This window comes from Helicobacter pylori (assembly GCF_001653475.1).
Taxonomy (GTDB): domain Bacteria; phylum Campylobacterota; class Campylobacteria; order Campylobacterales; family Helicobacteraceae; genus Helicobacter; species Helicobacter pylori_CM.
Genome location: NZ_CP011487.1, coordinates 749,318 through 980,003, shown reverse-complemented (window position 1 = coordinate 980,003; position 230,686 = coordinate 749,318). Strand labels below are relative to the sequence as shown.

At 38.0% G+C, this 230,686-nt stretch carries 196 protein-coding genes, 10 tRNA genes and 11 pseudogenes (1 of these 217 only partly in view); 114 read left to right on the top strand and 103 right to left on the bottom strand.

Annotation, left to right across the window (positions count from 1 at the left end; genetic code table 11):
• The first annotated feature begins 177 nt into the window (after positions 1-177).
• Entirely contained in the window at positions 178-702 is a 525-nt protein-coding gene (locus AA974_RS04680; RefSeq protein ID WP_064433624.1) for a hypothetical protein, read from the top strand.
• A 43-nt stretch (positions 703-745) separates the two neighbouring features.
• Here the strand turns inward: AA974_RS04680 and AA974_RS04675 are convergent, their stop codons facing one another.
• On the bottom strand, positions 746-1,492 hold the full coding sequence (locus AA974_RS04675; RefSeq protein ID WP_064433623.1) for an SPOR domain-containing protein: 747 nt from the start codon (positions 1,490-1,492) through the stop codon (positions 746-748).
• 201 nt (positions 1,493-1,693) lie between these two features.
• On the opposite strand from AA974_RS04675, the gene AA974_RS04670 reads away from it, so the two are divergent.
• Genes AA974_RS04670 through AA974_RS04660 form a run of 3 tightly spaced genes read left to right on the top strand, consistent with a single transcriptional unit; the run spans position 1,694 to position 4,014 of the window.
• Complete coding sequence (locus AA974_RS04670) at positions 1,694-1,921, top strand: hypothetical protein (protein WP_033590318.1); 228 nt, start codon at positions 1,694-1,696, stop codon at positions 1,919-1,921.
• Positions 1,922-1,933: 12 nt separating this feature from the next.
• Entirely contained in the window at positions 1,934-2,170 is a 237-nt protein-coding gene (locus AA974_RS04665) for a hypothetical protein (RefSeq protein ID WP_000555362.1), read from the top strand.
• Complete coding sequence (locus AA974_RS04660; protein WP_064433622.1) at positions 2,155-4,014, top strand: primosomal protein N'; 1,860 nt, start codon at positions 2,155-2,157, stop codon at positions 4,012-4,014. The genes AA974_RS04665 and AA974_RS04660 overlap by 16 nt, the downstream gene beginning before the upstream one ends.
• A gap of 32 nt (positions 4,015-4,046) precedes the next feature.
• On the opposite strand, the gene cmoA is transcribed toward AA974_RS04660, so the two are convergent.
• Both cmoA and sodB read right to left on the bottom strand, forming a co-directional pair.
• Positions 4,047-4,766, bottom strand: coding sequence for a carboxy-S-adenosyl-L-methionine synthase CmoA (cmoA, locus tag AA974_RS04655; protein WP_064433621.1), 720 nt, complete (start codon positions 4,764-4,766; stop codon positions 4,047-4,049).
• Between the two features lie 51 nt (positions 4,767-4,817).
• Positions 4,818-5,459 (bottom strand): superoxide dismutase [Fe], encoded by a 642-nt coding sequence (sodB, locus tag AA974_RS04650; RefSeq protein ID WP_064433620.1) that lies wholly within the window; start codon positions 5,457-5,459, stop codon positions 4,818-4,820.
• A 222-nt stretch (positions 5,460-5,681) separates the two neighbouring features.
• On the opposite strand from sodB, the gene tpx reads away from it, so the two are divergent.
• Positions 5,682-6,182 carry a thiol peroxidase gene (tpx, locus tag AA974_RS04645; protein ID WP_064433619.1) on the top strand — a complete coding sequence of 167 codons (501 nt, stop codon included), beginning with the start codon at positions 5,682-5,684 and terminating at the stop codon, positions 6,180-6,182.
• 261 nt (positions 6,183-6,443) lie between these two features.
• On the opposite strand, the gene cheW is transcribed toward tpx, so the two are convergent.
• The 13 genes from cheW to pheS form a co-directional block, all read right to left on the bottom strand.
• Positions 6,444-6,941, bottom strand: coding sequence for a chemotaxis protein CheW (cheW, locus tag AA974_RS04640; protein WP_000070759.1), 498 nt, complete (start codon positions 6,939-6,941; stop codon positions 6,444-6,446).
• Positions 6,938-9,376: a chemotaxis histidine kinase/response regulator CheAY2 gene (gene cheAY2, locus AA974_RS04635; protein WP_064433618.1), complete on the bottom strand. Its 2,439-nt coding sequence runs from the start codon at positions 9,374-9,376 to the stop codon at positions 6,938-6,940. The genes cheW and cheAY2 overlap by 4 nt, the downstream gene beginning before the upstream one ends.
• Before the next feature lie 57 nt (positions 9,377-9,433).
• Complete coding sequence (cheV3, locus tag AA974_RS04630; RefSeq protein WP_064433617.1) at positions 9,434-10,369, bottom strand: chemotaxis protein CheV3; 936 nt, start codon at positions 10,367-10,369, stop codon at positions 9,434-9,436.
• 3 nt (positions 10,370-10,372) lie between these two features.
• Positions 10,373-11,131, bottom strand: coding sequence for a UDP-2,3-diacylglucosamine diphosphatase (locus AA974_RS04625; RefSeq protein ID WP_064433616.1), 759 nt, complete (start codon positions 11,129-11,131; stop codon positions 10,373-10,375).
• A 1-nt stretch (position 11,132) separates the two neighbouring features.
• Positions 11,133-11,801, bottom strand: coding sequence for a YggS family pyridoxal phosphate-dependent enzyme (locus AA974_RS04620; protein WP_064433615.1), 669 nt, complete (start codon positions 11,799-11,801; stop codon positions 11,133-11,135).
• Positions 11,802-11,810: 9 nt separating this feature from the next.
• Positions 11,811-13,661 (bottom strand): menaquinone biosynthesis decarboxylase, encoded by a 1,851-nt coding sequence (locus AA974_RS04615; RefSeq protein ID WP_064433614.1) that lies wholly within the window; start codon positions 13,659-13,661, stop codon positions 11,811-11,813.
• 9 nt (positions 13,662-13,670) lie between these two features.
• The gene (serA, locus tag AA974_RS04610) at positions 13,671-15,245 is read right to left on the bottom strand and encodes a phosphoglycerate dehydrogenase (protein ID WP_064433613.1); all 1,575 of its coding nucleotides are present in this window, start codon (positions 15,243-15,245) and stop codon (positions 13,671-13,673) included.
• A 15-nt stretch (positions 15,246-15,260) separates the two neighbouring features.
• Positions 15,261-15,779: a hypothetical protein gene (locus AA974_RS04605; protein ID WP_064433612.1), complete on the bottom strand. Its 519-nt coding sequence runs from the start codon at positions 15,777-15,779 to the stop codon at positions 15,261-15,263.
• A gap of 28 nt (positions 15,780-15,807) precedes the next feature.
• Positions 15,808-17,466, bottom strand: a complete 1,659-nt coding sequence (locus tag AA974_RS04600) for a 30S ribosomal protein S1 (RefSeq protein WP_064433611.1) — start codon at positions 17,464-17,466, stop codon at positions 15,808-15,810.
• A gap of 120 nt (positions 17,467-17,586) precedes the next feature.
• Complete coding sequence (locus AA974_RS04595; RefSeq protein ID WP_000403560.1) at positions 17,587-18,411, bottom strand: 4-hydroxy-3-methylbut-2-enyl diphosphate reductase; 825 nt, start codon at positions 18,409-18,411, stop codon at positions 17,587-17,589.
• Positions 18,401-19,690 (bottom strand): 3-phosphoshikimate 1-carboxyvinyltransferase, encoded by a 1,290-nt coding sequence (gene aroA, locus AA974_RS04590; protein WP_064433610.1) that lies wholly within the window; start codon positions 19,688-19,690, stop codon positions 18,401-18,403. The genes AA974_RS04595 and aroA overlap by 11 nt, the downstream gene beginning before the upstream one ends.
• A gap of 15 nt (positions 19,691-19,705) precedes the next feature.
• Positions 19,706-22,000 (bottom strand): phenylalanine--tRNA ligase subunit beta, encoded by a 2,295-nt coding sequence (gene pheT, locus AA974_RS04585; RefSeq protein ID WP_064433609.1) that lies wholly within the window; start codon positions 21,998-22,000, stop codon positions 19,706-19,708.
• The gene (gene pheS / locus AA974_RS04580) at positions 22,000-22,986 is read right to left on the bottom strand and encodes a phenylalanine--tRNA ligase subunit alpha (RefSeq protein WP_064433608.1); all 987 of its coding nucleotides are present in this window, start codon (positions 22,984-22,986) and stop codon (positions 22,000-22,002) included. The genes pheT and pheS overlap by 1 nt, the downstream gene beginning before the upstream one ends.
• A gap of 80 nt (positions 22,987-23,066) precedes the next feature.
• Here pheS and AA974_RS04575 point away from each other — a divergent pair, with 80 nt between their 5' ends.
• The 13 genes and pseudogenes from AA974_RS04575 to AA974_RS04505 all read left to right on the top strand — a co-directional run bounded on the left by AA974_RS04575 (position 23,067) and on the right by AA974_RS04505 (position 33,944).
• Positions 23,067-23,381: a histidine triad nucleotide-binding protein gene (locus AA974_RS04575; protein WP_064433607.1), complete on the top strand. Its 315-nt coding sequence runs from the start codon at positions 23,067-23,069 to the stop codon at positions 23,379-23,381.
• Between the two features lie 18 nt (positions 23,382-23,399).
• Positions 23,400-24,722 (top strand): aminotransferase class V-fold PLP-dependent enzyme, encoded by a 1,323-nt coding sequence (locus AA974_RS04570; RefSeq protein WP_064433606.1) that lies wholly within the window; start codon positions 23,400-23,402, stop codon positions 24,720-24,722.
• A gap of 25 nt (positions 24,723-24,747) precedes the next feature.
• Positions 24,748-25,338 carry a DUF3972 domain-containing protein gene (locus AA974_RS04565; protein ID WP_064433605.1) on the top strand — a complete coding sequence of 197 codons (591 nt, stop codon included), beginning with the start codon at positions 24,748-24,750 and terminating at the stop codon, positions 25,336-25,338.
• 104 nt (positions 25,339-25,442) lie between these two features.
• Positions 25,443-27,827, top strand: a pseudogene (locus tag AA974_RS07840) (molybdopterin guanine dinucleotide-containing S/N-oxide reductase).
• Between the two features lie 178 nt (positions 27,828-28,005).
• Positions 28,006-28,503, top strand: a complete 498-nt coding sequence (locus tag AA974_RS04550; protein ID WP_064433603.1) for a hypothetical protein — start codon at positions 28,006-28,008, stop codon at positions 28,501-28,503.
• Complete coding sequence (gene guaA / locus AA974_RS04545; RefSeq protein WP_064433602.1) at positions 28,500-30,026, top strand: glutamine-hydrolyzing GMP synthase; 1,527 nt, start codon at positions 28,500-28,502, stop codon at positions 30,024-30,026. Before AA974_RS04550 ends, guaA begins: the two co-directional genes overlap by 4 nt.
• A 79-nt stretch (positions 30,027-30,105) precedes the next feature.
• The gene (gene hpaA2, locus AA974_RS04540; RefSeq protein ID WP_064434069.1) at positions 30,106-30,855 is read left to right on the top strand and encodes an HpaA2 protein; all 750 of its coding nucleotides are present in this window, start codon (positions 30,106-30,108) and stop codon (positions 30,853-30,855) included.
• Positions 30,856-31,039: 184 nt separating this feature from the next.
• Positions 31,040-31,116 (top strand) — tRNA-Pro (locus AA974_RS04535).
• A 66-nt stretch (positions 31,117-31,182) separates the two neighbouring features.
• Positions 31,183-31,259: transfer RNA gene (locus AA974_RS04530), tRNA-His, on the top strand.
• 54 nt (positions 31,260-31,313) lie between these two features.
• Positions 31,314-31,390 (top strand) — tRNA-Arg (locus AA974_RS04525).
• A 17-nt stretch (positions 31,391-31,407) separates the two neighbouring features.
• Positions 31,408-31,484, top strand: a tRNA-Arg gene (locus AA974_RS04520).
• 181 nt (positions 31,485-31,665) lie between these two features.
• Positions 31,666-31,842 carry a hypothetical protein gene (locus AA974_RS04510; protein WP_230380938.1) on the top strand — a complete coding sequence of 59 codons (177 nt, stop codon included), beginning with the start codon at positions 31,666-31,668 and terminating at the stop codon, positions 31,840-31,842.
• A gap of 236 nt (positions 31,843-32,078) precedes the next feature.
• A complete protein-coding gene (locus tag AA974_RS04505) occupies positions 32,079-33,944 on the top strand; it encodes a mechanosensitive ion channel family protein (RefSeq protein WP_064433600.1) in 1,866 nt (621 codons plus the stop codon).
• Positions 33,945-33,953: 9 nt separating this feature from the next.
• Here the strand turns inward: AA974_RS04505 and cfaS are convergent, their stop codons facing one another.
• Positions 33,954-35,123, bottom strand: a complete 1,170-nt coding sequence (cfaS, locus tag AA974_RS04500) for a cyclopropane fatty acid synthase (RefSeq protein ID WP_064433599.1) — start codon at positions 35,121-35,123, stop codon at positions 33,954-33,956.
• 168 nt (positions 35,124-35,291) lie between these two features.
• Between cfaS and metG the strand changes: the two genes are divergently transcribed.
• The 10 genes from metG (at position 35,292) to AA974_RS04450 (ending at position 46,692) form a co-directional block, all read left to right on the top strand.
• Complete coding sequence (gene metG / locus AA974_RS04495; RefSeq protein WP_064433598.1) at positions 35,292-37,244, top strand: methionine--tRNA ligase; 1,953 nt, start codon at positions 35,292-35,294, stop codon at positions 37,242-37,244.
• Positions 37,245-38,252 (top strand): hypothetical protein, encoded by a 1,008-nt coding sequence (locus AA974_RS04490; RefSeq protein WP_064433597.1) that lies wholly within the window; start codon positions 37,245-37,247, stop codon positions 38,250-38,252. It abuts the gene before it with no gap.
• A gap of 3 nt (positions 38,253-38,255) precedes the next feature.
• Positions 38,256-39,041, top strand: a complete 786-nt coding sequence (gene cmoB / locus AA974_RS04485; RefSeq protein WP_064433596.1) for a tRNA 5-methoxyuridine(34)/uridine 5-oxyacetic acid(34) synthase CmoB — start codon at positions 38,256-38,258, stop codon at positions 39,039-39,041.
• 21 nt (positions 39,042-39,062) lie between these two features.
• Positions 39,063-39,491 (top strand): hotdog domain-containing protein, encoded by a 429-nt coding sequence (locus AA974_RS04480; RefSeq protein ID WP_064433595.1) that lies wholly within the window; start codon positions 39,063-39,065, stop codon positions 39,489-39,491.
• A 4-nt stretch (positions 39,492-39,495) separates the two neighbouring features.
• Positions 39,496-40,665: a glycosyltransferase family 4 protein gene (locus AA974_RS04475; protein ID WP_064433594.1), complete on the top strand. Its 1,170-nt coding sequence runs from the start codon at positions 39,496-39,498 to the stop codon at positions 40,663-40,665.
• Between the two features lie 14 nt (positions 40,666-40,679).
• Positions 40,680-42,527: an arginine decarboxylase gene (speA, locus tag AA974_RS04470; protein WP_064433593.1), complete on the top strand. Its 1,848-nt coding sequence runs from the start codon at positions 40,680-40,682 to the stop codon at positions 42,525-42,527.
• Between the two features lie 434 nt (positions 42,528-42,961).
• On the top strand, positions 42,962-43,402 hold the full coding sequence (locus AA974_RS08290; RefSeq protein WP_412767735.1) for a hypothetical protein: 441 nt from the start codon (positions 42,962-42,964) through the stop codon (positions 43,400-43,402).
• 122 nt (positions 43,403-43,524) lie between these two features.
• Complete coding sequence (gene mscS / locus AA974_RS04460) at positions 43,525-44,349, top strand: small-conductance mechanosensitive channel MscS (RefSeq protein ID WP_064433592.1); 825 nt, start codon at positions 43,525-43,527, stop codon at positions 44,347-44,349.
• Between the two features lie 427 nt (positions 44,350-44,776).
• Complete coding sequence (locus AA974_RS04455; protein ID WP_064433591.1) at positions 44,777-44,983, top strand: hypothetical protein; 207 nt, start codon at positions 44,777-44,779, stop codon at positions 44,981-44,983.
• Positions 44,983-46,692, top strand: a complete 1,710-nt coding sequence (locus tag AA974_RS04450) for a DUF262 domain-containing protein (protein WP_064433590.1) — start codon at positions 44,983-44,985, stop codon at positions 46,690-46,692. Before AA974_RS04455 ends, AA974_RS04450 begins: the two co-directional genes overlap by 1 nt.
• Before the next feature lie 583 nt (positions 46,693-47,275).
• On the opposite strand, the gene ftsZ is transcribed toward AA974_RS04450, so the two are convergent.
• From ftsZ to AA974_RS04435, 3 genes are all read right to left on the bottom strand, one after another.
• The gene (gene ftsZ, locus AA974_RS04445; protein ID WP_064433589.1) at positions 47,276-48,433 is read right to left on the bottom strand and encodes a cell division protein FtsZ; all 1,158 of its coding nucleotides are present in this window, start codon (positions 48,431-48,433) and stop codon (positions 47,276-47,278) included.
• A 130-nt stretch (positions 48,434-48,563) separates the two neighbouring features.
• Positions 48,564-50,057 (bottom strand): cell division protein FtsA, encoded by a 1,494-nt coding sequence (gene ftsA, locus AA974_RS04440; RefSeq protein ID WP_196207220.1) that lies wholly within the window; start codon positions 50,055-50,057, stop codon positions 48,564-48,566.
• A complete protein-coding gene (locus AA974_RS04435) occupies positions 50,058-51,521 on the bottom strand; it encodes a peptidylprolyl isomerase (protein WP_064434068.1) in 1,464 nt (487 codons plus the stop codon).
• Between the two features lie 129 nt (positions 51,522-51,650).
• Here AA974_RS04435 and AA974_RS04430 point away from each other — a divergent pair, with 129 nt between their 5' ends.
• Positions 51,651-52,961 carry an adenosylmethionine--8-amino-7-oxononanoate transaminase gene (locus AA974_RS04430; RefSeq protein WP_080471030.1) on the top strand — a complete coding sequence of 437 codons (1,311 nt, stop codon included), beginning with the start codon at positions 51,651-51,653 and terminating at the stop codon, positions 52,959-52,961.
• 115 nt (positions 52,962-53,076) lie between these two features.
• On the opposite strand, the gene gatC is transcribed toward AA974_RS04430, so the two are convergent.
• The 3 genes from gatC to AA974_RS04415 are packed head-to-tail and all read right to left on the bottom strand — an operon-like array spanning position 53,077 to position 55,931.
• Positions 53,077-53,358: an Asp-tRNA(Asn)/Glu-tRNA(Gln) amidotransferase subunit GatC gene (gatC, locus tag AA974_RS04425; protein ID WP_064433587.1), complete on the bottom strand. Its 282-nt coding sequence runs from the start codon at positions 53,356-53,358 to the stop codon at positions 53,077-53,079.
• A 14-nt stretch (positions 53,359-53,372) separates the two neighbouring features.
• Positions 53,373-54,848 carry a 2,3-bisphosphoglycerate-independent phosphoglycerate mutase gene (gene gpmI / locus AA974_RS04420; protein ID WP_064433586.1) on the bottom strand — a complete coding sequence of 492 codons (1,476 nt, stop codon included), beginning with the start codon at positions 54,846-54,848 and terminating at the stop codon, positions 53,373-53,375.
• A gap of 12 nt (positions 54,849-54,860) precedes the next feature.
• A complete protein-coding gene (locus tag AA974_RS04415) occupies positions 54,861-55,931 on the bottom strand; it encodes a hypothetical protein (RefSeq protein ID WP_064433585.1) in 1,071 nt (356 codons plus the stop codon).
• 98 nt (positions 55,932-56,029) lie between these two features.
• Between AA974_RS04415 and glyS the strand changes: the two genes are divergently transcribed.
• The 17 genes and pseudogenes from glyS (at position 56,030) to AA974_RS04330 (ending at position 77,261) form a co-directional block, all read left to right on the top strand.
• Positions 56,030-58,135, top strand: coding sequence for a glycine--tRNA ligase subunit beta (glyS, locus tag AA974_RS04410; protein WP_064433584.1), 2,106 nt, complete (start codon positions 56,030-56,032; stop codon positions 58,133-58,135).
• Positions 58,125-59,420, top strand: coding sequence for a TolC family protein (locus AA974_RS04405; protein WP_064434067.1), 1,296 nt, complete (start codon positions 58,125-58,127; stop codon positions 59,418-59,420). Before glyS ends, AA974_RS04405 begins: the two co-directional genes overlap by 11 nt.
• Positions 59,417-60,496, top strand: a complete 1,080-nt coding sequence (locus tag AA974_RS04400; protein WP_064433583.1) for an efflux RND transporter periplasmic adaptor subunit — start codon at positions 59,417-59,419, stop codon at positions 60,494-60,496. The genes AA974_RS04405 and AA974_RS04400 overlap by 4 nt, the downstream gene beginning before the upstream one ends.
• Before the next feature lie 4 nt (positions 60,497-60,500).
• Positions 60,501-63,560 (top strand): efflux RND transporter permease subunit, encoded by a 3,060-nt coding sequence (locus AA974_RS04395; protein WP_064433582.1) that lies wholly within the window; start codon positions 60,501-60,503, stop codon positions 63,558-63,560.
• A 15-nt stretch (positions 63,561-63,575) separates the two neighbouring features.
• Complete coding sequence (locus AA974_RS04390; protein WP_000880314.1) at positions 63,576-63,857, top strand: DUF3240 family protein; 282 nt, start codon at positions 63,576-63,578, stop codon at positions 63,855-63,857.
• A 543-nt stretch (positions 63,858-64,400) separates the two neighbouring features.
• Positions 64,401-65,790: pseudogene (locus AA974_RS04385) on the top strand (dynamin family protein).
• 1 nt (position 65,791) lies between these two features.
• Positions 65,792-68,125 (top strand): annotated as a pseudogene (locus AA974_RS07835) (dynamin family protein).
• Complete coding sequence (locus AA974_RS04375; RefSeq protein WP_064433581.1) at positions 68,122-69,744, top strand: dynamin family protein; 1,623 nt, start codon at positions 68,122-68,124, stop codon at positions 69,742-69,744. Before AA974_RS07835 ends, AA974_RS04375 begins: the two are co-directional and overlap by 4 nt.
• A gap of 109 nt (positions 69,745-69,853) precedes the next feature.
• Positions 69,854-70,792 (top strand): NAD(P)H-dependent glycerol-3-phosphate dehydrogenase, encoded by a 939-nt coding sequence (locus tag AA974_RS04370; protein WP_064433580.1) that lies wholly within the window; start codon positions 69,854-69,856, stop codon positions 70,790-70,792.
• A 13-nt stretch (positions 70,793-70,805) separates the two neighbouring features.
• Positions 70,806-71,702, top strand: coding sequence for a glycine--tRNA ligase subunit alpha (gene glyQ / locus AA974_RS04365; RefSeq protein ID WP_033122925.1), 897 nt, complete (start codon positions 70,806-70,808; stop codon positions 71,700-71,702).
• A gap of 1 nt (position 71,703) precedes the next feature.
• Positions 71,704-72,435 carry a GTP cyclohydrolase I gene (locus AA974_RS04360; protein ID WP_064433579.1) on the top strand — a complete coding sequence of 244 codons (732 nt, stop codon included), beginning with the start codon at positions 71,704-71,706 and terminating at the stop codon, positions 72,433-72,435.
• Between the two features lie 9 nt (positions 72,436-72,444).
• Positions 72,445-73,209, top strand: coding sequence for a zinc ribbon domain-containing protein (locus AA974_RS04355; protein ID WP_064433578.1), 765 nt, complete (start codon positions 72,445-72,447; stop codon positions 73,207-73,209).
• The gene (gene waaA, locus AA974_RS04350) at positions 73,210-74,391 is read left to right on the top strand and encodes a lipid IV(A) 3-deoxy-D-manno-octulosonic acid transferase (RefSeq protein ID WP_064433577.1); all 1,182 of its coding nucleotides are present in this window, start codon (positions 73,210-73,212) and stop codon (positions 74,389-74,391) included.
• 18 nt (positions 74,392-74,409) lie between these two features.
• Positions 74,410-75,138 carry an RluA family pseudouridine synthase gene (locus AA974_RS04345; protein ID WP_064433576.1) on the top strand — a complete coding sequence of 243 codons (729 nt, stop codon included), beginning with the start codon at positions 74,410-74,412 and terminating at the stop codon, positions 75,136-75,138.
• Positions 75,139-75,146: 8 nt separating this feature from the next.
• The gene (gene lgt / locus AA974_RS04340; protein WP_064433575.1) at positions 75,147-76,001 is read left to right on the top strand and encodes a prolipoprotein diacylglyceryl transferase; all 855 of its coding nucleotides are present in this window, start codon (positions 75,147-75,149) and stop codon (positions 75,999-76,001) included.
• Positions 75,998-76,630 (top strand): annotated as a pseudogene (gene rdxA / locus AA974_RS04335) (oxygen-insensitive NAD(P)H-dependent oxidoreductase RdxA). The gene lgt and the pseudogene rdxA overlap by 4 nt, the downstream one beginning before the upstream one ends.
• A gap of 64 nt (positions 76,631-76,694) precedes the next feature.
• Positions 76,695-77,261 carry a hypothetical protein gene (locus tag AA974_RS04330; protein ID WP_064433574.1) on the top strand — a complete coding sequence of 189 codons (567 nt, stop codon included), beginning with the start codon at positions 76,695-76,697 and terminating at the stop codon, positions 77,259-77,261.
• Between the two features lie 2 nt (positions 77,262-77,263).
• On the opposite strand, the gene AA974_RS04325 is transcribed toward AA974_RS04330, so the two are convergent.
• Entirely contained in the window at positions 77,264-77,920 is a 657-nt protein-coding gene (locus tag AA974_RS04325; RefSeq protein WP_064433573.1) for a CinA family protein, read from the bottom strand.
• Between the two features lie 10 nt (positions 77,921-77,930).
• On the bottom strand, positions 77,931-78,545 hold the full coding sequence (gene recO, locus AA974_RS04320) for a recombination protein RecO (RefSeq protein WP_064433572.1): 615 nt from the start codon (positions 78,543-78,545) through the stop codon (positions 77,931-77,933).
• Between the two features lie 80 nt (positions 78,546-78,625).
• On the opposite strand from recO, the gene accD reads away from it, so the two are divergent.
• From accD to AA974_RS04305, 3 genes are read left to right on the top strand one after another with little or no spacing between them, the layout of a single operon-like run.
• Positions 78,626-79,495, top strand: coding sequence for an acetyl-CoA carboxylase, carboxyltransferase subunit beta (gene accD / locus AA974_RS04315; protein WP_064433571.1), 870 nt, complete (start codon positions 78,626-78,628; stop codon positions 79,493-79,495).
• Positions 79,496-79,508: 13 nt separating this feature from the next.
• Complete coding sequence (gene rlmH, locus AA974_RS04310; RefSeq protein ID WP_064433570.1) at positions 79,509-79,961, top strand: 23S rRNA (pseudouridine(1915)-N(3))-methyltransferase RlmH; 453 nt, start codon at positions 79,509-79,511, stop codon at positions 79,959-79,961.
• Positions 79,962-79,970: 9 nt separating this feature from the next.
• Positions 79,971-80,984 carry a LapA family protein gene (locus tag AA974_RS04305; RefSeq protein WP_064433569.1) on the top strand — a complete coding sequence of 338 codons (1,014 nt, stop codon included), beginning with the start codon at positions 79,971-79,973 and terminating at the stop codon, positions 80,982-80,984.
• Positions 80,985-81,348: 364 nt separating this feature from the next.
• On the opposite strand, the gene AA974_RS04300 is transcribed toward AA974_RS04305, so the two are convergent.
• The 6 genes from AA974_RS04300 to AA974_RS04275 all read right to left on the bottom strand — a co-directional run bounded on the left by AA974_RS04300 (position 81,349) and on the right by AA974_RS04275 (position 84,117).
• Positions 81,349-81,711 (bottom strand): hypothetical protein, encoded by a 363-nt coding sequence (locus tag AA974_RS04300; protein ID WP_064433568.1) that lies wholly within the window; start codon positions 81,709-81,711, stop codon positions 81,349-81,351.
• 316 nt (positions 81,712-82,027) lie between these two features.
• The gene (locus AA974_RS04295) at positions 82,028-83,518 is read right to left on the bottom strand and encodes a Na+/H+ antiporter NhaC family protein (RefSeq protein ID WP_064433567.1); all 1,491 of its coding nucleotides are present in this window, start codon (positions 83,516-83,518) and stop codon (positions 82,028-82,030) included.
• Positions 83,519-83,643: 125 nt separating this feature from the next.
• A tRNA-Ser gene (locus tag AA974_RS04290) sits at positions 83,644-83,731 on the bottom strand.
• A 51-nt stretch (positions 83,732-83,782) separates the two neighbouring features.
• Positions 83,783-83,857 (bottom strand) — tRNA-Cys (locus AA974_RS04285).
• 57 nt (positions 83,858-83,914) lie between these two features.
• A tRNA-Leu gene (locus AA974_RS04280) sits at positions 83,915-84,001 on the bottom strand.
• 41 nt (positions 84,002-84,042) lie between these two features.
• Positions 84,043-84,117, bottom strand: a tRNA-Gly gene (locus AA974_RS04275).
• A gap of 347 nt (positions 84,118-84,464) precedes the next feature.
• On the opposite strand from AA974_RS04275, the gene AA974_RS04270 reads away from it, so the two are divergent.
• The 8 genes and pseudogenes from AA974_RS04270 (at position 84,465) to AA974_RS04230 (ending at position 93,591) form a co-directional block, all read left to right on the top strand.
• Positions 84,465-84,842: a RidA family protein gene (locus tag AA974_RS04270; RefSeq protein ID WP_000665793.1), complete on the top strand. Its 378-nt coding sequence runs from the start codon at positions 84,465-84,467 to the stop codon at positions 84,840-84,842.
• 21 nt (positions 84,843-84,863) lie between these two features.
• On the top strand, positions 84,864-86,096 hold the full coding sequence (locus tag AA974_RS04265) for an NAD(P)/FAD-dependent oxidoreductase (protein ID WP_064433566.1): 1,233 nt from the start codon (positions 84,864-84,866) through the stop codon (positions 86,094-86,096).
• 40 nt (positions 86,097-86,136) lie between these two features.
• The gene (locus AA974_RS04260; protein WP_064433565.1) at positions 86,137-87,489 is read left to right on the top strand and encodes an alanine/glycine:cation symporter family protein; all 1,353 of its coding nucleotides are present in this window, start codon (positions 86,137-86,139) and stop codon (positions 87,487-87,489) included.
• Positions 87,490-87,496: 7 nt separating this feature from the next.
• Entirely contained in the window at positions 87,497-88,630 is a 1,134-nt protein-coding gene (gene alr / locus AA974_RS04255; RefSeq protein ID WP_064434066.1) for an alanine racemase, read from the top strand.
• Between the two features lie 66 nt (positions 88,631-88,696).
• Entirely contained in the window at positions 88,697-89,473 is a 777-nt protein-coding gene (locus AA974_RS04250; protein ID WP_064433564.1) for an amino acid ABC transporter substrate-binding protein, read from the top strand.
• Positions 89,457-90,170, top strand: a complete 714-nt coding sequence (locus tag AA974_RS04245; protein ID WP_064434065.1) for an amino acid ABC transporter permease — start codon at positions 89,457-89,459, stop codon at positions 90,168-90,170. Before AA974_RS04250 ends, AA974_RS04245 begins: the two co-directional genes overlap by 17 nt.
• 69 nt (positions 90,171-90,239) lie before the next feature.
• Positions 90,240-91,945 (top strand): annotated as a pseudogene (locus AA974_RS04235) (DUF262 domain-containing protein).
• 263 nt (positions 91,946-92,208) lie between these two features.
• On the top strand, positions 92,209-93,591 hold the full coding sequence (locus AA974_RS04230; RefSeq protein ID WP_080471028.1) for an MFS transporter: 1,383 nt from the start codon (positions 92,209-92,211) through the stop codon (positions 93,589-93,591).
• A gap of 136 nt (positions 93,592-93,727) precedes the next feature.
• Here the strand turns inward: AA974_RS04230 and AA974_RS04225 are convergent, their stop codons facing one another.
• The 11 genes from AA974_RS04225 to recR all read right to left on the bottom strand — a co-directional run bounded on the left by AA974_RS04225 (position 93,728) and on the right by recR (position 102,947).
• Positions 93,728-95,272, bottom strand: coding sequence for a hypothetical protein (locus tag AA974_RS04225; protein ID WP_064433563.1), 1,545 nt, complete (start codon positions 95,270-95,272; stop codon positions 93,728-93,730).
• Between the two features lie 223 nt (positions 95,273-95,495).
• Entirely contained in the window at positions 95,496-95,981 is a 486-nt protein-coding gene (locus tag AA974_RS04220; protein ID WP_064433562.1) for a GNAT family N-acetyltransferase, read from the bottom strand.
• A gap of 33 nt (positions 95,982-96,014) precedes the next feature.
• Complete coding sequence (locus tag AA974_RS04215) at positions 96,015-96,770, bottom strand: 7-carboxy-7-deazaguanine synthase QueE (protein WP_064433561.1); 756 nt, start codon at positions 96,768-96,770, stop codon at positions 96,015-96,017.
• A gap of 2 nt (positions 96,771-96,772) precedes the next feature.
• Positions 96,773-97,375 carry a 6-pyruvoyl trahydropterin synthase family protein gene (locus AA974_RS04210; protein ID WP_064434062.1) on the bottom strand — a complete coding sequence of 201 codons (603 nt, stop codon included), beginning with the start codon at positions 97,373-97,375 and terminating at the stop codon, positions 96,773-96,775.
• 3 nt (positions 97,376-97,378) lie between these two features.
• The gene (locus AA974_RS04205) at positions 97,379-98,038 is read right to left on the bottom strand and encodes a hypothetical protein (RefSeq protein ID WP_064433560.1); all 660 of its coding nucleotides are present in this window, start codon (positions 98,036-98,038) and stop codon (positions 97,379-97,381) included.
• Complete coding sequence (surE, locus tag AA974_RS04200) at positions 98,035-98,838, bottom strand: 5'/3'-nucleotidase SurE (protein ID WP_064433559.1); 804 nt, start codon at positions 98,836-98,838, stop codon at positions 98,035-98,037. Before surE ends, AA974_RS04205 begins: the two co-directional genes overlap by 4 nt.
• The gene (locus tag AA974_RS04195) at positions 98,835-99,746 is read right to left on the bottom strand and encodes a polyprenyl synthetase family protein (protein WP_064433558.1); all 912 of its coding nucleotides are present in this window, start codon (positions 99,744-99,746) and stop codon (positions 98,835-98,837) included. Before AA974_RS04195 ends, surE begins: the two co-directional genes overlap by 4 nt.
• 15 nt (positions 99,747-99,761) lie before the next feature.
• Positions 99,762-100,304, bottom strand: a complete 543-nt coding sequence (folE, locus tag AA974_RS04190) for a GTP cyclohydrolase I FolE (RefSeq protein ID WP_064433557.1) — start codon at positions 100,302-100,304, stop codon at positions 99,762-99,764.
• Positions 100,305-101,237, bottom strand: coding sequence for a zinc metalloprotease HtpX (gene htpX / locus AA974_RS04185; RefSeq protein ID WP_064433556.1), 933 nt, complete (start codon positions 101,235-101,237; stop codon positions 100,305-100,307).
• Positions 101,224-102,369 (bottom strand): tRNA pseudouridine(13) synthase TruD, encoded by a 1,146-nt coding sequence (gene truD / locus AA974_RS04180; RefSeq protein ID WP_064433555.1) that lies wholly within the window; start codon positions 102,367-102,369, stop codon positions 101,224-101,226. The genes htpX and truD overlap by 14 nt, the downstream gene beginning before the upstream one ends.
• Entirely contained in the window at positions 102,366-102,947 is a 582-nt protein-coding gene (recR, locus tag AA974_RS04175; RefSeq protein WP_001099583.1) for a recombination mediator RecR, read from the bottom strand. Before recR ends, truD begins: the two co-directional genes overlap by 4 nt.
• A gap of 78 nt (positions 102,948-103,025) precedes the next feature.
• Between recR and AA974_RS04170 the strand changes: the two genes are divergently transcribed.
• The gene (locus tag AA974_RS04170; protein WP_064433554.1) at positions 103,026-103,232 is read left to right on the top strand and encodes a 2-hydroxymuconate tautomerase family protein; all 207 of its coding nucleotides are present in this window, start codon (positions 103,026-103,028) and stop codon (positions 103,230-103,232) included.
• 99 nt (positions 103,233-103,331) lie between these two features.
• On the opposite strand, the gene AA974_RS04165 is transcribed toward AA974_RS04170, so the two are convergent.
• A complete protein-coding gene (locus AA974_RS04165; protein WP_064433553.1) occupies positions 103,332-110,450 on the bottom strand; it encodes a vacuolating cytotoxin domain-containing protein in 7,119 nt (2,372 codons plus the stop codon).
• A 79-nt stretch (positions 110,451-110,529) separates the two neighbouring features.
• On the bottom strand, positions 110,530-111,528 hold the full coding sequence (gene gap, locus AA974_RS04160) for a type I glyceraldehyde-3-phosphate dehydrogenase (protein WP_064433552.1): 999 nt from the start codon (positions 111,526-111,528) through the stop codon (positions 110,530-110,532).
• Positions 111,529-111,672: 144 nt separating this feature from the next.
• On the opposite strand from gap, the gene AA974_RS04155 reads away from it, so the two are divergent.
• From AA974_RS04155 to hofG, 5 genes are all read left to right on the top strand, one after another.
• Positions 111,673-112,365, top strand: coding sequence for a Bax inhibitor-1/YccA family protein (locus AA974_RS04155; RefSeq protein ID WP_064433551.1), 693 nt, complete (start codon positions 111,673-111,675; stop codon positions 112,363-112,365).
• Between the two features lie 99 nt (positions 112,366-112,464).
• Positions 112,465-115,722 carry a carbamoyl-phosphate synthase large subunit gene (gene carB, locus AA974_RS04150; RefSeq protein ID WP_064433550.1) on the top strand — a complete coding sequence of 1,086 codons (3,258 nt, stop codon included), beginning with the start codon at positions 112,465-112,467 and terminating at the stop codon, positions 115,720-115,722.
• Positions 115,723-115,729: 7 nt separating this feature from the next.
• Complete coding sequence (locus tag AA974_RS04145; protein WP_064434061.1) at positions 115,730-116,161, top strand: hypothetical protein; 432 nt, start codon at positions 115,730-115,732, stop codon at positions 116,159-116,161.
• Positions 116,162-116,335: 174 nt separating this feature from the next.
• Positions 116,336-118,765 (top strand): TonB-dependent receptor domain-containing protein, encoded by a 2,430-nt coding sequence (locus AA974_RS04140; RefSeq protein WP_064433549.1) that lies wholly within the window; start codon positions 116,336-116,338, stop codon positions 118,763-118,765.
• A 238-nt stretch (positions 118,766-119,003) separates the two neighbouring features.
• A complete protein-coding gene (gene hofG / locus AA974_RS04135; RefSeq protein WP_064433548.1) occupies positions 119,004-120,548 on the top strand; it encodes an outer membrane beta-barrel protein HofG in 1,545 nt (514 codons plus the stop codon).
• Between the two features lie 404 nt (positions 120,549-120,952).
• Here hofG and alpB read toward each other — a convergent pair whose 3' ends face one another.
• Positions 120,953-122,536, bottom strand: coding sequence for a Hop family adhesin AlpB (gene alpB / locus AA974_RS04125; protein WP_064433546.1), 1,584 nt, complete (start codon positions 122,534-122,536; stop codon positions 120,953-120,955).
• A gap of 21 nt (positions 122,537-122,557) precedes the next feature.
• Positions 122,558-124,105, bottom strand: coding sequence for a Hop family adhesin AlpA (alpA, locus tag AA974_RS04120; protein WP_064433545.1), 1,548 nt, complete (start codon positions 124,103-124,105; stop codon positions 122,558-122,560).
• 120 nt (positions 124,106-124,225) lie between these two features.
• Here alpA and AA974_RS07830 point away from each other — a divergent pair, with 120 nt between their 5' ends.
• Positions 124,226-124,402, top strand: a complete 177-nt coding sequence (locus AA974_RS07830) for a hypothetical protein (RefSeq protein WP_154815442.1) — start codon at positions 124,226-124,228, stop codon at positions 124,400-124,402.
• A gap of 336 nt (positions 124,403-124,738) precedes the next feature.
• On the opposite strand, the gene AA974_RS04115 is transcribed toward AA974_RS07830, so the two are convergent.
• The 6 genes from AA974_RS04115 to AA974_RS04090 are packed head-to-tail and all read right to left on the bottom strand — an operon-like array spanning position 124,739 to position 132,860.
• Positions 124,739-126,769: an ATP-dependent helicase gene (locus AA974_RS04115; protein WP_064433544.1), complete on the bottom strand. Its 2,031-nt coding sequence runs from the start codon at positions 126,767-126,769 to the stop codon at positions 124,739-124,741.
• The gene (locus AA974_RS04110; RefSeq protein ID WP_064433543.1) at positions 126,763-127,923 is read right to left on the bottom strand and encodes an Eco57I restriction-modification methylase domain-containing protein; all 1,161 of its coding nucleotides are present in this window, start codon (positions 127,921-127,923) and stop codon (positions 126,763-126,765) included. The genes AA974_RS04115 and AA974_RS04110 overlap by 7 nt, the downstream gene beginning before the upstream one ends.
• Positions 127,904-128,527 (bottom strand): hypothetical protein, encoded by a 624-nt coding sequence (locus AA974_RS04105; RefSeq protein ID WP_064433542.1) that lies wholly within the window; start codon positions 128,525-128,527, stop codon positions 127,904-127,906. Before AA974_RS04105 ends, AA974_RS04110 begins: the two co-directional genes overlap by 20 nt.
• 51 nt (positions 128,528-128,578) lie before the next feature.
• The gene (locus AA974_RS04100; protein WP_064433541.1) at positions 128,579-130,396 is read right to left on the bottom strand and encodes a flagellar hook protein FlgE; all 1,818 of its coding nucleotides are present in this window, start codon (positions 130,394-130,396) and stop codon (positions 128,579-128,581) included.
• Entirely contained in the window at positions 130,393-131,277 is an 885-nt protein-coding gene (flgD, locus tag AA974_RS04095) for a flagellar hook assembly protein FlgD (RefSeq protein WP_064433540.1), read from the bottom strand. The genes AA974_RS04100 and flgD overlap by 4 nt, the downstream gene beginning before the upstream one ends.
• A 50-nt stretch (positions 131,278-131,327) precedes the next feature.
• A complete protein-coding gene (locus AA974_RS04090) occupies positions 131,328-132,860 on the bottom strand; it encodes a flagellar hook-length control protein FliK (protein ID WP_064433539.1) in 1,533 nt (510 codons plus the stop codon).
• A gap of 362 nt (positions 132,861-133,222) precedes the next feature.
• On the opposite strand from AA974_RS04090, the gene pta reads away from it, so the two are divergent.
• The 6 genes from pta to hypD all read left to right on the top strand — a co-directional run bounded on the left by pta (position 133,223) and on the right by hypD (position 138,642).
• A complete protein-coding gene (gene pta / locus AA974_RS04085; protein ID WP_064433538.1) occupies positions 133,223-134,779 on the top strand; it encodes a phosphate acetyltransferase in 1,557 nt (518 codons plus the stop codon).
• A 17-nt stretch (positions 134,780-134,796) separates the two neighbouring features.
• Positions 134,797-136,002 (top strand): acetate kinase, encoded by a 1,206-nt coding sequence (locus AA974_RS04080; protein WP_064433537.1) that lies wholly within the window; start codon positions 134,797-134,799, stop codon positions 136,000-136,002.
• Between the two features lie 10 nt (positions 136,003-136,012).
• Entirely contained in the window at positions 136,013-136,312 is a 300-nt protein-coding gene (locus AA974_RS04075; RefSeq protein WP_064433536.1) for a cupin domain-containing protein, read from the top strand.
• 250 nt (positions 136,313-136,562) lie between these two features.
• A complete protein-coding gene (hypB, locus tag AA974_RS04065; protein ID WP_064433535.1) occupies positions 136,563-137,291 on the top strand; it encodes a hydrogenase nickel incorporation protein HypB in 729 nt (242 codons plus the stop codon).
• A complete protein-coding gene (locus AA974_RS04060; RefSeq protein WP_000335461.1) occupies positions 137,291-137,527 on the top strand; it encodes a HypC/HybG/HupF family hydrogenase formation chaperone in 237 nt (78 codons plus the stop codon). Before hypB ends, AA974_RS04060 begins: the two co-directional genes overlap by 1 nt.
• Positions 137,528-137,529: 2 nt before the next feature.
• On the top strand, positions 137,530-138,642 hold the full coding sequence (gene hypD, locus AA974_RS04055; protein WP_064433534.1) for a hydrogenase formation protein HypD: 1,113 nt from the start codon (positions 137,530-137,532) through the stop codon (positions 138,640-138,642).
• Here the strand turns inward: hypD and AA974_RS04050 are convergent.
• Complete coding sequence (locus tag AA974_RS04050) at positions 138,593-139,207, bottom strand: hypothetical protein (protein WP_154815441.1); 615 nt, start codon at positions 139,205-139,207, stop codon at positions 138,593-138,595. The two genes, hypD and AA974_RS04050, sit on opposite strands and share 50 nt — an antisense overlap.
• Between AA974_RS04050 and AA974_RS04045 the strand changes: the two genes are divergently transcribed.
• The 3 genes and pseudogenes from AA974_RS04045 to AA974_RS08045 all read left to right on the top strand — a co-directional run.
• Positions 139,182-139,256, top strand: a tRNA-Gln gene (locus AA974_RS04045). The two genes, AA974_RS04050 and AA974_RS04045, sit on opposite strands and share 26 nt — an antisense overlap.
• Before the next feature lie 23 nt (positions 139,257-139,279).
• A tRNA-Met gene (locus tag AA974_RS04040) sits at positions 139,280-139,356 on the top strand.
• 229 nt (positions 139,357-139,585) lie between these two features.
• A pseudogene (locus AA974_RS08045) lies at positions 139,586-139,786 on the top strand (ATPase); the annotation flags it as partial.
• A 382-nt stretch (positions 139,787-140,168) separates the two neighbouring features.
• Here AA974_RS08045 and AA974_RS04030 read toward each other — a convergent pair.
• From AA974_RS04030 to AA974_RS04020, 3 genes are all read right to left on the bottom strand, one after another.
• Positions 140,169-141,305, bottom strand: a complete 1,137-nt coding sequence (locus tag AA974_RS04030; protein WP_064433531.1) for a potassium channel family protein — start codon at positions 141,303-141,305, stop codon at positions 140,169-140,171.
• 153 nt (positions 141,306-141,458) lie between these two features.
• Entirely contained in the window at positions 141,459-141,647 is a 189-nt protein-coding gene (gene rpmB, locus AA974_RS04025; RefSeq protein WP_001118998.1) for a 50S ribosomal protein L28, read from the bottom strand.
• Positions 141,648-141,746: 99 nt separating this feature from the next.
• Positions 141,747-142,589 (bottom strand): HpaA family protein, encoded by an 843-nt coding sequence (locus tag AA974_RS04020; protein WP_064433530.1) that lies wholly within the window; start codon positions 142,587-142,589, stop codon positions 141,747-141,749.
• A gap of 130 nt (positions 142,590-142,719) precedes the next feature.
• On the opposite strand from AA974_RS04020, the gene mraY reads away from it, so the two are divergent.
• Both mraY and murD read left to right on the top strand, forming a co-directional pair.
• A complete protein-coding gene (gene mraY / locus AA974_RS04015; protein ID WP_064433529.1) occupies positions 142,720-143,781 on the top strand; it encodes a phospho-N-acetylmuramoyl-pentapeptide-transferase in 1,062 nt (353 codons plus the stop codon).
• Positions 143,782-145,050, top strand: a complete 1,269-nt coding sequence (gene murD / locus AA974_RS04010; RefSeq protein WP_064433528.1) for a UDP-N-acetylmuramoyl-L-alanine--D-glutamate ligase — start codon at positions 143,782-143,784, stop codon at positions 145,048-145,050.
• On the opposite strand, the gene AA974_RS04005 is transcribed toward murD, so the two are convergent.
• Positions 145,047-145,307, bottom strand: a complete 261-nt coding sequence (locus tag AA974_RS04005; RefSeq protein WP_064433527.1) for an HP0495 family protein — start codon at positions 145,305-145,307, stop codon at positions 145,047-145,049. The two genes, murD and AA974_RS04005, sit on opposite strands and share 4 nt — an antisense overlap.
• A complete protein-coding gene (ybgC, locus tag AA974_RS04000) occupies positions 145,297-145,698 on the bottom strand; it encodes an acyl-CoA thioesterase YbgC (RefSeq protein ID WP_001203798.1) in 402 nt (133 codons plus the stop codon). Before ybgC ends, AA974_RS04005 begins: the two co-directional genes overlap by 11 nt.
• A gap of 231 nt (positions 145,699-145,929) precedes the next feature.
• Between ybgC and AA974_RS03995 the strand changes: the two genes are divergently transcribed.
• From AA974_RS03995 to AA974_RS03935, 13 genes are all read left to right on the top strand, one after another.
• A complete protein-coding gene (locus tag AA974_RS03995) occupies positions 145,930-147,258 on the top strand; it encodes a sodium-dependent transporter (protein ID WP_064433526.1) in 1,329 nt (442 codons plus the stop codon).
• Positions 147,259-147,268: 10 nt separating this feature from the next.
• Positions 147,269-148,597, top strand: a complete 1,329-nt coding sequence (locus tag AA974_RS03990) for a sodium-dependent transporter (protein WP_064433525.1) — start codon at positions 147,269-147,271, stop codon at positions 148,595-148,597.
• A 14-nt stretch (positions 148,598-148,611) separates the two neighbouring features.
• A complete protein-coding gene (locus AA974_RS03985; protein ID WP_064433524.1) occupies positions 148,612-149,679 on the top strand; it encodes a phospholipase A in 1,068 nt (355 codons plus the stop codon).
• Positions 149,680-149,735: 56 nt separating this feature from the next.
• A complete protein-coding gene (gene dnaN, locus AA974_RS03980) occupies positions 149,736-150,860 on the top strand; it encodes a DNA polymerase III subunit beta (RefSeq protein WP_064433523.1) in 1,125 nt (374 codons plus the stop codon).
• Positions 150,861-150,872: 12 nt separating this feature from the next.
• On the top strand, positions 150,873-153,194 hold the full coding sequence (gene gyrB / locus AA974_RS03975) for a DNA topoisomerase (ATP-hydrolyzing) subunit B (RefSeq protein ID WP_064433522.1): 2,322 nt from the start codon (positions 150,873-150,875) through the stop codon (positions 153,192-153,194).
• Positions 153,195-153,239: 45 nt separating this feature from the next.
• On the top strand, positions 153,240-154,232 hold the full coding sequence (locus AA974_RS03970; protein ID WP_064433521.1) for a hypothetical protein: 993 nt from the start codon (positions 153,240-153,242) through the stop codon (positions 154,230-154,232).
• Positions 154,219-154,974 carry a R.Pab1 family restriction endonuclease gene (locus AA974_RS03965; RefSeq protein ID WP_064433520.1) on the top strand — a complete coding sequence of 252 codons (756 nt, stop codon included), beginning with the start codon at positions 154,219-154,221 and terminating at the stop codon, positions 154,972-154,974. Before AA974_RS03970 ends, AA974_RS03965 begins: the two co-directional genes overlap by 14 nt.
• A 209-nt stretch (positions 154,975-155,183) precedes the next feature.
• A complete protein-coding gene (gene csd3 / locus AA974_RS03960) occupies positions 155,184-156,395 on the top strand; it encodes a peptidoglycan DD-metalloendopeptidase Csd3 (protein ID WP_064433519.1) in 1,212 nt (403 codons plus the stop codon).
• The gene (locus tag AA974_RS03955) at positions 156,395-157,033 is read left to right on the top strand and encodes an NUDIX hydrolase (protein WP_064433518.1); all 639 of its coding nucleotides are present in this window, start codon (positions 156,395-156,397) and stop codon (positions 157,031-157,033) included. The genes csd3 and AA974_RS03955 overlap by 1 nt, the downstream gene beginning before the upstream one ends.
• A 10-nt stretch (positions 157,034-157,043) precedes the next feature.
• Positions 157,044-158,399, top strand: a complete 1,356-nt coding sequence (gene pgbA / locus AA974_RS03950) for a plasminogen-binding protein PgbA (RefSeq protein ID WP_064433517.1) — start codon at positions 157,044-157,046, stop codon at positions 158,397-158,399.
• 4 nt (positions 158,400-158,403) lie between these two features.
• A complete protein-coding gene (glcD, locus tag AA974_RS03945) occupies positions 158,404-159,783 on the top strand; it encodes a glycolate oxidase subunit GlcD (protein ID WP_064433516.1) in 1,380 nt (459 codons plus the stop codon).
• A 22-nt stretch (positions 159,784-159,805) separates the two neighbouring features.
• Positions 159,806-160,570, top strand: coding sequence for a 4-hydroxy-tetrahydrodipicolinate reductase (gene dapB, locus AA974_RS03940; RefSeq protein ID WP_064433515.1), 765 nt, complete (start codon positions 159,806-159,808; stop codon positions 160,568-160,570).
• 373 nt (positions 160,571-160,943) lie between these two features.
• Positions 160,944-161,114 carry a hypothetical protein gene (locus AA974_RS03935; RefSeq protein ID WP_064433514.1) on the top strand — a complete coding sequence of 57 codons (171 nt, stop codon included), beginning with the start codon at positions 160,944-160,946 and terminating at the stop codon, positions 161,112-161,114.
• A 157-nt stretch (positions 161,115-161,271) separates the two neighbouring features.
• On the opposite strand, the gene glnA is transcribed toward AA974_RS03935, so the two are convergent.
• Positions 161,272-162,717 carry a type I glutamate--ammonia ligase gene (glnA, locus tag AA974_RS03930; RefSeq protein WP_064433513.1) on the bottom strand — a complete coding sequence of 482 codons (1,446 nt, stop codon included), beginning with the start codon at positions 162,715-162,717 and terminating at the stop codon, positions 161,272-161,274.
• Between the two features lie 148 nt (positions 162,718-162,865).
• On the opposite strand from glnA, the pseudogene AA974_RS03925 reads away from it, so the two are divergent.
• From AA974_RS03925 to csd6, 6 genes and pseudogenes are all read left to right on the top strand, one after another.
• Positions 162,866-164,986, top strand: a pseudogene (locus AA974_RS03925) (GmrSD restriction endonuclease domain-containing protein).
• 62 nt (positions 164,987-165,048) lie between these two features.
• Positions 165,049-165,498 (top strand): 50S ribosomal protein L9, encoded by a 450-nt coding sequence (gene rplI, locus AA974_RS03920; protein WP_064433512.1) that lies wholly within the window; start codon positions 165,049-165,051, stop codon positions 165,496-165,498.
• Positions 165,499-165,501: 3 nt separating this feature from the next.
• Positions 165,502-166,044: an ATP-dependent protease subunit HslV gene (gene hslV, locus AA974_RS03915; RefSeq protein WP_064433511.1), complete on the top strand. Its 543-nt coding sequence runs from the start codon at positions 165,502-165,504 to the stop codon at positions 166,042-166,044.
• A complete protein-coding gene (gene hslU / locus AA974_RS03910; protein WP_064433510.1) occupies positions 166,044-167,375 on the top strand; it encodes an HslU--HslV peptidase ATPase subunit in 1,332 nt (443 codons plus the stop codon). The genes hslV and hslU overlap by 1 nt, the downstream gene beginning before the upstream one ends.
• Positions 167,375-168,280: a GTPase Era gene (era, locus tag AA974_RS03905; RefSeq protein ID WP_064433509.1), complete on the top strand. Its 906-nt coding sequence runs from the start codon at positions 167,375-167,377 to the stop codon at positions 168,278-168,280. Before hslU ends, era begins: the two co-directional genes overlap by 1 nt.
• Positions 168,277-169,269 (top strand): cell shape-determining L,D-carboxypeptidase Csd6, encoded by a 993-nt coding sequence (csd6, locus tag AA974_RS03900; RefSeq protein ID WP_064433508.1) that lies wholly within the window; start codon positions 168,277-168,279, stop codon positions 169,267-169,269. Before era ends, csd6 begins: the two co-directional genes overlap by 4 nt.
• A gap of 61 nt (positions 169,270-169,330) precedes the next feature.
• On the opposite strand, the gene AA974_RS03895 is transcribed toward csd6, so the two are convergent.
• Positions 169,331-170,176: a tetratricopeptide repeat protein gene (locus AA974_RS03895; protein ID WP_064433507.1), complete on the bottom strand. Its 846-nt coding sequence runs from the start codon at positions 170,174-170,176 to the stop codon at positions 169,331-169,333.
• A gap of 224 nt (positions 170,177-170,400) precedes the next feature.
• Here AA974_RS03895 and cag1 point away from each other — a divergent pair, with 224 nt between their 5' ends.
• The 3 genes from cag1 (at position 170,401) to cag4 (ending at position 172,899) form a co-directional block, all read left to right on the top strand.
• Positions 170,401-170,748, top strand: a complete 348-nt coding sequence (gene cag1, locus AA974_RS03890) for a cag pathogenicity island protein Cag1 (protein ID WP_064433506.1) — start codon at positions 170,401-170,403, stop codon at positions 170,746-170,748.
• Between the two features lie 186 nt (positions 170,749-170,934).
• On the top strand, positions 170,935-172,380 hold the full coding sequence (gene cag3, locus AA974_RS03885) for a type IV secretion system outer membrane cap subunit Cag3 (RefSeq protein ID WP_064433505.1): 1,446 nt from the start codon (positions 170,935-170,937) through the stop codon (positions 172,378-172,380).
• A 9-nt stretch (positions 172,381-172,389) separates the two neighbouring features.
• Positions 172,390-172,899, top strand: coding sequence for a VirB1 family T4SS lytic transglycosylase Cag4 (gene cag4, locus AA974_RS03880; protein ID WP_064433504.1), 510 nt, complete (start codon positions 172,390-172,392; stop codon positions 172,897-172,899).
• A 186-nt stretch (positions 172,900-173,085) separates the two neighbouring features.
• Here cag4 and cag5 read toward each other — a convergent pair whose 3' ends face one another.
• From cag5 to cagV, 7 genes and pseudogenes are all read right to left on the bottom strand, one after another.
• A complete protein-coding gene (cag5, locus tag AA974_RS03875; protein WP_064433503.1) occupies positions 173,086-175,332 on the bottom strand; it encodes a VirD4 family type IV secretion system ATPase Cag5 in 2,247 nt (748 codons plus the stop codon).
• An 8-nt stretch (positions 175,333-175,340) separates the two neighbouring features.
• Positions 175,341-176,333, bottom strand: coding sequence for a cag pathogenicity island type IV secretion system ATPase VirB11 (gene virB11 / locus AA974_RS03870; RefSeq protein ID WP_000133874.1), 993 nt, complete (start codon positions 176,331-176,333; stop codon positions 175,341-175,343).
• 4 nt (positions 176,334-176,337) lie between these two features.
• Positions 176,338-176,937, bottom strand: a complete 600-nt coding sequence (gene cagZ, locus AA974_RS03865; RefSeq protein ID WP_064433502.1) for a cag pathogenicity island translocation protein CagZ — start codon at positions 176,935-176,937, stop codon at positions 176,338-176,340.
• Positions 176,938-177,073: 136 nt separating this feature from the next.
• Positions 177,074-180,386 (bottom strand): annotated as a pseudogene (locus tag AA974_RS03860) (CagY family CD-EC repeat-containing protein).
• A gap of 14 nt (positions 180,387-180,400) precedes the next feature.
• Positions 180,401-181,969, bottom strand: a complete 1,569-nt coding sequence (gene cagX, locus AA974_RS03855) for a type IV secretion system apparatus protein CagX (RefSeq protein WP_064433501.1) — start codon at positions 181,967-181,969, stop codon at positions 180,401-180,403.
• 52 nt (positions 181,970-182,021) lie between these two features.
• The gene (gene cagW / locus AA974_RS03850; protein WP_064433500.1) at positions 182,022-183,629 is read right to left on the bottom strand and encodes a cag pathogenicity island VirB6 family T4SS protein CagW; all 1,608 of its coding nucleotides are present in this window, start codon (positions 183,627-183,629) and stop codon (positions 182,022-182,024) included.
• Positions 183,630-183,633: 4 nt separating this feature from the next.
• Positions 183,634-184,392 (bottom strand): cag pathogenicity island type IV secretion system protein CagV, encoded by a 759-nt coding sequence (gene cagV / locus AA974_RS03845; protein WP_064433499.1) that lies wholly within the window; start codon positions 184,390-184,392, stop codon positions 183,634-183,636.
• Positions 184,393-184,609: 217 nt separating this feature from the next.
• Between cagV and cagU the strand changes: the two genes are divergently transcribed.
• Together cagU and cagT are read left to right on the top strand one after the other, a co-directional pair.
• A complete protein-coding gene (gene cagU, locus AA974_RS03840) occupies positions 184,610-185,257 on the top strand; it encodes a cag pathogenicity island translocation protein CagU (RefSeq protein WP_064433498.1) in 648 nt (215 codons plus the stop codon).
• Between the two features lie 15 nt (positions 185,258-185,272).
• Positions 185,273-186,115 carry a type IV secretion system apparatus protein CagT gene (cagT, locus tag AA974_RS03835; RefSeq protein WP_064433497.1) on the top strand — a complete coding sequence of 281 codons (843 nt, stop codon included), beginning with the start codon at positions 185,273-185,275 and terminating at the stop codon, positions 186,113-186,115.
• A gap of 201 nt (positions 186,116-186,316) precedes the next feature.
• On the opposite strand, the gene cagS is transcribed toward cagT, so the two are convergent.
• Entirely contained in the window at positions 186,317-186,916 is a 600-nt protein-coding gene (cagS, locus tag AA974_RS03830; protein ID WP_064433496.1) for a cag pathogenicity island protein CagS, read from the bottom strand.
• Between the two features lie 464 nt (positions 186,917-187,380).
• Between cagS and AA974_RS03825 the strand changes: the two genes are divergently transcribed.
• Together AA974_RS03825 and AA974_RS07580 are read left to right on the top strand one after the other, a co-directional pair.
• Entirely contained in the window at positions 187,381-187,686 is a 306-nt protein-coding gene (locus AA974_RS03825; RefSeq protein ID WP_064433495.1) for a hypothetical protein, read from the top strand.
• A gap of 56 nt (positions 187,687-187,742) precedes the next feature.
• Positions 187,743-187,934 carry a hypothetical protein gene (locus AA974_RS07580; RefSeq protein ID WP_080471023.1) on the top strand — a complete coding sequence of 64 codons (192 nt, stop codon included), beginning with the start codon at positions 187,743-187,745 and terminating at the stop codon, positions 187,932-187,934.
• Between the two features lie 264 nt (positions 187,935-188,198).
• Here AA974_RS07580 and cagP read toward each other — a convergent pair whose 3' ends face one another.
• Entirely contained in the window at positions 188,199-188,543 is a 345-nt protein-coding gene (cagP, locus tag AA974_RS03820) for a cag pathogenicity island protein CagP (RefSeq protein WP_064433494.1), read from the bottom strand.
• A 314-nt stretch (positions 188,544-188,857) separates the two neighbouring features.
• Here cagP and cagM point away from each other — a divergent pair, with 314 nt between their 5' ends.
• The gene (gene cagM, locus AA974_RS03815) at positions 188,858-189,988 is read left to right on the top strand and encodes a type IV secretion system apparatus protein CagM (RefSeq protein WP_064433493.1); all 1,131 of its coding nucleotides are present in this window, start codon (positions 188,858-188,860) and stop codon (positions 189,986-189,988) included.
• Positions 189,989-190,002: 14 nt separating this feature from the next.
• Positions 190,003-190,923, top strand: coding sequence for a hypothetical protein (locus AA974_RS03810; RefSeq protein WP_064433492.1), 921 nt, complete (start codon positions 190,003-190,005; stop codon positions 190,921-190,923).
• Positions 190,924-190,992: 69 nt separating this feature from the next.
• Here AA974_RS03810 and cagL read toward each other — a convergent pair whose 3' ends face one another.
• The 3 genes from cagL to AA974_RS03795 are packed head-to-tail and all read right to left on the bottom strand — an operon-like array spanning position 190,993 to position 193,803.
• Entirely contained in the window at positions 190,993-191,706 is a 714-nt protein-coding gene (gene cagL, locus AA974_RS03805) for a cag pathogenicity island VirB5 family T4SS-associated adhesin CagL (protein WP_064433491.1), read from the bottom strand.
• Positions 191,703-192,848, bottom strand: coding sequence for a cag pathogenicity island type IV secretion system translocation protein CagI (gene cagI / locus AA974_RS03800; RefSeq protein ID WP_064433490.1), 1,146 nt, complete (start codon positions 192,846-192,848; stop codon positions 191,703-191,705). The genes cagL and cagI overlap by 4 nt, the downstream gene beginning before the upstream one ends.
• A gap of 10 nt (positions 192,849-192,858) precedes the next feature.
• Complete coding sequence (locus AA974_RS03795; RefSeq protein WP_064434059.1) at positions 192,859-193,803, bottom strand: hypothetical protein; 945 nt, start codon at positions 193,801-193,803, stop codon at positions 192,859-192,861.
• Between AA974_RS03795 and AA974_RS08040 the strand changes: the two genes are divergently transcribed.
• Positions 193,790-193,987 (top strand): hypothetical protein, encoded by a 198-nt coding sequence (locus tag AA974_RS08040; RefSeq protein WP_230380937.1) that lies wholly within the window; start codon positions 193,790-193,792, stop codon positions 193,985-193,987. The two genes, AA974_RS03795 and AA974_RS08040, sit on opposite strands and share 14 nt — an antisense overlap.
• Here AA974_RS08040 and cagG read toward each other — a convergent pair.
• From cagG to cagB, 6 genes are all read right to left on the bottom strand, one after another.
• The gene (gene cagG / locus AA974_RS03790; protein WP_064433489.1) at positions 193,973-194,404 is read right to left on the bottom strand and encodes a cag pathogenicity island type IV secretion system translocation protein CagG; all 432 of its coding nucleotides are present in this window, start codon (positions 194,402-194,404) and stop codon (positions 193,973-193,975) included. The two genes, AA974_RS08040 and cagG, sit on opposite strands and share 15 nt — an antisense overlap.
• A 54-nt stretch (positions 194,405-194,458) precedes the next feature.
• Complete coding sequence (cagF, locus tag AA974_RS03785; protein ID WP_064433488.1) at positions 194,459-195,265, bottom strand: type IV secretion system chaperone CagF; 807 nt, start codon at positions 195,263-195,265, stop codon at positions 194,459-194,461.
• A gap of 1 nt (position 195,266) precedes the next feature.
• A complete protein-coding gene (gene cagE, locus AA974_RS03780; RefSeq protein WP_064433487.1) occupies positions 195,267-198,218 on the bottom strand; it encodes a cag pathogenicity island type IV secretion system ATPase CagE in 2,952 nt (983 codons plus the stop codon).
• A gap of 8 nt (positions 198,219-198,226) precedes the next feature.
• Entirely contained in the window at positions 198,227-198,850 is a 624-nt protein-coding gene (gene cagD, locus AA974_RS03775) for a cag pathogenicity island type IV secretion system protein CagD (protein ID WP_064433486.1), read from the bottom strand.
• A 1-nt stretch (position 198,851) separates the two neighbouring features.
• Entirely contained in the window at positions 198,852-199,199 is a 348-nt protein-coding gene (locus AA974_RS03770) for a CagC family type IV secretion system protein (protein ID WP_064433485.1), read from the bottom strand.
• A 164-nt stretch (positions 199,200-199,363) separates the two neighbouring features.
• A complete protein-coding gene (gene cagB / locus AA974_RS03765) occupies positions 199,364-199,594 on the bottom strand; it encodes a cag pathogenicity island protein B (RefSeq protein WP_064433484.1) in 231 nt (76 codons plus the stop codon).
• Between the two features lie 401 nt (positions 199,595-199,995).
• Here cagB and cagA point away from each other — a divergent pair, with 401 nt between their 5' ends.
• The gene (cagA, locus tag AA974_RS03760) at positions 199,996-203,559 is read left to right on the top strand and encodes a type IV secretion system oncogenic effector CagA (protein WP_064433483.1); all 3,564 of its coding nucleotides are present in this window, start codon (positions 199,996-199,998) and stop codon (positions 203,557-203,559) included.
• Between the two features lie 71 nt (positions 203,560-203,630).
• Here the strand turns inward: cagA and AA974_RS07575 are convergent.
• Positions 203,631-203,937 (bottom strand): annotated as a pseudogene (locus AA974_RS07575) (zinc ribbon domain-containing protein); the annotation flags it as partial.
• Between AA974_RS07575 and AA974_RS07570 the strand changes: the two are divergent.
• Positions 203,934-204,113 carry an AAA domain-containing protein gene (locus AA974_RS07570; RefSeq protein ID WP_080471021.1) on the top strand — a complete coding sequence of 60 codons (180 nt, stop codon included), beginning with the start codon at positions 203,934-203,936 and terminating at the stop codon, positions 204,111-204,113. The pseudogene AA974_RS07575 and the gene AA974_RS07570 overlap by 4 nt on opposite strands.
• 157 nt (positions 204,114-204,270) lie before the next feature.
• Here the strand turns inward: AA974_RS07570 and murI are convergent, their stop codons facing one another.
• Positions 204,271-205,035, bottom strand: a complete 765-nt coding sequence (gene murI / locus AA974_RS03750) for a glutamate racemase (protein ID WP_064433481.1) — start codon at positions 205,033-205,035, stop codon at positions 204,271-204,273.
• Positions 205,036-205,071: 36 nt separating this feature from the next.
• On the bottom strand, positions 205,072-206,388 hold the full coding sequence (rho, locus tag AA974_RS03745) for a transcription termination factor Rho (RefSeq protein ID WP_064433480.1): 1,317 nt from the start codon (positions 206,386-206,388) through the stop codon (positions 205,072-205,074).
• 264 nt (positions 206,389-206,652) lie between these two features.
• Between rho and rpmE the strand changes: the two genes are divergently transcribed.
• Genes rpmE through AA974_RS03720 form a run of 5 tightly spaced genes read left to right on the top strand, consistent with a single transcriptional unit; the run spans position 206,653 to position 210,236 of the window.
• Positions 206,653-206,856, top strand: a complete 204-nt coding sequence (gene rpmE / locus AA974_RS03740) for a 50S ribosomal protein L31 (RefSeq protein ID WP_000715281.1) — start codon at positions 206,653-206,655, stop codon at positions 206,854-206,856.
• 24 nt (positions 206,857-206,880) lie between these two features.
• Complete coding sequence (rsmI, locus tag AA974_RS03735) at positions 206,881-207,744, top strand: 16S rRNA (cytidine(1402)-2'-O)-methyltransferase (RefSeq protein ID WP_064433479.1); 864 nt, start codon at positions 206,881-206,883, stop codon at positions 207,742-207,744.
• A 12-nt stretch (positions 207,745-207,756) separates the two neighbouring features.
• The gene (gene rlmB, locus AA974_RS03730) at positions 207,757-208,440 is read left to right on the top strand and encodes a 23S rRNA (guanosine(2251)-2'-O)-methyltransferase RlmB (protein WP_064433478.1); all 684 of its coding nucleotides are present in this window, start codon (positions 207,757-207,759) and stop codon (positions 208,438-208,440) included.
• Positions 208,441-208,452: 12 nt separating this feature from the next.
• Positions 208,453-209,415 (top strand): hypothetical protein, encoded by a 963-nt coding sequence (locus AA974_RS03725; RefSeq protein WP_064433477.1) that lies wholly within the window; start codon positions 208,453-208,455, stop codon positions 209,413-209,415.
• Positions 209,415-210,236, top strand: coding sequence for a hypothetical protein (locus tag AA974_RS03720; RefSeq protein ID WP_064433476.1), 822 nt, complete (start codon positions 209,415-209,417; stop codon positions 210,234-210,236). Before AA974_RS03725 ends, AA974_RS03720 begins: the two co-directional genes overlap by 1 nt.
• A gap of 70 nt (positions 210,237-210,306) precedes the next feature.
• Here the strand turns inward: AA974_RS03720 and AA974_RS03715 are convergent.
• Positions 210,307-210,630 (bottom strand): annotated as a pseudogene (locus tag AA974_RS03715) (hypothetical protein).
• 232 nt (positions 210,631-210,862) lie between these two features.
• Between AA974_RS03715 and AA974_RS08035 the strand changes: the two are divergent.
• A complete protein-coding gene (locus tag AA974_RS08035; RefSeq protein WP_230380936.1) occupies positions 210,863-211,003 on the top strand; it encodes a hypothetical protein in 141 nt (46 codons plus the stop codon).
• 2 nt (positions 211,004-211,005) lie between these two features.
• On the opposite strand, the gene accA is transcribed toward AA974_RS08035, so the two are convergent.
• The 6 genes from accA to AA974_RS03685 all read right to left on the bottom strand — a co-directional run bounded on the left by accA (position 211,006) and on the right by AA974_RS03685 (position 216,121).
• Entirely contained in the window at positions 211,006-211,944 is a 939-nt protein-coding gene (accA, locus tag AA974_RS03710) for an acetyl-CoA carboxylase carboxyl transferase subunit alpha (RefSeq protein WP_001029386.1), read from the bottom strand.
• Positions 211,945-211,966: 22 nt separating this feature from the next.
• Entirely contained in the window at positions 211,967-213,175 is a 1,209-nt protein-coding gene (locus AA974_RS03705; RefSeq protein ID WP_230380965.1) for a beta-ketoacyl-ACP synthase II, read from the bottom strand.
• A gap of 132 nt (positions 213,176-213,307) precedes the next feature.
• A complete protein-coding gene (acpP, locus tag AA974_RS03700; RefSeq protein WP_064433475.1) occupies positions 213,308-213,544 on the bottom strand; it encodes an acyl carrier protein in 237 nt (78 codons plus the stop codon).
• A 229-nt stretch (positions 213,545-213,773) separates the two neighbouring features.
• Positions 213,774-214,517, bottom strand: a complete 744-nt coding sequence (fabG, locus tag AA974_RS03695; protein ID WP_001874991.1) for a 3-oxoacyl-ACP reductase FabG — start codon at positions 214,515-214,517, stop codon at positions 213,774-213,776.
• A gap of 40 nt (positions 214,518-214,557) precedes the next feature.
• On the bottom strand, positions 214,558-214,770 hold the full coding sequence (gene rpsU, locus AA974_RS03690) for a 30S ribosomal protein S21 (protein ID WP_001117778.1): 213 nt from the start codon (positions 214,768-214,770) through the stop codon (positions 214,558-214,560).
• 100 nt (positions 214,771-214,870) lie between these two features.
• Entirely contained in the window at positions 214,871-216,121 is a 1,251-nt protein-coding gene (locus AA974_RS03685) for a hypothetical protein (protein ID WP_064433474.1), read from the bottom strand.
• A gap of 172 nt (positions 216,122-216,293) precedes the next feature.
• On the opposite strand from AA974_RS03685, the gene AA974_RS03680 reads away from it, so the two are divergent.
• Positions 216,294-216,539, top strand: a complete 246-nt coding sequence (locus AA974_RS03680) for a ribbon-helix-helix domain-containing protein (protein WP_064433473.1) — start codon at positions 216,294-216,296, stop codon at positions 216,537-216,539.
• Between the two features lie 23 nt (positions 216,540-216,562).
• Here AA974_RS03680 and AA974_RS03675 read toward each other — a convergent pair whose 3' ends face one another.
• A complete protein-coding gene (locus AA974_RS03675) occupies positions 216,563-217,210 on the bottom strand; it encodes a YkgB family protein (RefSeq protein ID WP_064433472.1) in 648 nt (215 codons plus the stop codon).
• Between the two features lie 112 nt (positions 217,211-217,322).
• Positions 217,323-218,129 carry a diaminopimelate epimerase gene (gene dapF, locus AA974_RS03670; protein WP_064433471.1) on the bottom strand — a complete coding sequence of 269 codons (807 nt, stop codon included), beginning with the start codon at positions 218,127-218,129 and terminating at the stop codon, positions 217,323-217,325.
• A gap of 117 nt (positions 218,130-218,246) precedes the next feature.
• On the opposite strand from dapF, the gene AA974_RS03665 reads away from it, so the two are divergent.
• Positions 218,247-219,296 carry an AI-2E family transporter gene (locus AA974_RS03665; protein WP_064434057.1) on the top strand — a complete coding sequence of 350 codons (1,050 nt, stop codon included), beginning with the start codon at positions 218,247-218,249 and terminating at the stop codon, positions 219,294-219,296.
• Positions 219,297-219,438: 142 nt separating this feature from the next.
• Here the strand turns inward: AA974_RS03665 and AA974_RS03660 are convergent, their stop codons facing one another.
• From AA974_RS03660 to AA974_RS03600, 13 genes and pseudogenes are all read right to left on the bottom strand, one after another.
• Complete coding sequence (locus tag AA974_RS03660) at positions 219,439-220,311, bottom strand: radical SAM/SPASM domain-containing protein (RefSeq protein ID WP_064433470.1); 873 nt, start codon at positions 220,309-220,311, stop codon at positions 219,439-219,441.
• Positions 220,312-220,344: 33 nt separating this feature from the next.
• Positions 220,345-221,445, bottom strand: coding sequence for a redox-regulated ATPase YchF (gene ychF / locus AA974_RS03655; protein WP_064433469.1), 1,101 nt, complete (start codon positions 221,443-221,445; stop codon positions 220,345-220,347).
• Between the two features lies 1 nt (position 221,446).
• On the bottom strand, positions 221,447-222,937 hold the full coding sequence (locus tag AA974_RS03650; protein WP_064433468.1) for a leucyl aminopeptidase: 1,491 nt from the start codon (positions 222,935-222,937) through the stop codon (positions 221,447-221,449).
• Between the two features lie 49 nt (positions 222,938-222,986).
• Positions 222,987-223,565, bottom strand: coding sequence for a DedA family protein (locus AA974_RS03645; protein ID WP_064433467.1), 579 nt, complete (start codon positions 223,563-223,565; stop codon positions 222,987-222,989).
• 14 nt (positions 223,566-223,579) lie between these two features.
• Positions 223,580-224,119, bottom strand: a complete 540-nt coding sequence (apt, locus tag AA974_RS03640; RefSeq protein WP_064433466.1) for an adenine phosphoribosyltransferase — start codon at positions 224,117-224,119, stop codon at positions 223,580-223,582.
• A 57-nt stretch (positions 224,120-224,176) separates the two neighbouring features.
• Entirely contained in the window at positions 224,177-224,509 is a 333-nt protein-coding gene (locus tag AA974_RS03635) for a hypothetical protein (RefSeq protein ID WP_000495089.1), read from the bottom strand.
• 50 nt (positions 224,510-224,559) lie between these two features.
• Positions 224,560-225,015: a ribose 5-phosphate isomerase B gene (rpiB, locus tag AA974_RS03630; RefSeq protein WP_064433465.1), complete on the bottom strand. Its 456-nt coding sequence runs from the start codon at positions 225,013-225,015 to the stop codon at positions 224,560-224,562.
• A 20-nt stretch (positions 225,016-225,035) separates the two neighbouring features.
• The gene (locus tag AA974_RS03625; RefSeq protein ID WP_064433464.1) at positions 225,036-225,734 is read right to left on the bottom strand and encodes a site-2 protease family protein; all 699 of its coding nucleotides are present in this window, start codon (positions 225,732-225,734) and stop codon (positions 225,036-225,038) included.
• An 8-nt stretch (positions 225,735-225,742) separates the two neighbouring features.
• Positions 225,743-226,615, bottom strand: coding sequence for a signal peptidase I (lepB, locus tag AA974_RS03620; protein ID WP_064433463.1), 873 nt, complete (start codon positions 226,613-226,615; stop codon positions 225,743-225,745).
• Entirely contained in the window at positions 226,615-227,487 is an 873-nt protein-coding gene (folD, locus tag AA974_RS03615; RefSeq protein ID WP_064433462.1) for a bifunctional methylenetetrahydrofolate dehydrogenase/methenyltetrahydrofolate cyclohydrolase FolD, read from the bottom strand. Before folD ends, lepB begins: the two co-directional genes overlap by 1 nt.
• Before the next feature lie 79 nt (positions 227,488-227,566).
• Positions 227,567-229,603, bottom strand: coding sequence for an LTA synthase family protein (locus AA974_RS03610; RefSeq protein WP_064433461.1), 2,037 nt, complete (start codon positions 229,601-229,603; stop codon positions 227,567-227,569).
• A gap of 5 nt (positions 229,604-229,608) precedes the next feature.
• Complete coding sequence (locus tag AA974_RS03605) at positions 229,609-230,163, bottom strand: 3-deoxy-d-manno-octulosonic acid hydrolase subunit 1 (RefSeq protein ID WP_064433460.1); 555 nt, start codon at positions 230,161-230,163, stop codon at positions 229,609-229,611.
• Positions 230,164-230,169: 6 nt separating this feature from the next.
• Positions 230,170-230,686: pseudogene (locus tag AA974_RS03600) on the bottom strand (3-deoxy-d-manno-octulosonic acid hydrolase subunit 2) (it continues 603 nt past the right edge of the window).

Sequence of the window (230,686 nt, the reverse complement as noted above, 5' to 3'; positions counted from 1 at the left end):
TTCTAAACTCCTTTCTTAATTGACTTACCAATAAAAATGTAGGAATTATAACAATTTTTCAAAAATTTACCATAAAATTAAATAAATATGGTAGAAAAAAGAGGCTATTTTTGAGCGTTTTTAATTCAATAGTAAAAAGCTGTGTTATTCAACCCACTATAAACAAAAAGGTTTGTCATGCCCTATTCTTTTAAAAAGCGTTTTTTAATCATTTATGCCCTTTCTACCTTGCTTTTAGTGGGGGTTTTGTTAGCGTTATTTTTCTTTTATGCGAAAAATAACCTCTTAGAAAACACCCAAATACGCATGCAATACACCGCTGATGCGATCGCTAAAAGCCTTTTAGAATTGGACAATGCCTCTTCTTTAGAGCCTTTAAGAATCTTAGAAGAACGATTCAAAAACACCCCCTTTGTCTTGTTGGATGCAAACAACCAAGTCAAGTTTTCTAATATCGGGGCGTTTGTGGCCTCTTTTAAAAATGACGCCTTAATCAAAACCCCTTATTTTGCGCTTAAAAAACAAGGCTTTTACCTCACAGACAGCACCCCAACTAACCGCTTAGGGGTTTCTAAAATCATTATTGCAGAAGAAGAAATTCAAAAAAATTTTATCCCCCTTTATAAAATGATAGGCTATGTGTTTTTGGGCGCGAGTTTGTTTGTCACGCTAATAGCCATGTGGCTTTATAAAATCCAATAAAACTATAGATTTATTTTCATTAAATTAAGGATAGTTAAAACGATTACTTTTCCACTAATACAGGCCTATTTTTAAAGCTTTTGAGCGCTTTTTCAAGCTGTTTTAGGGCTTCTTCTTTCGTTTTATAAGGGCCAATAAAATAATGCGTGAGAGATTCTTTTTTCTCCATTTGGTAAGGGAAAGTTTTGAGCGTTTGCAAAAAATCCTTACTGGGCACGTTCAAAAAAGCCCCCATTTGCAAGTAATATCCTTTAGGCATACTTGCATCTTTTAAGCTAGGTTTTATTAAGCTCTTTTTATTCTCGTTTTTAGGCAGCTCTTTGGTTAGGGGTTTGGATTCATTAAGAGCAAGCGCATGCTGATGGGCTTTCTTGATTTTTCTTTTCACCTTTTTGCTTTCTATATAAAAATCATATAAATCATGGATTCTTTGCTTCACATAAGCTTCATAGCAATTCTGATAAATCGGGCTATTTTCAATAGAAGCTTTAGGGCTTATTAGCATCATCAACGCCACGCATTCTTCATGGGCGACTTTGAGCCATTCTTCTTCGCTTTGCTCCAGAATTTCTTTAATTTTAGGGAACTCATACTGCGTGCTTTTTCCCATATTGTCTAATATTTTGATAAGATCATCGTAGGCTTGATCGAGCCTTAATTGGATAGGGGGTAAATTTTTAGGCGTATTTGGAACGCTTTTAAGATCTGCTTTTTTGTCCTCTAAACCAACAGCGTTTCTTAAAAAGAGGAAAACCAACAACAGAGTCATTTTTAATATATTTTTTTGCATTATTACTCCCATGTCAAGTTTTCTATCTTGTTGCTTTATGGTAATAAAAAATACCAAATACCGCCATAAGGATTGTTTAAAACATGGGGTTTTAGTTGCTTTATTTTAAGGTAAAAGCCATTACCTTAAGGGGATAGGGGTATTTTGCGATCATTAAATAGCTTTGATATAATAACTTTTAAAAACCATGAAAGGCTTACTATGCAATCTTTAAGTTTGTTAAACCAATTGGGTGCTAAAATTGATGAATTGATTGAAAAAATCAAAAAACAAGAAGAAGAGTTGAACGCTTTACGCCAAGCAAACACCACACTGAATGCGCAAAATGAAGAAAAAGACATTCAAATCGCTATTTTATACGATGAATTGAGTGCTAAAGATAAGGGCATTCAAAGTCTTTATGACAAAATCTCTGATTTATTGTCATAAACCATTAAAAACATGCATTCAGAAAATGACAGCTTAGAAATCACTTATTTAGGCAAACGCTATAAAATCTCTCTCAATAACACCTTTAGCGATGAGATGAAACGCACCCTAAAGGAGCGTTTCCACAACCAAGAATTAAACGCATTAGAGCTTTTAAAGGATTATTTGCATGAAAGTTGTCAAAACGAGTATTTGCACAATGAACTCAAAAAGCTTTTAGAAAAAATCTCATCATGTTCTATCACTTGATCGCTCCTTTAAAAAATAAAACCCCCCCTTTAACTTACTTTTCTAAGGAGCGGCACCAAAAAGGAGCGTTAGTCAATATCCATTTAAGGGATAAAACGCTTTTGGGCGTCGTTCTTGAAGAAGTTTCAAAACCCTCTTTTGAATGCCTAGAACTAGAAAAAACCCCTTATTTCTTACTCCCCTTTCAAATAGAACTCGCTGCATTTATCGCTCAATACTACTCGGCTAATCTTTCTTCAGTCTTAAATCTTTTTACCCCTTTTAAAGAATGCGATTTGGTGGGGTTAGAAAAAATTGAGCCTGTTCTTAATGCGTTAAGCCAAACGCAAACAAACGCTTTAAAAGAATTGCAAAAACATTCAGCAAGCTTGCTCTTTGGCGATACGGGTAGCGGGAAAACCGAGATTTATATGCATTCAATCGCTCAAACTTTAGAGCAAAAAAAAAGCGCTCTGTTGTTAGTGCCAGAAATCGCCCTCACCCCTCAAATGCAACAACGCCTTAAAAGGGTTTTTAAAGAAAATTTAGGCTTGTGGCATAGCAAACTCTCTCAAACCCAAAAAAAACAATTTTTAGAAAAGCTTTATTCGCAAGAAATCAAATTAGTGGTAGGCACACGAAGTGCGTTGTTTTTACCCCTTAAGGAGTTGGGTTTAATCATTGTAGATGAAGAGCATGACTTTTCTTATAAATCTCATCAAAGCCCTATGTATAACGCTAGGGATTTATGCTTGTATTTATCCCATAAATTCCCTATTCAAGTGATTTTAGGCTCTGCTACGCCAAGTTTAAATAGTTACAAACGCTTTAAAGATAAGGCTTTGGTGCGCTTAAAGGGGCGCTACACGCCTACGCAAAAAAACATTATTTTTGAAAAAACCGAGCGTTTTATCACGCCCAAACTCCTAGAAGCGCTAAAACAAGTTATAGACAAAAACGAGCAAGCCATTATTTTTGTGCCTACAAGGGCTAATTTCAAAACCTTGCTGTGTCAAAATTGCTATAAAAGCGTTCAATGCCCCTTTTGCAGCGTGAATATGAGTTTGCATTTAAAAACCAACAAACTCATGTGCCATTATTGCCATTTTTCAAGCCCTATCCCTAAAATTTGCAGCGCGTGTCAAAGCGAAGTTTTAGTGGGTAAAAGGATAGGCACCATGCAAGTGTTGAACGAGTTGGAAGGCCTTTTAAAAGGCGCTAAAATAGCCATTTTAGATAAAGATCATACCAGCACGCCAAAAAAACTCCACAATATTTTAAACGATTTCAACGCTCAAAAAACCAATATCTTAATCGGCACTCAAATGATAAGCAAAGGGCATGATTACGCTAAAGTGAGTTTAGCGGTTGTTTTAGGCATAGACAATATCATTAAATCCAATAGTTACAGGGCTTTAGAAGAGGGCGTGTCGTTACTTTATCAAATCGCTGGGAGGAGCGCTAGGCAAATTTCTGGCCAAGTGTTCATTCAAAGCACCGAAACCGATCTATTAGAAAATTTCTTAGAAGATTATGAAGATTTTTTACAATACGAATTGCAAGAAAGGTGCGAACTCTACCCGCCTTTTTCAAGGCTGTGTTTGTTAGAGTTTAAGCATAAAAACGAAGAAAAAGCCCAACAATTGAGCCTAAAAGCCTCTCAAACCCTTTCTTCGTGTTTAGAAAAGGGCGTAACGCTTTCTAACTTTAAAGCCCCCATTGAAAAAATCGCCTCTTCTTATCGCTACCTTATTTTATTGCGTTCCAAAAACCCTTTAAGCCTAATTAAAAGCGTGCATGCGTTTTTAAAAACCGCCCGGAATATCCCTTGTAGCGTGAATATGGATCCTGTGGATATTTTTTAAAAAACTCATGTTTTATATCTTTTTTAAAAAACTTAAGTTTTTCTGGCGACTAGTAGCGTGAAATTTACCCATTTAAACAGCGCTTCCACATGCTTAAACCCCACACTTTCTAAAAGAGCGACATTTTCTTTTAAACTATAAGGCACAAGCACATTTTCTAACGCTTCCCTTTTGAAAGCGATTTCATTGTGACTATAGCCTTGATTTTGTTTATAAAGGTAGTATAGCTCTATCATTTGCTTGTCTAATATCCTGTCTTCGCTCATGATCTTTTCGCCCACCAATAAAACCCCATTCAACGCAAGGCTGTTATAAATCTTTTTGAGCAACACCTCTCTTTGCATGGGGCGGACAAATTGCAGCACAAAAAGCAATGAAAACGCGCTCGCTTCTTTAAACTCAACCTCTAAAAAATCCATGCATTCAAAACGGGCATTGTTAAAATCTTTTAATTTTTCTTGCGCTTTTTTAAGCATGGGCATGGAATTGTCAATCCCTACAAGCTCAATATCTTGTTGGATTTGTTGGTTAAGCGCAATAAAAAAGTTTCCGGTAGAACAGCCCAAATCATAAATCAAGGGCTTAGCATGGATATTTTCTTTTAAATTTTGAGCGATAAAATACGCCCCCAAATCCAACATCTCATGGTAATAGGGAATGGAGCGCTCCAGCATGTCATCAAAAACATGGGCGACTTTCTCATCAAAACAAAAGCGTTTGTTTAGAGATTGGTTAAACAGAGTGTCTTTCATTCAAAAAAGAAGCGTGGTTTAAAAATCTTTAAACCACAACAGCAGTAACGCTTAGGCTTTTTTATGCACCAACTCATTGATGTAGTAATCCACTGATCCTAAGCCTTCTTTTTTCGCCCACTCATAGCATTGAGAAACAAAATGCCAATTAATATGCTCGTAGAATTTTTCCAAATACACAGGGCGTGCGTTTTTATGGTCAATGTAATAAGCATGCTCCCACACATCCACCACTAAAAGCGGCACTTTTTTATCCGTAACTGGGGTTTGAGCGTTGCTCGTTTGAATGATTTCAATTTTTTGAGTGTCTAAATTATACGCTGCCCAATTCCAACCAGAGCCAAATAAAGTGGTTGCACTCTTAATGAAGTCTTCTTTAAATTTTTCCAATGAGCCAAAATCTTTTTCTAAAGCCCCTTTCAACTCATCACTTAAGGCAATTGCTTTTGGGCTTAGGCAATCCCAATAAAAATCGTGGTTATAAATTTGAGCGGCGTTATTAAACACGCCTCCGCTAGACTTCGTCAAAATAGCAAACAAAGAACTTTTCTCAAAATCCGTGCCTTTGATGAGATTGTTCAAATTATTCACATAAGTTTGATGGTGTTTCCCATGGTGGAAATCAAACGCTACAGGGCTTAAAAAATCTCCCATGCTGTCTTTAGCAAAAGGCAACTCTCGTAATGCAAACATGTTTTCTCCTTGTGATTAGATAGCCATATTGTAATCATTTTTTAATACTTCTTGGTAAATCTTTTCTTAAAAATTGATTGTTATGCAAATTTTGTAGATTTTAAGGGGTTTTTTAAAATTAAAACGACTTTTTAAACAAATTCTTTTTAAATTTTTTGAAAGTTAATCTTAATTGACTATTATTCCAACGCAATATAGCAATTCATTAGAAAGGATTTATCAATGCAAAAAGTTACTTTTAAAGAAGAAACATACCAATTAGAAGGGAAAGCCTTAAAAGTGGGCGATAAAGCTCCTGATGTGAAATTGGTAAATGGCGATTTGCAAGAAGTCAATTTATTGAAGCAAGGCACGCGTTTTCAAGTCATTAGCGCGCTTCCTAGCTTAACCGGATCGGTTTGCTTGCTCCAAGCCAAACGCTTCAATGAGCAAGCTGGCAAACTGCCTTCTGTGAGTTTTAGCGTGATTTCTATGGACTTACCTTTTTCTCAAGGGCAAATTTGTGGTGCTGAAGGCATTAAGGACTTAAGGATTTTAAGCGATTTTAGGTATAAGGCTTTTGGGGAAAATTACGGCGTGCTGTTAGGCAAAGGCTCTATGCAAGGCTTACTCGCTCGATCGGTGTTTGTTCTTGATGGTAAGGGAGTGGTCATCTATAAAGAAATCGTTCAAAACATTTTAGAAGAGCCTAATTATGAAGCGCTTTTAAAAGTGTTGGAATAGGAAATCCTTAAAAGGAGGGGGTTACAATCTGGCAAGTCTCAATGCAAAAAACCCCGCCTATTAAAAAGCGTTGGTAATAAAAACTAAAAATAAGAAGTTCTTTTTAATCCGTTTGAAAAAGTTTCACGCTGTGTTTAAAAGAAAAGATTAAAGAAGACTCTATTTTTCAATCAAACGCTAAGATTACCGCTTGATTAAAATCAAGCTTTTTAATGGAATAAGTCTTTCTCAAAGTCCATAGGGGCTGATAAACTAAAATTTTTAAAAGTCTTTCTTTAAGATTTCTTCCACTCTTAAAATGGTTACGAGTCTGTCGTTTTGCTTCCCAATACCATAAGTTAAATTATTGTTATCGCTCAAAGTCTCTGGCACCGGATCAATATCCGTTTGCTTGATGCGAATGGCTTCGGTTAGGCGATCAATGAAAAACCCAGCGATCTGATCGTTATGGCGCACCACCAAATAACGAGTGTCTTTGTTTTGTTTTTCAGCTTTCAAGCCAAATTTTAAACGCAAACTGATCAAAGGGAAGACATTACCCCTTAAATTGAACACGCCAAGCACATAATTTGGGGTCTCAGGGACTCGCGTATAACCAATGGGTTTGACGATCTCTAAAATATTCAAAATAGGAATGGCGTATTCTTCATCGCCAATAATAAAGCCAATGAATTGCAAAATTTCTTCATTATCTTCTTGTTTAGAACCGGCATTAGCTTCTTTTTGCCTTTCAAATAAATCTTTTAATTGGTTGCTCATGACTGGTCTCCTTCTAATTTAATGCTGCGCTTTACTACGGTGGTTAAATACTCACCGCTATAAGGTTTGGTGATGTATTCAGTCATGCCGGATTCGACGCCACGCATTCTATCGGTTTTAGTTACCCGACTGGTTACTGCAATCAAAGGCAGGTTTTTGAATTTATTGTATTTACGCACTTCAGAAGCGAAAGTATAGCCATCCATTTTAGGCATTTCAATATCCACTAAAATAGCGTCCGGGGTCTTATCGCCATTTTTAAGCATTTCTAAGCCTTCTAACCCGTTAGAGGCTTCTAAAAGCGTGATGCCTAATGGTTTTAAACATTTGCGGATAATCGCTCTATCCGTGCTGCTGTCATCAATCGCTAAAACGACATAATCGCTAGGAGAATTTTTGCTCTTTGTGTTTTCTGATTCGTTCATCAAGGTAGTGATATTGACTTTGATGCTTTTTGCCATATCCATCATCGCCCCCACATCTACAATGAGAGTGATTTTCCCATCGCCTCTCACCGTAGCGCCAGCAATGCCTCTAGTGTTTTTAAGATAGTAACCTAAAGATTTGATGACCACTTCTTCTTGACCGATTAAATAATCCACGATCACGCCAATTTTTTGATCAGCCAAGCCAATGATAACCACATACACATCCGAGTTGGATTCCAAAATAGCATCCACTTTAAAAATGTCAGAAAGACACACCAAAGAAAGCACCTCATCTCTCAAACGCAACACGCTCTTGCCATCAACGGTGTAGATTTCATCCTGGCTGATGCGCACGGTTTCTAACACTGAAGAAAGCGGAATAGCGTAATATTCTTCTTGAACGCCCACGAGTAAAGCTTGAATGATAGCCAGAGTGAGAGGAATTTTAAGCTTTTGAGTCGTGCCTACCCCCACTTCTGAATCGATTTCAATGATCCCATTGAGCTTTTCAATATTGGTTTTCACCACATCCATGCCCACGCCTCTGCCTGAAACATTGGAAACGACTTTTGCAGTAGAAAAGCCTGGCTTGAAAATGAGGTTAAACGCTTCCCTATCGCTCATGCCTTCAGCGTCTCTTTCACTAATCACCCCTTTTTCAATCGCTTTTTCTTTAAGCATCACAGGGTCTAATCCTTTGCCATCATCAGAGATTTTAATCACAATGTGGTTACCCTCATTATACGCACTCAATTGCACTTTACCGGTTTCAGACTTGTTAAGTCTTCTTCTTTCTTCTAAAGGCTCAATTCCATGATCGCATGAGTTGCGGATAATGTGAATGAGCGGATCGCCAATCTCTTCTACAATGGATTTATCTAATTCGGTTTCTTCGCCCTCAATGATTAACTCAATGCTCTTGCCTAATTCCCGGCTCAAATCCCTTACCATGCGAGGGAATTTATTGAATACCTTGCCCACTGGTTGCATACGGGTTTTCATCACCGCAAGTTGCAAGTCTGTCGTTACCGCTGAAATAGAAGAAACCACCTGGTTTAATTCCTCTAAAAACTTTTCCCCATCATAGCGTTCTTCCACATCGCTATAAATTCTAATCAAGCGATTTTTGCCCAACACAAGCTCACCGATCAAATTCATTAAGTGATCCAAGCGGCGCACATCCACCCTAACGGTTTGCTCCACGCCAATAGAGGGGGCTTTATTTTCTTCAGTATCGGCTTTAGCCTTAGCTTTAGTTTCTGCTTTAGGGGCTTTTGGGGCTTCTGTTTTGGGGGTTTCTTTTGTTGGGGTAACTTCTTGTTTAGGTTTGGCTTGTTCTTCTTGCTTTTTTTGAGCTCTTCGTTCTTTATCGGCCTCTTGGCGCTTGTTCAACAGCCGTTCAATCTCCGCTTCCACTTCTTCAGTGCTCATGTTAGTATAATCCAAATCCGGCTCATCGGCTAGCGGGTTATCGCTTGCGGGGTTTTCTGCAGTAGGAGCTTTTGCCTTGTTTTCTTTAATTTCTTCTTTCGCTTCTTCTTTATTTTCTTTTTTCACTTCTTCTTTGGAGGCTTCTTTAGTCCCTGAAGTTTCTTTAGCGCCCTCTAAATTTTGGCTCGTAATGGCTTGAAGCTGTTTGACCGCTTCTTCAATCTCGTTTTCCTTGCCGTTATTGGTATCAGAGCCGGTATCTCTAATCGTTACGAGTAAAGTTTTCATCAAATCAATGGAACGCAATACGACATCCATAATATCAGGCGTGATTTTAATTTCGCCCTTTCTGGCACGATTTAAGACATCTTCCATGTTGTGCGTGAGGTGCGTGAGTATGTTAAGATTCAAAAACGAGCTAGAGCCTTTAATGGTGTGGGCGACTCTAAAAATGCGATTGAGCAAGTCCAAATCTTCAGGGTTATGCTCCAATTCCACTAAATCCTGATCCAACTGCTCGTTCATTTCAAAGGCTTCAATCAAGAAGTCTTCCATTATTTCTTGCAAATCATCCATTTTAAAACCCCTTTTTAGCGTTTGAGATAAGAGTATTTTACAATTTTATAAAAAGAATTACGCATTCTTGTCTAAAATCTTAGAAATTTCTTCGGTGAATTTTTCTGCGTCAAACTTGACTAAATACGCTACAGCCCCCATTTCTTTAGCCCTTTCAGCGCTATAATTATCGCAAATAGAAGAATTAAAAATCACAGGAATATAAGCAAATCTGGGGTCTTCTTGGAGCTTGAATAAGAAATGATAGCCATCCATTTTAGGCATTTCAACATCTGAAATAATGAATTTCAAATGTTTCCTCAAATCATCCCCGTATTTTTTGAATAACATTTCTAATTTGTTCAACCCGTCTTCCCCATCCACAGCTTCAGTGATGCTAAAACCCAATTTACTCAAATGGTTTTTTAAGGTTTTTCTTGCGGTCTTGCTATCGTCTAAAAACAACACTTCGCCTTCAAAACGCTCTTTAGGGGCATCTTTAGTGTTTTTAGCGTCTTCATTAAGCTTTAAATCGTCTAAAATGCTTTCTAAATCCAAAATGAGCAGGGTTTTGTCGTTTTCAATGCGTGTCGTGCCGGTGATATTTTCTTTATTGATGTTATTAGATGCGCTAAAGGATGCAGGCTCCACATCTTTCCAACTGATGCGTCTGATACGCCTAGCGGAATGGACTAAAAAGCCCATTTTAACATTGTTAAATTCAGTGATAATGACGATTTTTTCGTTTTCTCTGCTTTTATCTGGGACAATACCTATCCATTTAGCCAAGTCTATAAGCGGGATGATCGTGGAGCGCAAATCAAACACGCCGATAATGTAATCTAAATTCGTGGGGTATTCAAAAAGGGTGGGCATGGGGATGATTTCTTGGACTTTAGCCACATTGATGCCATAAATCCCTTCATAAGGGACGCCCTCTTGCATGCCATAAATACGAAAATCCACGAGTTCTATCTCACTCAATTTTAAATCGTTAGCTGTTTTTTCTGCCATGATTTAGGCGTCCTTATTTTGAGATGGTTCTAAAATGCTTGATGATACCTTAAAAAGGCTTTGTTCGTAATAAAAGGAAGGCAGCGGGCAATAAATAGGCGCATTCAATGGGATTTTTGCACCGCTTTTGAGATGAAAATGCCCCTCTATAATGCCGTCAATGCTATCAATGTTAAGATCTTTAATGTAGTTTTGATAGGCTTTTAGGCGCTTTTCAATAAAAGATTGCAATTCTTTTGGCTCTAATTCCCAAAGGCGGACGGGTTTTTGATAAATGAGTTTTTTAAAAAGGGGGTATAAGGTTTTAAAACTTAATAAATTTAAAAAAGTTAGAAAAAATCTAGCCCAAGTGGAAGTGAGCTGCGTGATGTAAAATTCATACGCTTTAGTGATGAATAAATCCCCATGGGCCAGTAAAAAGCGTTTGTTATCGTATTGGAATAATGCGGGCTGGTTTTGGCGCTCAAAAACCACCACTTTGGAATTGAATACAAAACGCATGGAAAAATCATGGTTGCCTTCAAAATAAAAGACTTGTGAAATTTCGCTTAACGCATGGACTAAACCAATGATTTTTTGCTGCTCTTTATCTAGGGGTAAATAGCCCACAAGAACATGGAAAATATCGCCCATGAAAAAGACTTGTGGGGGTTTGGCGCTTAAAAGTTCTTTAAGCGTATTGATTAAATGAGGGCTTTTAGGCAAAAAATGCGCATCAGAGATAAAAACAGCCCCGCGTTTAAGCGCATGAGTTTCTAGCATCTTACTCTTTAAACAAAAAAGAGCCAATCCTTAAAAGATTCGCCCCGCAAGCAATCGCTAATTCAAAATCACTGCTCATACCCATTGAAAGAACGCTCGCATTCTTTAATCGGTCAAAAAGCTTTTTGGTGGTGATAAAGGATTTTTCAATTTCCTTTTCATCATCAGCATGAGCCCCTATACACATAAGCCCTTTAAGTTTGAGGTGCTTGCAAGTTTCACTGATTTGAGCATAAATTTCTAGCGTTTCTTCAGGCACCACCCCGCTTTTGCTTTTCTCATACGCGCTATTAACTTGTAAAAGAGCGTTTAAATTGACGCCCAATATTTCGCAACGCTTTTCTATCTTCAAAGCGAGTTTTAAGGAGTCTAAAGAATGCAAAAGAGCGGGTTTTAAACGCAAAAGCGCATTGATTTTATTCTCTTGTAAAGAGCCTATCATGTGCCATTCAAGGGGTAAATGCTCTAAAGAATGCATTTTCATTTTTAAATCTTGAACTTTATTTTCTCCAAAAGCCCTTTGAGAGCAGTCATAGTAATGTTGGATAGCTTTTAGGGAAGCGTTTTTTGAAACAGCTACGATTTTTACAATATGATGCCTTGAATAGGCGGTGCGAGCCTTTTCTATTTTTGCGATGAGGGTATCAATCCTTTGGCTATAATCTTTCATAGCTATTCTTTATAGATCTTCTTTATGCGTGCTAAAAGAATGCGTGAGATGGAATTTTTGATTTAAAGTTTCAAAATCTTTTAAAAGCCCTTTCTTTTTCAAATCCTCTATGACTTCCATGGAGCAATTGGTTTCTGCAGGCCATTCTCTAAAATGTTTATCCATAATGCCTTTATTGGTAGCGTCTATAAAAAAACAATGTTTAGAGATGAGAATATCGCGTTGCGCATCAATATTATTAACGATGCGCCATAACAGCATGTAAGGGTTGTTTAAATCGTTGCTGGTATGCTCTACAAAGATGACAATGCGTAAATATTCTTCAAAACCGAGCAAATTTTTAGCCAATTCAATGACGCTCTTGTCTTTCTTTTCCACGCTAATCACGCAAATGGGGTTACGAGCGTGCGGGTAATATTGCTTCAAAAGAACGATATTTGGCATTTTATCTTGCAAAAGCGCTAGCAAGGCGTTATCGTTTAAAAGCGTGGAGTAGGGGGTATTGCTTTTAGAGGTCGCATCAATACCGAGTTTCCCCCCCATAGCGTATTCAGGGCTTGCATGATCTAAAGCGTCGCATACGCCTTGAGAGATAAGAATTTTTTCTTTAGAAAAATTTTCTAGTATATACTCAACGATAGCGTTGGTGTCTCTTAGATCGGGAGCGTCTTCATTGACAAAAATCGCATGTTTGACAAAACTCATCTGCCCCACACCCCAAAAAGCATGCATGACTTGTTTGGCATGAGCGTTATAGCGCGTGTGTATTTTGGCTAAAATCAAATTATGAAACACCCCATTTTCTGGCATGCAATAATCTATAAGATTGGGGGCGTTCATTTGAAGCAAGGGCAAGAACAAGCGTTCAGTCAAATACCCCATGTATTTGTCTTCTAAAGGGGGCTTACCCACTACAGTGGCCAAGTAAATGGAATCTTTTTTATAGCTAATGGTTTTGACTTCTAAAACAGGGTAAGGCTCAATGGGGGTATAATAGCCAGTGTGATCCCCAAAAGGCCCTTCAAGCTCTAGTTTTTTGCAATCCACAAACCCTTCTATCACAATATCGCAATCCCTTGGCACGCTCAAAGAATTACTCAAGCATGGCATCACACACGCTTTTTTTTCTCTCATAAACCCATAAAGCATGAGTTCATAAATCCCATAAGGTAAGGGGGCCGTCGCGCACCATGTATAGAGCAAATCCCCGCCAATAGCGATACTGACAGGCATTTTGACTTTAGCCTTAGCGTATTCGTGGAAAAAGAGTTGGGAGTCTTTATGGATTTGCCAGTGCAAGCCTAAATGGTTTTTATCATAAACTTGCAAGCGGTACATGCCTAAATTCTTTTTTTTATTGTCTAGGCTTTGGGTATAGACTTGCCCCATAGTGATAAAAGCCCCGCCATCTTTTTCCCAAGTTTTTAAAACGGGTAGATCCAATAAATTGACTTCTTTATCTTGCTTGATAATGAGATCTTTAGGGCGAGTGGTTTTTTTAGGGAAAATGTGTCTTAAATCCCATAAATCTTTTAAGACTTTCAAACTCTCAGTGAAATTTTTAGGAGCGTTAAAGTGCAAGAAAGTTTGCATGCGTTGTTGCAGGCTTTCTATGGGGGTTTTTAATAAAAGCTCCAAGCGTTTGAAAGAGCCAAAAGCGTTCATTAAAACAGGCATGTCAAAGGTTTTGATTTGGTTGTGCTCTTTTCTTATGGGTTGCGTGAATAAAAGGGCTTTGCCCCCATTAGGCTTTTTTGCTTCTATATAGGCCAGATGAGCGATTTCTAAATCCACTTCAAGGGGGGTGTCAATGACTTCTAATTCATTATGCTCTTTTAAAAGCTTTAAAAAATCTCGCATCCAACTACCTTAAATAACCACATAATGAACGCTTAAGCACGCAGGAATGCTTTTAAGCTCTTCTAAAACTTCCAAAGAAACTTCTTCATCTACAATAATGAGCGCTAGGGCTTCTTTTTGCGTGTTACGCCCCAAACGAAAATCAGCGATGTTAATGCCATGCCTAGCGAACGCATTCCCCACACTCCCAATAACGCCTGGAATATCCGTATTCCTGAATAAAAGCATTTTACCCTTTGGCTCTATATCAATATGAAACCCATCAATCTCAGTGAGTTTTAAAATATCTTCTTCAAACACCGTGCCGCTCACGCTAATTAAACCATTAGCCGCATTTAGAGTTAAAGAGAGCATGTTCTTATAAGGCGAAGCGCTTTCTTTAAGACTAACCTTAATCTCAATGCCTCTTTCTTTGGCCACAAAGGGGGCGTTAATGTAATTGATTTTATCCCCTACAACAGGTTTTAACACCCCCACTAGCGTAAAGGCTACAAGGGCGTCTTTAAATTGGTTGATCTCCCCACAAAGACTAATCTCAATTTTTTGGCACACGCCCTTATGGATTTGACTGGAAAAATAACCCAGTTTTTGCGCTAAATTCAAGTAGGCTTTTGCGCTTGCATCAAAAGCTTGCATGGGTAAATTCAAAGCATGCGGGTGGCTTGAACCCCTTAAAGATTCCATAACCCCTTGAGCGGCTTGTTTGGAAATTTCTTCTTGGGATTCTAAAGTGTTCGCGCCAATGTGGGGGGTCGCATAAACATTGGGCAAGTCTAAGAGCTTGTTGTGAATGCCAGGCTCTTTAGAAAAGACATCAATGCCAAGCCAACGCACTTTTTTGGTTTCTAAAGCTTCATAAAGAGCGTCTTCATTATAAAGCCCCCCTCTAGCGCAATTGATCAAAATAACCCCTTTTTTCATGCGTTCAATCTCTTTAGCGCCTATCATGTTAATGGTTTCTTTATTTTTAGGGGTGTGGATAGTGATCATATCGCACTGCAAAATGTCTTCAAAATTTTTTGTGTAAATGACCCCTAAATCAGTGGCTTTTGAAGAAGGGATATAAGGATCATAGGCTAGGACTTCCATTTCAAAGGCTTTAGCCCTAATGCCCACCCTAGAGCCAATATTCCCAAAACCAATGATGCCTAGCTTTTTATTTTTCAATTCCGTGCCATACCAATCTTCTCTTTTCCATAACCTTTGGTGTTTGATTTGATCGTTTGCGCAAGGGAACGATCGCACTGCATTGATCAAATGCGCCATCGTTAATTCCACAGCGGCAATCGTGTTAGCGGTAGGGATATTCATCACTACAATCCCTTTTTGAGAACAGCTTTCTAAATCAATATTATCCACTCCCACACCCGCTCTCACGATGGATTTTAAGTGGGTTAAGGGCTTTAAAAAATCGCTTGTGATAGGGGTCATGCTACGCGTGATGAGTGCATCCATGGGAGTGAGTTTTCCTAAAAGCTCATTTTTGGGGCATTTGGAATAATCATGCAAGACAATGTCTTTTTGAGCTTCTAAAATTTGAATGCCTTTAGCATGGATGGGGTCGCAAATGGCTATTTGATGCATTTTTATCCTTTGAATTTAAAAAACAGCATGATAGCGTATTTTATAATAGTCTAAATCAGCTAAAAAGCGTTCTTTTTTGTTTTTATCTAAATAGATGATGAGGTTAGGTTGGTTTTTGGTGTTATCGTAAGCGTAATCAATTTGTTCTTTTTTAAGGATTTCTTTTAAACACAAGAATTGATAACCCTTTAAATCCTTAATGATAAGCTTTGAATATTCCCTTTTTTTTTCTTCAAAAGGGATTTCAAAATGATGCTCTATAACAGGGTAATTGATAACTTCTTGCGCATCAAGATTTTGAGAAAGGGCGTTATTGCGATCTTCTTCGTTATGGGAGACTTTTTCATTAGGAGAGATTTCATTAGGGCTATTTTCTTCTAGGTTGATGTCATGGCTTGTTGCATCCGTTTGAGAGAGGCTTTTATTTGCATGAGAAATAGCGGGCATTTCTTTTTTAACGCTTAAAAACAAATAGGCTAAAACGCCAAGAGCGACAGCTAGGGAAATAAAAGCAACAACACTCTTAAATCTCATGCCATTCTCATGCTTTTAAAATCACCCTTTAGAGTTTTTCTTTAAGAATATCCCCTAAAGTCATTTTATCATCGCTCGTGTTAAAAGCTTGCAACTCTTCTTTTTCTTTTTTGCGCTCTAACCTATGTACAGAAGCACGCACTTTGTTGTTAGATTTTTCAATCGCAACAACCACGCATGTGATTTCTTGCCCTATTTTGATTTCATCTCTTTTCAAGGGGTTCAAATCTTCATTTTTGATCAGCACATCAATGCCATCAGCATTAATGAAAACGCCAAAATCCTTAATACTCACCACTTTGCCTTGAATCACGCTATCCGTTTTATGCTTTTGAGCGAATTCTTCTGTAGGGGAAGTAACCAAGTGTTTCGCACTCAAAGAAATCTTTTTATCTTTTTTGTTGATTTTAAGGATTTTCACTTTGATCATATCGCCAATTTTATAGTGGTCTTTGCATTTTTTATCTTTATCCCAAAAAGCGTCGTGATTGTGGAGCAAACCATCCACCCCACCTAGATTCAAAAACGCCCCAAAATCCGTTAAAGTCGCCACTTTGCCTTCTAAAACATCCCCCACTTGGTGTTTAGATTCAAAAACATCAAAAGGCCTGTTAGTGAGTTGCTTTAAAGAAACCCTTAAGCGGCGGTTTTTAGGATCAATGTCAATGATTTTCACATCAATCTCTTGCCCCACGCTCAAGTAGTTGTTAGGATGGCTGACATTTTTATCCCAAGAGATTTCAGAAACATGCAAAAAGCCTTCAATATCATTACCAATATCCACAAACACCCCATAATGTTCAATATTGCTCACCACCACCTTAATAGCGTATCCAGGTTTTAGTTTGTCTTGGATCTCTTCCCATGGGTCTTCTATGGTCGCTTTTATGGAGAGTGAAAGGCGTCTTTTTTCTCCATCATAAGCGATGGCTTTGACATAGACTTCATCGCCCTCTTTGTAGTATTTTTCAGGGTTGACTGGTCCTTTATGGCTGATTTCAGAATAATGGACCAAGCCCTCAATCTCCTTAGCTTCTACAAAAATACCAAAAGGGGTGATCTGGCGCACAACCCCTAATACCGGCTCTGCAGCTTCTAATAGTTCTTTAGAAACCTCAAGCCGTCGTTTGTCATTGACTTCAAAGAATCGTTTGCGAGAAATATTGATAGAATGGTTTTCCTTATCCACACGAATGATGCATGCTTTAATGCGTTTGCCGATGTGGTTTGCGTCATTCTTTAAAGAAGAGTGCGATCGGGAGAGGAAATACTCCACGCCTTGAGACTCCACGATATAACCCCCTTTATTCTTGCCTATAATCTTGCCCTCAATAATGGCGTTTTCATAGTTTTCGCCTAATTCTTCAATTTTAGCTTGAATCTTTTGTTGGGAAATGGCCTTTTTGTAGGAAACGCTAGGGTGTTCGCCTTTTTCGGACACATGCACGATAATGGGGTCATTTTTTTGATACAGTAACTGCCCCTTTTCATCGGTGATCTCACTCAAAGCCAAACGACCTTCTGTCTTACCGCCCACGCTCACCATGGCGTAACTATCGTTCTCATTGATGGAAACGATTAGCCCCTCTTTGATAGTGCCTTTTTCTAGGGTTTCTTCTTTTTCTAAGAGTTTTGCGAAGTCTTCCTCCTCGTCATTAAAATTCTGATCATCTACTATCTTGCTCATTGACTGCCTTACTATAAAATAAATATAAAATCCTTAAGGGTATTGTATCCTTTTTTGGCTTACAAAATCGTTTAAAAACTAATAATTAGCGGTTTTTTTAAAGAAAAATTTTAAAATGTGTTAAATCGTGCTGATTTTTTGCTTGACATTTTCTATAATCCAATCTGGTGTGGAAGCCCCAGCGGTAATCCCGCATAATTTTTTATCCTTAAACCACGCTAACTCTAATTCGTTTTCATCTTCTACCAAGTAGCTGTCTTCGCAATGCTGTTTGGCGATGCTTAAGAGCTGTTTGGTGTTTGAAGAAGTTTTACCGCCCACGACTATCATAATATCCACTTCCTTACTCAAATCCAAAGCGGCTTTTTGGTTGTAGGAAGTAGCGTTACAAATCGTGTTAAAAATACGCACTTCAGTGCATCTTTCCACCAAATAAGAAGCGATTTGCAAGAGTTTTGGGGTTTGTTTGGTGGTTTGAGAGACTAAAGCCACTTTTCGTTGGAGCTTTTTTTCTTGCAATTCTTCTAAAGAATTGATGACTAAAGCTTGGTTAGTGGCATAGCTGATCACGCCCTTGACTTCAGGGTGGTTAATATCCCCAAAAAGCACGATTTGATACCCTTCTTTACTCATGGATTCCACGATTTGTTGAGGTTTGATCACATACGGGCAAGTCGCATCAGTGATTTTGACCCCCTTATTTTTCAAGTATTCTAAATCCTGCTTAGGAATGCCATGGGTTCTTATGATCACGCTCTTATTTTTAGGGATTTTTTTAGGGTCTTCTTCAATTTTCACATTGAAGTTTTTTTCCAAACGATTGATTTCTTTAGCGTTATGAATGAGCGAGCCAAAAATCAAGCTGTTTTGATTTTTTTCAGCGATTTGTATCGCTCTTTTGACGCCAAAACAAAAACCATAATCCTTAGCCATTTTAATTTCCATTAAGACTCCTTTTTTTGAATAGATTGAGTAAGTGTTTGAATTGTGGGAAAGAAATGTTTGTGCATTCTAAATTATCAATTTCTAAAGGCAATGCTAAAGTTAAAATAGCGAAACTCATCGCAATCCTATGATCGTTAAAGCTTTTGATAAGGGGGGGTTTTTTTTGAGAAAAGCGCTGTTTGAATTGAGTTATATCTTCTAATCCCTCTATGTAAAACCCGTCTTCAAACTCTTCGCACTCAATCCTTAAAGCTTTGAAATTAGAAACAATCGCTTTAATCCTATCGCTTTCTTTAGATCGTAAATCTTTAGCGTTTTTGATTATGCTTTTGCCTTTTGCAAAAAGCATAGCGATACTTAAAGCAGGGATTTCATCAATCAGACTAGCGATATTTTTCTCTATCGTGATGGCTTTTAAAGGGGCATGCTCTATATAAATATCGCCAATAATTTCTAAATCTTTGGATTGAATCGCATACTCTATGGAAGCGCCCATTTTTTTCAACGCTTCAAAAGCTTCTATGCGAGTGGGGTTGAGCAGGACATTTTTTAAAAGAAGGCGGCTTTTTGGCGTAATCGCGCAAGCGAGAGCGAAAAAAAACGCGCTAGATGGATCGTTGGCTATTGTAAAATCAAAGGCTTCTAGGGGTTTTTCTAGGGGTGAAATCATTAAAACGCCGTCTTGATTTTGAATATCAGCTCCCAAACTTTTAAGCATGATTTCTGTGTGGTTGCGGCTAAGCTCACTTTCTTTATAGGCACTTGTGCCTTGAGCTTGTAAGGCGCTTAAAATGAAAGCGCTTTTGACTTGAGCTGAAGCGATAGGGCTTTCATAACCGCAAGCTTTTAAAGGACTCCCTAAGATCACTAATGGGGCGAAATGGTTATCTTCTCTGCCTAAAATCTTTGCCCCAAAAGCTTTTAAAGGCTCAATGATTCTTTTCATGGGGCGTGAGTTTAAGGAGTTGTCCCCGCTTAAAACAAAAAGACCTTTTTGAGCGCTTAAAAGCCCGCTGTATAAACGCATGGTGGTGCCAGAATTGTTGCAATTTAAAATCTTGTTAGGCTCTTTTAAAGTCGTTGGGGGCGTGATTTTAAAAGAATTTTTGGCGGTATTCTCTACTTTAGCCCCTAAATTTTGAGCGATTTCTAAAGAGCTTAAACAATCTCCTCCCATTAAAAAATTCCGCACAACACAAGGCTTTTGAGCGAGCAGGCTAAAAATAACGGCTCTGTGCGAGAGCGATTTATCGCTAGCGTTAATGTCAAGCTCTATCACATATTACCCTTTATATTATCCCTTAAGGCGGGCGTTAAATTCTTTTTCTAAAATTTCAAGCGCTTTTTGCACGGCTGAATTGACCTCTTCATCATTCAGGGTTTTTTCTAAAGAATGGATCACGCAACGCACGCTTAAGGCTATGGTATTATCGCTTTCTTTAAAAATATCAAGGGGTAGAATCTCGCTTAAATTAGGGATTTGAGCGTCTTTTAGGGCTTTTTTAATCCCGCTAAAAGCGGTGTTTTCATCAACGATTAGAGTCAAATCTCTCGCACTACTAGGATAAACGCTAAAGGGTTTTAATAGCATGCTGGGGCGTTTGAGTTTAAAAGCGTCTATCTCAGCGTAATAGCTTTCAAACAAATCTAATTCTTGGATCACTTTAGGGTGGATTTTAGCGATTACGCCTATGATTTTGTGATTTTGAATGATTTTAGCACTCTGGTAGGGGTGGTTAATGGGGGTTTGAGTGGTTAGTTTTTCCAAGCTAAAATCCCCTATAACTTTTGAAACGCATTCGGCAAAAGAATAAAAATCCCAAGCCTTGCCCTTAGCATCAGGGTAGCTTTCTTTTTTTTGCAAGCCGCTCGCTAAAAAGCCTAGTTTTTGGATCTCTTCTCTTTTAGAGTTATACACGCTCCCTTTTTCATAAAGGGCTATGCTTTTAAACCCTAAATTTTTATTCCTTAAACTGGCGTCTAAAAGCCCGCAAACAAGGCTCGTTCTCAGGGTGTTTAACTCTGTTGTGATAGGGTTTTGCAATTCTAGGGGATCTTCTAAAACTTCAAAGCCTAGTTTTTGCTGTTTTTCTTTAGAGTAAAACACATAGTGAATAACTTCTTTAAAACCGCAAGCAAGAGCCTTGTGTTTAAGGTTTTCAAAAAAGCGGTGCGTGTCATAATGGGGGTTTGAATTTTTGTTGCTGACGCTATCAAGGGGCTTTGAAATCAAATGATCAATCCCTACAAAGCGTAAGATTTCTTCAGCAATATCTTGGATCGTTTTAATGTCATGCCTGAAATTTGGCGCAACAACCTCTAAAATTTGAGATTTTGAGTTTGGCTCTTTTGCGCTAACTTTAAAGCCTAAATTTTTTAAAATACCTTGAATGGTTTCTTCTTCTACAGCAAGCCCCAAAATTTCGGTAATGTCTTCAGGTTTGAATTTAAGGGTGCGATCTTTTAAAGCATGTTTAGTTTGTTTGCTTTCTAAAATCGTTGCTTTCAAATGAGCGCTTAAAAAATTCAAGCCGTCTGATAAATTAGGGTTGCTCCCTCTAGCGCTTCTATAAATAAGGGCATTGTCTTTTTGAAGCGTTTTATCTTTTAGGGCGTGTAATTTTAAAGATAGGCTTATAGGATCAGTGTAGCTCGCTTCTAAAAGCAAATGCTCGCTCAAATCCTTTTGATCTTGATGTTTTATAGCGATAGTGGAGCGTTTTTGATGGTTAATATAAACGCTTTCAAGGTTGTTTTCATCGTTTTTCACGCTCAAATCAATAGGGGTTGCATCCAGGCTATAAGCGTTCATTACCACCCCACTAAAATGCGCGTTAAATTCTATGAAATTGTTCAGATCATTCTCGCTCAAGGCATTATTATGAGCGAGCGAAAGTTTGACATTTAAAGGGGTTTTTAAAGAATGGTTGCAAACCAAATAATAAGCCAAATGCGATTCAATATTTTCGTCCGCGCAAAGCGTGATCAAATCGCTTTTTGGCGTAAAATTTAAAGCCTTAATAGGCTTTAGGGGCGTGTGATAAAACGCGCTAATCTCTCTGGCAATTCCTAAAACGCTCAAGCAATCCCCACGATTAGGAGTCAATGAAATTTCTAAAACATGCGTGTTGAAGGGGGCGTATTCGTTTAATCCTTTCCCTAAAACCAACTCCCCAACACTCTCATCTAATTCCAAGATGCCATCATTGATTTTAGGAAAGCCCAATTCGCTACTAGAACAAATCATGCCGCAACTTTCAACCCCCCTAAGCTCAGTTTTAGCGATGGTTGTTGAGCCTATTAGCGCCCCATTTAAAGCGACTGGCACGAATTGGTTTGGCGTGACATTTTTAGCCCCACACACGATTTGTAACACTTCCTTGCCCGCATCCACTTGACACACGCTGAGTTTTTCAGCGTTTTTATGTGGGGCTTTTTCTAAAACTTTACCAACAACTACATTTTTAGGAGCAACACAAGGGATACAGCTTTCCACTTCTAAACCTAAGCAACTCAAATCCTCACAGAGTTTGGCTATATCTTTGGGCGTATCTACAAAAACATTCAAATCATTGACACTCAGTTTCATTAAAAGCTCTCCAACACCCTCAAATCAGTTTCAAAAAAACTGCGCAAATCATTGATCTGGCAAGTCAGCATGGCTAATCTTTCAATCCCCATGCCAAAAGCAAACCCGCTCACATTCTCATACCCTATGGCTTCAAACACCGCATTATTGACCATGCCACAGCCTAACACTTCTAGCCAGCCTGTGTGCGAGCAAACCCTACAGCCTTCTTGTTTGCAAAACACGCAACTAATATCCACTTCAGCGCTTGGCTCTGTGAAAGGGAAAAAGCTAGAGCGCCACCTTAATTTCACGCCGCCAAAGAAATAACGCAAAAAGTCTTCGATCACGCCCTTTAAATGCGTGAAACGGATATTCCCTTTTTGATCCACAGCAAGCCCTTCAATTTGATGGAACATGGGCGTGTGGGTCAAGTCATAATCGCGCCTAAAGGTTTCGCCTAAACAGATCATCTTAATGGGTGGGGTTTGTTCTTGCATGGTGTGGATTTGAACGGGCGAAGTGTGGGTCCTTAAAAGCTTGTGATCTTTAAAATAGAAAGTGTCTTGCATGTCTCTTGCAGGATGGTAAGGGGGCAAGTTTAAAGCGCTAAAATTATGGAAATCATCTTCTACTAAAGAGCCGATTTCAAGCTTGTATCCTAATGGGGTAAAAAATTCAATGATTTTATTTTTAGTGTGATTTAAAGGGTGAGAAGAGCTTGTTTTGATAGCGTTAAACAAACTCACATCAATTTTTTCTTTTTTCAAGCGTTCTTCTAATTCAAGCTCTAAAATCGCCTTTTTTTTCAATTCAAAGGCCTTTTCAAACGCTTGTTTATAATGGTGGATTTCTTTAGCGAAGGCGTTTTTTTCTCCGCCGTTTAGATTTTTGAGTTGGTTGAATTTATCCGCAAAAACCCCTTTTTTGCCCAAAGCATTCAAGCGTGCTTCTTCTAACTCTTTGCTATTAGTAACCTTTTCTAATCGCTCTATTAAGGTGTGCAATAACGATCCTTATATTTTATTTTTAAAAAGCTATAATACAACTTTAATAAAAGAAAAACCTTAAAAGGGAGCAAAAAAGCATGAATGTGTTTGAAAAAATAATCAAAGGCGAAATCCCTTGTTCTAAGATTTTAGAAAACGAGTGTTTTTTATCCTTTTATGACATTAACCCCAAAGCTAAAGTGCATGCATTAGTGATCCCCAAACAAAGCATTCAGGATTTTAACAGCATCACCCCAGAGCTTATGGCGCAAATGACAAGTTTTATCTTTGAAGTGGTGGAAAAATTAGGCATCAAAGAGAACGGCTACAAGCTTTTAACCAATGTGGGTAAAAACGCAGGGCAAGAGGTGATGCATTTGCATTTTCATATTTTAAGCGGGGATAAACATTAAAAGCGTTGGTGGTGTTTCATGCAAGCGTTTTTAAATAGGAGTTTTGCTCCCTTACTCAATCCTAATGAGAGTCCTTTAGAGCAGGTTAAATCCAGTATTATTTTAAAAAAAGGGGTGTCTTATTTTGACTGGGGGGCTTCAGGCTTAGCGAGCGCTTTAGTGGAAAAACGCATGAAATCTTTACTGCCTTATTATGCGAACGCTCATTCTGTTGCTTCTAAACATGCGATTTTAATGGGCATGCTTTTAAAAGAGTGCCAAAAAAAGTTAAAGCGTTCTTTAAATTTGAGCGATGGTTATTGCGTCTTGAGCGCGGGGTATGGGGCGAGCTCAGCGATCAAGAAATTTCAAGAAATTTTAGGGGTGTGTATCCCTTCAAAAACGAAGAAAAATTTAGAGCCGTATTTGAAAGATATGGCTTTAAAGCGTGTGATTGTAGGACCTTATGAGCATCATTCTAATGAAATTAGTTGGCGTGAAGGTTTGTGTGAAGTGGTGCGTATCCCTTTAAATGAACATGGCTTATTGGATTTAGAAATTTTAGAGCAAATTTTAAAAAAATCCCCTAACAGCTTGGTTTCTATGAGCGCGGCTTCTAATGTAACCGGACTGCTTACGCCCTTAAAAGAAGTTTCATCATTGTGTAAGAAATATAAGGCCGCTTTGGCTTTGGATTTAGCGAATTTTAGTGCGCATGCTAACCCTAAAGATTGCGAATACCAAACCGGTTTTTATGCGCCTCATAAGCTTTTAGGAGGCATTGGAGGGTGCGGTCTTTTAGGCATTTCTAAAGATTTGATTGACACTCAAATCGCCCCGAGTTTTAGCGCAGGGGGCGTGATTAAATACGCTAACCGCACACGGCATGAATTTATTGATGAATTGCCTTTGAGAGAAGAGTTTGGCACGCCAGGATTGTTGCAATTTTACAGGAGCGCTTTGGCGTATCAATTAAGAGATGAATGCGGTTTGGATTTTATCCACAAGAAAGAAAACAACCTTTTAAGAGTGCTCATGCATGGCTTAAAAGACTTGCCTGCTATTAATATCTATGGGAATTTAACCGCGAGTCGTGTGGGGGTAGTGGCTTTTAATATTGGGGGGATTTCGCCCTATGATTTAGCGAGAGTTTTAAGCTATGAATACGCTATTGAGACTCGGGCAGGTTGCTCTTGCGCGGGGCCTTATGGGCATGATTTATTGAATCTTAACGCTCAAAAGTCAAGCGATTTTAACACTAAACCCGGATGGATTAGAGTGAGCTTGCACTTCACGCATTCCATAAACGATATTGATTATTTGTTAGACAGCTTGAAAAAAGCGGTTAAAAAATTGCGTTAAGCTAAAACTATTTTTAAGGAAAAATTTGGATATTTTAGATTTGAACAAAGCGCAAGCGGTGCAACAAAATGAGCAAGAGGTAGAGGATAAAGAGCGAGAGTCTAAAGAGCCGGTGGTTTTAGAAGATTTGAGTGCTTTAGCATGGCTTGAATTAGAAGAGTTTAGCCGCCTTTCAGGGCTTCCTAAAGAAAGGGTTTTGGAATTAGTAAATATCGGTAAAATCAAGAGCAAAATAAGCAACAACAAGCTTTTAATTGATGCGAGCAGCGGGACAAACGCTTTAATCAAAAAGGTAGAAAATAATTTGATTTCTATGGATATGAACGGGCGTTCTTTAGAGCCTGCGTTTGTGGAAAAGACCATTAACACGATTTTAAACTTGCATGATAAAGTCATTGGCGCTAAAGATGAAACGATTTCAGCCTTTAAAAATGAAAACATGTTTTTAAAAGACGCTTTAATCTCTATGCAAGAAGTCTATGAAGAAGATAAAAAAACCATTGATCTTTTGCGAGACGAACTCAATCAAGCGAGAGAAGAAATTGAATTTATGAAGAGGAAATACCGCTTGATGTGGGGGAAAGTCGCTGACATGAGCAGCGTGAATAAAAAGTAGTTTCAAATTAACACTCATGCTATAGGGCTTATCAGCGGTAATTTTATGTGAATATATGTTAGAATTTGGGGTGTTTTAACAGAATACAAGCTTGAAGGAGAACCATGTCCATTTCACGCAGAAGTATCCTAACAAAAATCCCAATCGCGCTCGCTAGTGCTAATTGTTTGAAAGCTGTTGGTGTTTTTGAAAAAGTGGAATCCATTCCGCATGCAATGCATTTTGGTCCCTTTATCGCAAAGGTTCAAAATGGAGTGATTAAAGATATTATCCCCCAAAAGAGCGATTATAACCCTACCATGATGTTAAAAGCGATGATTGATATATTCAGATAGTAGGGTGAAGTATCCTTGCGTGCGTAAGAGTTTCTTAGAAAACAAAAAAAACCACAAAGAATTGCGTGGGAGAGAAGAATTTGTGCGCGTGAGTTGGGATGTGGCACTGGATTTAGCGGCTAAAAAGCTTAAAGAAATCCCTAAAGAAAACATCTAAACGCCAGTTATGGTGGCTGGGGCATGCGGGTAGCTTGCATCGTTGTCATCATTTAGCATGGCGTTTTTTTAACACGACTTTAGGGGGGGCTATTGGCACTGATGGGGAATATGGCAATGGCGCAGCTGCAAGAATAAACCCTATGATTGTAGGGGATATGGAAGTTTATTCGCAACAAACCACTCATGAAGAGATGATTAAAAATTGTAAGGTGTATGTCATGTGGGGGGCGGATTTGTTCAAGTGCAACCGCATTGATTATTTTGTGCCAAACCATGTCAATGATGGCTACTACCCTAAGTATAAAAGAGCTGGTATCAAATTCATTAGTATCGATCCCATTTATACTGAAACCGCTCAAGCCTTTAACGCTGAATGGATACCCATTCGCCCTAATACTGATGTAGCGTTAATGCTAGGCATGATGCATTATCTTTATACAAGCAATCAATACGATAAAGCGTTTATCGCTAAATACACTGATGGCTTTGATAAATTCTTGCCCTATTTGCTAGGAGAGAGCGATAATACGCCTAAGACTTTACAATGGGCGTCTCAAATCACTGGAGTGAGCGCAGAAAAAATCAAAGAATTAGCGGATTTGTTTGTTTCTAAACGCACTTTTTTAGCGGGTAATTGGGCCATGCAAAGAGCTCAGTATAGCGAGCAACCTGATTGGGCGTTAATTGTTTTAGCCAGCATGATCGGTCAAGTGGGCTTATCTGGTGGGGGCTTTGGCTTTTCTATGCATTATGGAGGGAACGCTCAAGCAAGCTCAGGGGCAAGAATTGTTCCTATGATTCCACAAGGGCATGGTTCTGTAAAAAGCGCTATTCCAGCGTCTAGAATTTCTGAAGCGGTTTTAAATCTGGATAAAGAAATGGATTTTATGGGTAAAAAACTCAAATTGCCCAAAATCAAAATGATTTATAATTGCGGAGCGGATTTATTAGGGCATGAAGCTGATACAAACGAGCTGATTCGCGCTTTAAGGACATTAGATTGCGTGATCGTGCCTGAGCCTTGGTGGACGCCTACGGCAAAATTTGCTGATATTGTCTTTGCTTCCACTAGCACTATGGAAAGAGATGATATTACTTTTGGAGGGAGTTATTCTAAGAATGTGGTTTATGCCATGCGTAAGGTGATAGAGCCTGTTTATGAATCTAAAGACGATTATGAGATTTTCAGACAGCTTGCTTTGTGCATTGGGGGCAATGAAACAGAGCAACGATTCACTGAATCTAAGAGTTACATGGAATGGATTAAGGGCCTTTATTGAAAAAAGCGATGGCCCTACTTTGAAATCGTTTGATCAGTTTTGGAGGGATGGCTTTGTGGAATTTGAAATCCCTGAAAATGCGAGAAAGTTTGTGCGTCATGCGAAATTCAGACAAGACCCTATTAATAATAAGCTGGATACAGAGAGCGGGAAAATTCAAATTTTTTCTCAAAAATGCACGGATTTTAAACTGGCTGATTTTAAAGGGCATCCTACTCGGTTTGAACCAGATGAGTGGCTAGGCTCTAAAATGGCTGAGACTTACCCATTCCATTTAATCTCTCCGCACCTAAAATACCGTGTCAATTCACAGCTTGATAACACTTTGGTTAGGAATGTGTATAAAATTCAAGGTAGAGAGTCTGTAATGATCAACGAACTAGACGCTAATAAATTAGGCATTAGGCATGGTGAAATTGTAGAAGTGTTTAACGCTAGGGGGAGGTTGTTAGCAGGGGAGTTTGTAACTAAGAATATCCGTCAAGGGGTTTTGAGTATCCAAAAAGGGGCATGGTATGACCCAGAAGATGTTCGGGTTAGAAACCCGTGATGCAATGCAGGGCATGTGAATACGCTCACTTCTTTACGCCCCACAAGCAGCATGACACAAGCCATTTCAGCCAATACCGCTTTAGTTAATATCAGAAAACTCAGAAGGTATGAATTAGTCAAACCCTGTCATTCCATTCCAACGCCAAGTATTATTGGGGCTTAAAAGGAGTGAAAATACCACCATGAGAGTGTTTTTACCCAAGAAAGACTTAACCATTAAAGACTTGACAACTAGCCAAGCTAAAGCGTGGGGTAATTCTCAATTTTTATATTATAATACTCTTTGATGCGTCATGCAGCCTATAGTTATGCAACCGATGATAAGTCAAGGATTATAAAAGATGAGCGTTTTTCAAATGGGTTTGAAATGTTGCGTGGGGTTGGTTTTGTTTATGGGGGTCTTGTTGGGGGATTCCAAAGCTTTTAAGGTTAGGGTGGATAAAAGTTTAACCCTACCCTTTTTGAATGTGCTTTCATTAGCTTTTAAACAAGACATGAGAAAAGAGATCGTTTTTGTGATTACCAAAAGCAATAAGTTGAGTAAAAAAGTGCTTTGTGATTTTGACGCTTTTTTATTGCCTGAGGCTCTGATGAGCGGCATGCCTAAAAAAGCGCTTTTTCATAAAGAGTTTTTATTCCAATCTAAAGAAAGTAAGACGCTCTATGCGTTTTCGCTGATTGATTCTCAATATTGCTCAAAAGGTGGAAATTACAGATACGCATTAGAAAAATTAGAACGCTGGTTTGTGCAAAAAGCGCCTGAGTTGGCTGAGAGCCACAGAGTGGATTATAAGAGCCAGTATGATAAAACACAAACAAAAATAAAGAATGAGCGATGATTTTAGTATTAGATTTTGGAAGCCAATACACACAGCTGATTGCTAGAAGATTGAGAGAGAGTGGGATTTATGCGGAAATAGTCCCTTTTTTTGAAAGCATAGAAAACATTCAAAAAAAAGCCCCTAAAGGTTTGATTTTGAGCGGGGGACCAGCGAGCGTGTATGCTAAAGACGCTTACAAGCCCAATGAAAAAATCTTTGATTTGAATTTGCCGATTTTAGGGATTTGTTACGGCATGCAGTATTTGGTGGATTTTTTTGGGGGAGTAGTGGCTTGTGCGAATGAGCAAGAATTTGGTAAGGCTGTTTTAGAAATCACTCAAGATTCTGTGATTTTTGAAGGCGTGAAAACCAAAAGTCTTGTGTGGATGAGCCATATGGATAAAGTCATAGAATTGCCTAAAGGCTTCACTACCCTTGCAAAAAGCCCTAATTCCCCCCATTGCGCGATTGAAAGCGCTAAGATTTTTGGCTTGCAATTCCACCCAGAAGTCATCCAAAGCGAAGAGGGGGGTAAGATTTTAGAAAATTTTGCCCTTTCAGTTTGCGGCTGTGAAAAAACTTGGGGGATGCAGCATTTCGCTCAAAGAGAAATCGCACGATTGAAAGAAAAAATCGCTAACGCTAAGGTTTTGTGCGCGGTGAGTGGGGGCGTGGATTCTACGGTGGTCGCTACGCTATTACACAGAGCCATTAAGGATAATTTGATCGCTGTTTTTGTGGATCATGGCTTGTTGCGTAAAAATGAAAAAGAAAGGGTGCAAGCGATGTTTAAAGACTTGCAAATCCCTTTAAACACGATAGACGCTAAAGAAATCTTTTTGTCTAAATTAAAGGGCGTGAGCGAGCCTGAATTGAAGCGAAAAATCATCGGCGAAACCTTTATTGAAGTGTTTGAAAAAGAAGCCAAGAAGCACCATTTAAAAGGCAAAATTGAGTTTTTAGCCCAAGGCACTTTATACCCTGATGTGATTGAATCCGTGAGCATTAAAGGGCCTTCAAAAGTGATCAAAACACACCATAATGTGGGCGGACTGCCTGAATGGATGGACTTTAAACTCATAGAGCCTTTAAGGGAATTGTTTAAAGATGAGGTGCGTTTGTTGGGTAAGGAATTGGGCGTTAGCCAGGATTTTTTAATGTGCCACCCCTTTCCAGGGCCTGGGCTTGCGATAAGGATTTTAGGCGAGATTAGTGAGAGTAAGATCAAACGCTTGCAAGAAGCGGATTTTATTTTTATAGAAGAGCTTAAAAAGGCCAATTTGTATGACAAGGTTTGGCAAGCTTTTTGCGTGTTGTTGAATGTCAATTCTGTGGGGGTTATGGGGGATAATCGCACTTATGAAAACGCTATTTGTTTGAGGGCGGTAAATGCGAGCGATGGCATGACAGCGAGCTTTTCATTTTTAGAGCATTCTTTTTTAGAAAAGGTTTCTAATCGTATCACTAATGAAGTGAGCGGTATCAATAGGGTAGTGTATGATATTACTTCTAAACCACCAGGAACGATTGAATGGGAATGATTATCTTAAGAATAGTGCTAAAAGTGGGATTTTTTGGGTAAGATTAGAAATTGATTTTAAAGAAAAAGAAAGGAATTTAATGAAAAAAGGTAGTTTAGCGGTAGTTTTAGGATCGTTATTAGTGAGTGGGGCGTTTTATACGGCTCTAGCTGATGGAATGCCTGCAAAGCAACAGCACAATAATACGGGCGAGTCAGTGGAGTTGCATTTCCACTATCCTATTAAAGGCAAGCAAGAGCCTAAAAACAGCCATTTAGTCGTTTTGATCGAACCTAATATAGAGATCAATAAGGTTATCCCTGAAAGCTATCAAAAAGAATTTGAAAAATCTTTAGTCCTTCAATTGAGTAGTTTTTTAGAGAGAAAAGGCTATAGCGTTTCGCAATTTAAAGATGCTAGCGAAATCCCACAAGACATCAAAGAAAAAGCGTTGCTCGTTTTACGCATGGATGGGAATGTGGCGATTTTAGAAGATATTGTAGAAGAGAGCGATGCGCTTAGTGAAGAAAAGGTTATAGACATGTCTTCAGGGTATTTGAACTTGAATTTTGTTGAGCCAAAAAGTGAAGATATTATCCATAGTTTTGGTATTGATGTTTCAAAAATTAAGGCTGTGATTGAAAGAGTGGAATTGCGGCGCACCAATTCTGGAGGTTTTGTCCCCAAAACTTTTGTGCATAAGATTAAAGAAACCGACCGTGACCAAGCTATTAGAAAAATCATGAATCAAGCCTATCACAAAGTGATGGTGCATATTACCAAAGAGTTAAGCAAAAAACACATGGAACATTATGAAAAAGTTTCTAGTGAAATGAAAAAACGAAAGTAGTTTTTAAGAAACGAAAAGCTTAAAAATCATTTAGAGCTGTTTTTAAAAAAGTAGCTTTTTAAAAGGGTAGGGGAGTTGGATTAATATAATTTTTGAGTGCCGTTTTTGATTTTAGTGGCATTTTTGAAAAATCACGCTCAAAAATTAGAAAATTCAGCTATAATAACGCTTCATGTGAAAATTTCGGGGCGTAGCGCAGTCTGGTAGCGCACTTGGTTTGGGACCAAGGGGTCGAAGGTTCGAATCCTTTCGCCCCGACCACTTTTTACATAATTTATTGTTCTGTTTAAAATTCTTTGGTAGAATGTCGCTTCCTTTCATTGAATGGTGGGAGTAGCTCAGTCGGTTAGAGCATCAGATTGTGGTCCTGAGGGTCGTGGGTTCGATTCCCATCTTCCACCCCATCTCATTAAATAAGCGTTTTACCGAGTTTTATGTTAGTCATTCCTTTATTTGAAGCGTTCGTAGCTCAATTGGATAGAGCACCAGACTTCGGATCTGGGGGTTAGGGGTTCGACTCCCTTCGGGCGCACCACCTAACGCCAGTATCATGCGCTTGTAGCTCAGCTGGATAGAGCAACAGCCTTCTAAGCCGTAGGTCGCAGGTTCGAGTCCTGCCAAGCGCACCACTTTTGACATTCTTTAAAGAGGAGTTATGGATTCTTTAGAGTGGGGATTACTCATTTTCTTAATTCTTGTTTTTCTTATAGGCATAGGATACTACATCTTTATGGTTTTTTCTTCTAAAGATTGATCATCAAAATCGTCCAATTACAAGAGGTAGGGTTGGAAACCTCTAAAACACCGATCTTGCATGAAAACATTAATAAAAGCGGTTATAAAAACCTAAAAAATGAGAGGCATGGTAGAATAAAAGAGATGCGCATTATCCGTGACTTGATTGCGCCGAACAAGGAAAGCTTTTTGACTACGACTTATTTTGAAATTATAAAAGTATTCAATAAAGCAGGACTTGTTAAAAATTAAGGCTCTGTTTTTAATTGAACCTCAACCATAAAATGAAAAAAACTCAAAACGCATCGCACAAGCGGTATAGCGATCTGAAAAGAGGCTCACCATTGGGATAAAACCCTCTTTTTAGGGATAAATAAAAAGCGCTTTCAAATTGCATGGGTAACTTTATGGGGAGAAGCGTTTCTGATTTTTGGTATAATCGCTAGAAATGATGAGAAAGATTTTATCTTGTTTTAGTGGGGTTTTGCATGCGTTGGTTATTGTATTGGGTATTGGTATTGTCATTGTTTTTGAATCCTTTGAGGGCGGTTGAAGAGCATGAAACAGATGCGGTGGATTTGTTTTTGATTTTCAATCAAATCAACCAACTCAATCAAGTCATTGAAACTTACAAGAAAAATCCTGAAAGAAGTGCTGAAATCTCTCTGTATAACACCCAAAAGAATGACTTGATTAAAAGTTTGACTTCTAAAGTGTTGAATGAAAGGGATAAAATTGGCATTGATATCAATCAAAATTTAAAAGAGCAAGAGAAAATCAAAAAGCGTTTGTCTAAAAGCATTAAGGGCGATGATTTCTACACTTTCATGAAAGACAGGTTGTCTCTAGATATTTTGTTGATAGATGAAATTTTGTATCGTTTTATAGATAAAATCAGGAGCAGTATTGATATTTTTAGTGAACAAAAAGATGTGGAAAGTATCAGCGATGCTTTCCTTTTGCGTTTAGGGCAATTCAAACTCTACACTTTCCCTAAAAATTTAGGCAATGTCAAAATGCATGAATTAGAGCAGATGTTTAGCGATTATGAATTGCGTTTGAACACTTATACCGAAGTCTTGCGTTACATTAAAAACCACCCTAAAGAAGTGCTTCCTAAAAACTTGATCATGGAAGTGAATATGGATTTTGTGTTAAACAAAATCAGCAAGGTTTTGCCTTTCACAACCCATAGCTTGCAAGTGAGTAAGATTGCGCTTGCTTTGACGATTTTAGCCTTATTGCTAGGTTTAAGGAAGTTGATCACTTGGCTTTTAGCTTTATTTCTGGATCGTATTTTTGAAATCATGCAACGCAATAAAAAAATGCATGTCAATGTGCAAAGCAGCATTGTTTTGCCGGTTTCTGTCTTTTTAGCCCTGTTTAGTTGCGATGTGGCTTTAGATATTTTCTACTACCCTAACGCATCGCCCCCTAAAGTTTCTATGTGGGTGGGCGCGGTGTATATCATGCTTTTAGCATGGCTAGTGATAGCACTTTTTAAAGGCTATGGGGAAGCGTTAGTTACGAATATGGCTACCAAAAGTACGCACAATTTTAGAAAAGAAGTGATCAACTTGATTTTAAAAGTCGTGTATTTTTTGATCTTTATTGTCGCGCTTTTAGGGGTTTTGAAACAACTAGGGTTTAATGTTTCAGCCATCATCGCTTCTTTAGGGATTGGGGGGTTAGCGGTGGCTTTGGCGGTTAAAGATGTGTTGGCGAATTTTTTTGCTTCTGTCATTTTGTTGTTAGACAATTCGTTTTCTCAAGGGGATTGGATCGTGTGCGGTGAAGTGGAGGGCACGGTGGTGGAAATGGGGTTAAGACGCACCACGATCAGAGCCTTTGATAACGCTCTTTTGTCCGTGCCTAATTCGGAATTAGCCGGAAAACCCATTAGGAATTGGAGCCGTCGTAAATTGGGAAGGCGTATTAAAATGGAAATAGGTTTAACTTATGGCTCCAGTCAAAGCGCTTTACAGCTTTGCGTGAAAGACATTAAAGAAATGTTAGAAAACCACCCTAAAATTGCTAATGGAGCCGATAGTGCTTTGCAAAATGTGAGCGATTACCGCTACATGTTTAAAAAAGATATTGTTTCTATTGATGATTTTTTAGGGTATAAAAACAATTTGTTTGTCTTTTTAGACCAGTTTGCGGACAGCTCTATCAATATTTTAGTGTATTGCTTTTCTAAGACAGTGAATTGGGAAGAGTGGCTAGAAGTCAAAGAAGATGTGATGTTAAAAATCATGGGGATTGTAGAAAAGCACCATTTGAGTTTTGCTTTCCCGTCACAGAGTTTGTATGTGGAGAGTTTGCCAGAAGTTAGCCTAAAAGAAAAGGGCTAAAGTCTAAAATTATTGGTAGATGTATTCTTTGGTTAAGGGGAAAGTGTTATCCACGCTGTTGGTTAAAAGCAATTGGAATAAATCCGCACTCCCTACCCTAAAGGCGGATGCGCAAGTCCTTAAATACAGATCCCACATGCGGATAAAGCGTTCATCATAGCCGAGTCTTTTCACTTGGTCTAGATTGCAATTGAAGTTGTCTCGCCAAATGTCTAAAGTCTTAGCGTAATGGATGCGTAAGCTTTCAGCCATGAGCAAGTGGAAGTCGCATTCGCTCATCACGCTCATCACTTCTCTTAAAGAGGGCAAGTAGCCGCCTGGAAAGATGTATTTATCCACCCATGCGTTAGTCTTGCCTTCAAAACAGCATAAAATGGAGTGGAGCAAAAACATCCCACCCGTTTTTAACACTTCTTTAACTTTTTTGAAATAAAAGGGTAAATTATCCTTACCCACATGCTCAAACATGCCCACGCTCACCACCTTATCAAAGCGGTATAACCGCCCGTCTAAATCCTGGTAATTCAATAACTTGATCGTTACTTTATTCTCTAACCCTAGCTCTTGGACTCGTTTGTTAGCTTGTTTGTATTGCTCGCTAGAAATGGTGATCCCCATCACTTGCGCCCCGTATTCTTGCGCAGCTTTTATAGAGAGATAGCCCCAGCCACAGCCTATATCCAGCAGTTTTTCGCCTTGTTTTAAATGGAGCTTTTTTAAAGTGTGATCTAATTTTTGGAGTTGGGCGGCATGGAGAGTGTCATCGTCTTTTTTGAAATAAGCGCATGAATAGCTTAAGGTTTCATCCAGCCAGATAGAATAAAAGTCATTCCCTAGATCGTAGTGTTTAGAAATGTTGGAGCTTTCTTTGATCGGTTTTTGGATAGCTTTAGCGCCATCATGTTTGTGCAAATACTCGTAATTGGTTTGCAAATACAAAGAGTGCATCACCTCATCCATAGAGCCTTCAATATCAATCACGCCGTCCATATAAGCCTCAGCAATCGTCAAAGACATGTCTTTTTTAATATCGCTAAATTTTAGGGGGCGATGGATCTTAAGGGTGAATTTAGGCGAATGTTCGCCATTCCTATAAACGCTATTATCCCAAAAAACGACCTGATAATCGCCGTTTTTCCACTGCTTGAACATGCTTTTGAGCAAAAATTTTGAAATCATCTGTCTATTCCTTAACTCATTTTTCAATTTTTTGAGTGCTAATTATAATGAATTTTAAGCTAAAAACACCCCATGAATAAGCATAAGTTCAACCTCTATTCTCTAAATTTTTAAAAGCATGTTAAAATTAAGAGATTTAAACAAATTTAAGGTAACACGATTATAAAGATGCAAAAATCACTGATCACAACCCCCATTTATTATGTGAATGACATTCCTCATATTGGTCATGCTTATACGACTTTGATTGCGGATACTTTAAAGAAGTATTATACGCTTCAAGGCGAAGAAGTCTTTTTTTTAACCGGCACCGATGAGCATGGGCAAAAGATCGAACAAAGCGCAAGACTGAGGAATCAAAGCCCTAAAGCTTACGCCGATAGCATTAGCACGATTTTTAAAGACCAGTGGGATTTTTTCAATTTAGATTATGATAGTTTTATCCGCACTACAGACAGCGAGCATCAAAAATGCGTGCAAAACGCCTTTGAAATCATGTTTGAGAAAGGGGATATTTATAAAGGCACTTATAGCGGGTATTATTGCGTGAGCTGTGAGAGTTATTGTGCGATCTCTAAAGCGGATAATACGAACGATAAAGTCCTATGCCCTGATTGCTTGAGAGAGACCACGCTTTTAGAAGAAGAGAGTTATTTTTTTAGATTGAGTGCGTATGAGAAGCCTTTATTGGATTTTTACGCTAAAAATCCTGAAGCGATTTTGCCCGTTTATCGTAAAAATGAGGTAACTTCTTTTATTGAGCAGGGTTTATTGGATCTGTCTATCACGCGCACGAGCTTTGAGTGGGGCATTCCTTTGCCTAAAAAAATGAACGATCCTAAACATGTGGTGTATGTTTGGCTGGACGCTTTATTGAATTATACGAGCGCGCTAGGGTATTTGAATGATTTAGACAATAAAATGGCACATTTTGAATGCGCTAGGCATATTGTGGGTAAGGATATTTTGCGCTTCCATGCCATTTATTGGCCAGCTTTTTTGATGAGTTTGAATTTGCCCTTATTCAAACAGCTTTGCGTGCATGGGTGGTGGACGATAGAGGGCGTGAAAATGAGTAAGAGCTTGGGTAATGTTTTAGACGCTCAAAAGCTCGCTATGGAGTATGGGATTGAAGAATTACGCTATTTTTTATTGCGTGAAGTGCCTTTTGGGCAAGATGGGGATTTTTCTAAAAAAGCGTTAATAGAAAGGATCAATGCGAATTTGAATAACGATTTGGGGAATTTGTTGAATCGCTTACTAGGCATGGCTAAAAAATATTTCAATTATTCTCTAAAAAGCGCAAAAATCACCGCTTATTATCCTAAAGAGCTAGAAAAAGTGCATCAAATCTTAGATAACGCTAATTCTTTTGTGCCTAAAATGCAATTGCATAAAGCTTTAGAGGAGTTGTTTAACATTTATGATTTTTTAAACAAAATCATCGCTAAAGAAGAGCCGTGGGTTTTGCACAAAAACAACAAATCAGAAAAACTAGAAGCCTTATTGAGTTTGATCGCAAATGCGCTTTTACAATCAAGCTTTTTGCTCTATGCGTTCATGCCAAGGAGTGCTATGAAATTAGCGAGCGCTTTTTGTGCAGAAATCACGCCCAATAATTACGAACGCTTTTTTAAAGCTAAAAAATTACAAGATATGATTTTACAAGACACCGAGCCTTTATTTTCCAAAATGGAGAAAATTGAAAAGACTGAAAAAGCGGGAGAAATCTTACCAGAAAAAAACGAAAAAGAAAAAAAAGACGCAAAAGAAAAAGCCCCACTAAAACAAGAAAACTATATCGGCATTGAGGATTTTAAAAAAGTAGAGATTAAAGTGGGGCTTATCAAAGAAGCTCAAAGGATTGAAAAATCCAATAAATTACTGCGCTTAAAAGTGGATTTAGGCGAAGGTTATTTGAGGCAGATTATCTCAGGAATCGCTTTGGATTATGAGCCTGAAAGCTTGGTGGGTCAAATGGTGTGCGTGGTGGCTAATTTAAAACCCGCAAAGCTTATGGGTGAAATGAGTGAGGGCATGATTTTATCGGTGCGAGATAATGATAATCTAGCCTTAATCAGCCCTACAAGAGAAAAAATTACAGGAAGTTTGATCAGCTAAATGCGATTAGGGGTGAATGAAGCCGTAGAATTGAGTTTGGGCGAATTGCAAAACACACCCTCAATCAGCTATTTTAATTCTATTGTTTTGTCTTTAAACAAAGTCCAAAAAGGCTCTTTATTTGTAGCTAAAGATCATGCTCTCATTCCTAAAGCCTTAGAGTTAGGGGCTTATGGGATTTTATACGCAGGAGAATATCCTTTAAGCGATAGGGATGTGGCATGGATCAAGCTTAAAGATATAGAGCATTCTTTGAATCATTTGTTTAAATTTTGCTTGTTGAATGAGTGCGTGGTTGGAGCGCTTTTAAGCCCTATAGAATTAGAGATCGCTTCTAAAATCATGGTGAGTGCTTTTGTGTGGTGCTTGAAAGAGAGCCTTGAAGATTTATTCATTATAGAGGGGTGTAAAATAGCCTTTTTTGATAAATTGGAGTGGCTTCATTTGTTTTATAAGCAAGAGCGTTTAAAAGAAGATTTAAAAGAAAGTCGTTTAATGATTCTCAACCAATCGTTTTTTTGCAGTGCTTTAGTCTATGAAAAACAAGAGTATGAATTAAAAATGCCATGCATCTTTTTAGAGCCTTTAAAAAGGGTCATTCAATTGTGCGAGAAATTACAAATTGAGTTTGATTTGAATCTTTTGGGCAAAAAAGAATACCCTTTAGATCATTGCAAACCCTTTTTTGTGAATAAGAATCTAGAAATAGCCCCTTATGGTGCAACGGCAAGAGTGGTTGTCGCTGAGACTTCAAAAGAATTGTTTGAAATGATGCTTCAAAAAGCCTTTGAGACTTTATCGTGGGGGAAAATTGTCGTGTTTTGTCGTAAAAACAGCACGGCTTTCTTTAAAAAAACCAACCCTTATTTTTACACCACCCAAAACAACTTAAAAAAGCAATTAAAAAATTTAGCGTTTAATTTCGCTTTTATTTATGGGATTAGCTCTCATCATTTAGAATCCCTTTTAAATCCCCCCTTTTTTAAAAAAACCCCCACGCTATGGTAAGTCATGCTCATTTGTAACGATAAAGTTAATCCAAAAACCCTTTTAGAAGAAATCATGGCGTTAAGGCCATGGCGTAAAGGCCCTTTTGAAATTTCTCAAATTAAGATTGATAGCGAATGGGATAGCTCTATTAAATGGGATCTAGTCAAAAACGCCACTCCTTTAAAAGATAAGGTTGTGGCTGATGTGGGTTGCAATAACGGCTATTACTTGTTTAAAATGCTAGAACATGGGCCTAAAAGTTTGGTGGGGTTTGATCCGGGCGTTTTAGTCAAAAAACAATTTGAATTTTTAGCCCCCTTTTTTGATAAAGAAAAAAAAATTATTTATGAGTCTTTAGGGGTAGAGGATTTGTGTGAAAAATACCCTAACGCTTTTGATGTCATTTTTTGCTTAGGGGTGCTATACCATAGAAAAAGCCCGCTAGAGGCTTTAAAAGCCTTGTATCATGCTTTAAAGATGAGAGGGGAGTTGGTGTTGGATACGCTTATTGTTGATTCGCCCTTAGACATCGCCCTTTGCCCTAAAAAAACTTATGCTAAAATGAAAAATGTTTATTTTATCCCCAGTGTTAGCGCTTTGAAAGGGTGGTGCGAAAGGGTAGGGTTTGAAAATTTTGAGATTATTAGCGTTTTAAAGACCACGCCTAAAGAACAGCGTAAAACGGATTTTATTTTGGGGCAGAGTTTGGAAGATTTTTTGAATAAAACCGATCACTCTAAAACTTTAGAGGGGTATGACGCTCCTTTAAGGGGGTATTTTAAAATGCTTAAACCAAGCAAGCGTTAGTTTCAATAAAGGATTAAGATAGTGCAAGAATCAGTCGTTCGTGTGGATTATGACTCTTTAGAGACTTGTAAGAATTTCAAACCAAGCGTTGGCACTGAATTGGTTGTTTTAGAAAAAGATATAGCCCATGCGCGTTTCAAGGGCAATGAAAGCATGGTGTATGAAGAAAATTTTGTGCATGCCGGGTTTGTGCTTATTGCGTGCAATTATGCGGCCTTGTGCGCGTTGAATAAAAGACACAGCGTGGTGGTTTCTAATAACATCAATTTTTATGCCCCCCTAGAATTGAATCAAGAAGCGCTCATTAAAGCGCAAGTGGTTCAAGATGGCGTGAAAAAAGCTGAAATAAGGATAGAGGCGTTTGTGTTAGACATTCAGGTTTTAGAGGGAATGATAGAAATCGTGGTGTTTGATAAAAAGCCTTTTAAATTCAATTTTAAAGAAGAGTAGTTAAATGGTTATTGTTTTAGTCGTGGATAGCTTTAAAGACACCAGTAACGGCACTTCTATGACAGCGTTTCGTTTTTTTGAAGCGCTGAAAAAAAGAGGGCATGTTATGAGAGTGGTTGCCCCTTATGTGGATAATTTAGGGAGCGAAGAAGAGGGGTATTACAACCTTAAAGAGCGCTACATCCCCCTAGTTACAGAAATTTCACACAAACAACACATCCTTTTTGCTAAACCGGATGAAAAAATCTTAAGAAAGGCTTTTAAGGGAGCGGATATAATCCATACTTACTTGCCTTTTTTGCTAGAAAAAACAGCCGTAAAAATCGCACGAGCAATGCAAGTGCCTTATATTGGCTCTTTCCATTTACAGCCAGAGCATATTTCTTATAACATGAAATTGGGGTGGTTTTCTTGGTTTAACATGATGCTTTTTTCGTGGTTTAAATCTTCGCATTACCGCTATATCCATCATATCCATTGCCCGTCAAAATTCATTGTAGAAGAATTAGAAAAATACAACTATGGAGGGAAAAAATACGCTATTTCTAACGGCTTTGATCCCATGTTTAGATTGGAACACCCGCAAAAAAGCCTTTTTGACACCACACCCTTTAAAATCGCTATGGTAGGGCGCTATTCTAATGAAAAAAATCAAAGCGTTTTAATCAAAGCGGTTGCTTTAAGCCGATACAAACAAGATATTGTGTTATTACTCAAAGGCAAAGGGCCTGATGAGAAAAAAATCAAACTTCTAGCCCAAAAACTAGGCGTAAAAACGGAGTTTGGGTTTGTCAATTCCAATGAATTGTTAGAGATTTTAAAAACTTGCACCCTTTATGTGCATACAGCCAATGTGGAAAGCGAAGCGATTGCGTGTTTAGAAGCCATTAGCGTGGGGATTGTGCCTATTATCGCTAATAGCCCTTTAAGCGCGACCAGGCAATTCGCACTGGATGAACGATCGCTATTTGAGCCTAATAACGCTAAAGATTTGAGTGCTAAAATAGATTGGTGGTTAGAAAACAAGCTTGAAAGAGAAAGAATGCAAAACGAATACGCTAAAAGCGCTTTAAATTACACTTTAGAAAATTCAGTCATTCAAATTGAAAAAGTTTATGAAGAAGCGATCAGAGATTTTAAAAATAACCCTTATCTCTTTAAAACCTTATCGTAACAAAAGGATAAAAAATGCAAGAAGTCCATGATTATGGGATTAAATTTTGGAGCAATAACGAATTTAAGATAGAAAAAGGCTTGGTTAAAATTTGTCATGGCAAAAACCCCTCGCTTTTAGAAATCGTTCAAAGCGTGCGCGATAAGGGTTATAGAGGGCCTTTGTTGGTGCGATTCCCTCATTTGGTGCAAAAACAAATCAAAAGCCTGTTTGATGCGTTTTCTTTAGCGATTAAAGAGTATCAATACAGCGGGGCTTTTAAAGCGGTTTTCCCTTTAAAAGTCAATCAAATGCCCTCGTTTGTTTTCCCTTTAGTGCAAGGGGCTAAGGGTTTAGATTATGGTTTAGAGGCCGGGAGTAAATCTGAACTCATCATTGCGATGAGTTACACTAACCCCACAGCCCCTATCACCGTGAATGGCTTTAAAGACAAAGAAATGATTGAGCTTGGCTTTATCGCTAAAAGCATGCAGCATGAAATCACTTTAACGATTGAGGGTTTGAATGAGTTAAAAACCATTATCGCCGTGGCTAAACAAAACGAGTTTTTAGCCTGCCCTAAAATTGGCATTCGCATCCGTTTGCACAGCACTGGTACTGGCGTTTGGGCAAAGAGTGGGGGGATCAATTCTAAATTTGGTCTTAGCAGCACTGAAGTTTTAGAAGCGATGCGCCTTTTAGAAGAAAACGACTTGTTAGAGCATTTTCACATGATACATTTCCACATAGGCTCTCAAATTAGCGATATTTCGCCCTTAAAAAAGGCTTTAAGAGAAGCGGGAAACTTGTATGCAGAATTGCGTAAAATGGGCGCTAAGAATCTTAATAGCGTGAATATTGGAGGGGGGTTAGCCGTAGAATATACCCAACACAAGCACCACCAAGATAAAAACTACACTTTAGAGGAATTCAGCGCTGATGTGGTGTTTTTATTGAGGGAAATTGTGAAAAATAAGCAAGAAATAGAGCCGGATATTTTCATTGAATCAGGCCGTTATATTTCCGCTAACCATGCCGTTTTAGTGGCCCCGGTGTTAGAATTGTTTTCGCATGAATACAATGAAAAATCCCTAAAAATCAAAGAAAGTAATAACCCTCCCTTGATTGATGAAATGCTAGACTTGCTCGCTAACATCAATGAAAAAAACGCCATTGAATACTTGCATGATAGTTTTGATCACACCGAGTCGCTATTCACGCTTTTTGATTTGGGCTATATTGATTTGATTGACAGGAGCAATACTGAAGTTTTAGCCCATTTGATCGTCAAAAAAGCGGTGCAATTGCTTTATGTTAAGGATCATAATGATATTTTACGCATTCAAGAGCAAGTCCAAGAGCGCTATTTATTGAATTGCTCGTTTTTCCAAAGCTTGCCTGATTATTGGGGCTTGAGACAGAATTTCCCGGTCATGCCCTTGAATAAATTAGATGAAAAGCCCACCAGGAGTGCGAGCTTGTGGGATATTACTTGCGATAGCGATGGGGAAATCGCTTTTGATTCCACAAAGCCCTTGTTTTTGCATGATATAGATGTGGATGAAGAAGAATACTTTTTAGCGTTCTTTTTAGTGGGAGCGTATCAAGAAGTTTTAGGCATGAAACACAATTTATTCACGCACCCTACGGAATTTAGCGTGGTTTTTGATGAAAAAGGCGATTATGAAGTGGAAGATATTTGCGAAGCCCAAACGATTTTAGATGTGCTAGATGATTTGGACTATGACACTAAAGAAATCGAGCGCCTTTTAAAACAAAAAATTGAAGACAACAACAAACTGGATATGGAAGAAAAGAAAGAAATCATGGGGCGCTTGTATGTCATGCTGAGCGAAAACGGGTATCTGCGCACGATTTCTTAAAAGAACGCTATCAATGGATTTAAACGACTTTAACCGCTATAAATCAATAAAAGAATGAAAAAAATAACCAAATCTTTTAAAAAAGAACTTATTGAACTAGGGAATAAGTTCGAGTAAAATAGCATTGCGTGGTGTCCTGAAGTGGTAGAAAAAGGCGGTAAGGTTTATGCTAGATTTAGTCTCATTTGCACCACACAAAACCCTAATGGGGTTGAGCTTATGACTTCTTTGGTAAAATACGCAGGCATTGTAAATTAGGGCAGTTGATAGGAAAATCAGAGCTTGTCAGTTTTGGTAGCGATACGAACCCTAGCGCTAAATCCTTTCAAAATGCTTATTCAAAAATACACGGAAGGAAGTTCTTTTTCTATAAACCCACACAAATAGTTGAAAACACCTTACAAAGTTTAAAAGCCAAACTTGACGCTAATAGAATGAAAACTAGCACAACGGGTGGGGTAATAGGCACTTTCGGTTATGTAGATATGAAAAAGTCGTTCAGGTTGGATAGCGTGTTAGGAACCAATAAAAATTTTAATATAACTAGCGATAAAGTCAGTCCAAGCCTTATTCATGCTATGAGAACTTACAAAATTAAACCGACTTTAAAAATGACCTTAAGTGAAGCTATAAATAACCCTAACTTAAAGGCGTTTGATGAACTTACTAAAAAAAGAAAAATACAGCATAACCGCTCCTTTCTAGGTTGTATAAAATCCATTAAAGCCAAGCTAGAGAAAAACCATTGCCATATAGTGAGCGCTAGCCATCAAGTATGGGGTGCGCATAAAGTGGCCTCTAGGTTCAATGCTAAAAACCCTTTTTCATTAGACAGCGTGTTAAAGCCAATCAATTTGACACTAACGCTAGATTGAGCGTTTGAGTTATGATAATAAGGTTAGTCCTAAACATGCTAACATGTCAAAACTAGCTACATAACGATAGGATAAGTTATCTTGTCGTTTCTAGCGATTTTGTGATTTGCAAGGAAAAATTTATGGATGAAATTAAAACGCTGTTAGTGGATTTTTTCCCGCAGGCAAAGCATTTTGGGATAATCTTGATCAAGGCTGTCATTGTCTTTTGTGTAGGTTTTTATTTTTCGTTTTTCTTACGAAACAAAACCATGAAACTTTTATCCAAAAAGGATGAGATTTTAGCGAATTTTGTCGCACAGGTTACTTTTATCTTAATCCTTATCATCACTACAATCATTGCGCTAAGCACGCTAGGCGTGCAAACCACCTCTATTATCACTGTTTTAGGAACGGTGGGGATTGCTGTGGCGTTGGCTTTAAAAGATTATCTTTCAAGCATTGCTGGAGGGATAATCCTTATCATTTTACACCCTTTCAAAAAAGGAGACATCATTGAAATCTCTAGTCTGGAGGGCAAAGTAGAAGCACTTAATTTTTTTAATACTTCTTTACGCTTGCATGACGGGCGTTTGGCGGTTTTGCCCAATAGAAGTGTCGCTAATTCTAATATTATCAATAGTAATAACACTGCATGTCGGCGCATTGAATGGGTTTGTGGGCTAGGGTATGGGAGCGATATTGAACTGGTGCATAAGACTATAAAAGATGTTATTGACGCAATGGATAAAATTGATAAAAACATGCCCACTTTTATTGGAATCACGGATTTTGGATCCAGTTCATTGAATTTCACCATTAGAGTTTGGGCAAAGATTGAAGATGGGATCTTTAATGTGCGCAGCGAACTCATTGAACGCATCAAAAACGCCCTAGATGCTAACCACATTGAAATCCCTTTCAATAAGCTAGATATTGCTATTAAAAATCAAGACTCTTCTAAGTGATTGGTGTGGGGCGTATTGATTATAGTAATGCTTGAATTTTAAAGGAGTAACCCATGCCAAGCGATTTTAAAAACATTTTCAATGGCTTAAAAGATGAATATCAGTGCTTTATCTATGAGCCGATTATACGAGCGAATGTTAAACTGCTCAATAGCGGTTATCTCTGGTCGTAGGGCATATAACTTAGCGATAATGCAAGCAGAGAACACAGACCTAGTTTATGCGTTGGTGTTAAAGACATCGCATATAACAGCTTAAATAAGCACTATTAATTTATCTTTGATACTGATAACCCTTTAAAAATGCATTGACTTCTCAAATCTATAATGGAGCAACTAGTTTTAGAAGTTAAAAGAAGTTTTAAGCCTTTATTGGTAATAGTTAGATATAATACCCCATGTCATCTTTTTTTTAAAAAGGGGTAGAAATGGCATCCAACCATCCAAGCCATCAAGCAACGCTACCCTATTCTTATAACTTTTACCAAAACCGACTTAAAAATCCCCTGCTTTTTATCATTCCCCCTTCCATTAACCCGTGCAATAACCCGCATAACATCTTTAAACCATTGGATTCCATAAGCCCCATTTTTAAATCAGTGGGGCTTACCGAGTTCAATTCAAAGGAGAAATGATGGCAAAAGTAGAAGTAGAGTTAAAAAAACTCCATCAAATTTTAGCGGATAGGGAATATTTTTATCAAGTTCCTGATTACCAACGCCCTTATGTGTGGGATAAAGATCATTTAGGGGCTTTGATTGATGATTTGGTGGGCAGCTATACAAGCAACAGAGAAGATGAGTATTTTTGCGGCTCTATTGTGATTGCCAAAAATCAAAAAGATGAAAGATGGGATGTTGTGGATGGTCAACAGCGATTAACGAGTTTTATCATTTTAGCTTGCACGATTTTAAAGCTTTATAAACACAGTCTTGAGCCAAAATCTAAAGCTTTTATTGAAGAGAGTATTTATGACAGATTTGATAAAGACAAAAATCGTCTGAGGTTCTTAACCGCTCAAAATTACAAGCAGGATTTTGAAAACACGGTGTTAAACAATTTGGAGTTTGAAGACAACCTTAAAAAGAGCGAGTTGCATAAGAAATTTGAAGAAAACACTTATTGGCGTAACGCTTATTATTTCAAGGAGCTCTTGGATGAGAGCATAAAAAATGGTTCAATAAGCGATATTGATGATTTTGTCAAATGGTTTTATGAGCACATTGTTTTGACCAGGATCGTTTGTTTTGAAGAAGACAGCGCGATGCAAATCTTTCAAGTGTTAAACGACAGAGGCCAACCCTTAAGCCCTATTGATATTTTAAAATCCAGTTTAATGCAAGAAATCAAACAAGATAGTGAAAAGCGTAAGGATTTTATAACCACTTGGGACAAATTGGTTGAAGCTTGCAAGAGTGTTGAAGGCACAGATATTGATTTGGAAGACTTTTTTAACATGTATTTGGAATACGCTGACCCTAGCGTTTCTAAAAAGAGAGCCGATAAGGGATTAAAAAAGGTGTTCAAAGACAGCAAAAAAGACGCTTGCGGGTTTATTTATGATGTGAGCGCTTTTATGAAATCTTATACCGATTTGTTAAAAAAACAAGACCGATACATTTACTTATTAAGATACCTTCCCTCCAGATTTTGGGCCAGTATTTTAACGACAGCCCTTTATGTCAAATACCCTGATTTTGATGCTTTGAAAAAGCTTTTGGTGTCTTATTATTATCAAACTTGGATTGCAGGAGGCACGATCACGCGCATCAAGTCAACGAATATCAACATTATCAAAAATGTTAAAAGCAATAAGGGTATTAAAACCATTAAGGAGCTTATATTGAATAACATAGCATTTCATAACACCTTTGACCAATACCACTATAATTTATGGGATAGCTCTTCTGCTTATTCTAGCAAATGGGCGTGTCCTGTCTTAGCCCTAGCTAATTATTTCATGACAGATGAAGAGAAACCCAATTTTATCGTTATGGATGCAGAAACCCAAGTGGAGCATATTTTGCCCCAAAAGCCCAAAAGAGGCAGTCAATGGAACGCAGATTTTGACCAAGAAAAAAGAGAAAAATGGTTAAATAATATCGCGAATTTAACCCTTTTAAAGCGTAAAAAGAACGCACAAGCTTTAAACGGGGATTTTGATGAAAAAAGAGAAATTTATGGCGGCAAAGACATGAGCAAAGTGATTAGCTGTTATGACATCACTAAAGAATTGTATAGCAATTATAGGAAGTGGAATGAGAAATCTCTCCAAGAGCGATACGACTTTTTGCATGAAATTATCACGCCTGTTTTACACATAGAAGGGCAAGAAGAGGAATGAGTTTGATCTAGAATAATTAAAGATCGCTAAGGCTAACACTCTAAAAAGGAGCAAGTTATGTTATTGAATTATGATTTTTAGAAAGAATTGAAGACTCTAAAGTCAGAGCCTTATTGCGAGCGTGTTAGAAGACTCATAAAGCCAATGAGCGAGAGTTTCTTACTGATGTGTGCGATCTTTTGAAAAAAGATTATCAAAGAAAGTGATGACTTGTTTGATAAAATCACTGCTGCTGTCAATGATTTTGATGGGACAAATATTATCTGTATTTGATGAGATATGAAGCTCAATTCAGTCAAAAATGCATTGACTTCACAAATCTATAATGGATCTATGGGTGGCAAGCATGAACAACAAAGCCCTTGGTTTTTGCCAAATGAGTTTCTAGTGTTTTATTAACGAGGGGGTGTTTTGGGATAATTTCCCCATTTAAGCACTTTAAAATCCCCCAAATACTCTAAAAGTCAGCACACAGAAAATCCAAAGCTTTTTAATTTCATTCTAAAAAAACGAATGAGAAAAAACCCAACAAACTACTTTATGATAGCCCTATAAAAATAGGGGAGAAAAGCGAGATCTGCAATTAATCTTGCTGGATTCTCATGGTTGTGGGTATGGATAGCTCTTCTTCAGTAGGGATCTTTAAATACCCGCCATTACCCACTTTTCTTGCTTGTTTCACCACAGGCTGAGAGGGCGTAGCGATAGATTCTAAACTCGCTCCAGTGCTGTTTCTTTCAGCACCGGTTGCAATGATAGTAACGCGCACATGATCAATGGGGATATGATCGCTCGTGTGTTGGCCAAACTTAACATCAACATCTTGATGGGCTTGATCTTGAATAAAATCGCACGCTTGAGAATAAGCCATCATAGGATAATCAGGGTGGTGCTCAAAAAAGACAATAATGCTCTTAGCCCCTTCAATAGAAGCGTCATCAAGAAGAGGCGATTGGATCGCGTTTTCCACTGCTAATTTAGCGGATTCTTCGCCAGTGGCTTCACCAATACCCATTAACGCAAAGCCTTTAAAACCAAGAGCACTCTTTAAATCGGCAAAATCAACATTGATATTACCGGGTTTAGTGATGATAGTAGAAATGCCACTCACAGCCCTAACCAAGACATCATCAACTTCCCTATAACATTCCGTGGTGCTAGCGTTTTTTTTCATGGTGAGAAGGATTTTGTCATTAGGGATAACTAAAATAGAATCGCTAGATTGCTCCAATTCTTTCAATCCCTCTTCAGCCCTCTTTCTTTTTTGATTCCCTTCGTATTTGAAAGGCTTGGTAACGATAGCGATCGTGAGTGCTCCCACTTCTTTTGCGATTTTAACGATAGTAGGGGTGGCTCCAGTCCCAGTCCCTCCTCCAAGCCCTGTAGAGACAATGACTAATTTGGCGTCCTTAATCGCTTCTCTAATTTCATTAGCACTTTCTTCGGCGGCTTTTCTACCAATATCAGGAACCCCCCCAGCGCCTAAACCTCCAGTGGATTCTTTGCCTAAAAGGATCTTAACCGGAGCAGGATTGTTTTTGAGATGTTGGCCATCAGTGTTCGTTGCAATGGGGGTAACATCTTGATGCACGCCGTATTCAACCAGGTGTTTGATCATGTTAGACCCCCCACCTCCAACACCGATGACGACAATCTTAGCCCCTTTATAAGCTGGATCGCTTACTTCTTCAATGCTCGCTTGACCGATATTATAATTTTCCATCTCTGATTGATGAACCATAGCCACATTCCCCTTGAGATACGATTTTTGCAAATCTTAAACTTTGATGAATATCTAAAGGATTATACCATGTTTTCTAGCTTTTGATAACTATTAAGGCGTTTTTATCGCATAAAGAAATTGCTGTATCTTAAAAGATTTTAGAAATCTTATCAAGGAAACTTTTAAAAAAACCTTTTTGTTCGGTGGATTTTACAGGTAAGAAATCATCGTTTTTAGCGGTGTTTAAAGGAGCGCTAGGGGCTTTTAAATCGCTCAAATTCCTTTCTGTAGGCGATGAATGGATATGGGGGGTAGGGCTTGATTGAGGGGCTGTTCTTGTGTAATCATCGCTTTCATGGTAGCGGATAATCCCTTTAGAGTCTCTTTCATAATTGGTATGCCCCCCTGCTTTGTATAAAATCAAGCCAACCACGACTGAAAAGCGAGGGTCTTTCAAGTCTTCAAACATGCCCATGATATTGTATTTTTCCATAGGGGCGGCCAAACGCACGGGGTAATTAGTGAAATGGGCTTTAGCCAGCTCTTTGATCCCTTTCATTAAAGCCATCCCTCCGGTTAAAACAACGCCCCCACCCAAATGCTCTTCTAAACCGCTATCTTGAATGCTCCTGTGGATGATTTCAAAAGTTTCTAAAGCCCTGTCTCTCATGATAGTTTGGATTCTGCTAAGAGGCACTACATGGCTTTCATTGCCATCCGATCCGGTGGTAGGGATTTGGACATTTTGAGAGGGCGTTTCTTCGCCGCTTCCAAAAGAAAGATCCCCGTATTTGATCTTAACTTCTTCAGCGTAAGGGAATGGGGTGTTGAGCATGCACGACAAATCCGTGCTTAAATGGTGAGAGCCTATGGGTAAGTATTTGTTATAGCGTATAGAATTGCCGCTATAAATCGTAAGGTTGCATGTCTCTCCGCCTATATCCACGCAAGCCACGCCCAATTCCCTTTCATCATTAGACAAGGTAGCAATCGAGGCTGCATAAGAATTGATCACGATGTTTTCAATCTCTACCCCAGATTGGATCATGATTTTTTCTAAATTTTCAATGTTGTTTTTTTCCGTATAGACAATGTGGATAAAGACTTCCAAGCGGGTTCCGCTCATCCCTAAAGGGTCATTCACTTCTTGTTTGTCTAAAGTGAAGCGATAGGGGAGGGCATGCAAAATATGTTTGTCGTTATCCAAGCCTGCTTTAGCGCATGCGTTATTGATAGCGCGATTGATTTCATCAATGGTTACCACATTATCTTTGGTGCTCGCTACACCGGTAACATCTCTAATGCTTTCAGTATAAGCTCCAGAAAAAGAAACAATCGCCTTAGTTTTAGGGTGGTATTCCCCAAAATGGGGCATGGGGTTGTTTCTGTCTTCATCAGCGTTCAAACCTGCCATTTTTTTAGCGCTATTAATCACTTCTTTAATGGCGTTAGAAGCGTGAGCAAGGCTATTGATACGTCCTCTTTTAATGGCTTTTGAATTGATTTCTTTGGAGTCTTGATGGGCTGTGCCAATGATGCGCAAAATCCCTTCTTTAAATTCAGCCACTATTGCGCAAATCTTTCTAGAGCCTATATCAACCCCTATAACGATTTCTTTATGTTCCATTATTTCCCCTTGCATTTATTGAATGTATTTGACTATCTTATAGCGTTTTTTCAATTCTTCTATCAACGCTTTATCAAAAAAATCCGTTTTAGTGTTATTGACTAAACGCTGCATATACTGGCTTTCTTCTGCACTAAATGAGTGGTTGAAATTTTGTTCTGTGATTTGATAGAGCACCATTTTATCACCAATAGCGATAAACCCCTTTTTTTCCTGGCGGTTAAAAAGGGTGTTGATAAACTTAGCGCTTTCTTCTTGGTTAAGCTCATTAATAGCACCTCCAAAATTAGGGCTTACATAGCCCACGCTTTTGCCTTTAAAATCCTTAAGTTTTTCTTTAGCTAATGCCTGCAACGCCATAAGGGTTTTTTCTTGAGTCAAGCGGGTTTTAAGAGTGCTTTTAGCTTCATCAAAATTTTGCAATTCGTCTTTGGTTTGAGAGATGAGCTGCACTACAATAAAACCATCTTTAAAAGGCTCTGGTTTTAGGATTTCAAGAGGCTTGAGAGCGGCGAGTTTTTGCGTGATTTCAGCAGTATAGGGGGAGTTGTTTTCTTCAAAATCGTGCGTAGTGTAGTTCTGCACGCTCGCTTTTTTTAGAGCGATATAACTCCTCAAGGCTTTTTCATTCGCTTTTTGCATGCTTAAATCATGTTTGACTTGCTCTTGAACGCTTTTAAAATCCTGTAATTTCCCCTCTTTGTCCAAATAAGACACCTTGTTTTTATGGTAGTATTCCTCCAACTCTTTCAAATCAGGTTTTTCTAAACTGGCGTCAAAATATAAAGAGCGTGTTTTAAAGCTTGTGGGCTTTTTAAAATCCTTTTTATGGGACTCGTAATATTTTTTCATCTCTTCTTCATTAAGAGAGATTTTAACATCATTAGGGTTTAGGATAAGAATGTCTAATTTGTCTTGCAATTTTGCCCAAAGCGATAGGCTGGATTGCTCCAAAGGGGTAGTGGTTTTGGGGAATAGAGCACTGATTTTTTGGATAATCAAAAATTTTTTAACGCTTTCTTCAAAGAGCTTGGGGCGGTAATGGCTTTGCTTTAAGATATTTTTATACAATTCTTCATCAAAAACGCCATCTTTTTGAAAAACGCTCGTTTTTCGGATCTCTTTCGCCACTTCTTGTTTCGTAGCGCCAAGCCCTAAATCTAAAGCGAGATTTCTCAATAGGGCTTGATTGATGAGTGAATCTAAAGCGCTTTTTTCTAAATGCATGGCTTTGATTTGATCTTCAGTGAGTTCTTTAAAATTGGGGATAGACTCAGCGTATGCGTCTTTAAGGCGGCGGTATTCTTGGGCTAATTCTTCTTGAGAAATCTTAATCTGTCCCACTTTGGCAGCGCTATCGCTATCTAAAGAAAAGCTGTATTGCCCCCAACCTATCATCCCAGCGGCAATAAAAGCGATCGTGCTTATCCATATTGTAACCACTAAATACTTTCTATGATTTTGCATCCATTCAATCATAAGAACTCTAATCCCTTTTAAAAAATAAAAAATGTGAAATTCAGGTTTAAACAACCTTATAGTAAAATCAAATAACCCTATTTTAACCAAAGGTTATTAAAATTATCCTTATTACAGAGAGTTTTTAACATGAATTTTCAAGAAAATTTAGCCGCTTTGGATTTGGAATATCTTTGGCATCCTTGCTCGCAAATGCAAGAGCATCAAAATTTCCCCATTATCCCCATTAAAAAGGCTCAAGGGATTTACCTCTATGATTTTAATGATAACGCTTACATGGATTTAATCAGCTCATGGTGGGTGAATCTTTTTGGGCATAATAACGCCTACATCAGCCAGCAGCTCAAAAATCAAATTGATAATCTAGAGCATGTCCTTTTGGCTTCTTTTAGCCATAAACCCATCATCACGCTCTCTCAAAGGCTTTGCCAGCTCACTCATATGGACAAATGCTTTTATGCGGATAACGGCTCATCTTGTATTGAAATCGCTTTGAAAATGAGCTATCACGCCCATTTTTTAAAGAATCAAACGCGCCACAAAAAGCTTTTTTTATCGCTCTCTAATTCCTATCATGGCGAGACTTTGGGAGCATTAAGCGTGGGCGATGTGAAACTTTATAAAGACACTTACACCCCTTTATTACTTAAGAATCTCACTACACCCGTGCCTAAAAACGACAATGAAATAGAAAATAGTTTGGACGCTTTAAAGCGTCTGTTAGATAAGCATCATGAAGAAATTTGTGCCTTCATTGCAGAGCCTCTTTTACAATGCGCAGGGAATATGCATATTTATAGCGCAAAATATTTAAAACAAGCCGTTTTATTGTGCAAGCAAAAAAACATCCACATTATTTTTGATGAAATCGCTACCGGGTTTGGGCGCACAGGGAGCATGTTTGCTTATGAACAATGCGTAATTGAGCCTGATTTTTTATGCTTATCTAAAGGGATTAGTGGGGGGTATTTGCCTTTAAGCGTGCTATTAACCCATAATGAAATCTATAACCAATTTTACGCTCCCTATGAAGAAAATAAAGCGTTTTTGCATTCGCACAGCTACACAGGAAACGCCCTAGCATGTGCATGCGCGAACGCCACGCTGGATATTTTTGAAAAAGAAAATGTTATTGAAAAGAACAAGGTTTTAAGCGAGTTTATTTTTAACGCGCTAGAAAACGCATTAAAACCCTTGATAGAGCAACAAGTGGTGTCTGATTTAAGGCATTTGGGCATGGTCTTTGCCTTTGAAGTCTTTATTCACACTAAAGAGCGTTTGAGTTTGGCGGTTTTTAAAAAAGCTCTGACCAAAGGCCTGTTATTACGCCCTTTAAACAACACCATTTATCTCATGCCTCCTTATATTATCACGCATGAAGAAATCAAAAAGGCGGTTGTGGGGCTAGTGGAAGTGATTAATGAGTTAAAAAAAGGCTGAAAGCGCTTTTAAAAATAGTAAAAAGCTTGAATTGAATCAAGTGGATAGCTTTTTTCTGTCTGTTGGATTTCAAAAATCAAGTTTTTAACTTGATATGAAATCTATTCAATAAAACCTATTCAATAATTTTGGGCACAACGAAGTAATGATCCTGGCTGTGTTTGTTTTGGCTTAAAATCTCTTTGGCGATGCGGGGTTGGCTTTTGGGCTCATCTTCTCTTAAAGGGGTGCATAGCTCTGTATCTGTTTTTAGCGTGCTAGTTTCTAAAGCGAAAATGTTTTCTACAAAGCCTAAAACCTCCGCTAAATGGCCTTTAACGCTTTCTTTATGCTCATCTTTAATTTCTAGCATGCTCAATTTTTCTAAGCGTTGCAATAAGGTGTCATCAATTTGCATTCTTTTCCTTTAGTTTAAAATAGGGGTTCGTCCATCGTTGCTGGGGCTTTAATGCCCATGAGTTTTAACACGCTGCTAGCGATATTGTTTAACGCTCCGTTTTTAATGGATTTGACTCCATTCCCTAAAACAAAACAATACACGCTCCCGGCGGTGTGGTTGGTTAAGGGGTTTTGGTTTTCATCTTTCATGCGTTCGCAATTCCCATGATCGCTTGTTAAAAGCATGGCGTAATCCAATTTTTTAGCTAGTGAAAGGATTTCTCCTAAACATGCATCCACTGCTTCTACCGCTTTGATGCTCGCTTCAAAATTCCCCGTATGCCCTACCATGTCGCCATTAGCAAAATTCACAATAATCAAATCCGTGCCTAGTTTCATTTGCTCTAACACCGCAAGGGTCACTTCTTTAGCGCTCATTTCAGGCTTTAAATCATAAGTGGTAACTTTTGGGCTTTGGATAAGCACCCGGTTTTCATTTTTAAAAGGTGCCTCCACTCCGCCATTGATGAAAAAGGTTACATGCGCGTATTTTTCAGTTTCAGCGATATGACTTTGGGTTAGGTTATGTTGAGAGACCACTTCAGCGAGCGTGTTTTGAACGCTTTCTTTGGGGAATAAAATAGGGTAGGGGAAAGTGTTATCATAAGGCGTCATGGTAGCGATATGGAGTTTTTTAAAAGCTTGGTGCTTAAAGCCACTGAATTCCTTTTGGCCTAAAGCGCTCACGATTTCTCTGACCCTATCATTCCTGAAATTGATAAAAATAAAGCTTTCATCATCTTGTAAGCCGTAATAATTTTTAAAGCAAGCGGGTACAATGAATTCATCGGTAATATTTTTATCATACTGGCTTTGGATATACTCGCTAGGGCTTAAAGGCGTGTTATTAAGCCCCATTAAGCTATGATACGCAAGCTCAACCCTTTCAAAGCGCTTGTCCCTATCCATGGCATAAAAACGACCGCTTATGGTAGCGATTTGAATGTTTTCATTGCAGATATTTTGCATTTGTTTTAAATAAGTTAAAGCACTTTTAGGAGCAACATCGCGCCCATCGGTGATTAAATGCAGACAGACCTTCTTATGGAATTTTTCACACTCTAAAGCCAAAGCGATAAAATGTTCAATGTGTGAATGCACGCCTCCATCGCTCATTAAACCCATAAGGTGTACCACCTTGCTTTTTTGGATCGTGTTTAAAAAAGCGGGGTTGTTTTTTAATCCGTCGTTTTGAAGGCTTAAAGAAATTTTAACTAAATCTTGATACAGCACCCTACCAGCCCCAATACACATATGCCCCACTTCAGAATTTCCCATTTGCCCCTTAGGTAAGCCCACGCTCAAGCCATGCGTATCAATTAGGCTATAAGGCAAGGTTTTAAACATCAAGTCATAAGTGGGTTTTTTAGCATGGAAGAAAGCGTTATGATCGCTATCTTTACGATACCCAATGCCATCAGTGATAATCAGAAGAGTTTTTTGTGCCATTTTTAGGACTTTTTAAAGCTCTTGCATGAGAGTAATGTGGTTGGCTAAAATCGCATTTCTTTGCCCTGGAGAGCAATTTTTGCACACTTCTTTATTTTTGGAAGCGGTTTTGGCGTTGCTTTTTATATTATTTTTAATGTTATTCTTGGGGGGGCGTTTTTGAATCACTTTAGCCGGTTTTTGAGGGCTTTTTTTAGCGGGTGTAAAATCAGTGTTGTTGATTTGAGCCAAATACATGGGTTTATCCTTTGCTTTTTCTGGTTTGCTAGTTGTTTGATCGCTAGTTGCCTCTTTCATTTCTTGGGATTTTTCTGCTTGGGTTTTCTCTGTTTGAGTTTCTTTAGTCTCTATTTTAGCTAAAGTTTGGGGCATGGTATTGCCGATAGGGTCTAAATCCAGGTTGCTATTAGCGCTTTTTTGCAATTCTTGGTCATTACCGGACTGCGAATCAAAGATTTTAGATTCTTTCAAACGCCTGATCCTGTCTTGTATCTCTTCATAATATTTTTCAGCTTCGGCGTTAGATTTTTCGCTCCTTTCCCAACGACTGCCCTTGTTGTAAGATTTAATCATGTCTTTTAGATTGTCATGGTAGCGTGTTTTCCAATAGAGCAACTCTTTTAAAGCCACTTCAGAAGCAAACGCATCGTCTTTAATGAGCAACTCCCCCATCACATTACGCAAAAAGGGGCTGTTATTATGCCCATAGCTTTTTAGAACGCTTGGGATATAAGAATGATACACGCCCGCACTCGGATCCGAAAAATTGATTTTATAAACCCCTGCGCATGACTCTTTCCATGCAATACCTGCCATTTCATAGCCTAAATTTTCCTTAGATCCGAATTGATAAGCAAACTTTAAGACTTCTTTTTGCTTAGCATTAAAATCCTTAATATTGTCGCAGTTCGTCATCATGACTTTAGTAACGGGCGATTTGGGCTTGTTTTTAACCCCTTTAGCAGGCTTAGACTCTGTTTTAGCGGAGCTTTCTGCTGCAACTAAACTTAAAGATGCGCTTAAGGCTGTGCCTAGCAATAAGGCTTTAAAGATGGTGTGAGTGAGTGGGGTTAAATGTTTCAAAACGCCTGCCTTTTGTATTAAGAAAGAATAAATTCAAGTATAATTCTAACATGATTTAGTCTTAAAAGTGATTTTGTTTTTTAGGGAGAATTGAGGTTTTGCATTCAGATGAGTTGTTAGTAGAGATTTTAGTTGAAGAATTGCCCGCACAAGCGTTATTGAATGAATATAAAGAAATGCCTAAAAAACTCCACGCTCTTTTTCAAAAGCGCGCTTTAGAAGCGCGAAATATAGAGATTTTTTACACCCCTAGGCGTTTGTGTTTGTCTGTTAAAGACTTTCCCCTTTTAACCCAAGAAACCAAAGAGGAATTTTTTGGGCCTCCCGTTAAAATCGCATGCAACAATAAAGATAAAACGCAAGGGTTGAACGCGTTAGGTTTAGGGTTTTATCAAAAATTAGGGTTAAAAGATCACCAGCATTTCCAAACAGCGTTTAAAAACAATAAAGAAGTGCTTTATCACGCTAAAATCCATGCGAAAGAGCCTACAAAAGATTTAATCATGCCCATTGTATTAGAGTTTTTAGAGGGTTTGAATTTTGGAAAGTCTATGCGTTGGGGTAGCGTGGAAAAAAGCTTCATCAGACCCATTCACAATATTTGCGTGTTGTTTAATGGGGAAAATTTTAACGATATTGAAGTTAAAGAGTATGGTTTTAAAACCAAACAAGCCACAAAAGCGCACCGACAAGAGGGTTTTGATTTTATCCCAGTAAATAGCCCTAAAGCGTATTTTGAAGTTTTAGAAAAAAACCATGTCATTTTAGACCCTAAAAAGCGCGAAGCTAAAATCTTACAAGAAATTAAAGAGCTAGAAAAAAAGCATCGCATCATCGCAGAAATAGATAGGGATCTATTAGATGAGGTTGTAGCGATCACTGAATACCCCACTGCGCTTTTAGGGGAGTTTGACAAGGCGTTTTTAAAATTACCCGGTGAAATCATCACCACTTCCATGAAAGAAAACCAACGCTATTTTGCGCTCTTTAGTCAAAAAAGCCAAGAAGAAAGCCCAACATTACACAACGGCTTTATTGTGGTGAGTAACGCTATCAGTAAAGACAAGCAAAAAATCATTGCAGGCAATCAAAAGGTTTTAAAAGCCCGTTTGAGCGATGCGGTTTTCTTTTATGAAAACGATCTCAAAAAGCCTTTAGATAACGCCCCTCTAGAGAGCGTGGTTTTTGTGCAAGGTTTAGGGACTTTAAAGGATAAAGTGGAACGAGAAGCCATCATCGCTCAATACTTGACGCAAAAATACGCTTCATTTTTAAACATGCCTTTAGAAAAAGCCCTTGAGTTGGTTGGCCGAGCCGTTAAAATCGCTAAGGCGGATTTACTCAGTGAAGTGGTGTATGAATTTAGCGAGCTTCAAGGGATCATGGGCTATTACTACGCTTTAAAACAAAACGAAAACGAGTTAGTCGCCTTGAGTGTGAAAGAGCAGTATTTGCCCGCAAGCGAAAACGATCCCTTGCCTTCTAGCGTTTTTAGCGCGATCGTGGCTTTGAGCTTGAAATTAGACGGCTTGTTTTCTCTTTTTAGCGCGGGTAAAATCCCTAGCGGATCTAAAGATCCTTTTGCTTTAAGGCGCTTGAGTTTTGGGCTATTGAAAATCATCGCACATTATGGGTTAGGATTTGATTTGAAAGCGGATTTGAAAAACCTCTTTGAAAAAGTGGGCGTTTATCAAGGCTTTGATTTAGAGATTTTAGAGAAGTTTTTACTGGAGCGCTTTAATAATCTAATAGATTGTAACCCCTCTATTATAAGGAGCGTGTTAAACACCAACGAGCGAGACATTGTTAAAATCATTCAAAAAGTCAAAGCTTTAAAACGCTTTTTAGACGATCCCAAGAACGCTCAAAAAAAAGAGTTGCTTTTTAGTGCTTTCAAACGCTTAGCCAATATCAATAAAGACAGGAACCCTAACGAATCAAGCGAGTTTTTTACCCGTCTTTTTAAAGAGCCAAAAGAGCATGCCCTTTTTGAAGCGTTCAGTGCGATCAAAACAAGCACTTTTGAGGATTTGGATAGCAAAATAGAGGCTTATTTTGGTTTGCATGCACCTTTAGAAGAATATTTTAAAAGCGTGCTGGTCATGGATAAAGATATAGAAATCCAAAAAAATCGTAAAAATTTCTTGTGGGATGTGTATCAAAGTTTCTTGGAAATTGGGGATATTAAAGAAATTGCGATTTAATTCTTTCAAACGCAAAGTCCAGCGTTTTTGTTTGGGGGTAACTTTTTTAATAAGCAGTGTGGACACGCTTGATGCGAAAATCTTTACCCTACAAGAATTTTTTAAAGAAGTAGAAACCAATTCTATGGAGTTGATCGGTAAAAAAGCCGATTTTAAAAGCCGTCTGAACGAACAGCGTTCAATCAATGCATGGGATTTTCCCTATATTGATAATGAAACTTCTATGGTGAAAAACTTCCAAGGCATTATAGAAGCGCAACCCAGAACCGTTTTAATGGTAAAACCCAAGCTCCCATGGGTGAGCTCGCTTTTATCCAAAAGCCTTTCTATTAAAACCATTCAATACGATAAAAGTTATCAATTAAATAAAAATCTCGCTTTTATTGGCGCTAAACGCCTTTATTTGACTTATGTGATGACTAAGGAAAAGTATCAGGTGTATGTGCAACGAGAAGCGAACTTTTATTCGCAGCTCAAAATCGCTAAAGAAAAAGTTAAAGCCGGTAGCATGAGCGAAAAGGACTATATCAACTTTAATAATTCTTATTTGGAATCCAAACTCGCTAAAACCAATGTGGAAACCAAACTCATAGATTTAGAAAAAATGCTAGACACGATGCTCGCTATTGTGGAGCCGGTCAAAGAGGGGGCGCATTTTGACACTTATTTAGACCATTTGCATGATGTCAAGGTGATCGGTTTGGATTTTGAATATGTGCACCTTGAGCCTGAAGCTTTAAAGTTTAAATTGGATCGCTCGTTGTATGTGGATATTTTGGATTTGACAGCTAAAGATTATCAGGTGAATGCGAAGTTAGCGACTAGGGGCGTGTTTAATGAATTTGAGTTCGGGATTGGCGCTGAAAGCTATAACTCTTCTACCAATCTTTCTGTGGAAGTGCGTATCCCTTTACCGGTAACGCCTAAAAATATCTATCAAAAGCGTAAATTCTTGGATTTGCAAAGCGGGACGCTCGCGCAAAATGAAGTGATGAAACGAAACATTAGAATCAACGCCAACTCCTACTTAAACCAGCTCAAAACTAAAGAAGCATACATTGAAACCCAAAAAGAAGCCATTGCCAATAAGAAGCGTTTGATGGAAATGGGGCGCATCGCTTATGAATCCCAAAAAATCGGACTTTTTGAATACTTGATTTATCAAAATTCTTACATGGACGCTCTCATCACTCTAGCGGAAGCTAAGATTGAATACATTGATATTAGCGCGCTTTTAGAAGAGACTTTAGGGGAGAGCTTGACCAGACTAGGAGAATTGCATTGAAGCGGGCATTATTGTGGCTTATGTTAATGGGCGTTTTTTCAATAGGTGTTTCTTTGGAGGCTAAAGAGTATCCAGAAATTGTTTTAGAAGAAAAAAACCTGCAACCCATGGGGTTAAAGGTTGTTAAATTAGATAAAGAAATTTTTAGTAAAGGGCTTCCTTTTAACGCTTATATTGATTTTGATAGTAAAAGCTCTGTGGTGCAGAGCTTGAGTTTTGATGCGTCTGTGGTCGCGGTTTATAAAAGAGAGGGCGAGCAGGTGAAAGCTGGAGATGCGATCTGTGAAGTGAGCTCTATTGATTTGAGCAATTTGTATTTTGAATTGCAAAATAACCAAAATAAATTAAAAATCGCTAAAGATATTACTAAAAAAGATTTAGAGCTTTATAGGGCCGGGGTGATCCCTAAAAGGGAGTATCAAACTAGCTTTCTAACCAGTAAAGAAATGGGCTTAAAGGTGGAACAATTAGAGAGCGTGTTTAAAAGCTTTGGCGTGGATCCCAAAAACCCTAAAGGGCAGTATGGTTTTAGGATTGTGGCTAGAGACAGCGGTCTTTTAGCGTTAGCGCCTAAAAATGTGGGCGAGAAGATTTTAGCTTTCACTAGCTATGTGCGTATTTCAAAAAGCGATGATCTGATCGCTCAAATCAAATTGCCTGTAGGCGTTTCTAAATCCATTAAAAGAGATTCACCGGTCTATAGTGAAGAGGGGGAAAAAATCGGGAAGATTCAAAGCGTTTCGGTGGTGTTAGACAAAGGATCTAACACGATTTTAGCCACTGCTTTATTAGATGAGGGCAATTACCATGTGGGGGAAATGGTAGAAATGTATATTCAAGGCTCACAGCCTAAAGGCTCGGTTTTGATCCCTTCAAACGCTTTAATCAGAAACGGGAAAGATTACCTGGTGTTTGTAAGGACGCCTAAAGGTTTTAGGCCTGTGGCGGTTCAAGTTTTAGAAGAGCGCAGCAAGATTTTTATCGTGAATGCTAAAAATTTACACCCTAATGACAGCGTAGCAGTGGGGTCATTGATAGGGTTAAAAGGCTTGATCAACGGATTAGGGGAAGAATAGAATAATGCTCGCTTCCATTATTGAATTTTCCTTACGCCAGCGAGTGATCGTGATTGTTTGTGCGATTCTTGTTTTGTTTTTTGGGACTTATAGTTTTATCAACACTCCAGTGGACGCTTTCCCGGATATTTCGCCCACTCAAGTTAAAATCATTTTAAAACTCCCTGGCTCTAGCCCTGAAGAAATGGAAAACAACATCGTGCGCCCTTTAGAATTGGAGCTTTTAGGGCTAAAAGGGCAAAAATCTTTAAGAAGTATTTCAAAATATTCTATTTCAGACATTACGATAGATTTTGATGACAGCGTGGATATTTATTTAGCCAGAAACATTGTTAATGAACGCTTGAGCAGCGTGATGAAAGATTTACCCGTGGGGGTTGAAGGGGGCATGGCACCCATTGTTACGCCGTTATCAGACATCTTTATGTTCACCATTGATGGCAATATCACCGAGATAGAAAAACGACAGCTTTTAGACTTTGTGATCCGCCCGCAATTAAGAATGATTAGCGGCGTGGCGGATGTCAATTCTATTGGAGGCTTTAGCAGAGCGTTTGTGATTGTGCCAGATTTTAATGACATGGCGAGGCTTGGGATAAGCATTTCTGATTTGGAAGAGGCTGTAAGAGTGAATTTAAGAAACAGCGGTGCAGGGCGCGTGGATAGAGATGGCGAAACCTTTTTGGTCAAAATCCAAACCGCTTCTTTGAGTTTAGAAGACATTGGCAAAATCACCGTTTCCACTAATTTAGGGCATTTGCACATTAAGGATTTTGCAAAAGTCATCAGCCAGTCTCGCACCCGATTAGGGTTTGTTACTAAAGATGGCACGGGTGAGACCACAGAGGGCTTGGTGCTTTCTTTAAAAGAAGCTAACACGAAAGAAATCATCACTCAAGTGTATCAAAAATTAGAAGAATTAAAACCCCTTTTACCGAGCGGCGTGTCCCTTAATGTTTTTTATGATCGCTCTGAATTCACGCAAAAAGCCATTGCCACCGTTTCTAAAACGCTCATTGAAGCCGTTGTTTTAATCGTCATCACGCTCTTTTTATTTTTAGGGAATTTGAGAGCGAGCGTGGCTGTGGGAGTGATTTTACCTTTAAGCTTGTCCGTGGCGTTTATTTTTATTAAGATTAGCGATCTGACTTTAAACTTGATGAGTTTAGGGGGGTTGATTATTGCTATAGGCATGCTCATTGACTCAGCCGTGGTGGTGGTGGAAAACGCTTTTGAAACATTAAGCGCTAACACTAAGACCACTAAACTCCATGCGATCTATCGCTCATGCAAAGAAATCGCTGTTTCAGTGGTGAGTGGGGTGGTGATTATTATTGTGTTTTTTGTGCCGATTTTAACCTTACAGGGGTTAGAGGGCAAGATGTTTAGGCCTTTAGCGCAAAGCATTGTGTATGCACTTTTAGGCACTTTAGTTTTATCCATCACTATCATTCCTGTAGTGAGCTCTCTTGTTTTAAAAGCCACGCCCCATAGCGAAACCTTTTTAACGAGGTTTTTAAACAGGATCTACGCCCCTTTATTGGAATTTTTTGCGCGTAACCCTAAAAAAGTGATTTTAGGAGCGTTTGTTTTTTTAATCGCAAGCCTTTCTTTATTCCCTTTTGTGGGGAAGAATTTCATGCCCGCTTTAGATGAGGGCGATGTGGTTTTGAGCGTAGAAACCACCCCTTCTATTTCTTTAGATCAATCTAGGGATCTCATGTTAAACATTGAGAGCGCGATTAAAAAGCATGTCAAAGAAGTTAAAAGCATTGTCGCGCGCACAGGGAGCGATGAATTGGGGCTGGATTTAGGGGGCTTGAATCAAACCGATACTTTTATTTCTTTCATCCCTAAAAAAGAATGGAGCGTCAAAACCAAAGATGAATTATTAGAAAAAATCATAGATTCCTTAAAAGACTTTAAGGGGATTAACTTTTCTTTCACCCAACCCATTGAAATGAGGATTTCTGAAATGCTTACAGGGGTTAGGGGGGATTTAGCGGTTAAGATTTTTGGAGATGATATTAGCGAATTGAATAAATTGAGTTTTCAAATCGTGCAAGCTCTAAAAGGGATTAAAGGATCTAGTGAAGTTTTAACCACGCTCAATGAGGGCGTGAATTATTTGTATGTAACCCCTAATAAAGAAGCGATGGCGGATGTGGGGATCACTAGCAATGAATTTTCCAAGTTTTTAAAATCCGCTTTAGAGGGCTTGGTTGTAGATGTGATCCCTACAGGGATTTCACGAACGCCGGTGATGATCCGTCAAGAGAGCGATTTTGCAAGCTCTATCACTAAAATCAAAAGTTTAGCCTTGACTTCAAAATATGGCGTTTTAGTGCCTATCACTTCTATCGCTAAAATTGAAGAAGTGGATGGTCCTGTTTCTATCGTGCGTGAAAATTCAATGCGCTTAAGCGTGGTCCGCAGTAATGTGGTGGGGCGCGATTTGAACTCTTTTGTAGAAGAGGCTAAAAAAGTGATCGCTCAAAACATCAAACTCCCTCCCAGCTACTATATCACTTATGGGGGGCAGTTTGAAAACCAGCAACGGGCCAATAAAAGGCTTTCCACCGTTATCCCTTTAAGCATCTTAGCGATTTTTTTCATTCTTTTTTTCACTTTTAAAAGCATTCCTTTAGCCTTGCTCATTCTTTTGAATATCCCTTTTGCGGTTACTGGAGGCCTTATTGCGTTGTTTGTGGTAGGGGAGTATATTTCAGTGCCAGCGAGCGTGGGCTTTATCGCTCTTTTTGGGATTGCGGTTTTAAATGGCGTGGTGATGATAGGCTATTTTAAAGAGCTTTTATTGCAAGGAAAAAGCGTAGAAGAATGCGTTTTATTGGGTGCTAAAAGGCGTTTGAGGCCGGTGTTAATGACTGCTTGCATCGCCGGTTTGGGTTTGATACCTTTATTGTTTTCTCATAGCGTGGGATCAGAAGTCCAAAAACCTTTAGCGATCGTAGTGCTTGGGGGCTTAGTCACCTCAAGCGCTCTAACCTTACTCTTACTGCCGCCCATGTTCATGCTCATTGCTAAAAAGATTAAAATCGTTTGAATTAAGGGATTTCGCATGCTAGCTTTAGAAATTTATATTGATATTTGCTTGAAAGACGCTTTAATAGATTATTTATTTGAAAAAGGCTTTGATGATTTTTTTTATGTGGAATGCTATAAATACGCCGCTTCTTCGCTGCTCTTAAGCCAAAAAGAGCAGGTGAGCGGGCGTAAAGACTACGCTAAATTCAAGCTTTTTTTAAGCGATGAAATCGCTTTATCTCTAGCCCAAGCTTTAAAAAACCAGTTCGCTTCTAAAGAAATGAAATTGTTTTATTCTCAAACGCATGGGTTGTAAAATGCTTGCTTAAGCGATAGTTTCTTAAAGTTGGGGAAGGGTTTGAGCCAAAAAGAAAGAAATCGAGCTTTATAAAAAATTTCTACAATAAAATAAAATGTGAGACAATAAAAATGCTTGAAGCATTTTTATTGCAATCAAATATTAAAAGAGCTTGATTTTAATCAAGCGATAGTTCTTTAAGCGGTCTTGGGGGATAGGGGGTTTTTAAGGGGGTTAAGGGGAGGTTATCGCAAAATCCCCCCTCATCCCCTTAAGGAAAGAAGTTTGACCATATCAAAATGAAAGAAAAAACGAGTTCTTGATCAATAAAAAGAACCTTGAAAAAGTATCAAAATCAAGTATAATACCAACCATTAAATGGTGCCAGGAATTTGTAATGATGGTTATTCTTAAAAATTCGCTTTTCTCTCTCTCTCTCTAGTCAGCCGTTTTATCTTTTCACCCCCATATAAACCCATACCCATATAAACCCTTTTAGGGATTTTTGCGTCTTGTTTGGATTTTAGTTTTTAATTTTTAATTTAATATAAAGGGTTGATGATGGTTTTATGCGCACAGACGAATTTTGTGGAGTTTTTAGAACAGGTTTTAGAAGTTTTAAAAGAAGTAGAGATTGATAAAACAGAATGCTCTATTCTTTTAGAAAGCATTCAAAAACAACAGCTTGTGATACCCATTGTGGGGAATTTTAGCGCAGGGAAAAGCACGCTATTGAACCGCTTTTTAGAAAAGAGCGTTTTGCCTACCGCTATCACGCCAGAGACTTCTTTAGCCGCAGAGTTGCACTATAGCGTTAATGAACGCATAGAGGCTTTTTCAAACAACGATGAAAAAGCAGAAAGTTTTGAACTGAATGAGCAAAGTTTTGAGGCGATTAAAAACAATGCCGCAAAGTATTCCTACCTTAAGGTTTATTTGAATAATGAAGCTTTGAAAAACAGCGCCCCTTTAGTGTTTGTGGATATGCCTGGGTTTGATAGCCCTATTTCAAGCCACACCCATGCCGTTTTGGAATATTTAGAAAGAGGCGTGCATTTTGTCATTCTCGCAAGAGTAGAAGAGGGCGCTCTCACTAAACGCATGGTTAGGGAGTTAAAAAACCTTTTAGAGTTTGACAAAGGCATTAGCTTTATTTTGAGTAAAACGAATTTAAGAGCGCCTTCGCAAGCAGAAGAGGTTTCTCATTATATTGAAGAGCAAATCAAAGATCACCTTGATTTGACAACGTGCCTTATCCGCTCTGATAAAGACAATAACGCTCTTTTAGAGGTAGCGGATAAAATAGACGCTGAAAAGCTTTTCAGCTCTTTGTATTTGAAACGATTGAAGTCTTTGAACTTCCGGTTACAAAACAGCCTAAAAAGCGTGATTGAAAGCTTTGATTACTCTAAAGAAAAGGCTTTAGAAGAAATCCAAGTTTTGGATTTGGGCGTTAAAGACATTGAAAAAACCTATTTAATCAACAGGCCTAACGAGCTTAATAGCGAAATAGAAAGCATCATGCAACAAAGCTTGATCAAAAACACTAAATTAGAGATTGAAAAAATCAACCTTTCCTTTTCGCAAGATTTCCATGCGGAATTTGAAAGCTTGAACAACATGCAACTTTCTAGCGATTTTTCTGTGAATTTAGAGCATGGGATTGAATTAGAGATCAACGCTTTAAGCGTGATTTTATCCAAGAACCCGGCTACAAGACCATTTGTGCTGATTTTAAAAGGGTTAAAATCTCTTTTAAAAGATTTACTGACATTGTTGCCTATCCTTAAAAGATCGGTGCGAATTGGAAATCACGCATAAAAAACAAGAAATCGCTCTTGCGCAAACAGAAAAAGAAAAACACCTAAACGATCTAGAAGATCAAAAACAAATCTTAGAAAATAAGATCAACGCTTTAAGCACTTTAGAACAACAATATTTAAAGGATTAAAATGAACGCACAAGAACTCATTAAAAAAAGCGCTTTAGTTGAAAAAGTGATAAAAGAACAAGGCTTGCAAGAAAAAGCGGGGCCTTTGATAAGCGAAAACGCTGTGATTAAAACAGAAGAGTTAGAGAAAACGATAAAAGAGTTGCAAGACAAAGATAGGGATCTTAAAGTCGGTATCATCGGGTGCGTGAAAGCGGGTAAAAGCTCGCTCTTAAACGCTTTGATTTTTGAGGGTAAAGATGTTTTGCCTAAAGCGGCAACGCCCATGACCGCTAGCCTTACTGTTTTAAAATACGCCAAAACCCTAGGCACTGAAGTGGAGTTTTATAGCCAAAAGGATATTGAAGAGCTTAAAAACGAGCATGAAAGGTATGAAAGAGAGTTTCAAAGAATTGTTGATGAAAAAGTCAAAGAACAAAAACAGAATTTTTTAAATAAGACTAAAGAGGGGTTTAAAGGGGCATTAGGGAATTTTGGCAAAAAGTTTAGCACAAACAAAAGCGATAAAGAAGCGTCCAAAGAGAAAACTTTAAGCGATGGAGAAATATTAGAAAAAGCTAGAAGGATCGCTAAAAATGAATTAAACGAGGATACGAAATTTACTTCATCGCACGATCAATACGAACGCATCAAAAAAAGCACTCTAATGAACACTGAAACATTAGATCTGCGCATTCAAGCGGATAACTTAGAAGAGCTTAGTCAAAAATTGCTCCAATTCGTGGGCGCAAACGGAAAATATATGCCCCACACTAAAGCGGTGCAAATTTCTTTGAATAACCCCAACCTTAAAGATTTGGAAGTGATTGACACCCCGGGCGTGAACGATCCGATCGCTTCCAGAGAAGAGCGCACCAAAGCTTTATTGAAAGATTGCCATGTGGTGTTTATCGTAAGCCCTTCTGGTCAGTTTTTAACGGATAGCGATATGGATTTGTTTGACAGGGTTTCTCATAAAGAAGGCCTTCAAGAAATTTATTTTGTGGCAAGCCAAGCAGACGGAGGGGTTTGCTCTATGAGTGAAGCAGAAAAATCAGGCAACCACCTCCCAAAAGCCTTAGAAAGGGTGCAAAAATCCTTTTCATCTCAATTAAATAACACCATAGAAAAGTTGATTCAAGAATACCCTAACCAATGAGAGGTTTTTGAAAAAGCGAAAAGGAATGGCGTCATCTTGACTTCAGGGGTTTGCTTTAACTTGTATAAAGATTTCAAAAACCAAGCTTCTTGGGAAAGCGAAAAACAAGAATACTACACTGCGTGGCAGAATTTAACAGCGGCTTACCCTGACGCTTTTAACAGCGCTGAGAAATCCAAAGAAAGCTTGTTGCTTTTAAGCAATATGGGTGCGATTAAAGAGCGTTTAGAAAAAGCCGCTCAAAGAAAAGATGAAATCATTTCTCAAAGAGTGCAAGATTTTGCAAAAAGCCAAGCAAGCAACCTCCATAATTTGATCGCGCAGTTATTAGAAGAACTAAAAAGAGAAAAAAACAGGATCAAAGATTCTGATGTGAGCGTTATTGCTAAGCAAATAGAGGTTCTTGAAAAGCGCTCTGGTAAGATTGAAACGGAATTTACTGAGGTGTATGAAGAATTTATTGTTGATTTCATCAAAAACATTAGAGACGGCTTGAATGACACATTAACGAAAGCTATCCAAACGGCTAGGGTGGGCGCTAGAGAAGAAGAGAAAGAAGAGCGTTATACTGAAAGAGTGAAGCAAGACGGTGCTTGGGGAAGCTTTAAAAGAAATTTTTTGTTTTGGTTTGATGATGATGCGGGCTATGATGAAGTAGAGCGCACAAGAGCAGTGATCAAAGCCGGAGCGGTGGTTGATTGTTTAATAGAAATGCATGAATGCTGCGAAAAAGCTTTGAATGACAGCGTTCAATCTTTTAAAATCGTTTTTAAAAAAGATCTCTACGCTAAACTCTTTCCTATCTTGCGTCAAATCATCAACGATGATAGTTTGATTGATGAGGTGGCTTTCCAAAAAAGTGTGAGGGCTGTTTTAGATCCCCTTGAATTTGGAGAGTTTGAATATACTCTTCCTAACGAGATAAGCACGCATACGGGCTTTTTAAAAGGCGATGAAGCCGTTCTATTCATCAAAAAAGTGGAAGAGTATTTCAGGGATTTTAAAGATGAGGCTAAAAACGATGTGAGAGAACACTGCGATTTTTTAGAAAAGGAGCTAGGAGAACAAGATTTTGCTAGTGGGGTGCTTTCAAAGCTTCAAAAAGACATGCAAGACCTGCAAAAACAAGTTCAAAATAAAGAACAATCCATCGCTCAATTAGATGCGCAAATCAAAGCTTTAAAGGAGATTCAATGAGTATTAATTTTTTTAATAACCAATTTAGCAGGACTGAAAAGAATGCAGAGCCTTTAAATGCAGAGCCAGAGGGCTTAAAAGAGCGTTATAATTTGATCGCTCGTATTTTAAACGCCAAAATTGAAAATGAAGGGCTAGAGGAATACCAGAGCGTCTTAGATAACGAGTTTTTAGAGTTCGCTAGCGGCGTGGATTCGTTCAAAGAAAAGGAAATAGCATTACTGATGCTCCAAGAAATTAAAAAAGAATTGCAAGTAGTGGCGAGCCACCCTATTTTGTTTCAAAAAAGCATGGTTGCTATAGGGGGAGGGTTTAGCGCGGGCAAATCCACTTTTTTAAACAACTTGTTGGGTTTGAAGAAAATAAAACTCCCTGAAGATGTGAATCCCACTACAGCGATCCCCACTTATTGCTTCAAGGATAAAAAAGAAGCTTTGATGGGGCTTTCTCAAAATAATGGCATGGTGGAATTACCCCATCTCACTTTTGACCATAGTTTTTTAAACTTCCTTGGCTTTAACCTTAAAGAGATCATGCCTTTGATGCTTTTAAGCACCCCTAGCGTGCCTTTCAAACACTTGTGCTTCATAGACACGCCTGGTTATAACCCTTCTAAACAAGGCTATACGGGTGGGGACGAACAAGCCTCTAAAGAATACCTAAAACACGCCAAACACATTTTATGGCTCATTAATTGCGAGAGTGGGTGTGTTCCAAAAGATGATTTAAACTATTTGCAAGAATTATACGAAGAAGGCAAGGAGGTTTTTATCGTATTGAGTAGGGCTGATATGCACGCAAAAAGGCAATTAGAAGAAATCGCTGCCACAATTAAAGGGATTTTAAAAGATAATGGCATTGAGTTTTTAGGGATTAGTGCTTATAGCGCTACAAGGTATCAAGTAATTAAAGAGTTCAACAAAAAAAGCCGCATTTTTGACTCGCTTGAGAAATTTTTAAAGGATTTGGATAAAAGGAGCGAGAAACAAAACGAAATTTTAAGCGCTTTATATAATGTGCATTGGGCGTATGAAAGGGCTATCCAACAAGACGCTAACAGATTCAAACGCTACCAAAGCTCTTTGCATTCTCTCAAATTGGATTTAATGCAAAAGGGTTTTGATGATTTTAATGATGACGCTTTTAATCAAATTGAATCGCTCAAAAAAGAATTTTCTGAGCAAGAGCGATCCAAAAGAGAGAATTTAGAGCGGTTAAACGAAGTGATAGGCTTGTTTAAAGAAAGCATTGATAAGGTTTTTGATCGTGTGAGCGCTTTTAGTTTTGAAAAATACAAAGAAGAATATGACGATGAAAACGACGACGAAGAGGACGATGAAGAAAACTACAGAGAGTTTGAAGAAATCAAAAAAATGGTGCTGTATTTCAGGGATCTCAATTTGTTTTGCTTGGATTGGTATAAAATGAGCCAAGAAGAAATCCAAGAAAGAAGAGAATGGATAGATTATTTGAATGAACTGCTCCAGCTAGACTATTCTTCAGAAAATTTGTCAAGACTTAAAGATTTCAAAGAAACAAATAACAAAGTTTATCAAGAGTCCTTAAACAATGAGAATCTCCAAAACGATTTGCGAGAGTGGAGGCGATCAAAAAGATAGCCCGCGCATAAAGACCGCATGCTCGCACCAAAGAATTTGCCCGTAAGAGCTATTTTAAACTTATTATTGTAAAATGGTGAGTTTTACAATCAATGAGATCAGGAATTTAATGGAAATTGCAGTATTTGGTGGCGGGGCGTGGGGGAGGGCTTTAGCCTTTGCTTTTGGAGAAAAGAATGAAGTCAAAATCATTTCAAGGCGCGATTTAAACGAGCCGTTAAAAAAGCTCAATGACGCTTTGATTTCTAAAGGTTCTGCCCCCATAGAGCAAGTGGATTTAAAAAGAGGCTTAAAAGCAGCACTCTATGTCATCGCTATTAGCGTGCAGCATCTGAGGGAATGGTTTCAAAACGCTTCTTTAGCTAAAAACGCTAAGGTTTTGATCGCTTCTAAAGGGATAGAGGTTTTAAACAGGGCGTTTGTGAGCGAGATCGCAAAGGATTTTATCGATTCTAATTCTTTGTGTTTTTTAGCGGGCCCGAGTTTTGCGGCTGAAATCATTCAAGGCCTGCCTTGCGCGTTAGTCATTCATTCTGATAATCAGGCTTTAGCGCTAGAATTTTCCAATAAAACCCCCTCTTTTATCAGAGCCTACGCCCAACAAGACATCATAGGGGGTGAAATCGCTGGCGCGTATAAAAATGTGATAGCCATTGCTGGGGGGGTTTGCGATGGTTTGAAATTGGGCAATAGCGCTAAAGCGAGTCTATTGTCTAGAGGTTTGGTGGAAATGCAACGCTTTGGAGCGTTCTTTGGGGGCAAGACAGAGACTTTTTTAGGGCTTTCTGGGGCCGGGGATTTGTTTTTAACCGCTAATTCTATTTTATCTAGGAATTATCGTGTGGGTTTGGGGTTAGCCCAAAACAAGCCTTTAGAGGTGGTTTTAGAAGAATTAGGCGAAGTGGCTGAAGGGGTGAAAACGACCAACGCCATTGTGGAAATCGCTAGAAAATACGGCATTTATACGCCCATTGCGAGCGAATTAGCCTTGCTTTTAAAGGGTAAGAGTGTGCTAGAGAGCATGAACGATTTGATCAGACGCGCTTAAAAGGAAAGAGAGCATGCAAGATTTTTCAAGTTTATTATTAAAATTACAAGAGTATTGGAAGAATCAAGGCTGTTTGGTGATCCAGCCTTATGATATTCCTGCAGGAGCCGGGACATTCCACCCGGCCACGCTTTTAAGGAGTTTGGATAAAAAGCCGTGGAATGTGGCGTATGTCGCGCCCTCTAGAAGGCCTACTGACGGGCGCTATGGGGAAAACCCTAACCGCTTGGGGAGTTATTACCAATTCCAAGTAGTCATCAAGCCAAGCCCTTCTAATATCCAGGAACTCTATTTAAAAAGCTTAGAAGTGTTAGGGATAAACCTTAATGAGCATGATATACGATTTGTAGAAGACAATTGGGAGAGTCCGACTTTAGGGGCATGGGGGCTTGGCTGGGAAGTGTGGCTTGATGGCATGGAGGTTACGCAATTCACTTATTTCCAGCAAGTGGGGGGCATTCCTTGTAGCCCTATCCCCGTAGAAATCACTTACGGCTTAGAAAGATTGGCGATGTATGTCCAAAAAGTGGAAAATATCCTAGAGATTGAATGGGCTAAAAAAAATCATGACAGCGTGAATTACGCGCAAGTGCATTTAGAAAGCGAATACGAATTTAGCAAGTATCATTTTGAAATAGCGAGCGTGAAAAGGCTATTAGAAATGTTTAAAAACGCACAAGCTGAAGCCTTGCATTGCTTGGAAAACAAGCTCCCGCTACCGGCTTATGATTTTGTGATGCTATGCTCGCATTTTTTCAATATTTTAGACGCCAGAAAAGCGATTTCGGTGGCTGAAAGGCAAAACTATATTTTACAAATCAGGGATTTGGCAAAAGGGTGTGCCGTTCTTTATAAAGAGCAAGAAGAAGAGAGGGAAGAGCGCTTAAAAAACGCTTTAACAAAGGCTTAAAATGGCGTTAGTTAAGGAAGTGTTGGAAGTTTTAGAGTGCCTTTCGCCTTTTGAACTCCAAGAATCATGGGATAATAGCGGGTTGAATGTGGGGAGTGAAAACCATGAGTTTAGCCAGATTATCGCATGTTTAGAAATCACGCTTAAAATCGCTCTAAACGCTCCCAAAAACGCTCTAATCATCACGCACCACCCTTTAATTTTTAAACCCTTAAAAACGCTTAATGATGAAGCTTATCCGGGTAATATTTTAAAAATCTTAATCCAAAAAAACATTTCAGTCATTAGCATGCACACGAATTTTGACAAAACGCATTTAAACAAGCATTTCGCTAGCACGCTTTTAGGGTTTGATGGTTTGACAGAAAAAGGCCTTATGTTAGTGAAAGAAAACGCTAATATAGAGTTTGATGCGTTGGTGAAAAAAATCAAATCTTCTTTAGGGGTGGGATCATTAGCGTGTGTCAAAAGTTCTCAAACTATTAAAGATTTAGCGTTTGTGTGCGGATCGGGAGCGTCCATGTTCTATTCTTTAAAAGCGCAAAGCTGTTTAATTACAGGCGATGTGAAATACCATGACGCTATGATCGCTCAATCTTTAAATATCAGCTTGATTGACGCCACGCATTATTATAGCGAAAGGGGTTTTGCGCTGATTATGGCTGAAATTTTGCATTCTTACAATTATTTGGTTACAATAGAGAATTTTAAAAACCCCTTGCAAATCATTTAAAGGAAAGCGATGAATACCCATCTCAAACAATTGATTGAAATTTCGCATTTGGATAAAGAAATTGACTCCTTAGAGCCATTGATCAGAGAAAAACGAAAAGACTTGGATAAAGCCTTGAATGATAAAGAAGCGAAAAATAAAGCGATTTTGAATTTAGAAGAAGAAAAATTAGCCCTAAAATTACAGGTTTCTAAAAACGAGCAAACTTTACAAGACACGAACGCTAAAATCGCTAGCATCCAAAAGAAAATGAGCGAGATCAAATCCGAAAGGGAATTGCGCTCTTTAAACATTGAAGAAGATATTGCTAAAGAGCGCTCCAACCAAGCCAACAGAGAAATTGAAAATCTGCAAAATGAAATCAAGCACAAAAGCGAAAAGCAAGAGAACTTAAAAAAAGAAATGCTAGAGCTTGAAAAATTAGCACAAGAATTAGAAATTTTAGTGGAAAACGAAGTCAAAAACATCAAAGAAACCCAACAAATCATCTTTAAAAAGAAAGAAGATCTCGTAGAAAAAACCGAGCCTAAAATCTATAGCTTTTATGAAAGGATTAGAATATGGGCGAAAAACACGAGCATTGTAACGATCAAAAAACAGGCTTGTGGGGGTTGTTTTATCAGATTGAATAATAAGATTTATACCGAAGTGCTAACGAGTGGGGACATGATCACTTGCCCGTATTGCGGGCGTATTTTATACGCTGAGGGCGTGCATGAAAACAGCACTCAACCTCCAAAAAAAAGCCAAGAAGAAAGCCAAGAATCAGTTTGATTGTTTAAGTTTTTCTACCTTTTATTTTTAACTTTGGGGCATCTTCTTTGTGTGCCTTTCATCTTTTTTTGGAGTTTTAAGGAAAAATACCGCCATTCTTTAAAAGCTCGTTTTTTTCTCAAAGACAATTTTTTAAAAAGCGAGCCGATTTTTTGGTTTCATGCATGCTCTTATGGGGAGGTCAAATCCTTAGAGCCCATCATTCAAGCTTTAAAAGAGCCGATTTTAATTAGCGTTACCACTAATACCGGTTTTGAATTAGCTGCTCAAACTTATCAGTATTCTCAACACATAGAAGTGCGTTACTTGCCTTTTGAAACCCTATTATTTGCATGGAAAAAAAACTTAAAACGCTTAAAAACTTTGGTGGTTACAGAAGCGGAATTGTGGTTTAATGTGTTTGATACGGCTCAAAAATTAGGGGCAAAAACCATGCTCATTAACGCTAGGATCAGCGTTCGTTCTTACCCAAAGTATCAGCGTTTTTCTTTTTTTTATGCGCTTTTATTCAAACGCATTGATTTGGTTTTAGCACAAAGCCAGGATGATAAAAAGCGCTTGTTGGATCTAGGGGCTAAAAAAGTGGTGGATTTTTTGAATATCAAGCGTTTTTCAAAGCCTGTAACCACTTCGTTTTACCCTAAAAACCCGAGCGCTTTAAACATTGTTTTAGCCAGCACGCATGAGGGCGAAGAGGAATTAGGGTTAAAAGCGTTTTTAGAATTGAAAAAGACTTTTCAAAACGCAAGACTTTTTGTCGTGCCGCGCCACCCTGAGCGTTTTAAAAGCGTGCAGAATTTATTGCAAGATGTTTTAAAAACGACCCCTTTTAGTTGGGAGTGTTTTTCTTCAAAAGGTTTTGTGGAATGCGATATTTTGTTAGTGGATAGCTTGGGGGAATTGAATAACTTCTATCCAATCGCAGATATTGTCATTTTAGGGGGTTCGTTTGTCAAAATGGGGGGGCATAACCCTTTAGAGCCGGCGTTTTTTAATACGCGCTTGATCACAGGGGAGTATATTTTCAACCAAGTAGCGTTGTTTGAAACAATCAAGCCTTATAAAATCGTTCAAAAAGAGGATTTGTTAGACGCTCTTTTAGATTATAAAAATTTAGGCGTGGTGCGTTTTTTAGAAAACGGGCATGATTTAAACGAATTGCTCGCATTCATTAAACATTAAAAAGGATAAAGGATAAACATGGAAAAAGCTTATAAAATATTGAGCGTTCAAGAAAACATTTCGCATAAAAAAGCCAAAGCTTTGATCGATTTGGGGTTAGTGAGTGTAGGGGGGAAGAAATTGATGGTCGCCAGAAAAGAATTACCCAAAAACACGCGTTTTAGCGTCCAAAAGGTTGAAAAACCCAGCGTGATTTTTGAAGATGAAAACATTCTAGCCCTTTTTAAACCCCCCTTTATAGAGAGCTATGATTTAGCTTCTTTTTTCAAAGACTGGGTGCTGTTGCACCGCTTGGATAAAGAAACGAGCGGGGTGGTTTTATTGGTGAAAGAAAATTCAGAATTCCACTTAAAAGCTAAAAAGGCTTTTAAAAATAGGGAGGTTAAAAAGGAGTATTTAGCGCTAACTCAAGGCATTATAGAAGAGGAGCAAGAAATTAATGCCCCCATTCTTACGATTAAAACCACTAAAGCTTTCAGTAAAATCTCTAAAAAAGGGCAAGAAGCGGTTACGATAATCACACCCTTAAAAATCATCAACAAAAAAACCCTTTTAAAAGTGGGAATCAAAACCGGAAGAACCCACCAAATCAGAGTCCATTTAAAGCATATCAACCACCCCATTATAGGCGATACGCTTTATAATAGTGATCCAGGTTCAGCCAAACGCTTGATGCTCCATGCACACAAAATCGCGCTGCTAGGGTATGAATTTGAAGCGATCGCTCCTAGAGAATTTGAAATTTAAGGATGAACATGAACGCTTGGAATGCAATTTATGATCAATTTAACCCCATCGCTTTTAGTCTTGGCAGCATTGAAGTGCATTGGTATGGTTTGGCGTATGCGTGCGCGATTGTTATCGCTTTTTATATGGCGTTAAGAATGATCCAAAAAGACCCCAAGCGATTCCCCATTGAAAGGAAGGAATTTGAGAGTTATTTTCTATGGGCGGAGCTTGGCATTGTGCTAGGGGCAAGGATAGGATACATTCTTATTTATGAGCCTAATTCCAGCTATTATTTGACGCATTTTTGGCAAATCTTTAACCCTTTTGATAGAAATGGGAATTTTGTAGGCATTCGTGGGATGAGTTATCATGGGGGGTTGGTGGGGTTTCTGATCGCTTCGTATCTTTATAGTCGTAAGGATTTGAAAAAGCTTTTGATTTATTTGGATTTGATTGCGATTAGCTTGCCTTTAGGGTATGTTTTTGGGAGGATTGGGAATTTTTTAAATCAGGAGCTTGTGGGGAGGGTTGTCCCCAAAGACAGCCATTTAGGGCAAATCATAGGCATTATGGTGGATAACGAATTGCGTTATCCCAGCCAATTGATTGAAGCGTTTTTAGAAGGGGTTATCGTGTTTTTAATGGTGGTGTGGGCTAAAAAACACACCAAAACGCATGGGTTGCTTATTGTGGTTTATGGCTTGGGGTATTCCTTGATGCGCTTTATTGCGGAGTTTTACAGAGAGCCAGACAGCCAATTAGGGGTTTATTTTTTAAATTTGAGCATGGGGCAAATTTTAAGCTTGCTTATGGTAATTGTTTCATTAGGGATTTTATTGTATGCTACGAAAAATTCTAAAAAAATAAAGGAAAACCAATGAAATTTTTGGATCAAGAAAAAAGAAGACAACTACTAAACGAGCGCCATTCTTGCAAGATGTTTGATAGCCATTATGAGTTCTCTAGCGAAGAATTAGAAGAAATCGCTGAAATTGCCAGACTATCGCCAAGCTCTTACAACACGCAGCCATGGCATTTTGTGATGGTTACTAATAAGGATTTAAAAAATCAAATTGCAGCACACAGCTATTTTAATGAATAGATGATTAAAAGCGCTTCAGCGTTAATGGTGGTATGCTCTTTAAGACCTAGCGAGTTGTTACCACACAGCCACTACATGCAAAACCTTTATACGGAGTCTTATAAAGTCAGAGTGATCCCGTCTTTTGCTCAAATGCTTAGCGTGAGATTCAACCACAGCATGCAAAAATTAGAAAGCTATATTTTAGAGCAATGCTATATCGCTGTGGGGCAAATTTGCATGGGCGTGAGCTTAATGGGATTGGATAGTTGCATTATTGGAGGCTTTGATCCTTTAAAAGTGGGCGAGATTTTAGAAGAGCGTATCAATAAACCTAAAATCGCATGCTTGATCGCTTTGGGTAAGAGGGTGGCAGAAGCGAGCAAGAAATCAAGAAAATCAAAGATTGCTGCCATTACTTGGTTGTGATTAAACAAAATCAAAAACTTTTTAACTATAATCAAATTTCAATTAAAGTTTAAGGAGTGGTATTTTGTTTAAAAAAATGGTTTTAATTACTCTTTTAGGGGTGTTTTCAAGCACTTCATTAAGTGCTAAGAGTTTTTTAAGAGATGATGGGATTTTAATCTCTGATTTAAAGGGCATGAAATCAGAGCTGTCTGATGCACCTGCTTGGGTTTTTGAATATCCTAAAGTCCCCTACGAAGAAATGGGCGTGGCGTATATCCCTATTAATAATAAATATTTAGGGATTGAGCAAGCGACCTTAAACGCTAAATTGAACTTGATCGTGGTTTTTCATGAAATCATATTGAAGTATAAAAAACGCTTCATGGAGCAATTCCATGAGTCCGAGCAAACGGCTACGAATATCAGCTACGCTATCTATAATTACCTAGCGACTAAGATTCAGGTATCCGACACTTACACGAATTTAAAATCTGAGGTGGCTGTGGTGAAAATCAAGCTAGAGGGTTGCCAGATTGAGCAAATCAAAAGGTATTTAAAAGCGAGCGTTGAAAACCTTAACGATAATGAAATCGCTTACATCACTAAAGTGGTTCAAAAAGAGCTTGGTAGTGTTTGTGCATTAAGGTAGTTTTATAAGATTCTAGCGAGCATGTTTAGGGCATGCTCTACGCTTTTATTTTGAATGCTTTCTCTGTTCCCTTCAAAAAAACAGCGATCGATTAAAGCTTGAGATCCTGATTTTTGCACGCCAATATAAATCGTGCCTACAGGATTAGCCTTGCTCCCCCCATTAGGGCCAGCCACCCCACTGATCGCAAGCGCTAAATCCGCTCTAAAATTTAAAAACACGCCTAATAGCATTTCTTTCACGCATTCTTCGCTATAAACCCCAAAGACTTTTAAAGTCGTGGCATTGACTTTCAATAATTCGCACTTAACCTCTTCATTGTAACACACAATACCCCCCATAAAAACCGCTGAAGCCCCACTAATGGAAGTGAATGCATGCGATAATAACCCCCCAGAGCAGCTTTCAGCCACCGCAATTTTTAAATCTAAAGATTTCAAGCGCTCTATTAAAGCGTTTGCGCTTTTTTTATGATCGTCTAATTCCACAATATTGGAGTTAAAAAGCGTTTTAAGATAAACTCTCGCTTGTTGGATATTATCGCCTTTTAACTCAATGCAATCTTCTTTGACTTGAGTGAGAATGTTTAGTCGTTTCAATTCTTTTTCAATCAAAATAAAACCGCTTTCATTATCCATATTCAAAAATTTAAATTTCATTTTTAACCTTTCAAAACCCTAAATTCAGCGTGCGCCATAATTCTTCCACTTCTTCTATTTCTAAATCAATCGTGCTTTGAGTGCGAAAAAAAGCTTGGATTTTTTCTAAATCCAGGCTTTTAGATTTCAAACAAGAGGGGTGCGCTAAAACAAACCCTTGCGCTAAAGCGGCAGAACGCTCTAATTTTTTATCGCATAAAAAACAAGAATTGTAACTTTGCAAGCGCCCTTCAAAGTTCAAAAGCGTTGCATACATTTCTAAAATTACTCTTAAGGGGTGCTGTTTGGAGAGTTTGCTAGCCCCATCATCTAAAGTGTCAAAATAGATACTATCCAAAGAATGCACGCCTTCTAAATGCTTGAACAAGAGAGCGCAAAAGCGTTGCCAAAAAAACAAGCGCTCCATTTCTCTTTCCCAAAGATAGCCTAAATGCAAAATATTCCTTAACTTGGGTAAAAATTTATCATCGTTTTCTTCTTCAAAATCAATTTTACGCCCCACATTCAGCACGCTATGGCGTTTGCCATAGAAACGATAGAGGGTTTTGAGCTGGTTTTTGGTTAAAATGCGCACGATCAAATCTTCATCTCTTATGCTTTGTGTTTGTAAAAGAAACCCTTGCATCACTACTCTTAAGCTAATTTTGTTTATTATAAGCAAAACTTGGATACAATCCTGATAAAACTGCAAAATTAAGGAAAAACATGGGATTTGCAGATTTCTTTAAAAATTTTAAGATCAATAAATTGCGGACAGCACCAAGTAAGGAAGAACAGCCAAGCCATTGGGTGAAATGCCCTAAATGTTATGCGTTAATGTATCATAAAGAAGTGTTTGGTAAATACAGCGTGTGTTTGAAATGCCATTACCATTTCCGCATGAAGGCGGCTGAAAGGATTGAATTTCTATGCGATGTGGGGAGTTTTGAAGAGTTTGACAAGCACTTACGGCCTAATGACCCTTTAAATTTCGTGGATAAAGAGAGCTATAAACAACGCGTTAAAAAATACGAAAAAAGGACTAACCGCCCAAGTTCAGTGATCAGCGGGGAGGCTAAAATCAACCGCATGCCTTTGCAGATCGTGGTGTTTGACTTTAGCTTTATGGGAGGGAGTTTAGGCTCTGTGGAGGGGGAAAAGATCGTAAGAGCGATCAATCGCGCGGTCGCTAAAAGAGAAGCGTTATTGATTGTTTCAGCGAGTGGGGGGGCTAGGATGCAAGAATCCACTTATTCGCTCATGCAAATGGCTAAAACGAGCGCGGCTTTGAACCGGTTGAGTGAGGCCAAACTCCCTTTCATTTCGCTCTTAAGCGATCCCACTTATGGGGGCGTTAGCGCGTCTTTTGCTTTTTTAGGGGATTTGATTATCGCAGAGCCTGGAGCGATGATAGGTTTTGCAGGGCCTAGGGTGATTAAGCAAACTATAGGGGCGGATTTGCCTGAGGGCTTTCAAACAGCGGAATTTTTATTAGAGCATGGCTTGATTGATATGATTGTGCACAGGAAGGATTTGAAAAAAACTTTGAGCGATTTGATCGCTATGATGATGCATAAGACTTCAAAGATTTTTTAAAGTTTTAACATTGATGCGTTGCGTGGTGTATTCTATCGCTAAAAGTTCGCCTTTAGAGCTAGTGAAAATCTATCAAAAGCAATGCAGGCAATTTGATTGCGAGCTGGAATTAGTGGATTTATTCCCTAAAAATACCGCCAACGCTCAAAAAGTTTCTAAAGAACTCGCTCAAAAAAGCTACTCTCTAGCCTTTGAGCCGTATTTAAACCTTAAGGCAAAAAATATTGCCTTACACCCTAAAGCTCAAAGGGGCGATAGCTTTGCGTTTAGTAAAATGTTAGAAAATCATCTTAATATTAATTTTTTTATCGCTGGAGCGTATGGGTTTGAAGAAAATTTTTTAAAGGATTGTCAAGCTTGGAGTTTGAGCGAGATGACTTTTAGCCATGAAGTGGCTAAAATTGTCTTATGCGAGCAAATCTATAGGGCTTTAAGCATTATTTTTAAGCATCCATACCATAAATAGGAGGTGCGCATGCGTTTTTACATTATCTTTACATTTTTGTTCATTGTGGGTTTTGGCGTGTTTGCTTATAGCATCGATCCGCAAGCTTATGCTTTCAATTTAGGGAGCTATAGCTTTAATTTTCCCATTGCCGTATGGCTTATGGGCGTTTTGGGCATGTTCGCTTTTTTTTCATGGGTTTTTTTATTCAAGCACAATCTCAACCATAAAATCCGCTTATACCATGAAAAGAGGGATTTTGACAAATTGCTCAAACAAATCCTATCTCAAGACACTCAAAAGACTTTTTTAAAAACGAAATTTAAAAGCGATCTCGCTAAAAACCTCTCTCAAATCTTAGCCCGTTATGATTTAAAGGCTGATTTGAACACGCCAAGTAGCGGGTGCGAAAAAGTGGATAACCTTTTTAAGCATTACCACAATATAGAAAATAACACCCTTGAGCCTAAAGATCACGCTAAGCACTCTCTTTCTTATGAGCATGCTTATTTTTCTAAACGCTTGAAAGCTTTCATTCATAACGACTTAAAAAACGCCTTTGAAGTTTTAACAAACGCGCAAATCCCTTTGGAATTACGCCGCTACGCTTTTATAGAAATCGCCCAAAAAGGCAGCAAAAAAGAGGTTTTAAAGGCTTTGAATGCGATGCAAGATAACTTGGATAAAGAGTGCGTGAAGTCTTTTTTAAAAGCCTTTTTTGAAAAATCTTTAAACACAGACACTTTAAAGATTTCAGAGCTTTGCAAAAGGGTGGGTTATGATAAGAATGATTATTTAAAGCTCGCGCAAAAAGCGCAAAAATTTCTTGTCCCTGATCAATGGTTTCAATTTTTTGAGATTTTAAGCCAAGAAGACGATAAGGCGCAAAAAGCCTTTTTATTCGTGTTGTTAGAATTAGAAATGAATGATCTCGCTAAGGAGCATCTAGCGGTTTTATCCTTTGAAGAATACATGCTTTTAAACGCTTACATGGATTTGAAACAAGAGCATAAAAAAGCTTATAAATTAGAAGCGTTTTTGTAGGGGGGTTGTTTCGCTTCATGGCTTTAGGGCAGATAAAAATAGATGATTACAAACCATGAAATCAGTCATCAAAGAATGGGCTAATTGAGTCGCTTTTAGCGCTAAATGATAAGAGAAAAGAGACTAGTCTTTTAAACCTTGATGGAACTAATCCTAAAAAGAAACCACTAAAGCCAAAAATACGCCATAACCCACCATAAAAAGTTTTAGTGACTCGTATTTGATGGAAACAAAAGTCTTTTTATTTTCTTCTATGAGTTTTTATCAATATCTTGAAAATACTTCACCCAATCAAAATAAATTTGTGTTTTTAAAAGATAATAAAAAGATAATAAGGGTATTAAAGAATACCCCAAATAACGCTTTAAAAACGCACCACCATAGTGGCCATGTATGAGCCTGATTTGAAGTTGCTAGGAGCGCCTTCAGGCAATTTGATATGGAAATACTTTTGACAACCATTAACCGTTTTTTCATAATTTTTAGTGAAAGAATGATGGTGGCGGTTTTCCAAAGGCCCTTTCATGTGTTTGCTCATTAACGCAGAATGTTTCAATTTGACAAACAGAAGCAAGTTTTCACCGAACAATGATTGCATCGTGAAAGCGAACGCTCGTTTGTAAAAGGTGCGTTTGTCAATGTCAATCCCAATAATCCCACTTCCAGCCGAATAGACTACAGGTTTTGAATACAATCTCAGATCATCGCCACTCAAAACGCTCAACAAAATCCCTAAACCTATTAGTGTCCTAACCCCATTTTCTTTCCTTAAGATATAACATTATCCGTATGTTTAACAGATAAGGAAATTTAACTTAAAACACCTTAATGATTGATTAAAAAATTAAAAAAAAATGTATTTTTTTAAAAAGCGTTACTCTTTAGAGATTTGTGAAGATTTTTATAATTGTATGGCTATTTTTGAATAACTTTTTTTAATTGATTGATAATAGAATGAGACTCTTTTTTGGTCAAATATGGATCTCTAAAACCTTATTTTAATTTTAAAAAATGGGATTTTTAAGCTTTGCTTAAGTCAATATTCAAGTTTTTAGATTTTCGCCATAAAACCTTTTTAAAAGATAAAACACCCCCACAAGCAAAGCCACACCGATTAAAAGAGCAAGCGAGCGCGAATGCATAAAACTTGCCACCCCTAAACTCACCGCGCTGCAAAGCATCGCAATAGTCGCATAAGGGAGTTGCGTGATAAAATGGCTTTGCACCGAACACCCTGCCCCCGTAGCCGATAGTATAGTCGTGTCAGAAATGGGGCTTGTGTGATCGCCATAAACAGCCCCAGAAAGGATCGCTGAAACAATCAAAATAATATCGCTTTCACTAGCCATGCCCGCTCCAATGGGAAGCATGATCGCAAACGCCCCCCAGCTTGTGCCGGTAGAAAAGGCGATAAACCCAGAGATTAAAAAAAAGATTAAAGGCATATACACGCCTCCCCCATTATTTAAAAACTCCTTGCCAATGTGAGCCAAGTAAAACCCTGTTTGAGCGTCATCTCTAATCACAGGTCCGATAGCCCAAGCGAGCGTTAAAACCAATATCGCCGGCCCCACACTCTTAAAGCCATCAAACATTAGTTTAAAAAAGCTCCCTTTTTCTAAAAATTGATAAGCTAAAAGATAAGTAACAATGAGCGAAAACAGCCCTCCATAAAAGAGCGAAAAACTCGCATCAGTGTTTTTTAAGATCACCCCAGTGTAAAAAATCAATGATGAAATGGACACAATCAATAATAAAATAGAAAGGGGTAACAAACTCAAGGGGGCTAGTTTTGAAGAGCTTTCTTCTTGTTCACTATAAAAATCCTTCACGCCTATGTTTTGATACTTTCTCATGCTAGGGAGGTTGATTTGCCATAAAATAGTGAGAAAGACTGCAATGAGCGCAAAAATCGCATAATAATTACTGCTTAAGCTTTGAGCAAGCACCGAAAAACTATCTTTTAATAAGGGCGAGCTGTCGTTATTCATGATCCCCATAATATATGCCCCCCAGCTAGAAATAGGGACTAGCAAGCACACCGGTGCTGAAGTGGAGTCTATAATATAAGCCAAGCGCTCTCGTGTGGAGTTATGAGCGTCGTTTAAAGACTTTGAGATTTGCCCCACGGTCAGGGCGTTAAAATAATCATCTACAAAAATAATAATGCCTGAAAAAAAGGCGATAAATTCAGGGGTTTTAGCGTTTTTTGAGTATTTTTTAGCTTTTTTGACAAAGTTCTGTACGCTACCGGATTTTAAAATTACTTGGCTTAAGATGCCTAAAAAGATTAAAAATCCAAAAACATAGAGGTTGGAAAGGTTGAAATTAAGCCCCTTTTCTGGATCATAAGCGTAAAAAACGGAAGTGACTTTATGATAAATATATTCTACAAGTTGAGAAAGGTGTAAAGAATGCATTAAAACAGCGCTCACTAAAATGCCTACAAACAACGAGAGTGCGACTCTTTTAGTGAAAACCACCATTAAAATAACGCTAAGAGGAACAATAAGGCTTGATGCTGACAATCCCACCGAATAAAATCCTTTAAACTAATCTTTAAATTTCAATTAAAAGAGACAATCAATATTCACAAAATTCTTTGTTAAAAGAAGAGATGAATTTGCCAAAACAAATCGCTTAAAAGATTTTAATCAAGTGGCCGGGAGAGAGGGATTCGAACCCCCGGAGGTATGACCCTCAACGGTTTTCAAGACCGCCGCTTTCAACCACTCAGCCATCTCCCGCTATTTTCATAAAAGTCCCTACAATACAAAAGTCCCTAAATGACTACAATATGGAGGCGACACCCGGATTCGAACCGGGGAATCAAGGTTTTGCAGACCCATGCCTTACCACTTGGCTATGTCGCCTTAATTTTAACACTAGCGTATTAAAAAATAAAATCAAATCACGCTCAATTTGAAAAATGGTGCCCAAAGCCGGACTTGAACCGGCACGGTATTGCTACCGAGGGATTTTAAGTCCCTTGTGTCTACCAATTCCACCACCTGGGCAAACTAAATAGAAACCATGCTCTAGAAGTTAAATCAAAATATGGAGCGGGAAACGGGGATCGAACCCGCGACCCCGACCTTGGCAAGGTCGTGCTCTACCACTGAGCTATTCCCGCACTCTTTATTCAAAAAGACGATTGTTATTGTATCTAAACTCAATAATAAAAGTCAAGGTTTCGTTCAAATTTCCAAGTGGCAATGAGTGTCTATAAAAACGCTCAAAGGCGTTTTGTAAAATAAGCCATAATGAAAGGGCTTGCAAGCGAGTGATCTTTAATACTTAATGATAACAAGCCTAAAATTCAAATAAAACCCGTTTAAGAATTTCTAAATATGAGTAAAAAATATACAATACCTTATAATAAGATGAAAATTCATAGCGTTTTGCACTCATTTTTTATTTCTTTTTAATTTGATTGCATAATAATAGCTGACATAACATATAATCATAGGAGTTTCAATCATGAAAGAAGTCATCCATTCAACACTAGCCCCAAAGGCTATAGGCCCTTACTCTCAAGCTATCGCTACTAACGATCTTGTTTTTGTCTCTGGGCAATTGGGTATTGATGCGAGCACTGGGGAATTTAAGGGTGCGGATATTCATTCTCAAACCACGCAGTCAATGGAAAATATCAAAGCGATTTTAAAAGAAGCAGGGTTAGGGATGGATAGCGTGGTTAAAACGACTATTTTATTGAAAAGTTTAGACGATTTTTCGGTGGTGAATGAAATCTATGGGAGTTATTTTAAGGAGCCTTATCCGGCCAGAGCGACCTTTCAAGTGGCTAAACTGCCTAAAGACGCTTTAGTAGAAATTGAAGCGATAGCCATTAAGTAATTGATTAAAGGGGCTATCAGCATGAAAAAAGAAGTCGTGGTAATAGGTGGTGGGATTGTAGGGCTTTCTTGTGCGTATTCTATGCATAAATTAGGGCATAAGGTTTGCGTGATTGAAAAAAGCGATGGCACAAACGGCACTTCTTTTGGGAATGCCGGGCTCATTTCTGCGTTTAAAAAAGCCCCTCTCTCATGCCCTGGTGTGGTGTTAGACACCCTAAAACTCATGCTCAAAAACCAAGCCCCTTTAAAATTCCATTTTGGGCTTAATTTAAAGCTCTATCAATGGATTTTAAAGTTCATGAAAAGCGCGAACGCCAAATCCACGCACCGCACCATGGCGTTGTTTGAACGCTACGGGTGGCTGAGTATTGATATATACCATCAAATGCTAAAAGACGGCATGGACTTTTGGTATAAGGAAGACGGGCTTTTGATGATCTACACTTTAGAAGAAAATTTTGAAAAAAAAATCAGAACTTGCGATAACAGTGGTGCTTATAAGATTTTGAATGTGAAAGAGACCAAAGAATACATGCCCGTTGTTAATGACAATATCTGCGGGAGCGTGCTTTTAACCGAAAACGCGCATGTGGATCCAGGCGAAGTGGTGTGCTCTTTGCAAGAATATTTACAAAATGCGGGCGTGGAGTTTCTTTATAATGAAGAAGTGGTTGATTTTGAGTTTAAAAGTAATCTCATTGATGGCGTTATCACGCATAAGGAAAAAATCCAAGCAGAAAAAATTATTCTAGCTACAGGGGCTAACCCCACTCTCATTAAAAAAACCAAGAACGATTTTCTAATGATGGGGGCTAAAGGTTATAGCATCACTTTTAAAATGCCTGAAGAATTAAAACCCAAAACCTCTTCTTTATTTGCGGATATTTTCATGGCGATGACCCCACGAAGAGATACCGTTAGGATCACCTCTAAACTGGAATTAAACACTAACAACGCTCTCATTGATAAAGAGCAAATCGCTAACATGAAAAAGAATTTAGCCGCTTTCACGCAGCCTTTTGAAATGAAAGACGCCATAGAGTGGTGTGGTTTCAGACCCTTAACCCCTAATGATATTCCTTATTTAGGGTTTGACAAACGCTATAAAAACTTAATCCATGCGACAGGGCTGGGGTGGCTTGGCATCACTTTTGGTCCAGCCATTGGTAAAATTATCGCTGATTTAAGCCAAGACGGAGCGAATGAAAAAAATGCCGATATTATGCTTTTTTCTGCATTTTTTAGGGATTAAGGGATTTCTTTTTTAAACCTTAGTTGATTAAGGAGTTTTTATGGAAACGATTGATTCAATGGTGCGTTTGTTATCTAATTTTGTGTGGGGGATTCCCATGCAAATTTTATTAGTAGGCACCGGCTTGTTTTTAACCTTCTATCTTAGGGGTTTGCAATTCAGTAAGATTTTTTATGCAATCAAAATCCTTTTTGACAAAGAGTCCCAATCTAAGGGCGACATTTCGCAATTTTCCGCTCTCATGCTCTCTTTAGGGGCGACTGTAGGCATTGGGAGTATCGTAGGCGTAGCGACTGCTATTAGCCTTGCAGGGCCAGGAGCGGTGTTTTGGATGTGGGTTACTGGGCTTGTTGGCATGGCGACTAAGTATTCTGAGGGGATTTTAGCGGTGAAATACAGGGAAAAAGGGGCGTTTGGATACAACGGAGGGCCTATGTATTACATCAAAAACGGCCTTAACATGCCCAAACTCGCCATGGCGTTTGCGATTTTTACGATTATTGCAAGCATTGGCACCGGCAACATGACGCAATCTAATGCGGTTTCTTCCATTTTGAGCGAACAAGCGAACTTGCCTAGTTGGGTTTCAGGCTTATTGCTCACTCTTTTAACCGCTGTTATTGTCATAGGGGGGATTAAATCCATTGGTAAATTCACTTCTTACTTAGCTCCTATTATGGTGCTTTTGTATTTGATCGCTATTATTTATATTATTGCTAGCCATTTTGATTTAGCCATTCAAGCGATCAAACTCATTTTTGAAGAAGCCTTTAACCCTAAACCCGTTGTTGGCGGAGCGAGTAGTGCGTTGATAGCGACGATGATAAAAACGGGCGTGGCTAGGGGGTTGTATTCTAATGAAGCGGGGTTGGGGAGCTCAGCCATTATTGCCGCAAGCGCTCAAACGCACCACCCGGTGCGTCAAGCTCTAGTGTCCATGCTCCAAACTTTTATTGTAACTTTAATCGTGTGTTCGGCAACAGCGAGCGTGATTTTAATGGCGCCAGAATACAACACCTTGCTCCCTAATGGGGAAAAATTGAGCGCTAATTTGCTCACTCTAAAAAGCACGGAGTATTTTCTAGGCTCATTAGGGATGGTGGTGATTTTTTTGACCATGATCTTTTTTGCCTACTCTACGATTATTGGTTGGGCTTATTATGGAGAAAAATGCACTGAATACGCCTTTGGTGAAAAAAAAGTGAAATATTACCGCTTGATCTTTTTAGCGAGTGTGATGGTGGGGGCTATGGCTAAAATTGATTTTGTGTGGAATTTAGCGGATCTTTCCAACGGGCTTATGGCTATCCCTAATTTGATTGCGTTGATTTTGTTGCATAAAGTGGTTTATTCTGAAACGCGTTGGTATTTTAGCAAGCATTCTAACAAGTAAGATGGCCATGTTAAAAAGGGCGAGTTTTGTAGAAGTGAATACCGCTTCTTTAAGGCATAATTTTCATGAAGTCAAAAGCATTGTCCCTAAAGACGCCCACATCATGGCAGTTGTCAAGGCGAACGCTTATGGGGCAGGGGCAATCAAAGCGAGCGAAATTTTCTTACAAGAAGGAGTGCATTATTTAGGAGTAGCAACCTTAGATGAAGCTTTAGAGTTGCGTTCTCATTTCCCTAAAACCCCCATTTTGATTTTAGGCTATAGCCCTAATTCTAACGCTCCCATGTTAATTGATAACGATTTGAGTGCGATGATTTTTAGCCTTGAACAAGCGGAAGTTTTTTCTCAAATGGCTTTAAAATCTCAAAAACGCTTAAAAGTGCATCTCAAAATTGATACCGGCATGCACCGCTTGGGATTAGAGCCTAATTTTAAAAGCATAGAAATCATTAAAAAAATCCGCACATTAAAGGGCTTGGAAGTGGAAGGGATATTCACGCATTTAAGCAACGCTGATGCTAAGATTAAAACCCATGCTAAAAACCAAATGGAAGCCTTTAACGCTTTTTTAGAGCAGCTTTTAAATCAAAAAATAGAGTTTCAATACCGCCATGCCTACAATTCCGCCGGCATCCTTTCTTTGTGTAACGGGAATGAAAATCGTTTGTTAAACCTCTATCGCCCAGGCATCATGCTCTATGGTTTTTACCCTTCTAGCGGAATGAAAGAATCATGCCCAACAATCTTGAAAAATGTTATCAGTTTAAAAGCCCAAATCGTTCAAATCAGAAGCGTTAAAAAAGGCGAATTTATTGGCTATGGCGAGCATTTTTATACCAATGAAGAGACTTTAGTGGGTGTTTTAGCTCTAGGGTATGCGGACGGGTTAATGCGTGCTTTAGGCAATCGTATTCAAGTAGCGATCAATAACCAATTAGCCCCTCTTATTGGCAAGGTGTGCATGGATCAATGTTTTGTCAAACTCAATAATATTCAAGCCAAAGAGGGCGATGAAGTCATTTTGTTTGGGGATAAAAGCACTAAGGCTAACGATGCAAGCGAAATCGCTATGCTTTTAAACACCATTCCTTATGAAACTATCAGCACCCTATCCAAACGCTTGGAGCGCGTCTATATTTAAAATCAAAGCAAAATTTTTATTTTGTGTTAGAATGTGCGAAAAATAAAAATTAGGATTGATTAAAAAATGAAAAAAGTTTTATTTCTCTTTTTATTTGCAATGAGCTTTTTTGGGGTTTTTTTGAACGCTTCTAGCTTGTATGAAAGGCTTATTAATAAAGAAACGATCAGCGTTGGCACAGAAGGTATTTACCCCCCTTTCACTTACCATAATAAAGAAGGCAAGCTCACCGGCTATGATGTGGAAGTGGCTAGGGAGTTGGCTAAAGAGCTTGGCGTGAAAATCAAATTCCACGAAACTTCATGGGATATTATGCTTACAGGTTTGAAATCGGGGCGTTTTGATATGGTCGCTAATCAAGTGAGTTTGACGACTAAAAAACGCCAAGCGACTTTTGATAAAAGCTTGCCTTATAGTTATTCAGGCACAATCATGCTGGTTAGAAAAGATGAAAACCGCATTAAAGACATTAAAGACATTAAGGGTTTGAGAGCGGCTAACACTTTAAGCTCCACTTATGGGGAAATCGCTTCCAAATACGACGCTCAAATCGTTTCGGTGGATTCTATGGCGCAAGCTTTGTTGTTGGTGGTGCAAAAACGAGCCGATTTGACCTTAAATAGTTCTTTAGCGATCTTAAACTACCTAAACACCCACAAAAACAACCCCTTTAAAATCGCATGGGAGTCCAAAGAAAAAGATGGGGGCGCTTCCTTTGTCATCAACAAGCACCAAGAAAAAGCCTTAGAGCTTATCAACCAGGCGATGCAAAGATTGATAGATAAAGGGGTTTTAAAACGCTTAAGCGAACAATTTTTTGGAAAAGATGTCAGCCAGCCATAGTCTGTCTTTGTTTTTTAAATCTTTAGATTTAAGCAAGGAGCGTTTGGAATTGCTGTTAGAGGCTTTCTACCCCATGCTAAAAGCCGCTTTTTGCATTTCTTTGCCTTTAGCGATCATTTCTTTTATTTTGGGCTTATTCATTGCTGTTGTGGTGGCTCTCATTAAAATCGCGCCCTCTAAAAATTTCATTCATAAGGCTTTATTAGCGGGCGTGAATTTCTATGTCTCGCTCATTAGAGGCACGCCTTTATTGGTCCAAATTGTGGTGGTGTTTTATGGTTTGCCCGCTCTTGGGGTTTATATTGATCCAATCCCGGCAGGCATTATTGCGTTTTCCTTGAATGTAGGGGCATACGCTTCAGAGACTTTAAGAGCGAGCTTCCTTTCTGTCCCTAAAGATCAATGGGATTCAAGCTTGAGTTTGGGCTTGAATTACTTGCAAACCTTTTGGCATGTCATCTTTTTTCAAGCGCTCAAAGTCGCCACGCCAAGCCTAAGTAACACTTTCATCAGCCTTTTTAAAGAAACTTCTTTAGCTTCTGTGGTAACTATCGCAGAGGTTTTTAGAATCGCGCAGCAAAAAGCGAACGCTAGCTATGACTTTCTGCCCATTTACTTGGAAGCCGCTTTGATTTACTGGCTTTTTTGCTTGGTTTTAGAAATGATCCAAAAGCGCATGGAAAAAATCTTAAATTAAGAGTTGGCTCAATCTAATCTCTTTAAGATTTGATTATAATACAGCCTGAATAACAATAAGGAGATTCTTATGGGTGTGTTTTCGGATAATAGCATTAAAAATGTGGTAGATGAATTGAATGTTCGTTATTTTTTGCCTGACATTCAGCGTGAATATGTGTGGCTCAAAAAAGCCGATGAAAAAAAGATAGAGCAACTTTTGACTCCATTCTTAGGGGCTATCCTATTGGCTCTTTTTTGTTTTGGAAATTACAAAAGGAGGATATAGCCAAGAGCGATGAATTAGATAACAATAAACTCAATTTCCAACTCTATAAATTCATTGAAAATTATGATGAGCGAAAGCCTCACAATGAAAAAATCCGTATTGAACAAATCGGGCGTGATGATTTGTATATTGTCCTAGATGGCCAACAACGCTTAACCTCGCTTTATATTGGAATTAAAGGCACTAGAACGCTTAAGAAAAAGGGAAGGGGGTTTAGATACGATAATCCCAACGCTTATGAAGAGAAGCGTTTGTATTTGAATTTGAAGCACCGGCCAAACATGGACAATCCAGAAGACAATTACCAATTTGAATTCCATGACAAAACGCCTGAAAATGATAAAGAATATTTTTGGTTTAAGGTGGGGGATATTTTAGAGTTGGAAAGTGGTGGTTGGAATTATGTGCAAGAACATGGTTTAAAAGGGAATGAATTGCGCTTGCTAGAAAAGCTAAAAGAAGCTTTTTTCACCAAACAACTCATCTCATTTTTTGAAGAAACAGAAAAAAATCTTAATAAAGTTTTAAATATTTTTATCCGTGTCAATAGTGGCGGGGTTAAGTTAAGCTATTCAGATTTATTGATGTCTATTTTGACAGCAAGCTTTTCAATCGATATTAGAGGAAAAATGAATGAGCTAGTGGATACTTTAAAAGACAAAGGCTTTTCAAACATGGGGAAAGACCAGGTGCTAAAAACTTGCTTGCTTTTAATTGGTAGCAACACTAAGTTTGAATTAGAAAATTTTAATAAAAGTAATATCAAAAAGATTGAAGAAAATTGGGAAAAAATCACAGAAAGCATCTATAACGCTGCAGAACTATTAAAAACTTTTGGTTATGCCGGTTATCTAGGTTCAGCTTATATTTTATCCACTTTAGCCTATTTTTATTTTTTAAAACAAAAAATGGATAAAAACGATGGAGAACAAGCCCTAAAATTTGTCCGCAACGCTCAAATCACGAGTTATTTCACTTCTTCAACAGATACAAAATTAAGCATCATAGCTCATAGCATCAGAGCGCCAACCTTTGAAGCATTCAACCATAATTTAGCTAAACATGAAAAAAGCCCTTTAAAAATCACTAATGATGCTATAGAAGACATGGTGTTTTTTAGTAGCCATCCCCGAGTCTTCCCTATTTTGCAAATCTTATATCCCAATCTGAACTATAAAACCACCACCTTTCATATAGACCATATTTATCCAAAATCCAAGTTTGACAAGAAAAATGAAAAATTGGATAAAGATTTCTATAGGTGTGGGAATTATTTATACAACCTCCAACTTTTAGAAGGCCAAGAAAACAGCTCTAAAAAGGATAAAGACCATGAAGTGTGGCTCAAAGAAGAATATAAAAATGAGCAAGCCATAGAAGAGTATAAAAAAAGAAATTATATTGACCCTACCCTAAAATTAGAATGGGAAAATATAAAGGAATTTCGTGAAACAAGAGAAGAAGCCATCATTAAAAAATTAAAGGAAGAGTTATTGCTTAAGTCTTAATGGGAGTGTTTTTGTGGCGGATATAATTAAGTAAGCGTTTTGACAAAATGGGTGAAACAAAATTTAAACTCGTTTAAGTCATGCTTAATGATAAAAAAGATAGAATGATTCACTTTTTGAGCGCTAATAAAATTTCATTTAATGCTTGTTATCTAAAAAATGCCGTTAAGGTGTAAGGTAGTTATATAAAATTAATCTTATCCATCTTAGTTTCAAAATGAAAAATTTAAAATAGGGCGATAGCCTTAGTGAAAGGGTAATCAATAAAACATTTAGGCAAAAAAGAGATAAGAACCTTAGGATTGTCTTCGCTTGGGGGGACTTTAGAGTTTTATGATTTTATTATCTTTGTGTTTTTTACGAGTATCATCGCCAAACACTTTTTTCCGAACACGCTCAGCCCTATTTGGTCTGAAATCAACACTTATGGTATCTTTGCCGCAGGTTATCTGGCACGCCCGCTTGGCGGTATAGTGATGGCCCACTTTGGGGATAAATTCGGTCGTAAAAATATGTTCATGCTCTCTATTTTATTGATGGTAATCCCAACCTTTGCGCTAGCTTTGATGCCAACTTTTAATCATTTTGTGAATTTTGGCGTTGATAGCATGGGACTTACCCAGAAAAACGCTTATTATCTTGGTTACATAGCTCCTGTTTTTTTGGTGTTTGTTAGGATTTGTCAAGGCGTTGCTGTGGGTGGTGAATTGCCTGGCGCTTGGGTTTTTGTCCATGAACATGCTCCGCAAGGTCAAAAAAACACTTATATCGGTTTTTTAACTGCTTCTGTAGTTTCTGGGATTTTACTTGGGAGTTTGGTTTATATTGGGATTTATATGGTTTTTGACAAGTCTGTTGTTGAATATTGGGCTTGGAGGGTTGCTTTTGGGCTTGGAGGGATTTTTGGTATCATTTCTGTCTATTTGAGACGCTTTTTAGAAGAAACTCCTGTTTTTCAGCAAATGAAGCAGGACAATGCCTTAGTTAAATTCCCGCTTAAAGAGGTGTTTAAAAACTCTCTCTTTGGCATCTTAATCTCCATGCTTATCACTTGGGTTTTAACCGCTTGTATTTTGATTTTTATCCTTTTTGTTCCAAATTTCACTCTCATGCATCCTAATTTTAATTTCACTCCTTTTGAAAAAACCTATTTTCAAATTTTAGGACTTGTTGGGATTGTAAGTTCTATTATTTTAACTGGGTTTTTGGCCGATAAAATCAAACCGCACAAAGTTTGCATGGCTTTTAGCACGGCCTTTGCTTTTTTTGGCTTTTTATTCTTTAGAGAGTTTTATTCTAACGCGCCAAGTTTAGTAAATACCATAGTTTTATACTTTTTAGCTTGCTTTTGTGCGGGTATTATGAATTTTTGCCCCATTTTTATGAGCGATGTGTTTAGCGCTAGAATCCGTTTTAGCGGGATTTCCTTCGCTTATAACATAGCCTATGCTATAACCGCTGGCTTTACCCCTCAACTTTCAAGCTACTTAAATGCAAAAGCTATAGCAGTGCCTGAAAGTTTGCAAAGTTATGGTTTAAGCTTTTATATTTTTGTGGTTGCTTTAATTGCCTTTATCGTATCGCTTTTAATGGCGCCAATTTACAACAAATCTGACACCCAACACGAAGTCTCGCCCATAACATGAAAGAAGCGCAAACCTTTGAGTGATTCAACCAAAACTTAGCCGATAGCGTTGGTGGATTTTGGTGGTGATGGAATCCTTAACATTACGCACCACAATGAGATTATCGCTTGATGAAGCTCTTTAATATTTTAGCGTTTTAAAACACCCACCCGTAATTAAAAAACACTTTAAAATGGCTAGCCCCTTCATTAAAAACCAAAGAGTTCGTAGTAGTGCCATCGCTAGAAACGACGCTCGCTTTTCTTTGGATTAAAGGAATACTAATCCCTACAGAATATTTAGAATGCTTATAGCGGTAATTAAACCCTGTCACTGCATCCAAATTTCCTGCTCCTTTGATTTTATTTAACACATAGTAGCTGTTATACAAGCCCCTTAACCCGCCAAAGATACCAAAAGATGATGAAAAATTCCTTCTGGTTTGAATGTCTATAGGGCTATTTTTATTGGAGTAAGTGGTGATGAAATCCACCAATCCTCCATAAAGCGAACACACATTATAGGGGAGACCATCAGAATCTTTTGGCTTGCCATTTTCATTTTGACCGGTTGGCACTCTTTGATAAGTCATGTTCCCGTTATGGGTATAGCCTTTAGTGTGGCTGAATTCATGCAAGATGGTTCTTAAATCCTCTAAATTGATAGTCTTAAGGTTGTTACCAAACAGCTTTTTAGGATCTAATGCATAAGCTTCTACCCCTAATGTGCCGTATTCGCCATCATTGCCATACCCATTGGCTAACCCTACAACCCCTGAATTTTTTAAAACGACCGCATCAATTTCTATTTTTTTTCTAAAATTATTGACAATACCCTGCTTGTTTAACACATATTGTTGATCAACTTTAGAGTCAACACGCCCGTTTATCCCAGGATTTACGCATTTTGAAGGATCATTATCGCAATCTGTTGGGCTGTTAGTGAATTCAAAAGGAGCGTTTAAAATCGCATCGCCCCAAGATTGAGAGTCTAACACAGCGATCATGTTCAACATTAAATTAGTGAATTCTTCTGCGGTTTGTGGGGTAAAAGGTTGCCAACAATCATTTTTTGTATTACCATTATTATTGTAAGGACAAGTGTTGAAATTGCTTGGATTTTCACTGCTATATTTCATTATAAGATTTGTCTTAATCTTATTGAGCGTTTCAAACACCCTTTGCGTGTTAGCGTCAGAAACAGAAGTGCTAGTGGCTTCAAATTTTGGAAGAAAGAAAGTATAAGGGTCAATTTTATCAAACGCCTCTTTTAGACTATCAAACGCTTCCCCAGGTAAAACAATCTTAGAGTGTTTGGGGATGGTCTCTATCACGCCTAGATCGATCACATTGCCTTGAGCGTCTGTGAAGCTAAGCTTAACATTGCTTAGATTATAAGGTAAGAAGTTTTCTATAGTCAATTTACCACCAATATATAATACTTTAACAGGGGATAAAGATGAAAAGTTCAATTGTGATATAGATTTAGCGTCTGTGAATAAATTAGCCGCTCTTTTTAAAACGGCGTCTGTGGGTAAATAATTATAAGTTGCATAAGTGTTTTTTGTGGTGGTGTGTCTTTTTTCTTGCGTTTGTGTGCCTTCTAACAGCCCGGTTTCAAACCCGGCTTCTATGAAAAAGCCATTTTTCTCATTAGCTTCTAACGCGCTGCATAATAAAAGTGGGATGAATAGTTTTCTCATGGTTATCTCTTTTTAGTTTATAGTGTCTTTATTATACAATTTAACGGGATTGTTTGTTGGTTTTTTGAAATTTAAAGCTTTTATAAGGGATTGGTATTTCGTATTGAAACAAAATTTTAAAAACAAGCGTTTTTTTAGGGCTAATTTAACATTAATTAGGCTGTGTTAATAAAAGTTTGGTAGTTGAATTGCAGCTTGGGCGTGTGTCAAATGGATGCACCAATTAAGACAGAATCTTTTCCATAAAAAGAGTAGGGAAAATCAAAGTCTCTTCGCCCAACTCAATCACGCAATCCTCTTCTTTGATGCACATAAAACCCAGCTTTTGATAGAGACTGCATGCCTTGATTTGGCTTTTGCTCACATGCAGAGAGATTTTAGTATAGCCTTTAGTTAAAGCGTATCGTTCCACGCTCTCATAGAGTTTTTGACCCAGCCCTTGAGATTGATAAGCGGTATCAATGTGGAATTTACACAACTCTGCTTCTGTTTTATGGATATGATTAAGCCCACAGATCCCAATGAGCTTTTTATCCTTTCTCATTCCAAAAAATTCCCCGCCATGCTCGCGCAATTTTTGAACGAACCCGCTAATGCTAGGCAAAAGATCCAAGCGTTGGATAAACCCTAAAGGGTTATCAGCGATGCGTTGGGCATAAAATTCTTCTAATTCAGTAGGGTATTTGGGCGAAAAAACTTTGATGGTCATGATTTCCTACTTTTTTAACATCTATAAAAATCATCAAAACCCTTTTTGATTGTCCCACAAGCGGATATGAAGCCTATCGCTCAGCCTGAAACCATGCTCTATGGCTAGGGGGGCTAGGGCTTTTAGATTTTTGTCTAGCTCTTTATTGGTTGTGCCTAAGGGCATTAAAAAGATTTCATTGTTTTTTAATGAGAGTTGTTTCAAAAGGTTTTGAATTTCTATGATAGATTGAGCGGCGTTTTGATTCTCCAATACAAATTTAAAATGCACGCTTTTAGCGTTATCTAAGATATTTTGCAAGGCTTTAAGATTGATCCGCTTGCTTTCTTTCTCTAAAGAAAAAGAAAGTTTGACGCTTAGAGTGAAATGCAATTCTTTTAAAATAGGGCTAAATTCAAAAAAAATAGAGCCATTACTCTCCACAAATAAAGGGATTTTTTTGTGATAAAAATGCTCTAAAACGCTGATTAAAATAGGGTTATTAAAATACAAGCTTGGCTCCCCGCCTGTAAGAATGAAATCAAAATGTTTATAATTAGGGGCTAAATTCTCTAAACGATCAATCAAAGATTTAGGCTCATTGTAATAATCCCAAGATGTTTTGAATTTAGGATGCACCGCATACAAGCTGTCGCAACCTGTTAGAATTTCATCATGCAATAAGGTTTTACAATTAAAGCCCTTACACGAAAGGTTACACCCCCCTAATCGCAAAAAAAGACTGGGTTTGCCTATCCTTTTTCCTTCACCTTGTAAGGAAAAAAAGCTCTCAACGACCGGGAGTTTCATTTTTAAGGGATTTGGTGTAAGGGTTTAGCGTGAAAAAAGCATTGTTTTTCATCGCTAATGATTTTATTGAAAAAATCCTTATCTTGCCACAAATTTTGAATGCCTTGCGAGAAAGAGACGCAATGATTATGCACTAAAGATTTAAAGTGTGGGTTTTCTAAATCTTTTAAAAAGCTTTCAGCGTAGCCGTTTTTAGTCTCATGCACGCGCACGCTAGAGACTTTTAACTCCCCTTCATTATTGGAAAAAACGCTTTTTTGTAAAATCCTTGTCAGGTAGTATAAAAACATGAGAGCGTAACTCTCCGCGCTCAAATTGAACGAGCATTTCACATAGCGGACGCAATGATTTTCTATAAAACGCTGAAACTCATCGCTTTCTTTGTCCCAAAAATGATGGGCATGATCAAAGGAGTCTATAAAGGTTTGCATTTCTTGCTGCATCAGCCCAAAATCTAACGCCATGTTCGCATTATCTAAGCGGTTGGTTTCAATAAAGACTTCCACTTCATAATTATGCCCATGGATGTTTTGAGCGCATTTTAAAGAAGAGCAATTGCGCACCACATGGCTAGCGCAAAATTTATACAATCGCCTGATAACCATCACTCATTCCCTATAACATGGCTGATAAAGGGGCAGTCTTAAATTATAGTAGTAGCGTTCAGGGCGGTTAAAATCAATGCGTTTGATCGTGCTTTTAATCAAATCCCTATAAAGCATTTGATAGCCGCAAGTCCTCCCGCTCACGCTCCCATCCACATATAAAACCCGTTTTTGCAGCACCACATCATACCAATCCAAAATAAAATGCGAATTGGCACTCATTAAAATTTGCTCGCTAAAGCCATTGATAGCGTAGTAATCTGTAGGGATTTGAGAGCAATAAAACTGCCCCCCAAGAAAATAACAAGGTTTATTGACTTGATCAATCAGTTGGTAATTGTATTGGTAGAACGGCACAGCTGAGATGTTACGGACAATGCGTGCATAGATCACATTTTTTGCTTTATCTAGCGGGAATTCCGCTTGCGTGAAGACATTGTAAAAGCCTAATTTTTGCAATTCATAAACAATCACATTGATATAATAAGAAGTCATCGCATCGCTTCTGTCATAAGCCACCACGATAGTGGAATTATAGTTGAACAAATAATCCCCTGTAACTTCTGAATAATACCCCATGCGCAAGCGGTGCTCACACGCGCTAAAGAAGAATAGAACCCCAACAATTAGCCCTAAAAAAGCCAAGCGGCGATTTTTACTCACTTTAACATTCCCTTATGCCAAGATTCCAAGCTTTTTAGATCATCATAACTGGTTAAGTCTAAATTTAAAGGCGTGATAGAGACATGGTTTGAAGCGATAGCGTCAAAATCAGAGAGTCTGTCTTCATTTTCGCGCTTTTGCCATTCTAAAGGGTGTAGCCCTAGCCAAAAATAGCTTTCATTTTTGGGGTCTGTGCGCTTATGCACTTCTTTTTTATACAGCCTATAGCCCTTAGGGGTGATGCATTCGCCCTTATATTCTTGTAAGGAGCAATTAGGGATATTCACATTCAAGAGCTTGCGCCCTTTTAAAGGGTAGCCTTTGGTGAAAATGTTTTGGACTAAATCCTGGATAATCTTTTGAGCCAGATCAAAACTTAGGGGAGTGTTTTTATTTTTATGAGAAAGGAGTTGAGAAATCGCAATGGAAGGCACGCCCTGGATGGTGCCTTCAATCGCTCCGGCTACCGTTCCAGAATAAATCGTGTCTTCGCCCATGTTAGATCCAAGATTGATCCCTGAAATCACTAAATCAAAACAAACATGTTTAAAAAGCTCATTGATCGCTAGATACACGCAATCGCTTGGCGTGCCATCATCAATCCTATAATGCCTGCCTTCTTTGCCCTTAATTTTCTCCGCTCTTAAAGGCGCAGTGATCGTGATGCATTGCGAGCATGCACTTTTTTCACGATTGGGGGCGACCACATAAATTTCTGCCATTTCTTCTAAAGCTTGTTCTAATGCTTTAATGCCTTTTGCATGGTAGCCATCATCGTTAGTGAGTAAAATTTTTTTCATGTTTTGCCTTTAAATAGAGTGTTCAATAACGCGTTTAAATTTTCTTGTAATAAAGGATAAGCGGATTTTAATAGGTTTAAATCGTCTAAAACCTCTGTTTTTAAAGTTTGAGCGTAACCGCTTGCCTTCTCTAGCCCCAATAAATTCACAAAGCTGTTTTTAGCGCCGTCTAAATGAGTGGTTTTACCGCTTTCTTCTTCATCTTGTGTAACATCTATAATATCATCTAACACTTGAAAACAAAGACCCGTTTTTAACCCGAAAGCCTGAAGCCATTTAAAAAGCTCTTCATCTTTAATACCGCTTGCAACAAGCCCCATCATCAAGCTTGCGCTAATCAATTTAGCGGTTTTATGCTTGTGTAAGAAAGTGAGTTGCTCTAAATTTAAGGGCGTGTTTTCAAAATAGCAATCCAAAGCCTGCCCTAAAACCATGCCTTTAATCCCCCCATTAGCGCTTAAGATTCTGACCAATTCCACAATGATATGGCTTTCTAACAAAGAATTTGAAAGCAATTCAAAAGAGTAAGTGTTGAGTGCATCGCCGATTAAAACGGCTGTGGTTTCATCGTATTTAGCGTGTAAAGTGGGGTGGTTTCTCCTTAAAGCGGCATTATCCATGCATGGCAAATCGTCATGGATGAGCGAATAAGTGTGTAAGCATTCAATGCTTAAAGCGATTTTAAAATATTCTGTTTGTTGGTTAGAATAATCTTTTTTACCCACTAACGCACAAAGCACGGCTAAAAAAAGCTTAGGGCGGAACCTTTTACCCCCATTAAGCACCATTTCAAAAAAGGCTTTTTCCAAATGAGGGTGGAAGCTTTCAAGGTGTAAATGATGGTGGTTTAAAAAGCTTTCAAAACGCTCGCACTCATTATAGTAAAAGGATAAATTAGGGTTATTCATGCACAGAATTATAACCTAAGATTTTAAGAGTTGCATAAATTCAGCTCTGGTTTTAGGGTCTTTTTTAAAGAGACCCTTTAGAACGCTTGTTTTAATGATTGCATTTTGCTTTTGCACTCCTTGCATGCTCATGCACAAATGCTTGGCTTCACAAATCACAATCACGCCCCTTGGCTCTATGATTTCATCAAAGGTTTCTGCAATTTGAGTGGTCAGCCTTTCTTGGATTTGCAAGCGTCTGCTATAAATTTCAATGAGTTTAGCGATCGCGCTAATGCCCACAATCTTTTCCTTAGGAATGTATCCTAAACTGATATGCCCCAAAAAAGGGAGCAAATGGTGTTCGCAAGTGGAGTAAAATTCAATGTTTTGAGCCACTATCATTTCATCGCAAACGCCTTGAAAATACGCGCTTTTTAAAGCCACTTTAGGATCTTCTTTATAGCCTTTATACAAGAATTTCCATAATTCTTGAACCCTTTTAGGCGTCTCTTTTAGACCTTCTCTATTCTTATCTTCGCCGATATTTTCAAAAAACTGGTTGAAAAAATTTTCCATTTAAATGATGCGCCTTGATAAAGATTGGATACGATTTTTAACGCTAGGGTGGGTGCTAAACATTTCAGCGTTAAAAAGATAAGCCGCCGATCGGGTGCTGTTTTTATCTATGTCTTTATAATCGTTTTCTTCGTAATCGTTAGAAATTTTTTGTAAGGCTCTAATCATAGATTTATTGTCATGCATTAAAAACGCTGCCCCGCTATCGGCCATGTATTCTCGTGTGCGGCTCAAATACATTTGTAAAAGGAGCGTTAAAAAAGGCAAAACGATCTGTAAGACTAATAAAATCATTCGGGCTAAATTCGCCCCACTATTCTTGCGATTCCCCATGAAAAAATACACGCTAAAATTAGCCGCTAACAGCATGATATTGCTTAAAATCCCCACACACATGGTCAAGCGGATGTCATTGTGCCTGATGTGGCTGAGCTCATGAGCGATCACGGCTTTTAATTCATCTCTATCCAACCTCTCTATTAAAGCACTTGTAAGAGCGATAAGAGAATTAGATTCATTCCACCCGCTCGCAAAAGCGTTCATGTAAGGGGCATTAATGATATAAAGCTTAGGCTCAAAATGAAGCTTAGCCTCTTCTAAAAGCTCTAGCAAAAGGCGATGGATTTGATTTTCTTTAGAGCTTAAAACCTTGCTTTTGTCAATAAGCTTGTATTCATCACCGCTTAACATGATAGAGCTAAAATTTTGGATACAAACAATAATAATGACAAAAGCCGCTAAAAACATAATCAAAGTGATCATAGGAAAAATTTGAAAAGTCATGAGTTTAAAAAGAGCTATTCCTAAATCATTAGCATTAATTCTAATAACATCCACCAGCAACCCAATAAAAGCAAAAATCACGCAATAAGTGGCTAAAACCGCATTCGTTTTGAGCCTGTTTTGCACGATAATTTTTTCAAAATTCGTCATTATTTTCTCCTTTCTCATGCTTGATTTCTTTGAGCAACGCGCTCGCATAACTCCCTTTAGGCAAGTAAAATCCCAATTCAAATTGTGCTTTTTCTTTCACATATTGGGAAGTTATATTTTCTACAAACACCCAAAAAAACCGCCTGGATCCTAGCGTTTTAGCATGGCTACTTAAAAGGTCATGCTGGAATTCTTTTTCAATTTCTAAACTCAAATTTTTTGCATAAAGAGCTTTTTTGCCGTCCAGTAACCCTGTAGGCACAGCTTCTTTTTTCAAAAACCTTTCGCTCTCTTTTTCTAATTCTAAAGCGTCAAAGAACTTCCCATAAGGGTAATGGCGCATCACATCGCCTTTTAAGATTTTAAAGGGGTGGGCTTGGTTTTTAAGGGCTTTTAGAGTGTTTGAATCAACGCTTAAATTTTTTTGTTTGAAAAATTCTAAATTTTCTTTTAGGCTAAAAGCGCTAATAATTTTACTGATTTCTAATCGTTTGCTTAAAAGCGAGTTAAACAAATAACTTTGATAGCTTGAAATTAAAAAAGCGTTTAATTTTTGATGGGCGAATTTCGTTTTATTTTGCAAGATTTTTAAACCCTCTTGGTGGTTGTCATTGAATTTCCCGAAGCGTTGTGAGCCAAAATAATTAGGCATGCCAAACTGCGCGATTTGTTCTAAAACTTGCCCAATCTTTTGAGCGTTTAGGGGGGTCATTTTTTTAAAACGCATAAAAAAGCGATTCCCCTTTAAATGCCCTAATTTGATTTTATTATGATGATAATTCAAAGACAGGATTTTAAGGTTTCTTTCTTGAAAGTTGCTCGTATTTTTTTCTAATAAGGGGGCGTATTTTTTAGGGAGTGAGATGAATTGAGTCGTCAGCGCGTTTTTATCTTTCAAACCCGCATAACCCAATTCGGCGATTTTTACCCCTAAAATTTGAGAAAAAATTTGAAGCATTTCTGAAGTGCTTAGACCGCTTTTTCTCACTTGAATAACGGCATGTTCGCCTGTGTTACTGAATTCATACAAAGGCACTTCATGCACGCAAAAATCCCTAGCACTAGAATTGAAATGAAAATCAATGCTCGCATGGTTATAAGCATGCAATAGGGGCATAAAATTTAAATTCATGCTTTGATCCTTGAATTAAACGCCCTTGAGAGCGAAACTGAGTCAATATTTTCAAAATTCACTCCAGTAGGCACGCCTTGAGCGATTTTAGTGAAAGTGAGGTGGAAATGCTGTAATTTATCTTCAATATAAAGCATTAAAGAATCGTTAGCCAAAGTGGGAGGGAAAGCAAAAATGATTTCTTTAATGTTTTCTTCAATCAGGCGTTTTTCTAGAGCGTTAAAATCCACTTCTTCTATGGAATTTAACACATAATAGCGCCCTAAAAAATCCTTTAAATCTTCTAAAATAAACACATCTCTTGGGTGTAAAACCATGCAAAGCTGAGAATTTTGCCTGCTCTCATCAGAGCAAATCTCACAAACCTCACTCTCACTGAGCGCATTACAAGATGAACATGTTTTAAGGTTTTCTAGGGCGTTTTCTAAAGCGTGCGTGATCTTGAGCGCTAGATAGGGGTTTTCTAAACCCAAATGATACGCTATTTTAAAGGCGGACTTTTTGCCCACATTGGGGATTTTTTCTAAACAATCCACTAAATTTAAAAAGTGATTCAAGCTGTTTTTATATGTATTCATTTGGTTAGTATATCAAACTTAACTTGAAGCGTTTAAATAAAAGCGTTATAATGCGTTATCTTAATTTTAAGGAATAATATGCCGTTTATCAATATCAAAATTGTGCCAGAAAATGGAGAGCCAACAAACGAGCAAAAGCAGCAATTGATTGAAGGGGTTTCAGATTTGATGGTTAAGGTGTTAAACAAAGATAAGGCTTCTGTTGTGGTCATTATAGATGAGGTGGATTCTAATAATTATGGTCTTGGGGGCGAGAGCGTCCATCGTTTGAGACAAAAAAACTAAAGAGTTTTTAAAATTCAAAGGTTGCGATACGCCAACATTTAAGGGGTGTTATTCCCCTGCTATGAATTGGGCTTGTTAAAAATAGGTTTGATGATACCATTAAAAAGCATAGCGCATACCAATATTTCCGGTAATATTAATATCTTTATAATCAAGTCCAAACCTAGCCCCTATGCCAGCATTCACATAAAAGGTTTTGAATAACCTTATCTCCCCGCCTGTGATAATGCTAGCAAAAGTGTTATATCTGCCGCCATCTCTATAGCTTAGGGTGTTATTACCAATGAAACGCACCATTTTATCCCCCATAGAATTGATAAATAAGTCTCTGCCCACATCCGCAATCACAAAATAATAAGAGTTTTTATTGAAGTAGTGCCGACTTTCTAAGGCAAAATTAATCGTTAAAACGGATTTTTTATTAGGGTCAGCATTGGCTCTGAATTGATTGTAAATAGGATCATCCATAATGCCCCTTAAACCAGACAAACCAATGTAATAATAGGCTAAGCCTATTTGAGGTTTAAAAATAACGCTTTTATCTTTAAACATGAAATCATAGCCGTAATTGATTTTAGCGTCAGTCGTCCAGGTGTCGTATTTGTAAGACTGATTGATGATTGAGAGTAGGGGGTCATAAGAGTTGATGAAAGTCTTATTGTATCCCCAAGTCTCATTCAAGCTCATCGTTAATTCGCTTCTTTTGATAAACGCTCGGCTATAAATACCCATATTGACATTGCTAGAGCCTGATTGAGTGATGTTTGCATGAAACCCGCTATACCCATAAGCGGCATAACCCCCCACAATCACGCCCTTAATGAATCGATCATACCCTACATTGATACCATATAAAGTCCCAGTGCCTCCATTAATAAAACTAGCCCCTCCAACTCCTGTCGCCCACACATTATTTTTGACTCTGTTTCTTTGAGAGTATTTTAAAATCACATCCATAGCGTTAGGGATCGCATCAGCGAACCGCTTGTTTTTAAGGGCTTCTAAGCGTTCTAAAAAATCAGAACGAGCGAAAGTTGAAGTGTCAGAGAGCTTGGCTAAACGACTCATTTGTTGCGTGTAGGTATTGATCTGTAAAATATTAGTGGCGTCATTTTTAAAATCAGGGTTAGCGATGACTTCTAAAGTGTTAGCAATGTCTCCAGCAATCGTGGTTAAATCTTTTGTGGAATGGCTTTCTAAATAATAGGGAGCGAATAAAGGACTTCCCTTAGTTTCAAAGATTTTATTGAGCCAATTAATCGCTTGGCTGCCTCCAACTTGATCAATGCTATCCACACTTTGAACGCCCTGAATTTGAGCGATATATTGTTTTAAAGTGGGGGCTTGTAGGTTATTGATGGGATCGTTAGAAACAGCGATTTTCACTTTATTATAAAGAATGGAAGTGTAAACGTATTGATTTTGAGAGTCTTTAAAACTTACAATTAAACCGCCATCTTTAACGCTCACGGCTTGCCCGTTATAAGTTAAGCCGTTGTTAGTCATCACCATATGCTTGCCATTAATGTCAATGAGCGTGTAAAGCTTAAGGTAATTATCTAGACTGCTGCCTCCTGTGATTTGGCCGTTATACCCGTAATAAATAGCCTTAGCGCTATCAATAAGCGTGTAATCACTTGCTTCTTTTGAAGAAGCGTTGAATTGGATTAAGGGGTTATTGTTATTAGCCATAATCGTCGCTGTGCCTTGAACGTTGATAATAGCATGGCTAGCTGATGACTCGAGGTTAAACACCAAATCGCCATAGCTATTAAAATTCCCCATGACATTCAAACCACTAGCATTAGTGCTTAAAGCCGCTTGTTGGTTTAAGATGAAATTACCATTAATGTTAGCTGTAGAGTTAGAGGCGTTGTTAAAAGCGTTAGTGATCGTTAAATTATTGGCTTGCAAGGTTGCATTTTCATTAAGATTGAGCGTGCCTATGACGCTATTATTTTTTACTTGAGACAAATCAATAGCCCCATTAGAAGCGATTACGCCTAAGAAAGTGAAGTTGTTAGCGCGCACGCTTAAAGATTCATTAGTGGGGGTTACGCTGTTTGTAGAAGGGCTGTTTTTGGTTGTGGGGCAATTGGCTAAATTGACACAAATTTCCCCTTTTTGAACGCTCACATTATTCAAACCAGCATTAAGGCTTAAGCCATTGGTAGCGTTTAGGGTTGTGATATTGATATTAGAAACACCATTAGAAGCAAAAATCAATGCACCTTGATACTTGCTAAAGTCAATCGTATTATCGCCATTAAAAATAATAGACTTGTTGGCGACAAAATTCAAACTGCCCCCTGTAGCGTTGCTAAAAGAACTATTATTGACAAAAACATAGCCATTGCTTAAAAAGTTAAAATACCCTTTTTGCCAAAAATCATGCAAGCCTCTAGGCGATAAAAGAGCGCCTAAATCGTTTTCTTTGAGCGCATTTTGTAAAGAGGGTGGCAACACGCTCCCTAAACCTTGATTATAAACGCCGCTTAACCCGCCTTGAGAAATAATATTATTAATGATATCACTCACTAAGCCTTGACTTTCTAGCTTTTTAACAATATCTTGTCCTAAAAACTCGTCCAACAAGTCGTTCGCCACCACACCAATGTCTTTTTGCAGGCTTGTAGGGGGGTTAGTAATATCTTTTAAAACCACGCTTAAAATAGAGCTTAATTCAGAAGCGTCTATATACCCACCGATAAAATTCAAAAGCCCTTTATCGTCTAGCATGCTTTTTAAAGACTGCTTAGCAAGGTAGTTTTCTATGATTGATGGGGTAACAAAATTACCAAAAATGCTTAGTTTTTTACTGATAATATTTTGGATTTCATTCATGACTCCACTATTATTCAATAAATTATCTAAATTATTTTGACCTATAAGTTGGCCTAAGGTTTCATTTTGCAAGCTAGCGGGTAATTCCTTACTCAAAGGGATTAGAGCGTTTTCTATAAAGTTTCCTAAACCGCCGGCTTGCTTGATTTTTTCCATAGCCATTTGACTGAGAACATTCGCCAAATTCCCCTGATTAAAGATCTTATCAATCCCTTCTTGACCCAAAAGATTAAAGATATTGTCTGTAGCTTGAGCTTCTATGTTAGCTTTATTCAACACTAAGTTACTAGTGCTTTGAAAGGTTACATCCGCGCTCCCTCCGCTTTCAAAGGCGTTACCACTCCCCACTGTTCCAGTGATATAAATGCTTTTAGCTTTAAAATCAGCGTTAATGTAGCCTAAATAGGGGGAAGTTGAGCCTAATAATTGCCCCAAATAAGTGTTTCTGAAAGAAGAACAAGTGGTGCTATCTAGCGCGCAAGGACTGCTATAGCCATTGCCCCCAAACCATATAGAGCTAGTAGAATTTGTAACATTGTCTTGAGTAGTGCCTATAACGAGATTCCCGTTATTAAAGGTTTGATTGATGTTGTCAGTCAAATGGTTGATAGTTTCTAGGAGCGCTTGCTTTTGCGCTTGGGTGATCTTAATTCTATCTAAGAATTGCAACACTTCATTGATGCTAGTGATATTGTCTAATTGATTGGATTCAATCATTTCTTTTAAGGTAGCGGAATTTTGAGAAAGGATCCCTAAAAGCATTTTTAAATTTCCACTAGAAAAACCCTTATTGTAGATATTTAAACTATTCAAAGGCTGGTTAAACGGGCTATAAGTGCCTGGGGTTTGAGGGGTTTGAGAGCCTTTAGGGGCGAAAAGACCTTTAATGTTGCTTGTCAAGTAATAAGTGCCTGCTTGGTTATCGCTATAATCATAGCTATAACCGGTAGGATTTTGATTAGAAGCTTGGTAATTATAAAGCTCAGGAGCGATATTAAAAATAGTGTTAGAAGCCGAGTTGGGGTTATTTAAAACTTCTATGGTTAAATCCCCATTTTTAATGCTCTCTTGAATGATTTGAGAAGAATTGAGAGGGTTTATAAACGACCAAGTTTGAATGTTATTATTATCGCTATAGGTAGCGTTTTGGATTTTCATGCCATAAAAAAGGATTTTTTCATAGCCATTAGCCCCACTAATGCCAGTAATCCCTTTTTGAGCGTTTAGGATATTGTAGGTTACAGATTTTGTAATGTTGTCAAAAATATTGATATCAGATAAATTGATTTCCCCATTATTCCCTAAAACAAACTGCCCGCTAACGCTCATTAAAGCCTTAGCTAAAGAGGGTGCATAACCATTAAAATTTAACGCCCCATTAGCCGTAAGGTTATTAAAATTCAATGAGCTTGTGCTGTCAAAATTAAAACTTGCTGTATCAATAGTCGTGTTGCCTCCAAAATCAGCCTGGCTTGCGCCTTGAAAATTGATATTAGCGTTTAAAGAGCTTGTGTTATTGGCTGATAAAACGCTATCGTCTAAATTGATGGTGGTGTTGTTTGAAAAACTAGCGTTAGAAGCGTTGAGCTTGCTGCTAGCGTTAAGACTGAGTATTCCGCCATTAAAAAAGAGGCTATTAAAGGTTGCTTGACTCCCGTTATAAATATTGAGACTCGCTTGATTGTTAAAAGCGCTTGCACCATTCGCATTCAAAACGCTTTGATTGTCTAAACTCAAATTAGAATTATTATCAAGCGTTAAAGAATTTTTAAAAGCGGCTTGACTTTTATTGCCAAGCGTGATATTGGCGTTGTCTTGCAAGGTTGTATCGCCATTAAAGTTCAGCAAACTTTGAGAACTAAGCGTAAAACCAGTGTTGCCTAAAAGCTGTGTAGTAGCGTTAAAATTGCTTGTCCCCCTAGAATACAAGACATTGAAAACCGCTTGCGTGTTGTTGAAAATAAGGCTATTAGTCTGCAAGTTATAAACCGCTCCACCATTCAAACGAGAATTGATAAAGCTTAAAGAATTAGCGGCATTAGCGTTGATAACGCTTGATCCTCCAGGGTTTGTAAAGCCGCTAAACGAAGCGTTAGAAAACGAAATATTCTTAGCGCTAAAACTGAATTTCCCCCAAGTCATATCGCTAAAACTGGAATCAGTTACGCTGATATTATTGTTAGCGTCAAAAGTGGCATAGGAATGCTGACTAGCCCCTGTTTGAATCATTTTAGTAACGGTTTCAGCGTCATTATAATTCAAGCCATCCATAGTGATATTATCGCTTGCTTTAAAGGTAATATTCGCTCCCCCACCATCTGAGTTTGAAACGCCTTCACCGGTTTTAAAATTATTAGTCAAGTAAATGTTAGCCGCATTAAAAGTTCCCGTGATGTAGCCAAGACCTCCATGCCCTATCCAAATCAACCCGTTATCATTCACGCTCTCTATGTCATTCCCTATGATCAAAGTGCCATTTTGGATATTAACGCCAAAACTTCTTCCGAGTAAATTAGCTGTATAGGTGCTGAGCGTGTTGCCGCTTTGACCGCTCTGTCCTGAAAGATTAGGATCAATATAATAAACCCCTTTGTTTGAGTAAGTTTTGTTTTGAAGCCAATAAACCCCACTCCACACGCTTTCTGTAGGTGAATTTTGAATAGGGGGTGTGGGCGGAACTTGATTAGGGGGAGTGTTCTTTGCTGTGTGCTTTGGAGCGGGTGTGGGGCTTGTATCCTTAGCTATCGCTTGCTTTAATTCCTCTTGTTCAGCGTTAAAAATGTTTTCATTGTTCTGTAAGGTTTGTAAGGCTTGTTGTTCTTTAGTTTGCACATTCTTGAAAGCTGGTTCGTTAAAGCCTGTTGTAGAATCGGCTAATTGTTTGAGCTTGGTTAAATCTTGTTCTAATTTTTGTTCATCCTGTTGGATGGTTTGGTTGGTGTTTTCTAAATTTTGAGTGTCTTTAGCGATAGTGGTGTTTTTATTTTTAATGTAGTCTGTATCGTTCTTTGCGATTTGGTTATCGTTAGCAGCACTATTCAAAGCGTTTTGGTATTGGGAATTGGTTATATCCCCTTGATAGGTTTGTTGGGCTTTAGCTTGTAAATCGTCTCCTAAAAATTGGGTGGTAATGGATTGTTGGTTAAAGGTTTCTTGTAAGGTTTCATCTTGCCCGTTAATGTCAAAGGTTACATCATAAGTGTTATTACCCACTTCAACATGGCTGATGGCTTTATCGCCCTTATAGTTGATTAAATCCCATAAATAGCTTTGATAAACCCTGTATTGGATGGTCCCGTTTGTAGTGAGAATGTCATAGGTTTGATTGTTATTAAGGGTTTGATTGAGGTTAAAAATCGTGCCAGAATTAAAAGACACACTGCCTTTAAGGCTAGCAAAAGGTGAACTTGAATTTAAAGTGTTAATGCCTGAAAAACTAACCTTGCTTGTATTAAAGTGATAAGTCCCTTGATTGAAGGTGTCGTTATTAAGGCTTAAAGTTGTGCTGTTACTAAAATTATAAATCCCTTGATTGAAGCTGCTGTTTTCAAAAGCAGATTGAGTGCTATTAAAGTTATAAGTCCCTTGATTGAAACTGGTTTGATTAAAGGAGATAGCGCTATTATTATTGCTACCGCTGAAACTAAAGCCCCCATTAGTGTTGTCTTTAAAGCTAGAGCCACTAACATTGATATTAGAGCCTTTAAAATTCATGTAAGAATGCTGTGCCCCTGCATCGTTGTTATCAAAACTCGCTTGATTGATAGTGATGTTGTTCGTTGCATTAAAATTGAGCGTGGCCCCACCGCCATCAGAATATGAGTTTCCGGTTGCGATACGGCTAGAATTAAAATTAATCGTTTGAGCGTCATAAGTGCCTGTGATATACCCTACATCACCCCCATTAATACCTGTGCCTCCAAAGCGGATATTCCCTCCAATATCAAGCGTGCCATCATTGAATTTTTGTGTGAAACTAACATTATAAGCTTTATAAGTGGTAAGAGTGTTTAAATAATAAGTTCCAGAGCCTTGAGCGCTACTAAAAAGGCAATAAGAGTTGTGCGTAGGTGAATTAGGACCGCTTTCAATATTGTCATGATAATCCCAAGACGACCATGACCAGGTTTTACATTCGCTAGCCCTTAGATGGGATAATCCCCCCAACGCTCCTATCAATAAAACCGAAGCTTTTAAAAAAGATTTGTTTTTATTAAAGGGCTTTTTAATGGATTTCGTTTTTTCATGGCGTTTTAAGGGCTTTTCACGCTTCAAGATTTGATTCAATTTGAAAAATTTCTTTGAGATCTTATTTAATTTGAAAGATCCCTTTGAAATAAGATTAGAAATCAATCTAGCCTTTTTAAACGCCATTTAAAACTCCAATCGTTTTTGTAAATCCCACATTATACGACTTGATGTTAAACAAACTCAAAAAGATTCGCAAAATGACTTAATAATGATACATGAATTGCGCCATATCCACCAAACGATTAGAATACCCCCATTCATTATCATACCACCCCATGATTTTGACCATATTCTCTAGCGTGAAAGTCAAATCAGGTGCGATTATGACGCTACTAGGGTTAGAAATGAAATCAGAACTCACCCTTTCTTTTAAATCTATCTCTAACACGCCTTTTAAAACCCCTTTAGAAGCTTCAATCAATAAATCATTGATGGGCTCTTTGAGGGTCTTTTTTTCTAAAAACAAACTCAAATCTATCATGGACACATCAAGGCTAGGCACCCTCACGCTATGCCCATGCATTTTGTTTTTGAGATTGGGTAAAACTTTATGCAAGGCCAGAGCGGCTTTAGTGGTGGTGGGGATAATGTTGCTTGCAGCCGCTCTTGAGCGCCGTTTGTCTAAAGGGTGGGCCAAATCAATGAGCTTTTGATCGCTTGTATAGCTATGAATGGTCGTTAGCATGCCCTCTTTAATGCCAAAAGCTTTATCTAAAATAGCGCAAATGGGTGCGATAGCGTTAGTCGTGCAAGAGGCGTTAGAAACAATGGCTTGGTTTTGATAGAGAAAATGATTGACCCCATACACTAAAGTAGGGTATTGTTTTTCATCGTATTCGCCCATAAAGGGAGCGGATAACAGTGCCTTTTTAGCCCCAAGCAAAAGATAATTTTCTAGCGTTTTAGGCTCTAAAAACTTCCCTGAACACTCTATGATAACATCCACGCCTTTCAAGTCTTTGATACTATTAAAAACAGGGATTTCTAACGAGCCGATAATAAGCTTACCATTAGAGTAACGAGCCTCCTTATTGAGCAACCCATGCGCGCTGTCATGCTCTAAAAGATAAGCGAGAATTTCCCAATTAGCAGGGTCATTGATGCCTACCACTTCTAAGTTAGGGTTTGTATCGCTACGCTCTAAAATCGCTCTTAAAACGCATCTCCCAATGCGGCCAAATCCATTGATAAAAATTTTCATTATAACTATTATCCTAATTTTCAGACTTCAATTTCAATTTTAGGGGGTTTTGTTTGGTATTTTACTACATTTTGCGCTATTATATTAAACCTAGCTATTAGGGTTAATTAAAATTATTTTGAGTTGAAATTCAAGGAGTAAAACATGGCATTATATGACAGAGCTAATTCTCATAATGCGTATGCGGAAAATTCTTTATCGCATGAAAGCGAGCTGGTAAGTTTTGTTAAAACGACTTACAAGTTCTTTGCAGGCAGTTTGTTACTAGCGACTATTGGGGCGTTATTGGGTTTAATGAATTTTCAAGCCGTAGTGCAGTATAAATGGGTGTTTTTTATCGCTGAAATTGTGGCGTTTTTTGGTTTGATGTTTTCTAAATCTAAACCCGGATTGAATTTATTCATGCTGTTTGCTTTCACTTCATTATCAGGGGTTACTCTAGTACCTTTGTTGGGTATGGTGATTGCAAAAGCTGGTTTGGGAGCGGTTTGGCAAGCTTTAGGCATGACGACTATTGTTTTTGGTTTGATGAGCGTGTATGCCCTTAAGACTAAAAACGACTTAGCGAATATGGGTAAAATGCTCTTTATCGCTTTGATTGTGGTGTTGGTGTGTTCGCTCATCAACTTGTTTTTGGGTAGCCCCATGTTCCAGGTTGTCATTGCGGGGGCGAGTGCGATTTTATTCAGTCTTTACATCGCTTATGACACCCAAAACATCGTTAAAGGCATGTATGATAGCCCCATTGATGCGGCGGTGAGCTTGTATTTAGACTTTTTGAATGTCTTTATTTCTATCTTGCAAATCATTGGTATTTTTTCAGACAGAGACAAATAGTTTGAAAAAATAGGGAGGGGACGCCACGCAAAAACCTAATAAAAAGTATTCTAAAATATTGATGACGCTTCGTTTATATTCTTTCTTTAAGGATTGGTTATGCCTAAACGCACCGATATTTCTAACATTCTACTGATAGGTTCAGGCCCTATTGTGATCGGGCAAGCTTGTGAGTTTGACTACTCAGGGACTCAAAGTTGTAAAACCTTAAAATCTTTAGGTTATAGAGTGATCTTAATCAATTCCAACCCGGCCACCGTGATGACTGACCCTGAATTTTCTCATCAAACTTATATCCAACCCATCACCCCAGAAAATATCGCCGCTATCATTAAAAAAGAAAAGATTGACGCTATTTTACCCACAATGGGCGGACAAACCGCTTTGAATGCGGTCATGCAAATGCACCAAAAGGGCATGTTAGAAGGCGTGGAGCTTTTAGGGGCTAAGATTGAAGCGATTAAAAAAGGCGAAGACAGGCAGGCTTTCAAAGAAGCGATGTTAAAAATCGGGATGGATTTGCCTAAAGGGCGTTACGCTTATAACGAGTTAGAAGCCCTAGAAGCCATCAATGAAATTGGCTTTCCAGCCATTATTAGAGCGAGTTTCACTCTGGCTGGTGGGGGGAGTGGGGTCGCTTATAACATTGAAGAGTTTCAAGAATTGGCTAAAAACGCCCTGGACGCTTCGCCCATTAATGAAATTTTGATTGAAGAGTCCTTATTGGGATGGAAAGAATATGAAATGGAAGTCATACGAGACAGCAAGGATAATTGCATCATTGTGTGCTGTATTGAAAATATTGACCCCATGGGCGTTCATACCGGCGATAGCATCACCATCGCTCCAAGCCTCACCCTAACCGATAAAGAATACCAACGCATGCGTGATGCGAGCTTTGCGATTTTAAGAGAAATTGGCGTGGATACGGGCGGGAGTAATGTGCAGTTCGCTATCCACCCAGAGACTTTAAGAATGGTCGTGATTGAAATGAACCCGCGAGTGAGCCGCAGCTCCGCATTAGCTTCAAAAGCGACCGGGTTTCCCATTGCAAAAGTCGCTACCATGCTTGCGGTGGGTTTTAGCTTAGATGAAATCCAAAACGATATGACCAACACCCCAGCGAGTTTTGAGCCCAGTTTGGATTATATTGTGGTGAAAATCCCTCGCTTTGCGTTTGAAAAATTTGCCGGTGTTTCTAGCACTTTAGGGACTTCTATGAAAAGCATTGGCGAAGTGATGGCGATAGGGGGGAATTTCTTAGAAGCCTTACAAAAAGCGTTATGCTCTTTGGAAAACAATTGGCTAGGGTTTGAATCGTTAAGCAAAGATTTAGAAACGATAAAAAAGGAAATCCGCCGGCCGAATTTCAAGCGTTTGCTTTATATCGCTGATGCGTTCAGGCTCGGCGTTTGTGTGGATGAAGTTTTTGAATTGTGCCAGATTGACAGGTGGTTTTTATCTCAAATTCAAAAGCTCATCAAAGCAGAAGAAAGCATCAATTCCAGTGTTTTAACGGACGCCAAAAAATTAAGAGGGCTTAAAAATTTAGGCTTTAGCGATGCCAGGATTGCCACTAAAATCAAAGAAAATGAAAATTTAGAGGTGAGTCCTTTTGAAGTGGAATTAGCCAGAATGAATTTACAAATCACGCCCAATTTTGAAGAAGTGGACACTTGTGCGGCGGAGTTTTTATCGCTCACGCCTTATTTGTATTCCACCTATGCCCCCAATCCTTTACCCCCTATTGAAAACAAACAAGAAAAACAAGAAAAGAAAATCTTAATCATAGGCTCTGGACCTAATCGCATCGGTCAAGGCATTGAATTTGATTATTGTTGCGTGCATGCGAGCTTTGCTTTGAAAGATTTAAACATTAAAAGCGTCATGCTCAATTGCAATCCAGAAACTGTGAGCACGGATTATGATACAAGCGACACGCTCTATTTTGAGCCCATTCATTTTGAGTGCGTGAAGAGCATCATTCAAAGGGAGCGAGTGGATGGCATTATCGTGCATTTTGGGGGACAAACCCCTTTAAAACTCGCTAAAGATCTAGCTAAAATGCAAGCCCCCATTATTGGCACGCCTTTTAAGGTGATTGATATTGCCGAAGATAGAGAAAAATTTTCCTTCTTTTTAAAAGAGCTTGACATCAAGCAGCCTGAAAACGGCATGGCTAAGAGTGTTGATGAAGCTTATCGCATCGCTAATGTGATTGGTTTCCCTATTATTGTGCGCCCTAGTTATGTGCTAGGCGGTCAACACATGCAAATTTTAGAAAATATTGAAGAATTGCACCATTATTTAGAAAGCGTTACGCATGCTTTAGAGATTAGCCCTAAAAACCCGCTTCTCATTGATAAGTTTTTAGAAAAAGCGGTGGAATTAGATGTGGATGCCATTTGCGATAAAAAAGAGGTCTATATTGCCGGCATTTTACAGCATATTGAAGAAGCCGGAATCCATTCAGGCGATTCCGCATGCTTTATCCCTTCCACTCTAGGGGCTGAAATTTTAGATGAAATTGAGCGAGTGAGCGCGAAAATCGCTCTGCATTTAGGCGTAGTAGGGCTATTGAATATCCAATTTGCTGTGCATCAAAATTCGCTGTATTTGATTGAAGTCAATCCCAGAGCCAGCAGAACTGTGCCTTTTTTAAGCAAGGCTTTAGGCGTTCCTTTAGCGAAAGTAGCGACTAGGGTTATGGTGTTAGAAGACTTGAAAGAAGCCTTGAAGTTTTATGATAAAAAAAATATCGTGGGATATTCTAAAGGCGTTTATAAGCCTAAAATGCCCCATTTTGTGGCTTTAAAAGAAGCGGTTTTCCCTTTTAATAAACTTTATGGATCGGATTTGATTTTAGGGCCTGAGATGAAAAGCACCGGCGAAGTGATGGGGATTGCTCGATCTTTAGGGCTTGCTTTTTTCAAGGCTCAAACGGCTTGCTTTAACCCCATTAAAAACAAGGGGCTTATTTTTGTCTCTATTAAAGATAAGGATAAAGAAGAAGCATGCGTTTTAATGAAGCGATTGGTTCAGTTAGGCTTTGAATTGTGCACTACAGAAGGCACGCATAAAGCTTTAGAAAAATCCGGTGTGGAGTCTTTGAAAGTGCTTAAAATCTCCGAAGGCCGCCCCAATATTATGGATTTAATGATGAATGGGGAAATCAGCATGGCTATCAACACAAGCGATCACAAATCTCAAGATGACGCCAAACTCATTCGCACTTCTGTGCTTAAAAACCATGTGAGTTATTTCACGACTTTAAGCGCGATAGAAGTCTTGATTTTAGCGTTAGAAGAAAGCTCTAAAGAAGACGAGTTGTTAGCCTTACAAGATTATTTAAAGTAGTTTGATGATGGCGTTAGTGTATCTAGCCCAAAGCGATACCACTATAGGACTACTTTCTAAAGACAGCGAAAAACTCAACGCCTTAAAAGGCCGCCCTAAAAATCAAAGCGTTTTAATAGAAAGCACTGATTTTACCACCTTAAAAAGTTTGGTGCGCGTGCCCAACGCTTTTAAAAACCTCATCAGAAGAAGCGCTAAAACCACTTTTGTTTATCCTAACTCTAAGGCTATTCGTGTGGTTAGGGGCAGGCATGGGGATTTTTTAAAGCGTTTTAAAACGCTCTATAGCACCTCAGCCAACCTCACCCAATGCGCTTATGATAAAGAAATCGCTTCCAATCTCGCTGATGTGATTGTGAGCGATGAAAGGGGTTTGTTTGAAAGCTCTAGCTCTAAAATATTCAGGCTCTATAAAGATAAAAAAGTGAGAGTGAGGTAGGAAAGACCTTTCGCATTCTGTGCGTTTTGAAACGGATTTTTGTGGGATTTTTCCAAAAGTTTATCATTTGTTTATCAAAAATGGCTAGCTCTTTTAAGGCGGTTGTAATATTTTTTTGACTACAATAATACCTTTATTTTTTTAAGAAAAATTATTATAAGTAGGATTTTAAGAATGAATGACAAGCGTTTTAGGAAGTATTGCAGTTTTTCTATTGTTTTGTCCTTATTAGGAATGTCTGAATTGGAGGCTAAAGAAGAAGAAAAAGAAGAAAGAAAAAAAGATCAAAAAAAGAACGCCCAACACACTCTAGGCAAAGTTACCACTCAAGCGGCTAAAATCTTTAATTACAACAACCAGACAACCATTTCAAGTAAGGAATTAGAAAGAAGGCAAGCCAACCAAATCAGCGACATGTTTAGAAGAAACCCTAATATCAATGTGGGCGGTGGTGCGGTTATAGCGCAAAAAATTTATGTGCGCGGTATTGAAGACAGGTTGGCTAGGGTTACAGTGGATGGCGCAGCGCAAATGGGCGCAAGCTATGGGCATCAGGGCAATACAATTATTGACCCTGGAATGCTCAAAAGCGTGGTGGTTACTAAGGGAGCGGCTCAAGCGAGCGCGGGGCCTATGGCCTTAATTGGCGCGATTAAAATGGAAACTAGAAGCGCGAGCGATTTTATCCCTAAAGGTAAAGACTACGCCATAAGTGGGGCTGCAACTTTTTTAACCAACTTTGGGGATCGAGAAACCGTGATAGGCGCTTATCGTAACAATCATTTTGATATTCTTTTATATTACACGCATCAAAATATTTTCTATTATCGTGATGGGGATAATGCGATGAAAAATCTTTTTGATCCTAAAGCGGGTAATAAAGTTACAGGAAGTCCTAGCGAGCAAAACAATGTGATGGCTAAGATCAATGGTTATTTGAGCGAAAGGGATACCTTAACGCTCAGCTATAACATGACTAGAGATAACGCTAATCGCCCTTTAAGAGCGAATTTTACAGGCACTTTTTTACCCTATTCTTGCGGTGATTTTAACGCTTTTCCTAACGAGAAAAACCCTGATGATTGCTTGTTTGAAAATGACGCTAGTTTGTTTAAAACTTATAGCGTCAATTTAGTGCATAATGTGAGTTTGAACTATGAAAGAGAAGGGGGGAGTCGTTTTGGTGATCCTAAATTAAAAATCAATGGTTATACAAGCATCAGGAATGTCCAAATTGACCCCCTTTTTAAGCCTAACGATATAGCAACTATCATTCCTTTCACCCCAAACCCAAAACTTGACGAAGAAAATGAATGCGTGGCGCAAGGAGGCATTTATGACGCTGTTAAACAAACTTGCTCCATCACTTTTAAAAGCCTTGGAGGAGGTTCTGTTGTCGCTAATAAAAATTTATTCATTATCAATTCCGGGTTTAATGCGAATGTGATCCACACCATAGACCATAAGAATGACAATCTTTTTGAATACGGGTTGAATTACCAAAATTTAACCACTTTTGATAAAGCGATCCCTAATAGCGAATTGGTCAAACCCGGCGATGCCCCTGACGCATGCTTAAGGGTTATGGGTCCTAATGATCCCAACATGAACGGGCGTTGCCAAAGGAATGGCGCTACCGCGAATGTGGTTGGGGTGTATGCGCAAGCGAATTACACCTTACACCCTATGGTAACTTTAGGGGCAGGGACTCGTTATGATGTCTATACTTTAGTGGATAAAGACTGGCAATTGCACATAACCCAAGGGTTTAGCCCTAGCGCGGCTTTAAATGTCTCGCCTTTAGAAAATTTGAATTTCAGGCTTTCTTACGCGTATGTAACCAGAGGCCCTATGCCTGGAGGTTTGGTGTGGATGCGTCAAGATAATTTGCGCTATAACCGCAATTTAAAGCCAGAAATCGGGCAAAATGTGGAATTTAACACCGAATACAGCAGTAAGTATTTTGATTTTAGAGCCGCAGGTTTTGTCCAATTGATTTCTAATTACATCAATCAATTTTCTTCAACGCTTTTTGTAACCAACTTGCCCGCGCAAGATATTATTTATGTGCCTGGTTATGAAATTTCAGGGACGGCTAAATACAAGGGCTTTTCTTTAGGCTTGAGCGTGGCGCGATCATGGCCTTCTTTAAAAGGGCGCTTGATCGCTGATGTGTATGAATTGGCTGCCACGACAGGCAATGTGTTTATTTTAACGGCAAGCTATAAAATCCCGCGCACCGGCCTTAGCATCACTTGGCTTTCACGCTTCGTTACGGATTTGAGTTATTGCTCTTATAGCCCTTATCGTAACGGCCCTACGGATATTGACAGACGGCCTAGCAATTGCCCTAAAACGCCTGGGATTTTTCATGTGCATAAGCCGGGTTATGGGGTGAGCAGTTTTTTTATCACTTACAAGCCCGCTTATAAAAAACTTGAAGGGTTGAGCTTAAACGCTGTGTTTAACAATGTTTTTAACCAACAATACATCAATCAAGCAAGCCCGGTGATGAGCCCTGATGAACCCAATCAAGACAAATACGCAAGGGGCATGGCAGAGCCTGGCTTTAACGCTAGATTTGAAATTTCTTATAAGTTTTAATAACGGGGCTAAAAAATGAGGATTTCATGGGTAGTTAGTCTAATCAAAAATAAAACATTCTTTAGAAATAACGAATATATGATTTTAATCCTTTGATTTTAAACCAATTTACAATAAAGTGTTATTTTTTGTAAAATAGGGTTGTGGATTTTAATTAATATTTTAATTTTATGTTATTTTTGATTATAATTATAATCTCAACAAAAAAGATCATACAATTAAAATTAGGGAGAATTTAGTGAGGCAAGAAAAGTATTTTTTAACTTCTTCTTTATCGCTTTTATCGTTTTTATTATATCCTGTAGAAGCTTTTGATTATCGGTTTAGTGGTCGTGTGGAAAACTTTTCTAAGATTGGTTTTAACAATTCTCAAATCAATACCAAAAAGGGGATTTATCCTACTGAAAGTTTTATAGATATTGTAACTTTAGCGCAAGTCAAAGTCAATTTACTCCCTAAAGGCACCGAAAACCATAGGCTCTCTTTCTCTTTGGGTGGGGCGATTGCAGCCATTCCTTATGATAAGACTAAGTATGATATTAACCAAGCTAACGGGAAGATTTTTGGCTCAATTGTAGAGAATTTCATTGGGGGCTATCATGGATACTTTTTCAATAAGTATCTTGGCCCTGCTTATGCGGGGACTTCTCAATCAGCGAGCTATCATGCAAGGCCTTATGTGGTGGATACCGCTTTTTTACGATACGATTACAAGGATGTTTTTGGGTTTAAGGCGGGGCGTTATGAAGCGAATATTGATTTTATGAGCGGATCGAATCAGGGGTGGGAAGTGTATTATCAGCCCTATAAGACTGAAACGCAAAGGTTAAGGTTTTGGTGGTGGAGTTCTTTTGGGAGAGGTTTAGCGTTTAACTCTTGGATTTATGAGTTTTTTGCGACAGTGCCTTATTTGAAAAAGGGAGGCAATCCCAGTAACAGCAACGATTTCATCAATTATGGTTGGCATGGGATCACCACGACTTATTCTTATAGAGGTTTAGACGCTCAATTTTTTTATTATTTTGCACCTAAGACTTATAACGCTCCTGGTTTTAAGCTAGTCTATGACACGAATAGGAATTTTGAAAATGTAGGCTTTCGCTCTCAAAGCATGATCATGACAACCTTTCCACTATACTATAGAGGGTGGTATAACCCAGAGACAAACACTTATAGTTTAGAAGACAGCACGCCTCATGGCTCGTTGTTAGGGAGGAATGGCGTTACTTTAAATATCCGCCAGGTTTTTTGGTGGGATAATTTCAACTGGTCCATTGGCTTTTACAACACCTTTGGCAATTCAGACGCTTTTTTAGGCTCTCACACGATGCCAAGGGGTAATAACACTTCCTATATCGGTAATGAAATCTCCATAACGACTAGGCATGCCGGAATGATTGGCTATGATTTTTGGGATAATACGGCTTATGATGGGCTGGCTGATGCGATCACTAACGCTAACACTTTCACTTTTTACACTTCTGTTGGAGGGATCCATAAGCGTTTTGCATGGCATGTTTTTGGGCGCGTCTCTCATGCGAATAAAAATGCGTTAGGGCAAGTGGGGAGGGCCAATGAATACTCCTTGCAATTCAATGCGAGCTATGCGTTCACTGAATCGGTTCTTCTTAACTTTAGGATCACTTATTATGGGGCTAGGATCAATAAAGGGTATCAAGCAGGGTATTTTGGAGCGCCCAAATTCAATAACCCGGATGGCGATTTTAACGCTAATTACCAAGACAGAAGTTACATGATGACCAACCTCACGCTGAAGTTTTGATTTTTAATCCAATCACAGCAAGTTAAAAACACTCCAAGGCATTTTTTAAAATCTAGTATAAAAGACTTTGCGCGGCTAGTTTCTTAAAAGCGCTCTTCTTTTGTTAGGGGATTTAGTTTTGGGGGAGAATGATTTCAAAATACCCCCCTATTAAAAAACGAGTTTTACCATAAAATTCAGAATTACAAAACAAAGTTTTTAAACCATTAAAAATCCTAAACATCTTTAGCGTTTGATCACTCCACCATTTAAATATAAAAGAGCTTTGAAGCGCTAAAGCAAAATAATAGCTTTTAATCAAGCGTTCTTATAGGGGGGTTAATTCCATTATTTGATAAGGATTTTGGGTTTGTTTTAAAGCGGGGGTGGTTTCATTCAAAGCCTATAAAAGGCCTTGAGCTTTTTTAGAAAGCGTAGCCATAGACCCAATACACGCTATAAGGACGGAAGTATTTCACTTCAGCGCCACCAGCTTTATAATAAGTGTTATAAATCGTAGGGATTTGTACACCGATTTCTATAGAATGCTGGTTATGGCTTTTCAAGTCTTTTTTCAAGATACCAAAGTTCATGCGTAACCCCACATCGAACAAGAATTGGAATTTAGTCGCTGTAGGTCTTTTCGCAAGCTGAGGGCTATTTCTTAGCGTGCTGATGTAAGTATCCCCTGCAAGTTGGATCCCCCCAAAGAAGCCTGCATTAAGACTTCGGCTGCCAAAAGAGCGGCTAAACACATTGTAAAGCACATCAGTCCCCACCCCATAAGTGAGCAAATTGACTTGATTGTAAGTAGGGCCATTACCCACGCCCGCGCCATTATAGCTGAAGAAGCCGTAGTAGCGTAAGCCCACATTCTTGTTTTCTCCAAAGAATTGCTTATAACCGATTTTAGTGATAAACCCGTTAAACGCATTCACTTGAGAGCTGTTACCGGCAGCGAAATTCCCAAGCCATGGGTTAGCTTTAAGCTCGTTATTCAAAGCGGTGACTTTAGCCAAAGTGTTTGTGGCGTTGTTTAATAGTTGGGTAGAGCGCGCTTGATCAATATTCCCGCCATAGCTTACCTGATAGCCTGTTGAATTGCTAATGTTAGCGTTGTTGGCTAGCGTTAAAGCGTTTTGAGAAGTATTGACGATATTTTGCACCAAGCTAGTGAATTCCTTAGCGCTCAAATCATTCCCGGCGTTAGCAGAGTTGAAAACATGTTGCGCTAAAGCGGCATCCAAAAACGCTTGGGCAGCTCCGCTATCACCGCTTGGCCCCATAGTGATTGAAGCTTGCTTTAGGATATAAGCGATTTGCTCGGCACTAACATTACTTCCATAATTTTTATTAGTGTTGTTTTGAAAAATCCCACCCGCTTGGTTATTAGCGTTTAAGAATGAGTTCATGTAAGTCAAATAAACGCTAGCGGTGTTAAGCTCACTGAGCTGATTGGAGAGATTCGCGCTCGTGGTGTTGTTATTGCCTTGAAAGATATTCTTGCTGATGTCTTGACTCAAAGTTTTGATAGAGCTAACCATTTGGTTATAAAGATTCAGGTTACCTTGGAAACAAGTACTAGAACTAGCGGTAGCAGCAGTAACAGCAGCACCACCACTATTACTACTACCGCATTGGTGGATGGAACTAGTGTTCAAAGTAGGATACAAATCAACCAAATTGCCTAATTGGTTCATAAAGAGATTGCCTAAAGTCCCAGCGACATTACCTCCTGTGCCTGCAGTATTGGCATTGGTGTTGTTTGTCGTGGTAGAGTTTAACAAGCCCGCTAATTCTTCGGCTTTGATTTTACCCGGGTTTTTCACTTGTTGGACTACCTGACCTAATTCATACCCAAAGGTCATAAAGCCTCCGTCTTCTTCAGCGCCTACTTGATTGAAGCTCAAGCTTAACGCTAGGCTTAAAGGGGCTAAGAATCTTACTTTTTGAGATTGTGTCATTAAATTTTCCTTAATCATTTTGAATGGCTTTAAATTTTGTTTCATATTTGTCTGATCCCCCCTTTCTTAGAATGAATACCCGTAAGACCAATAAACGCTATAAGGACGGAAATACTTCACGGTAGTCCCTGCAGATTTGTAATAAGTGTTATAAATTGTAGGCACCACTACGCCAAATTCCACCGTGTGCTGGTTGTGGCGGTTGGATTTCCCGTCCAACTTACCGAAGTTCATCCGCATACCGAAGTCAAAAAGGAACTGGAAGTGCGTGTTATTGATTTTCCCATGCAATTTCACATTGGGGTCGTCTCTGAGCGTGGATTGGAAAGTCTCACCGGCTAATTGGATACCGCTAAAAAAGCCCATATCCACAGAGCGGTTTTGATACGAGCGGCTAAAGATATTATACAACACATCAGTCCCCACCCCATAAGTGTATAACCCTACATTGTTTTGAGTGGATCTAAAGCCCACGCTCGCTCCGTTATAAGAAAAGAAACCATAATAGCGCAAACCGATATTCCTTTTCTTCCCGAAAAATTGCTTATAGCCTATCTTGGTGTAAAACCCGTTTAAAATATTCGTTGAACGGCTGTTCCCGGCTCTGAATTGGGGCAAGTAAGGCATGCTTCTAACCTGATTATTGAGCGCGTTGATTTTATTCAAAGTTTCTTCTGCGTTAAGAAGAGCGTTAGGGAGCTGACTAGCACGTCCTTGCACAGAGTTAGCTTGGTTGGAATTTATCCCAGCGCTATTAACCGCACTCCCGGTAATGGTGTTTTTAGTGAGCTCGTTATAAACCAATTGAGATTGATCAATAATGCCTTGCACCAAACCTGTAAAAACGGCTGAATTGAATTCCTTATTCCCAATATTGGCGGCTACGGCAGAGTTGAAAGCTTCTAAAAGCAATTCATCTTGCTTGAGCAAGTTGGCTGCGTTATTGAGAATTGTTTGTTGGCCTTTAAGGTATTGAATAGCTTGTGTAGAGTAAGTTTCATTATTTGGACCAGTCGCACCACTAGTTTCACTAGTTCCATTCTTAGCCTCTAAAGCCTTATTCATCGCGTTAAAAAACACATTCCCCGCATTCAAGTAGGTGAGCTGTTGTTGCATGTTGGGGAAATTGGTGTTCGTGCCGTAGTTAGTCTCACTACCGATCGTGCTTAAAACCCTATTAGTCAAGCTAGGGAGCCAATAATAGCCCGCAGCGGTGCAAGCGCTTTGAGTGTTAAGAGAGCTGCCACCAGCTGTCCCTGCAGCCGCGCAAGTCCCACTGCCTACCGCACCCTGTAAAAGAGCGTTCGCAGACACATCGTTACCATTGAGACTAGTGGGATACGCCCCTAAAAGCGAATAAAGGTATTGGGAGAAAGCGTTACTCAACGCCCCTGCGACATTGCCTCCGGTGTTGTTGTTTAAAATGTTGTTCGTTACATCAGCGTTAAGCTCTCTTGCGAGTTCGTCTCTTTTAGTGCCGCCTGGGTTTTGGACATCTTGCATGACTTGCCCAAGCTGATAACCGACGGTGAAAAACCCTCCATCATCTTCGGCATAACTCATGCTAGCGCAAAGGGCTAGACTAAGAAACAGCGTTCTATTTTTCTTTATCATGATTTTCCTTATCAATGGGATGCTCCTTGATTGAGTTTAAATTTGGGATTTAAGTTACATCAAAGATTGTAAATAATGTTTAACCATACAAATTGTTAGATGTAATTGTGGTATTTTCGCATGATAAAAATTAAACTAACCTTAAAAATCCCCTTAAAAACCCCTTATAAAGGCAATAAAGTTACAACCATTGGAGCGCTTTTTACAAAAAAAAAAAACGGGATTTCATGGGGGATTAGCCTTAAATTTTTGTGGGTTTTAAAAATGCTTTTTGGCATTCTTAGGGTTTTAATGTAAAATCACGCCAACGCAAATAGTAATTTCTGGGTTTCTCTTTTGTTTGTTGCGAAAATTTGGAGCATGTTTAGGGTTTGGGGTAATAGCGGGTGGTTACCCCGAAAGGAGATAACCAACTATAAAGTTATTATTAGTAATCATAGTTTTAATGGCTCTCGCAACGCCATTATACTAAAATTTTGGCTCTAGTGCAAGCTAGAGTTGAAATCTATGGTTGCTAGCGTTTTCCTGTATCCCACAAAATCCCACTATATTCAAATGATATGCTAGCGTTTTGGTGTGAAGACACTACCATGAAAGTCATTTATTTTCTGCTTAAACATACAAAAATCCATTTTATTTTGAATCGGGTTTCAAAAGCCCCGCTTCATACAAAAACACCGAGGGCTTATGCTCTTTAGGTTTGGCGTTTTCTCTCAATTCGTTTTTCGCATAAGAAAGCCATAAATTTTCCTTAGCCCTTGTGATAGCGACATAAAAAAGCCGCCTTTCTTCTTCAATGCCCCCACCGGTATTCATGAGCTTGTGGTTAGGGAAACGGCCCTCCATTAAATCTATAATATAAACATCTTTAAATTCTAAGCCTTTAGAAGCATGCACGCTCAATAGATTCACGCCCTCACCTTGCGTGGCTTCACTAGAGCCTATTAAAGTGCCGTTTAAAAAACGCCCTAAATTTTGGTAATTTTTTGCCAAAGAACTCAGTAAGTCCATTTTTTCATTGAAGCGTTTTTGCGCTTGGAGTTTTTTAAACTCGTTATAAGAGCCATCCTTATTTTTGGATCGCTCTTTTAAAAGGCGTGTTTTAAAGGTTTGAAAAAACGCGCTTTTTAGAATGTGTGTGATTAAAGCGCTAGGGGAATGGGTAGAGGCTTTGGTATAAAGAATGAAAAAATCGCTAAGCATTTTAGCCCCATTGAGTGAGATTTTAGGGTGCATCAACACCGGGTGCGAATGAAACGCTTTATCCATCACGCTATTAAACCTTGAGCTGTTTTCTAGGGCAAAGATTTCTTCAAAAAGCCCCATAGAGGTGATTTCTTTTTTCTTCGTGTAAATTTTGGCTTCTTTATTAGGCTGAATTAAGGCTGATTTGAGATCGCCATCGCCTAAAAGCATTAAGGCCTCATGAATATCTTTAGCGGTGTTAGAGCCAATATCGCTGATATAGCTTAAAACATGAATTGCCGCCATAATGTCTTTAGGGTTAAAGATTAGCGCGCAAATATCTAACGCTAACGCCACTTCTTTGGATTCAAAAAAGCTTGTGCTCCCTTTTCTTTTGCTTGGCACATTGTGGGATCTTAAAGCGGCTTCTAATTGATCCGCGCTCGCGTTATTCCTAAAAATCACTGCCACTTCTTTAAAATTCTTTCGCATGACAATGCGTTTAGCGATGTCTTGGCATTGCGCGATATTGTCGTTGTAATTTAAAAGCGTGGGTTTATTGAAACGCCCTGATTTCACCACTTCTAAATTTTTAGGGTAAATGCGTTGGTTATGCTGTATCACTTGATTAGCGAGATCTAAAATCTCTTTAGAAGAGCGGTAGTTTTTGGTGAGCGTGAAAACCTGGGCGTTTTTGTATTTTTGAGTGAAATTAGAAATAATAGAAATATCCGCTCCATTAAAAGCGTAAATGCTCTGATCGTAATCGCCCACGCAAAACAAACTGGGAGGGTTGATAGCGTCTAAAATGGATTCTTGTAAGGGGTTAGTGTCTTGAAACTCATCGCAAAGCACTTCTTTATAAGGGCTAGATCTTTCTAGCATCGTTTTTTTAAACAGCAGCAGTAAGTCGTTATAGTCCATATAATTATGCTTTTTTTTAGTGTTTTCAAATTCTTTTAAAATGTTTTCATAAAAGGCGGCGTATGGCGTGTGTTCAGGGTTTTTACTAGAAAGCCATGCGCTAAAATCTTCTTGTTTGAGAGCGTTGGTATAAAGAGAATAGAGAGCGTATAAATGCTGCGGAGTGTAGGGCTTTTTATCGTCATCTGCCAGCGCGTTTTTAGTGTCCACAATGCTTTCTAAAAGTTTTCGCAATTCTTTAGGCTGCTTTAGGCTTAAATTAGGGTAATGCTCTTTTAAATAGCGATACGCCACCGCATGGAAAGTGCCCGCTTCAATTTTGGAGCTTAATTTGGAATATTTAGCCACCCTTGCAATCATTTCACTACTCGCTTTATTGGTGAAAGTCAAAAGCAAGATTTCTTCAGGCTTGATGCCGTTATCAAGCAGGTATAAAATGCGCCCCACAATCGTAGAAGTCTTTCCTGTGCCAGCGCTCGCAATCACTAAATTATACCCTTTCAAAGCCGAAGCCGCTTTTAATTGCTCAGGGTTTAATTGCAAAGTTTCTAACAAGTTTGATCCTCATTTAAAAAGTCTTTAGGCAAAAGCGTGTTTTCTAAAGAGCGCTGTGAAAACAAAAAACGCCCGTCGCACACAAAGCCTAATTCTTGCCAGTTGATAGCGTTGAGTTTATCGCAGAGATTTTGTAAATCCAAGTTTTGGTTATAAGGGAATAGGGCTAAAATAGAGCCGTCATAATTAGGGCATTGGTGGATAAAAAAAGGGTTTTTTTGGCGCGTTTTGGTGTTGACATAAATGCGTTTTTTAGGGGATATGTGATGCATTCTCCCCCATTTGTACCAATTATTTTCATTGAATTTTTTAATCTTTCTTTGCATCAAGCTGTCTTTATGCTGGAGTAAATAATCATTAGGCTGATTGACAAAAACCATTTTTTCTAAAACATTGGTTCTTTTCGTGATTGAGGTGACAAATTCTAAATTCCCGTATTTTTCATTTTTAAAAATTTTATCGCACCCGCTCACTGCCCCCACTTTAACCTGAAAAACCTCGCTTAATTTTTGCGTGTAAGATTGATTGAGGAAATATAAAATGCCTTTTTTGCACACGAATTGCAAACAATCGTTGGTGATTCTACTGAAATCGCGCTTACAAAAACGAAAAATCACGCAATTAGGCATGGCGTTTGGGAAAACCTTTTGATCGCCTAATTCAAAAAAATGCGTTATTGTGCCTTCTTTGTAAATCAATTCGTTTAATTTCACGCTAGAAGTGGATTTTAAAAAATCCCTTGGGGTGATGAAAATCAATTCGCCTTTAGGTTTTAAATGCTTGATCGCTTTTTCTATGAAAAACAAATATAGATTACTCCTTTCATCAAAAAGGCTGTAATTGAGTTTTTCTTTAGTGCTTGGTGCAATATCCTTGTGCTTGACATAGGGCGGGTTACCAATAATGGTGTCAAATTGATTTTCTAAAGGGTAGTCAAAAAAGTCCATGCAAAGGGCATTTTTAGGGCAGATTTTAGGATCGATTTCAACCCCTACAGCCTTTTTTAAGCGCTTTAAAAAGCTCCCATCGCCCGCGCTTGGCTCTAAAACACTCCCATGATTGTGCTTTAGAGTGAGCATGAAATCCACTATATTTTTAGGAGTGAAAACCTGCCCTAAAGTTTTAACATCCAATTTATACAAAAAACCCTCCAAAAAATTCTTTGAATTTTAAATAAATACTGGATCGTAACTCAACGCTTTTAGCTAGAGTGCTTAAAATAAAATTTTTACTCCCATCAAAGTCTCTTTGAATGATTTCTCTGTTGTTATCCCACTTGCATTGAAAGGGTAAGTTATTGCCATTAGGTTGGAGGGTTTGAATACCTTTTAAGGAATTGATAAAAATATCTTTAGGATCGTTTTTGTTGATAATTAAAAAATAATAGTCTCTATTGGTGTTTTTGCCTAAGTCTTTATGAAGTTTTTGAAAGTATTCTCCCCATGCAATTTCGTTATTGAAAGTCGGCAATAAGCCACACAACGCATAATAAATCCCTAATTTACAATTAAGATTGTCAGCGGTTTTTGTGGTGGTGATTTTAATATTAACAGGATAAAAAATATCGTTTTCTTCAAAACTAAAATCCCACCATTCTCTAGCTTTTGGTAGTTGGATAGGAAAAGAATGTTTGATGGTGTTTAAAATTTCTTCTTCATTGACAGATGAATTTAAGCGTCCATCCTGTAAGGGTTGAGACAAATTATAAGGGTTTGTTTTTAAAAATTCTGCAATTTCATTAAGCTGTGTGGGTATCATTAAATATCCTTATTAAAAAGGATATTTTACCATACTCCTTATTTTAGCCCCTTATTTTTTCAAGCTAATGGCTTCTTTAATCATGTCATCGCCTGCGCCAAAGGCTCTAGCGTTCATAGAATAGCCTCTTTGCATTAAAATGAGATTGGTTAGGGCGTTCCCGGCATTCACATTGCTTGTTTCTAAATATTTATGCCTGATTTTCCCAAACTTGAGTTTGCCCTCTTCGTCCCACCCTAAAATAGGGTTACCGCTTAGGGGTCTGTTTTCGCCATTAATGGTGCCTTCTTGCATTTCATAGAGGTTACCGCCGATTTTTCTTAAACCTTGATCGTTAGTGAAAGCTAAAATACCGATGCGAGCGACCGGCTCTACCACCCCGTTACTAAAGGCTAGAGAAATCACACCATTTTCTTCAATGCGCATGTCTCTAAAAATGCCCCTAGGCTTTCCGTCTTGGCTCGCTTCTAAGAGTTTAGAGTCTTGGTAAGACAAATCGCTAGAATCATGGTTTTCGCTTTTATCTAAAGAATAGGTGAGCTTATTACCTTTAAAATCCAAAGTCATGGGGGCGGATTTCATCTTGTGCGTGGCTGAATCAAAGCCGACAATTTCCCAAGTAGGATCATTGATAGGGGTTTTGTTTTTGGGATCCACGATGTAGCTTTTCACTTCCCAAGTTTGGTTTTTCCTTTTACTCGTGGGGCTTGATGTGGGATCATTGGAATTGGTCATGTAGTATTCGCTTTGGAGCAAGTATTTATCCCCGGCTTTATCATAAATATCCACTTCTGTGCTGTAATAAGGGATTTTAATCGCTACTGAATCCCTGCTAATGCCCTTTTTCAATTCCATTCCATTCGCATTCAAGCCCAATTTATCCGCAATGCCCCCACTCAAGCTAAATGCGATAGGCGTTTCGCTAGGGTTAGCGATCTCTAATAAAAGGGGCGGGCTTTTGGCGTCTTTTTCGCTTTTGATGAGGTTTAAGTCTAGCCCGGTTTTTTCTTTAAAGAGTTTTTGCAAATCGCCTAAAGTTTTGAATTGGTTTTCGCCTTTTTCAACATCCCCATAAGTGAAAACAAAATCCTCTTTTTTGCCATTTTCTTTTTGGATACTGATGTTTAATTTACGATTAGTGATCGCATCTATTGGCTCGTTATCGTCATTCGCTAAAGCGTTAATATCCTGGTTTAAAAAACGCTCCTTAATGATTTCGCCCTTATCGTTTAAGAAAAAATCTTGCACGCCTTTTAAATGGTCTTTAGGGTTTAAATTCACGCTAATACCCACTTTCGTGCTAAGCACGGGCTGGTAAGTCAAATCTTGGGGGATTTGTAAGGGCGAAAGGGTGTTGCCATGCAATTTTTCAATGTCTTCATCTCTAGCGGTGGAATTGAGCGTGCCGTCTTTGATTTTTTTCAAATCAATGCCATAGACATAATAGCCTTCAGGGGTTACTAAATAGCCATCAGCGTCCCTAGCGAAATTACCGGCGCGCGTGAGAAAATTATCCTGTTTTTTGCTAAAGCCGTCTTTATTAATGGTCATTTCCCCGTTTTTATTTGGCCCTATCACAAACCAGCCCTTGCCTTGATACGCCATGTGGAATTCCCCCTCGCTTGGCATGTATTCCCCGTCTTTATTAGAAAGGACATTGCCTGAGCCTGTAACGCCGTAATTTCGGTCATTAGCCACAACGGATTTGGCGTTTAGAGCGTCTAAATGCGAAGAAAATAGGGTCTTAAACTCCGGATCATTGGAGCGATAGCCCAAAGTATTGACGTTAGCGATATTATTTGAAAGGCTGTCAATGCCAAACTGGTGGGTCTTAATCCCGCTATAAGCGTTTAATAAGGTGTCGTTCATGCTGTCTCTTTAGGGGGGGTTTGGGGTTTTTGTTCAGAAAGTTTTTGGGGCTTTTGATCAAGGGGTTTTTGATCCGGTTGATAAAACTCTATCGCGCTGTCTATGGGTAAAATCATTTCGCCCATTCTTAGCATGGGCTTGCCTTTATCAAAAATCACGCTTTCCACTTCGCCCCTACCAATGCGCGTTTGCAAATACTGCTTGCTTTGAGAGTCTAAATTGTATTCAGCCTTGATTTTATAATTGCCTTTAGGGACTTTTTCGCCTTTTTCGTTCAAGCCGTCCCATTCAAAATTGATATACCCCTTTTGCCCGTTATAATCTTTTAAAGAAATCGTTTTGACTAATTCATTGTTTTCATTCAGGATTTGAATCGCTGGCACTCCTTTAGAAGCGTCAATTTTTTCATCAAAAAAGAGCGAAAAAGAAAGCTTATTGTTGCCATCAAAATTCGCCCCGCTCACATCGGTTTCAGCGATTTTGCCTATCATGCTCACAGAATTAAGCGCGCTCACTTCCCTTAAAGCGTTATTAGCTTTTAGGCTATCGTCCATGCCTTTATTAAGGTTTTCCATGGTGTCTTTTAAAGCACCTTGAAAGTCTTTTAAAGACTCGTTAGTTTCTTTATTGGATTTCATCGCACTGGCGACTTCTTGCATGGTTTTTTTGTTTTCTTCTTGCATTTCCACTTGCGTGAGTTGTGCGGTTTGGGTGATGATTTTATCCGTTTCCATAGGAGCGGTGGGGTCTTGATTTTTCAATTGCTCTAAAAAGAGTTTCATGAAAGCGTTTTTATCCAACCCGTTAGCGATTGTGGGTTGCTCTTTTTTCTTTTCTTGTGCGGCTTTAGCTCCTGTAACTTCTGCTAAATCAATGGCCATGATCTCTTCCTTATTAAAGATGTCTTATTATAGAGCAAACTTGCTTAAAATCACGCATAAAGAGTGATTTGCATGCTCGTTTCTTTGTTTTCATTATCCGTATTCTCTTGGTAGCTTTTTAGGGCGTTTTCTTTTAAGGGGGTTAATTCCTGCTCTTTGAATGGCTCTCTTAATTGCTCTTTGGGTTGCTCTTTAGAAGAATCTTGCGAAAAGCTCAAATCCACCCCTTCAAAGCCTAAAGCGTTCAGGCTGTTTTTGAGATCTTGTTGGTTGTCTAAAAAGGTTTGCAAGTTGTTGTTATGAGAAATCACGCTCACTTTAAGGTTTTTACCCACTTTTTGAATGGTCACTTCAACCTTTCCTAATTCTTTAGGGAATAAATCCATAGAGATCTTACTCATGGGGGGTTTGTATTCTTGGATTTCTTGCTTTAATTGTTGGGTGAAATGCTTGATCGTCTCTTTAGGGGCGGTGCCTTTATTATCGCTGTTTGGGGTGTTTTGCACGCTTTGAGCGCTGTTATTGGATTCTTTAATTTTTTCTTTATTATCGCTTGCTTCTTTAGTTTTTTCTTCTTTTTCTAGGGGCGTTGGATCGTTATTGCTAGGGGGGTTAGCCCCTATTAAAGGCATTAAAGGAGGCATTTTAAGAGGGATTTTAGGGGCGCTTTCTGGCATCGCACTTGGGGCTGTAGTCTGGGTTTTAGTAGGGGTTTTTTCTGACTTTTTTTTAGAAAGCGTTTTATCCCTTTTAATAGCGTTCATTAATAAAGCTTCCTTTAAAGGGGGCGTTTTTTTTTCATTATTTGGGGGGGTTGCGTGTTCTTTATTTGGCGATTCTTTTTTTTCTAAAGATTGCAAAACGCTAGAAAGGTTGGCGGTGTTTTTAGAGTCGTTCTTTGCAAGGGCGTGGTTAATGGGCGTTTGCGTTGTTTTTAAAGCAAGCGGATCGCTCGCACTTAAGGGGGTTTCTTTTTTTTCTAACGGAGTGGTTGCTTGAATGTTGCTAGCGTTTAAGTCATGTTTTTGGCTGAGCGTATGGATGTCTTTAAGGGTTTTTGGCTCTTTAGCGTTATGAGTTGGGGCTGTGGGGTTTTTGATAGCGTTGTTAGTGGGGTTAGTGGGGGTTATAGGGTTTTTATGGGTTAAATTCGCTTGATGAGCGTTAGAAATAACTTCATTAGGCTTTTTTTCATTCTTGTTTAAAGTTTCGTTAGGGGTTTTTTGGTTAGTTTCATGGATCTTGTGGGTCTCATGTTGAGCTTCATGCGAAGCGGTTGTTTTTGGGTGGTTGAGCAAATCTTTTAGAGTAGGGGCTTGTTGGTCTTTAGCGAAATCTTGAGCGTGTTGGTGGTGTGGGGTAGGGGTTTTTTCAAGCGCTTTAGCGTCTTTAGGCGTGTTTTTTAAAGCGTTAGGATGTGGCGATTCTTTAGGGGCGTTTTTGTCTTTAGAGATCTTTTGGTTTAAGATCTTACTGAAATCCTTTGATGCGCTTTTAGGGGCGTTTTTGTCTTTAACTTCGTTTTTCGCTCCGCTATTCAAAGCGCTTGCGTTGGTGTGAATGGGATTAACAAAAGATGGCATGATTATCCTTTAAAACGACTCTTTTATTTTACATGATGGGAGTTAAGCAAAAAGAGTTCCTTAACTCTGTTTTCATTAAATATTCTAAAATCTGATTTTTAATCTTTAAAAAATGGGTTTTTTAACCTTAATTCTTTATAGTAAAACTCATTCCCTTAAGGGAATAGGGGGTATTTTGCGATAATACCCCCTTAACCCCCAAGAGCGCTTTTTTAATAAGCTATCACTTGACTAGAGTCAAGCTATTTTATAATTGTGTTGTAAAATGCTAAAAGCATTTTTTATAAAATTATGGTTTCGTTTAGGTTTAATTAAATTTTGCTACAATTAAAATAAAAAACGATAGTTTTAGGGAGATTGGCATGCAAAGTTTATGGATTTACCCAGAGGATACAGAAGTTTTGGGGGTCGCTTGTAAGAGCCTTTTAAAAGCACTAAAGCCACGCTATCAAAAAATCGCATTGTTTTCGCCCATTGATGGGGGGTGTGAGGGCTTTTTGGAGTGCTGGGGCTTGAACCCTTTAGAGTTTCATAGTGCCATAGACAAACAAAAGGCTTTAGAGCTTGCGAGCGTTGCTCAAGAAGAGTTACTATTTGAAACGATTCTAAAAAAATACGATGAATTACAAACCACGCATGATTTTGTCATTGGTTTAGGGTATGCACCGAATTTTTTCTTAAACGCTCTTTTAGATTTAAACACCATTTTAGCCAAGCATTTAAACGCTCCTATTGTGGCTGTTGCGCAAACGAGTTTAGAGCGTTTGAAAGCCATGCATTTCCACGCTATCAAAAAAGAAGCCCCTTTCGCTGTAGGGTTATTCGCAGGTGAAATGCTTGAAAAACCAAATTTTTTAAGCGCGTCTCTTTGCAAGCAACAATGCGAATTAGAAGCGGATCTGATGGAAAGCGTGCTACAAATAAAAAGCAAGATTACTACCCCTTTAGCCTTTCAAATGAGTTTGGAAAAAAAGGCTAAAAAACAGGTTAAAAAAGTGGTTTTACCAGAGAGCGAAGATGAAAGGATTTTAAAAGCCGCGCATCGCTTAAACGCTATGGGTGCGGTGGGATTGATTTTATTAGGCGATAAAGAGGTTATTAATTCCCAAGCGAAACATTTGAACTTGAATTTAGAAAATACAGAAATCATTGATCCTAGCACTTCTCATTATAGAGAAGAGTTCGCTAATCATTTGTATGAATTGCGAAAATCAAAGGGCTTGAGTGAACAAGAAGCTAAACAATTAGTGTTGGATAAGACTTATTTTGCGACCATGCTCGTGCATTCAGGTTATGCGCATGCGATGGTTTCTGGGGTGAATCACACCACAGCTGAGACGATTAGGCCCGCTTTACAAATCATTAAAACCAAGCCCGGCGTGAGCTTGGTTTCAAGCGTGTTTTTAATGTGTTTAGACACTCAAGTGTTAGTTTTTGGGGATTGCGCGATTATCCCTAACCCTAGCCCTAAAGAATTGGCTGAGATCGCTACCACTTCCGCGCAAAGCGCTAAGCGATTCAATATCGTGCCTAAAGTGGCCTTACTCTCTTATGCGACAGGCGATAGTGCGCAAGGCGGAATGATAGACAAAATCAACGAAGCTAGAGAAATCGCTCAGCGTTTAGATCCAACATTAGAAATTGATGGCCCTTTACAATTTGACGCTTCCATTGATAAAAGCGTAGCGAAGAAAAAAATGCCTAATAGCCAAGTGGCCGGTCAAGCTAGCGTTTTTATTTTCCCGGATTTAAACGCTGGGAATATCGCTTATAAAGCGGTGCAACGGAGCGCTAAAGCCGTGGCGATAGGGCCCATTTTACAAGGTTTGAACAAGCCCATTAACGATTTGAGTAGGGGTGCTTCAGTGGAAGATATTATCAACACCGTTTTGATTAGTGCTATTCAAGCGCAAGATTAATTGACTAGGAGAAATTGATGGAAATTTTAGTTTTGAATCTGGGTAGTTCCTCTATTAAGTTTAAATTGTTTGACATGCAAGAAAATAAGCCCTTAGCGAGCGGTTTAGCCGAAAAAATCGGCGAAGAAATAGGGCAGTTGAAAATCAAATCGCATTTGCACCATAACGATCAAGAGCTTAAAGAAAAGCTTGTGATTAAAGATCATGCGAGCGGGCTTTTAATGATTCGTGAGAATTTAACGAAAATGAGGATCATCAAAGATTTTGATCAAATTGACGCTATAGGGCATCGTGTGGTTCAAGGGGGGGATAAATTCCATGCCCCGGTCTTAGTCAATGAAAAAGTCATGCAAGAAATTGGCAAGCTTTCTATTTTAGCCCCCTTACACAACCCGGCGAATTTAGCCGGTATTGAGTTTGTTAAAAATGCGCACCCCCATATCCCTCAAATCGCTGTTTTTGACACCGCATTCCATGCCACTATGCCTAATTACGCTTACATGTATGCTTTACCTTATGAATTGTATGAAAAGTATCAAATCCGCCGTTATGGCTTTCATGGGACTTCACACCATTATGTGGCTAAAGAAGCGGCGAAGTTTTTGAATATCCCTTATGAGAAATTTAACGCTATCAGTTTGCATTTAGGGAACGGCTCCAGCGCAGCAGCCATTCAAAATGGTAAAAGCGTGGATACTTCTATGGGGCTAACCCCACTAGAAGGCTTGATTATGGGCACAAGGTGTGGGGATATTGATCCTACTGTGGTGGAATATATTGCACAATGCGCAAACAAGAGCTTAGAAGAAGTGATGAAAATTTTAAACCATGAAAGCGGCTTGAAAGGCATTTGTGGGGATAATGACGCCAGAAACATAGAAGCCAGAAAAGAAAAAGGCGATAAGCAAGCAAAGCTCGCTTTTGAAATGTGTGCTTATCGCATTAAAAAGTATATTGGGGCTTACATGGTAGTCTTAAAAAAAGTGGATGCAGTTATCTTTACAGGGGGATTAGGGGAAAACTACTCGGCTTTAAGAGAGAGCGTGTGTGAAGGCTTAGAAAATTTGGGGATCGCTTTACACAAACCCACGAACGACAATCCGGGCAACGCTCTAGTGAATTTAAGCCAGCCTGACACCAAAGTCCAGGTTTTACGAATCCCTACTGATGAAGAGCTAGAAATCGCTTTACAAGCGAAAGAAATAGTAGAAAAATTAAAATAAAGGTTGTTTGATGAAAGTGGTTAATTTTTTAGAGGGCGTTCATTTTGAAAAACTCCACATTGAAGCACTGAATGAAAATTCTTCCAATAAGGAAATCCGCATTTGCATGCCTAAGGGAGCGATCTTGGACAAACACAAGGCTCCAGGAGCTATCAGCGTGCAGGTTTTAGAGGGCAAAATCATTTTTGAAGCAGAAAATGAAAAAATAGAAATGCCAAAAGGGGCGTTAATCAGCCTAGAAGCCCAAGTTTTGCATCGTTTGGACGCTTTAGAAAATAGCGTTATAAGGCTATCTTTAAGTAAAAAATAAGGAAAATAAAATGATGAAAGTTGTTTTCACGAATACTTGGTATTTGCTTTTAACCATAATTTTATTAATCATCATATGGGAGGATCATTAGGTTAGTGCTAAAGAATAAAGACGACAGCAACGAAAGGGGTTAAAATAGGCGGGTTTTCTGATCTAAAAAAATTAGCCAAGAAGATAAAAGAAGTTGTTAAATCATAGTCGTTTAATTAAGCACGCTACAATACGAAAATTTTAAAAGAAAGGAACAAGCATGAGCGAACAACGAAAAGAATCTTTACAAAATAACCCTAATTTGAGTAAAAAAGATGTCAAAATCGTGGAAAAGATTTTGAGCAAGAACGACATTAAAGCCGCTGAAATGAAAGAACGCTATCTACAAGAAGGGTTGTATGTGCTGAATTTCATGAGTTCTCCAGGCAGCGGTAAAACCACGATGCTAGAAAATCTAGCGGATTTTAAAGACTTTAAGTTTTGCGTGGTAGAGGGCGATTTGCAAACCAATAGAGATGCGGACAGATTGCGTAAAAAAGGCGTGAATGCACACCAAATCACCACCGGCGAAGCGTGCCATTTGGAAGCGAGCATGATTGAAGGGGCGTTTGATTTACTCAAAGATGAGGGAGCGTTAGAAAAAAGCGATTTTTTAATCATTGAAAATGTAGGGAATCTGGTTTGCCCTTCAAGCTATAATTTAGGAGCGGCGATGAATATCGTATTACTCTCAGTCCCAGAGGGCGATGATAAGGTGCTAAAATACCCTACGATGTTCATGTGTGCGGACGCTGTGATTATCAGTAAAGCGGATATGATTGAGGTGTTTAATTTCAGGGTTTCTCAAGTCAAAGAAGACATGCAAAAATTAAAGCCTGAAGCGCCTATTTTTTTAATGAGCTCCAAAGATCCTAAAAGCTTGGAAGATTTTAAAGATTTTCTTTTAGAAAAAAAGCGTGAAAATTACCAATCCACGCATTCGTTTTAATGTGTTTAGCGATCCCCTCTAAAGTCATAGCCATTAACGATAATGTGGCGCTCTTAGAGACTTTAGGCGTTCAAAGAGAGGCGAGCTTGGATTTAATGGGCGAATCCGTTAAAGTGGGCGATTATGTGTTGTTGCACATCGGCTATGTGATGAGTAAGATTGATGAAAAAGAAGCCCTAGAATCCATTGAGCTTTATCAAGAAATGATCGCCAAAATGAACGAAACGCATGAGTGATAATGAGCGTTAATCATCTCATCGCTCCTTTTAGAGACAAGCGAACCATTTTAGTGCTCTCTAATGAAATCAAAAAACTCGCTTTTAAACTTGAAAAAAAATTAGTCATCATGGAAGTGTGCGGAGGGCATACGCATTCTATCATGAAATACGGGCTTTTAGATTTGATGCCTAGTAGTTTAGAGTTTGTGCATGGACCAGGGTGTCCGGTATGCGTGATGCCAAGAGCGCGCCTTGATGAAGCTTACGAACTCGCTGCGATCAAAGACAGCATTATTTTAAGTTTAGGGGATATGATGAAAGTCCCAGGGAGCTATGGGAGTTTGATACAAGCGAGAGAAAAGGGTCTAGATGCACGCTTTTTGTATTCGCCCATGCAAGCTTTAGAAATCGCTAAAGAAAACCCGCATAAAAAAGTCATTTATATTGCGATCGGTTTTGAGACCACAACACCCATGAGCGCTAGCGTTTTATTGAATGCAAAAAAAGAAAAACTCCACAATCTTTTTTTCCACATTAACCACATTTTAGTGCCTCCAAGCGTGAGCGCGATTTTAAAAGATCCAGCATGCCAGATTAACGCTCTTTTAGCCCCTAGCCATGTGAGCGTGATAAGCGGCGCTAAAATCTACGCTCCTTTAGTGGATCGCTTCAAACTCCCTGTTATTGTGAGCGGTTTTGAGCCGGTGGATATATTAGAAAGCGTGCTGATGCTCATCAAACAAGCCCTAAAAAAAGAAGCCAAGTTAGAAATCCAGTATAAAAGAGCGGTCAGTTATGAGGGGAATGTGAAAGCGCAAGAGTTAGTGCATGCATGCATGGAAGTGAGGGAAAATTTTGAATGGAGAGGTTTGGGGAATATCAAACATTCCGCTCTAAAACTCAAAGAAACATTCGCCTCTTATGACGCTGAAAAAGTCTTTAAAGAACACTTAAGCCACAAAACCTCTAAAGAAAACAAGGCATGCAAGTGTGGGGAAATTTTAAAAGGCATTGCTAAGCCTTTAGACTGCTCCTTATTCGCTAAAACTTGCACCCCACAAAACCCAATCGGCAGTTGCATGGTCAGCTCTGAGGGGGCTTGCGCAGCGTATTATCGTTACAAGCGCGTTTGAGCTTTAAAAATTGCTTTTTAGTGAAATCGCTCAAACCATCGCAATTGACATTCACGCTTTTAGGGGTTTTTTCTTTTTTCACAACCGGTTTTTGATAAGCTCTTTTTTTCACGCTCGCTTGGATAGTCTTAAAATCAAAAGGGCAATTCAAAGCTTTTAGGATTTTTTGCGTTTCTAAAAAACGGGCTTTTAGGTTGTTGGTGTAATGGTCTTCTTCTATCTTAAAGGCTTTCAAATAGCTAGGGTGCGTGAAATAGATTTTTAGGATTTTGTGTTCTATTTTAGCGTATCTAAACCCTTTCTTCAAATCCCCTAAAGCTTGAGAAATACAGCGCTTAATCACTTCTCTTTGCTTGAGTTGGAGTTTTAAATTTTTAAACGCAGACACCTGAGCGATTTTTTTAAAAAGTAAAAATGTTTCTTTCTTTTTGAGATAGCGTTGATAAATGAGGGGGTCAAATCCGTTTTCCATGATGAAATTATAGCATTTTAGCTTGACTTTTTTAAAAAGCTTTTGTATAATGCTTCTTTTATTTTGTTGGGGTGTCGCCAAGCGGTAAGGCACCAGGTTTTGGTCCTGGCATTCCGAGGTTCGAATCCTTGCACCCCAGCCATTTTCCCTTTTAGCGTATTTTGGCGCGGAGTAGAGCAGTCCGGTAGCTCGTTGGGCTCATAACCCAAAGGTCAGTGGTTCAAATCCATTCTCCGCAACCATTCTCTTCTTAAGAAAAAAGTTTAACCATAATCCTAACACCACCACAAACGAAACAAAACGCATCAAAAGTAAAAAAATGACAAAATTTTTCCAAAATGACAAAAAAAAAAAACGAATTTTCTGCTATAATGCCCCAAATGCATTCCAATGCAAATGCATTCAATGTATGAAATCCCTAATATTAAATCCCATTCAATCTAAAAAAAAGCCTTGAAACGATAGGGCAATAAAAATAAAGCTAAAAGTGAAATCAATACTGCTAAACAAAACGCATTTAACGAGCTTTTAGACACGCTCAAGCCAAAATTTAGCGGCTTATTTGCGAGTGCTTATTATATTAGGAATGTTATCTATATCCAAGGCGGATGGGAGCAAAAAGCCAAAGACTTAAGCGATTATGTTTTAGAGAAAAGCAAGAAAGGAGAGTAAAATTTTAGATTGGGAGATTGATGAAGATTTATTTTGCGCAAAATTTAGGGCAACGCTTCAAAAACGCAAAGAGAATGATCATGATAAGCAAATCACAGAACAAGTTAAAACATGGTTTAAAAAAGTTTAAAAATCCTTTCAACAAAGAGGGGATTAAAAGGGTTGTAACATTAACTCTCATTGAGCGTATGGGTGTGAGAAAAATAAGCCTCAAATCCGTTTAAATCTTGGATCGGTTCTCATCAAACATGAATGGCTAAAACTTTTTGACTAACGCCAAGCTCTTTGCTATTGATTGTAAAAAATGTTTTTAGTATTTTAGATTTTATTATCCATATTTGATGAGAGCCAAGCCTTTTTTATTTAAAAAGGGCTGTATAAGTCACAAGGAAATGTAATCCACTTCTTTGGGTTTTTGATGGTTAGCAATGAGTTGCTTGCATGTCGCAACACCTTCTGAAGTGCCAACCATTAATAGCTTGGATTCACTTGCAATGATCGTTTCTCCATCGGGCATGGGGATGTATTTGCCATCTTTTTGAGTGATACCAATCACAAACGCTTTAGTGATCTCTCTGAAATGGGCTTCTTTTAATTTCCTTAACACAAGCCAGCTGGTTTTAGGGACAATCACCTCCTCTAAGTCTAAAAGCGTGTCTTTTTTATTGATAAAGCGTTCTAAGATATTTTCCATATCCGGACGCACCGCCATCGCACTCACTCTTTGTGCCATAAGCTTTGTAGGGGAAACCACCATATCAGCCCCTAATTTTTTTAATTTTTCTAAGCCTTCATCGCTATGCGCGCTCGCAATGATGTAGTAAGGTTTGCGCTTTAATTCCTTTTCAAACAAGCGCACGCTCACCATTAACGCCACATTCACCGGTAAAATCTTAGACAAAGCCACAACACCCCTAGCGCTGCTCAGGTGGGTTTTTAGCATGGCTAAATTGGTGTGCGGATCGCCTATGATATAGTAGGGGTATTTGTGCTTAATGGCTTCTTCTTCAAAACTAGGGTCATTATCTACGACCACAAAAGGGATTTGAGCGGAGCGGAACTGCTTACTCAATTCAATAGTGTATTCATTGTGGTAACAAATCACATAATGATCCTTAAGGCGCGCGATTTTATAAATCATACCTTTCTCCTTAATTAATCTGGTAAGCGTGCCTTTATTGACCACGCTAATTAAAATAGCCACGCTAAAGGCAATAATTCCTGCCCCACAAAACATTAAAATGGAAGTTAAAAAAATGCTTATAGGCCCGAACTGGCTTTCATTTAAAGCACCAAACCCTGTAGCTGTCATGGTGTAAGTCGTTTGAAAGAAAGCTTGCATAAGGCTATAATTTTCTAGGGCTAAATATCCTAGAGTGCCTAAAAGCACAAGCAATTGGATTAAAATAAGCGGGAGTCTAAAAACCTTAAATTGCTCATAGATTTCAGAATTTAAATTGACTTCTGGCTGAATTTCATCGTCTTTTTTGGTTTTAAAAAATTTCAACTTTTCAAACAAAACTAATTCCTAGATCCCAATCAATTCAAAGCATTTGAAAGCGTTTCATTTTTAAACTCCCTTAAAATATCAAACCCAATCGCACTAGATTGATACTTAATAAGAAGTTTAGTTTTAAGGGTTTTTTAAAGATGTTATAAAAACCCTAAACGGCTAAGCCCCTTTACGCATGGTTCTTAAAGTGGAAGCAGCCACCTTAATGCGTTTAGTCGTGCCGTCGTCTAATTGGATCTTAATCGATCGCAAGTTAGGGAGTAAGCGACGCTTATTTTTGTTGTTCGCATGACTGACATGATTGCCTATCATAGGCCCTTTGAAAGTTAAAGCGCATCTTTTTGCCATTGTGTATCCTTAATTATTGAAATAAATTTGACATTATACTTGAAATAGCCTTTAAAAAGACTGATTTTAAGGCTGATTTTTAAATGGTTCGTTTAAGAACTACTTTTTTTGAGGCATAGAACTTTTAAAGCCTTTCATTCTGTCAATAGCGTCTCTGTATTTGGCGATGTTTTCTTCTGTAAGTTCTGTTACAGCCTTTTTCATGACAACGGCATACATTCTGTTTAAGATCTTATGTATCGCGTCTTCTTTATTCTTTTCTAAACCTTCATGAATAATGCTGTTTGAAGAATCAAGCCCTCCAGAATTACTATGTTTGTAAGTATAGGTCATTGCTTGAAAAGTTCCTACCTCCACAGCAAAATCATGGACTACACGATTGCTTTCTGGCTCATAAAAATTAAACCATACAGAGCCTGAGCTTTGATCCACTAGCGTGTCTAAATTAGGATTATTGGGATCTTTTAAATTCATTTTCAAATCTTCTAAGATTCCTACCCACCCTTTCAAATCCAAAACGGAAAAAATCTTTCTCTTATCTTGTGCGCTTAAAGCTTTTTCATCTTGAAAACGCAACACTTGATAGCCTCTTTTTTCAAAAATAGTTTGGATTTGATTGGCTAAAGCGTCTTGAAACTTATCAATATAGGGTTTTAGATTATCGCTCACTTGAATGTGTGGCGTTAAAATACCTACAACATGATGGTTTTGTGGGGCTTGAACAATATGCACTGGATAATTAAAATCTATCGGCGTAACATATTCAGAGCTTGTTTTCATTCTTTCATGAGTTTGAACTGGTTGTTGGTTTTTGGCGTCATTTGGTGTTTTTGTCTCAGCGCTTGGATTCATCGCACAACCAATTAAGACGCTTGAAAGCCCTAAAGCGACTAACATTTTAGAATAAACTCTAACTTTTTTAAAAGTAAGCGAACGCTCCATAAAAGACTCCTAAAAAATTAAAATGAACTCCCATCATACCCTATTTATGCTATTTTTAAGTAAATCAATTTGCGCTACAATTTCCTTTTTTTCTGATTTCAAGCATGGCGATTTTACCACAAGGGATTTTATGCTCTATTCTTTACTATATGGCTATTTTAATATCAATCTTTTCCAGTATTTGACCTTTAGAGCAGGGTTAGGGTTTTTCATAGCCTTTTTCCTCACGCTTTTTTTAATGCCTAAATTCATTCTATGGGCCAAGGCTAAAAAGGCTAACCAGCCCATTTCTAGCTTCGTGCCAAGCCACCAGAATAAAAAGGATACCCCTACGATGGGGGGGATTGTTTTTGTTTTTGCAACCATTGTTGCGAGCGTGTTGTGCGCGTCTTTGAGTAATCTTTATGTGTTGTTAGGGATAATCGTGTTAGTGGGCTTTAATTTTGTGGGTTTTAGAGACGATTACACTAAAATCAACCAACAAAGCAACGCCGGGATGAGCGCGAAAATGAAATTTAGCATGCTTTTTGTCCTTTCGCTTGTGGTGTCTGTTTTGTTGAGCCTTAAGGGGTTAGACACTTTTTTATACGCGCCTTTTTTGAAAAACCCCTTGTTTGAAATGCCCGCGATTTTAGCGGTTGGTTTTTGGGTGTTGGTTTTTTTATCCACGAGTAATGCACTGAATTTAACCGATGGGTTAGACGGATTAGCGAGCGTGCCTAGCATTTTCACCCTCTTAAGCCTTTCTATCTTTGTGTATGTGGCAGGGAATGCGGAATTTTCTAAATACTTGCTCTATCCTAAAGTCATAGATGTGGGGGAATTGTTTGTTGTCTCGTTAGCGTTAGTGGGATCGCTCTTTGGCTTTTTGTGGTATAATTGCAACCCGGCAAGCGTGTTTATGGGCGATAGCGGGAGTTTGGCTTTAGGGGGGTTTATCGCTTATAACGCTATTGTTTCGCATAATGAAATCTTATTGGTTTTAATGGGATCTATTTTTGTGGTAGAAACTCTGTCCGTGATCTTGCAAGTAGGGAGTTATAAAACCCGTAAAAAACGCCTTTTTTTAATGGCACCTATCCATCATCATTTTGAGCAAAAGGGTTGGGCAGAAAATAAGGTGATCGTGCGTTTTTGGATCATTTCTATGCTGAGTAATTTAGTCGCTCTTTTAAGCTTGAAGGTGCGTTAAATGAAAATCTCTTTATTTGGGCATGGCAAAACCACTCTAGCCTTAGGGCGTTTTTTTAAAAAAAACCATAACGAAGTCAAATTTTTTGATGATAAATTCACTTCATTTTTTAAAGATAGCGAGGGTTTTCTTTGCTATCCCAGCAAGGATTTTAACCCTAATGATTCCCAACTAGAGATAGTCAGCCCTGGCATTAGTTTCACGCACCCTTTAGTCATAAAAGCCAAGCATTTAGTGAGCGAATACGATTATATTGATAGCTTGTTTGATTTGGTTTTCACGCCTACCATAATAAGTATTAGCGGCACTAATGGTAAAACCACCACGACAGAAATGCTCACTACGCTTTTAGAAGATTTTAAGGCTGTGAGTGGGGGGAATATCGGCACGCCCTTGATTGAATTGTTTGAAAAACAATCGCTTTTGTGGGTGTTAGAAACAAGCTCCTTTTCTTTGCATTACACGAATAAGGCTTACCCTTTAATCTACTTGCTCATCAATGTAGAAGCCGATCATGTGACTTGGCATTGCAATTTTGAAAATTATTTGAACGCTAAACTCAAGGTTCTAACACTGATGCCTAAAACTTCGCTCGCTATCCTCCCTTTAAAATTCAAAGAACACCCTATGATTCAAAATTCGCAAGCACAAAAAATCTTTTTTGACAAAAGCGAAGAGATTTTAGAGTGTTTAGAAATCCCTTCTAACGCCCTTTGTTTTAAGGGAGCGTTTTTATTAGACGCTGCCTTAGCCCTTTTAGTTTATGAACAATTTTTAAAAATAAAGAATTTAAAATGGCAAGATTATAGAGAAAACGCCCTTAAAAGGCTGAACGCTTTTAAAATCGGCTCGCATAAAATGGAAGAATTTAGGGATAAACAAGGGCGTTTGTGGGTAGATGACAGCAAAGCCACGAACATTGATGCCACCTTACAAGCCCTAAAAACCTTTAAAAACCAAAAAATCCATTTGATTTTAGGGGGCGATATTAAAGGGGTCAATTTAACCCCCCTTTTTGAAGAATTTAAAAACCATGAAGTAAGCCTTTATGCGATAGGATCAAGCGCTTTTATCATCCAAGCCTTAGCGTCAGAATTTAATGTTTCTTGTCAAGTTTGTTTGGAGTTAGAAAAAGCGGTTCAAGAAATTAAAAGCGTTTTATCGCCAAATGAAATGGCTTTGCTTTCACCCAGTGCGGCTAGTTTGGATCAATTTTCTTCGTATAAAGAAAGGGGTGAAAAATTTAAAGCGTTTGTTTTAAGGGATTAAAGCACATGTGCCACAATATCTAATTGTGAAATTTTTTGAAAAATCTCATTCCGTTCTGCTTCGTTTGAAACTTCCATAGAAACATTAAAACTATAAAATTTAGCGTTTTTAGAAGCGTTTTTAAATTCCAATTTAAAGGGGCGTTGGTAGGTTTCTAAAAGCTCTTTTAACGCACTTGTATCGTTGGTGATCATAATAACCCTATAATCCCAAAGGCAAGGGTAAATAATAGTGGGTTTTTCTAAATCAGACGGCATTGAGCAACTCCTTAAACAATTTAGGAATGGCAATAGGGCTGTATGTAGAGCGATTGACAAAGCCAAACTTGATTTCTGAAGCAAAAACTTTAAAAGGCTTCATGGGTTCTAAGGAAGCGTTTTGGATACAATAAATTTCTTGGAAAAGCACCACAAAAACCTTTCTTAATTCTTTAATTTGCGTTCTTATTTCTAAGACCTGCCCAAGGCTTGCTGGGGTGAAAAAATCCGCTTTGATAGAGCGGATAACAAACACGCCTTCTTCATTTTCTGGCAAGACATTTTGTTTAAAAAAAAACTCGCTCCTAGCCCTTTCGCAATATTTTAAATAATTCGCATGATAGACCACGCCTTCAGAGTCGGTATCTTCGTAATATACCCTACAGCGCATTAATTCCCCTTACTTAAATAATGAAATTTTCCTAAAATTATACAATATGTAACTTAACTATAGTATAATCTAGGGGCGTTGCTCTATATTTTTCAGGTATTTTTAAAGTGGGTTTTTTCTTAAATCTTAAGATCTTTAAAGATTTTAAAAAACTAATGCAGCAATAGTTGGACGATTGAGGGCATAGCTCTTTAATTTTAATCATTTACAAGGAGTTTAATAGTTTAAGATATGGGTAATCATTTTTCTAAATTAGGATTTGTTTTAGCCGCATTAGGAAGCGCGATAGGTTTAGGGCATATTTGGCGTTTCCCCTATATGACCGGGGTGAGTGGTGGGGGTGCTTTTGTTTTATTGTTTTTATTTTTATCTTTAAGCGTTGGTGCGGCGATGTTTATCGCTGAAATGCTATTAGGACAAAGCACGCAAAAAAATGTAATAGAAGCTTTTAAAGAGCTTGACACTAACCCTAAAAAACGCTGGAAATACGCAGGGCTTTTGCTTATTTCTGGGCCTTTAATACTGACTTTTTACGGCACGATTTTAGGCTGGGTGCTTTATTATTTAGTGAGCATTAGTTTTAATTTGCCTAACAGTATCCAAGAATCTGAACAAATCTTTAATGATACCTTACAATCCATTAGGTTACAATCCATAGGGCTTTTTAGCGTTTTATTGATAACCGGATGGATTGTTTCTAGGGGGATTAAAGAAGGCATTGAAAAACTCAATTTGGTTTTAATGCCCTTACTCTTTGCTACTTTTTTTGGTTTGCTTTTCTATGCGATGGGCATGGATTCTTTTTCTAAAGCTTTTCATTTCATGTTTGATTTCAAACCAAAAGATTTGACTTCTCAAGTGTTCACTTATTCCTTGGGGCAGGTTTTCTTTTCTTTAAGCATAGGTTTAGGGATCAATATCACTTATGCTGCGGTTACTGATAAAACGCAGAATTTGCTTAAAAGCACTATTTGGGTGGTTTTGTCAGGGATTTTGATTTCTCTTGTGGCAGGGCTTATGATTTTCACTTTTGTATTTGAATATGGGGCGAATGTCTCACAAGGTACAGGGTTAATCTTCACTTCTTTACCGGTGGTTTTTGGCCAAATGGGAGCGATAGGCACTCTTGTTTCAGTTCTTTTCTTGCTCGCGCTCGCTTTTGCTGGCATCACTTCTACGGTGGCTTTATTAGAGCCAAGCGTGATGTATCTTACCGAAAGGTATCAATACTCTCGTTTTAAGGTTACTTGGGGTCTTGTAGTGCTAATTTTTATCGTAGGCGTGGTGTTGATTTTTTCGCTTCATAACGATTATAAAGACTCACTCACTTTCTTTGAAAAAAGTCTTTTTGATTGGTTAGATTTTGCCTCAAGCACCATTATCATGCCTTTAGGCGGGATGGCAACCTTTATTTTTATGGGCTGGGTTTTGAAAAAAGAAAAATTGCGTCTTTTGAGCACACACTTTTTAGGCCCTAAATTGTTTGCAACTTGGTATTTCTTGCTTAAATATATCACCCCTTTAATTGTGTTTTCCATTTGGTTGAGCAAGATTTATTAAAATATGTAGCATGGGAAAATTTTCTAAATTAGGCTTTATTTTAGCCACTTTGGGTAGCTCTATCGGTTTAGGGCATATCTGGCGCTTTCCTTATATGGTAGGCCATAATGGGGGGAGTGCGTTTGTGCTTTTATATCTAGTGCTAACCTTGAGTTTAGGCGTTGCTATGCTTTTAGTAGAAATGCTGATTGGGAATTTGGGTAAAAAAGATGTTATCTCTAATTATCAAATACTAGATCCTAAAAGGAAAAGATATTACCCTTTCACTTCTTTTTTTATTTTAGGCGGTCCTCTCATTTTATCCTTTTATGCGGTGGTGTTAGGCTGGGTGCTTTACTATCTTTTTGTGGTAACTTTTGATTTGCCTAAAGATTTAGAGCAAGCTAAAATGCAATTTAGCATGCTCCAAAATGGCAGTTTAATCTGGCCTGTTATTGGCTTTAGTGCATGCTTATTGCCGACAATATGGTTTGTTTCTAGGGGGATTGAAGAGGGGATTGAAAAATTAAATGTAGTACTTATGCCGTTATTGTTTGTGATTTTCATAGGGCTTTTAATCTATGCGATGACTTTAGAAAGCATGCCTAAAGCTTTGCGCTTTTTATTTGATTTTGAGATTCAAAAGATTGATTTTAAGGTTGTTATGGACGCTTTAGGGCAGATGTTCTTTTCTTTGAGTTTGGGGGTAGGCACAATTATTACTTATTCAGCTTTCACGCCCAAAAAAGAAAATCTATTCAAAAGCTCTTTATTTATTGTCTTGCCTGGTATTTTAATCTCTTTGATTGCTGGGGTGATGATTTTTACCTTTGTGTTTGAATACCATGCAGATGTGTCTCAAGGGCCAGGGCTTGTTTTTATTTCCTTACCTTTGACTTTCGCTAAAATGGGAATAAGCGGGCAGATCGTCTCGCTTTTTTTCTTCATGGCGCTTATTTTTGCTGGGATCACTTCTACGGTTTCTTTGGTAGAGCCTTTAGCGCTTTATTTAATCAATCGTTTTAATTTTTCGCGTCTTAAGGCGTCGCTATGGATAGGGATTGTCGTGTATGTTTTAGGCGTTTTAGTCATTCTTTCTATGAATGAACGATACGCTAAGTTTTTGAGTTTTGCTCATAAGAGCGTGTTTGGATGGCTGGATTTCATCACTTCTTCATTTTTAATGCCTTTGGGAGGCTTGTTTTCAGTTTTGTTTGTAGGATGGATTTTAAATAAAAAGCACTCTCTTTTAGCCACGAAGCATTTCTTTAATGCAAACGCTTTTAAAGCGTGGCATTTCAGCGTTCGTTTTATCGCACCTGTAGTGATTTTAGCGATTTTCATCTTGCAATTTAAGTGAAATAAGGATGCTTGATGAAAAGCATTTTGCTCTTTATGATTTTTGCAGTTTGTCAGTTAGAAGGCAAAAAATTTTCACAAGATAATTTTAAGGTGGATTATAACTACTATTTGCGCAAACAGGATTTGCACATCATTAAAACGCAAAACGATTTGTCCAATTCCTGGTATCTCCCTCCACAAAAAGCCCCCAAAGAACATTCTTGGGTGGATTTTGCTAAAAAATATTTAAACATGATGGATTATCTAGGCACTTATTTTATGCCTTTTTATCATAGTTTCACCCCCATTTACCAATGGTACCACCCCAATATCAACCCGTATCAACGCAATGAGTTTAAGTTCCAAATTAGTTTTAGAGTGCCTGTATTTAGGCATATTCTTTGGACTAAAGGCACGCTTTATCTGGCTTATACCCAAACTAACTGGTTTCAAATTTACAATAACCCCCAATCCGCTCCCATGCGAATGATGAATTTCATGCCTGAACTCATTTATGTTTATCCTATTAATTTTAAACCTTTTGGGGGTAAAATAGGGAATTTTTCTGAAATTTGGATAGGTTGGCAACACATTTCTAATGGCGTGGGGGGTGCTGAATGCTATCAGCCTTTTAATAAAGAAGGTAATCCTGAAAACCAGTTTCCAGGAGAGCCTGTAATCGTTAAAGATTATAACGGGCAAAAAGATGTGCGTTGGGGGGGGTGTCGTTCTGTGAGCGCGGGGCAACGCCCTGTGTTTCGTTTGGTGTGGGAAAAGGGAGGCTTGAAAATCATGGTCGCTTATTGGCCCTATGTCCCTTATGATCAATCCAACCCTAATTTGATTGATTATATGGGGTATGGTAACGCTAAAATTGATTACAGGAGAGGACGCCATCATTTTGAATTGCAACTTTATGATATTTTCACGCAATACTGGCGTTATGATCGCTGGCATGGAGCTTTCCGCTTAGGCTACACCTACCGCATTAACCCTTTTGTGGGGATTTATGCACAGTGGTTTAACGGCTATGGCGATGGCTTGTATGAATACGATGTTTTTTCCAATCGTATAGGGGTAGGAATACGCTTAAACCCTTAAAAAAGCGTTCTTTTATGTTATAATTAAGACCAAAAATTCAAGGGGATTATTCAGCTATGAAAATTAGTGTTAGTAAAAACGATTTAGAAAATACTTTGCGCTACTTGCAAGCTTTTTTGGATAAAAAGGACGCTTCTTCTATCGCTTCACACATCCATTTAGAAGTCATTAAAGAAAAGCTTTTTTTAAAAGCCAGCGATTCAGATATTGGGTTAAAAAGCTATATTTCTACGCAATCTACCGATAAAGAGGGCGTTGGCACGATCAATGGGAAAAAGTTTTTGGATATTATCTCATGTTTAAAAGACTCTAATATTATTTTAGAGACTAAAGATGACAGCTTGGTGATCAAACAAAATAAAAGCTCTTTCAAACTCCCCATGTTTGACGCTGATGAATTTCCTGAATTTCCTGTTATTGAGCCAAAAGTGAGTTTAGAAGTCAATACCCCCTTTTTAACAGACGCGTTTAAAAAGATTGCTCCTGTGATTGAGCAAACCAGCCATAAAAGGGAATTAGCCGGTATTTTAATGCAATTCAATCAAAAACATCAAACCCTTTCAGTGGTAGGCACGGATACCAAACGGCTCTCTTACACTCGGTTAGAAAAAGTCTCTATCCATTCCAGTGAAGAAGACATCTCTTGTATTTTACCTAAAAGGGCTTTATTAGAAATCCTTAAGCTTTTTTATGAAAATTTCAGTTTTAAAAGCGATGGCATGTTAGCGGTGGTTGAAAACGAAACGCACACTTTTTTCACCAAGCTCATTGATGGGAATTACCCTGATTATCAAAAAATCCTCCCTAAAGAATACCTTTCTTCTTTCACTTTAGACAAGGAAGAATTTAAAGAGAGCATTAAATTGTGCAGTTCTTTAAGCTCCACTATTAAACTCACTTTAGAAAAAAACAACGCTTTGTTTGAATCTTTGGATTCTGAGCATAGCGAAACGGCTAAAACCTCTGTTGAGATTGAAAAAGGTTTGGATATTGAAAAAGCCTTTCATTTGGGCGTGAACGCTAAATTTTTCCTTGAAGCTTTAAACGCTTTAGGGACAACGCAATTTGTTTTAAAATGCAATGAGCCTTCTTCGCCTTTTTTGATCCAAGAGTCTCTTGACGAAAAGCAAAGCCACTTGAACGCTAAAATTTCCACTTTGATGATGCCAATCACACTATAAAGGCTGATTTGAATGCAAAATTACCAGAGCCATAGTATTAAGGTTTTAAAAGGCTTAGAGGGAGTTAGGAAACGCCCTGGAATGTATATTGGCGATACCAATGTGGGTGGGTTGCACCACATGGTGTATGAAGTCGTGGATAACGCTGTAGATGAGAGCATGGCGGGTTTTTGCGATACGATTAATATCACTTTGACTGATGAGGGTTCGTGCATTGTAGAAGATAACGGGCGAGGCATTCCTGTAGATATTCACCCCACGGAAAAAATCCCCGCTTGCACCGTGGTTTTAACGATTTTGCATGCGGGGGGCAAGTTTGATAATGATACTTATAAGGTTTCAGGCGGTTTGCATGGCGTGGGTGTTTCGGTCGTGAACGCTTTAAGCAAACGCTTGGTTATGACTATTAAAAAAGAGGGTCAAATCTATCGCCAAGAGTTTGAAAAGGGTGTCCCTGTTAGCGATCTTGAAATCATTGGCAAAACCAAAAGCGCTAAAGAAAGCGGCACGACTATTGAATTTTTCCCTGATGAAAGCGTGATGGAAGTCGTTGAATTTCAAGCGGGTATTTTGCAAAAACGCTTCAAAGAAATGGCGTATCTTAACGACGGCTTAAAAATTTCTTTCAAAGAAGAAAAAACCCAACTGCAAGAGACTTATTTCTATGAAGACGGCTTGAAACAATTCGTTAAAGACAGTGCTAAAAAAGAATTGCTCACCCCCATTATTTTGTTTAAAAGCATGGATGAAGAAACGCACACTTCTATAGAAGTCGCTCTAGCGTATGCTGATGATTATAACGAAAACACTTTAAGCTTTGTGAATAACATTAAAACTTCTGAGGGCGGCACGCATGAAGCGGGCTTTAAAATGGGCTTGTCTAAAGCGATTTTACAATATATTGACAATAACATTAAAACCAAAGAGTCGCGCCCCATCTCTGAAGACATTAAAGAAGGGTTGATCGCGGTTGTGAGTTTGAAAATGAGCGAGCCTTTATTTGAAGGGCAGACTAAATCCAAACTCGGTAGTTCGTATGTGCGCGCGTTAGTTTCAAAATTAGTCTATGATAAAATCCATCAATTTTTAGAAGAAAACCCTAACGAAGCGAAAATCATTGCCAATAAAGCCCTTTTAGCTGCAAAAGCCAGAGAAGCCAGTAAGAAAGCCAGAGAGCTTACAAGGAAAAAAGACAATTTGAGTGTCGGCACTTTGCCTGGAAAATTAGCCGATTGCCAGAGTAAAGATCCCTTAGAGAGTGAAATCTTTTTAGTAGAGGGCGATAGTGCGGGCGGGAGTGCTAAACAAGGGCGCGATAGGGTTTTCCAAGCGATCTTGCCCTTAAAAGGTAAGATTTTGAATGTGGAAAAAAGCCATTTGTCAAAAATCCTAAAATCAGAAGAAATTAAAAACATGATCACGGCTTTTGGGTGCGGCATTCAAGAGAGTTTTGATATAGAAAGATTGCGCTATCATAAAATCATTATCATGACCGATGCTGATGTGGATGGGAGCCATATCCAAACCTTGCTGATGACTTTTTTCTATCGTTATTTACGCCCGCTGATTGAACAAGGGCATGTTTATATCGCTCAAGCCCCTCTTTACAAATACAAGAAAGGCAAGACAGAAATCTATCTTAAAGACAGCGTCGCTTTGGATCATTTTTTAATTGAGCATGGCATCAATTCGGTGGATATTGAAGGGATTGGCAAGAACGATTTGATGGGTTTGTTAAAAGTGGTGTGCCATTACCGCTACACGCTTTTGGAATTAGAAAAACGCTTCAATTTGCTAGAAATTTTACGCTTTTTGATTGAAAATAAGGACGCTTTAAGCTTTGATATGAAAATTTTAGAAAAAAGCATTTTAGAAAAATTAGAGGGCTTGAATTATCAGATCTTACGCTCTTTTGCGACTGAAGAAAGCTTGCATTTGCATGCGCAAACCCCTAAAGGCTTGGTGGAATTTAACCTGGATGACAATCTCTTTAAGGAAGTGTTGTTTGAAGAAGCGCATTACACTTACCAAAAGCTTATGGAGTATAATTTAGATTTCTTAGAAAATAAGGATATTTTGGCGTTTTTAGAAGAAGTGGAAAATCACGCTAAAAAGGGAGCTAATATCCAGCGCTATAAGGGGCTAGGCGAGATGAACCCTAATGATTTGTGGGAAACGACCATGCATAAAGAAAACCGCAGCTTAATCAAACTCAAAATTGAAGATTCAGAAAAAACCGATGCAGTGTTTTCGCTTTGCATGGGCGATGAAGTAGAGCCTAGAAGAGCCTTTATCCAAGCGCATGCTAAAGATGTGAAGCAGCTAGATGTATAAGGGTTTGATATTAGAACCCCTAAACATTTAAATAAGCGAGAAAGCGTGAATTTAGGGGCTTACTACACGCCCCCTTATTTAGTGGATTGTGCTTACAAGCTTTTAAAAAAGCATGTTGATATTGAAAAATACACGCTTTTAGACACTGCATGTGGTAATAAAGAGTTTTTAAAGCTCCACCACCCTAAAAAAATAGGAGCGGATATTGACTCTAAGTGTGATTCTTTAATAATAAACGCTTTAGCCGATCCTAAAAGGAAAAATTATGGTATTAGCCAAGATGAGCCTTTAATCATCGTGGGAAATCCCCCCTATAATGATAGAACTTCTTTTGCTAAACAAAAATTAAAAGATAAAGACTTTCATTTTGAGATAGATCATCATTTGAAATCCCGAGATTTGGGGATAAGTTTTTTAAAATCTTTTGCAATTTTAAAGCCGGCGTTTATTTGCGTGTTACACCCTTTATCTTATCTCATCAAAGAAGCTAATTTTAAGCAATTAAAGCTATTTAAGGATAATTACAGGCTTTTAGACGCTTTTGTTGTTTCTTCTAAATCTTTCACTAAAAGTAACGAATTTCCTATTGTGATAGCTTTATATGAGCGAGGGCGAATGGACTATGCAGATATTAGGCGTTTTATTTTTCCAACTGATTGCGATACGACTCTATGCTTAAACGATTTTGACTATATGGCCAATTATGTGGATAAATACCCTAACGCTCAAAAAGTCAGCGCATGCGTGGGCTATTTTTTCCCCATGCGAGACATCAACGCTCTTAAACGCAACAAAACTTTTTTAAACGAGCCAAGCGAAAATGCGGTGCGAATCAGTCAAGATAAATTGATTTATTACCAATACATCCATTATTTTAAGGAAATCGCTCCTAAAATCCCTTATTATTTTGGTAATTTGGATATTATCATTGATCGTTTTGCTTTTTTAGAAATTAAAGACGCTTTTTTAAAAGATAAAAGAGTGCGTTTAGAATATTTTAAAAAATTGTTTCAAGGACACCCTTGTGAGTTTGATTAAAGTTAGTGGTGATAAAAAAGTGATTGAGGTTTCTATTCCTTTAACTTCAATTTCAGGCAAAGTGCGTGTGAAAATCAGAAATGCCTTTAGCGACTATGATATTTCAACAGCGACCAGAAAAATCCCTCTCAGTTTAAAACATTATGTAGAGTGGCAAATCGGTTATGATGTTCCCATTAAAGATAAAGAAAAATTTGAACTCACTACTTTAAAAGATGAAAAATATCATTTTTTAGGGGCTAATAATAAGGTAAAAACTCTTTATGAATTAAGCGAAATAATTTATTACGCTAAGCAATTAGGTTTAATCAGTTTAGAAAATTTAGAAAATACTTTAAAATATTTAGAAAAACAAAAACAATTTATAGAAGATAATTTTATGATTACAAGAGAAAGATTTAGATCGCATCAATTTGGCGGCATGGATTTTAAATTTTCACATATTTCTTATCCTTTACTCATTCATTCTTTTAACGATAATCAGTTGAGCGAAATGGTTATTAGAGAACAACAATATGGCTCTAAAACCCAAGCCATGCTGTATTTTTGCTTTTCTGTTTTGGAGTTAAAAACCGCTACCCCCTTATTAAACAGAACGGCTGCACTCAAAGAACATGCTCTTTTGATTATCCATAAAACCAACGCTCTCATGTTTTTAGAAACGCTTAAAATTTTTGGACTTTTAAGCCAAGCGCACCATAACGATGTGTTAAAGATTTTAGAAAAAATACTTCAAAATTAACTGATAACGGATTGATTGAAAAGGGAATATCCAGCGCTATAAGGGGCTAGGCGAGATAAAACCATTGATGAGAAACGACCATGCACCAATAAAGTGCACTCCATCAAGCTATAAAAACAAGGCTAGGCTTTAAACTTGTATCGTTTTTCTTTAATGGCTTATGTTATACTAGTAAAATACAGATTCAATTGAAGGCATTAAACAACTGCATGGTATTTTTTCATAAGAAAGTTATTTTAAATTTTATTTATTTTTTAATGGTTGCTTTTTTGTCCCATGGGGTGTTTTTAAAATCCGATGAAATGGCTAAAAAGCAAACTTTATTGGTGGGTGAAAGGCTTGTGTGGGATAAGCTCACACTGTTAGGGTTTTTAGAAAAAAACTATATCTCTCAAAAACTCTACTACAACCTGAGTTCTCAAGATAAAGAATTGAGCGCTGAAATTCAAAGCAATGTTACCTACTACACCTTAAGAGACGCTAACAATACGCTCATTCAAGCCCTTATCCCTATAAGCCAAGATTTACAAATCCATATTTACAAAAAAGGAGAGGATTATTTTTTAGACTTTATCCCCATTATCTTCACTCGTAAAGAAAAAACCCTCCTTCTTTCTTTACAAACTTCGCCCTATCAAGATATTGTCAAAGCCACCAATGACCCCCTTTTAGCCAACCAATTGATGAACGCATATAAAAAAAGCGTGCCTTTTAAACGCCTAGTAAAAAACGATAAAATCGCTATCGTCTATACAAGAGATTATCGTGTGGGGCAAGCGTTTGGCCAGCCGACCATTAAAATAGCCATGATCAGCTCTCGCTCTAACCAATACTATCTTTTTTCCCATTCAAACGGGCGTTATTACGACTCAAAAGCGCAAGAAGTGGCAGGGTTTTTACTAGAAACTCCGGTGAAATACACCCGCATTTCTTCGCCTTTTTCTTATGGGAGGTTTCACCCTGTTTTAAAAGTCAGACGGCCTCATTACGGCGTGGATTATGCGGCTAAACATGGCAGTTTGATTCATTCTGCTTCAGATGGTCGTGTGGGTTTTATGGGGGTTAAGGTGGGGTATGGGAATGTGGTTGAAATCCATTTGAATGAATTGCGCTTGGTGTATGCTCACATGAGCGCGTTTGCTAAGGGGTTGAAAAAAGGATCATTCGTTAAAAAAGGGCAAATCATAGGAAGAGTGGGAAGCACCGGTTTAAGCACCGGGCCGCATTTGCATTTTGGCGTGTATAAAAACTCCCGCCCCATTAATCCTTTAGGCTATATCCGCACCGCTAAAAGCAAATTACACGGCAAACAAAAAGAGGTTTTTTTAGAAAAAGCTCAGCATTCTAAGCAAAAATTGGAAGAACTTTTGAAAACCCATTCCTTTGAAAAAAATCCATTTTATCTTTTAGAGGGTTTTTAATGTCTTATTTTAAGAACGCTTTCAATCAAAAATCTTTAATAGATGATTCTAGTGTGTATTTAGAGCCTTGTTCTAGCTCTAATTTCATAGAATTAAAACGCATGCATTATAATGAAGAGAATACTAAGAAAACATGGGATATTATCAAGTCTTTAGACAGCGTGGCGGTTTTACTCTATGAAAAAAAATCCGATTGTTTTGTGATTGTGAAACAATTCCGCCCAGCCATTTATGCGCGCCGTTTTCATTTTAAGCGCGATCAAGATCAAAATATTGACGGATACACTTATGAATTGTGTGCAGGGCTTGTGGATAAAGCTGATAAGAGTTTAGAAGAAATCGCTTGCGAAGAAGCGTTAGAAGAATGCGGTTATCAGATCAGCCCTAAAAATTTAGAAACAATAGGCCAATTTTATAGCGCGACCGGCTTGAGCGGGAGTTTGCAAACGCTCTATTACGCTGAAGTGCATGAGAGTTTGAAAGTTTCAAAGGGTGGGGGGATTGATACAGAAAAGATTGAAGTGCTGTTTTTAGAGCGATCAAAAGCTCTTGATTTTATAATGGATTTTCAATACGCTAAAACCACCGGATTGTCTTTAGCCATTTTATGGCATTTAAAAAAGTTTAAAAATGTTTAAAAGGAATTGTATGTTAAGGCTTTTGATAGGACTTTTTTTAATGAGTTTTATAAGCTTGCAATCAGCCTCTTGGCAAGAACCCTTAAGAGTGAGTATAGAATTTGTGGATTTGCCTAAAAAAATCATTCGTTTTCCTGCTCATGATTTGCAAGTGGGGGAGTTTGGTTTTGTCGTTACTAAACTTTCAGATTATGAAATCGTTAATTCTGAAGTGGTCATTATTGCCGTTGAAAATGGCGTCGCAACGGCTAAATTCAGAGCGTTTGAGTCTATGAAACAAACCCATTTACCCACTCCAAGAATGGTCGCTAGAAAGGGTGATTTAGTTTATTTTAGGCAATTTAACAACCAAGCGTTTTTAATCGCTCCTAATGATGAAATCTATGAGCAAATCAGAGCGACTAACACCGATATTAATTTTATTAGTTCTGATTTGTTGGTGACTTTTTTGAACGGGTTTGACCCAAAAATCGCTAATTTAAGAAAAGCGTGCAATGTTTATAGCGTGGGGGTGATTTATATTGTAACCACGAACACGCTCAATATTTTAAGTTGTGAGAGTTTTGAAATTTTAGAAAAAAGAGAGTTGGATACAAGCGGTGTGACTAAAACTTCTACGCCGTTTTTTTCTAGGGTTGAGGGCATTGATACAGGCACGCTAGGGAAACTTTTTTCAGGCAATCAATCTAAAAATTACTTCGCTTACTATGACGCTTTAGTGAAAAAAGAAAAACGCAAAGAAGTAAGGATTAAAAAGCAAGAAGGAAGGATTGATGCTAGAGAAATTAAACGAGAAATCAAGCAAGAAACCATTAAAGAGCCTAAAAAAGCCAATCAAGGCACAGAAAATGCTCCTACTTTAGAAGAGAAAAACTACCAAAAAGCAGAGCACAAACTTGATGTTAAAGAAGAAAGGCGTCGTTTAAGAGATGAAAGGAAAAAAGCCAAAGCCACCAAAAAGGCTATGGAATTTGAAGAAAGAGAAAAAGAGCATGATGAAAGAGACGAAAAAGAGACTGAAGAAAGAAGAAAAGCTTTAGAAATGGATAAAGGCGATAAAGAAGAAAGAGTCCAACCTAAAGAAAATGAGCAAGAAATCAAGCAAGAAGCCATTAAAGAGCCAGGTAATGAAAATAACGCCACCCAACAAGGCGAAAACAAAAACGCTCCTAAAGAGAACAAGGCTTCTAAAGAAGAGAATAAACCAAATTCTAAAGAAGAAAAACGCCGCTTGAAAGAAGAAAAGAAAAAAGCCAAAGCTACACAAAGAGCGAGAGAATTTGAACAAAGAGCCAAAGAGCAACAAGAAAGAGATGAAAAAGAGCTTGAAGAAAGAAAAAAAGCTTTAGAAATGAATAAGAAGTAGGCCCATGTTAGAGAAACAGCACATCCAGTATTTTAAAAACCTAGTAGGGGGAGAGGATTTTTTCACTGATTTAGCGCATTTGAACGCTTATTGCTATGACGCTACCAAAGAAAGGCATTTGCCTAGCGGTGTGATTTTCCCTAAAAACGAGCAAGAAATCAGCCAGATTTTAAGATATTGCAACGAGCATCGCCTTATCGTTGTGCCTAGGGGGGCTGGGAGCGGTTTTACAGGGGGGGCGTTGAGCGTGAGCGGAGGGCTGATTTTAAGCGTAGAAAAACATTTGGATAAGATTTTAGAGATTGATACTAAAAATTTAATCGCTAGAGTAGAACCGGGCGTGATTAACAAGCATTTCCAAAACGAAGTGGAAAAATTGAATTTATTCTACCCTCCAGATCCAGCGAGTGAAAATCAAAGCACTTTAGGGGGGAATGTCGCTGAAAATGCCGGTGGCATGCGTGCGGCTAAATACGGCATCACTAAAGATTATGTCATGGCTTTAAGGGTGGTTTTAGCGGATGGTGAAATCATAAGGGCAGGCAAAAAAACGATCAAAGATGTCGCAGGTTTTAATGTTGCAGGGCTGATGATCGCTAGTGAGGGGTGTTTGGGCGTGATTTCTGAAATCACTTTAAAGCTTTTAGCCAAACCGCCCCTAAAACAAAGCGCGATGGGGGTTTTTAATTGTATTGAAGACGCCATGAACGCCGTTTATAAGACAATGAGCAGCGGTGTTACGCCTGTGGCGATGGAATTTTTGGATAATTTGAGTATCAAAGCGGTTGAAGAACAATTTTCTAAAGGCTTACCCAAAGACGCTGGAGCGATACTCATCACTCAAGTGGATGGCGTGGTAAAAGAGCAGATTGCATGGCAACTCAATGAGATAGAAAAGCATTTTAAAGCCAATGGTTGCGTTGGTTTTAAGATCGCTCAAAACGAACAAGAAGAGCAGGATTTATGGTTTTCAAGGCGTAATGCTTCTCAAAGTATTAGCGTTTATGGTAAAAAGAAATTGAATGAAGATGTAACCGTTCCTAGGGCGAGTTTGCCGCATTTATTGCAAGAAGTAGCCAAAATAAGCCAAAAATACGGCTTTAAAATCCCTTGCTTTGGGCATACGGGCGATGGTAATGTGCATGTGAATATCATGCTAGAAGATCCTAAAAGGGATTTAGAAAAAGGGCATATGGCTATGGAAGAAATTTTTCAGGTTGCTATTAGTTTGGAGGGGACTTTAAGCGGGGAGCATGGCATAGGCTTGTCTAAAGCCAAATTCATGCCTTTAGCGTTTAATCATAGTGAAATGGAGCTTTTTAGGAATATTAAAAAAGCCCTTGATCCTAATAATATTTTAAACCCTTTTAAAATGGGGTTGTAAGATTTAAAAGCAAGGAAAGTGCATGAAAATCGGTGTTTATGGAGCGAGTGGTCGTATAGGGAAATTACTTTTAGAGGAATTAAAAGGGGGGTATAAGGGATTAGAGCTATCTAGCGTGTTTGTCAGGCAAAAATGCGAAACAGATTTCAGCTCTTTTTCGCACGCCCCTTTAGTAACCAATGACTTAAAAGCGTTTGTGAGATCTTGCGAATGCGTGATTGATTTTTCTTTACCTAAAGGCGTGGATAATTTGCTAGAGGCTCTTTTAGAATGCCCTAAAATTTTAGTTTCTGGCACGACCGGTTTAGAAAAAGAAACGCTAGAAAAAATGCAACAATTAGCCTTAAATGCACCGCTTTTGCATGCACACAACATGTCTTTAGGGATTATGATGCTCAATCAATTAGCCTTTTTAGCTTCTTTGAAATTAAAAGATGCGGATATTGAAATTGTAGAAACGCACCACAATCTCAAAAAAGACGCCCCGAGCGGCACTGCATTGAGTTTGTATGAAACTTGCGCTAAGGCTAGGGGGTATGATGAAAAAAGCGCCCTTACCACTCACAGAGAAGGTTTGCGCTCTAAAGAAAGCATTGGCATAGCCGCTTTAAGGGGGGGCGATGTTGCCGGGAAGCACACGATAGGGTTTTATTTAGAGGGCGAATACATAGAGCTTAGCCATACGGCGACTAACCGATCTATTTTTGCTAAAGGGGCTTTAGAAGTGGCTCTATGGCTTAAAGATAAAGCCGCTAAAAAATATGAAATCAACGAGATATTTGGTTGAATGTTTTTATTCTTAAGGCTTTTACTATACTATAAGGGATATTTCTGATGATTAAGCTGTATTGGAAGAGTTTATTTGGTAAGGATTGATCTTGCCTTGTGCGGTTAGTAACACAAGGCTAGTGTGGTAAGCCCTACTATAATTTTATTTCAAGGAGTCTAACTAAAATAAAATGAGAAATTTTAGCTAGGGTTTTATTATAGCAAAAATTATCAAGGATTACAAAGGGTAGCGTTCCTGGTTTGGATTTAGAGCGTTATTGTGATTGTTTTGAGTTTCATTTACTTTTTGTTTAATAATAAATCTTAACTACCATAAACGCACAATTAAAGTATTTGAGTTATTAAAAAATCTTGGAATAAAAGGATATAAAATGAAAACCATTAGGAATAGCGTGTTCATTGGAGCGTCTTTACTCGGCGGTTGCGCTAGCGTTGAGACTTATTTTGACGCTTTGCATGTTGCTTATATTAAGGACGCTGTTATAGAGAAAGAAGTGTGCTACACGCCCAAAGACTTTGCCAACCCTTACCACACTGACTAAACCGACATTGGGTTTAGGGGGGTTATTTCAAACGCTCTCTACCCCCTTAAAAAATGGGTTTTACATAAAAATAAAGTTAAAAACCACTTTTTTAAGAACAAGGCATTTTTGCCTTATTCTGAATTTTTAAAATGGGATTATTGATCCGCTCACTGTTTTAGCATGAATAAGTGGTTATAAATTCAAAAGGATGGGGTTTGCTCTCCCATGGGAACACTTCAGCGTTGAATTTAAGAGACTGATAGGCTTGAATAAATTCTTCGCTAAAGACCTGATTCTCTTTTAAATATTGCTTATCGGCTAGCATTTCTTCTAACGATCTCCTTAAAGTGTGGGGCATTTGTTTGATACCCTTTTCTCTGATTTCATCTAAAGTCAATTTGAAAAGATTAATATCCATCGCTTCGCCGGGATCCATTTTGTTTTTAACGCCATCCATACCCGCCATTAAAATCGCCGCAAAAGCCAAGTAGGGGTTTGATGAGCTGTCGGGGAATCTGAATTCAAACCTCGCACTGTTTTTAGAAATCCCATAAGGGATACGCACGCTCGCGCTCCTGTTATTAGCCGAATAGGTTAAAATAGATGGGGCTTCATAGCCTGGAATTAGGCGTTTGTAAGAATTAGTGGAAGCGTTAGTGAAAGCGGCTAACCCTCTAGCGTGGCGCAACACGCCCCCTAAAAAATGCAACGCAAATCCGCTCAAGCCCTTATAAGTTTCGCCGCTAAAAAGGTTTTCGTTGTTTTTCCAAACGCTCACATGGGTGTGCATCCCGCTCCCATTATCCCCATATAAAGGTTTTGGCATGAAAGTAGCGGTTTTCCCGTTTAAATGAGCGACCATTTTAACCACATATTTGAGTTTTTGGACATTGTCAGCGGCTTCCACTAAATCCCCAAATTTCACGCCCACTTCACCTTGCGCTTGCGCGACTTCATGATGGACGACAAAAGTTTCTAACCCCACTTGGTTTAAAACTTTCACAATTTCTGTGCGAATATCCATCATCGTATCCGTTGGCGGCACAGGTATATAACCTCCTTGCTTGCCCGGTCTATGCCCAAAATTCACGCCGTTTTCAAAACTTCTATCCCTATTCCATTCGCCCTCTTCGCTATCCACTTCATAGTATTGGGAATTGGAAGCGTCTTTAATCTTAATGGAATCAAAGATAAAAAATTCATTCTCCGCACCAAAATAAGCCACATCACCCAAACCTGAATCTTTTAAATGCTGTAAGGCTTTTTTGGCGATACTTCTGGGGCATTTCTCATAAGGCTGGTTTTTATACACATCATACACATCGCAAAACACGACCACGCTCACATCCGCACTAAAAGGGTCAATGAAATAACGCACTAAATCGGGGGTTAAAATCATATCGGAGTGTTCAATGCCTTGCCAGCCTTTAAAAGAACTCGCATCAAAAGGAATCCCCTCTTTAAACATGCCATGCGTTAAAGCCCCAAAAGAATAAGCGATATGATTCCAAGTGCCTTTAATATCGCTGAATCTAAAATCCACAAATTCCACTTCATTTTCTTTACAAAATTCAAAAAATTCTTTGATCTTGCTTTCACTATTTTGAGTTCTTGTTATCATTAACCACCTTTAATTGTTATGAATTGAGTTTGATTGATGGGGTGATTATAGCATTTAATGGGGTAAAAAAAGTAAAATCTGCATCAAGTTTTACTAAGATGCATGCGGTAAAATCCGCTAAATCAATACGCTAAATCAAGGAGTGTCTATGGAGGCAAATGCTATGAAACTGCTAGATTTTATCGGTAAGAGTCAAGAAAAATAATTTGTCATTCCCATCTATCAGAGGTTGTATAGTTGGAAAAAGGAACAATGCGAACAATTATGGGATGATATTGTCAAAACGGGTAAAAACGATAAAATAGAAGGGCATTTTATTGGCTCTATCGTGTTTGTGCATGATGGCATATACACCACTAACCACAACGATCTCCTCATTATTGACGGCCAACAAAGACTCACCACCATCACGCTTTTGCTCATCGCTTTGAGGGATCATTTAAACGATAAAGATGAATTTTTAGAAAAATTTTCGCACAAAAAAATCCAGAATCGCTATCTCATTAACAGCGATGAGGAAGGCGATAAGAAATTCAAACTCTTCCTCTCAGAGCCCGATAGAGACACCTTGCTCTCTCTGATTGATAAAGACAGAAAAAAACCAAAAGAACTCTCGTTGAGGATAGAGGAGAATTTTGGGTTGTTTAAAAAATGGATCAGTAAAAACACCGGCAAACTAGAAACGATTTTTAAAGGATTAGAAAAACTCATGGTGGTTGAAATTTCTTTAGAGAAAGGCAAGGACAACCCTCAGCTTATCTTTGAGAGCATGAACTCAACGGGCAAGGATCTCACGCAAACAGATCTGATCAGAAATTACATTCTAATGGGATTAGAACCCCAAGAACAAAAGATTTTTTATGAGAAGTATTGGAGAGCTATGGAGGAGGGATTTGAACAAGAGACCAGAGAGACTCAATTTAATAGGTTTGTCCGGCATTATCTCACGATCAAAACAAGAGAAATCCCCAATATCAATAAAGTTTATGAAGCTTTCAAGCGTTACCAACAAGAAAGGGGGATAGAAATAGAGGTATTGCTCCAAGATTTACAAAAATATTGCGGGTATTTTCGCCGGATCGTATCTAAAAAAGAAGCCGATGATAAAGATTTAAACAAGGCTTTAGGTTTTTTGGTGGATTTGGAGATGGATGTGGTGTATCCGCTACTCTTAGAGCTTTATAGCGATTATAGCGATGGCGTTTTATTAAAGCAGGATTTTATCCCTATTATCGCTTTAACAGAGAGCTATATTTGCAGAAGGGCGGTGTGTGGGTTTGGCACAAATGGTCTCAATAAAATCTTTCCCATTTTTACAAAAAATATCAATAAAAATCAATATCTTGAAAGTATAGAGAAAAAGTTTGGGTCGCTAACAAAAAATCAAAGATTTCCAAACGATGACGAGTTTAAAGAAGAATTGATGCGGAAGGATTTTTATAATTTTCAAAAAAATAGATACTTTCTTGAAAGACTAGAACATTTTGACACAAAAGAGCCGGTCAATACTAAAGAATGTAGTATAGAACATATAATGCCTCAAGAACTCAACGATGATTGGGAAAAGGATTTGGGACAAGATCATAAAAGGATACACACTCAACATCTCCACACCATAGGGAATCTCACTCTAACCGGTTATAATTCTGAATACAGCAACAGATCTTTCAAAGAAAAAAGAGGCAGGAAAGGAGGCTTCAAAGATAGCCCGTTGAGGCTCAATCAAGGTTTAAAAGATTTGGAATCTTTTGGCGAAGAAGAAATTTTAAACAGAACCAAAGATTTGGCAACTCGCGCTCTAAAGATCTGGGAAAGCCCCAAGCTAGACCCTGAAACATTAGAGGAGTATAAACAGAAAGGAAAAAGAAAAAATAGAAAAAATAAGGATTATGATTTAAGCCATTATAATTTTAGTCTGCATTCAAGGGAATTATTTGATATTTTAAGCGAAGAGATTGAAGCTCTTGATGAAAGAATCGCCGATAATAAAAGGATAACCCAAGATCGTAATAAACATTATATCTCTTATAAGTTTAAAACTAATTTTGTGGATATTGTTCCGCTAAAAAATGGATTAAAATTGTATTTGCGTATGCCATTCCATGAACTACAAGACGAAAAAAATCTGGCAAGAGATATGACCAATATAGGTCATTTGGGGAATGGGGATATAGAAGTCAAGCTAGAAACAAAAGAGAATATCTCTTATTGTTTGGGGTTGATCAAACAGGTTTTAGAAAAACAGACGGATGGTAGGAACAAGCAATAAAAACCCAACTTATTAAAATAAAGAGTATAATTACAAATTACTTAAAACTTAAAGGGGATATAATGAAGGTTCTATTATTAGAAGATGTGAAAAATTTAGGCAAAGCGGGTGAAGTGTGTGAGGTTAAAGATGGCTATGGGAATAACTTTTTAATCGCTAACAAAAAAGCCAAACTCGCCACTAACGAAGTGATCAACAAATACAAAGCCGAAGTTAAAAAGAAAGCTGAAAAAGAAGCCCTAGAAAAGGCACAAAAATTGCAAATGGTAGAAACCTTACAAACCATCACGCTGACTATCCATAAAAAAGTCGGCGCGAATGGCTCTTTATTTGGAGCGATCACTAAAGAAGAGATCACGGAGCGTTTGAAAGAACAGCATGCGAGTTTGGATTTAGATAAAAAAGACATTGAACTCAAACATCCGATTAAAAGCACAGGGATTTATGAGATTGAAGTCAAGCTTGGATCTGGGGTTGTGGGCGTGTTTAAAATTGATGTGGTGGCTGAGTAGAAAATGTTTGAAGCGACGACGATTCTAGGCTATAGAGGGGAATTGAATCATAAAAAGTTCGCGCTCATTGGAGGCGATGGGCAGGTGACTTTGGGTAATTGCGTAGTCAAAGCCAATGCGACAAAAATCAGAAGCTTGTATCACAACCAGGTTTTAAGCGGGTTTGCCGGGAGCACTGCGGACGCTTTTAGTTTGTTTGATATGTTTGAACGCATTTTAGAGAGCAAAAAAGGGGATTTGTTTAAAAGCGTGGTGGATTTCAGCAAAGAATGGCGCAAAGATAAGTATTTACGCCGACTAGAAGCGATGATGATTGTTTTAAATTTGGATCACATTTTCATTTTGAGCGGCACGGGCGATGTTTTGGAGGCTGAAGACAATAAGATCGCTGCTATTGGGAGTGGGGGGAATTACGCATTAAGTGCGGCTAGGGCTTTAGATAATTTCGCTCATTTAGAGCCTAGAAAACTTGTAGAAGAGTCCTTAAAAATCGCAGGAGATCTTTGCATTTACACTAACACGAATATTAAAATTTTGGAGCTTTAATGTCTAAATTGAATATGACCCCAAGAGAAATTGTCTCTTATTTAGATGAATACATCATTGGGCAAAAGGAAGCTAAAAAGTCTATCGCTATCGCTTTTAGGAATCGTTACAGGCGTTTGCAACTGGAAAAATCCTTACAAGAAGAAATCACGCCTAAAAACATTTTAATGATTGGTTCTACTGGCGTGGGTAAAACTGAAATCGCAAGAAGAATAGCAAAAATCATGGAACTCCCCTTTGTGAAAGTGGAAGCGAGCAAATACACAGAAGTGGGTTTTGTGGGGCGTGATGTGGAGTCTATGGTAAGGGATTTAGTCAATAACAGCATGCTTTTAGTGGAAAATGAGCATAAGGAAAAGTTAAAAGACAAGATTGAAAAAGCGGTTATAGAAAAAATCGCTAAAAAACTCCTGCCCCCCTTGCCTAATGGTGTGAGCGAAGAAAAAAAACAAGAATACGCTAACAGCCTTTTAAAAATGCAACAAAGAATCGTGCAAGGCGAGTTGGATAGCCGAGAAATTGAAATTGAAGTGCGTAAAAAAAGCATAGAGATTGATTCTAATGTGCCGCCTGAAATTTTAAGGGTTCAAGAAAACTTGATTAAGGTTTTCCATAAAGAACAGGATAAAGTCAAAAAAACTTTAAGCGTTAAAGAAGCTAAAGAAGCCCTAAAAGCAGAAATTAGCGACACGCTTTTAGACAGCGAATCCATTAAAATGGAAGGCTTGAAGCGTGCGGAAAGTTCAGGGGTGATTTTTATTGATGAAATTGATAAGATCGCTGTAAGCTCTAAAGAAGGAGGCCGTCAAGATCCCAGTAAAGAGGGGGTTCAAAGGGATTTGTTGCCGATTGTAGAGGGGAGTGTGGTGAATACGAAGTATGGCTCTATTAAAACAGAGCATATTTTATTCATTGCAGCAGGGGCTTTTCATCTTTCTAAGCCAAGCGATTTGATCCCTGAATTGCAAGGCCGTTTCCCTTTAAGGGTGGAGTTAGAGAATTTAACCGAAGAAATCATGTATATGATTTTAACCCAAACTAAAACCTCTATCATCAAGCAATACCAAGCCCTTTTAAAAGTGGAAGGCGTAGAAATTGCGTTTGAAGACGATGCGATCAAAGAGTTAGCCAAACTTTCTTATAACGCTAATCAAAAAAGCGAAGATATAGGTGCTAGAAGGTTGCACACCACCATTGAAAAAGTGCTAGAAGACATTAGTTTTGAAGCTGAGGATTATTCTGGGCAAAATGTTACTATCACTAAAGAGTTGATTCAATCAAAACTAGAGGATTTAGTGGCTGATGAAAATTTAGTGAAGTATATTTTATAATGAAAACTAAGGCAGGCTTTGTAGCTCTTATAGGCAAACCAAACGCTGGAAAAAGCACTCTTTTAAACACTTTATTAAACGCTCATTTAGCCCTCGTTTCGCATAAGGCTAATGCGACAAGAAAATTAATGAAATGCATCGTGCCTTTTAAAGATAAAGAGGGGTATGAGAGCCAGATCATTTTTTTAGACACACCAGGGCTTCATCATCAAGAAAAATTACTCAACCAATGCATGCTCTCACAGGCTTTAAAAGCGATGGGCGATGCTGAATTGTGCGTTTTTTTAGCTTCTGTGCATGATGATTTAAAAGGCTATGAAGAGTTTTTGAGTTTGTGCCAAAAACCCCATATCTTGGCTTTGAGTAAGATTGACACGGCCACGCATAAGCAGGTTTTGCAAAAATTGCAAGAGTATCAAAAATACGCTTCGCAATTTTTAGCTCTAGTGCCTTTGAGTGCGAAAAAATCTCAAAATTTAAATGTGCTTTTAGAATGCATCAGCAAGCGTTTAAGTCCTAGTGCATGGTTTTTTGAAAAGGATTTGATGAGCGATGAAAAAATGCGCGATATTTATAAGGAAATCATTAGGGAGAGTTTGTTTGATTTTTTAAGCGATGAAATCCCTTATGAAAGCGATGTGATGATTGATAAATTTATAGAAGAAGAACGCATAGACAAGGTGTATGCGCGCATTATCGTAGAAAAAGAAAGCCAAAAAAAAATCGTGATAGGCAAAAACGGGGTGAATATCAAACGCATCGGGACTAGTGCGCGATTGAAAATGCAAGAAGCAGGCGAAAAAAAGGTTTTTTTAAACTTGCAAGTGATCGCTCAAAAATCATGGAGCAAGGAAGAAAAGAGCTTGCAAAAACTAGGTTATATCCATCAAAGGAATAGGGATTGAAAAAAATATTATCAGCTTTGCTAATGGGGTTTGTGGGCTTGAATGCTGATGAGCGTTTGTTGGAAATTGTGCGTCTTTATCAAAAACAAGGCTTGGAAGTGGTGGGCCAAAAGCTGGATTCTTATTTAGCGGATAAATCTTTTTGGGCAGAAGAGCTTCAAAATAAGGACACGGATTTTGGTTATTATCAAAACAAGCAGTTTTTATTTGTGGCCAATAAATCCAAGCCTAGTTTAGAGTTTTATGAAACAGACAACAACATGCTTAAAAAAATCAACAGCTCTAAAGCCCTTGTAGGCTCTAAAAAGGGCGATAAAACTTTAGAGGGCGATTTGGCCACGCCTATTGGAGTGTATCGTATCACGCAGAAATTAGAGCACTTGGATCAATATTATGGCGTTTTGGCTTTTGTAACGAATTACCCTAATTTGTATGACACTTTGAAAAAACGCACTGGGCATGGCATTTGGGTGCATGGAATGCCTTTAAATGGCGATCGGAATGAATTGAACACCAAGGGCTGTATTGCGATTGAAAACCCAATTTTAAGCTCTTATGATAAGGTCTTAAAAGGCGAAAAAGCGTTTCTCATCACCTATGAAGACAAGTTTTTCCCCAGCACTAAAGAAGAATTGAGCATGATTTTAAGCTCCCTTTTTCAATGGAAAGAAGCTTGGGTTAGGGGCGATTTTGAACGCTACATGCGTTTTTATAACCCCAACTTCACTCGCTATGACGGCATGAAATTCAACGCTTTTAAAGAGTATAAAAAAAGGGTGTTTGCGAAAAACGAAAAAAAACACATCGCCTTTTCTTCTATTAATGTGATCCCTTACCCCAACTCCCAGAACAAACGCTTGTTTTATGTGGCGTTTGACCAAGATTACAAAGCCTACCAGCAAAACAAGCTCTCTTATAGCTCTAATTCTCAAAAAGAACTCTATGTAGAGATTGAAAACAATCAAGTGTCTATTATAATGGAAAAATAGGGCTTTGTTTGAATGAGAGCCATTTAAGCGGGTTTTTCTAATCTTAAAGTTTGATTAAGAATTACAGAGCTTCCATAGCTTTTTCATAGCCAAATTCTGCGGATTTTTGCAAGAATTTTTTAGCCCTGCTTTTTTGTTTTCTAGTGCCAAGCCCTTCTTTATAAGCGATCCCAATTCTATAAAGGATTTCCCCCATTTGTTGTTTGAGTAAAATAATATTGCTTGAAATTTCAGCAATATCTGCCCCAGAAAGTGCATCAGGAACCTCACTGTTGCTGTGAAGGAAATACTTAAAGTCCTCAAGTTTTTCAAATTTCTTTCCAAATTTTATAGGATTTGCGCTCAAACCTGAAAGATCAATGAATTGTAATCCAATAGCGATACCAGCCACTTGTGCAAGGTTTGGTAATCTAAAATTGTTATGAAAATTTATGCCTTTATTAGAAAGTCTGCGAACCACACTCCTGTAAGTATTGAGCGCTTGTTTCAAATCCTTTTTCATCCCTAAGCCTTGCGCTTGCATGTATCCTAAAATAAGAGCGCCCCCTAACATGCCACTCCCATACCTTTTGATAGCGTTTTTTGCATAGAGTTGTGCTTTTTTGTAATCCACTTTCACGCCCTTTCCCTCCAAATACATTTTGGCTAAATAAACACTGCCAAGCCCAATGCCGTATTCTTGTGCCTTTCTAAAATTTTTAAAGGCTTGCTTGTATTGGCCTTTATTAAAATTGTCTAAACCATTTTCAAAATAATATGTCTTATGATATCGCATGTATTCATCCCAAGCAGGACTTATGCTAATATATTCATCAGCTATACAAAGTGAAAATAACAACAATAAACATAATAAAAGCAATAAAGGCTTTAAAAAAGAGAGAGCGGTGCGATAAAAATCTTTAAACATGTCAGATCCTTTTACAATACTAAAAGAGCTAAACTCAAAAATGTCAAACAGAAGAGCAATCTCAATCGGTCTATCTTAAACGCTTCATTTATCAAATCATCTTTTTTAAATTGCAAACAACAGCATAATGGCAACATGGAGATGGTTTTATATTATTTTGCTATAATAACATGAATTTGTTTCATAGTAACAAATTGAGAATATACCATTATGGAGGTAACACTATGGCTGACACAATCAATACAACTGAATCAACCCATGAAACAAAAAAGCCAAACGCTTTTGTAAATTTTTTCAAAAACAATTTGACTGATAAGCGCTATGATGCATTAGGCCTCATTGGAGCAGGGGTTTTATGTTGTGTCTTGAGCGGTGCTATGGGGATTGTTGGGATAATCTTTGTCGCAATAGGAATATTTTTGTCTTTTTCTAATATCAACTTAGTGAAATTAGTTGAAAAATTGTCCAAAAAGCAATCTAAAGTGGCAACAACTGCCCATAACGAAACCCAAAAATCTCAAGCAACAAGCGTTACCAATGAACCAACTGAAGCTAAAGAGACTAAAGATTGAGGCAAAACAACGATTTTGACTAAAGAAAGAATAAGAGAAAATTTCAAAAATTTAGGTGTTCTAGCGGTTTGTCACTCACTGCATGACCCACACAAGTGGTCTATAAATTCTTTTTTCTTAGGGTGTGAAAATTATCTTAAGTGCAATGGAATTTTCTCTATATCAATCTGAAGAAAAAGGAAATTAATGTTTAGAAAACTAGCAACCGCTGTATCGCTCATAGGCTTACTAATCTCTAACACTCTTTATGCTAAAGAAATAAGTGAAGCCGATAAGGTCATCAAGGCCACTAAAAAAACTAAAGAGACCAAGAAAGAAGCTAAACGACTCAAAAAAGAAGCCAGACAGCGCCAACAGATCCCTGATCATAAGAAACCTCAATATGTCTCTGTTGGTGACACAAAAACTCAAGCGCTTTTTGATATATACGACACCTTGAATGTGAATGACAAAAGCTTTGGGGATTGGTTTGGGAATAGCGCTTTGAAAGACAAAACCTATCTCTACGCTATGGATCTATTGGATTACAACAACTATTTATCCATAGAAAACCCCATTATCAAAACAAGAGCAATGGGGACTTATGCAGATCTGATCATTATCACAGGCTCGTTAGAACAAGTCAATGGGTATTACAACATTCTAAAAGCGCTCAACAAACGCAACGCTAAGTTTGTGTTAAAAATCAATGACAAATTGCCTTATGCCCAAGCGACTTTTTTGAGAGTGCCAAAAAGAAGCGATCCCAATGCCCACACGCTTGATAAGGGAGCGTCAGTTGATGAGAATAAGCTTTTTGAACAACAAAAACGCGCGTATTTCAACTACGCCAACGATGTGATCTGCAGACCCAATGATGAAGTGTGTTCGCCCCTAAGAGATGAGATGGTAGCTATGCCCACTAGCGATAGCGCTACTCAAAAACCCAATATCATTGCTCCTTATAGCTTGTACAGACTAAAAGAGGCAAATAACGCCAATGAGGCCCAACCATCACCTTATGCCACTCAAACCGCTCCTGAAAACAGCAAAGAAAAGCTCATAGAAGAGCTAATCGCTAACTCCCAACTCATAGCCAATGAAGAAGAGAGGGAAAAGAAACTCTTAGCAGAAAAAGAAAAACAAGATGCTGAATTAGCTAAATACAAGCTCAAAGACTTAGAAAATCAAAAGAAACTAAAAGCTTTAGAAGCAGAGTTGAAAAAGAAAAATGCTAAGAAACCTAGAGTAGTGGAAGTGCCTATTCCTCCTAAAACAAGTAATTCTGACGAAGTAATGAGAGTTGTCAAAGAAAAAGAAAACTATAATGGATTGTTAGTGGATAAAGAGACCACGATCAAAAGAAGCTATGAGGGGACTTTGATCAGTGAAAATTCTTACAGCAAAAAAACACCTCTCAACCCTAATGACTTGAGGAGCTTAGAAGAAGAAATTAAGAGCTACTATATCAAGTCTAATGGTTTGTGTTATACTAGTGGCATTAGTCTCTATGTCAAAATCAAAAACGACCCCTATAAAGAGGGAATGCTGTGTGGTTATGAGAGTGTTCAAAATCTGCTCTCACCTCTGAAGGACAAGCTCAAGTACGACAAGCAAAAGTTACAAAAAGCGTTATTGAAAGATTCAAAGTAAGTTAGAGTTTTGTTTGAGAAATGGATTGGTCTGACTTTACTTCTTAATTCCTTAGCCTATCCATGCCAAAAAGTAACCATTAGTTTCAAGCAATACGAAAATCTTATCCATATCCATCAAAAAGGCTGCGGCAATGAAGTGGTGTGCAGAACGCTCATCTCTATCGCTTTATTAGAAAGTTCTCTGGGGTTGAACAACAAGCGAGAAAAATCCTTAAAAGACACTTCCTATTCCATGTTTCATATCACTTTAAACACCGCTAAAAAATTCTATCCTGCCTATTCTAAAACGCTCCTCAAATACAAATTGCTCAATGATGTGGATTTTGCGATCCAATTAGCCAAACAAATTTTAAAAGAAAATTTTGATTATTACAAACAAAAACACCCCAACAAAAGCGTGTATCAATTAGTAGAAATGGCGATAGGCGCTTACAATGGGGGGATGAGACATAACCCTAATGGTGCTTATGTAAAGAAATTTCGTTGCATTTATTCTCAGGTGCGATATAACGAGTAGAGCAATCTATAATAATATCATTTGCATCATTATCTTTTAATTTTTCTGAAATATATTTTGCTTCTTTTTGTTAAGATATTTTGTCTTTTTATTTTTTGGAATAGGCTTTTTGCTTTCCTTGCAAAGAAGCACTTGATCTGATTTTGAAGGATTTTCAAAAACAAAACTAACGATTAGAAACTAAAATCACAGTTCGCTTGAACCTACAGGCACTAAAGATTTATCATAGCTCAATTCACCTCTAGTTTTAGCGGCTTGCAAATCGTCATAGAATGTTGCCTGATCAGGCACTTTCCCCAATTTGTATTTTTTGCTCAAGCTCGGACTTACCTTAATGAGTTCATCGGTGAAGAATGGATCATCATAGTAAAGCGCCTTGTGGCATTTGATTGGTTTGAGCGTATTCTCTAAAATGATAAGCTCATCGCCCATAGTCATCAATTCATCAGGAGTCATCAAAAACCGCTCTTTGTTGCTGATAGAAGTATTGGTCTTACCTGTATTATCATCAATGCTTCGGCTCACATCTTGTCTCGTGTATTTCCCTAACACCTTAGAAAGTTTTTCAAAATGCTCGTAGTAGTTATCGTTGTTAATCCCATAATACATATTCAAAGAAAGGTTGTCTAAAATGGTCTTAGCACCATTCCTACCATAACCAAGTGGAGGGTCATTCTCTAGTTGTGCCTTACTTTGAAACACAAAAGCGGGGCGCATGTTGTATTCTGCCATAATCCCTACCGCTTTAACAAAGGTCTCTAAATAGCCACAGAGCGTGAATTCATCCATAAGCATTAAGCAACTTCTTTTGCATTGTGGATCATGGATTGGCAGAATAAGGTTGCTATAAATCATCACATTGAAAAACAGCTCTAATATCGGCCCAACAATAGTGCTTTCTTTAGGATTAGCGATCACGCCAATACTCACTTCATCAATCCTTAAACGCCTGAAATCAAAATCATTAGCGCTCGTGAAATTTCTGATCATGGCGTTATTGTAAGGCGCAAACGCTGAAGTATAGACCCCTTGAACAGAGCTATAAGTTTCTTTAGCACCACCCATTGTCTTGAAGTTATTCCACATGTTTCTAGTGGCAGGACTAAGCGCTCTTAGATTATCGCCACTCTTATCTTCTTCACCTCCAAAAAATTCCATTAAAGACACGACTTTTTCCATGTTTGTGTCTTCATCAATCAAGTTGATACCGCTTGCCATAGAACCTATGAAAAACATCGTGGGGGTTTCAGGCATGATGATTTTTTTTCTTTTGACAAACTCAAGCCCCTTTTTAGTCCACATGAGATCCCTATAAATATTGCAATTGATGACAAAAAGATTCCGCGCTTGATTGCTAAAAAAAGGATCTTTTTCATTAGGCCTTTCAGGGAACACGAGCTTTGCCAATCCAAAGATTTGAGTGGAAAAATCCCCCCCACTAGCCACCATCCCATGCCCTTTTAAGCGTGTGTCAATTTGAGAGAGTATGTCTTCAGTCAAAACCACATCATTACCAAAATCCACATAAGCGAAAGGATTAAATCGGTGTGTTTTTAAGGAGAAAGGTTCATAAATATACACCTTTTGGTTGAAGCGTTTTTCTCTGATTTTTCCGCAAGTTTCCATGGTGTCAGCCTTAGGGTCAAACACAACGATATTTTGAGGATAATTGATCATATTGGGTATGATGAAACCCACCCCCTTACCGCTTCTAGTAGGAGCAATCAAGCCAATGAACGCCTGTCCTGCGTAAGCGATAAAATCCCCTAAACCACGCCTGCCTACAATAACCTCTCGTTTGTCAAAGGCGCGTTTTTTATTATTGGGTGTGATAAGTTTAGCTTTGATCATTTTCTCTTCAGTTTCCCAACTCGCGCTACCAAAGAGATCATCAACTTTTTTATTCGCTCCTATGTCTCTAGTCCGAGTTAAGTATTTTAAGAACCACACAAAAAAGGTAATGAATATATAAGAGCATAAAATAGAACTATATACGACTAAGGATATATTGAACCCATAGATCTTGAGTGAACTAAAACAAAGCGCCTTAAAATAGTATGCAGGAAAATCTTGTATCGCATAGATCCATATATCAAAAAGATCATCATCGCTCTCAGGCAATCTGTTATCATCATAAAAATTACCTAAGAGAATCAAGAAAAATAACCCTGATGTGATAAAAGAATAGGATAGTAATAGTATAGCTTGTAACCAAAAGCCAAAGGTTTTAACTCTTTCTTTCAGCCCCTCTGTCATGATTTCTTTAAAGTTTTTTTTCTTTTGAGGTTGGTTAGCTTTATCTTTAAAAGTCTTTTTTTGAGCTTTTATGAATTTGTAGAGAAAAAATAACGCTATTAACCCTATGAAACTAACAATAACAACCAACTTATAATCCTCTATGAAATATAAGGTGTTATACAAAAAGTCTTCCATTGCGCCTACTACCTGTGTTTGATATAAAATTCATCACACTGTTTGTGGTGGTTGATATGGACAATCATATCAATTAAATCTTTAAAGCCCTCAATGAGACTTTCAAACTTGATATTCCTTGCTGCGCTATTAGATGAACTCATGTTGGCTAAACGAATAAACGCTTCTTCACTGCTCCCTGCATGCAGAGTGGTTAGCGTGCCTTTATGACCGCTACAAAGCACATTATAAAAATCGTATGCCTCACTGCTTCTGAGTTCTCCTAAAATGATTCTATCAGGCCGCATTCTCAAACATGACTTTAAGCAATCAGCAGAGGTGATATTCCCACCAAAAAAAAGCTGTGTGTAGTTCTTGTGATGTTTGAATACAATCTCTTCGGTGTCTTCAATGGATATGATCCTTTCTTCTTTAGGGATAAACTCCATGATGCTTTTGATATAAGTCGTTTTACCGCTTCCTGTGCCGCCACAAACAATCACATTCTTACCAATAGCAATACCATCTTTAATCGCGCTGATCGCTTGTTCTTTGTTATCTAGTAGATTATAAAAACCCTGCTCTTCAAAGAAGCTATGAGGATAGGTTGTTTTGCTGGGTATCCTTATGGATATGGAAATGGTTTCATCATTAACTGTAACAGGGGAAAGGACAATCTGCACCCTTTCACCATTTGCTAAATTGCTGCTCAAAATAGGATTTTCATAGTTGTCTATGGTTTTTTTCTTAAAACTTGCACAACACCGAGCAAAATGCATTAAACGAGACAGACTAAAGGCTTTCTTGTCTCTCACATCAAATGGTTGCCATTCGCCATTATTTTTTAAAACCCATACAACCTTGTTCCCGTTGTAACAAATCTCAGTGATATTTTCCATTTTTAAAAAATCACCAAAAAGTTCTTCAGTGGCATGCCTTAAAGGATTTAATGCCGCTTCTTTTAAAGCTCTTTCTACTTCTAGAAATTTTTTATCTTCTGCGCTCAATCTGTCTTCAGTCATGTTCTTATTCCAAATTTAATTTTAATTGGGTTATCAATTTAGCTCTTTCTAAAGAAGTGAGATAAGTCTTATTTTTGCTCAAAATAATATATTTAGTCCCTATATCTTGGACAATCTCATTGAGCTTCCTCCCAAAATCATCTATCCCTAGAATCTGAAACGCCACGCCCATCATATTGCCATCTATGAATGGCGGTAAATACTCTCTTGGCAGATAAGAAGCCACTAGATCTGAAATTCTTGCCACTTCATCACACATAAAATTATTGAAGTTGTCAGAAATTTCTGCAACAAACTCCCCAAGCGTTAGTTCATTTTTGATCGTGCTTTCTGCAAAAGTCTTTTCTTGTTTGCAACGATTGTAACTGGCTAACACAAGGTTGTTCAAATAGTTGTAATAAGCATCAAAACTAATAAAATTCTTTTGCATATTGATTCTTAACTCTTGAACTCTTCTCAAAAAATCTTGCGGATCGTTGCTATCTTTTAAAGAAATGGCGTAATTTTGAATAAACTTATCCCTTACTTCATTTGCATTTCTCATAAGAGAGCTGTTGTTATCTAAGATCTTTTGTCTTTCTGATTCATTGAAACCGAGTTCCATTGCTGTTTCCTTTCATTGTTTTTGCTTGGTTTTTTCGCCACTATGTTCTCTAAAAGAGCCTATTGTTGGTTTTGTCTTTTATTTTGTAAAGAACCGAGTTTGGTAACATAAATATATTTTATCCTTTCTCTATGAATTAATTGCCACCTTTAGGGCTTGTGGTGATTTCTTCATGTTCTCTAGACAAAGTTTTAGTGCTTTGTTTGATAATTTCATCTACCACAGATTTGTTGGTGATTTTAACATCATACACGCCACTAAAATCAATATCGTCCATTGTGAGAATCTTAATACTATCGCCCTCATTTTTGTAAAAACTTGGGGGGATATTCATCAGTTGCCCTAGAATTTGATTAGACATCTGAGCCGAACTTTGCATACTACCATTGATGGCTTGACCCAAAGCGTAATTAAATTCAGGTGTCCTTTCACTTCTACCTTTGCCAAGGCCTATGAGTTTATCTAGAGCTATGATAGGCGCAGTTTGCAAGAAGCTATTAACCACGCTTGCTATCACAGCAAAGCCTATGCGCTTCATAAAGTGATTATTCACATAGCCATCTACCCCTGCTTCACCTAGCATGCCTGCTGCTTGAGCGTTTGCTAGAGGTATCACCACACCATCAGGCGTAATGGCTTTAGTAAAGACTATCATTAAGCGTGTCATAATAGGTGTGCCACCTTTCACGCTTTGATAATTCCCATACACCTTAGTGCCTTTGTCTAGTAAGATCATAGTGCCGTTCATGTTCCATACATCTTTGGCTACAACCCCACTCACTATACCTGTGAGAGTGGCATCTACTTTAGAAGTCAGAGTGATTTCAATAGGGGTGTATTGCGCTAAAACAAATGTGGGATCACTCTTGCCTATAAAGGCCTGTTTGACAGGGCTTGTTTCATCTTGTGTTTCTGCTTTCTTTTTGTCATCAACGGGATTACCATTTTCATCTACAAATTCCCCACTCTTTTCTTTTTTAGTCTTAAGAGCGATTTCACTGATATTCTTGGCAGTTTCTGCGACATCTTTGTCTATCTTATTGCTTTCTGCTTTAGCTTCTGTTGTGGATTTTTTACTTTTTTCTTTATCGTCATCTTTTTTATTGCCACCTAAAGCCTTAGCTAATTTAGCTTCCAAATTCTTATCCTTAATGGTTTTTTCTGTTTCGTATTGCTTGGTAATGTCAGGCTCTATGGAAGCATAAACAGGATTATCGCTAGCTATTTTGTCCGCATCAACATTAGCGGCGTTAATAGTGGCAATATCGCCACCATTTTTGAAATCCATTGGCAACAACGGATAACCTTTAGCCGCCATGTTATCAAAGGTTTTGCGGTTCCTTAGTTCGCTATAAAGCAGATCCACTTCATCAGCTTGTCGTTTAATTCCTAGAATTAGCGCCCTTTCACTATCGCTCAAGCCATCTAAACATTGCTCTATGGCTTGTTGATCAGTAGGGTCATCTAAGTTATCCAAGCACTCGCTTGCTTGATGCAACCTTTCTGTTTTACTCAATTGATTTTGTTTGCTTTGTGTTTTTTTATTTTGGATTTCTTGGATCAAATCGCTATAAAGGTTTTGGCATTTCCTTTTTTCTTCATCGGTCCTAGCCGTTTTCAAACAATCCAAGACAGCCTTTTCTCTAGCTTCTTGCAGGTATTTGAGCTTCTCTTCATCGCTCAAACCATCCAAACACTTCATAATAGCCGCTCTGTCGTTAGGATCGGCGTTTTTCAAGCAATCTTTGATCGCTTTATCTTTTTGTTGGAGTTCTTTCGCTAAAAATTTCCTCGCTTCAGGCGTGAGTAATTTCTCGCATTCTTGTTTCTCTTTTTCATTCCTGGCTTGAGATACGCAGTCCAAGTAAGCCTTAACGCTCTTCTTAACTTCTTCTTCTAAGAGTTTTTTCGCTTCAGGCGTGAGCAATTTTTCGCATTCTTTTCTTTCAAGCTCTTGATACGCAGTCTTTATAAGCCTTGACGCTCATATCAGCTAGTAGTTCTTTTTGCAAGTCTTGGGGAATATTTTTCAAGCACTCGTTTCGTTCTTCATCAGTTTTAGCGTTTTTCAAACAATCTAGCGCTTGCTGTTTCAATCTTTCTATAGCTTCTTTAGACAAGCCTTTCAAGCATTCGTTTTTCTCAGCTTCTGTTTTGGCATTTTTAACACAATCCTTATACTCTTGAAGCTCTTTTTGAAGCTCTAATTCCTTACGGAACTTCTCTCTAACCTCAGGGTCATTTATGAGTTTTAGGCACTCGTTTCGTTCTTCATCGGTTTTAGCGTTTTTCAAACAATCTAGCGCCACTTGAACTTTTTGTTGGTTCAGTAAGCTTTTTTTCAGGTTTTCATCTTTGATTAAATCTAAACACTTGATCCTTTGTTCTTCAGTTTTGGCATTTTTAATGCAGTCATTATAAGCCTCTAGAGTCTTTTTCATTTGATCTTGAAGTTTTTTGTCTTTGATAAGCTTCAAACATTCTTCATAGTTGCCACCATTACTAATACATTCATAAAAGGCTCTCAATGGGTTTTTGTCCTCAATTTCTGCAATATTCAAATAGTTGTATAAGGTTCTATTGGGATCGTCATTAAAGAAAAGATTCTTATCGATCATATTGCCTTTTTCATTCCGTTCTTTCAGCAATCGGTTATACTCTTGCCTTATTTGGATTTCATCATTGACATAAAGATTCCTGTCTTTGCTAAAACGAGAGCTTTTATCTTCCAAAGGCACGAAGTAGTGAAAAATGCTTCTAGAAAATACAATAATCACGATAAGAACAGCGACTACAATGCCACCAATGATGTATTTCTTTTTGCTTCCTTTGATAATCTCTTGATCGCTAGAGTCGTTAGTTATTTCTTCTGACTTGTCTCCATCAAAATTGGTTTCAGTTTCTGTGGAGTTGTCAAGATGGTGATCTGAGCTTTCTTGGGATTCTTTTGAAGGATCTTCAAAATGATTGGCTTCTGTTGCTTCTTCATTGGATAAATCTTTCGGTGAATGTTGTTGGGTTTTTTCAGAAGTTTCATCATCCATTAAGTCCGTTTGAGTTTCTTCTTGATACCCCTTATTTTCTTGATTGTCTTCTTCGTTCAGTTCTTGGTTTTCTTCATCTAAATTCTTTTGCTGAGTGAAAGGTTTTTTATCATCAACTAATTTTCTGGCTTTCTTGAATAACTTGTCTGCTAGACTGCCATTGCCAGATTCTGAAGTTTCATTACCTCCAGAATCCGTTTGAGTTTGGGTTTCTTCTGACTTGTCTCCATCAAAATTGGTTTCAGTTTCTGTGGAGTTGTCAAGATGGTGATCTGAGCTTTCTTGGGATTCTTTTGAAGGATCTTCAAAATGATTGGCTTCTGTTGCTTCTTCATTGGATAAATCTTTTGGTGAATGTTGTTGGGTTTTTTCAGAAGTTTCAAGTTTATCGTTTTCTTCATTCATGTCTTAACGCCTTTTTATTTATCTCTGACAAGAGGGAGCTTTTTAATCACACGCTCCAATTCACCATAGTTTTTGATATTGTAATTTCTTGTCAATGGATTTTTCCCATAGCCTTTATTTATTACTGTTACAAGCGCTTTGTCTTTAATGAGCTTAAACTTCTCTGCAATTTCATTAACTCTATACCATCTCAATCCTGAATTGGTCATGTTAGGATCAATGGCAGCATCAGTCATGCTCAATTTCCCATCAGGTTGAACCACAAAAATAGCAGGTTGGAGAGTGATGTTTTTGAAACCAAAATAAGTGAATGTGCCATCATCAAAAATTTCAGAGGGCATAATATGTTTAGAGCGTTTTTCAGGTGCTTGGTAGTAATTGTAGTTTCTAGGCACAGGGTTTCTTTTTAATGCATTATGCACATATTGAGTCTCTAGCGCCTTTGCTTGATCTAAGATAATTTTTTGCTTTTCTTCTCTTATTTTTTCTTTGTTAATAATCTGTTCGTTGCTCGCCATCATTACTCTATTGATGTAGGCTGTGGTGTTAAGATTTTCTTGCTTGATCAATTCTTTCTGCCTCTTTGCTTCTTCTCTCTTTTTTAATTCCTCTTCAATAACGCTAGAGACTTCGTGTCTTTGCGGGTATTCCAATTTGACTGTTAGATACGCCGAAGCAAAATTGTCTTTTTGAGCTATTCTCAAAATGAATTGATACAAGGCTTTATTAGTCCGCACAACAAGATTAGTTCTCCAAGCGCTATCGCTAGGAGATAATTCTATGGAGTTATCCTCAGGGCTTTTTTGAGGCTTATCTGTCTTAATATTGATTTTCTCCTTGGCTCTTTGTTTAACTGCCTCTTCAGCTTGTTTCTTGTTGAGTTCTTCAATTTGTTTGAGCGCATTAGCTTGAGCCTGTTCTTGCATGTCCTCTAGTCGTTCCATTTGGTCTAATTCATTTTCTCGTTGTTGCTTGATAAATTCGCTAAGATTTTTGTTATTGCTCAAATTTTGTGGGTTACTCATAGCGTTAGTGAGATTTTCTAAATTGGCTCTATTTTTTGCACGCTCTTGCTTTCTTTTTTCTCTTTTATCTTTTTGCGCTTTTTGCGCCTGTTCTTTAGCTTCTTTTTCTTTTTCTAGAGCTTTTTTTTGTTCTTCTAATTCTTTAGGGTCAGGCGCATCTACGATAAGTTTTTTTGTTTTTAAAAATTCTTGGTAATCTCTTGTCATTAGGGCAAAATTCACCGCTTCTTTTTCAAACATGAGATTGCTTTTTACCGATTTAGGTTGGATGAATATATGATTAGAATTAGGCACAATATTCCAACCTTTATTGAAACCTGTTGTGATGTAAGAAATAGTTTCATCTTTTTCAAGTTGGATCACAGTAACATTGTCTAATGAAGTCCAAATCGTAATAGGTTTTTCATCTCCCAAATAAGCAATCTTCTTATTCACCACTTTCACCCTACCACGATTAAAATTTTTAATGTCAGGTGTTGTTGCTTCTATTGCACTAGATAAAAATAAATAACCAAGACAGAAACAGCCAACAATTTTTTTAAAAAATGCCTGCTCCATCAACAATTCCTCTTAAAAAATATTTGTAATTGTAACACAAGAATAAAGTGGCTTATCCTTTAAACATAGATCCACCAACTCTTCCCACCATTAAGGCATCTTTTTCTCTATCCATTCTGCTACCATCCATAGAGACGGAGCTGAAAATGGTATTAACGATCGCATTGACACTCTCAATAATCGTCTCTATGAAACCTTTTAAAATAAATAGAGTGATGAGACTCGCAATAGTTGAATCGATACCTAGTCCCCCTTGATTGATGTTTTGTATAGCAACAGAGGGCGTTATGGTCAAATTGAATGCCAATAACGCCAAAACACCAAAGAGCAAAATAGGAATAGCTAGAACCAAGATAAACAAATTATTAATAAACCATATCAATATGTTTTTCATAGAATCTTTGAACCAATCTAGCACGATCAAACATACCGCAATAGGGAACACAATACCGCTAAAAGCCCCCGCTATCAAAGGTTTCACAACAACAGTGCTTATTCTCATAATGATAGTTACTTGCATAAAAATAGCGAATAAAGAAATACCTGCCACTTGTAGACCTTGTAACAAACTAGGAGCGTTGTTGCCAACATTAGAAAAAACAGCTCTTACTGCAGGTAAAATGGAATTAACAGTGTAATTCAGCACTAAATCTAAAGCCCAAAAAAGAACTTGATTCAGCCCAAAAGCACCTGCTAAACCAAAATAAATGGAATAAGAGATTTTATAAAGATAACCAAAACCTGCATAGGCGATAAAAGAGACCATCGCCATTTTGAATAATGTTCCCCCAATAAATCGCATGTATTCAAAACCTATGTTGATCTGAACGCCATTTGAAATATCCCTCAATTTCATAAAAGAAATAAAAACAAAAATCCCAAAAACAATATAAATTAGGTAAGAAACAAAATCAAGATATGACCCTTGCCCTATGATAATATCAGGCAGATTGACGACACCATATGCAGGAAGAACAGCAGCGTCCGCTCCTTTGACAACAGATTCTAGTGCGGCAAAAGCAAGCATGGCTGTAGTGTTGTTTTGCAATTTATTTGCAGTGAATTCTTTGCCAATCAGCCAAATTAAACCATCAGCTGTAATATTCGTAGAAGCTTGAGCGGTTATTGAGCTGATTATTTGTAAAAGAACATTGCCTTTCACATTGTCCTCAACACCGCCTTTGGTAAAATTCTGAATCTTGTTGCTCAAATTGTCTAGCACGCTATCCATGGATACATCTATGTTTTTATTTATCAATGCGTTCCAACCGAAATTACAGCCGCTTGATGGCGTTAGAGCAAAACCTTGTATAGCTGTAGCAACACCTGCCCACGCCGATCCCCATAAAGGACCTAAAGTATTCAGATATTTCACCAGATTGCTAGCGGCTAAACTTGTGGCTAATGGCGTGCTAAGCGCTTCGATCACACCCTGCCCTGAACTCTTTCCACTCCCTGATGCGCCAATAGATGTATAGCCTGTCAGAATATCTGCAAAACTTTTGTTGGTTAAAACATAACTCGGTATCAGCATGCAATAAACTGTTTGGTAAATTTTGAGATTTGAAACAATGGGCAAATCAATAGCTTTCAACCAATTAGGAACAATGAGAAAAAAACTTATGATCGTTATTAAAAAAGTCCTTTTAATATTAAACATGCTCTTAATTCTTCAATTCCTTATTTTTTGATTCCACTTCTTTAATCTTTCTCAAAATTTCGCTTACCGTCTGTTCGTTTTGTAAATCTGTGATTTGAATGTCAAACACTTTGAAGCCAAAAGGATTGATGATAAGATTTTCTTGAGAAGAGTTGCCTCTAGCAAAATCATAATAAATAGTTACTTGTTTTTTAGTAATATATTCATAATTTTCCATTGTATCAGGTGTGATTTTGATGGTAATGAAAAATGTTAATCGTGTTAAGGGGCTATTTTTGACTTTTTCTCTTTGTATGTTAGAGCTAATGATAGCTTCTGCTCGGACTTTATCTACGAATTGTCTGATATTTTCATTGAACATCCTCATTGCTTGGGTTTGGAAACTCACATCGCAATACTGCATTAGTTGATCCTTGCGATCCCTCAAAGAATTTTTGCTATAACCAAACAGCAATGAGACAAATTTTGAGGTTGCGCTATCCACAACGGCTTCAGAATTGACAATTTGCCTAGCATCGGAGCGTTTGACGATTTTAAATTCTCCTGTGTATCGATCAATGCCATAAACAAATATATCTGTTTTCTTCAAAGGCATCATCATCACAATACTCGTTACAGCGGCGACATTGAGTGCCATAGAGAGATAAAAAGCCCTTTTGAAAGTCCTATTGGCCTTATTGAGTTTTGCCAATCTATCAAGGGCTATCACACCCCCAACCAAATTTTCATCAATCAAGACTTCCTCGTTTTTTTTCCCTAACATGCGACAGCTTTATTGTTTAGTTATTGGTTTGTTGGTTGTAAAACTTGAGAAATTTTTTCATTAAGAACTCCTTAAAATAATCTCATTATAGCAGAATTTCTGTAAAGAATGAAATTCTAGAAGCGCCTCATTCAAAGAGATAAGACAATCACAACTCTAGAGAGAGAATGGTATAATAACAAAACAATTTCTCAATTTAATTCTTGAAAGGAGTTTCATGAACGATACAACAGAGCGTCATGGATCCAATTCGCTAAACACCCCACCACCTAGCAACTCACAGGGCAATGATCTTTTAAATTTGCTAGACTCGTTATATCCCAAAGGGAGTTTAGGGGAGCAAAGATTCCACGAAGCTCTAAAGAATCAAGGAGAGTTGAAAAATATCCTGATAGAAATAGAAAAGCTACCGCAAGAAAAAAGGTATGAACTTCTGATGCAGATAGGACAAGCCAAACAGAGAATAATGGAAGCATACGCTCATTCATTCTTAGGATATATAGGGGGATTAGAGCATCTGTTAGGATTATGTATGGGTGGGATATTTGTTTTGTTTGCAATCTATTTTGTATTTTTAAGGACTAGTAAAAACATGGATCTAGTGGAAAGTCTAAAAACAAAACTAAAACTTCAGTATTTTTACTACGCCTTTGGTGTGGGTGCGGTTTTGTTTTTTGGATTAGAAACAATTAGATCTATTTATGAACTATATATATTAGGAATTGGTAGCGCTAACGACAAGGTGCTCTTTGTTTTGAAAAACATTTGCTTCATAGGTATGGGCTATTTGATTTATAAAGTGATTAAGGTTATTGGTGTAAAAAATTTTATCAATGGTCTTTTCACTTCAAAGAAACAAGAATAATAAGGAGAAACAACAATGAAACTGAGAGCAAGTGTTTTAATCGGTGTGGCAATTCTGTGCTTAATTTTAAGCGCATGCAGTAATTATGCGAAAAAAGTGGTGAAACAAAAGAACCATGTTTATACGCCTGTGTATAATGAACTGATAGAGAAGTATAGTGAGATACCCTTAAATGACAAACTCAAAGACACACCATTCATGGTGCAAGTGAAGTTGCCAAATTACAAGGACTATTTGTTGGATAATAAACAAGTTGTACTGACTTTCAAACTCGTTCATCATTCTAAAAAGATTACGCTCATAGGCGATGCCAATAAGATACTTCAATACAAGAATTACTTCCAAGCTAATGGAGCAAGATCCGATATTGATTTTTACTTGCAGCCTACTTTGAATCAAAAGGGTGTGGTGATGATAGCGAGTAACTACAATGATAATCCCAACAGCAAAGAAAAACCACAGACCTTTGATGTGGTGCAAGGAAGTCAGCCAATGCTAGGAGCTCACACAAAAAACTTGCACGGCTATGATGTGAGTGGGGCAAACAACAAGCAAGTGATCAATGAAGTGGCAAGAGAAAAAGCTCAGCTGGAAAAAATCAATCAGTATTACAAAACTCTCTTACAAGACAAGGAACAAGAATACACCACTAGGAAAAATAACCAACGAGAAATTTTAGAAACATTGAGTAATCGTGCGGGTTATCAAATGAGGCAGAATGTGATCAGTTCTGAGATTTTTAAGAATGGCAACTTGAACATGCAAGCCAAAGAGGAAGAATCTAGGGAGAAACTACAAGAAGAAAGAGAGAATGAATACTTACGCAATCAAATCAGAAGTTTGCTCAGTGGTAAGTGATTGGAAGAAAGGGAGAGAGTGGATTTTTCTAAGGGTAGAGAGCAACGCCAACAGGCGCTAGCCTTACTTGATCAATAAAGCGATCAAGTGGGTAATCTTTTTAAAGCACCTATCATTTTTTAATCCTGTCTCTGCCCAAGACAAATATTTTTCAAACTGAATTTTGTTAGTTGCACCGAGATTTTTTGTTCGTTTTCCACATCAAGCATTTGGCACTCCTTTTTCTTTCATGTATTTTTCAAGATCAAATTTCATCAGCAAATCCCTAACATAGTCGTTATATTGTTCAATGGTTTTTAGATTAGCATAGAAATTCACTTCTTCATCTGTCATCACAAACAATTTCAATAGCGGGAGCTTAGTGTTATACAATTCTATTTGCGAGTCCATTTCTCTAATACTCATCTTAAACATGATGGGCTTACTGAAGAAAGGCAGAAATATTCCAAGAATTGATCGATCAAATTTAGAGAATAAGAAATTAGGATTCTCTGCAATCGCATGCAACAGCTCCATAGTCTCACTCTCAAGCAATCGATAAACCTTTTTAAACTTATCAACACCAATGCTTTTGATAACAGCGCGATAATCTTTCATGTAATTTCTTAGAACCTTATCTAACGCTCCCTTGTTTGTATGCATCTGTTTGAAAAAATCATGCATAGTTTTTATTTGATCTATGATTTTCTTTTTTTCATCAGTGTTTAAAAGTTCGTTCTCCTGCAAACTCTCAATAAGTTTTTCTTTCTTATCTTTTGAGTCAGCAATCATTGAGAAGAGTTTTCGCATGTTATTACTCATATCGCTCTTGATCCCTTCAATGGATTTTGTTTCTCTTTAGATTATTCAGATCGTAAAGGTTTGTATTAAAATTATACAATATCTGTGGTGTGAAAATTTCAGAGCGGTCATAATTCAAAGAGTAAGAAACTATTTTTAATCATAAAATATTGTTTCAATCACTCTTATATCTGTTTTTCAAAACCTACAGCAATCTTAATCTCAAACTCCATGATTTCAAATTTAAAGGAGCGTTCTTTAAAAATAATTCTGCATTCAGTGTGTTGGCAATTTTGTTTTTGGTATGGTGGTGGTTTTCCAATTAATACTAAGAAAAATTTGCTATAATAGGAGATAAAAACAAAAAGAATATGAATGTTTGGTGGCAAAAATATTTGATTTGTTTGTGGTTGGTGGTTATTTAGTGCTTGATTTCGTGAATAATTTTACCAATGGATTAGCAACCAAAAATAAAAGGATTGGTTATGGGAAAAATTTTAGCTTCTTTGTTGGGTGGTGGGACAAATCTTTTTACAGGTTTATCTAGCGATTTGTTTTCTATGATATTAAATTTTTTGTTCTTTCTAATGTTAATGATGGGACTTAATGAAATATTAGAGAAGAAATTCAACTTACCCATGGGTAATATCAAGAATTTTATGACGGAAGTGCTACAGAATGGATTCGGTAGTATGAAAAACATGGGATCTGCTTTGATTGGCAATGGTTTTAGCAGTAGCAAATCAGACAAAACCGCTAATCAAATGAGTGTCCCCCAAGTAAAACTTTAGTGGTGCATTAACCATCTGAATATGAAATTTTTTTCATCTTTCACGGAGAGATTTGTTTGATTGACAAGGTTTTTACCGCCCTTAATTTTCTACTCGCTTCAAAAGAGACTTTAGAGCAACAAGACAAAGAATTGAAAGAGAAACACTTGTATCCATCAGATAAAAACAATTGCAATACCAATAACCAAACCACCGCAATACCCACTAAAATCTGTCTTTTCACTGCAAAAATCTTGAAAAACCAATGATTTTCCACCTAAAAACACGCTAAAAACGCATACTCTTTTTATGACTTTAATTTTACTTAAACAACCTTAACCCTTTTTAGTTTAAATTGGTCTATTGTTAGGAGTTGTGGGGACACTCCAATGTTTAGCAGAATGCGCTAAAAATTAAATGGATTAGATAGAACGATACTAAAATAGACTAATGGGCTAGGCGCTTACATATGGTGTATTAAAGGACGGAGTTTTTCGCTGGTGGGATAAAGTTATCATTAGAGCTTGAGATACTTACAAGAACCAATTTTGCCATTGAGCCATAAGCATGATCAGCTTCATTGTGAAATTTGCGTGGCTTAAGAGATAGTATTTGCTTATTACGCTGAGAGAAACGAGTAGCAAAAGATAAGTGGTGTAATAAAAAAAGCTAGGTTTTATTATGAGAGCAAATAAGAATAATATTGGATAAACTAAAATCACCCCTGCCCCATAAGAAAAAAGCGCTATTAAAAAACCTATAACGATAGAGCTGATATTGAACAGCCTATAATAAAGGCTGTATTTATCTAAATGTTTGTTGAAAGAATGTTTGAATTGTAAGAAGTTTTGTTTTAATTTGCTAATCGGTTGTTTCATTTTGGTTTTTAAAGAAATAGTTCAAGGTGGCGAACCAACGATTTGTTTGTTTATGCCGAACAAAGAACAGAAAACATCTGTTAAAGAACAAAGGAGTTTTCCATCTAAAAAACGCAAATCCATTGTATAAAAATAATCTTAAGATAAACTTAAAAAATACCAACAAGCCGCATACAAGCAAGAAAAACATAACACTATAAGACCTATTTTACTTACCTTTTGGATATGGAAAAATTTTGATCCATAGTTTTGCAAAAATTGTGGTAAAATGTGTTGGTATTTTTTTGAAATTTTAAGGTTACAAAAACTATAAGATGCTTGCAAAAATCGTTTTTAGCTCATTGGTTGCGTTTGGAGTTTTGTCGGCTAATGTGGAGCAGTTTGGTTCATTTTTCAATGAGATAAAAAAAGAACAAGAAGAAGTGGCTGCAAAAGAAGACGCTCTTAAGGCTAAAAAGAAGCTCTTAAACAATACGCATGATTTCTTAGAAGACTTGGTTTTTAGAAAACAAAAAATCAAAGAGCTTATGGATCATAGAGCTAAAGTTCTTTCAGACTTAGAAAACAAATACAAAAAAGAAAAAGAGGCTCTAGAGAAAGAGACAAGAGGTAAAATCCTTACTGCTAAGTCAAAGGCTTATGGTGATCTAGAACAAGCCTTAAAAGATAACCCTCTCTATAAGAAACTTCTTCCTAACCCTTATGCCTATGTTTTAAACCAAGAAACATTCACGCAAGAAGATAAGGAGCGTTTGAGTTATTACTACCCCCAAGTGAAAACGAGCAGTATTTTTAAAAAAACTACCGCTACCACTAAAGATAAGGCTCAGGCTTTGCTTCAAATGGGTGTGTTTTCTTTAGATGAAGAACAAAACAAAAAAGCGAGCCGATTAGCTTTATCTTACAAGCAAGCGATTGAAGAATATTCCAATAACATTTCTAATTTATTGAGCCGAAAAGAATTGGATAATATAGATTATTACTTACAGCTTGAAAGAAACAAGTTTGACTCCAGAGCAAAAGATATTGCTCAAAAAGCTACTAACACGCTTATTTTTAACTCGGAACGCTTGGCGTTTAGCATGGCGATTGATAAGATCAATGAGAAATACTTAAGGGGCTATGAGGCTTTTTCTAACTTGTTGAAAAATGTCAAAGATGATGTGGAATTGAATACTCTGACTAAAAACTTTACCAATCAAAAGTTGAGTTTCGCTCAAAAACAAAAATTGTGTTTGTTGGTTTTAGACAGCTTCAATTTTGATACCCAATCCAAAAAATCTATATTAAAAAAGACTAATGAATACAATATTTTCGTAGATAGCGATCCTATGATGAGCGACAAAACAACCATACAAAAAGAACACTACAAGATATTTAATTTCTTCAAAACAGTGCTTTCTGCATACCGAAACAATGTTGCCAAGAATAATCCCTTTGAATAGGAAAGGAGACGCTCTTGAAAAGTATCTTCAAAAAACTAGGTTCTGTCGCTCTTTATTCTTTAGTGGTTTATGGGGGCTTAAACGCTATCAATACAGCATTATTACCGCGTGAATACAAAGAATTAGTGGCTTTAGGCTTTAAAAAAATCAAAACACTCTATCAAAGACATGACGACAAAGAAGTTAAAGAAGAGGAAAAAAAACTCGCCACTAACGCTTTGATAGAAAAAATACGAAATGATAGGGCGAGAGCAGAGCAAATTCAAAAGAATATTGAAGCGTTTGAAAAAAAGAACAACTCTTCTATTCAAAAAAAAGTGGCTAAGCACAAAGGATTACAAGAATTAAACGAAATTAACGCTAACCCTTTGAGTGACAACCCTAGCAGCAATTCTTCCACTGAAACCAAATCTAATAAAGATGATAACTTTGATGAGATGATCAATAAGGTGAATGAATCTTTTGTGAAACCTGCTACTCCGCTTGTGCCTGATGGGTGGAGAACACCTGAAATTGAAATCATTATCAATGGGTGTATCATTTCAAGCAATGATTACGATGGGTTAAGAAAGTGTTTGATTAAAGGCATCAAGGATCCAAAAATTCTTACCCCCTTATTAGAAAAAATTCAAGAAATAGAGACAGAAAATAACAAGTTTTCCAGACAACGCTTGAGTGGTTTAAAATTCGCTTTTAATAACAGCAACAACAGAACCTTTCTTATAGCTTCGTGCGCTATTTGTGAGAAGAGAAAAAAAGAAATGGAGCAAGAAAATAACTACCAAGATACTACAAATGCAAGTGAGTTTGGAGCTACTGATACAAAAGAAAATGAAGCAAAAGATACAACATTCTCAAACAATCGCTCTAAATCTGAACTGCCCAATAGCGTCATTGATCAAATAGAACAAAGCATCGCTCATGGAAAAAAATAAAATTATTAGCTCAAAAAACAACTAGAGGAAAAAATCCCTTAGAAATCATAGCTTATCGTCTCAGAAAAATCATTTAACAATAATCTTACTTGATTGCCTTTCTTGCAGGTATTGCCACTTGCTTTGTTCTAGGGATCTTTCTAATGCGTCCAACTTCTCTAAATAATTTAAAAAGACCTTGTTGTGAGCTAACATAAGCTTTCTGATTCCTTTGATGAAATTTTTATTCTTTAGGCTTTCTACAAGCGTCTGTGAAGCAGTGATTAAGGAAGCTGTACCTCCAATGTTGCTCTGATACGCCTTTAGAGAAGTTTCTAAACGCTCTCTTATATTTTGTTTTTCTTGCTCGATTTTCAGCTTCCCCCCACAATAAAGAACTAAAACTTTATCGGATATTCCGCATTGCTGCTCAGCAGTCTTTTGGTCTAAGGGATTGATTTTCATATAGATTAATAAAAGTTCAGGGCTAGACATATAAGTCTTGAAAATCACATCTTCTGAGATGAAGAATAACTCATTCGCTTCAAAATTGGCTTTCAACAACGCTAAATCTCCTCTCAAAGCAATAGCCGCTTTTTTGATGTTTAGAGCGTCTTCTTTACCCATTTCATCATTAGCGCTAGGGCTAGTGGTTGAAAAAATCTCATCTAAGTTTTTGAGCGTTTGTTGGTTGGTCTCTTTGTAGGTGCTATCAAGTTGCTGTAAGCCGCTTGTTATATCTTCTGCCATCAAAACAGACAATAGCAAAAAAGAAGATATGGTATTTTTTACGAGTGTTTTCATTTGACAATAACTTTAGAGTTAGCAATGTTTCTTGCTGTCGTTTCTCTTTCTAATTTCAGTTGTTCTTCCCAAAGATCGGCTTTTTTTTCAAGATTCTCTATATAGTTTAAATGATTTTCTGCATTTAAGATAGCAGCTTCTATGAGCGCATTCAAATCTACTGATCCTTTTAAGGTTTTGATTTCTTCATTGATCCCATTCAAATAAGCGATATTTTGAAAATCTGCATCATTCAGTTTATTTTGAATAAGGGCTACAATCTTTCTGTAATTCTGAATAACCTGTTCCATAAGGCATGCTGAAATTTTCAGCCCATCAAGATAGGGGCATTTTGTGGGTGCTAGAGTGAATGTTTCAATGATTCCAAATGGTGTGCCCATGCTTGAAAAAAAACTAAGAGCAGGCGCGTAGATGGTGCTTTGAAACAAAGTCTGACCTGTTAGGGAATTGTAGTCAATAAGGGTCGCTTTTTGCATAGCCGCTTCCAACCATGTTTCAAAACCTTCTAAGGTTTCTTCAAACGCCTTGATACCAGTCGTATTGTAAGCGATGTATTCAGCGTTGTCAGAAGAACTCCCTAGAGCTTGAGAAAGCATTTCCATTTGCGTTTTTAGGGTAACGCTCGGTTCAAAGCTGTTTTTTAACGCTTCTAAGAGAGCGTTTTGTTGGTTCATTTTGAGCTTGATCATTTCGTTATTTTTTTGGAGAGCGATTTGCATGTTTTGGATTTCTGTTTGGGTATTAATTTTTTGTTTTTCCACGATTATTTTGACATTCCCCCCCAATGCACTAAGCGCGCTTGAATACCCTTCCATGACGCCAAGCAAAATGTCTGAACCTGCAAAAAACCCCCCTGTCATGCTATTGACACCATTAATAACGCCATTAGCCCCTTTTAACATAGCGCTCATAGTTGCAAGCTGAGTTCTCAATTGTCCCTCTATTTGCGCTTGAATGGCTTTTTCTTTGGCACTAGATTGAGCCTCTATGGCTTTTAATTCGGCTTGAGCGGTTTTTTGTTTGGCTTGTGCATCTGCCTGAATGGCTTTTAAGGCAGGTTCAAGCGTTATTACTGCCCCTGCACCATTCAGAGACAAACCACAAAAAGTTAAGAAAGAAAATATGCTTAAAAAACATTTCACATCTCTTTCCTCACTTCACGATTATTTTAGTTTGCACCCTTTCTGTTAAGTAGCTATCTTTTTGCCCCTTAAGTTTGTCTTTGATGTAATCAAGATAAGTCAAATGCGATTTCAAAAAAGATTTATTCGCTACTATATTGTAATTATATAGCGAGCTTATGTTAGAAATCGCTTGAGTGTCATAGGTGCTAGTAGCTAATCCTGATTGACCAAGTATCATTTGAGAAGCGTTCTGTAACAAATTGGTATTGTTTTTCACAAATTCTATATAGTATTCTCTCAAAATTTCTGCTACTTTTTCAGCATAGCAATAAACGACAAGAACTTTGTCTCCAATAGGGCATGCCGGAGTGGTCATAGGATTAACGCCTGAAGTTAGGGCATTAGTGGCTAACGCTTGGTATTTGGCATAAACAGTGGGCATAGAGACACTCATAGGAGTCATAGAAATTTGCATGCAACTAAAAAACACTTTTGATGAGCTAGCAAGCGCACCTAAAGCGGTGCAACTATCAAGGGAATCGGCTGTATCATTCATTGAGCTGTTGCTTGCTTGAGAACGCAGTTGCTCTTGTAGAGCTAGGGCGTATTTTGGAGCTGCACTTGTAATATTGCCTAAGATACCGCTCATCATTTCAACCGTTGTTGGCACACTAGGAACAGCGATTTGATTCGTCGCATAAGCTTCAATAGCACTGGGATTTTTAGGGGTAGTGTTACTCGCTAAAATGCTTGCAATCTGACTATTAACAGCACTAATTTGTGCAGCTTGCGTGTTGCCTTGCGCGTTAAATTCCCCTGTTAATTTGCTGATATTTAAGATATTGTTCCCCACAGCCATGCTTTGATCGCTAAAACCTTGATACAATTGGTTGTATTGTTGGTTAGCGGCTTTCATAGGCATGCTTACGGCTTCAGCGATGCTTTGATTGTATTGGGTCATGATAGCGGTCATTTGCGGATTAGTAAATCCCACAACAATAGGAATAATCGCTGCTGTCATAGCACCCGCTACTATTCCTGCAAATGGCCCTGCAACACCACTTGTGCTTGAAATGACTGAGGAGACTTCCGATAAGAAGCCTGCAGAAGATGATTCATATATAGCTTGTGTGCCTGCCATGTTAATACCCTCCTAAGCTTGGTGGTAAAAACGATGAATCTGAGTATGTTGGTGCATAACCATACATGAAAGGATTGTTTGGTCCGTAATTGCCCATCATTTGGCTCATGAGAAGATTTTGAATGCCCCACATCGCATTGATACCTAGATTATCATTAGGTTGAAAACTCCCTAAACTTATGTCGTCAAACTTGATATTAACATTCTTATCATTATAGTCATTGAGTATGGCCACTTTTTGCTCTAAGGTTTCTTCAGGGATCTCTATTTTTAGTTGATCTCTAGAAACAAGCCCCACGCTATTTAGCGCCATATCTTCAGGACTAATATCTTTTATACCAGTGTTTTGGTCAGCGTTAAGCAAAGCGTTAAACATGCCAATGATAAGACACCAAGCAAAGAGTAATTTAATTTTATAAAAATTCGTTTTCATACTTTTGACTCCTTTATTCTTATTTTTGGCACTATTCTAGCGCATTAACACCACTCAATCGCTGTTTTTGTTTTGATTTTTTTGATCGAGCATTTTGTTTGTTACTGCATCAATGTTTTGAAAATATTTTTCAAAAAGCTCTTTCTTTTTAGCTTCAACGCTCATATCAATTTGAATCCAATTAGGAACAATGGAGTCCATGATCAAATGCGTGAAGTCATAGGCATGATTGGTTGGGTATATTTTGTTCTGAACATAGTATTCTAAAAAATTCGCTTGAACAAAAAAATTCTCTATATCGCTCTGCATATCCTCGCTTATGTTGTGATTGATAGGTTTTTCTAGTAATCTGAGAATCCTATACGACTGCATGATAGTTTCTAGCATGAAATAAACATAAACATAAACTAATGAGACAAAAGAATTATTTGCTTTAAACGAGCTTGCGTCATTTTTCCCGCTTTGAAGAGGGATTAATCTTGATAATGTTTTTTGGGGATCTTGCCCATCGTTTATTTCTTTAAAAAAGCGGAAGTCTAAATCCTGATTACTGAGAAATGACTTGACAAAGTGGAGATTAGCATTAAGACTATCTATGAGACCTGAATAAAGGTGTTCTGTTTTGACATCATCTATATTTAAAACATTCTCATAAAACACATTGACATGGTCTTCTAAGAAATTAGAAAAATCATAAAGAGTGGTAAGGTTTTGTTCAGTGATTTCGCCTTCCATTTCTTCTTCTATGAAGTCCAATTCTTCTCTCAGCTCAAAAAGATAATTAGAAAAACTATCCAAAATCGTCAAGACATCATTTTCTAAAATTTTCAATAATTTTTCTTCACGCAAACTTTGTTTCATTTTAATACTCCTTTATTTGTTGATACATCTGCCTTAGGGCCTGATATTTATCTATAATACTATGGTTTTGGACAATCTTGTCAATTTCTTTGACAAATACAGTGTCTGTGGATAAAATTTTCAAATATTCTTTAGGAATGCCTCTCAAATTAAAACTGGCGATAACGCTAGGGCTTCCATCTTGTTTGTAGAGAATTTTCCTATCTAGCCCCTTAGTGATGATTTCAAATTCTTTTTCTGTAACATTAGCTAGTCTTTGGTAATCAGAAAGATTGCCCCCATCGTTTCTCAAAAAAATCTTTGTAGGGCATTGTTCTCTAATAGTATCAGCAATAGGGCAAGCCAAAAGATCAGTGATGCTTTGAGTCGCAAGTCTGACAATAGCGTTTCTTTTCCTTGCAGTTTTTAGCATGTCTCTTACAAAATAAGCGACCTTTGGATCGCCTAAATATTTCCAAGCTTCATCAATATCTAAGACAAATCTACGCCCATCCATTGCCTCTTGGATACGAGCGAAAAGGTAAAAACAAATAAAGGGCGAAACATCATTATTGTCTAAGAAACTTGACCCATCAACGCCAATAATCGTTTTTGAAAAATCTAAGCGATCGGTTGCTTTATTGTCAAAAAGCCATTGAAATTCACCATTGGTTGATTTGCAAAAAGGCGCTAATCGCGCGACAAGCCCATTAGGATCATTGTGGTCTTTTCCGAAAGCATTAATCAGTTGAGTGATGGGATAATCTAGGTTCATATCTCCTGTGATAAGGTTGGTTACTGCCGCTGCAAGCGTATTAGAATCTGCTAGGCTAAAAGTGGTGCTGTTGCCATTTTCGTCTTTTTCATCGCTTTTGGTTGCTAAGTTTTTCACAAGCTCTTTGACAACAGAAATAGCTGTTTGTTTTTGCTCCATTGTTGCATTGGTTTTTTGCACACAAGCCGCCCAAGCAAAAGGATTTAATCCTGTATCTGTCCCTAGCTCAATCTTGACATACTCCCCACCCATTGCGACAATATTCCCATAAGCGCCATAATCTTTATCCATATAGACCATAGTGAGCTTTTGCTTGTCTTTGCTGACATTAGCAGGAAAATGGTGAGCGAATTGTCCCATAGCGTTTAGAGTCATTGACATAAACACCGTCTTACCTGAACCGGTTGATCCCAGTATCAAAGTGTGTCCTGCTGAAGCTGAACCAAAATCAGTAGGCATGTGGAAGTTCAGATAAAAAGGCGAATTGATCTCGCTTTTTAGCGTCATGACGCTATTACCCCAAGCGTTATTCTCTTGATTGCCATCAAAACTCATAGCCCTCATAGCGATGAAATCAGCAAAATTATTAGAAGTTACATCAAAAATAAAAGGAAGCGTAATAAAAGAGCAATGTTTGGCAAAAAAGTAATTTTCCATAGAGAAAGTCGCTGCGTTGGCCAAAAAACCTTTAGCGTTAAGACTAGAGACGCATTCCTTAACGCTTTGTTTCATTTTTTCCAAGCTATCAGCAAACAGCACTAAAGAATTACCATAACTGCCTAGCGTAATATCACCATTACCCACTAATTCGCTCAAACAACCTAAAGTCATGCCTTGCTCTTTAGAGCCTCCACTAATAATAATTCTTCTAGAGGTGAAAGCCAGTTTGTCCTTTAAAACCTGTGAGTTTTTAGGCGAATAAGCATGCATAAAGATGAATTCGCTGTCTAGAGCGTTGATCTTATCAAACAAATCGCTCTGTGATTTAGGGGCGTATTCACTAATCTCAATAGCGCTAAAATATTTTTCACTCAAATCATCATTTAAGATTTTTCCATGCTTATTGGCAAAATAAACTTCTTTCACCCCGCCATGCATTTTTTCCTTGAGATACAAGTCTTTTCTGTTGCAAATAAAAGGAGCTTCATTCATTCCCACAAGAAAATTGTAAAACTCGCATTGTTTGGAGTAAACAACCCCATCTTTGGTGTATTCTTTTAATCTAGTGGGGTGGTATTTACTCAATAGCTCTTCTATGAGCTCTATCCTATCCTTGAAGTTTTCAAGCTTGGCTCTAATAATCCTTTGAAACTCTTCAAAATTATTGTCTGCAAAATGCTTTTTATTCATAACGGGTTCATTGAGAGTGTCTAATAAATCTTGCTCTATGGTCAGAAAAAAACTAATATCATAAAAACTTTCTCTCTTTTGTTTCTCATTATAGGCTCGCATAAAATCATTAGAAAAAACAAGACTATAATCCCTATTGGTTTCATCAATAACGATTTTCTTTTTAACAGTGTGAAAATAAAATTTGAATTCAGGGGTAACAAAATTCCTAAAAACGCTATAAATAGAAGCGTGTAACTCTATGAGATCTTTTTTGGAAGTGGTTAAAAAGTCAATGCCCCCCAATTTGATTGTGCCTAAAAGAGAATAGTTGTTAGTAAGGATCACTCCATCATCTAAAAAACATTCATAGTTATTCGCTAGATAGGAGTTTGCAGCACTCACAAGTCTGTCTTCTCTATTTGGGTTTAAGTGGATGTCATTAGCCATTTCTTTACTAGGCTTCATGGAAAAAATGCTCATGAATGCTTTGTTTTTCACGCCCTTAAACAAAAAAGGTTTTTTGAATTTCATCGCTCGCTCCATTCTTTGATAAAGCCTATAATCTTTCTTGAATCCAAGAGCTACAAGCACAATAACAATCGCTACAATCAAAACAGGTTCATAGGCTTGAAAAAGAATAACAGATAATACAATTGTTACAAACAATATAAATATAGAAGAATAAATAAAAGTTTCAGGGAAACCAAACAACCTATTCCCCCCATCAAACAAGACTTTAAAAAAGGGATTGACACCTTTTTGCATGTCTGCTTTAAGTTCTTCTATTTTTTGAAACTGCCGCTTTTGAACCTCTTGCTCTATGATTAGCTTTTTTTGTTCGTCAGCTTGCTTGCTTGCCACAAACACCCCTCTCTTTATAGATAGACCGCTTCACATGTAATCGTATAAAAGATTTTTTTGAGGGACTCTATGGTGCTAATATGTTTCAAAAGATCATTAGGGTCATAAGAATTGAATACGGCCAATAAAACATTATACAGCTTATCATCGCATAGAATTTCTCTTGTTTCTCCTCGCAATGATAAAAAGCAGCGTTGTTTGTTGGTCGTGCTGATGCTTTTGAAAGTAAAAAAGTCTTTCACTTCAGGATTGATCTGTAATTCCACATTCAATCCCATTTCTTTACCCTTTTCATCAAAGATTTTTTCAATAATGGGATCGTAATGTTTCAAATCCTTTATTTTTTTAAGGACTCTATTGACAATCACGAAATCAAAAACTTCATCTTTGATAATATCGGGATTGACTTCTTTGAAAGTTACTTTCTTGTCTTTCAAATTTTTGATAGTCGCCTTGAAACTATCAAAATCTAAATTCGTATAAACACGCCCATTGGGAGTGTTTTTTTCTTTTTCTAGAGCTTCTTTTTTTGCTTGATCACCATCATTTGCCGACCCATACGAACTGAAAACAACGAGACTCAAGAGAACTTTCAAAAAAAAGTCTCTTAGTTTTTTATTACTATTATTGTTGTTCAATTTAGCTAGCTCCTCCACTCGTGCCAATATCGAAGCCAAACTTAGTGCTCAAATAGATAATACCGCCTGCCACCGCTAACATAGCTATGGGCTGCGCATAAGCAAAAACAGTCGCTTGACCTCTTTTGATGTCATCAGAGATTTTCCAAATATCCGCTATGCCTTTGACCCCTAGAGCACAACCACCTACGATCGCTAAAACAGAAATGATCTGAACAACCAAAGATCTAGTCTCAGTAACGCCTGTTGCAGGACTGTTGAACGCCATTAAAGGATTGGTTGTCATCGCTAGCCCTAAAGTTACTACAACTTTCTTGTAGCTGTCAGTGATTCTTGTAAGAAATTTCATGCGTTTCCTTTCAGATTGAAATAATGGTGTGATTATACCAAAAAAAAATATTTTTACACTTCCACGCAAGTGCCACTAGATTAATTGGTCTGTGTGCATCCTTTTTGATTCAAATAAAAACCGACACTTTTGTTTGATTATTGACGCAATTAGAAACAATAAACCTACTTGTCCCAACCTTTTTTGTTCCTCAAGTCGTTGTAGAATTGCAGATCTTTAGGATCTTTGATGTATTTTTTAATTGTCTCAGGTTGAAACCTAAAAACAAGCAAAAACAAACCCAAGCTGATCAGAGTGAGAATAAAACTCCATTTTAAGCAACTCCATAAACCACTAAAGAAACTTTTTTTGAAGCTGTCTTTGAAAATCTGTCCTATTATTGATTTATTTTCCATGTGGATCACAAACACCTAATCACAAACATGTACTATGGTAAGCATGACACACACACACAAACCAAACTATTTTTAAAACGCTTCATGCACCCACCTTGCCTCCAACCATGACTTTAGCACTGCATTTGATTTCTTCATCAAAGGCTCATTTTTTAATTTCTTTTCTTGTCAAGATTTGTCTATTCTAGCAAGTTTTTGTTAATTGTGGGTAAAAATGTGAATTCTTCCTAGCCTTTAGACGCTTGCAATGATTGGACTTTTTCAATATTAACAATATCAATGAAAAAATGCTTGATATTGTGGTATAATGAGAATGTTCAAAGACATGAATTGACTACTCAAAGCGTGTAGCGATTTTTAGCAGTCTTTGATACAAAATTTGGGTATAGAAAGGAGAAACAATGACTAACGAAACCATTGATCAAACAACAACACCAAATCAAACACCAAGCCAAACGGATTTTGATCCGCAACGATTTATCAATAATCTTCAAGCAGCTTTCATTAAAGTTGATAGTGCTGCCGCTTCATTTGATCCCGATCAAAAACCAATCGTTGATAAGAATGATAGGGATAATAGGCAAGCTTTTGAGAAAATCTCGCAACTAAGGGAAGAATACGCCAATAAAGCGATCAAAAATCCTGCCAAGAAGAATCAGTATTTTTCAGACTTTATCAATAAGAGCAATGATTTAATCAACAAAGACAATCTCATTGCTGTAAATTCTTCCGTAGAGAGCTTTCAGAAATTTGGGGATCAGCGTTACCAAATTTTTACGAGTTGGGTGTCCCTTCAAAAAGATCCGTCTAAAATCAACACCCGAGCAATCCGAAATTTTATGGAAAATATCATACAACCCCCTATCTCTGATGATAAAGAAAAAGCAGAGTTTTTGAGGTCTGCCAAACAATCTTTTGCAGGAATTATCATAGGGAATCAAATCCGATCGGATCAAAAATTCATGGGCGTGTTTGATGAATCTTTGAAAGAAAGGCAAGAAGCGGAAAAAAATGGAGAGCCTGCTGGTGGGGATTGGCTTGATATTTTTTTATCATTTGTATTCAACAAAAAACAATCTTCCGATCTCAAAGAAGTGCTCCATCAAGAGCCAGTGCCTGATTTTGAACAAAATTTAGCCACTACCACCACCGACATACAAGGCTTACCGCCTGAAGCTAGAGATTTGCTTGATGAAAGGGGTAATTTTTCTAAATTCACTCTTGGTGATATGGAAATGTTGGATGTTGAGGGTGTCGCTGACAATGATCCTAATTACAAGTTCAATCAATTATTGATCCACAATAACGCTCTATCTTCTGTGCTAATGGGGAGTCATAGTAACATAGAACCTGAAAAAGTTTCATTATTGTATGGGGATAATGGTGGCCCTGAAGCTAGGCATGATTGGAACGCCACCGTTGGTTATAAAAACCAACAAGGCAACAATGTGGCCACACTCATTAATGTGCATCTTCGTAACGGCAGTGGGTTAATCATAGCGGGTAATGAGGATGGGATTAAAGATCCTAGCTTCTATCTCTACAAAAAAGACCAACTCACAGGTTTGAAACAAGCGTTGAGTCAAGAAGAGATCCAAAACAAAGTGGATTTCATGGAATTTCTTGTAAAAAACAATGCTAAATTGAACAGCTTGAGCAAGGAAGAGAAAGAAAAATTCCAAAATGAGATTGGAAATTTCCAAAAAGACTCTAAGGCTTATTTAGACGCTCTAGGGAACGATCATGTTGCTTTTGTTTCTAAAAAAGACAAAGGTCATTTAGCTTTAGTTACTGAGTTTGGTAATGGGGAATTGAGCTACACTCTCAAAGATTATGGGAAAAAACAAGATAGAGCTTTAGATAGGGAGACAAAAACCATTCTTCAAGGTAACCTAGAACATGATGGCGTGATGTTTGTTGATTATTCTAATTTCAAATACACCAACGCCTCCAAGAGTCCTGATAAGGGTGTGGGCGCTACGAATGGCGTTTCCCATTTGGAAGCAAATCTTAGCAAGGTAGCCACCTTTAATTTGCCTAATTTAAATAATCTCGCTATCACTAATCATATAAGGCGAGATTTAGAAGATAAACTGTGGACTAAAGGATTGTCCCGACAAGAATCTCATAAGTTCATCAAAGACTTTTTGAACAACAACAAAGAATTGGTTGGAAAAGTTTCAAACTTCAATCAAGCTGTAGCTGAAGCTAAAAACACAGGCAATTATGATGAAGTGAAACGAGCTCAGAAAGATCTTGAAAAATCTCTAAGGAAACGAGAGCATTTAGAGAAAGAAATAGCGAAAAAATTGGAGAGCAGAAACGAAAACAAAAATAGAATGGAAGCAAAAGCTCAAGCTAACAGCCAAAAAGATAAGATTTTTGCGCTTATCAATAAAGAGGCTAGTAGGGAGGCAAGAGCGGCCACTTACGTTCAGAATCTTAAAGGTATTAGGAGCGAATTGTCTGATAAACTTGAAAATATCAACAAGAATTTGAAAGACTTTGGCAAATCTTTTGATGAACTCAAAAATGGCACAAATAAGGATTTCAGCAAGGCAGAAGAAACGCTAAAAGCCCTTAAAGGCTCGGTGAAAGATTTAGGCATCAATCCAGAATGGATTTCAAAAATTGAAAACCTTAATGCAGCTTTGAATGATTTCAAAAATGGCACAAATAAGGATTTCAGTAAGGTAACACAAGCAAAAAGCGACCTTGAAAATTCCATTAAGGATGTGTCCATCAATCAAAAGATAACGGATAAAGTTGAAAATCTCAATCAGGAGGTATCAGTGGCTAAAGCAACAGGCGATTTCAGTGGGGTAGAGCAAGCCCTAGCCGAACTCAAAAACTTATCATTGGATCAAAAAAATGAAAGTTCCAATGTTGGAAAAAGTTCTGATCTACAATCCGTTAAAAATAGTGTGAATGGAGTCCTAGTCGGTAATGGGTTATCTAAAACAGAAGCCGTAGGGCTCTCCAAAAATTTTTCGGACATCAGGAAAGAATTGAGTGAGAAACTTTTTGGAAAATCCAATAACAATAGTAATGGACTCAAAAACAACGAAGAGCCCATTTACGCTCAAGTCAATAAAAAGAAAGCCGGACAAGCAGCTAGCCCTGAAGAGCCCATTTACACTCAAGTTGCTAAAAAGGTAAGTGAAAAAATTGACCGACTCAACAAACTTGCATCAACAATAAATGTAAAAATTGGCCAACTTAACGAGGCAAATCAAGCAGACTTTCCTTTGAAGAGAAAGGTAAGTGAAAAAATTGACCGACTCAACAAAGCTGCATCAACAATAAATGCAAAAATCGACCAACTCAACGAGGCAAATCAAAAAGACTTCCCTTTGAGTAGATACGCTGCGGTTGATGATCTCAGTAAAGTAGGGCTTTCAAAGAAACAAGAATTGACTCGTAGAATTGGCAATCTCGATCAGGCAGTATCAGAAGCTAAAGCAGGTTATTTTGGCAAACTAGAACAGACGATGGATGATCTCAAAGATTCTACAAAAAAGAATGTTTTGAATCTATGGGTTGAAAGCGCAAAACAAGTGTCTGCTAGTTTGCAAACGAGATTGGACGATTACGCTACTAACAGCCACACGCACATTAATAGCAATGTCAAAAATGGAGCAATCAATGACAAAGCGACCGGCATGCTAACGCAAAAAAACCCTGAGTGGCTCAAGCTCGTGAACGATAAGATAGTTGCACACAATGTGGGAAGCACTCCTTTGACGGAGTATGATAAAATTGGATTCAACCAAAAGAACATGAAAGATTATTCTGATTCGTTCAAGTTTTCCACCAAGTTGAACAGTGTCATAAAAGACACTAAGTCTGGCTTTGTGCAATTTTTGACCAACACATTTTCTACAGGTTCTTACGACTTGACGAAAAAAAATGTAGAACATGGAGTCAAAAACACTAATACAAAAGGTGGTTTCCAGAAATCTTAAAGGATCGAGGAACACTAGAAACACCCCTTGTTAAAGCAAGGGGCTTCTTAACTAACGCACCCTAATGAACACTAACCCAAAAGGCTTTGTTCTTTAAAGTCTGCATGGATATTTCTTACTCCAAAAAGACTTAACCCTTTGCTTAAAATATTGTTCGCAAGCGTTGATGTCTTTGTGTTCTATATACCCGCATTCTAAACACAAATATTCCCTATGATTTAATTTAAGCTTGATATTCTTGCAACAATGGCAAGTCTTACTTGTATATTGTGGGGGAACTTTCATTAACAATTTGCCATTATGTTTTTGTTGGTAGTCTAAAAAAGAGATGATTTGATAGAATGAAGCGTTTAAGATAGATCGGTTAAGCTGATATTTATTCCACCGTGAAAACTGATGGCAATCTTTCTTTCTTGCTGGATTCTAAACGCTTGAATGCCGCTATTTCTAGGGCAAAAGAAAATCTTATTTTTGTGGGCAAAAAGTCTTTCTTTGAGAATTTGCAAAGTGATGAGAAGAATATCTTTAGCGCTATTTTACAAGTCTGTAGATAGGCAATTCTTTTTTGAATATAACCATCAGACATTCTTTGTTTTAAAACGCTTTTCATGGATCCCTTAAGGCGCTTCATAATCAACACAATACCCTTATAGCGTGAGCTATAGCCCTTTTTTGGAATGGAGGTATTTTGACTCTAAATTTTTATTAGCGTTACAATTTGAGCCATTCTTTAGCCTGTTTTTCTAGCCAAATGACATCGCCGCTCGCATGAAATTCCACTCTGGGGAATGCGCACGCATTTTTCTTAAGGGCGTATTTTTGCTGCAAATATTCCACAATAGCATCACCAGAATGGATGAGTAGGGGGGGCGTTGAAAGGGCAAAATGTTCCATAAAATAGCCCTCAATTTGGTGAGCGATCAAGGGAAAATGCGTGCAACCTAAAATAACCACTTCAGGTAAGATCTCTAATGGAGTGAAATAATAACGCATGCAAGTTTCTAACAATTCGCCCTCTAAAATATTTTCTTCAATCAAAGGCACAAAAAGAGAAGTGGCTAAATGCGAAACATTCAAATAGCCTTGCTGTTTCAGGGCGTTGTCATAAGCGTTAGATTGAATCGTCGCTTTTGTCCCTAACACTAAAATAGGGGCGTTTTTATCCACTTGTTGTTTGATCGCTAAAATGCTTGGCTCAATCACGCCTACAATTGGGATTTTAGAATGCTTTTGCATCTCTTCTAAAGCCAGAGCGCTCGCTGTGTTGCATGCCACAATCAATAATCCAATCTTGTGCGGTTTGAAAAAATCCAAAGCCTCTAAGCCAAATTGCTTGATCGTGGTGGGGTCTTTAGTGCCATAAGGCACTCTAGCGCTATCGCCATAATAGATGATTTCATCAAATAATTGCGCTTTCAAAAGGCTTTTTAAAACGCTAAACCCTCCCACACCGCTATCAAAAACGCCTATTTTCATGACACTTTTTTAATTTAATGGGATTAATTAGGGATTTTATTTTTCATTCATTAAATTTAAAAATTCTTCATTGTCCTTAGTTTGTTGCATTTTAGAATACACAAAGCTTAAGGCTTCTATGTCATCCATTTGTTGCATCACATTCCTTAAAACCCACACTTTAGTCAAGCGGTCTTTGCCAAGCAAGATATTATCTTTTCGCGTGCCGGATTTTAAAATATCAAAGGCCGGATAAATGCGCCTGTCTGCAATATTCCTCGCTAAAACAATTTCGCTATTCCCGGTGCCTTTAAATTCTTCAAAAATCACCTCATCCATTCTCGATCCCGTTTCAATCAATGCAGTAGCGATAATCGTCAAGCTCCCACCTTCTTCAATATTCCTTGCGGCTCCAAAAAAGCGTTTGGGCCTGTGCAAGGCGTTCGCATCCACGCCCCCACTTAAAACCTTACCGCTTGAAGGCGTTACAGCGTTATACGCTCTTGCTAAACGGGTGATAGAATCCAATAAAACCACCACATCTTTTCCCATTTCTACCCGCCTTTTAGCCCTTTCTAGGACTAATTCAGCGATTCTTATGTGGTTGTTTGCCGGTAAATCAAAAGTGGAGCTAAAAACTTGACCCTTAACGCTTCGTTGCATATCTGTAACTTCTTCAGGGCGCTCATCCACTAAAAGAATAATCAGCTCCACTTCAGGGTGGTTAGAAGTGATGCCTTGAGCGAGTTCTTTCATCAGCTCTGTTTTACCAGTCCTTGGTGGTGCGACGATCAAAGCCCTTTGACCTTTCCCCACAGGGCTGAATAAATCTAGCATTCTGCCGGTAACTTTAGTGGATTCGTATTCTAATTTGATCTGTTCATCAGGGAATAGGGGGGTTAGATTGTCAAACAAAGGGCGGTTTTTAATCTCATCTGAAGGCGAATAATTGATGGCTTCTATTTTTAAAAGGGCGTAGTATTTTTCCTGGTCTTTGGGGGATCGCACTTGACCGGTAACAATATCGCCATTCCTTAAAGCAAAACGCCTGATTTGAGAAGGGCTGACATAAGTGTCGTTATGTCCGTCTGAAAAACTCCCATCAAACCCCCTTAAAAAGCCATAGCCATCAGGCATGATTTCTAAAATCCCAGTAAAAAGAATGTAACCGCCTTGCGTGACTTGGGTTTTTAAAATTTCAAACATCAAGTCTTGTCGTTTGAACTCTTGGGGGTTTTCCACTTTGAGCTTGTTAGCGATTTCTAAAAGCTTTTCAGTAGGGTAGGTGCGTAAATCTTCAATGTGATAACCGCTCACTGGCGTGTGTGTTTTGACTTTGTGCGAACTTTTGTGCGTAGACGCGTTTTCGTTCATTAAATTTCCTTTTAACAAAAAGAGATTTCTAGTTTGTTGCAATTAAGATAAAAATACAAAAAGCTAAAGCATTCTTAAAAAATTAGTGTAACCAAAAGATGCTAATAAGTGGCGCATGCCACAAGTGTTGAATTCCGTAATGCTCCGCTATGCTATCATAATTTTTTTAACAAAGTCAAATTTTATTTTAACTTTAGAGTGTTTTTAATTTATTGTTACTTATGCTATAATTTTAAGTTTAAATTTAAAAATAAAGGATACTTGATGAAAAAAGGCATTCACCCAGAATATATCCCATGCAAAGTTACTTGTGTAACTAGCGGAAAAGAAATTGAAGTTTTAAGCACTAAATCTGAAATGCGTATTGATATTTCTAGCTTTTGCCACCCTTTCTATACCGGTAGCGATAAAATCGCTGACACTGCAGGGAGAGTAGAGAAATTCAAGCAACGCTACAACTTGAAGTAACTCTTTTAAAGAGCGTGGCTTTTTGTGCTGTATTTTTTGCCCACTCCTATAGGTAATCTCTCTGACATTACGCTACGCGCCTTAGAAGTTTTAGAGCGTTGCGAGGTTTTTTTATGCGAGGATACAAGGGTGAGTAAGAGGTTGTTGCACTTGCTTGCACAAAACCCTGTTATTGGCCATTCTTTCCCTGATATCGCTACTAAAAAAAAGGAGTTTATCGCATTCCATTCGCACAATGATTGGGAATTTTTAAACAAAATAGAGCTTTCTTTTTTTGACAAAGAAATCGCTGTGATGAGCGATGCGGGCATGCCTAGTTTGAGCGATCCAGGCATGAGTTTAGCCGCTTACGCTTTAAAACATAACATTCAATACGATGTTTTGCCTGGGGCTAATGCGCTCACTACGGCGTTTTGCGCAAGCGGGTTTTTAGAAGGGCGGTTTTTTTACGCCGGCTTTTTACCTCATAAGAGTAAGGAAAGGCGCTTAAAGATCGCTAAAATTTTAAACGCTTTAGCGTATTTAGAAGAAAAAACCCCGGTGGTTTTTTATGAAAGCCCGCACCGATTGCTGGAGACTTTAAAGGATTTAAACGATTTGGCTCAAGGCATGCATTTGTTTGCGGCTAAGGAGCTTACCAAACTCCACCAGCAATATTATTTAGGAGAGGTTTCTCAAATCATAGAGCGCTTGCAACAAAGCAATATCCAAGGGGAGTGGGTTTTAGTGCTTTTGAATGAAAAAAAAATAGAGCCTTGCATGGGGCTATCGGCGTTATTGGAGTTGGATTTACCTCCTAAAATTAAGGCTAAAATTGAAGCCGCTATGACACAAAAAAACGCTAAAGAGCTTTATTTCCAGCGTTTGTTAGAAGAAAAAAATCAATAAAAGGGGTTTAGCATGCAAGCAGTGGTTTATGGCAAGCGGGTGGTTATGCGCATTCTAAACTCTCATCAAGAAAAATTGCAAGAAATCTATCTTTCTAAAGAAATAGACAAAACGCTTTTTTTCGTGCTCAAAAAAGCATGCCCTAATATCATCAAAGTGGATAATAAAAAAGCACAAAGCTTGGCTAGGGGGGGGAACCATCAAGGGGTTTTAGCTAAGGTGGAACTGCCTTTAGCAGTTTCCTTAAAAGAGATTAAAAAAGCTCAAAAACTTTTGGTGCTTTGTGGCATTACGGATGTGGGGAATATTGGAGGTATTTTTAGGAGTGCGTATTGCTTAGGAATGGATGGCGTTATTTTAGATTTTGCTAAAGAATTGGCTTATGAGGGGATTGTGCGATCCAGCTTGGGGCTTATGTATGATTTGCCTTTTAGCGTTGCGCCTAATACGCTGGATTTAATCAATGAATTGAAGACGAGCGGGTTTTTATGTTTGGGCGCGAGCATGCAAGGCTCTAGCCAAGTGGAAAATCTATCCTTAAAAAAATGCGCTCTTTTTTTGGGGAGCGAGCATGAGGGGTTGTCTAAAAAAATCCTTGCTAAAATGGATACTATATTGAGCGTAAAAATGCGAAGAGATTTTGATTCGCTCAATGTGAGTGTGGCAGCAGGGATCTTAATGGATAAAATCAACTAGGTGGTCAATTGAATGGAACAGCATAAAAAAAGTTTAGAAAATTTAGATCTTTCTGATGTTCAAAACATTTCTAAAGATATTTCTGGTGCGGCATTAGAAGAATTATCGCTTAAAAATTTAGATAAAAATTTGCAGATTTTAAAAGAAATTGGAGTGGCAGAAATTTGCAAGGCGACTAAAATCGCTTCTAAAAATATCCATTCTATCTTGGAAAAGCGTTATGAGTCTTTATCAAGGGTGCATGCTAGGGGCTTTATACAAATTTTAGAGCGCGAGTATGAAATGGATTTGAGTGCATGGATGAAAGAATTTGACAAAGTGTGTGTTTTTAAAGAGGGCGTAAGTGAAGAGAAAAATCAAGAAACAGACCCTAAAGAAACAGCAAAAAAACCCCTTAAGGTTGAAATAGATTACAGCATCAATCAGGCTAATACTTCATTATCCAAAAAATCTTCCAACTGGAAACCCTTTGTTTTGGTTTTAGGGATGATTGTCATTATTTTAGTGGTCGTTATCATTCAAAACAGCTCTTCTTTAAAAGAAGAAAGAGGGCAAAAAAGCGCTATTAAATCCGGCACTAAAAAGAGTCCTTTCAATAAAGCCAATCCTACAAAAGAAAACAAGCCAGAGCCAACGCCTAAACCAGAAGAAAAACCAAAAGAACAAGACAAGCAAGAAAAAGAAACGATCAAAGAAAATCCTAACACCATTTATATTATCCCTAAACGAGATATTTGGGTGGAAGTGATTGATTTAGATGAGAAAAAAAACTCCTTTCAAAAGGTTTTTAAAAAAAATTATTTTTTAGAAACCAAAAACCACCGCTTGTTGTTGCGTTTTGGGCATGGGCATTTTAGTCTTAAAAACAACCATCAAGAACAAGATTATAACGACAGCAAAACTAGGCGGTTTTTATACGAGCCAGCCAAAGGTTTAACGCTCATCAACGAGGCCCAATACAAAGAACTCCAGTAATGAAAAACCTTTTTTTAGCTTTTATTGTTGGGGGAACGCTATTAAACGCTGATGCTTTAAACGATAAGATTGAAAATTTAATGGGGGAGCGAGCTTATCATACGAACAAGCTTTTTTTAGAGCGTTTGTTTAAAAATCGTAAGGCTTTCTATGTAATGGGGCGTTTGGATTCCTTGAAATTGCTCAACACTCTCAAAGAAAATGGGCTTTTGTCTTTTAATTTTGACAAGCCAAGCATGTTAAAAATCACTTTCAAGGCTTCAAGCAATCCCCTAGCGTTTGCCAAAAGCATCAATAATTCTTTGAGCATGATGGGGTATTCGTATGTTTTGCCTATTAAAATGCAAAGCTCTTCAGGCGAGAATGTTTTTTCATACGAGCTTAAAACGGAATACGTTTTAGACCCTAACATTTTGATAGAGACGATGAAAGGGCATGGCTTTAATTTTGTGGATATTAGACGGGTGTCTTTAAAAGAGTGGGAATACGATTTTTCTTTACAAGAAGTCAAGCTCCCTAACGCGAGAGCCTTAGTTTTGAGTAGCGATCCTGTGGAGTTTAAGGAAGCGAGTGGGAAGTATTGGCTGAGCGTGAATCAGAATGCGTATTTAAAAATAAGCTCTAATAACCCTTTATGGCAACCCAAAGTGATCTTTTATGATGAAAACTTAAAGATTATTCAAATCATTGCTAAAGAAAACAGACAACAAGAAATCGCTCTTAACTTGCTTGATGGAGTGCGTTTTATCCATATCACTGACGCAAAAAACCCTATCATTTTAAAAAATGGGATTAGCGTGGTTTTTGATGCGATGCCTTAAATAGGGGGTAACTTTTATCCAATTGATTGGAATAGGAGAAAATGCGCTTTTAGACTTGAAAAAGAGAGACTTAATAATAGCGACCCACCCAATATTTACTAAAACAATCTTTTGTATCACACAGCCCACCAATAGCCCAGATCTCGCTTCTATAAAAAGGACAGCCCACCAATTAATAAGGCAAACCATACAAAAATAAATGCGTTGGTGTGTAAAGCGCCAAGTAATAGTGAAATACCGCTAACAATAAAAATTCCAAAGCGGGTTTTAAAGATTTTACCTTTTTGCCAAACGCCATGTCTGCTACAAATTCCCCACTAAAAGAAATCAAAAACCACCAAATCAAAGACCAATTCCTAGAAAAGCAGTTTTTGATTTTTTCATATATAACCATGGGATTATGGGATTTCTTTCTTTTTTAAAAATACTATTAGATCTAACTTTTGTATTGTAAAATGAGAATGCTTTCATTCAATACGCCGAGCATGATGATTGTCTTTTTGCATTCAAACAAAAGGAGAGAGATAGCAGATATGTAAAATATTCGCTTTTTTTTAAAATGACAGCAAGTAGTGAAAAATGTGGTTTTGTTTTTATGGAGCGTTGGTTATAAAATCTAAAAAATATTGCATTTTTTAAGATTGGATAGTAAAGAGCTTGATTTTATTCAAGCGGTATTTTTTAAAGCGTTCTTTAGAGAGATTTTAGTTGTAGGGGGGAATTATTTCAAAATACCCCTTATTTCTTTAAGGCAAAGTTTTTTATAGATCTAATTCATGCTCTCCACAAACGAACCAAGCGACATTAATTTTTGATAGCGGTTGTCAAGGAAATGAGGGTCTTGTTGGATAGTCCTTAGAGCGTCTAAAAAATATTCTTTGATCGTGTTAGCAGCTGAAAATTTGTCTCTATGAGCCCCTTTGCTAGGCTCTAAAATAATATCATCAATAAGCCCTGCCTCCTTTAAGTCTCTAGGCGTGATTTTCATCGCTTTAATGGCCACTTCAGTCTTGCTAGGGTCATCCCAAAGAATCGCCGCACAACCTTCTGGGGATATAACGCTAAAAATGGAATATTCCATCATAGCCAATTTGTCAGCCACCGCGATCGCTAACGCGCCACCACTGCCCCCTTCACCGATAATTACAGAAATAGTAGGGACTTTTAAGGAGGCAAACTCCTGGAGGTTTTTAGCGATCGCTTCACTCTGGCCTCTTTCCTCTGCGCCAATTCCCGGATACGCCCCGGCTGTATCTACAAGCATTAAAATAGGCAAATTAAACTTTTCAGCAAACTTTGCCATTTTCAAAGCCTTACGATAGCCACAAGGGTTAGGCATGCCAAAATTTCTTAAGAGCTTGTTTTTAGTCCCTCTGCCCTTTTCTTCTCCGATCACCACAACCGGAACATTATCAATTTTCCCTATAAAACACACGATCGCCTTATCATCGTTATAGTGTCTATCCCCAAAGACTTCATACTTATCTTTTAAGATCAAATCAATGTAATCCATAGCGTAGGGCCTATCAGGGTGTCTTGCTAATTGGAGTTTTTGAAAATCAGTGAGATTGGAGTAAATGCTTTTAACTTCCTTGTCCAATCTTTTTTCTAAGATTTCTTTAGCGTCCTCATCGCCTCTAATAAGGGCTAATTCAATTTCATTTTGAATCTCTTTAATATGATTTTCAAAATCTAAATAAATGGCCATTCAAAATCCTAACTTTGTAAAACTAGGCTTTTTTGAAAATCACAACACCATTAGTGCCACCAAAACCAAATGAGTTGCTCATCACCGCATCCACTCGCTTTTCTCTAGCCGCATTAGGGATATAATCCAGATCGCATTCTGGGTCAGGCGTTTCTTGATTGATGGTAGGAGGTAAGATTCCTTGATTCATGGCCATGATAGAAATAACGGCTTCTAACGCACCCGCCGCACCCAAACAATGCCCAATCTGCCCTTTAGTGGAGCTGACGGGAGGGACTTTTTCTTTAGAGCCAAACACATTTTTTAGAGCGATGCTTTCATACCAATCGTTATAATGCGTGCTAGTCCCATGAGCGTTCACATAGCCTACTTCCACTTTCGCCATTTCTAAAGCCATTTTCATGGCTCTAAAAGCCCCTTCGCCCTCAGGAGCCGGGGCTGTGATGTGGTTAGCATCGCCGCTCTCGCCATATCCGGCAAATTCTGCATAAATTTTTGCCCCTCTTTTTTTCGCACTCTCGTATTCTTCAAGCACCAAAGCCCCAGAGCCTTCGCCCATCACAAAACCATTGCGATCCTTATCAAAAGGTCTTGAAGCTTTTTTGGGATCATCATTTCTTGTAGAAAGGGCTTTAATGCTCGCAAACCCCCCAATCCCTACAGGACAAATGGTGGATTCCGCTCCCACGACTAGCATTCGATCAGCCCCATTAAGCAGAATGGTTTTAACGGCTTCAATAATGGCATGAGTGCCTGCTGCACAAGCCGTTACGCTAGAGAGATTAGGCCCTTTAATGCCAAACTCAATGGAAGTGAAACCACCAATCATGTTCACTAACGCAGAAGTAATAAAAAAGGGATTGACTTTTCTAGGGCCTTTTTCAAAACAAAAAATGGAATTCGCTTCAATATTGCCTAACCCGCCAATCCCAGAGCCAGAGCTTACGCCCATGCGATTTGCCCATTCTTCAGGGCATTTATTGTGAGCGTCTAGAATCCCACTATCTTTCATCGCCTCTCTTGTGGCTTTCAAGGCTAATTGAATGAAACGACCCGCCTTTTTAACATCTTTGGGATTCATCACCTCTGTAGGGTCAAAGTCAGTGATTTCTCCAGCAATACGCACAGGAAACGTGCTCGCATCAAAACTTTCTATGTTTTTGATACCGCATTCCCCTTTAGCGATCGCTAAAAAAGAATCTTCTTTATTTGAACCTAGCGAATTGATCATTCCCATTCCAGTTACTACAATCCGACGCACCAATAACTCCTCATTTCAAAACTTTAATTCAATAAAACTAGATTTTAGCTAAAGCCAAATTTTTGGGTAAAACCTGGAGACAAACGCTCCAAGTTAAAAAGATTAAGCTAGTTTATTATTCTCAATATACGCTACCACATCGCCCACATTGACGATTTTTTCCGCTTGCTCATCAGGAATCTCAATGCCAAACTTTTCTTCTAACGCCATGATCAATTCCACGACATCTAAAGAGTCTGCACCCAAATCCTTTACAAATTCTGCCTCTGGCGTAACTTGTGCCGCATCCACATTCAACTGCTCAGCAATAACTGCCTGAATATCTTCAAATAAAGCCATAATGAAAACTCCCTTGTTTTGTAAAAATTAAATCAACCATCATTGAAGCGTTTATTTTTGCTCCAAAACATCTAAAATCCTATACAACAAATAAATTACAATGAGAAACAATATTAAATAAATAATCCCCATTTGATAATAACCTCTTTGTTTTAGAATAACCTCATAATGTTAGCATGATTTTTGCCACTTACAAACTTTTATCGCTAAAAGAACCCTTTGTTTAGGACTACATATAAAGCCCGCCATTGACTTTGAGAGTTTCTCCAGTGATGTAACTAGAGTGATCGCTCAAAAGAAACGCTACCGCTTCTGCCACTTCTTTAGCAGACCCTAACCTGTTTAAAGGAATGTTTTTAACATAATCCGCTTTGAGTTCGTCTTTCAAATTGGCGTTCATGTCGGTTTCTATAAAGCCTGGCGTTACAGAGTTGAAACGAATATTCCTTAAAGCTCCCTCATAAGCAAAGGACTTGCTCATCGCAATCATCCCCCCCTTACTCGCTGAGTAGTTTGTCTGCCCCATATTGCCTCTTTCACCAATGATAGATGCGATATTGACCACGCTCCCAAAACGGCTTTTGCTCATCACCTTTAAAGCCTCTCGGCAACCTATAAAGGCTGAAGTGAGATTATTGTCTATGACATGGTGAAAATCTTCTGTTTTCATTTTGATCGCTAATTTATCGCGCACCACACCGGCGTTATTCACCAAGTAAGACAAACCTCCATCGCTTTGGACAATGGTTTGTATCGCTTCAATAAAATCGCTTTCAGAAGCCGCATCAAATTTAATGACAGCTGCCTTATAGCCTTTTTCTTCAAGCTCATTTTTCAAAGCGTCAGCCACTTCAGCATTACTGCGGTAATTGATCCAAACTTTCAGCCCCATAGAAGCGAGAGTTTTAGCGATTTCAGCCCCAATGCCTTTAGAAGCCCCAGTAATGAGAACATTTTTCCCTGTGAATTGCATGATTCAATAATCCTTAAATTTTAAATTTTTTCAAAGCTTCTTATAGTCTTGATTCATAACGCCTTAACATATAAAGACGCTTTAAAACCTTCTTTTTAGCACTGATTTTTTGTTTTTTGCGTTTTTCAGTCTTAGACTCAAAGAATCTTCTAGCACGGCATTCTGTTACCACTAAATTGCGATCGGTTTGCTTTTTGAATCTCCTATAAGCTTCATCAAACGCATCGCCTTCTCTAACCTTAATCCCTGGCATACTGCTATCACCTCTTTTCCATAGCTTAAAATCATTGCTTAACAATGGCTACAAATGAAATAGCATTATATAAGACGAATTAACTGGTTGTCAAGAATTTTCACTTTTTTCTAGCAATTTTGTTAATAAGGTTATAAGGATCAAAGGCAACCGTCATATACACTTGGTAAGATTCTGACCAAGGCAAGCTTCTATCAAAGCCCCCACGCATCGCATTAAGCACGAAGTTGATTCGAACGGATGCGAAGTCGTTTTTCCAATTCCAATATAAATCAAAACGATTGTATAAATTAGCTTGAAAGAAGGGCACGCCACGATAAATTGGCGTGGGGCAATAAGAAGGCGTGCAATACATTTCAACATATTGGTATTGGTTATAAAAAGGCATTTCTGGGGTTTTAGCAAAATAAAATAAATTGTGTATTCCAAAGCCTTTGTATTGAATCTCTACATCAAATTGTCCCCCCACGCTATTCATAAAGGGCACATTTTTGTGGATTTGCCTTAATCGGCTTGATTCAGAAACCATACCAAAACTGGCATTGAGTTTTTCCATAAAAGGGGCGATGTCTAAAAGGCTTGTCCCTATGTAAGCGTTAAAGTAGAGGCGATCCATAAGATAAATATTATTGTTGTCAATCGCTTTTTTTTCATTAAACTGCATGCCATCAGCCCCATTCAAAAGGTATTTGTCTTCGTTATGGAACAAGACAAAATACCCTCCAATACCCAATAAATCCTTAAAGAAATTATAAGCCACAGAGCCGTTCATTTGAAACCTGTCCATTGCGTTCCCATAAGGGTTTCTTCCGAATTTACAAGTGTTGTAACAATTGCCTCCAAACCAATCTAGCATGAACTCCGCATGCCCATAATAGGGTTTTGAAGGCGAATAATGGTTTTGAAATTGCAATAAAAACCCTCTAGCGTTTGGATCTATAAACCAATAATAAGGGGCAAAAATATTCAAACCATACCTTCCTAAGAGGTTTTTTCTAGGAAAGATGCCACCATAAAAAGTAAAATGCTTTCCCCTAGCCTTATAATACATAGTAGGTCCCCAACGATAGGGAAAATTAGTGCTGTAGTTATGGAAGTTTTGAAAAAAATACGCCCCCACAGTAAGGCTTTGCTCCACACCTCTTGTATAAAATTGGATTCCAAAATTTGGAGTCAAACGGGTTTTAAGATTGGTGTTAGTATTGACCCAATAAGGCGTTGAGCCTTCATGGTCCATGATAAACATATTGAAACCCAGATTATATTTAAAAATATTCCAATCAAAAGCGTAAGAATTAACCGCTAACAAACAGATCAGAAAAGAATGTTTTAAAAAGGTGTTTATTGCCACTTGTTACCCCTATGTCATCATGATTTTTGATAAAAAAGCTTATCTTGTAACAAATAGGTATTCTAGCACATCTAAAAATATTTTTCTTTAGACTTAATATAAAATAGCGCTTATTTCATGTTAGAATAGCCGTTATGATGTTACAACATACTAACTAAAAAAGGAAATTTTAATGGAATTAGGAAATAGAAATATAAAACCCGGTCGTAAGCGTGTCGCTGTAGATGAGTTGAAACGCAATTTTTCAGTTACTTTTTATCTCTCTAAAGAAGAGCATGATGTTTTAAGACGATTAGCTGATGAAGAAGTAGAAAGCGTCAATTCCTTTGTCAAACGCCACATTTTAAAAACAATCATTTACAAAAAAGGCACTAACCAAGATTCTTCTATCGATTATGATTCTTCTAGTAGGCTTTAAGCCTACTTTAAGGCGTTCGTTCTTTAAGAGCAACACCCACTAGAGCATTTAGTTTTAATCCCTACCGATGAGCGATCCATCAAGCAAAACCCTTTCCCCTCTAAATAGCGTCTCGCATCAAATCCGGCCACAAACAAGCCTCCAGCAAATAACGCCAAGTCTTTAACCACTAGTCTTCCAGCCCCAGAAAGCCATGGGAAATGCTGATTGATAAACACTTCTGGCGTTGTGAATAAAAAAGATAGGGTAGTGATCGTCATTCCAGCGACAAGCAAGCCCCCAATCACGCCCATTAAAGGCATCCAAAGCCCTAAAAGCACCAAAATACCCAGGATCATAATCGTGATCCCTAAAGCTTCAGCCACCAAATAAGTGCGGTTTTCTTTATGCCATTCCTTGTTTTCAACGATTTTAGGATCATCTTGCATTTCTTCTTGCATGGATTGGGATTCAGACATTTTGTGCTGTTTGTATGCGGGCTTTTTAAATTGATACATGAAAGAAAAGAAAGGGGAGTTAGCCACAAAAGGAGCGATCCCTTCGGCTTCATACGGCACAAACTTAAGCCCTCCAATCCAAATAAAAATGATAAAAATAGCTATATGCATCAAATAGCCACCTAAATTTTGAAGTTTTGTAATCGCTTCAAGCAACGATTTTAACGCTTGCATGGTTTTATTCCTTTAGGATATTTTTTGTATTGCTAAAAACAACCTAGAAATGATAGCGCATTATGTTTAATTACGACAAAATCATTTTGATTATTATTACAAGAAATAATGATTAAAAACACTCATTTTCAAAAACACTCATGCCGATATAACGCACCGCGCCTTTATAAAAAATTTCATCCTTTTTTAAAGAAAGTTCTAAAGATTCGTTGCTTTTAGGGATGAGAGTGGCTTTTTTAGGCGTGTTATAAAAAATGCACGCAGCGATAAAAACCGCCGCCATGCCTGTCCCGCAAGCTAGCGTGAAATCTTCAACCCCTCTTTCATAAGTTTGTAAAAAAATTGTCTCTTTATTTTCTATAAAAGCGATGTTAATATTAGCGTTAAACTCATGCCTTAAAGCCCTTAATTCCAGCGTGTTAAGGGAATTTAATAACCCTTTATTTTTCACAAATCCCACTAAATGTGGCACTCCTGTATCTATGAGGTAGAAAGTAGGGATATTTTCTAAAACGCTGTTATTGGTAAAAAATTTTTCGCATCTTAAAATGGGTATTGCATCTAGGATTTTGTAGTTACCGAGATTGCTCTCTATGATATTGGGCTCTTCTATATAAATAGAAATCTCTCTTTTTCCGGCTAAAAAAACATGGTTTTTAGAGGCTATAGCATGCTGGTAAGCAAATAACCCCACGCAACGGCTCGCATTTCCGCACATGCTAGCTTTAGAGCCGTCTGAATTGTAAAAATCCCATTCGTAGTCATAATCCTTACTCGGTAAGACGACTACAAGCCCATCAGCCCCAAAACCCTCATGCCTATGGCACACCTGTTTGGCTAAATGTGAAAAATCTTTTTTTTTGAAACTTTGCGTGATTAGAAAATCATTCCCGCTCCCTGAATATTTGTAAAACACCATTCTATAATAATCCTTTTTTGGTTTTAATTATAAGTTAAAAGAGGTTTTTTATCCTTAAAGGAGCGTTTTTTAGCTAACATTTGATAATTTTTGGTTCAGTTTAATGGGGATAATTTTATGAAAGCTCAGTATTTCTTTTGGATTCTTTTTTTGATTGGTTTTTATTGGATGATCTATTTGTATCAAGATTTTTTAATGGATGTATTGATCGCTGGGCTTTTGTGTGTGGGGTTTTTTCAAGTGAAAGTTTTTTTAGATAAGCGCTTTTTGAATTTGATCAGTTCGTTTTTATGCGTTTTGGTTTTAGCGAGCGTTTTGATCGTGCCGTTGTATTTTATTGTTTATAAAAGTTCTAATATCATTTTTGAAATCAATTTTGAAAAATTTTCAGCCCTAATCAAATGGCTTAAAGGGACAATCACCGAAAATTTATCGCATTTTCCTACCATTCATGATGGAATGAGCAAGTTTTTAGAAAATTTTAGCGCCGCTTCAATCACGGGCTATTTGTTGAAAATAAGCAGCTATGTGGGAAGATACAGCTTAAAACTCATTACAGACGCCTTGTTTATCTTGGGGCTGTTGTTTTTCTTTTTTTATTACGGGGAGAGATTTTATCGTTATTTTTTGGGAGTCTTGCCTCTTGGAATGAATCAGAGCAAAAAGATTTTTGAAGAAGTGGCTGGGATTTTACGCATCGTGCTTTTAACTTCTCTCATCACGGTTATTTTAGAGGGCGTGGCGTTTGGGGTGATGATCGTATGGTTTGGGCATGACGGCTGGTCTTTAGGGATTTTATACGGCCTGGCGTCTTTGGTGCCGGCTGTTGGGGGGGCTTTGATTTGGATCCCTATAGCGATTTATGAGCTTTATCATGGGAATGTGAATGAGGCTATTTTTATCGCTTTGTATTCCATTTTATTGATTAGCGTGCTGATTGATAGCGTGATCAAGCCAATTTTAATCGTCTTCATCAAAAAAAGAATCTTTAAAACCACCCTTAAAATCAATGAAATGCTCATTTTCTTTTCCATGATTGCTGGGATTTCACAATTTGGTTTTTGGGGGATTATTGTAGGGCCTACTATCACGGCGTTTTTTATTGCGTTACTGCGATTGTATGAAAATTACTTTATCCAAAACGATCAAAAAGCATGCGAATGTTGAATAAAATAACGCAAAACAACTAAAAGCGCAGGAATCAAAGAGTGGGGTCAATGACTAACGAACTATTGAGAGGGTTACAAAACGCGCTAAAAATAACAGCCTTTTCAAGGAACAAGTAGGGCTAATTTTTAAGGGAGTGGTTTCATTTTTTATAGCGGATCAAAGGATAGGAGCAGTTTTTGCATAAAAGTTCTAACGCTTCGCCCTTTAAAAAATGGGTTTTGATAGCCATAGCTTTTTGGCTCTTTAAAACATCTTTTAGGGGCGTATGGTTTAAATCCCCAAGGTTGATATTAGCTTGCGTGTCCATGCAACACGGCACGACAACGCCATTAGATAAAATAGCGATTTGCTTGATTAATCCATAACAATAGGGGATCTTTGATTCTTGGTTTAAAGGATTTCGGGCGTTCAAATTCGGCCATTTAAAGGTTTTTTGGATATTCAAAAAACTTTTTTTAAACAAACGAGCGCGACCTTGTGTTTTTAAACCCTCTAAAGAAACCAATTCAAAGTTTTCTAAAAAAGGCTTGATTAAATTCTGGTGTTTCTCAAGGGTGCTGTCTTGAATGCGTAAATTCAAAAACACTTCGCTGTTTTTTTCAAATTTGTAGCGGCAAAATTCTAAAATTTTTTGGATGTAGCGGTGCTGGTTGATTTTGTTGCGGTTGTCTAGCCCTGCGTCTAAAGAAATAGAAATTTGATAGATTGCATCGTGTAAAAGCGTCTCAAAATTGTGCCAATACACCCCGCTAGTAACCAAATCCACTTTCAAAGAAAAGCGTTTAGCGGTGTTGAGATAATGGTCTAAATTTTTGAGCTTGCAAGGATCGCCTAAGACATGCAAGGTAATCATTTGGGTTAAAGGAGCCGCTTCTTTACAAACTTTTTCAAACAATTCTAAAGGCATCACGCCTCTGATATTTTTAGGGTTAGGGCAAAAACTGCATTGTAACCCGCAAATATCGCTTAATTCTATATAGATTTTTTTAAAAAGTTTCTTACTAGGTGTCAATTCAGAAAATCGTAACGCTTGTTTGAAAAGGCACTAGACATTGAAGCGAAAATGCAACACATCGCCATCTTGAACGATATAATCCTTACCTTCAATGCGTAACGCTCCCTTTTCTTTCGCTCCGGCTTCGCCCTTATAAGCGATAAAATCATCATAACTGATGGTTTCAGCTCTAATAAAGCCTTTTTCAAAATCCTTATGGATCACCCCAGCAGCCACAGGCGCGCTAGAGCCTTTTTTAATCGTCCATGATCGCACTTCCTTGACTCCAGCGGTAAAGTAATTGATCAAGCCTAATTCCTTAAAACTCAAACGAATGGTCTTTTCTAGCCCGCTTTCTTCTACTCCTAAACTTTGCAAAAATTCTTTGACTTCATATTCATTCATAGAAACCATTTCTTCTTCCAATTTAGCACACAAGGCAACAAACTCGCTATTTTGGGCTTTCGCATGGTCTTTGACTTTTTTGGCATGTTCATTGAGAGCGTTTAAATCTTCTTCGCCCACATTAGCGGCATAGATCATTTTTTTATAAGATAAAAAACGCAATTCCTTGTCCAATTCTAAAAAAGCCTCGCTTGTATTCAGGGGAAAAGTTTTCGCCGGCTTTAATTCTTCTAAATGCGTTTTTAAACTCAAAGCGCATTCTAAAAGATTTTTAGCGTCTTTTGAGCTTTTTAGGGCTTTTTGCAAGCGATCGATCCTTTTGTCTAAAGTGGCAATATCCGCTAAAATCAACTCCAATTCAATGGTCTCTATATCATTCAGGGGGTCAATTTTATCGTTCACATGCGTGATATTGTCATCTTCAAAACAACGCACCACTTGCAAGATCACTTCGCATTCCTTGATATTGGCTAAAAATTGATTGCCTAAACCCTCCCCCTTGCTCGCTCCCTTAATCAATCCGGCAATATCCACAAATTCCACTACAGAATGCAAAACGCGTTCAGGCTTTACGATTTGAGCCAACGCATCAAGCCGCTTATCAGGCACATTCACGATGGCTTTATTGGGTTCAATGGTGCAAAAAGGGTAGTTCGCGCTTTGGGCACTTTGGGTTTTAGTGAGCGCATTAAAGGTGCTGGATTTGCCCACATTAGGCAAACCCACAATGCCTACAGACAAGCCCATTTCAAGCCTTTTTCAAAAGTTCTTCCACAAAAGCTGTGCAAGCCCTAACCCCAGCCCCACTCGCTCCAAAACTATTCACATCCCATTCTTTTTCCACATAAGCAGGACCTGCAATGTCAATGTGTAGCCACTTATCCTTAAATTCATCCCTAATAAATTCATTTAAAAACAAGCCCGCTGTGATCGCACCGCCATAGCGCGAAGAAGAGATATTGCACACATCAGCGATTTTAGATTCAATCAATTTCTTTAAATGGCGGTTAAAGGGGAGTTTGGCTAATAATTCGCCGGATTCTAACCCTGAAGTTTCAAAGAGGTTTTTTAACTCTTCATTATGCCCCATGATCGCTGAAGTGAATTCGCCTAAGCCTACAACGCACGCCCCAGTAAGGGTCGCAAAATCCACGATCACATCAGGGCTTAAATCTTGAGCGTAGCTCAAACAATCCGCTAAAACCAAACGCCCCTCAGCGTCGGTATTGCGGACCTCTATGCTCTTGCCTTCTTTGGAGATCAAAATATCATCTGGTTTATAAGCAGCCGGACCTATCATGTTTTCTGTAGCCCCAATAATGCCATGCACTTCAGCTTCCACGCCTAGTTTGGCTAATGCGTTTAAAAGCCCAATCACCGCAGAGCCACCGCCTTTATCCGCTTTCATAGTAACCATGTAATCGGCCGGTTTCAAGCTCAAACCTCCGCAATCATAGGTCAAGCCCTTACCCACTAAAGCGATTTTTTTCTTCGCTTTTTTAGGCTTATAGACTAAATGGATCAAGCGGGGAGGATTGACGCCAAGAGAGGCTTTATTGACCGCTAAAAAGGCGTTCATTTTCTTTTCTTCTAAAAATTTTTCATCATGAACATGGATTTCTAAATGGTTTTCTTTAGCCACTTTTTGCGCCACTTCAGCCATATAAACTGGGGTGCCAATCATAGGGGGGGTATTGACTAGATCCCTAACGATATTCAGGCTTTCTGTCATGATTTCAGCGTATTTTAAAGCTTCTTTAGCGCTTTTTTCTAAAGAATCCGTGCAAGTTTTTTCGCAAGGTTTGTGCAATTCTAAAGCAACAACCGCTTCTTTTAAAACGCTTTCTTTTTTGTTGGATTTAAAAGTGTCGTATTCATACAAGCCTAATTTCAAGCCCAAAAACAACGCTTTCAAGTTTTCTAAAAGCGCGTTATCTTTAGCAAGCGTTTTGCAAGTATAAACCCCCACTTTAACGCTTTTAAAAGCGAGTTTTTTAAGGGTGCGAACGGCTAAACACGCACTCTCTCTTAATAAATGCACATCGTCTTCTTTAACGCCCGCATACAAGATTTTATTTTCTTGGTCTAAAAATACGCCTTCGCCTTCGTATTTAAAGGTTTCTAGCAATTTTTTATTTTTGACCCAAGCGTGATCAAAATCCTTATTGATAATAAAAACTAAACCGCATTCAGCTTTTGCGTTTTCAAAGGTGGTTTTTTCTAATTTGATTTTTAACATAAAGTCTCCTTTTTAATTTCATATCTTCCAACTAGAATTATATTGCACTCTAGCGGTTTTTCTTACTATAGTATTGGAAATACCACAGCACTAACGCCAAGAAAGATACTAATAGTAATATTAGCACATAAGGGTGTTTTTTAAGCCACCCTAACGCATGCAATAACTCTTCTCCCAAACACCACGCTAAAATAATGGTAATGCTCGCCCACACCATCGCGCTAATGAGATTGATAATAGCGAATTTTAAAGCGCTATAGCGCGTGAGGCCTATGCTAATGGGAATGATGGTGCGCATGCCATACATATAGCGTTGGATAAAAATGATAAACCAGCCGTGTTTTTGCAACAATAAATGGGCTAGGGCTAGTTTTCGGCGTTGTTTTTCTAGCTTTTTTTGGATGTAAGCTTTATTGGTGCGACCGATGTAAAAATAGATCTGATCCCCCACAAAACCCCCAATCCCTGCGACTAAAATGGCTAGTCCTAAATGCATATGACCGGTATAGCTGGCAATCCCTGCTAAAATTAACCCGATTTCGCCTTCTAAAATGCTCCACCCGAATAAAATGAGATACCCCCAAGTCGCTGCATGCTGATTCCATAAGTCAATGATGTATTCTTCCAAAATTCACCCTTATTCTAGCACTCTAACAAACAAAAGGTTTTCACTCGCTCTTCTAAAAGTTGGACACCCGGTAATTCTTTTAACCCTATCAAAAAGCATGCTTCTATGCATTCGGCTTGTAGGGCTTTGATAAGCTCAAGACTCGCTAAAGCTGTGCCTCCAGTGGCTAATAAATCATCAATTAACACCACCCTTACCCCCTTAACCCCCCTAAAAGCGTCGGAGTGGATTTCTATGCTGTCGCTCCCGTATTCTAGGCTGTAGCTTTGAGACAAGGTGTGTGCGGGGAGCTTGCCCTTTTTCCTCACAGGCACAAAACCCACCCCAAGTGCATAAGCGAGAGCAGAGCCTAAAATAAACCCTCTCGCTTCAATGCCCACGATAAAGTCTATATTGAGAGCGAGATAGCGTTTTTTGAGCGCGTCAATGAGTTTGTTAAAGAGTTTAGGGTAGTTGAGTAGTGTGGTAATGTCTTTGAATAAAATCCCTTTTTTAGGGTAGTCTTTCACTTCTCTGATGCTTTGTAAAAGTTCTTTTTTGAGCGTTTCATTCATTTTAATATCCTTTAATATAACTGATTGGTTGTAGGATTTTGATTTATTATAGCGTTTTTAAAGGAGAGCTTCTATTTTTTGCTCCAATTCTTTAATACGATTTTTATATTTATCCGATTCGCCTTTGTATTCAGAGTTGCGCTGTTTAAGGGCTTTTAGTTCTGTTTTTAACGAGCTCATTTCTTGGGTAAGAATATCAATATTGCCTAAAGCCCTTTGGAGTTGCAACTGGTGTTTTTGGATCAAAATTTCAGCTTCTTGTAAGGTGAGTTTCATGGATGCGTTGGTGCGTTCTTGCCGTTTAGCCACGGTTTTAAAAAAGAAAGTGCGCACACCCATATAAAGGATAAAAACAATAGCGATAGTGATGATAAACCATTGGGTGAACATGCCTTAAAATATCCTTTTTAGCGAAACGATGTAATTATACTACATTAGGTTTATGATTTCAGCGATTCATCTAGCTTTTGGATGCGCAACGCATGACGGCCTTGTTCAAATTCTGTAGAGAAAAACGCTTCTAAAATGCTTTCCACCACGCCAATACCGCTAATCTTTTCGCCCAAACACAAGACATTAGCGTTATTGTGCAAGCGAGTCATTTTGGCCATGTAAGCATCAAGGCACAAAGCGGCTCTAATACCCTTAAAGCGATTAGCGCCCATGCTCATGCCTATCCCTGTAGCGCACACTAAAATACCATAGCTTTGCGGGTTTTCTAAGACCTTTTGGCACACTAATTTTGCGTAATCAGGGTAATCCACTCTCATAGTGGGTAAAAAAGCTTGGATCTTAAAATCCTTGTCTTCTAAAAAATGTTGGACAAACTCTGCAAGATGCAACCCTGCATGATCGCTCCCTATAAAAACTTGAGAAAACTTTAAGGGCTTATTCATAAACTCTCCTTGATAAAAGATTAAGAAAGGAGTAAGGAAAATAAAAATCTTGTGGGCGCATGGATAAAAAACTCCGATAAAGGGGGGATAAACAAAAAGATAAACACTACCAACAAGCCGTAGCGTTCCATTTTAGAAAACCATTCCAATAAAAACGCGCTTTTAAAATACAACGCTAAAAAGCCTAACGCTTTTGATCCGTCTAAGGGCGGGATAGGGAGGCTATTAAAAACGCCTAAGACAAGATTATAAAGAATGCCTTGAATGAGAAAGGTTACTAAAGCGAGCTGATAAAGATTCAATTCATTAATACTCAAAGCGTTGATCCCTAGTTTTTGGAAGCTCAAATGCGTGATGAAAGCGAGCAGAACGGCCAGGGTGAAATTATAAGCCACCCCGGCTAAACTCACCACTACGCATGCCAGAGAGCCTTTTTGAGAGACAATATAGCGCATATCCACAGGCACGGGTTTGGCCCACCCAAACAAAAAGGGGGCTTGAAAAATGAGTAACAAAGCCGGTAAAAGCACCGATCCCATCATGTCTAAATGCCTGATAGGGTTTAAACTCAAACGCTTGGCGTCTTTTGCACTCCTGTCTCCAAATAAAAATGCACTCAAGCCATGCATGATCTCATGCCCTATGATAGCGATTAAAAGGGCTAGGATCTTCATTAAGGTGGTGATAAAACTTTCTAAAGAGAAATCAAAAAATTGCACAAAAAACCTTAATGCGTTGCTTTTTCTTTTTTAATGATTTTTTCTAAACCTTCAACGCTTTTAAACATGCGTTCCCAACGCACCAAATAGCGTTTTTTGGGGTTATTTTCTGCATCCATTTCCAGGCTATTTTTTAAACTCAAACTGAAATAAACAAACCATGGCGAACCCACGATGTTTTTATAAGCCACACTCCCCCAAAAGCGCGAGTCGCTAGAATTGTCTCTGTTATCGCCGATCATGAAAAATTCATCGTTATTGATTTTCTTATAAAACACCTTTTCGCCCTCCATTTGAATGAGTTGCATGCTGATATTAGCTTCTGCGCCTTGAGTGGCTAACTGCTCCATTAAATGGAAGGTTTCATTGTCTTTTTGGTAATGGATACCTGGATGCTCACTCCTATAAGGGTTTAAAACAAAAATTTTACCCATGAATTCTTTAGTCATGGCGTTAGGGTAATGTTTAGCAATGTAATTTTTGTCTGTGTCGCTCTCAAAAGGGTGCAAATAAAACCCCTCATTAGTGAATAACACCTCATCGCCTCCAATAGCGAAATTCCTTTTGACATAGTAAGATTTTTTTTCATGGGGAGGGATAAACACCACCACTTCGCCGCGCTTAGGGCGATCCCCCTCTATCAAATGCCCATTATTTTTAAAATCAGGCATAACAGGAAGCTCAATCCATGGGATTTTAGGAATGGGTATGCCGTAAGAAAACTTTTTGACAAAGAGCATATCGCCCTCATAGAGCGTGCCTACCATAGAGCGAGAGGGAATGATAAAGGCTTGTGCGATAAAAAAGATAACCAACAGCACAATAATGATCGTCCCTACCCAACTGGAGCAAAATGTATAAACAGAGCGTAAAAATTTCATTAAAATCCCTTCCTTTGTTGTTTTTCAAAAGCGATCAGAGTGTTTTCTAAAAGCGAGACGATCGTCATAGGCCCCACGCCTTTAGGCACAGGGGTGATAAAACCGGCAACTTTTTGCGCGTTTATAAAATCCACATCGCCCACGATACGCCCATCGTTCAAATGATTGATCCCAATATCCACCACTACAGCCCCTTTTTTTAACATGCTCGCTTTAATCAAATCAGGCTTACCCACGCCAACGCAGACAATATCAGCGTTTTGGGTGTAAAAACTAATGTCTTTAGTCAAAATATGGCACACGCTCACGCTAGCCCCAGCGTTTAACAAAAGCATGCTCAAAGGTTTTCCAATGATATTGCTCGCCCCAATAATCGCTACATCCTTGCCCTTGATTTCAATATGATAATGCTTTAAAAGACGCATCACGCCCATAGGGGTAGCTGGCAGAAACGATTCTTTTTGAGTGCAGAGCTTGCCGATATTAAGGGGGTGGAAACCATCCACATCTTTACTCGGATCAATGGCTTCTAAAATCATTTTAGTGTCAATGTGTCTGGGTAGGGGGAGCTGGACTAAAATGCCTGAAATGTTTTGATCGGTATTGTAATCTTTAATCAAGGACAGCAATTCAGCTTCAGTAATATTTTCTTGGAGGGTTTTTAAGTCAAAATCCATGCCCACCCTTTCGCATGCTTTGATCTTCATATTGACATAAGTGATACTAGCGGGATCTTTCCCCACTAAAATCACGGCTAGTTTGGGGCGTTTATGCGTTTGTGCGGTTATTATTTGGATTTTATTTTTCAAATCTTTTTCTATATTGTAAGCTAGTGCTTGCCCGTCTAATAAAACAACGCCCCTATTTGGCATGCTTATTTGTCCTTTATCAATTAAAATCCTATTATTGTAGCAAAAATCATGCGTTTAATGGAATTAAAAACTCCGTTTATCAATCTTTAAGATTAGCCCCATGATAGAGCAAGTAATAACTGAGGGCTTTTAAGGATTCTAATTGCTGGTAAAACTGAAAAGCTTCTATTTTGTCGTTTTGTTTATCCTTTTGCTCTTTGTGGTTTTCGTTCAAATACCTTAACCCCAAACTCGGGTTATAAAAATAATCTTTGGTAGCGATCGCTTCATAACCTAGCGCATAATCGGGGTGGCTTGGAGGGTTTGTTGTGTTGTTAGAAAATAAAGGCTTTCCAAAACTCACAAATTGAAAACCTTTAGGAGCGGCTAATTCAACAATCGTAGGAGCGATGTCTAAATGCGATCCGACTTGACTGATTTTTTCAGGCTTTAAAGTAGGGGCGTATAAAATAAGCGGCACGGATTTAATCACATATAAATCGTTTTTAGCGTATTCATAGCTCCTGTCAAAATGATCTCCTGTAATGATAAAAAGCGAGTTAGGGAATTTAAGGCTTGCTTTTTTGATGAAATTGACTATTACTTTGTCATACCAGTAAATATGCCCTAAAGAATTAGCGTCCGGTAGATTTTCTGCTTTGGGGGTTTTTTCCACAAATTTTTGGATTTTTTCTAAAGGCACATTAAAGGCTTTGAGATTCACATTTTTGATTGCGTGATTGCTTAAAGTCATGACCATGCTGAAAGTTTTTTCATTGGGGTTGGTGTTTTCTAAAATATAGTCAAATAAAATATTATCATGCACTCCCCAGTTGCTCTCTATGGGTTTAGGGTAGGGCTTGTTTTTGGCAAATTCTAAGAGATGGTTATTGAAATAAAGGGCGTGAAAACCTTGTTTTTTGGTGAAACTATCTAGTTTGTTCCAAATCCCGCTACCCCCATAATAAAAGTTATTTCTATAACCCAGAGTTTTCATGATATTGCCAATCGCCATAGGAAAGCTAGGGAGGATTACGCCTGAATTGACTAAGTTATTATCATTGATATAAGGCAAGCCTGTGATTTGGACATCCAGGCTTTTAACGGTTCGTGGGGCGCTTTCAATAAAAGCAGAAAGCATGTGAGCATGCTCTTTTTTAACCAAGCCTTTTAAAGCGCTCGTTAGCCCTATAGCGTCAAATTTTTGATCAAAATGCCATGAACTCAGAGACTCTGAAACGATATAAAAAACATGTTGGATGGTTTGATTGGAATTGTTGTGGCTTGTTTGAGAAAGCAACTCATAGAGGTTGTTTGAGGGGTTTTCTTTAAGATTGAAATAATTTTTCGCCACTTCTAGGGGCGATCCTTTAGCAAAATCGCTGAATTTAAGGTTATGGCTTTGTCTGTAATTGCGCGCCAAAAGATAAAGGTTGCGAAACGCCCCGGGGGTAATTTTCATTAAAAAAGGATCTTTGGCTGGCTCTATGCTGAGATCTAAAGACGCACCAACAAAGCTCAATTGCGCGTTGATGTAAAACATTTGCATGAGTGAAAAAAGCATGAATAAAAGGAAAGTTTTAAGGGGTTTGGTGCGGGTGGCTTGATCAACATTTTTGGGTTTAAAAAGGGCGTTTTGGATCTTGAAATAGATAAGAGAGATTAAAATGCTAATGATCACAAAGAGTGAAAAACCAGAAAAAATAGGGTATTCTCCGCTCATTTTTAAAATCGTGAGCGTGTCTTCATGCAAAAATTCCAATAAATTTTCATCAAACACATTCCCATAAATGCCGTAATAAACAATGTTCGCAATGTTTAAAAACAGGATAATAGCGATAGAAAAATACGCCATAATATTAAGCATTTTGGTTTGGCGTTTAGGGGCAAATAACCCTAATAATCCGATAATGATAAAAAGAATCGCTAGGCTTGAGACCACACGATTATCATATCTTGCTCCATTGAATAGGGTTTTGATGATTTCATCAAAAATAGGGTTTTTTAAAGCATGTTTATAATAGCCAGTATAAAGGATAAAGCCGATACGATTGAACACAAACAACAAGCTCATAAAAAAGGTGAAATAAAAACCTTTTAAAAAGAGCGAAAAAAGGGCATGGGATAGGGATTTCATAAGCGTTAATACAACCTTTTTTTAACAAGATATAAAGTCTTCAAAAAGACAAAAAGAAGCAAGGGGAAATCTAATAAAGAATCTAAGATTTGAAAATGAGAACGCATCAAAAGCGAACTGGATAACGCCACTAAAGCGATCATGCCCAGTAAGGGGCTACTCAAAAACAAACTGCTGCAAAAAAGCGCACTAAAAATAAGAGAAGCCATGAAATGATGATAGATTGAAAAAGGCAAAAACCCTAAAATATCTATCAAAAGCAACAGATTGAAAAACAGCATGATGCTATAAGATTGCAAGGTTTCTAAAGGGGGCTTTTTGAGTATATGACAAGAAAAGCTTGTATAAGCAAGGATCAAAAGACAGCTAAAGGGGCTTAAGGGGGCTGTAAAACTGCTTAAAAAGGCGTTGAGCGATAGAGAGTCTTTAAAAGCGATATTGCTTAAAATCACGCTTATAAAAGAGAGCGAAAACCTCAAACTCAATGGCTTATTTTTAAAAAAAAAGAAAATTAAAAAAAGCCATACAAAACTCAGCGTGTAAGAAGAATGTATGAACATGACTGATTACTTGAGAAGGGATTTTAAATAAGCCATATTAAAACGGATGTGTTTGATATGAGAGCGGTTGTAGGTATAGACAATATCTATAAAATGAGGGTTAAGACTATAGCTTGGGTAACTCACTTCATCCGCTTTATCTAAAATTTTTAAGGTTTTAAAAGAGTTTGAGTTTTCTAATTTAGAAAATAAGAGTTCTTTACGACGCAAAGATAAATCGCTAGGGTTGTGGATTAAAAACAATTCTTTATTTAAATTGATCAAATTCAAAGCGTCATTCAAGTTTTTCAAATTCGTAAGCATGGGCTTTTGCCAAGTGGTGGGGGTTTTACAGGTTTCTAGCATGAGGCTATCTTTAAAAGAATAGTTTCTAAACGCCATGACAGCGCAGTCTTTAAAGGGGGTTAAGCTTGGCTGGAGCTGGTGGTTTAGGGCATTAGGCCTTAAAAGCTCTCTTGGGTTATTTTGTTTGTCAAATTTCAATAACAAGGGGTATTGGGTGGCTAATTCGTGATAGAGTGGT

Coding starts and splice junctions, on each gene's coding strand:
- AA974_RS04680 (WP_064433624.1), top strand. CDS start 178: ATGCCCTATTCTTTTAAAAAGCGTTTTTTAATCATTTATGCCCTTTCT.
- AA974_RS04675 (WP_064433623.1), bottom strand. CDS start 1,492: ATGCAAAAAAATATATTAAAAATGACTCTGTTGTTGGTTTTCCTCTTT.
- AA974_RS04670 (WP_033590318.1), top strand. CDS start 1,694: ATGCAATCTTTAAGTTTGTTAAACCAATTGGGTGCTAAAATTGATGAA.
- AA974_RS04665 (WP_000555362.1), top strand. CDS start 1,934: ATGCATTCAGAAAATGACAGCTTAGAAATCACTTATTTAGGCAAACGC.
- AA974_RS04660 (WP_064433622.1), top strand. CDS start 2,155: ATGTTCTATCACTTGATCGCTCCTTTAAAAAATAAAACCCCCCCTTTA.
- cmoA (WP_064433621.1), bottom strand. CDS start 4,766: ATGAAAGACACTCTGTTTAACCAATCTCTAAACAAACGCTTTTGTTTT.
- sodB (WP_064433620.1), bottom strand. CDS start 5,459: ATGTTTGCATTACGAGAGTTGCCTTTTGCTAAAGACAGCATGGGAGAT.
- tpx (WP_064433619.1), top strand. CDS start 5,682: ATGCAAAAAGTTACTTTTAAAGAAGAAACATACCAATTAGAAGGGAAA.
- cheW (WP_000070759.1), bottom strand. CDS start 6,941: ATGAGCAACCAATTAAAAGATTTATTTGAAAGGCAAAAAGAAGCTAAT.
- cheAY2 (WP_064433618.1), bottom strand. CDS start 9,376: ATGGATGATTTGCAAGAAATAATGGAAGACTTCTTGATTGAAGCCTTT.
- cheV3 (WP_064433617.1), bottom strand. CDS start 10,369: ATGGCAGAAAAAACAGCTAACGATTTAAAATTGAGTGAGATAGAACTC.
- AA974_RS04625 (WP_064433616.1), bottom strand. CDS start 11,131: ATGCTAGAAACTCATGCGCTTAAACGCGGGGCTGTTTTTATCTCTGAT.
- AA974_RS04620 (WP_064433615.1), bottom strand. CDS start 11,801: ATGAAAGATTATAGCCAAAGGATTGATACCCTCATCGCAAAAATAGAA.
- AA974_RS04615 (WP_064433614.1), bottom strand. CDS start 13,661: ATGCGAGATTTTTTAAAGCTTTTAAAAGAGCATAATGAATTAGAAGTC.
- serA (WP_064433613.1), bottom strand. CDS start 15,245: ATGCATCAAATAGCCATTTGCGACCCCATCCATGCTAAAGGCATTCAA.
- AA974_RS04605 (WP_064433612.1), bottom strand. CDS start 15,779: ATGAGATTTAAGAGTGTTGTTGCTTTTATTTCCCTAGCTGTCGCTCTT.
- AA974_RS04600 (WP_064433611.1), bottom strand. CDS start 17,466: ATGAGCAAGATAGTAGATGATCAGAATTTTAATGACGAGGAGGAAGAC.
- AA974_RS04595 (WP_000403560.1), bottom strand. CDS start 18,411: ATGGAAATTAAAATGGCTAAGGATTATGGTTTTTGTTTTGGCGTCAAA.
- pheT (WP_064433609.1), bottom strand. CDS start 22,000: ATGAAACTGAGTGTCAATGATTTGAATGTTTTTGTAGATACGCCCAAA.
- AA974_RS04575 (WP_064433607.1), top strand. CDS start 23,067: ATGAATGTGTTTGAAAAAATAATCAAAGGCGAAATCCCTTGTTCTAAG.
- AA974_RS04570 (WP_064433606.1), top strand. CDS start 23,400: ATGCAAGCGTTTTTAAATAGGAGTTTTGCTCCCTTACTCAATCCTAAT.
- AA974_RS04550 (WP_064433603.1), top strand. CDS start 28,006: ATGAGCGTTTTTCAAATGGGTTTGAAATGTTGCGTGGGGTTGGTTTTG.
- guaA (WP_064433602.1), top strand. CDS start 28,500: ATGATTTTAGTATTAGATTTTGGAAGCCAATACACACAGCTGATTGCT.
- hpaA2 (WP_064434069.1), top strand. CDS start 30,106: ATGAAAAAAGGTAGTTTAGCGGTAGTTTTAGGATCGTTATTAGTGAGT.
- AA974_RS04505 (WP_064433600.1), top strand. CDS start 32,079: ATGCGTTGGTTATTGTATTGGGTATTGGTATTGTCATTGTTTTTGAAT.
- cfaS (WP_064433599.1), bottom strand. CDS start 35,123: ATGATTTCAAAATTTTTGCTCAAAAGCATGTTCAAGCAGTGGAAAAAC.
- metG (WP_064433598.1), top strand. CDS start 35,292: ATGCAAAAATCACTGATCACAACCCCCATTTATTATGTGAATGACATT.
- AA974_RS04490 (WP_064433597.1), top strand. CDS start 37,245: ATGCGATTAGGGGTGAATGAAGCCGTAGAATTGAGTTTGGGCGAATTG.
- cmoB (WP_064433596.1), top strand. CDS start 38,256: ATGCTCATTTGTAACGATAAAGTTAATCCAAAAACCCTTTTAGAAGAA.
- AA974_RS04475 (WP_064433594.1), top strand. CDS start 39,496: ATGGTTATTGTTTTAGTCGTGGATAGCTTTAAAGACACCAGTAACGGC.
- speA (WP_064433593.1), top strand. CDS start 40,680: ATGCAAGAAGTCCATGATTATGGGATTAAATTTTGGAGCAATAACGAA.
- AA974_RS08290 (WP_412767735.1), top strand. CDS start 42,962: ATGAAAACTAGCACAACGGGTGGGGTAATAGGCACTTTCGGTTATGTA.
- mscS (WP_064433592.1), top strand. CDS start 43,525: ATGGATGAAATTAAAACGCTGTTAGTGGATTTTTTCCCGCAGGCAAAG.
- AA974_RS04455 (WP_064433591.1), top strand. CDS start 44,777: ATGGCATCCAACCATCCAAGCCATCAAGCAACGCTACCCTATTCTTAT.
- AA974_RS04450 (WP_064433590.1), top strand. CDS start 44,983: ATGGCAAAAGTAGAAGTAGAGTTAAAAAAACTCCATCAAATTTTAGCG.
- ftsZ (WP_064433589.1), bottom strand. CDS start 48,433: ATGGTTCATCAATCAGAGATGGAAAATTATAATATCGGTCAAGCGAGC.
- ftsA (WP_196207220.1), bottom strand. CDS start 50,057: ATGCAAGGGGAAATAATGGAACATAAAGAAATCGTTATAGGGGTTGAT.
- AA974_RS04435 (WP_064434068.1), bottom strand. CDS start 51,521: ATGATTGAATGGATGCAAAATCATAGAAAGTATTTAGTGGTTACAATA.
- AA974_RS04430 (WP_080471030.1), top strand. CDS start 51,651: ATGAATTTTCAAGAAAATTTAGCCGCTTTGGATTTGGAATATCTTTGG.
- gatC (WP_064433587.1), bottom strand. CDS start 53,358: ATGCAAATTGATGACACCTTATTGCAACGCTTAGAAAAATTGAGCATG.
- gpmI (WP_064433586.1), bottom strand. CDS start 54,848: ATGGCACAAAAAACTCTTCTGATTATCACTGATGGCATTGGGTATCGT.
- AA974_RS04395 (WP_064433582.1), top strand. CDS start 60,501: ATGCTCGCTTCCATTATTGAATTTTCCTTACGCCAGCGAGTGATCGTG.
- AA974_RS04390 (WP_000880314.1), top strand. CDS start 63,576: ATGCTAGCTTTAGAAATTTATATTGATATTTGCTTGAAAGACGCTTTA.
- AA974_RS04375 (WP_064433581.1), top strand. CDS start 68,122: ATGAGTATTAATTTTTTTAATAACCAATTTAGCAGGACTGAAAAGAAT.
- AA974_RS04370 (WP_064433580.1), top strand. CDS start 69,854: ATGGAAATTGCAGTATTTGGTGGCGGGGCGTGGGGGAGGGCTTTAGCC.
- glyQ (WP_033122925.1), top strand. CDS start 70,806: ATGCAAGATTTTTCAAGTTTATTATTAAAATTACAAGAGTATTGGAAG.
- AA974_RS04360 (WP_064433579.1), top strand. CDS start 71,704: ATGGCGTTAGTTAAGGAAGTGTTGGAAGTTTTAGAGTGCCTTTCGCCT.
- AA974_RS04355 (WP_064433578.1), top strand. CDS start 72,445: ATGAATACCCATCTCAAACAATTGATTGAAATTTCGCATTTGGATAAA.
- AA974_RS04345 (WP_064433576.1), top strand. CDS start 74,410: ATGGAAAAAGCTTATAAAATATTGAGCGTTCAAGAAAACATTTCGCAT.
- lgt (WP_064433575.1), top strand. CDS start 75,147: ATGAACGCTTGGAATGCAATTTATGATCAATTTAACCCCATCGCTTTT.
- AA974_RS04325 (WP_064433573.1), bottom strand. CDS start 77,920: ATGAAATTTAAATTTTTGAATATGGATAATGAAAGCGGTTTTATTTTG.
- recO (WP_064433572.1), bottom strand. CDS start 78,545: ATGCAAGGGTTTCTTTTACAAACACAAAGCATAAGAGATGAAGATTTG.
- accD (WP_064433571.1), top strand. CDS start 78,626: ATGGGATTTGCAGATTTCTTTAAAAATTTTAAGATCAATAAATTGCGG.
- rlmH (WP_064433570.1), top strand. CDS start 79,509: ATGCGTTGCGTGGTGTATTCTATCGCTAAAAGTTCGCCTTTAGAGCTA.
- AA974_RS04305 (WP_064433569.1), top strand. CDS start 79,971: ATGCGTTTTTACATTATCTTTACATTTTTGTTCATTGTGGGTTTTGGC.
- AA974_RS04270 (WP_000665793.1), top strand. CDS start 84,465: ATGAAAGAAGTCATCCATTCAACACTAGCCCCAAAGGCTATAGGCCCT.
- AA974_RS04265 (WP_064433566.1), top strand. CDS start 84,864: ATGAAAAAAGAAGTCGTGGTAATAGGTGGTGGGATTGTAGGGCTTTCT.
- AA974_RS04260 (WP_064433565.1), top strand. CDS start 86,137: ATGGAAACGATTGATTCAATGGTGCGTTTGTTATCTAATTTTGTGTGG.
- alr (WP_064434066.1), top strand. CDS start 87,497: ATGTTAAAAAGGGCGAGTTTTGTAGAAGTGAATACCGCTTCTTTAAGG.
- AA974_RS04250 (WP_064433564.1), top strand. CDS start 88,697: ATGAAAAAAGTTTTATTTCTCTTTTTATTTGCAATGAGCTTTTTTGGG.
- AA974_RS04245 (WP_064434065.1), top strand. CDS start 89,457: ATGTCAGCCAGCCATAGTCTGTCTTTGTTTTTTAAATCTTTAGATTTA.
- AA974_RS04225 (WP_064433563.1), bottom strand. CDS start 95,272: ATGAGAAAACTATTCATCCCACTTTTATTATGCAGCGCGTTAGAAGCT.
- AA974_RS04220 (WP_064433562.1), bottom strand. CDS start 95,981: ATGACCATCAAAGTTTTTTCGCCCAAATACCCTACTGAATTAGAAGAA.
- AA974_RS04215 (WP_064433561.1), bottom strand. CDS start 96,770: ATGAAACTCCCGGTCGTTGAGAGCTTTTTTTCCTTACAAGGTGAAGGA.
- AA974_RS04210 (WP_064434062.1), bottom strand. CDS start 97,375: ATGGTTATCAGGCGATTGTATAAATTTTGCGCTAGCCATGTGGTGCGC.
- surE (WP_064433559.1), bottom strand. CDS start 98,838: ATGAAAAAAATTTTACTCACTAACGATGATGGCTACCATGCAAAAGGC.
- AA974_RS04195 (WP_064433558.1), bottom strand. CDS start 99,746: ATGAATAACCCTAATTTATCCTTTTACTATAATGAGTGCGAGCGTTTT.
- folE (WP_064433557.1), bottom strand. CDS start 100,304: ATGGAAAATTTTTTCAACCAGTTTTTTGAAAATATCGGCGAAGATAAG.
- htpX (WP_064433556.1), bottom strand. CDS start 101,237: ATGACGAATTTTGAAAAAATTATCGTGCAAAACAGGCTCAAAACGAAT.
- truD (WP_064433555.1), bottom strand. CDS start 102,369: ATGAATTTAAATTTTATGCCCCTATTGCATGCTTATAACCATGCGAGC.
- recR (WP_001099583.1), bottom strand. CDS start 102,947: ATGAATACATATAAAAACAGCTTGAATCACTTTTTAAATTTAGTGGAT.
- AA974_RS04170 (WP_064433554.1), top strand. CDS start 103,026: ATGCCGTTTATCAATATCAAAATTGTGCCAGAAAATGGAGAGCCAACA.
- AA974_RS04165 (WP_064433553.1), bottom strand. CDS start 110,450: ATGGCGTTTAAAAAGGCTAGATTGATTTCTAATCTTATTTCAAAGGGA.
- gap (WP_064433552.1), bottom strand. CDS start 111,528: ATGAAAATTTTTATCAATGGATTTGGCCGCATTGGGAGATGCGTTTTA.
- AA974_RS04155 (WP_064433551.1), top strand. CDS start 111,673: ATGGCATTATATGACAGAGCTAATTCTCATAATGCGTATGCGGAAAAT.
- carB (WP_064433550.1), top strand. CDS start 112,465: ATGCCTAAACGCACCGATATTTCTAACATTCTACTGATAGGTTCAGGC.
- AA974_RS04145 (WP_064434061.1), top strand. CDS start 115,730: ATGGCGTTAGTGTATCTAGCCCAAAGCGATACCACTATAGGACTACTT.
- AA974_RS04140 (WP_064433549.1), top strand. CDS start 116,336: ATGAATGACAAGCGTTTTAGGAAGTATTGCAGTTTTTCTATTGTTTTG.
- alpB (WP_064433546.1), bottom strand. CDS start 122,536: ATGAAACAAAATTTAAAGCCATTCAAAATGATTAAGGAAAATTTAATG.
- alpA (WP_064433545.1), bottom strand. CDS start 124,105: ATGATAAAGAAAAATAGAACGCTGTTTCTTAGTCTAGCCCTTTGCGCT.
- AA974_RS07830 (WP_154815442.1), top strand. CDS start 124,226: ATGATAAAAATTAAACTAACCTTAAAAATCCCCTTAAAAACCCCTTAT.
- AA974_RS04105 (WP_064433542.1), bottom strand. CDS start 128,527: ATGATACCCACACAGCTTAATGAAATTGCAGAATTTTTAAAAACAAAC.
- AA974_RS04100 (WP_064433541.1), bottom strand. CDS start 130,396: ATGAACGACACCTTATTAAACGCTTATAGCGGGATTAAGACCCACCAG.
- flgD (WP_064433540.1), bottom strand. CDS start 131,277: ATGGCCATTGATTTAGCAGAAGTTACAGGAGCTAAAGCCGCACAAGAA.
- AA974_RS04090 (WP_064433539.1), bottom strand. CDS start 132,860: ATGCCATCTTTTGTTAATCCCATTCACACCAACGCAAGCGCTTTGAAT.
- pta (WP_064433538.1), top strand. CDS start 133,223: ATGCAAAGTTTATGGATTTACCCAGAGGATACAGAAGTTTTGGGGGTC.
- AA974_RS04080 (WP_064433537.1), top strand. CDS start 134,797: ATGGAAATTTTAGTTTTGAATCTGGGTAGTTCCTCTATTAAGTTTAAA.
- AA974_RS04075 (WP_064433536.1), top strand. CDS start 136,013: ATGAAAGTGGTTAATTTTTTAGAGGGCGTTCATTTTGAAAAACTCCAC.
- hypB (WP_064433535.1), top strand. CDS start 136,563: ATGAGCGAACAACGAAAAGAATCTTTACAAAATAACCCTAATTTGAGT.
- AA974_RS04060 (WP_000335461.1), top strand. CDS start 137,291: ATGTGTTTAGCGATCCCCTCTAAAGTCATAGCCATTAACGATAATGTG.
- hypD (WP_064433534.1), top strand. CDS start 137,530: ATGAGCGTTAATCATCTCATCGCTCCTTTTAGAGACAAGCGAACCATT.
- rpmB (WP_001118998.1), bottom strand. CDS start 141,647: ATGGCAAAAAGATGCGCTTTAACTTTCAAAGGGCCTATGATAGGCAAT.
- AA974_RS04020 (WP_064433530.1), bottom strand. CDS start 142,589: ATGGAGCGTTCGCTTACTTTTAAAAAAGTTAGAGTTTATTCTAAAATG.
- mraY (WP_064433529.1), top strand. CDS start 142,720: ATGCTCTATTCTTTACTATATGGCTATTTTAATATCAATCTTTTCCAG.
- murD (WP_064433528.1), top strand. CDS start 143,782: ATGAAAATCTCTTTATTTGGGCATGGCAAAACCACTCTAGCCTTAGGG.
- AA974_RS04005 (WP_064433527.1), bottom strand. CDS start 145,307: ATGCCGTCTGATTTAGAAAAACCCACTATTATTTACCCTTGCCTTTGG.
- ybgC (WP_001203798.1), bottom strand. CDS start 145,698: ATGCGCTGTAGGGTATATTACGAAGATACCGACTCTGAAGGCGTGGTC.
- AA974_RS03995 (WP_064433526.1), top strand. CDS start 145,930: ATGGGTAATCATTTTTCTAAATTAGGATTTGTTTTAGCCGCATTAGGA.
- AA974_RS03990 (WP_064433525.1), top strand. CDS start 147,269: ATGGGAAAATTTTCTAAATTAGGCTTTATTTTAGCCACTTTGGGTAGC.
- AA974_RS03985 (WP_064433524.1), top strand. CDS start 148,612: ATGAAAAGCATTTTGCTCTTTATGATTTTTGCAGTTTGTCAGTTAGAA.
- dnaN (WP_064433523.1), top strand. CDS start 149,736: ATGAAAATTAGTGTTAGTAAAAACGATTTAGAAAATACTTTGCGCTAC.
- gyrB (WP_064433522.1), top strand. CDS start 150,873: ATGCAAAATTACCAGAGCCATAGTATTAAGGTTTTAAAAGGCTTAGAG.
- csd3 (WP_064433519.1), top strand. CDS start 155,184: ATGGTATTTTTTCATAAGAAAGTTATTTTAAATTTTATTTATTTTTTA.
- AA974_RS03955 (WP_064433518.1), top strand. CDS start 156,395: ATGTCTTATTTTAAGAACGCTTTCAATCAAAAATCTTTAATAGATGAT.
- pgbA (WP_064433517.1), top strand. CDS start 157,044: ATGTTAAGGCTTTTGATAGGACTTTTTTTAATGAGTTTTATAAGCTTG.
- glcD (WP_064433516.1), top strand. CDS start 158,404: ATGTTAGAGAAACAGCACATCCAGTATTTTAAAAACCTAGTAGGGGGA.
- dapB (WP_064433515.1), top strand. CDS start 159,806: ATGAAAATCGGTGTTTATGGAGCGAGTGGTCGTATAGGGAAATTACTT.
- AA974_RS03935 (WP_064433514.1), top strand. CDS start 160,944: ATGAAAACCATTAGGAATAGCGTGTTCATTGGAGCGTCTTTACTCGGC.
- glnA (WP_064433513.1), bottom strand. CDS start 162,717: ATGATAACAAGAACTCAAAATAGTGAAAGCAAGATCAAAGAATTTTTT.
- rplI (WP_064433512.1), top strand. CDS start 165,049: ATGAAGGTTCTATTATTAGAAGATGTGAAAAATTTAGGCAAAGCGGGT.
- hslV (WP_064433511.1), top strand. CDS start 165,502: ATGTTTGAAGCGACGACGATTCTAGGCTATAGAGGGGAATTGAATCAT.
- hslU (WP_064433510.1), top strand. CDS start 166,044: ATGTCTAAATTGAATATGACCCCAAGAGAAATTGTCTCTTATTTAGAT.
- era (WP_064433509.1), top strand. CDS start 167,375: ATGAAAACTAAGGCAGGCTTTGTAGCTCTTATAGGCAAACCAAACGCT.
- AA974_RS03895 (WP_064433507.1), bottom strand. CDS start 170,176: ATGTTTAAAGATTTTTATCGCACCGCTCTCTCTTTTTTAAAGCCTTTA.
- cag1 (WP_064433506.1), top strand. CDS start 170,401: ATGGCTGACACAATCAATACAACTGAATCAACCCATGAAACAAAAAAG.
- cag3 (WP_064433505.1), top strand. CDS start 170,935: ATGTTTAGAAAACTAGCAACCGCTGTATCGCTCATAGGCTTACTAATC.
- cag5 (WP_064433503.1), bottom strand. CDS start 175,332: ATGGAAGACTTTTTGTATAACACCTTATATTTCATAGAGGATTATAAG.
- virB11 (WP_000133874.1), bottom strand. CDS start 176,333: ATGACTGAAGACAGATTGAGCGCAGAAGATAAAAAATTTCTAGAAGTA.
- cagZ (WP_064433502.1), bottom strand. CDS start 176,937: ATGGAACTCGGTTTCAATGAATCAGAAAGACAAAAGATCTTAGATAAC.
- cagX (WP_064433501.1), bottom strand. CDS start 181,969: ATGGAGCAGGCATTTTTTAAAAAAATTGTTGGCTGTTTCTGTCTTGGT.
- cagW (WP_064433500.1), bottom strand. CDS start 183,629: ATGTTTAATATTAAAAGGACTTTTTTAATAACGATCATAAGTTTTTTT.
- cagV (WP_064433499.1), bottom strand. CDS start 184,392: ATGTTAGGGAAAAAAAACGAGGAAGTCTTGATTGATGAAAATTTGGTT.
- cagU (WP_064433498.1), top strand. CDS start 184,610: ATGAACGATACAACAGAGCGTCATGGATCCAATTCGCTAAACACCCCA.
- cagT (WP_064433497.1), top strand. CDS start 185,273: ATGAAACTGAGAGCAAGTGTTTTAATCGGTGTGGCAATTCTGTGCTTA.
- cagS (WP_064433496.1), bottom strand. CDS start 186,916: ATGAGTAATAACATGCGAAAACTCTTCTCAATGATTGCTGACTCAAAA.
- AA974_RS03825 (WP_064433495.1), top strand. CDS start 187,381: ATGGGAAAAATTTTAGCTTCTTTGTTGGGTGGTGGGACAAATCTTTTT.
- cagP (WP_064433494.1), bottom strand. CDS start 188,543: ATGAAACAACCGATTAGCAAATTAAAACAAAACTTCTTACAATTCAAA.
- cagM (WP_064433493.1), top strand. CDS start 188,858: ATGCTTGCAAAAATCGTTTTTAGCTCATTGGTTGCGTTTGGAGTTTTG.
- cagL (WP_064433491.1), bottom strand. CDS start 191,706: ATGAAAACACTCGTAAAAAATACCATATCTTCTTTTTTGCTATTGTCT.
- AA974_RS08040 (WP_230380937.1), top strand. CDS start 193,790: ATGATAGCGGTCATTTGCGGATTAGTAAATCCCACAACAATAGGAATA.
- AA974_RS03795 (WP_064434059.1), bottom strand. CDS start 193,803: ATGACCGCTATCATGACCCAATACAATCAAAGCATCGCTGAAGCCGTA.
- cagG (WP_064433489.1), bottom strand. CDS start 194,404: ATGAAAACGAATTTTTATAAAATTAAATTACTCTTTGCTTGGTGTCTT.
- cagF (WP_064433488.1), bottom strand. CDS start 195,265: ATGAAACAAAGTTTGCGTGAAGAAAAATTATTGAAAATTTTAGAAAAT.
- AA974_RS03770 (WP_064433485.1), bottom strand. CDS start 199,199: ATGAAATTTCTTACAAGAATCACTGACAGCTACAAGAAAGTTGTAGTA.
- cagB (WP_064433484.1), bottom strand. CDS start 199,594: ATGGAAAATAAATCAATAATAGGACAGATTTTCAAAGACAGCTTCAAA.
- cagA (WP_064433483.1), top strand. CDS start 199,996: ATGACTAACGAAACCATTGATCAAACAACAACACCAAATCAAACACCA.
- murI (WP_064433481.1), bottom strand. CDS start 205,035: ATGAAAATAGGCGTTTTTGATAGCGGTGTGGGAGGGTTTAGCGTTTTA.
- rho (WP_064433480.1), bottom strand. CDS start 206,388: ATGAACGAAAACGCGTCTACGCACAAAAGTTCGCACAAAGTCAAAACA.
- rpmE (WP_000715281.1), top strand. CDS start 206,653: ATGAAAAAAGGCATTCACCCAGAATATATCCCATGCAAAGTTACTTGT.
- rlmB (WP_064433478.1), top strand. CDS start 207,757: ATGCAAGCAGTGGTTTATGGCAAGCGGGTGGTTATGCGCATTCTAAAC.
- AA974_RS03725 (WP_064433477.1), top strand. CDS start 208,453: ATGGAACAGCATAAAAAAAGTTTAGAAAATTTAGATCTTTCTGATGTT.
- AA974_RS03720 (WP_064433476.1), top strand. CDS start 209,415: ATGAAAAACCTTTTTTTAGCTTTTATTGTTGGGGGAACGCTATTAAAC.
- accA (WP_001029386.1), bottom strand. CDS start 211,944: ATGGCCATTTATTTAGATTTTGAAAATCATATTAAAGAGATTCAAAAT.
- AA974_RS03705 (WP_230380965.1), bottom strand. CDS start 213,175: ATGATCAATTCGCTAGGTTCAAATAAAGAAGATTCTTTTTTAGCGATC.
- acpP (WP_064433475.1), bottom strand. CDS start 213,544: ATGGCTTTATTTGAAGATATTCAGGCAGTTATTGCTGAGCAGTTGAAT.
- fabG (WP_001874991.1), bottom strand. CDS start 214,517: ATGCAATTCACAGGGAAAAATGTTCTCATTACTGGGGCTTCTAAAGGC.
- rpsU (WP_001117778.1), bottom strand. CDS start 214,770: ATGCCAGGGATTAAGGTTAGAGAAGGCGATGCGTTTGATGAAGCTTAT.
- AA974_RS03680 (WP_064433473.1), top strand. CDS start 216,294: ATGGAATTAGGAAATAGAAATATAAAACCCGGTCGTAAGCGTGTCGCT.
- AA974_RS03675 (WP_064433472.1), bottom strand. CDS start 217,210: ATGCAAGCGTTAAAATCGTTGCTTGAAGCGATTACAAAACTTCAAAAT.
- dapF (WP_064433471.1), bottom strand. CDS start 218,129: ATGGTGTTTTACAAATATTCAGGGAGCGGGAATGATTTTCTAATCACG.
- AA974_RS03665 (WP_064434057.1), top strand. CDS start 218,247: ATGAAAGCTCAGTATTTCTTTTGGATTCTTTTTTTGATTGGTTTTTAT.
- ychF (WP_064433469.1), bottom strand. CDS start 221,445: ATGGGCTTGTCTGTAGGCATTGTGGGTTTGCCTAATGTGGGCAAATCC.
- AA974_RS03650 (WP_064433468.1), bottom strand. CDS start 222,937: ATGTTAAAAATCAAATTAGAAAAAACCACCTTTGAAAACGCAAAAGCT.
- apt (WP_064433466.1), bottom strand. CDS start 224,119: ATGAATGAAACGCTCAAAAAAGAACTTTTACAAAGCATCAGAGAAGTG.
- AA974_RS03635 (WP_000495089.1), bottom strand. CDS start 224,509: ATGTTCACCCAATGGTTTATCATCACTATCGCTATTGTTTTTATCCTT.
- rpiB (WP_064433465.1), bottom strand. CDS start 225,015: ATGAATAAGCCCTTAAAGTTTTCTCAAGTTTTTATAGGGAGCGATCAT.
- lepB (WP_064433463.1), bottom strand. CDS start 226,615: ATGAAATTTTTACGCTCTGTTTATACATTTTGCTCCAGTTGGGTAGGG.
- folD (WP_064433462.1), bottom strand. CDS start 227,487: ATGCCAAATAGGGGCGTTGTTTTATTAGACGGGCAAGCACTAGCTTAC.
- AA974_RS03610 (WP_064433461.1), bottom strand. CDS start 229,603: ATGAAATCCCTATCCCATGCCCTTTTTTCGCTCTTTTTAAAAGGTTTT.
- AA974_RS03605 (WP_064433460.1), bottom strand. CDS start 230,163: ATGTTCATACATTCTTCTTACACGCTGAGTTTTGTATGGCTTTTTTTA.